General features: G+C 64.4%; 163 protein-coding genes, 2 tRNA genes, 2 rRNA genes and 2 pseudogenes. 65 read left to right on the top strand and 104 right to left on the bottom strand.

The features are described from left to right. The 6 genes from H597_RS0114150 to H597_RS0114125 all read right to left on the bottom strand — a co-directional run. A partial coding sequence (locus H597_RS0114150) for a helix-turn-helix domain-containing protein (RefSeq protein ID WP_028102729.1) occupies positions 1-264 on the bottom strand: 264 nt, incomplete at its 3' end. 33 nt (positions 265-297) lie between these two features. Continuing rightward, entirely contained in the window at positions 298-1,608 is a 1,311-nt protein-coding gene (locus tag H597_RS0114145) for a type II toxin-antitoxin system HipA family toxin (RefSeq protein ID WP_028102728.1), read from the bottom strand. Beyond that, positions 1,605-1,949, bottom strand: a complete 345-nt coding sequence (locus H597_RS30885) for a helix-turn-helix domain-containing protein (protein WP_051293783.1) — start codon at positions 1,947-1,949, stop codon at positions 1,605-1,607. Before H597_RS30885 ends, H597_RS0114145 begins: the two co-directional genes overlap by 4 nt. Positions 1,950-2,231: 282 nt before the next feature. Further along, positions 2,232-2,305: transfer RNA gene (locus tag H597_RS0114135), tRNA-Gly, on the bottom strand. A gap of 58 nt (positions 2,306-2,363) precedes the next feature. Beyond that, entirely contained in the window at positions 2,364-2,771 is a 408-nt protein-coding gene (locus tag H597_RS0114130) for a YidB family protein (RefSeq protein WP_028102727.1), read from the bottom strand. A gap of 62 nt (positions 2,772-2,833) precedes the next feature. Continuing rightward, positions 2,834-3,733, bottom strand: a complete 900-nt coding sequence (locus H597_RS0114125) for a LysR family transcriptional regulator (protein ID WP_028102726.1) — start codon at positions 3,731-3,733, stop codon at positions 2,834-2,836. A gap of 141 nt (positions 3,734-3,874) precedes the next feature. Between H597_RS0114125 and H597_RS0114120 the strand changes: the two genes are divergently transcribed. Both H597_RS0114120 and H597_RS0114115 read left to right on the top strand, forming a co-directional pair. Continuing rightward, entirely contained in the window at positions 3,875-4,270 is a 396-nt protein-coding gene (locus tag H597_RS0114120) for a carboxymuconolactone decarboxylase family protein (protein WP_051293787.1), read from the top strand. Between the two features lie 122 nt (positions 4,271-4,392). Next, positions 4,393-6,024 (top strand): methyl-accepting chemotaxis protein, encoded by a 1,632-nt coding sequence (locus H597_RS0114115; RefSeq protein ID WP_035374183.1) that lies wholly within the window; start codon positions 4,393-4,395, stop codon positions 6,022-6,024. On the opposite strand, the gene H597_RS0114110 is transcribed toward H597_RS0114115, so the two are convergent. From H597_RS0114110 to H597_RS0114090, 5 genes are all read right to left on the bottom strand, one after another. Then, the gene (locus tag H597_RS0114110; RefSeq protein ID WP_028102723.1) at positions 6,000-6,992 is read right to left on the bottom strand and encodes a TraB/GumN family protein; all 993 of its coding nucleotides are present in this window, start codon (positions 6,990-6,992) and stop codon (positions 6,000-6,002) included. The genes H597_RS0114115 and H597_RS0114110 overlap by 25 nt on opposite strands. 38 nt (positions 6,993-7,030) lie before the next feature. After that, positions 7,031-8,200 (bottom strand): purple acid phosphatase family protein, encoded by a 1,170-nt coding sequence (locus tag H597_RS0114105; protein WP_028102722.1) that lies wholly within the window; start codon positions 8,198-8,200, stop codon positions 7,031-7,033. A 6-nt stretch (positions 8,201-8,206) separates the two neighbouring features. Continuing rightward, positions 8,207-9,571, bottom strand: coding sequence for a Gfo/Idh/MocA family protein (locus tag H597_RS0114100; protein ID WP_028102721.1), 1,365 nt, complete (start codon positions 9,569-9,571; stop codon positions 8,207-8,209). Between the two features lie 31 nt (positions 9,572-9,602). After that, complete coding sequence (locus H597_RS0114095) at positions 9,603-12,551, bottom strand: TonB-dependent receptor plug domain-containing protein (protein WP_229632170.1); 2,949 nt, start codon at positions 12,549-12,551, stop codon at positions 9,603-9,605. 85 nt (positions 12,552-12,636) lie between these two features. After that, positions 12,637-15,861 carry a TIM-barrel domain-containing protein gene (locus H597_RS0114090; protein ID WP_028102719.1) on the bottom strand — a complete coding sequence of 1,075 codons (3,225 nt, stop codon included), beginning with the start codon at positions 15,859-15,861 and terminating at the stop codon, positions 12,637-12,639. A gap of 316 nt (positions 15,862-16,177) precedes the next feature. Here H597_RS0114090 and H597_RS0114085 point away from each other — a divergent pair, with 316 nt between their 5' ends. From H597_RS0114085 to H597_RS0114060, 6 genes and pseudogenes are all read left to right on the top strand, one after another. After that, positions 16,178-17,314, top strand: a complete 1,137-nt coding sequence (locus tag H597_RS0114085; protein ID WP_028102718.1) for an SIS domain-containing protein — start codon at positions 16,178-16,180, stop codon at positions 17,312-17,314. Continuing rightward, on the top strand, positions 17,301-18,251 hold the full coding sequence (locus H597_RS0114080) for an ROK family protein (RefSeq protein ID WP_028102717.1): 951 nt from the start codon (positions 17,301-17,303) through the stop codon (positions 18,249-18,251). The genes H597_RS0114085 and H597_RS0114080 overlap by 14 nt, the downstream gene beginning before the upstream one ends. Before the next feature lie 7 nt (positions 18,252-18,258). Next, positions 18,259-19,587, top strand: a complete 1,329-nt coding sequence (locus H597_RS0114075; protein ID WP_211232046.1) for a D-tagatose-bisphosphate aldolase, class II, non-catalytic subunit — start codon at positions 18,259-18,261, stop codon at positions 19,585-19,587. Positions 19,588-19,617: 30 nt separating this feature from the next. Continuing rightward, positions 19,618-20,388 (top strand): annotated as a pseudogene (locus tag H597_RS0114070) (DeoR family transcriptional regulator); the annotation flags it as partial. Between the two features lie 4 nt (positions 20,389-20,392). Beyond that, the gene (locus H597_RS0114065; RefSeq protein ID WP_028102714.1) at positions 20,393-21,478 is read left to right on the top strand and encodes an N-acetylglucosamine-6-phosphate deacetylase; all 1,086 of its coding nucleotides are present in this window, start codon (positions 20,393-20,395) and stop codon (positions 21,476-21,478) included. 17 nt (positions 21,479-21,495) lie between these two features. Further along, positions 21,496-23,319, top strand: coding sequence for an MFS transporter (locus H597_RS0114060; protein ID WP_028102713.1), 1,824 nt, complete (start codon positions 21,496-21,498; stop codon positions 23,317-23,319). On the opposite strand, the gene H597_RS0114055 is transcribed toward H597_RS0114060, so the two are convergent. Then, positions 23,316-24,074, bottom strand: a complete 759-nt coding sequence (locus H597_RS0114055) for a type 2 periplasmic-binding domain-containing protein (protein WP_028102712.1) — start codon at positions 24,072-24,074, stop codon at positions 23,316-23,318. The two genes, H597_RS0114060 and H597_RS0114055, sit on opposite strands and share 4 nt — an antisense overlap. 117 nt (positions 24,075-24,191) lie before the next feature. Between H597_RS0114055 and H597_RS0114050 the strand changes: the two genes are divergently transcribed. After that, a complete protein-coding gene (locus H597_RS0114050) occupies positions 24,192-25,988 on the top strand; it encodes an FAD-binding oxidoreductase (protein WP_028102711.1) in 1,797 nt (598 codons plus the stop codon). Between the two features lie 47 nt (positions 25,989-26,035). Further along, positions 26,036-26,989: a TolB family protein gene (locus H597_RS33320; RefSeq protein ID WP_154668104.1), complete on the top strand. Its 954-nt coding sequence runs from the start codon at positions 26,036-26,038 to the stop codon at positions 26,987-26,989. A gap of 18 nt (positions 26,990-27,007) precedes the next feature. On the opposite strand, the gene H597_RS0114040 is transcribed toward H597_RS33320, so the two are convergent. After that, the gene (locus tag H597_RS0114040) at positions 27,008-27,490 is read right to left on the bottom strand and encodes a nuclear transport factor 2 family protein (protein ID WP_028102710.1); all 483 of its coding nucleotides are present in this window, start codon (positions 27,488-27,490) and stop codon (positions 27,008-27,010) included. A gap of 315 nt (positions 27,491-27,805) precedes the next feature. On the opposite strand from H597_RS0114040, the gene infA reads away from it, so the two are divergent. Further along, the gene (gene infA / locus H597_RS0114035; RefSeq protein ID WP_028102709.1) at positions 27,806-28,066 is read left to right on the top strand and encodes a translation initiation factor IF-1; all 261 of its coding nucleotides are present in this window, start codon (positions 27,806-27,808) and stop codon (positions 28,064-28,066) included. A 24-nt stretch (positions 28,067-28,090) separates the two neighbouring features. Here the strand turns inward: infA and H597_RS30875 are convergent, their stop codons facing one another. From H597_RS30875 to leuS, 10 genes are all read right to left on the bottom strand, one after another. Further along, entirely contained in the window at positions 28,091-29,689 is a 1,599-nt protein-coding gene (locus H597_RS30875) for an SEL1-like repeat protein (RefSeq protein WP_035374180.1), read from the bottom strand. A gap of 6 nt (positions 29,690-29,695) precedes the next feature. Continuing rightward, a complete protein-coding gene (locus tag H597_RS30870) occupies positions 29,696-31,909 on the bottom strand; it encodes a putative bifunctional diguanylate cyclase/phosphodiesterase (protein WP_035374225.1) in 2,214 nt (737 codons plus the stop codon). A 7-nt stretch (positions 31,910-31,916) separates the two neighbouring features. After that, on the bottom strand, positions 31,917-34,064 hold the full coding sequence (locus H597_RS0114020; RefSeq protein ID WP_028102708.1) for an HDOD domain-containing protein: 2,148 nt from the start codon (positions 34,062-34,064) through the stop codon (positions 31,917-31,919). Between the two features lie 186 nt (positions 34,065-34,250). Continuing rightward, the gene (locus tag H597_RS0114015) at positions 34,251-35,474 is read right to left on the bottom strand and encodes a multidrug effflux MFS transporter (RefSeq protein WP_051293786.1); all 1,224 of its coding nucleotides are present in this window, start codon (positions 35,472-35,474) and stop codon (positions 34,251-34,253) included. A 179-nt stretch (positions 35,475-35,653) separates the two neighbouring features. After that, on the bottom strand, positions 35,654-36,844 hold the full coding sequence (locus H597_RS0114010; RefSeq protein WP_229632169.1) for a THUMP domain-containing class I SAM-dependent RNA methyltransferase: 1,191 nt from the start codon (positions 36,842-36,844) through the stop codon (positions 35,654-35,656). A gap of 132 nt (positions 36,845-36,976) precedes the next feature. Next, on the bottom strand, positions 36,977-37,393 hold the full coding sequence (locus H597_RS0114005) for a CopD family protein (protein WP_028102705.1): 417 nt from the start codon (positions 37,391-37,393) through the stop codon (positions 36,977-36,979). 3 nt (positions 37,394-37,396) lie between these two features. Next, positions 37,397-38,668 carry a glutamate-5-semialdehyde dehydrogenase gene (locus tag H597_RS0114000; protein ID WP_028102704.1) on the bottom strand — a complete coding sequence of 424 codons (1,272 nt, stop codon included), beginning with the start codon at positions 38,666-38,668 and terminating at the stop codon, positions 37,397-37,399. 4 nt (positions 38,669-38,672) lie between these two features. Then, positions 38,673-39,689: a DNA polymerase III subunit delta gene (gene holA / locus H597_RS0113995; RefSeq protein WP_028102703.1), complete on the bottom strand. Its 1,017-nt coding sequence runs from the start codon at positions 39,687-39,689 to the stop codon at positions 38,673-38,675. 7 nt (positions 39,690-39,696) lie between these two features. Further along, the gene (locus tag H597_RS0113990; RefSeq protein WP_028102702.1) at positions 39,697-40,308 is read right to left on the bottom strand and encodes an LPS-assembly lipoprotein LptE; all 612 of its coding nucleotides are present in this window, start codon (positions 40,306-40,308) and stop codon (positions 39,697-39,699) included. Positions 40,309-40,315: 7 nt separating this feature from the next. Beyond that, positions 40,316-42,937: a leucine--tRNA ligase gene (gene leuS, locus H597_RS0113985; RefSeq protein WP_028102701.1), complete on the bottom strand. Its 2,622-nt coding sequence runs from the start codon at positions 42,935-42,937 to the stop codon at positions 40,316-40,318. 69 nt (positions 42,938-43,006) lie between these two features. Here leuS and H597_RS0113980 point away from each other — a divergent pair, with 69 nt between their 5' ends. After that, positions 43,007-43,825, top strand: a complete 819-nt coding sequence (locus H597_RS0113980) for an AraC family transcriptional regulator (protein WP_028102700.1) — start codon at positions 43,007-43,009, stop codon at positions 43,823-43,825. Positions 43,826-44,031: 206 nt separating this feature from the next. Beyond that, on the top strand, positions 44,032-44,616 hold the full coding sequence (locus H597_RS0113975; RefSeq protein WP_028102699.1) for a hypothetical protein: 585 nt from the start codon (positions 44,032-44,034) through the stop codon (positions 44,614-44,616). On the opposite strand, the gene H597_RS0113970 is transcribed toward H597_RS0113975, so the two are convergent. Continuing rightward, positions 44,551-45,843 carry an MFS transporter gene (locus tag H597_RS0113970; RefSeq protein WP_028102698.1) on the bottom strand — a complete coding sequence of 431 codons (1,293 nt, stop codon included), beginning with the start codon at positions 45,841-45,843 and terminating at the stop codon, positions 44,551-44,553. The genes H597_RS0113975 and H597_RS0113970 overlap by 66 nt on opposite strands. Positions 45,844-45,945: 102 nt before the next feature. Here H597_RS0113970 and H597_RS0113965 point away from each other — a divergent pair, with 102 nt between their 5' ends. Genes H597_RS0113965 through map form a run of 3 tightly spaced genes read left to right on the top strand, consistent with a single transcriptional unit; the run spans position 45,946 to position 47,800 of the window. Then, the gene (locus H597_RS0113965; RefSeq protein ID WP_028102697.1) at positions 45,946-46,545 is read left to right on the top strand and encodes a TetR/AcrR family transcriptional regulator; all 600 of its coding nucleotides are present in this window, start codon (positions 45,946-45,948) and stop codon (positions 46,543-46,545) included. A gap of 46 nt (positions 46,546-46,591) precedes the next feature. Further along, positions 46,592-46,993, top strand: coding sequence for a VOC family protein (locus H597_RS0113960; RefSeq protein ID WP_229632168.1), 402 nt, complete (start codon positions 46,592-46,594; stop codon positions 46,991-46,993). A 15-nt stretch (positions 46,994-47,008) separates the two neighbouring features. Then, positions 47,009-47,800 (top strand): type I methionyl aminopeptidase, encoded by a 792-nt coding sequence (gene map, locus H597_RS0113955; RefSeq protein ID WP_028102695.1) that lies wholly within the window; start codon positions 47,009-47,011, stop codon positions 47,798-47,800. Between the two features lie 65 nt (positions 47,801-47,865). Here the strand turns inward: map and H597_RS0113950 are convergent, their stop codons facing one another. The 5 genes from H597_RS0113950 to H597_RS30865 are packed head-to-tail and all read right to left on the bottom strand — an operon-like array spanning position 47,866 to position 50,637. Beyond that, entirely contained in the window at positions 47,866-48,183 is a 318-nt protein-coding gene (locus H597_RS0113950) for a barstar family protein (RefSeq protein WP_028102694.1), read from the bottom strand. Next, positions 48,183-48,605: an ExbD/TolR family protein gene (locus H597_RS0113945; RefSeq protein WP_028102693.1), complete on the bottom strand. Its 423-nt coding sequence runs from the start codon at positions 48,603-48,605 to the stop codon at positions 48,183-48,185. Before H597_RS0113945 ends, H597_RS0113950 begins: the two co-directional genes overlap by 1 nt. 4 nt (positions 48,606-48,609) lie before the next feature. Continuing rightward, positions 48,610-49,266 carry a MotA/TolQ/ExbB proton channel family protein gene (locus H597_RS0113940; protein ID WP_035374177.1) on the bottom strand — a complete coding sequence of 219 codons (657 nt, stop codon included), beginning with the start codon at positions 49,264-49,266 and terminating at the stop codon, positions 48,610-48,612. Continuing rightward, the gene (gene dapB, locus H597_RS0113935) at positions 49,266-50,075 is read right to left on the bottom strand and encodes a 4-hydroxy-tetrahydrodipicolinate reductase (RefSeq protein ID WP_028102691.1); all 810 of its coding nucleotides are present in this window, start codon (positions 50,073-50,075) and stop codon (positions 49,266-49,268) included. The genes H597_RS0113940 and dapB overlap by 1 nt, the downstream gene beginning before the upstream one ends. A 10-nt stretch (positions 50,076-50,085) precedes the next feature. Beyond that, entirely contained in the window at positions 50,086-50,637 is a 552-nt protein-coding gene (locus H597_RS30865; protein ID WP_083941094.1) for an outer membrane protein assembly factor BamE, read from the bottom strand. Positions 50,638-50,718: 81 nt separating this feature from the next. On the opposite strand from H597_RS30865, the gene fur reads away from it, so the two are divergent. Beyond that, positions 50,719-51,147 (top strand): ferric iron uptake transcriptional regulator, encoded by a 429-nt coding sequence (fur, locus tag H597_RS0113925; RefSeq protein WP_028102690.1) that lies wholly within the window; start codon positions 50,719-50,721, stop codon positions 51,145-51,147. Between the two features lie 42 nt (positions 51,148-51,189). Here the strand turns inward: fur and hrcA are convergent, their stop codons facing one another. Both hrcA and H597_RS0113915 read right to left on the bottom strand, forming a co-directional pair. Then, positions 51,190-52,206 (bottom strand): heat-inducible transcriptional repressor HrcA, encoded by a 1,017-nt coding sequence (hrcA, locus tag H597_RS0113920; protein ID WP_028102689.1) that lies wholly within the window; start codon positions 52,204-52,206, stop codon positions 51,190-51,192. A 4-nt stretch (positions 52,207-52,210) separates the two neighbouring features. Beyond that, the gene (locus H597_RS0113915) at positions 52,211-52,906 is read right to left on the bottom strand and encodes an HAD family hydrolase (protein WP_028102688.1); all 696 of its coding nucleotides are present in this window, start codon (positions 52,904-52,906) and stop codon (positions 52,211-52,213) included. A gap of 135 nt (positions 52,907-53,041) precedes the next feature. On the opposite strand from H597_RS0113915, the gene H597_RS0113910 reads away from it, so the two are divergent. Next, on the top strand, positions 53,042-53,647 hold the full coding sequence (locus H597_RS0113910) for a hypothetical protein (RefSeq protein ID WP_028102687.1): 606 nt from the start codon (positions 53,042-53,044) through the stop codon (positions 53,645-53,647). A gap of 13 nt (positions 53,648-53,660) precedes the next feature. Further along, entirely contained in the window at positions 53,661-54,236 is a 576-nt protein-coding gene (locus H597_RS0113905) for a hypothetical protein (protein ID WP_028102686.1), read from the top strand. A 165-nt stretch (positions 54,237-54,401) separates the two neighbouring features. On the opposite strand, the gene rsmA is transcribed toward H597_RS0113905, so the two are convergent. The 4 genes from rsmA to H597_RS0113885 are packed head-to-tail and all read right to left on the bottom strand — an operon-like array spanning position 54,402 to position 59,928. Then, positions 54,402-55,172, bottom strand: a complete 771-nt coding sequence (rsmA, locus tag H597_RS0113900) for a 16S rRNA (adenine(1518)-N(6)/adenine(1519)-N(6))-dimethyltransferase RsmA (RefSeq protein ID WP_028102685.1) — start codon at positions 55,170-55,172, stop codon at positions 54,402-54,404. Positions 55,173-55,184: 12 nt separating this feature from the next. Then, positions 55,185-56,255: a 4-hydroxythreonine-4-phosphate dehydrogenase PdxA gene (gene pdxA, locus H597_RS0113895; RefSeq protein ID WP_051293781.1), complete on the bottom strand. Its 1,071-nt coding sequence runs from the start codon at positions 56,253-56,255 to the stop codon at positions 55,185-55,187. Positions 56,256-56,270: 15 nt separating this feature from the next. After that, positions 56,271-57,665, bottom strand: a complete 1,395-nt coding sequence (locus H597_RS0113890) for a peptidylprolyl isomerase (RefSeq protein WP_083941093.1) — start codon at positions 57,663-57,665, stop codon at positions 56,271-56,273. A gap of 40 nt (positions 57,666-57,705) precedes the next feature. Beyond that, positions 57,706-59,928, bottom strand: coding sequence for an LPS-assembly protein LptD (locus H597_RS0113885; RefSeq protein WP_028102682.1), 2,223 nt, complete (start codon positions 59,926-59,928; stop codon positions 57,706-57,708). Positions 59,929-60,026: 98 nt separating this feature from the next. On the opposite strand from H597_RS0113885, the gene H597_RS0113880 reads away from it, so the two are divergent. The 5 genes from H597_RS0113880 to H597_RS0113860 are packed head-to-tail and all read left to right on the top strand — an operon-like array spanning position 60,027 to position 65,101. Then, positions 60,027-61,079, top strand: a complete 1,053-nt coding sequence (locus H597_RS0113880) for an aminoglycoside phosphotransferase family protein (protein WP_028102681.1) — start codon at positions 60,027-60,029, stop codon at positions 61,077-61,079. 10 nt (positions 61,080-61,089) lie between these two features. Next, complete coding sequence (murU, locus tag H597_RS0113875) at positions 61,090-61,785, top strand: N-acetylmuramate alpha-1-phosphate uridylyltransferase MurU (RefSeq protein ID WP_028102680.1); 696 nt, start codon at positions 61,090-61,092, stop codon at positions 61,783-61,785. Then, positions 61,782-63,098, top strand: a complete 1,317-nt coding sequence (locus H597_RS0113870; protein WP_028102679.1) for an aminopeptidase P N-terminal domain-containing protein — start codon at positions 61,782-61,784, stop codon at positions 63,096-63,098. Before murU ends, H597_RS0113870 begins: the two co-directional genes overlap by 4 nt. Continuing rightward, on the top strand, positions 63,095-64,231 hold the full coding sequence (locus H597_RS0113865; RefSeq protein WP_028102678.1) for a UbiH/UbiF/VisC/COQ6 family ubiquinone biosynthesis hydroxylase: 1,137 nt from the start codon (positions 63,095-63,097) through the stop codon (positions 64,229-64,231). Before H597_RS0113870 ends, H597_RS0113865 begins: the two co-directional genes overlap by 4 nt. 9 nt (positions 64,232-64,240) lie before the next feature. Then, positions 64,241-65,101: a TIGR02285 family protein gene (locus H597_RS0113860; RefSeq protein ID WP_028102677.1), complete on the top strand. Its 861-nt coding sequence runs from the start codon at positions 64,241-64,243 to the stop codon at positions 65,099-65,101. A 108-nt stretch (positions 65,102-65,209) separates the two neighbouring features. Here the strand turns inward: H597_RS0113860 and H597_RS0113855 are convergent, their stop codons facing one another. Genes H597_RS0113855 through H597_RS0113845 form a run of 3 tightly spaced genes read right to left on the bottom strand, consistent with a single transcriptional unit; the run spans position 65,210 to position 68,202 of the window. Then, on the bottom strand, positions 65,210-66,742 hold the full coding sequence (locus tag H597_RS0113855; protein ID WP_035374171.1) for an NAD(P)(+) transhydrogenase (Re/Si-specific) subunit beta: 1,533 nt from the start codon (positions 66,740-66,742) through the stop codon (positions 65,210-65,212). Beyond that, positions 66,739-67,080, bottom strand: a complete 342-nt coding sequence (locus H597_RS0113850; RefSeq protein WP_028102675.1) for a proton-translocating transhydrogenase family protein — start codon at positions 67,078-67,080, stop codon at positions 66,739-66,741. The genes H597_RS0113855 and H597_RS0113850 overlap by 4 nt, the downstream gene beginning before the upstream one ends. A gap of 9 nt (positions 67,081-67,089) precedes the next feature. Beyond that, the gene (locus tag H597_RS0113845) at positions 67,090-68,202 is read right to left on the bottom strand and encodes a Re/Si-specific NAD(P)(+) transhydrogenase subunit alpha (RefSeq protein ID WP_028102674.1); all 1,113 of its coding nucleotides are present in this window, start codon (positions 68,200-68,202) and stop codon (positions 67,090-67,092) included. Positions 68,203-68,367: 165 nt separating this feature from the next. Between H597_RS0113845 and H597_RS0113840 the strand changes: the two genes are divergently transcribed. Both H597_RS0113840 and mnmA read left to right on the top strand, forming a co-directional pair. After that, positions 68,368-68,850, top strand: a complete 483-nt coding sequence (locus H597_RS0113840) for an NUDIX hydrolase (protein WP_028102673.1) — start codon at positions 68,368-68,370, stop codon at positions 68,848-68,850. Between the two features lie 43 nt (positions 68,851-68,893). Beyond that, positions 68,894-70,003, top strand: coding sequence for a tRNA 2-thiouridine(34) synthase MnmA (mnmA, locus tag H597_RS0113835; protein WP_028102672.1), 1,110 nt, complete (start codon positions 68,894-68,896; stop codon positions 70,001-70,003). Here the strand turns inward: mnmA and H597_RS0113830 are convergent. From H597_RS0113830 to H597_RS0113815, 4 genes are read right to left on the bottom strand one after another with little or no spacing between them, the layout of a single operon-like run. Beyond that, on the bottom strand, positions 69,989-70,420 hold the full coding sequence (locus H597_RS0113830) for an ANTAR domain-containing protein (RefSeq protein ID WP_028102671.1): 432 nt from the start codon (positions 70,418-70,420) through the stop codon (positions 69,989-69,991). The two genes, mnmA and H597_RS0113830, sit on opposite strands and share 15 nt — an antisense overlap. Positions 70,421-70,429: 9 nt before the next feature. Then, the gene (locus H597_RS0113825; protein ID WP_028102670.1) at positions 70,430-71,209 is read right to left on the bottom strand and encodes a 5'-3' exonuclease; all 780 of its coding nucleotides are present in this window, start codon (positions 71,207-71,209) and stop codon (positions 70,430-70,432) included. A 9-nt stretch (positions 71,210-71,218) separates the two neighbouring features. After that, positions 71,219-71,725 (bottom strand): riboflavin biosynthesis intermediates N-glycosidase, encoded by a 507-nt coding sequence (gene ybiA, locus H597_RS0113820; protein ID WP_371850733.1) that lies wholly within the window; start codon positions 71,723-71,725, stop codon positions 71,219-71,221. 50 nt (positions 71,726-71,775) lie between these two features. After that, positions 71,776-71,958 (bottom strand): hypothetical protein, encoded by a 183-nt coding sequence (locus H597_RS0113815; protein ID WP_154668102.1) that lies wholly within the window; start codon positions 71,956-71,958, stop codon positions 71,776-71,778. A 206-nt stretch (positions 71,959-72,164) separates the two neighbouring features. On the opposite strand from H597_RS0113815, the gene H597_RS30860 reads away from it, so the two are divergent. Then, positions 72,165-72,914 carry an NUDIX hydrolase gene (locus tag H597_RS30860; protein ID WP_051293779.1) on the top strand — a complete coding sequence of 250 codons (750 nt, stop codon included), beginning with the start codon at positions 72,165-72,167 and terminating at the stop codon, positions 72,912-72,914. 28 nt (positions 72,915-72,942) lie between these two features. Here the strand turns inward: H597_RS30860 and H597_RS0113805 are convergent, their stop codons facing one another. Both H597_RS0113805 and H597_RS0113800 read right to left on the bottom strand, forming a co-directional pair. Beyond that, on the bottom strand, positions 72,943-73,614 hold the full coding sequence (locus H597_RS0113805; RefSeq protein WP_028102667.1) for a glutathione S-transferase family protein: 672 nt from the start codon (positions 73,612-73,614) through the stop codon (positions 72,943-72,945). A 90-nt stretch (positions 73,615-73,704) separates the two neighbouring features. Next, positions 73,705-75,993 (bottom strand): TonB-dependent receptor, encoded by a 2,289-nt coding sequence (locus H597_RS0113800; protein ID WP_028102666.1) that lies wholly within the window; start codon positions 75,991-75,993, stop codon positions 73,705-73,707. Between the two features lie 211 nt (positions 75,994-76,204). Between H597_RS0113800 and H597_RS0113795 the strand changes: the two genes are divergently transcribed. After that, positions 76,205-76,489 carry a hypothetical protein gene (locus H597_RS0113795; RefSeq protein WP_154668101.1) on the top strand — a complete coding sequence of 95 codons (285 nt, stop codon included), beginning with the start codon at positions 76,205-76,207 and terminating at the stop codon, positions 76,487-76,489. Here H597_RS0113795 and H597_RS0113790 read toward each other — a convergent pair. The 3 genes from H597_RS0113790 to H597_RS0113780 are packed head-to-tail and all read right to left on the bottom strand — an operon-like array spanning position 76,468 to position 78,920. Further along, positions 76,468-76,749: a DUF6587 family protein gene (locus H597_RS0113790; RefSeq protein ID WP_028102664.1), complete on the bottom strand. Its 282-nt coding sequence runs from the start codon at positions 76,747-76,749 to the stop codon at positions 76,468-76,470. The genes H597_RS0113795 and H597_RS0113790 overlap by 22 nt on opposite strands. A 3-nt stretch (positions 76,750-76,752) precedes the next feature. Further along, entirely contained in the window at positions 76,753-78,642 is a 1,890-nt protein-coding gene (gene feoB / locus H597_RS0113785) for a ferrous iron transporter B (protein WP_028102663.1), read from the bottom strand. Positions 78,643-78,647: 5 nt separating this feature from the next. Then, positions 78,648-78,920, bottom strand: a complete 273-nt coding sequence (locus H597_RS0113780; protein ID WP_028102662.1) for a FeoA family protein — start codon at positions 78,918-78,920, stop codon at positions 78,648-78,650. A 157-nt stretch (positions 78,921-79,077) separates the two neighbouring features. On the opposite strand from H597_RS0113780, the gene H597_RS0113775 reads away from it, so the two are divergent. After that, on the top strand, positions 79,078-79,287 hold the full coding sequence (locus tag H597_RS0113775) for a (2Fe-2S)-binding protein (RefSeq protein WP_028102661.1): 210 nt from the start codon (positions 79,078-79,080) through the stop codon (positions 79,285-79,287). Positions 79,288-79,294: 7 nt separating this feature from the next. Beyond that, complete coding sequence (locus H597_RS30855; protein ID WP_051293778.1) at positions 79,295-79,972, top strand: energy transducer TonB; 678 nt, start codon at positions 79,295-79,297, stop codon at positions 79,970-79,972. A 114-nt stretch (positions 79,973-80,086) separates the two neighbouring features. Here the strand turns inward: H597_RS30855 and H597_RS0113765 are convergent, their stop codons facing one another. Both H597_RS0113765 and H597_RS0113760 read right to left on the bottom strand, forming a co-directional pair. Next, entirely contained in the window at positions 80,087-80,767 is a 681-nt protein-coding gene (locus tag H597_RS0113765; protein WP_028102660.1) for a Fe2+-dependent dioxygenase, read from the bottom strand. Positions 80,768-80,769: 2 nt separating this feature from the next. Then, complete coding sequence (locus tag H597_RS0113760) at positions 80,770-83,061, bottom strand: TonB-dependent receptor (RefSeq protein ID WP_028102659.1); 2,292 nt, start codon at positions 83,059-83,061, stop codon at positions 80,770-80,772. A gap of 157 nt (positions 83,062-83,218) precedes the next feature. Here H597_RS0113760 and bfr point away from each other — a divergent pair, with 157 nt between their 5' ends. The 3 genes from bfr to H597_RS0113745 are packed head-to-tail and all read left to right on the top strand — an operon-like array spanning position 83,219 to position 84,602. After that, the gene (gene bfr, locus H597_RS0113755; protein WP_028102658.1) at positions 83,219-83,695 is read left to right on the top strand and encodes a bacterioferritin; all 477 of its coding nucleotides are present in this window, start codon (positions 83,219-83,221) and stop codon (positions 83,693-83,695) included. Continuing rightward, entirely contained in the window at positions 83,614-84,183 is a 570-nt protein-coding gene (locus H597_RS30850; protein ID WP_083941092.1) for a helix-turn-helix transcriptional regulator, read from the top strand. Before bfr ends, H597_RS30850 begins: the two co-directional genes overlap by 82 nt. After that, on the top strand, positions 84,180-84,602 hold the full coding sequence (locus tag H597_RS0113745) for a VOC family protein (RefSeq protein ID WP_028102657.1): 423 nt from the start codon (positions 84,180-84,182) through the stop codon (positions 84,600-84,602). The genes H597_RS30850 and H597_RS0113745 overlap by 4 nt, the downstream gene beginning before the upstream one ends. Here the strand turns inward: H597_RS0113745 and H597_RS0113740 are convergent. Both H597_RS0113740 and H597_RS0113735 read right to left on the bottom strand, forming a co-directional pair. Beyond that, on the bottom strand, positions 84,599-85,528 hold the full coding sequence (locus H597_RS0113740; RefSeq protein ID WP_028102656.1) for a PfkB family carbohydrate kinase: 930 nt from the start codon (positions 85,526-85,528) through the stop codon (positions 84,599-84,601). The genes H597_RS0113745 and H597_RS0113740 overlap by 4 nt on opposite strands. Positions 85,529-85,543: 15 nt before the next feature. Next, positions 85,544-86,155: a glutathione S-transferase family protein gene (locus tag H597_RS0113735; protein WP_028102655.1), complete on the bottom strand. Its 612-nt coding sequence runs from the start codon at positions 86,153-86,155 to the stop codon at positions 85,544-85,546. Between the two features lie 134 nt (positions 86,156-86,289). Between H597_RS0113735 and purB the strand changes: the two genes are divergently transcribed. The 4 genes from purB to H597_RS0113715 all read left to right on the top strand — a co-directional run bounded on the left by purB (position 86,290) and on the right by H597_RS0113715 (position 89,457). After that, positions 86,290-87,663, top strand: a complete 1,374-nt coding sequence (purB, locus tag H597_RS0113730; protein ID WP_028102654.1) for an adenylosuccinate lyase — start codon at positions 86,290-86,292, stop codon at positions 87,661-87,663. Positions 87,664-87,789: 126 nt separating this feature from the next. Further along, positions 87,790-88,314, top strand: a complete 525-nt coding sequence (locus H597_RS0113725) for a cytochrome b (protein ID WP_028102653.1) — start codon at positions 87,790-87,792, stop codon at positions 88,312-88,314. A gap of 15 nt (positions 88,315-88,329) precedes the next feature. After that, positions 88,330-88,875: a YceI family protein gene (locus tag H597_RS0113720; protein WP_028102652.1), complete on the top strand. Its 546-nt coding sequence runs from the start codon at positions 88,330-88,332 to the stop codon at positions 88,873-88,875. Between the two features lie 15 nt (positions 88,876-88,890). Then, positions 88,891-89,457 (top strand): YceI family protein, encoded by a 567-nt coding sequence (locus tag H597_RS0113715; RefSeq protein ID WP_028102651.1) that lies wholly within the window; start codon positions 88,891-88,893, stop codon positions 89,455-89,457. Between the two features lie 57 nt (positions 89,458-89,514). On the opposite strand, the gene H597_RS0113710 is transcribed toward H597_RS0113715, so the two are convergent. Continuing rightward, positions 89,515-90,612, bottom strand: coding sequence for a hypothetical protein (locus H597_RS0113710; protein ID WP_028102650.1), 1,098 nt, complete (start codon positions 90,610-90,612; stop codon positions 89,515-89,517). A 128-nt stretch (positions 90,613-90,740) separates the two neighbouring features. Here H597_RS0113710 and H597_RS0113705 point away from each other — a divergent pair, with 128 nt between their 5' ends. Both H597_RS0113705 and H597_RS0113700 read left to right on the top strand, forming a co-directional pair. After that, positions 90,741-91,010: a GlsB/YeaQ/YmgE family stress response membrane protein gene (locus tag H597_RS0113705; RefSeq protein ID WP_028102649.1), complete on the top strand. Its 270-nt coding sequence runs from the start codon at positions 90,741-90,743 to the stop codon at positions 91,008-91,010. 243 nt (positions 91,011-91,253) lie between these two features. Beyond that, entirely contained in the window at positions 91,254-93,416 is a 2,163-nt protein-coding gene (locus H597_RS0113700) for a S46 family peptidase (RefSeq protein ID WP_028102648.1), read from the top strand. Between the two features lie 118 nt (positions 93,417-93,534). Here the strand turns inward: H597_RS0113700 and H597_RS0113695 are convergent, their stop codons facing one another. Both H597_RS0113695 and H597_RS0113690 read right to left on the bottom strand, forming a co-directional pair. Next, positions 93,535-93,858: a DMT family transporter gene (locus tag H597_RS0113695; protein ID WP_028102647.1), complete on the bottom strand. Its 324-nt coding sequence runs from the start codon at positions 93,856-93,858 to the stop codon at positions 93,535-93,537. Next, the gene (locus H597_RS0113690; RefSeq protein WP_028102646.1) at positions 93,855-94,466 is read right to left on the bottom strand and encodes a glutathione S-transferase family protein; all 612 of its coding nucleotides are present in this window, start codon (positions 94,464-94,466) and stop codon (positions 93,855-93,857) included. The genes H597_RS0113695 and H597_RS0113690 overlap by 4 nt, the downstream gene beginning before the upstream one ends. A gap of 92 nt (positions 94,467-94,558) precedes the next feature. Here H597_RS0113690 and H597_RS0113685 point away from each other — a divergent pair, with 92 nt between their 5' ends. Genes H597_RS0113685 through H597_RS0113665 form a run of 5 tightly spaced genes read left to right on the top strand, consistent with a single transcriptional unit; the run spans position 94,559 to position 100,259 of the window. Beyond that, positions 94,559-95,458 carry a LysR family transcriptional regulator gene (locus tag H597_RS0113685; RefSeq protein WP_028102645.1) on the top strand — a complete coding sequence of 300 codons (900 nt, stop codon included), beginning with the start codon at positions 94,559-94,561 and terminating at the stop codon, positions 95,456-95,458. Positions 95,459-95,501: 43 nt separating this feature from the next. Beyond that, positions 95,502-96,065, top strand: coding sequence for an NADPH-dependent FMN reductase (locus H597_RS0113680; RefSeq protein WP_028102644.1), 564 nt, complete (start codon positions 95,502-95,504; stop codon positions 96,063-96,065). Between the two features lie 24 nt (positions 96,066-96,089). Beyond that, positions 96,090-97,799 (top strand): M14 family zinc carboxypeptidase, encoded by a 1,710-nt coding sequence (locus H597_RS0113675; protein WP_229632167.1) that lies wholly within the window; start codon positions 96,090-96,092, stop codon positions 97,797-97,799. A gap of 10 nt (positions 97,800-97,809) precedes the next feature. Beyond that, a complete protein-coding gene (locus H597_RS0113670; RefSeq protein WP_028102642.1) occupies positions 97,810-99,966 on the top strand; it encodes an FUSC family protein in 2,157 nt (718 codons plus the stop codon). 8 nt (positions 99,967-99,974) lie between these two features. Next, positions 99,975-100,259 (top strand): YkgJ family cysteine cluster protein, encoded by a 285-nt coding sequence (locus H597_RS0113665; RefSeq protein WP_028102641.1) that lies wholly within the window; start codon positions 99,975-99,977, stop codon positions 100,257-100,259. Positions 100,260-100,319: 60 nt separating this feature from the next. Here H597_RS0113665 and H597_RS30845 read toward each other — a convergent pair whose 3' ends face one another. From H597_RS30845 to H597_RS0113595, 13 genes are all read right to left on the bottom strand, one after another. Further along, positions 100,320-100,628, bottom strand: coding sequence for a hypothetical protein (locus H597_RS30845; RefSeq protein ID WP_154668100.1), 309 nt, complete (start codon positions 100,626-100,628; stop codon positions 100,320-100,322). A 96-nt stretch (positions 100,629-100,724) separates the two neighbouring features. Then, complete coding sequence (locus H597_RS0113655; protein WP_028102640.1) at positions 100,725-102,674, bottom strand: S9 family peptidase; 1,950 nt, start codon at positions 102,672-102,674, stop codon at positions 100,725-100,727. A gap of 4 nt (positions 102,675-102,678) precedes the next feature. Next, entirely contained in the window at positions 102,679-104,154 is a 1,476-nt protein-coding gene (locus tag H597_RS0113650) for an APC family permease (RefSeq protein ID WP_028102639.1), read from the bottom strand. A gap of 454 nt (positions 104,155-104,608) precedes the next feature. Next, positions 104,609-105,121, bottom strand: coding sequence for a DUF1993 domain-containing protein (locus H597_RS0113640; protein ID WP_028102638.1), 513 nt, complete (start codon positions 105,119-105,121; stop codon positions 104,609-104,611). Positions 105,122-105,167: 46 nt separating this feature from the next. Next, positions 105,168-106,157 carry a succinylglutamate desuccinylase gene (locus H597_RS0113635; RefSeq protein WP_028102637.1) on the bottom strand — a complete coding sequence of 330 codons (990 nt, stop codon included), beginning with the start codon at positions 106,155-106,157 and terminating at the stop codon, positions 105,168-105,170. A 128-nt stretch (positions 106,158-106,285) separates the two neighbouring features. Further along, positions 106,286-110,986: an NAD-glutamate dehydrogenase domain-containing protein gene (locus H597_RS0113630; protein ID WP_028102636.1), complete on the bottom strand. Its 4,701-nt coding sequence runs from the start codon at positions 110,984-110,986 to the stop codon at positions 106,286-106,288. Positions 110,987-111,134: 148 nt separating this feature from the next. Continuing rightward, a complete protein-coding gene (gene astB / locus H597_RS0113625) occupies positions 111,135-112,475 on the bottom strand; it encodes an N-succinylarginine dihydrolase (RefSeq protein WP_028102635.1) in 1,341 nt (446 codons plus the stop codon). A gap of 8 nt (positions 112,476-112,483) precedes the next feature. After that, positions 112,484-113,953, bottom strand: coding sequence for a succinylglutamate-semialdehyde dehydrogenase (gene astD, locus H597_RS0113620; RefSeq protein WP_028102634.1), 1,470 nt, complete (start codon positions 113,951-113,953; stop codon positions 112,484-112,486). Next, positions 113,946-114,998 carry an arginine N-succinyltransferase gene (astA, locus tag H597_RS0113615; protein WP_028102633.1) on the bottom strand — a complete coding sequence of 351 codons (1,053 nt, stop codon included), beginning with the start codon at positions 114,996-114,998 and terminating at the stop codon, positions 113,946-113,948. Before astA ends, astD begins: the two co-directional genes overlap by 8 nt. A gap of 14 nt (positions 114,999-115,012) precedes the next feature. Continuing rightward, positions 115,013-116,044, bottom strand: coding sequence for an arginine N-succinyltransferase (locus tag H597_RS0113610; RefSeq protein WP_028102632.1), 1,032 nt, complete (start codon positions 116,042-116,044; stop codon positions 115,013-115,015). 134 nt (positions 116,045-116,178) lie between these two features. Then, positions 116,179-117,423 (bottom strand): acetylornithine/succinyldiaminopimelate transaminase, encoded by a 1,245-nt coding sequence (locus tag H597_RS0113605; RefSeq protein ID WP_028102631.1) that lies wholly within the window; start codon positions 117,421-117,423, stop codon positions 116,179-116,181. A gap of 190 nt (positions 117,424-117,613) precedes the next feature. After that, complete coding sequence (locus H597_RS0113600; RefSeq protein ID WP_028102630.1) at positions 117,614-118,549, bottom strand: GlxA family transcriptional regulator; 936 nt, start codon at positions 118,547-118,549, stop codon at positions 117,614-117,616. Positions 118,550-118,552: 3 nt separating this feature from the next. Continuing rightward, complete coding sequence (locus tag H597_RS0113595) at positions 118,553-119,470, bottom strand: DMT family transporter (RefSeq protein ID WP_028102629.1); 918 nt, start codon at positions 119,468-119,470, stop codon at positions 118,553-118,555. Positions 119,471-119,550: 80 nt separating this feature from the next. On the opposite strand from H597_RS0113595, the gene H597_RS0113590 reads away from it, so the two are divergent. The 3 genes from H597_RS0113590 to H597_RS0113580 all read left to right on the top strand — a co-directional run bounded on the left by H597_RS0113590 (position 119,551) and on the right by H597_RS0113580 (position 121,234). Further along, positions 119,551-119,988, top strand: a complete 438-nt coding sequence (locus H597_RS0113590; protein WP_028102628.1) for a MarR family winged helix-turn-helix transcriptional regulator — start codon at positions 119,551-119,553, stop codon at positions 119,986-119,988. A gap of 12 nt (positions 119,989-120,000) precedes the next feature. After that, positions 120,001-120,285, top strand: a complete 285-nt coding sequence (locus H597_RS0113585) for a hypothetical protein (RefSeq protein WP_028102627.1) — start codon at positions 120,001-120,003, stop codon at positions 120,283-120,285. 109 nt (positions 120,286-120,394) lie between these two features. After that, positions 120,395-121,234 (top strand): HDOD domain-containing protein, encoded by an 840-nt coding sequence (locus H597_RS0113580; RefSeq protein ID WP_028102626.1) that lies wholly within the window; start codon positions 120,395-120,397, stop codon positions 121,232-121,234. 39 nt (positions 121,235-121,273) lie between these two features. Here the strand turns inward: H597_RS0113580 and H597_RS0113575 are convergent, their stop codons facing one another. Then, the gene (locus H597_RS0113575; protein WP_028102625.1) at positions 121,274-122,635 is read right to left on the bottom strand and encodes an FAD/NAD(P)-binding protein; all 1,362 of its coding nucleotides are present in this window, start codon (positions 122,633-122,635) and stop codon (positions 121,274-121,276) included. A 33-nt stretch (positions 122,636-122,668) separates the two neighbouring features. Here H597_RS0113575 and cysC point away from each other — a divergent pair. Then, positions 122,669-123,178, top strand: a pseudogene (gene cysC, locus H597_RS34110) (adenylyl-sulfate kinase); the annotation flags it as partial. On the opposite strand, the gene H597_RS36240 reads toward cysC, so the two are convergent. From H597_RS36240 to H597_RS0113550, 5 genes are all read right to left on the bottom strand, one after another. Next, positions 123,136-124,065, bottom strand: coding sequence for an arginase family protein (locus H597_RS36240; RefSeq protein WP_371850732.1), 930 nt, complete (start codon positions 124,063-124,065; stop codon positions 123,136-123,138). The pseudogene cysC and the gene H597_RS36240 overlap by 43 nt on opposite strands. Continuing rightward, a complete protein-coding gene (locus H597_RS0113565; RefSeq protein WP_028102624.1) occupies positions 124,062-125,306 on the bottom strand; it encodes a hypothetical protein in 1,245 nt (414 codons plus the stop codon). Before H597_RS0113565 ends, H597_RS36240 begins: the two co-directional genes overlap by 4 nt. After that, positions 125,290-125,994 carry a methyltransferase gene (locus tag H597_RS0113560; RefSeq protein ID WP_028102623.1) on the bottom strand — a complete coding sequence of 235 codons (705 nt, stop codon included), beginning with the start codon at positions 125,992-125,994 and terminating at the stop codon, positions 125,290-125,292. The genes H597_RS0113565 and H597_RS0113560 overlap by 17 nt, the downstream gene beginning before the upstream one ends. 362 nt (positions 125,995-126,356) lie before the next feature. Then, positions 126,357-126,980, bottom strand: coding sequence for a glutathione S-transferase family protein (locus H597_RS0113555; protein ID WP_028102622.1), 624 nt, complete (start codon positions 126,978-126,980; stop codon positions 126,357-126,359). A gap of 65 nt (positions 126,981-127,045) precedes the next feature. Next, on the bottom strand, positions 127,046-127,738 hold the full coding sequence (locus H597_RS0113550; protein WP_028102621.1) for a helix-turn-helix transcriptional regulator: 693 nt from the start codon (positions 127,736-127,738) through the stop codon (positions 127,046-127,048). A 52-nt stretch (positions 127,739-127,790) separates the two neighbouring features. Between H597_RS0113550 and gntR the strand changes: the two genes are divergently transcribed. Both gntR and H597_RS0113540 read left to right on the top strand, forming a co-directional pair. Further along, positions 127,791-128,834 (top strand): HTH-type transcriptional regulator GntR, encoded by a 1,044-nt coding sequence (gntR, locus tag H597_RS0113545; protein WP_371850731.1) that lies wholly within the window; start codon positions 127,791-127,793, stop codon positions 128,832-128,834. Then, entirely contained in the window at positions 128,831-129,331 is a 501-nt protein-coding gene (locus H597_RS0113540; RefSeq protein WP_035374162.1) for a gluconokinase, read from the top strand. Before gntR ends, H597_RS0113540 begins: the two co-directional genes overlap by 4 nt. Before the next feature lie 201 nt (positions 129,332-129,532). Here H597_RS0113540 and secF read toward each other — a convergent pair whose 3' ends face one another. The 6 genes from secF to H597_RS0113510 form a co-directional block, all read right to left on the bottom strand. Next, positions 129,533-130,552, bottom strand: a complete 1,020-nt coding sequence (secF, locus tag H597_RS0113535) for a protein translocase subunit SecF (RefSeq protein WP_028102618.1) — start codon at positions 130,550-130,552, stop codon at positions 129,533-129,535. 17 nt (positions 130,553-130,569) lie between these two features. Next, positions 130,570-132,429: a protein translocase subunit SecD gene (gene secD, locus H597_RS0113530; protein ID WP_028102617.1), complete on the bottom strand. Its 1,860-nt coding sequence runs from the start codon at positions 132,427-132,429 to the stop codon at positions 130,570-130,572. A 49-nt stretch (positions 132,430-132,478) separates the two neighbouring features. Next, positions 132,479-132,805 (bottom strand): preprotein translocase subunit YajC, encoded by a 327-nt coding sequence (gene yajC / locus H597_RS0113525; protein WP_028102616.1) that lies wholly within the window; start codon positions 132,803-132,805, stop codon positions 132,479-132,481. A gap of 103 nt (positions 132,806-132,908) precedes the next feature. Further along, the gene (gene tgt, locus H597_RS0113520) at positions 132,909-134,048 is read right to left on the bottom strand and encodes a tRNA guanosine(34) transglycosylase Tgt (RefSeq protein ID WP_028102615.1); all 1,140 of its coding nucleotides are present in this window, start codon (positions 134,046-134,048) and stop codon (positions 132,909-132,911) included. A gap of 8 nt (positions 134,049-134,056) precedes the next feature. Next, positions 134,057-135,082, bottom strand: coding sequence for a tRNA preQ1(34) S-adenosylmethionine ribosyltransferase-isomerase QueA (gene queA, locus H597_RS0113515; protein ID WP_028102614.1), 1,026 nt, complete (start codon positions 135,080-135,082; stop codon positions 134,057-134,059). A 74-nt stretch (positions 135,083-135,156) separates the two neighbouring features. Next, entirely contained in the window at positions 135,157-135,780 is a 624-nt protein-coding gene (locus tag H597_RS0113510; protein WP_028102613.1) for a hypothetical protein, read from the bottom strand. 46 nt (positions 135,781-135,826) lie between these two features. Between H597_RS0113510 and recG the strand changes: the two genes are divergently transcribed. Next, positions 135,827-137,905: an ATP-dependent DNA helicase RecG gene (gene recG, locus H597_RS0113505; protein WP_028102612.1), complete on the top strand. Its 2,079-nt coding sequence runs from the start codon at positions 135,827-135,829 to the stop codon at positions 137,903-137,905. Between the two features lies 1 nt (position 137,906). Here the strand turns inward: recG and H597_RS33315 are convergent, their stop codons facing one another. Then, positions 137,907-138,491: a glutaredoxin family protein gene (locus tag H597_RS33315; protein WP_083941090.1), complete on the bottom strand. Its 585-nt coding sequence runs from the start codon at positions 138,489-138,491 to the stop codon at positions 137,907-137,909. A 14-nt stretch (positions 138,492-138,505) separates the two neighbouring features. Then, a complete protein-coding gene (locus tag H597_RS0113495; RefSeq protein WP_028102611.1) occupies positions 138,506-138,991 on the bottom strand; it encodes a Cif family virulence factor in 486 nt (161 codons plus the stop codon). 97 nt (positions 138,992-139,088) lie between these two features. Between H597_RS0113495 and H597_RS0113490 the strand changes: the two genes are divergently transcribed. The 4 genes from H597_RS0113490 (at position 139,089) to H597_RS33310 (ending at position 143,895) form a co-directional block, all read left to right on the top strand. Then, the gene (locus tag H597_RS0113490; protein ID WP_028102610.1) at positions 139,089-139,463 is read left to right on the top strand and encodes a BlaI/MecI/CopY family transcriptional regulator; all 375 of its coding nucleotides are present in this window, start codon (positions 139,089-139,091) and stop codon (positions 139,461-139,463) included. Between the two features lie 4 nt (positions 139,464-139,467). Further along, positions 139,468-140,985 (top strand): M23/M56 family metallopeptidase, encoded by a 1,518-nt coding sequence (locus H597_RS0113485; protein ID WP_028102609.1) that lies wholly within the window; start codon positions 139,468-139,470, stop codon positions 140,983-140,985. A 70-nt stretch (positions 140,986-141,055) separates the two neighbouring features. After that, a complete protein-coding gene (locus H597_RS30830) occupies positions 141,056-143,119 on the top strand; it encodes a TonB-dependent receptor plug domain-containing protein (RefSeq protein WP_051293774.1) in 2,064 nt (687 codons plus the stop codon). 68 nt (positions 143,120-143,187) lie between these two features. Continuing rightward, on the top strand, positions 143,188-143,895 hold the full coding sequence (locus H597_RS33310) for a M23 family metallopeptidase (RefSeq protein ID WP_051293773.1): 708 nt from the start codon (positions 143,188-143,190) through the stop codon (positions 143,893-143,895). A 64-nt stretch (positions 143,896-143,959) separates the two neighbouring features. On the opposite strand, the gene H597_RS0113470 is transcribed toward H597_RS33310, so the two are convergent. The 7 genes from H597_RS0113470 to pyrC form a co-directional block, all read right to left on the bottom strand. Then, on the bottom strand, positions 143,960-144,592 hold the full coding sequence (locus H597_RS0113470) for a PEP-CTERM sorting domain-containing protein (RefSeq protein ID WP_211232043.1): 633 nt from the start codon (positions 144,590-144,592) through the stop codon (positions 143,960-143,962). Positions 144,593-145,053: 461 nt separating this feature from the next. Further along, positions 145,054-145,182: a hypothetical protein gene (locus tag H597_RS36110; RefSeq protein ID WP_267871887.1), complete on the bottom strand. Its 129-nt coding sequence runs from the start codon at positions 145,180-145,182 to the stop codon at positions 145,054-145,056. Position 145,183: 1 nt separating this feature from the next. Next, positions 145,184-146,410, bottom strand: a complete 1,227-nt coding sequence (locus H597_RS0113460; RefSeq protein ID WP_028102607.1) for an MFS transporter — start codon at positions 146,408-146,410, stop codon at positions 145,184-145,186. A 77-nt stretch (positions 146,411-146,487) separates the two neighbouring features. After that, on the bottom strand, positions 146,488-146,982 hold the full coding sequence (locus H597_RS30820; protein ID WP_051293772.1) for a hypothetical protein: 495 nt from the start codon (positions 146,980-146,982) through the stop codon (positions 146,488-146,490). 82 nt (positions 146,983-147,064) lie between these two features. Next, entirely contained in the window at positions 147,065-148,048 is a 984-nt protein-coding gene (locus H597_RS0113450; protein ID WP_028102606.1) for a Gfo/Idh/MocA family protein, read from the bottom strand. After that, entirely contained in the window at positions 148,049-148,855 is an 807-nt protein-coding gene (locus H597_RS0113445; protein WP_028102605.1) for a DUF3025 domain-containing protein, read from the bottom strand. Beyond that, entirely contained in the window at positions 148,856-149,905 is a 1,050-nt protein-coding gene (pyrC, locus tag H597_RS0113440; RefSeq protein WP_028102604.1) for a dihydroorotase, read from the bottom strand. A 130-nt stretch (positions 149,906-150,035) separates the two neighbouring features. On the opposite strand from pyrC, the gene H597_RS0113435 reads away from it, so the two are divergent. After that, positions 150,036-150,107: transfer RNA gene (locus H597_RS0113435), tRNA-Arg, on the top strand. A gap of 18 nt (positions 150,108-150,125) precedes the next feature. After that, positions 150,126-152,390: a hypothetical protein gene (locus H597_RS30815; RefSeq protein WP_051293771.1), complete on the top strand. Its 2,265-nt coding sequence runs from the start codon at positions 150,126-150,128 to the stop codon at positions 152,388-152,390. A gap of 14 nt (positions 152,391-152,404) precedes the next feature. Here H597_RS30815 and H597_RS0113425 read toward each other — a convergent pair whose 3' ends face one another. Beyond that, a complete protein-coding gene (locus H597_RS0113425; RefSeq protein ID WP_028102603.1) occupies positions 152,405-153,130 on the bottom strand; it encodes an amino acid ABC transporter ATP-binding protein in 726 nt (241 codons plus the stop codon). Between the two features lie 136 nt (positions 153,131-153,266). Between H597_RS0113425 and H597_RS0113420 the strand changes: the two genes are divergently transcribed. After that, entirely contained in the window at positions 153,267-154,538 is a 1,272-nt protein-coding gene (locus tag H597_RS0113420; RefSeq protein ID WP_028102602.1) for a dicarboxylate/amino acid:cation symporter, read from the top strand. A 128-nt stretch (positions 154,539-154,666) separates the two neighbouring features. Beyond that, positions 154,667-155,197 (top strand): hypothetical protein, encoded by a 531-nt coding sequence (locus H597_RS0113415; protein WP_154668099.1) that lies wholly within the window; start codon positions 154,667-154,669, stop codon positions 155,195-155,197. A 29-nt stretch (positions 155,198-155,226) separates the two neighbouring features. On the opposite strand, the gene H597_RS0113410 is transcribed toward H597_RS0113415, so the two are convergent. After that, on the bottom strand, positions 155,227-156,693 hold the full coding sequence (locus H597_RS0113410) for a M20 family peptidase (RefSeq protein ID WP_035374161.1): 1,467 nt from the start codon (positions 156,691-156,693) through the stop codon (positions 155,227-155,229). A 14-nt stretch (positions 156,694-156,707) separates the two neighbouring features. After that, positions 156,708-158,546, bottom strand: coding sequence for an ABCB family ABC transporter ATP-binding protein/permease (locus tag H597_RS0113405; protein ID WP_028102599.1), 1,839 nt, complete (start codon positions 158,544-158,546; stop codon positions 156,708-156,710). Between the two features lie 101 nt (positions 158,547-158,647). Here H597_RS0113405 and H597_RS0113400 point away from each other — a divergent pair, with 101 nt between their 5' ends. Together H597_RS0113400 and H597_RS0113395 are read left to right on the top strand one after the other, a co-directional pair. After that, the gene (locus H597_RS0113400) at positions 158,648-159,022 is read left to right on the top strand and encodes an acyl-CoA thioesterase (RefSeq protein WP_229632166.1); all 375 of its coding nucleotides are present in this window, start codon (positions 158,648-158,650) and stop codon (positions 159,020-159,022) included. A 4-nt stretch (positions 159,023-159,026) separates the two neighbouring features. Continuing rightward, positions 159,027-160,574 (top strand): alkaline phosphatase D family protein, encoded by a 1,548-nt coding sequence (locus H597_RS0113395; protein WP_028102597.1) that lies wholly within the window; start codon positions 159,027-159,029, stop codon positions 160,572-160,574. A 111-nt stretch (positions 160,575-160,685) separates the two neighbouring features. Here H597_RS0113395 and H597_RS33305 read toward each other — a convergent pair whose 3' ends face one another. The 5 genes from H597_RS33305 to H597_RS0113370 all read right to left on the bottom strand — a co-directional run bounded on the left by H597_RS33305 (position 160,686) and on the right by H597_RS0113370 (position 167,948). Continuing rightward, the gene (locus H597_RS33305; protein ID WP_051293770.1) at positions 160,686-161,099 is read right to left on the bottom strand and encodes a glycoside hydrolase family protein; all 414 of its coding nucleotides are present in this window, start codon (positions 161,097-161,099) and stop codon (positions 160,686-160,688) included. Between the two features lie 86 nt (positions 161,100-161,185). After that, positions 161,186-162,856 carry a long-chain-fatty-acid--CoA ligase gene (locus H597_RS0113385; RefSeq protein ID WP_028102596.1) on the bottom strand — a complete coding sequence of 557 codons (1,671 nt, stop codon included), beginning with the start codon at positions 162,854-162,856 and terminating at the stop codon, positions 161,186-161,188. Positions 162,857-162,884: 28 nt separating this feature from the next. Continuing rightward, a complete protein-coding gene (locus H597_RS0113380) occupies positions 162,885-164,579 on the bottom strand; it encodes a long-chain fatty acid--CoA ligase (protein ID WP_028102595.1) in 1,695 nt (564 codons plus the stop codon). 174 nt (positions 164,580-164,753) lie between these two features. Then, the gene (locus H597_RS0113375) at positions 164,754-165,884 is read right to left on the bottom strand and encodes an aminopeptidase (protein ID WP_028102594.1); all 1,131 of its coding nucleotides are present in this window, start codon (positions 165,882-165,884) and stop codon (positions 164,754-164,756) included. A gap of 9 nt (positions 165,885-165,893) precedes the next feature. Beyond that, positions 165,894-167,948 (bottom strand): molybdopterin-containing oxidoreductase family protein, encoded by a 2,055-nt coding sequence (locus H597_RS0113370; protein WP_028102593.1) that lies wholly within the window; start codon positions 167,946-167,948, stop codon positions 165,894-165,896. A 96-nt stretch (positions 167,949-168,044) separates the two neighbouring features. On the opposite strand from H597_RS0113370, the gene H597_RS0113365 reads away from it, so the two are divergent. Then, positions 168,045-169,241 carry a M20 aminoacylase family protein gene (locus H597_RS0113365; RefSeq protein ID WP_028102592.1) on the top strand — a complete coding sequence of 399 codons (1,197 nt, stop codon included), beginning with the start codon at positions 168,045-168,047 and terminating at the stop codon, positions 169,239-169,241. On the opposite strand, the gene H597_RS0113360 is transcribed toward H597_RS0113365, so the two are convergent. Further along, positions 169,238-170,122, bottom strand: a complete 885-nt coding sequence (locus tag H597_RS0113360; RefSeq protein WP_267871888.1) for an NAD(P)-dependent oxidoreductase — start codon at positions 170,120-170,122, stop codon at positions 169,238-169,240. The genes H597_RS0113365 and H597_RS0113360 overlap by 4 nt on opposite strands. Positions 170,123-170,278: 156 nt before the next feature. Between H597_RS0113360 and H597_RS0113355 the strand changes: the two genes are divergently transcribed. Then, entirely contained in the window at positions 170,279-170,824 is a 546-nt protein-coding gene (locus H597_RS0113355) for an acyloxyacyl hydrolase (protein WP_028102590.1), read from the top strand. Position 170,825: 1 nt separating this feature from the next. Here H597_RS0113355 and H597_RS0113350 read toward each other — a convergent pair whose 3' ends face one another. Further along, on the bottom strand, positions 170,826-171,560 hold the full coding sequence (locus H597_RS0113350) for an SDR family NAD(P)-dependent oxidoreductase (RefSeq protein ID WP_028102589.1): 735 nt from the start codon (positions 171,558-171,560) through the stop codon (positions 170,826-170,828). After that, on the bottom strand, positions 171,557-172,633 hold the full coding sequence (locus H597_RS0113345; RefSeq protein ID WP_028102588.1) for a patatin-like phospholipase family protein: 1,077 nt from the start codon (positions 172,631-172,633) through the stop codon (positions 171,557-171,559). The genes H597_RS0113350 and H597_RS0113345 overlap by 4 nt, the downstream gene beginning before the upstream one ends. 11 nt (positions 172,634-172,644) lie before the next feature. On the opposite strand from H597_RS0113345, the gene H597_RS0113340 reads away from it, so the two are divergent. Together H597_RS0113340 and H597_RS0113335 are read left to right on the top strand one after the other, a co-directional pair. Then, on the top strand, positions 172,645-173,814 hold the full coding sequence (locus H597_RS0113340) for a phosphatase PAP2 family protein (protein WP_083941087.1): 1,170 nt from the start codon (positions 172,645-172,647) through the stop codon (positions 173,812-173,814). Further along, positions 173,811-174,428, top strand: coding sequence for a CDP-alcohol phosphatidyltransferase family protein (locus H597_RS0113335; protein ID WP_028102586.1), 618 nt, complete (start codon positions 173,811-173,813; stop codon positions 174,426-174,428). Before H597_RS0113340 ends, H597_RS0113335 begins: the two co-directional genes overlap by 4 nt. Here H597_RS0113335 and H597_RS0113330 read toward each other — a convergent pair. The 5 genes from H597_RS0113330 to H597_RS0113310 form a co-directional block, all read right to left on the bottom strand. Next, complete coding sequence (locus H597_RS0113330; protein ID WP_035374158.1) at positions 174,379-176,169, bottom strand: bifunctional alpha/beta hydrolase/class I SAM-dependent methyltransferase; 1,791 nt, start codon at positions 176,167-176,169, stop codon at positions 174,379-174,381. The two genes, H597_RS0113335 and H597_RS0113330, sit on opposite strands and share 50 nt — an antisense overlap. A gap of 9 nt (positions 176,170-176,178) precedes the next feature. Next, complete coding sequence (locus H597_RS33300) at positions 176,179-177,069, bottom strand: phosphatidate cytidylyltransferase (protein WP_083941086.1); 891 nt, start codon at positions 177,067-177,069, stop codon at positions 176,179-176,181. A gap of 97 nt (positions 177,070-177,166) precedes the next feature. Continuing rightward, on the bottom strand, positions 177,167-178,894 hold the full coding sequence (locus tag H597_RS0113320) for a M4 family metallopeptidase (protein WP_028102584.1): 1,728 nt from the start codon (positions 178,892-178,894) through the stop codon (positions 177,167-177,169). A 172-nt stretch (positions 178,895-179,066) separates the two neighbouring features. Further along, positions 179,067-179,179: ribosomal RNA gene (rrf, locus tag H597_RS0113315) — 5S ribosomal RNA — on the bottom strand. An 86-nt stretch (positions 179,180-179,265) separates the two neighbouring features. Continuing rightward, positions 179,266-179,387 (bottom strand): 23S ribosomal RNA (locus H597_RS0113310); the annotation flags it as partial.

Below are 179,387 nucleotides of genomic sequence, written 5' to 3'. Positions count from 1 at the left end.
ACGTGCTTCAAGCCGGTCCGTTACTTTGAAGGCGGATCGTCCGGCGTGGCGCGAATACAAGCCAGCCAGGCGTTCGGCGGAGAAGCGCTTGTGCCAGAGCGCGATGAAGCCGTTGCTGCAATCGAGCTTGGCGCGGATTTCCTCCCACGTGTGCTTATCCGCCAACAGCAGAATCAGCCTCGCCCGTCGCACGACATCCGCACGCACATTGCGCGCATTGACCTGCTGCTGCAGTTCCGAACGTTCGCTATCTGTGAGTATCATGGACGCCTCCTTGCGTTCAATGATACTCCAGTTTTAACTGTTACAGTCCACTAGTGCAACCCCGCCGGCCAAGCGCTCGGCAATTGCACGCCGCATGCTTTCGGGTGCCCTCTCAAGTAGCGCAGGCCAGTCTGCCTTGGCCTTGGCAACCACGCCTTTTGCGACTTGAAGGATGCGCCCACGACGCATCACCTTCGCCTTTTCGAGCAAGGCATCGAGATCGTTCCACGTGAATGCCCGTACCGTCTTGTCGATAGCCCGATTGACGGCATAGTCATGTTCGGGAACACCCTCGAAGAAAGCTGTGATGCACACAGGGTCATAAAGCGGTGCTAGTTCAGAGTGGACTCCGTCCGGATAGCGAAGAGCCCAGTTCTTCAGATGTGTATCTGTGTTTCCCATCAGGACAAATACGACGAAGCGGTTTACGAATTCCTGGACGTCTTGCACGGGCCGCACTGAGAGCTGATCGATGATGCGCAACATGTCTGAATAATCTTTGTGGAGTCCCTTGCCGTACTTATGCTTAGGGTCGTATCGAAGCACCTGGGCAAATTCTTCCATGTGGATGCGCTGGCCGGCCGGACCGCGATCAAACCGCTTCACCGCCAGAATCTCCTCAAACGGAACAACTTCCGGCAGGTCTGCATCTACGCGAGAAATTACTGACGCTTTGGCGCAATCCAGGCCAACTGCATTGCATAGTTGAAAACCCATGAACTCGTTGGCGACCAAGTCAGGATGTCGCGTGCTTGGCAGCTTGAGGATGTACGATCCTGCTGCACCATGACGTTTTACGACATAGCGACGCCCTTCAAGCACCGCCGAAAACTTAGTGATGACGCCTGGCAGTGCCGAGGCATCTTCCACTGGAAATTCAACGAAGCCCGGTTCGAGTATGTCCAAACCTAAGGCTGTATGCCAGTGCCGTACCGCATCCGGAATTTCCATATCGGGTGGAACCGGTTCAACTTCAATTGCCCCCATCAAGTCATGGCCAGCCGCGGCCAATAGCTCGAATTCATCGTCCGCGCTGCACCCGCGCTGCGCCGCCAGTCGTTCCCGATTGTGGCCCTCGGGCAGCAAGTTCTGAAAATAAGCTGGCCATTTGCCGTCGCTCCTCGACAACCTGATATCTCGGGGGGCGGTGAGAATTTCCCTCGTGGCCCCTTCGCTTGTACCGAGGTAAGCTAATGACAATGTGGGACGGCCAGTATTGTTAACGTAGTCTTCGTTGAACGACACCCGCAGAATGTCTCCATACTGCGAGAGATAGCCAATGAGGTTTTTGGCACCCGCGGGCGAGTGCAGAAACATTCGCAGGTAGCGGATGGATGTAGTCATTGCTTCGGTTTGGGCGGAGTATGTTTCCTGGTCGGGACCGCATCCTGCAGTAGCTCATCGACCAAAGAAGGGGGGGCACCGACACCCGACGGCTGCCCTAGGAACCGGCCACCTGACTGGACAAAATCTTCCAGGTCTTGTCTCAGCGATTTTGGCACAAGCATCAAATCCATGCCGAGCGTACGCGCGAGCACTAGGAGTGTCGAAAGACGGGGGTCAATTTTTCCCGCCTCTGTGCGTTGGACCGTCATACGGCTTACACCGGCGCGTTCGGCCAGCATGTCATGGGTCAGTCCGGCAGATTTCCGAGCATTCCGGAGTTCAGGCAAAATATTGCTCATGATAGTACTCAATTCTGTTGGCTTGAGTAAAAAGAGTAGCTTTTCTGCTGAATGAGGTCAACGCAAAAAGAGTAGTATGCAGATCATTTAATGGAAAAAGAGTATTAGGCTACTCATTTCTTGACGGCCCATTGCCCACGTCTAACTGACAGGGGACCGACGTGGCAACGCAGCGCAGCTACTTGCGAAGAGGCAAGATCGTAGGCTCGACAGGGTGAGGTTTGGGGAGGAACTTCGTTTTTGGGGAGGAAGTCGCGGCGCTAAAACCGTCGATTTTCCCTATGGAGCGGGTGAAGGGAATCGAACCCTCGTATGAAGCTTGGGAAGCTGCCGTTCTACCATTGAACTACACCCGCACACGCCGCATTCTATTCGGCTTTTGGCATCGTTGGCAACTTTCCCAAGGTTCGTGCGCTAGGAGCGCCCGAACAAGCCACCCAAGGCAGCGCCCAGTCCACCGCCGCTATCGGGAATCGTGCCGCCTGGCGTGAGCTTGTCAACAATTTGCGGCAGCAACTGCGCCAGGTGGCCAGATACTTCCTGCGAATTGAGTCCAAGGCGACTGGCAATTGCCTGCACCTGCTCGCTGCCCAGCACCGACTGCAGTTGGTCCGCGCTGATGGGCTGGTTCTGGCCGGTGCCGATCCAGGATGCGATCACGCCGCCCATACCGCCTTGCTCGAAGGACGCCACGAGGCCTTGCAGGCCACCCGTGCGCGGATCATTCAGCATCGTGCTGACCGCTTCCAGCATCCCTTCCGGATGATTACCGCCCGAGAACTGGCTCATCACTTCACCGGCCAGCGAATCGAGAATACCCATGGCACACCTCCTCATATGAACGGACCAAATACCAACAGTAACACACCAAACTCTGGAATTACTCAGTGCCACAAGGGGTCCTTTGCCATCAGGGCCGTGACCCATTCCGTGAAGGCGCGCACGCGGGCCGATAGCCGGCGCGCGTAAGGGTAGACGAGGCTGATCGGCATGCTGCCCGGCTGCCATTCGGGCAGCACTTCCAGCAACGCTCCGCTGCGCAGGTGCTGCGCCGCTTCCGCCCGCGCGATGCAGACGATCCCCAGCCCCGCCACGCCGGCGGCAATGTAGGCGCCGGCGTTATTGAAACGCATGGCCGGCGGCTGCTCGATGGTAAAGCGCTGCTGGCCGCACATAAGCGTCGGCGTGTAAGCGCGCCCCGTAGCGGCGAAGAGGAAGCCGAGATAGCGATGCGCGGCCAGGTCAGCGGGCGACGCCAGCACAGGCGCTTTTGCGAGATAGGAGGGCGCGGCACACAGGCAAAAGCGCATAGCGCCGACCGGCCGCGCGACCAAGTCCTGGTCCGCCACCAGGCCACCGCGAAGAGCGCAGTCGATCCCTTCCTGCACCAGGTCCACCACCCGTTCACCACAACCGATATCGAGCTGCACGTCCGGGTAGCGCGCCACGAAATCCGGCAGCGCGGGAATGACCAGGAAGGTGCCGACCGGCGACGGCATTTCCACCTTCACGCGGCCGCGCGCGGCATGGCGCGACATTTCCAGTTCATCGAGATCGTCGAGCAGCGCGCGGGCGCCTTCGTAATAGGCCGCGCCATCGGTGGTGGGCGAGACGCGGCGCGTAGTCCTGTGCAGCAGCTTCATGCCGAGGTGCGCTTCCAGCCCCTGGATCTGGCCGGAGATGGTGGTCTTGGGCACGCCCAGCGCGTCGGCCGCACCGACGAAACTGCCCACTTCGACGATGCGGCAAAAGGCACGCATCGCTTCCAGGCGGTCAAAAGCCATAATTAGCCGACTTTCCGTACATTAAAAACGATGAGCGCCAGTTTATCCGCAATCTCGTTCAGACTAAAGTGGGTTCATCGCCAACAAACCGAGGAATTTACCGTGAAACGCATTGACTACTACCAAGCCGCCCCGAACGCCATGAAGGCCATGATGGGGCTTGAACGCGCCGCCGCCGAATCGCTGCTGCCGGCGGCCTTGCGCGAACTGGTGAAGATCCGCGCCTCGCACATCAATGGCTGCGCCTATTGCGTCGACATGCACAGCCAGGATGCGCTTAAGGGGGGCGAAGACGTACGCCGGCTGCTGGCACTGCCCGTCTGGCGCGAAACGCCTTTCTTCAGCGAGCGCGAACGGGCCGCGCTGCTGTGGACTGAAACCCTGACCGAGCTATCGAAGCACGGGGCGCCCGACGATGTTTACCGCGTCGTTGCCACCCATTTCAGCGAACAGGAAATGTCGGAACTGACGTTTGTCATTGGCGCCATCAATGCCTGGAACCGTTTTGGCGTTGGCTTTGCCATGCAACCACAGTAAATTAACTGCAGACCAACAGTTTTGGTGGAAATACCACGAAATGGCCACGCTTTCGGCGTGGCCATGCCGCGATCTGATAGGATGTTCAGCGACATTTCCCAACCGAAATAAAGTGGTCGATAATGCAAGAAACACTTCTTGAAGACGGCAAGCCCATCGTCATCACCACGGACCTGCAGGGCCGGCTGACGTACACCAATTCGACGTTCAACGCCGTCAGCGGCTACGCCGACGAGGATCTACTCGGCCGCCCGCAGAAGGCCTTCTACCATGCTGACATGCCGGCCGCGGTCGATGAAGACATGCTGCGCACGACGATGTCGGGCGAGCCATGGCGCGGCCTGGTCAAATTCCGTTGCGCCGGTGGCGGCTATTTCTGGTGCATTGCCAACGTCACCCCGGTGATCGAAAAGCATAAGACCACCGGCTTCATGTCGGTGTGCACCAAACCCAAGCACGAGCAGGTCAAGGAAGCCGAGCAGCTATACCGCACCGTCAAGGGCGCCAATCCGGACGGTGTGCGCATTGCGCGCGGATCGGCCGCGCCGCGCGCAATGCAGAAAGTTTCCAGAGCCTTGCGCGACATCTCGCTGGCGCAGCGCATGGCCTTATGCTTCGGCAGCATGATCGTGCTGGCGCTGTCGATGGCGATGCATGCCCTCCTGCCCTATTCCGAATTTGCGCTGCATTTGCAGGCCTTGCTGCTGGCGGCGCTGGCCCTGTACGGCTGGTACAACCTGCACCGCGCCATCGTTGCGCCGGTCCAGGCCTGCATCAACGCCACGCGCATTCTGGCCGGCGGCGACCTGACCACCCGCATGGCGGTTGATCGCCACGATGAACTGGGCCAGCTGCAAGCATTCGTGCGCCAGTTGAACTTGAACCTGGCATCCATCCTGGGCGATATCCGCGGCAATTTCGCGCTGACCCGCAGCACCACCACCCAGGTGCGCACGGCCAACGCCGACCTGGCGGCCCGCACCGAAGCGCAAGCGGCCAATCTGGAACAGACGTCGGCCCATATGGGACAGATCACCGGCACCGTGAGCCAGACCGCCGACAACGTCAACACGGCCAACAGCGTGGCAAACGAGGCGACCGCGCTGGCCGAACGCACCGGCGTGGCGGTGGCGCAGGTAGTGACGGCGATGGACGAGATCCGCGGTTCCTCACGCAAGATTGTCGACATCATTGGCCTGATCGACGGCATCGCTTTCCAGACCAATATCCTGGCCCTGAATGCGGCAGTGGAAGCGGCACGGGCAGGTGAAAGCGGCCGAGGCTTCGCGGTCGTCGCCAGCGAAGTGCGCAACCTGGCGCAGCGCAGTGCGGCCGCCGCCAAGGACATCAAACTGCTGATCGATGTTTCGGCAGACAAGATCGAAGGCGGCGCCAGCGTAGCTACCGCGGCCGGCGCCGACATGGATGCGGTGATTGGCGCCATCGGCCGCGTCGCTGCCATCATGGGCGACATCAGCGGCGCAACGCGCGAACAGAGCAACGGCGTCAACCAGGTCAAGGACGCCATCGCGGAGCTGGACGAAGTGACGCGTCAAAACAGCCAGATGGTGGAGGAAGCATCCACCGCCACCGGCGTGCTGGACGTGCAGGCACAGGCGGTTGCCAAGGCGCTGGAAGTGTTCAAGCTGCCGCCGCAGGCCAAGGCGGCAAACGGTGTCACGCAAGGCGTTTCAAGCCGGCGCCAGGTCAGCTTGCCGGCTGGCCGAACTTACTCGGGCGCTTCGACCTTATAACCTTTTGCCTGCAGGTCGGCCAGGTAGCCGGTCGATCCAAACAGATGGCGCAGCGACAGCACGGCGAAAGTCGTGTTGTTCGCCTCCAGCGCATGCTCCGCATTTTCCAGCCAGGCCTTGCGCATATTCTGCTCGGCCTGGCGCAGCTTTTCATTCGACTTGAAGGCGTCGTTCTCGAAGACGGCGTTCTTGCAGGCTTCGTCGCGGTCCGCAAAACTCAGTGTGGCAATCTTCGACATGTCGCCGACGGCCCAGGCATTGGCGCGCACGCGCATGGCGTCGATGTCGGTTTCCAGGCGTTCCACTGTCTTGGCGAAGCAAGCCGTATCGGAGCCGGGCGAATTGTTGAATGCCTTGATGGCCTGGCCGGGGTTTTCCAGCTCCACCTCGGCGCTGCTGGAGGTAATCTTGACCTTGTATTGCTTCACCAGCTTATCGAGCTTCGCGTAGACATCGGTGCGCAAGGTCAAGCCGTTCTTTTCCAAGCCTTGCGCATACAAGGTTTCAGCCACGAACATGGGCCGCTCGCGCTCGATGCCGCTGTCCTTCCCGATGTACTTTGCCTTCAGCACCTGCCAGCGGTCGTAGGTTTCGGCTGGCAGAACGTCGACCAGCTTGGCGCCATCCGGGTTGTTCTTGAATCCGACCGCGTAGGGCAGCATTTTCAGGCCGCCCCAAAGACCCACGCTGATACCAAAGGAAGGCTTCGGCAGGTATTCCTGGGATTTGGCGATGATGGATTCGACTTCCTGCGAGCGCCAATCCATTTTGATCGGCAGCGGTGCGTAGTCGCCGAAAATGTACATCACATGTTCGCCTTTGCTGACCTTCCACAGGCCGGGGCCGGGACGCTGACCGACGATGAGGACTTGTTCGGTGTCGGCCGCCGGTGCCGGAATCTCTTCCTGGGCCCACGCGGCGCCCGCCAGCAACATGAACGCCGCGGCGGCGATAATACGCTTAACCATGATTACCCTGTTTGCTAATTTCGCAACAGGGTAGCATGTTATCGGCGCACCGGGATGGTCAGCGTATGCACAGGCGCGCCTTTGTCCGTCGTTACCTTGACCGTCAGGGTGCGCTCCGTGGCGTCGACGCGGGCCAGCTGGTCCTGGCCCAGGATCAGCTGGTGGTAGGCGTGCACCTTGTCGGGAGCATGATAGGAAAACTCATGCTCATGGCCCGCGATCACGAGGTCGACGCCGGCCTGGTTGGCCAGCGCAGTCCATGCCGCGCCTTGATCGGCGAGCGATCCCCAGTCTGCCTGGTGCATCGCCACCACCCTGAACGGCGCCTTCGCCAGATGCCGGTTGCCGCTGACTTCCGCGCGCAGCCATGCCAGTTCGTCTTCGCGGTAGGGCTGGGTGCGATTCAACTGGGCGTAGACATTGGTGTCGTCCGGCTTGTCCTCGGCTGTATCGATGACCAGAAGGTGCACCGGCCCCATGGCGCGCGAGTAGTAATACCTGCCTTCCGGCGAGGGTATATAGCCCGCCAGCTCGCGCGCGAAGGCGCCGCGCAATTCGTGGTTGCCGCGTGCGAACAGCAGGGGTTTGCCCGGACCCAAGGCGGCAACGGTTGGACGCAGCCATTTGGCCCACAGCTGCTCTTCCGAATCGAGCCAATGGAAAGCGTCGCCCAGGTGAACCAATGCATCAGTGCCAGGCCAGTCGATCAACTTCATCAAGCGGCCGATGCGGGCGGTGTCTTCGTGGGTATCGGTGACGACGCTGAACGAGATCTTGCCCTGCTGCGGGTCGAACGTGGTGAATGCCGCCGCCGGGCTGCTTGTGCTGAATCCCTTATCCGGCCAGTACGGCTTCAGCTTGACTACCCGGGTGGCGACAGCTTCGTACGTGTAGCGCCTGCCCGGAGCGAGTCCCTTGATTGTCACGACATGACGCTGGCCGACCGGCACCAGGCCGTCGACCTGCGGCTCGATTTCCCGCACGCTGTCGCCGTCGTGCAGGCGAACCTTGGCGTGGCTCGGCGCATCGGTCATCCACACCACCGACACCGCAGTATCGGACAACGCGGACAGGTAAGGCCCGTCGGTAATGACCGGCCTGGTGTCGAAGACTTTGTATGGCTCCGACTGCGCGCTAGCCGCTCCCTGCACGGCCAGCGCTGCAATGCCAAGGCAGGTGGCGGCACATGCAATCCTTATGCTCTTCATCTGGGTTCAATAACGGTCATCGAAGGAAAAGATCGGCTTGCGCTTGCTCCACAGGCCGCGCGTGAAATCGGGGAATTCCAGCGTCTGGAAATTCTGCGCAATCGATTGCTCGGACAGCGGTGTGATGGCGCTCCACGTCACCGCATCGTAGATATCGATCGGCATCGGCGCGCGGGCCTTCAGCGCTTCCACGAAAGCATGAATCACGAAGTAGTCCATGCCGCCGTGGCCAGCACCGGCAGCTTCGCTAGCATATTTTCGCCACAGCGGGTGGTCGAACTTGTCCTGATATGCCTGGAAATCCTCCCACTGATGCGGCGTGCTCTTGCCTTCAATGTGGATGGAATGGTTCACGTCCATCCACAGGCCGTTGGTGCCCTGCACCCGGAAGCCGAGCGAATATGGGCGCGGCAGCGAGGTATCGTGCTGCAGGATGATGGTCTCGCCGTTCTCGCACGACAGCGTGGTGCTGACCACGTCGCCCAGGCTGAACTTCACCTTGCCGCTCGAATGCTCCGCGCCGCCCTGCTTGACGATGTAGTCGTGCAGGCCGCGCGCCTTGGTCGCGAAGGTGTTGATACGGGTGAAGCGATTGCCGCGGTTGATATTGGTGTACATCGCGCACGGGCCGATGCCGTGGCTCGGATACAGCTCGCCATTGCGCTGCACCGAATGCAGCGTGCGCCACTTCGCTTCCGACCAGCCCTTGTCACCGAACTCGATGCCACTGCCGTAGGGTTTGGCCGGATCGCCGTTGTTGAATTTGACGGCGCGCAGGTCGTGCTGGTAACCGCCCTGCAGGTGCACCAGCTCGCCGAACAGGCCGGAACGCACCATCTGCAGCACCGCCATCACGTCGCGGCGATAGCACACGTTCTCCAACAGCATGTATGGCGTACCGGTTTTCAGCTGGGTGTCCAGCACATCCCAATGGTCTTTCAGCGTCACGCCGGCCACCACCTCGCAGCCGACGGGAACCTTAGCCTGCATGGCGTCGATCGCCATTTGTGCATGCCACTCCCAAGGCGTGGCGATAATCACGCCATCCAATTCTTTCGCATCCAGCATCCGCTTGTAGGCATGCTTGTCGCCGTCTTCGCCAAAAGTACGCGGTTTTGCCTTGCCGGCCTTTTCGAACTGCGCCAGTGCCTTGCCAAGCATGAGCGGTTCGATATCGCACAAGGCGGTCACTTCCACGTCGTCGCGGCGTACCAGCTCGCGCAGGAGCACCTGACCGCGCATGCCGGTGCCGATCATACCGAGGCGGAGCTTTTCACGGCTGCCAGCCGCAAACGCCCGCGGCAGCAGAAGGCTGCCCGCCAGTGCAGCGCCGGCGGTGAGAAAGTGTCGTCGGTTGAATTGCTTGTCCATCTTTTCAAAACCTCATGAGTTGAATCGCAGGTTACCAGAACTTGTAGCTGGCAGAGAGCGCAAAAACGCGGCCAAACAGGTTTTGCTGGTGGTTGTAGCCTTCCCAGCCGTTCGGGTCGTAGTAAGGCATTTTGTTGGTCACGTTCCTGATGTTCAGGCCCAGCTCCAGGTTCTCGACCGCCTTCCAGTTGAACCCAAGGTTGACCGTGTAGTAGGACGGCTGGCCACCGCACAGGTTATCCGGCAGCGCCACGCCGCCGGAGGTGCAGTTCTCCGGCGCGTTGTCGGTGTCGTACGGACCCGCGGCCCATTTGGCCTTCCCGGTGTAGTTCACGAACAGGCTGGTGACGAAGTTCTGGTAGCTCCAGTCGGCGTTCAGCGTAGAGCGCAGGCGCGGCGAATCGTAGTAGCCGACGTAGTTGCCGGAGAAGCCGGTGCCGTCGTCGGAATTGTAGGTCTCGCGCTTGCGGATGGTGAATGCGGCGCCCATACCCAGCTTTCCGAATTCACCCAGCGAGAAACGGGCGCGCGCATCGATATCGAAGCCGTCCAGCAGGCTGCGGCCACGGTTGGAGTAAGAGTTGATCAAGCCACCCAGGTTACCCACCGAGTACTTCGGCAGCGCACCACTGCAGGCTGCCGCATTGGCCGGGTTGGCGCACATGGCTGCCACGGCCGCCATAATGGCGCGGTCGGCATCGCTCAAGTCGTTGCGGATCGCCTGCGTGGTGCCGGCCAAGGCCGAACCGTATTTGTCGACCAACTGGGTGAACAGCTCATTGAAATCCTGGCGCACGATCTCGTTGCGGCGGTACACGAACCAATAGTCCAGCGAGATGCTGACATCCTTGGCCGGCTGCAGCACCAGGCCCAGGGTGGAGATCTTGGCCTTCTCCGGCTGCAGGTTCGGGTTCGGCGGAGTCAGGCCGCCGACGGTGGTCGAACAATTGGAGTTCAACAGCGACTTGCCCAGGTCCTGCTCGGCGGCTGCCACGGATTTCATCAGCAGCTTGGCGATGGCATTGCTCTCGTCGCAACGCACGGTATCCCGGATGCCGCCGACCTGGGCGAACACTCCGCCGCTGCCCGATTCGGCCAGGTTGGGTGCACGGAAGCCTTCCGAGTAGGTACCCCGCAGCATGAGCTCCGGGCGGGCGCGCCATAGAACGCCGATCTTCGGCGCCAGGTTGGCGGAGAAATGCGGATACTTGTCCAGGCGAGCCGCCGCATTCACTTCCAGCGTCTCGGTAACAGGCACCACCACTTCGCCGAACAATGCGCCGACCGTGCGTTTTCCGTCGAACCAGGACCCGCCTTGCTGGGTGATCAGGCCATTGGCGGCATCGGCGTTGCCTGGCGTGTTGAAGGTTTCGCGCATCAAGTTGGTACCGACAGCGGCGCGCACTTCGCGCTCGCCCAATTTAAGCAGTGTGCCCTCCACCTTGGCGTCGAAGGTCATCAACTTGGTCCAGGATTGGATATCGAAGGTCGGATACGCCTCGCGCAGCAGGGCGGCATTGGCTTCGCTGATCTCGCCGAACCTGTAGGCGGGGTTGTCGGCGATGAAGGTGCGTCCGGTGACCGGATCCCTGGTCGTCGGGCCGAAGGCTTTTTCGAAGCCCTTGGTATTGACGTTGATGGTTTGATACAGCGTGGAATGGCTGCCGGCCACGCCCAGCGCGGTTTCAAAGTCCCAGCTGCCGGTCAAGTTTCCTTTCAGGCCCGCCAGCACGCGGTAATTGTCGTCCAGGTTTTTCTGCCCGAAGTGGCCGACCGCGTCCTGCAGGACGTAGTTCAATCCTGCGGCGCCGCCCATCCTGGCTGCCATGTCGGCATCAAGCTTACCCTTCAGGTAGACATTGTTCGGCCCCAGGTAGGGATATGCGAACGTATTCAGCCTGGTGCCGGTATTGCGGGAGAACCAGTTGCTGGTCGTTCCGCTGTTGAAAACGCGCGGTCCGTTCTCGCCTCGCAGCTTGATGTGGGTATAGGCGGCTTCGGCGAAAGCCTCCAGGTCGCCAAACTTCTTGCGCCCGGACAGGAATCCGGTCACGCGGTCGGAGGTCGGACCGGTATCCAGCGAATACGGCAGGTTGTTCCACACGCAGCGGCTGCCGGATGCTTCGGCGATTGCCGTGCTACAGCCAGGGACTGCGCGCTGGGTGCGGGCGTTGTTCTTCGCCGGGTCGAAGACGAAGAAAGTACCCGGATTGGGCTGCCCCGGCTCGCTGCCCGAACCGATGCGGAAATTCGGAATGAAGCTGGGGTTGTTGACGTAGAAGTAGTCCGGCCGCTTGTCGTAAGTATCGGCCAGCGCAATGCGGTCGCGCTGGTAGACATTCAGCGAAGCCATCACGTTGTAGCCGTCGTTGCCCATGTCGCCCTGGCCGTACACCAAGCTGGCCTGGTGCTCGCCGTAGGCCGACACTTTCTGCGAGCGGTCCGTGCTGACTTTCGCTTCCAGGCCCTGGTAATTCTTCTTGGTGATCACGTTGATTACACCAGCCACCGCGTCGGAGCCGTACACGGCGGAGGCTCCGTCGGTCAGGATCTCCATGCGTTCGATGGCCGCAGCGGGAATGGCGTCGATGTTGACGAACATGGTCTGGAAGCCGGCCGGCGCGCCGTAGAACGAGAGGCGGCGGCCATTCAGCAATACCAGCGTACCTTGTGCCCCAAGGCCGCGCAGGTTCGCTTGCGAGGCCCCGTCGGAACCGGTGAACATGGAACGGAAATCCTGCTGCGCCGGGCGCGCGGCGGGCAGGTTATCCAGCACCTGCATCAAGGTGCGGGCGCCCATGTTTTCAATCTGTTTCGCGTCGATCACCTGCACCGGTGATGCGGTTTCGGCGTTGATGCGCTTCAGGCTGGAGCCTGTCACTTCGACACGCTGCATCTTTTCGCCGTCACCGTCGCCGTCAGCCGCCAGTGCCCCGCCAGCCAACCCCGCTGCCGCAAAGGCAGCGATCAATTTCTTCATTTCCACTTGCATCTCCTTTTTTAGTTTGTAAAACGCCCTCCCCGGTCCGAAGAGGGGTTCGTTCTTAGCGACGAAAAATGTGTGGTTAGCGCGCTTTGACCGTGGCGCCCTCGGTACCTAAAAGTACGGCATTGGCCCAGTTGCCGCAGACTTGGGCAGCCTGGGCGCCGCGCGCACCCAGGGTCCGCAGGCTGATTTGCTTCAACCCGCGCACATCGATTTCCGGCTTGACGACAGCCGGTGCAAGAACCAGTCCGCTGTCGTACAACAGGCGCTCGCCGCTCCAGACCTGGAATTGCAGGCCGCCGGCGCTGCGGCAGCTATCGTCCACGCCGATGTCGGCGCGCAGCAGGTTCCAGTCGCCATCGAGCTGCAGGTCGATGCGGCTGGAGGGGCCGACGCCCAGGCCCTTGCGGAACCACAGGCCGTTCATGCGCATTTCCTTGCCCTTGCCGATGGGGCGGTCGAGCCCAACGCCCTTCGGCAGCGGCAGGTCCGACAGGAAGCTCTGCTGCTCCGGGCCTTCGTTTGCGCGTTGCTCCAGGATGCGAAAGGTGGACAGCGTGATCGGGCCGACTTCCGCGGGCTGCAAGGCGTTGACGGCCTTGGCTGGCGCCTGCGCCGCGGCGGTCACCATAGGATCGGTGGCGGCGGCGCCTTCGCCGTCGGGGTTCTGCGTGCTGAGGACGCGGAAGCGCAGCAGGCGGCCGGCCGTGGCCGGGAAGCGGATGGTCTGCATGTCCTTCTCCAACTTCAGGCGCCCGCCGAAGGTGGGCTTGCCCCACTCGCCATTGGTGTCGGCAATGTAGATTTCGTAGTCGCGCACCTGGCCATGCTGCCAATGCTCATCGTTGCGCGGAGCGATTTCGATGCCGTCGATCAGGCGGCGCTCGGTGAAGCCGATGCTCCATTCATGGGCGCCGGTCCGGACCGATTGGTTGCGCGTGGTGCGGAACCAGGTGCCGGCCTTGTCGTCGAAGGCGTTTTCCAGCGGGTGACCCGGCTCTTCCGCCGGACGATTCACCACCAGCAGCGCGTCTGGCGGCAGCGCGCGGCCAAGCTCCGGCGCGGCCGGGAAATCGCCATCCTGCGCCGCCAGGGCTTGCGCGCCTTGCACGACGATGCGCAGCGGCTGGCGGATATCCTGTTTGGCTGTCTTCACATACAGCGTGCCGGTGCGCTCGCCAGGGTCGAAGAACCAGCCCTCAGCGGCGGCTGCATAGGAGGCGCGGTCGGCATGGACCGGCAACGCGTGGCCTGCCTGCACCGCGTCCGGACGCTGGCGGGTCAATAGGCGCAGGGCGTAAGCACGGCCCGGTTCCTGGCCAGCGTAACTGCCTTCGACCGGGGCGATGTCGACGCTCACGTCGCCGCCAGCTTGGCGCATGCCCAGCACCTGCAGGCTGAACGCGCCCTTCTGGTACTGGCGCGTATTGCCGTCGTCTTCATACAAAGTGAAAGAGGATTCGCCGTGCGGATACAAGTCCAGCGTCAGCACGTCTTTCGGCTTCTCGCCGTCGTACAGGACTTCCGGGTACATCGGCAGGATCGCACCGGCGCGCACGAACACGGGCAGCTTGTCGAGCGACACCTGCAGGTCGATATCGCGGCCCGCCGCGCCGGCGCTGGCCTGGCGGCCGTCCCAGTATTCGAACCAGGTCCCCTGCGGCAGGTGGATCGATTTGCGCCAGCCTTGCGATACCGCCTGGCTGCGGTACACCGGCGCCACCAGCATGTCGCGTCCCAGCATGAACTGGTTTTTGTACGCTTCGCTGAAGGCGGCGGGATCGGAAGGGTAATCCCACATCAGGCCGCGCACCAGCGGTGCGCCGGTCTGCTCCGCCTCGCGCGCCAGCGTGTACATATACGGCGTCAGTTGCAGCTTGAGTTTCAGGTAGCGGCGGTTGATGCTGCGGTATGGCTCGTCGAACCACCACGGATGCTTGCGCTCATTGGCGGCCCAGCCGGACATTCCCATCAGCACCGGGGTAAACGCCTTCCATTGCAAATCGCGGGTATACGTTTCCGGGCTGCCGCCGAAGATGGCGTCGACGTCGCCGCTGGCGTAAGCCTGGCCGGACAGGCCGGAGCCGATCAGCGTCGGAATATGCCAGCGGATATAGTCCCAGCTCGCGCTCTGGTCGCCGGTCCAGGCCACGGCATAGCGCTGCGTTCCCGCCCAGCCCATCACGGTCCAGAGGAATGGGCGGCTGTCTGAATTCTCCAGAATGCCGTCGTGGGCCGACTTGTTGGCGTCCAGCGAGAACTGGTAGCCCTTGCCGGTCCAGGCCACGTCCAGCCTCTGCACGCGGGTGCCGGCAGTGCCGACTTCCCATTTGATCTTGTCGACGCCGTTCTCGGTCCACAACCCGGTGCGGAAGCCGTATTTCGCCAGCCCCTGGACGGTCTGCGGCAGATTTGTGTAGCCGCAGCCGTAGCCGTCGTTCGGCAGGATCCAGCCGCCCGGCATATCGTTTTCGCGATACTTGCGCGCCACGCTGTCGACAACATCCGGCGTCTTGCCGGACGGGCCGTCGCTCCAGCCTTTCGGCACGGTGCCCGGCTTCTTCACGTTGTCGCCATCGTTGTAGCAATCGGCGTCGCCGTATTCCAGCGCCCAGCGCGGCAGCATACGCGCGCGGCCGGTCCATTCGGTATAACGCGCCAGTACGTCGCGCACATCCTTGCCGACGAAATAATAGGCATCGAAACGCGGCTCGGCGTGCTGCAAACTCGCGATATCGGGCTGGCGCAAATCGTAGCTGCCGTCGGACCAGGTATTGCGCAGCATGCCCCAGCCGCGCGAACTCATAAGGAAGGGCGCGGGGCTGGGGCGGTCGCCCTCTTCCCAACCGCCGGAATACGACACGTCCAGTTGGCGGCCCTTGAATTCATAGCGCCCGTTCTGCTGGCCGCCACCGAAGAAGCGCTCCGCCTTGTCGCTGGACAGCGTCTGCACGCTGGTCTTCTCTCCCAGCTCCAGCGGCTGCACTTCGCACCATAGCGGCTGCGTCTCGCCCGCGCGGTACAGGGTGAATCGCAAGGGATTGCGGTCGATGCGCAAGCTCAGTTTGGACGTGCGCAGCAAGATGTGGTCGGGCTGTTCGCTGACGCTATGCTCGACCTGCGCAGCAGGCTTGCCGACCACGATGGCGCCCGAGTCACTTGCCAAGTCCCAGTAGTGGCCATCGACTGCGGAAGCCTGTGCGGCGCTCATGCTGCGCAGTTTCCCCAACGGAGCTGCCGGCGTGGCGCCGGTTGCCAGTCCCAGTACAGCAGCGGCGATTGCAGTGCGGGTGAGTCTCTTCATAAGCCTGCCTTACTTGCAAGGTTTCTTCGTTTTGGTGAACGTACTTTAGAAATAAAAGCAAAAAAGGTCAACAAAAAGAAAGGAAACGCCAAATTTCTGGCGTTTTTACGCAATTTCGTCTTTCACTTAGCCGATATTGCACTGCATTAGCTTTCGCTTAGTAGTGAAAGCACAACAAAAGCCGCCGAAACGACCGGTGAATGATGCCATTCTGGCCCGGGTTTCGGCCATAAGTAACTTTCGTTTATCTTTCGAATTTGACTTTTCGAAATATGTTATTTATGCTTCCCATCAACTTATAACTTTTCTTTTTTCGATGACTACCCTCCTTCAGCGTGACCTGCAAGCCTGGCGCGATATCCGTGGCCTCGACACCGCGGAAGAAATCGCGCAGCAGCCGGCCCTGTGGCGCGAGCTGGGCGCCAGCCTGCAAAGCCGCGCGGCCGACGTCGCCGCTTTCCTCGGCGGCTGCCTGCACAATCGGCAGCAGCGCGTCATCCTGACCGGCGCCGGCAGCTCCGCCTACGCCGGCGAAATCGTCGCCGATGAATTGAATGCCGCCTGGCCCGCGCAAGTGCGCGCGGTGGCAACCACCAGCCTGCTGACCCACCCCGAGCTTTACCTCGACGCCGAGGCCCCGACCCTGCTGGTCTCCTTCGCCCGCAGCGGCAGCAGCCCGGAAAGCCTGGCCGCCGTTGAACTGGTGCGTGACATCGTGGCGGATGCCCGTTTCCTGACTATCACCTGCAATGCGCAAGGCCAGCTGGCGCGCCAGGGCGATACCGATGCGCGCACCTTCAACCTGCTGATGCCTGCCGCCAGTTGCGACCGCGGTTTCGCCATGACCAGCAGCTTCAGTTGCATGCTGCTGGCGGCCCTGTGCATGCTGGGCAAGGGCGAATGGAACGATCGCATCGCGGCGCTGGCGCACGCCGGCGATGCCGCCTTGCGCGATTGGGCGGCGCCGGTGGCGGCATTGGCCGCACAACCGGTGCAGCGCGTGGTCTACCTGGGCAGCGGCCCGCTGGAAGCGCTGGCCAGGGAATCCGCGCTGAAAATCCTTGAACTGACCGGCGGCCGCGTACTCGCCATGTCGAATAGCCCGCTCGGTTTCCGCCACGGTCCGAAATCGGCGTTGAACCAGCAGTCGCTGGTGGTGCTGTTCCACAGCAGCAAAGCGCTGTCGCGCCGCTATGAGGAAGACCTGCTGCAGGAACTACGCCGCGACGGGATCGCGGGCCGGATCGTGACGGTCGGCGGCGACACCGATATTTCCGTCGCCGCGCCGTCCCTGAGCGATGCATGGCTGGCGCCTTTGTGGCTGCTGATGGCGCAGCAGTACGCCCTGCATCAGTCGGCCGCGCTGGGACTGACGCCCGACAATCCTTTCGCCGATGGCACCGTGAACCGGGTCGTGCAAGGCGTCACTATTTACCGCCATGACCAGTTCTGAACAACGCAGCTACCACGGCATCGATATCGGCGGCACCAAGATTGAACTGGTGTCCTGGCTTGATGCCGGCAGCGACCTGCGCGAAGTGTTCCGCGAACGGGTCGCCACGCCGGGCACGGATTTCGATGAATTCCTCGCCGCCATTGCCGGTCTGGTGGCGCGCGGCGATACCGCGCTCGGCCAGCAGGCAAAGCCCGCACCGGTCGGCGTCGGCCTGCCCGGCGTGATCGATAGCGCCACCGGCCGCCAGTTAAGTTCCAACATCCCCGCCCTGAACGGCCGCATCGTCGCTGCGGCGCTGCAAGGCGCGCTGGCGCGCACTGTCGTCATCGGCAACGACTGCCAATGCTTCGCCCTGTCGGAAGCGCAAGGCGGCGCAGCAGCCGGACTGCCATCCATGTTCGGCGCCATTATCGGCACCGGCGCGGGCGGCGGTTACTGCGTCGATGGGCGCCTGCAGCGCGGCTTCAACGCCATTGCCGGCGAATGGGGCCATTGGACGGTGCCCGCGCCCCTGCTGGCGCAATACGGGCTGCCGGTATTCGACTGCCCGTGCGGCAAGGCAGGCTGCCTGGAACGCTATGTCTCCGGACCCGGGTTGTCGAAGCTGCACGCCCATGCCGGCGGCGACGGCGCACAGCCGCTGACCATCGTGGCGCGCGCCAACAACGGCGACGCAGCGGCAGCGCAAGCGCTGGCCATCCATCTCGACCTGCTGGGCCACGCCATGGCGAGCCTGGTGCTGGCTTACGACCCGCACGCCATCGTCCTGGGCGGTGGACTGTCCAAGCTGGCCCATTTGTACCAGCAACTGCCGGCGGCCATGCGCCGCCACCTGTTCCGCGGCGTGCAAACCCCGCCAGTGCTGCCGCCACGCTTCGGCGATGCGGGCGGTGCGCGCGGCGCCGCCCTGCTGGCGCGCCAACAATCGGAGTAAGACCAGAATGAACCTGCCCGCCCAACTGTCCCCGGTCCTGCAAATCGTCAAGGCGCACCGGCGCGGCGAGCCCGTCGGCTTGTACAGCGTTTGCTGCAGCCACCCGACCGTGCTGCGCGCCGCCATGCAGGTGGCCACGCAATACGGCACGCCGCTGCTGGTGGAGGCCACCTCCAACCAGGTCGACCAGTTCGGCGGCTACACCGGCATGCAGCCGTCCCAGTTCCGCGACTATGTGCACCGCCTGGCGCAGGAGCAGGGCTTCCCGGCGGAACGCCTGGTACTGGGCGGCGACCATCTCGGTCCCAACGCCTGGCAGTCGCTCGACGCGGCCGCCGCGATGGCGCACGCCGACGTGCTGGTCGATGCCTACGCCGCGGCAGGCTTTCACAAGATCCACCTCGATTGCAGCATGCGCTGCGCGGACGATGCACCCGTGCTGGGCGACGAGATCGTGGCCGAGCGCGCGGTACGCCTGGCCGCGATTGCCGAACAGGCGGCGGCGCGCAACGGCTTGCCGCCGCCGGTGTATGTGATCGGCACCGAAGTCCCGGTGCCGGGCGGCGAAAGTTCGCTGGAGCAGGCGCTGTCCGTCACCGCGCCGCAAGCGGCCGCGCGCACGCTGGACGTGCATCGCCGCGCCTTTGCCGCCGCTGGCCTGCGCGATGCGTGGCAGCGCGTGGTCGCCATGGTGGTGCAACCCGGGGTCGACTTCGACCAGTCCGATGTGCAGCATTTCGATCCCGCAGCGGCGGCTGCCTTGTCGGACTTTGTGGCGGCCCAGCCGGGCCTGGTGTTCGAAGCCCATTCCACCGACTATCAGCGCGAATCGGCCCTGCATGAAATGGTGCGTGGCCACTACGCGATCCTGAAGGTCGGCCCCGCCGCCACGTTTGCCCTGCGCGAAGGCTTCCTGGCGCTGTGCCAGATCGAAGAGGCGCTGCTGGGCAAGGAACAGGCTTCGCGCCTGATGGAAGTGCTGGACCAGGCCATGCTGGCCAAGCCGAAGCACTGGCAAAAACATTATGTGGGCAGCGCCGATGAACAGCGCCTGATGCGCCGCTACGGCCTGTCCGACCGCTGCCGCTACTACTGGGGCGAGCCGGAGGTGGCGACTGCGGTGAGCCGCCTGTTCGCCAACCTGGCAGGCCGCAGCATCCCGCTGCCTTTGCTGAGCCAATACCTGCCGGAGCAATTCCTCGCCGTCCTGCAGGGCGAGCTGGCCGCCGAACCGCAGGCGCTGCTCGAACACAAGGTGGCGCGCGTGCTGGCGCAGTATGCGCGCGCCTGCAGCGCCAACGCCCCGGCCCCGCACCTGGCTGCCGCCTTCTGTTAAGCTCGACGTTTTTGAACATCAGCGACAGAAGACATGCGAAATACCAGCCAACGCCGCGAAACCATCCTGCAGGCGATCGTACAAAATGGTTCGGTCCAGGTGGCCGACCTGGTCGACAAGCTTGGCGTGTCCGCCGTCACCATCCGCAGCGACCTCAGTATGCTCGAATCGCAAGGCCTGGTGCAGCGCAGCCACGGCGGCGCCCTGCTGGCGCGCACACCACCGACCGAACACACCATCCGCCAGAAGGATTCCCTGAACCAGGCGCAGAAAGAACGAATCGGCCTGCTGGCCGCGCGCATGGTGCAGCCGGGCGACAACGTCATCATCGACTCCGGCACCACCACCATTTCGCTGGCGCGCCACCTGCGCGAAGCGAGCAATGTCACGGTCCTGACCAACGGCCTGAATATCGCATGGGAACTGGCCGATGCGCCGGGCGTGGACCTGATCCTGACCGGCGGCCGCCTGCGCAAGCAATCGCTGTCGCTGCAGGGCGCACAGGCCGAAGCCTGCCTATCGGCCTACAACTTCGACAAGCTGTTCCTGGGCGTCGACGGATTTGACCTGCAGTTTGGCATCACCACCCACCACGAGGCCGAAGCGAACCTGAACCACAAGATGGTGGAGCGCGCCAAGAAAGTCATCGTGCTGACCGACGCTTCCAAGTTCGGCCGCGTGTCGCTGCACCGCATCGTGCAGCTGGACCGCGTGCATGCCGTCATCACCGACGCCAGCATCTCCGCCGAGTACCGCGACGGGCTGGAAAAGCGCGGGATCGAATTGATCGTGGCGGAGTAAGGGCATGCTGCAAGGACGCATTCTCACACCCGGCGGCTGGATCAACGGCAGCATCGCCTTCGACCAGCGCATCACCGCTATCACGGAAGGCCCGGCCGGCGCAGGCCTGACCCTCATCCCTGGCTTCGTCGACCTGCATGTGCACGGCGCCTCCGGCGTCGACATCATGGAAGGCGGCGCGGCCGGCGCCGTGGTCGCCCGCAGCCATGCGCGCCATGGCACCACCGCGCTGCTCGGCACCACGCTGACGGCGAAGGAAGATTCCATCCGCCACGCCCTGCAAGGGCTGGCCGGCGTCATCGCGCAGCGCCCCCAGCACGGTGCGCGCATGCTGGGCGTGCACCTGGAAGGACCGTTCCTGAACCGCCGCCGCCTGGGCGCCCAGCCGCCCGACGTGGTGACGGGCAGCCGCGCGCTGGTGGAAAGCTACAACGCCATCGCCCCGATCCGCGTGCTGACGATGGCGCCTGAAGTGGCAGGCCACCTGGAACTGATCCCGCACCTGAAGGAGATGGGCATCCGCGTCCAGATCGGCCACAGCGCCGGCAGCTACGACGACGGCGTGGCCGCCATGCGCGCCGGCGCCGCCGGCTTCACCCACCTGTTCAACGGCATGAGCGGCATGAGCCACAAGGAGCCGGGCATGGTGGACGTGGCCATGGCGCACGCCGAATACGCCGAAATCATTCCCGACCTGCTGCACGTGCACCCTGGCGCCATGCGCGCCGCGCTGCGCGCCATTCCGCGCCTGTACGGCGTGACCGATGCCACCTCCGCCACCGGCATGCCGGACGGCGAATATGCGCTGGGCACCCAGCGCGTATTCAAGTGCATGGGCTGCGTGCGCCTGGCCACCGGTTCGCTGGCCGGCTCCGTGCTGACCATGGACCAGGCGCTGCGCAACTTCGTCGGCCTGGGCATGGATGTGGCGGAAGCATCGCAGCGCCTGTCGCTGTTCCCCGCCGACTACCTGGACGAGCCGCAGCGCGGCCGCCTGGCATTGGGGGCGTGGGCCGACATCGTCGTGCTGGACCAGTCTTTACACCCCGTGGCCGTCTTCGTCGAAGGCGAGGCCATACCCCTCTCATAAAAAATCAAGGAGATCCCATGCAGGCCTTATCCATGCGCTTTCTGTTATTTATCGCCGGGATGGGCGGCCTGCTTTACGGGATCGATGTCGGCATCATCGCCGGCGCCTTGCCTTACCTTGAATCCACCGCTTCCCTCGCCTGGAAGCTGAGCGCGCAGCAACTGAGCTTCATCGTCGCCGCCGTGCTGCTTGGATCCGTACTCTCCTCGCTGTTCGCCGGCGCCGTGGCCGACGCCATCGGCCGGCGCTGGGCGATGGTGCTGGCCGGCGCCCTGTTCACCATCAGCATTCCCCTGATCGCACTGTCGGACGGCTATGTGGCGCTGCTGCTGGGGCGCCTGCTGCAAGGCGTCAGCGGTGGCCTGATCGGCGTGGTGGTGCCGCTATACCTGGCCGAGTGCCTGCGCGCCGAGCAGCGCGGGCGCGGCGCGGCGCTGTTCCAGCTGCTGCTCACCATCGGCCTGGTCGCGGCAGCCCTGATCGGCTTGGTGCAGGCGCAGCACGTCGAAGGCGCCACGCTGGCGGCCCAGGCCTTGCCGGAAACCGCGCGCGCCGCGGCGGTATTTAACGCCAAGGACCACGCCTGGCGCAGCATCTTCTGGATGTGCCTGACCCCGGGTCTGGTATTCACGTTCGGCAGTCTGCTGCTGGCCGAATCGCCGCGCTGGCTGATGCGGCGCGGACGCGAGGAACTGGCCCGCGCCGCACTGCTGCGCACCCGCCCGGCCGGCGCGGCGGACGCCGAACTGCGCGACATGCAGGCCGCTGCCGGCGTCGCCGAAGGGGGCGACGCCCCGACCTCCGGCGCTATCGCGGCGGCGCGCGGCGTCGTGGCCGGGCGCGGGCCGGCGGACGAGCGCCTGCTTAGCCGGCGCTACGTGCTGCCCTTCCTGCTGGCCTGCCTGGTGCTGGCCTGCACCCAGGCCACCGGCATCAATTCCGTGCTGGCCTACGTGGTCAACATCCTGAACCAGGCCGGCCTGCCCGGCGCCACCGCGAATATGGCCGACGTCGGGCTCAAGCTGCTGAACGCCGTCATGACCGTGGTGGCGGTGCTGCTGGTCGACCGCAAAGGGCGCAAGTTCCTGCTGATGGTGGGGAGCGGCGGCATCGTGCTCGCCCTGCTGGCCGCTGGACTCCTGTTTCGCAGCGCCGAAAGCGGGCAGCGCGACGTGCGCGCCATCGTCGCCGCCCAGGTGCATGGCGACACCCTGTCGCTGCGGCTGGACGCGCATACGCTAAAAGCGCTGGGCGCGCCGGCCGGCGCCGGTGCGGCGCCGCAGCTGCTGACGGTCGCCTTTTCCTACGGCCCCTTCACCAATGTGCAGACGCGCCGCAGCGACGACCCGGCGCTGGCGCCGATGCTGCTGTCGCGCGAAGATGCCGTGCAAGCGGACAGCGTGATCGGCGCCTTCTTCCGCCGCCTGCACCTCAATCCTTTCGCCGATCCGGCCGAGGGCCGCGACGCCCCGCTGCGTATCGAGCAGGCGCAGGTCGGCGCGCTGCCTTCGGTGGCGCACGGCTGGCAGGTGACGCTGGCGATCTGCCTGTTCGTCGCCAGCTTCGCCGTCGGTCCCGGCGTATGCGTGTGGCTCGCCCTGTCCGAATTGATGCCGACGCGCATCCGCTCCAATGGCATGAGCATCGCGCTGCTGGTGAACCAGTTCGTCTCCACCACGATCGCAGCCGTGTTCCTGCCGACCGTCGGCCAGCACGGCTATGCCGCGATGTTCTTCTTCTGGGCCGGCTGCACAGTGGTGTACTTCCTCGCCGCCGCCTTCCTGCTGCCGGAAACCAAAGGCAGGACGCTGGAAGAGATCGAGGCGCACTTCGCGCGCTAATCGTCCTGCAGCTGGTAGCGCCGGCGCAGCGCATGCAAGGCGCCGCTCGCTTCGAGCTGGCGCAAGCCCGCCTCCAGCGCCGCCAGCGAGGCCGTGGCCTTCGGGTTGTCCGCCGCGAAGCCCACCGTCAGCGGCAGCCGCCGTTCCAGGCAACCGGCCCGGCGCAGCCGGCGCGACGCTTGCTCGCCTGCGGCCAGTTGCGCCATCACCGCTTCATGCTCCAGCACGACCGGCACGCGCCCGTGCAACAGCATGCGCAGATTGCTAAGGCCAGCCGTTTGGCCAAACGCCAGCTTCAGCTTCCCGGGCTCGCGCCGGTTGCGGCTGATATAGTCGTCCATCGGCCCGTCGTCGTAGCCGTAATCGTCGATGATGCCCACCTGCTGGCCGGCCAGCGAAGCCAGGCCGCTGTAGCGCCATGCAGAATCGTGCAGGGTAAAGAAGCAAGCGCGCGAATACGCCAGCGGTTGGCTCAGTTTCAAAGGCACGTCGATCGCCGGCGCATACACGCCTTCGATATGGCCACGCTCCGTCTCGCGCACCGCGCGGTTCAGCGGCATCAGGACCGCGATGGCTTGCCGGCCTTGCGCCGACAATGCCGCCGACGCGGCATCGACCAGGTAGCCCCCCGTCACACGTTCGCCGCTGGCGCAGACAAATGGACACCAGGCGTCGGAGGCCAGCCGCACCGGCTCGGCCGCCTGGGCCAGCGGCGCAGCCAATAACAGCGCGGCAAGTGCGGCGAGCTTGGACATGGTCGGCCCATCTTACCTGTTCGCCACATCGCGCGGCGCTTCGCCACATTTTTGTGGCAAGGACAACCATTGCCGATTAACATTGACTAATTATTAACGTCAATGAAAGACGCTGCAATGAAACGAAGGTTCCTGCTGAAAGCCGCCATGCTTCCCGCCATGCCGTTCGCACCTGTCTGGGCAGCGGCGCTGCCGGGCCGGGAAAAACTGCGCCCGCGCGTGCGCCCCGGCCATGCCGGCTGGCCTTCGGCAGCCAAATGGCAAGGCTTGCAGACAGCCGTGGGCGGCCGCCTGCTGCGGCTTGAACCTTTCTTCGCCGCCTGCGCCAGCCCCGCCGCTGCGGCCTGCCGCCAGGCGCTGGACGAGATCAAGAATCCCTTTGCGATCGGCGACCAGCCGGCCCTGACCCAGACCAGCGGCTGGCTCGATGCCTGGGACTCCAGGCCGTCGGCCTATGCCCTGGCCGCCGAAAGCAGCGCCGACATCGTCGCCGCCGTCAACTTCGCCCGCAACAACAACCTGCGCCTGGTCGTCAAAGGCGGCGGCCATAGCTACCAGGGTACTTCCGACGCGCCCGACTCCCTGCTGGTGTGGACGCGCAAGATGAACAGCGTCGCCATGCACGAAGCCTTCGTCGCGCAAGGCAGCGCCGACGCCCCGCAGCCCGCCGTCTCGCTCGGCGCGGGCGCCCTGTGGATCGACGCCTACGATGCGGTGACCACCAAGGGCGGCCGCTACGTGCAGGGCGGCGGCTGCGCCACGGTCGGCGTGGCCGGCCTGGTGCAAAGCGGCGGCTTTGGCAGCTTTTCGAAAAACTTCGGTACGGCGTCGGCCGGCCTGCTGGAAGCGGAGGTGGTGACGGCCGACGGCCAGGTGCGCATCGCCAACGCCAGCCAGAATGCGGACCTGTTCTGGGCGCTCAAGGGCGGTGGCGGCGGCAGCATCGGCATCGTCACCCGCCTCACGCTGCGCACGCGCGAACTGCCGGCAAGCTTCGGCGGCGTGATGGCCAAGGTCAAGGCGGCCTCGGACCAGGCCTACCGCGCGCTCATCGAACAGCTGCTGGCCTTTTATGCCGGCGCGCTGTTCAACCCGCAGTGGGGCGAGCAGATCGGCTTCGAGACGGACAACAGCGTCAAGATCTCGATGGTCTTCCAGGGCCTCAGCCAGGAACAGGCCGCCGCCGTATGGGAGCCGATGCTCGCGTGGCTGCGCGCCCGCCCGGAGTACAGCTTCGAAGATGAGTTCAAATGCATCGCGCTGCCGGCCCGCCATTTCTGGAATGCGGATTTTTTCCGCAAGCATGCGCCTGGGCTGATCGAGCCGGACAATCGTCCCGGCGCGCCGTCCCACCACATGGCCTGGAAGGGCGACGCCAAGGAAGCGGGCTGGTATATCCACGGCTACCAGTCCGCATGGCTGAACGCCGGCCTGCTGGCCCCCGCGCGCCAGGCCGCCCTGGCCGAGGCGGTATTCAATGCATCGCGCCATTGGCACGTCGGCTTCCACTTCAACAAGGGACTGGCCGGCGCTCCGGCGGCGGAAATTGAAGCGGCCCGCAACAGCGCGATGAACCCGGCCATGCTCGACGCCTTCGCGCTGGTGATCATCGCCGGCGGCGGCGCCCCGCAATATCCCGGCATGCCGGGGGCCTTGCAGGAGCGCGCCATCGCCCGGCAGCGCGCGCGCGACATCGGCAAGGCGATGGACCAGTTACTGGTGCTGGAACCGGCCGCGGGCTCGTATATGTCGGAGAGCGACTACTTCCTCGCCAACTGGCAGGCGGCGTTCTGGGGCGCCAATTATGCGCGGCTGGCCCAGGTCAAGCAGAAGTACGACCCGCTGGGCCTGTTCTTCATCCGCCACGGCGTGGGCAGCGAACGCTGGAGCGAGGACGGCTTCACGCCGCGCTAGGCGGCCGCCGTGGAAAAACGTTGCATGCCTGGGGCAATTGCATCACCATGGCGCTGCATGTTCAGCGCCGCGCGCAGCGCGCCGATGGCGGTGTTGATCCACGCGAATCGCTAGCGCTTGCGCCGCGCAATACTTACTATCCAGCGCAGACATTGATGAATATTTCCGCCTTACTTCTTGCCGCAGCGTTAAGCGCCTCGCCCAGCGATGGCTTGTTCGAAGCGGGCCTGGTGTCCGACAACGGCGTGTTCGGCTTCACCATCGCTCCCGATGGCCAGCATGCGCTGTGGGTGCAATCGGGCGGCGCGCGCACCAAACTCGTGATCGTGGAATCGCACAAGGTGGATGGCAAGTGGCAGGCGCCCAAGCCGGTGCCCTTCTCCGCCACCGACGGTTCGCGCGACATCGATCCGGCCTTCGCCCCGGACGGCAAGTCGGTCATCTTCCAGTCCAACCGCCCGGTGCCGGACAAGCCGCAGCGCAAGGGCTTCGACATCTACGCGGTGGCGCTGCAGGATGGCCGCTGGGGGCCGCCCGTGCACCTGGGCCACGACATCAACAGCGACGAATCCGAATCGTCCGGCTCCATCGCCGCCGACGGCACCATCTACTTCATGAAGAACGGCGCCGAGGGCAAGTCCGACCTGTGGCGCTCGCGCCGTGTCGACGGCAAGTACACGGCGCCTGAACGGCTCGGCGAACCGGTGAACAGCGCGCCGTGGCGCGAATCGAATCCCTTCGTCGCCCCCGACCAAAGCTATCTGCTGTACTTCTCCGACGCGCCGGGCGGCGCCGGCGACGTCGACCTGTACATCAGCTTCAGCGGCAAGGATGGCTGGAGCGCGCCGAAGAATCTTGGCGCGCCATTCAACACGGCACAGGCCGAGTTCACGCCGTTCGTGCACGGCGGCCGCCTGTACCTGGCGCGCCAGGCCAAGGACGGCGAGCGCTTCATCGAAAACATCTACGCCTATCCTTTCGATCCGCAGCGCTATCGCTAGGCCCGCGCGCGGCGCGCCTTATTGGCTGGCGCGGTGGCCGTAGCTGAGGACGCGGGTGATGAGCCAATTGCCCGTCTTATTGCTCCAGACAATGGCAAAGTCCGCGAGCCCTTCGCATTGGCCGCTGGCGAACTGGCAGAAGCGGTGCGAGCCCGTTTCAATGGCGCCGAAGTCCTTGACCGGAACAACCTTCAAGGTGCCGGGCACGATCTCGCGCCGGAAATTCCCGCACACATACTTGGCCGTGTTCGCCAGCATTTCCTGGCGCGACCAGGTGACCCCGCCGGTGTCGTGGTAAAACTCGACATCGGGCGCAAAGAAGCTGGCGTGCTTTTGCAGCTGCTCCGGCGCGCTGCAATGGTTGAAGGCATCGAATGCCGCCGCGTCCAGGGTCGAAATCGTGCTGAACAGCGGATCGGCCGATGGCGCGCCTTCGGCCGCGCCGGCATGGAGCGCGGTGACGGCCAGCAGGGCGCCGACCGGTGTGCCAAGTTTTTTCATAAGGTGTCCGCGAAAAGATGAGTTGTCAATGTAGTATGCCTGCGTCTACGCAGCGCCGTGAAAATAAGTTTGTGCGCCGCACAAAATGTGTGTTACACTGCGTTCTGTGGTGAAGTACTCGAGAACTTCCCCTTGTAGCACCAAACATTGGTCACAGGCCGGCACCTTGCAGATAGCATTGGCTGACCGCTTCGCACCGTGCAGATAGCACGGGCAGTAGCAGCGATTGAAATATTGGCATTACATTGAAACGAAGCCCGCACTTAGCGGGCTTTTTTTTCGCACCTCGCCCTCACGATCGCAAAGGAAAGCAGCATGGCAAAAGAAGAATTAATCGAAATGGGCGGCATGGTCACCGAGATCCTGCCCGACCAGCGCTTCCGCGTGGACCTGGACAATGGCCACAAACTGATCGCCTACACGGCCGGCCGCATGAAGAAGAACTTCATCCGCATCCTGGCCGGCGATAAGGTGACGCTGGAACTGTCGCCCTACGACCTGACCAAGGGTCGCATCGTGTTCCGCCATATCGAAAAACGCGGCACGCCCGCCCCGCACGCACCGCGCCGCCGCTGACCTGGCGGTCCGCCATCCTTCGGCCTAGGCCGGCAGCAAGCCGGGCATGGCGCTGAGCGCCGCCAGTTGCCGCGGCGCGAGGCGGGCCGCGGCGACGGCGAGATGGCGCGCGGCGCCGGCCTGGCCGCCTTGTTCGGCCAGCGACAACCAGCGCCACGCCTGTTCGGCATCGGCTGGCGTCCCCTGCCCGGCCAGGAACATCAAGCCGGCATTGAGCTGCGCGCGGGCATGGCCCTGGCGCGCGGCGGCCAGATACCAGGACAAGGCCTGGGCGAAGTCGCGCGCCATGCCCTGCCCGTTGTCGCAGCGCAGGCCGAGCGTGAAGCAGGCCTGCGGATGCCCTTGTTCGGCCGCCTTGCGGTACCACGCGTTCGCCTGTATCGGGTCGGGCGCCGGACCGTCGGCGCGGTCGTGGATCTGGCCCAGCATGAATTGCGCCGCCACGTATTCCTGGTCGGCGGCGCGGCGGAACCATGCCAGCGCCGTGCGCTCATCCCGCGGCACGCCCTGCCCCAGCTCATAGCGCAGGGCAAGGTCGAACTGGGCGCGCAAATGCCCCTGCTCGGCCGCCTTGCGGTACCAGACCAGGGCTTCCTGCTGGTCGCGCGGCAACCCCCTCCCTTGTTCGCACAGCAGCGCCAGATGGTATTGCGCCGCAGGGTGGCCGGCAGCGGCGGCCTGGCGGTACCAGTGCGCGGCCGCGCCATGATCCTGCACCACGCCCTGGCCGTGTTCGTAGCGCTGCCCCAGGTTGTTCTGCGCCCCGGCGTGCCCCAGTTCGGCGGCGCGGCGGTACCAGCGCAGCGCCTGCGCGTCATCGCGCGCCACGCCATTGCCGTTGTCGTAGGCCAGGCCGAGGTTGAACTGCGAACTGACATGGTCCTGCTGCGCCGCCAGCGTGTACCACTGGACGGCGCGCGCCGCATCGGGCGCCACATCCTGCCCCTTGTCGTAGCGCAGCGCCAGGTTGAACTGCGCGGGCGCATAGCCTTGCTCGGCGGCCTTGCGGAACCAGGCCAGGGCCTGCTGGCCGTCCCGCGCCACGCCTTGCCCGTTGTCGTAGCGCAGGGCGAGGTTGAACTGGGCGCGCGCATAGCCCTGCTCGGCGGCCTTGCGGTACCACATGATCGCCTGCGCGCAATCCTGCGGCACGCCCTTGCCGCTGTCGTACATCATGCCCAGGTTGTTCTGCGCACCGGCATCGCCCTGGCCGGCGGCCTTGGCGAACCAATGGCGCGCCTGTGCGCTGTCCTGCGCCACCCCTTGCCCTTTGGCGTAAAGCCAGCCCAGGTTGTACTGGGCGGCGGCATAGCCCTGCCCGGCCGCCAGCCGGTACCAGTTGGCGGCTTCGCCCATGTCGGCAGCGACGCCCAGGCCTTTCTGGAACATCACGCCCAGGTTGTACTGCGCCTGCGCCAGGCCCGCATGGGCGGCCTGGCGGTACCAGGCCACGGCCAGCGCGTAGCTTTGCGCCACGCCCTGGCCGTTGAAATACATGAAGCCCAGGCCATGCTGGGCCGTCGCCACGCCGCGCTCGGCCAGCTGGCGCAGGCGCAGGAATTCGGCGGCGTACCTGGCGGCGGCGTACCTGGCGTCGGCGTCGGTCGTGGCGCGGCGCTGCATGCGGGCTCAGGCCTGGATCGCCAGGCGCGGGCCGGCCGGGATGGCCGCGACGCCGGCCTGGTTCTGCGCCGCCAGCACGTCCATGAACGCGGCCAGCGCAATCGGGCGGTAGTACAGGTAGCCCTGCATGGTGGCGCAGCCGTTGGCGGCCAGGTAGCGCGCCTGCACGTCCGTCTCCACCCCTTCGGCCACCAGGTGCAGCCCCAGGCCGCGCGCGATCGAGATGATGGCCAGGATCACCGGATAGTGGCCATGCTCGTCGTGGATCTCCTTGACGAAGCTCTGGTCGATCTTGATGGTGTGGATCGGGAAGCGGTGCAGGTAGGACAGCGAGGAGTAGCCGGTGCCGAAATCGTCGATCGCCACCGACACGCCCAGCTGGCACAGCTTGTTCAGCTGCTCGATGGCGTAGTGCGGGTTGCGGATGCAGATGTTTTCAGTGATCTCGACTTCCACCTGCGACGGCGAGATCTGGTGGCGCGCCAGCGCATTGCGCATCTTCTCGAAGAAGTCGCCGCGCTCCAGGTATTGCGGCGACAGGTTCAGCGACAGGCGGATATTGTCGGCGCCGGCCGCGTTCCAGCGCAGCACGTCGCGGCACAGGGCGCCGATCATCCAGTCCGAGATCGGCAGCATCAGGCCGTTCTCCTCGGCGAACGGCAGGAATTCGCCGGCCGACAGCAGGCCGCGCACCGGATGGTTCCAGCGCATCAGGCCTTCGGCGCCGATGATGCGGCCGCTGGCCATGTCGACCTGCGGCTGGTAGTGCATTTCCAGCTCCTTGTTCTCCAGCGCCTTGCGCAGCGACTGCTCCAGCGCGATCTTCTGGTGCGACATGTCCTGCATCGAGGGATGGTAGAAGGCGTGGCCGTTCTTGCCCTGCGCCTTGACCTGGTACATGGCGATGTCGGCGTGGCGCAGCAGCTCCTCGATGGAGTCGCCATCGCTCGGGTAGACGGCGATGCCGATCGAGGCCGAGATATGCACCACATGCCCGTCCAGGTCGAAGGGCAGCTGCAGCACTTCCTGGAACGCGTCGGCGATCGCCTTGGCGTCGCCCCGGTCGCGCAGCTCGGGCAGCACGATGGTGAATTCATCGCCGCTGTGGCGCGCCAGCGTGTCGCCCTTGCGCAGGCACTCCTTCAGGCGCCGCGCCGCCTGCTGCAGCAGCTCGTCGCCTTTGACGTGGCCCAGCGTGTCGTTGACCAGCTTGAAGCGGTCCAGGTCGATGAACATCACGGCCAGCTCGGCCGCCTTGCGCTTGGCCTGGATCACGGCCAGGCCCAGGCGGTCCTTGAACAGGATGCGGTTCGGCAGGTCGGTCAGGATGTCGTGGTAGGCCTGGTAGGAAATCATCTCCTCGGCGCGCTTGCGGTCGGTGATGTCGCGCGCCACGCCGTAGGTGCCGAAAAATTCGTGCCGGGACATGGCCGCACCCGGCACATGCATGCCGATCGCGTTGAGCGAGATCGTCATCAGCGTGTTGCTGAAGCTGCGGTCGCCGGCGGCGCTGTTATTGCATTTGAGGCGCAGCTCCACATTGCGCGCGGCGCGCTCGTCGACGCGCCGTTCGTTGAAGACGTAGCGCGCCCGCTCCTGGTCTTCCTCGTGCACCAGCACCGAATAGTGGCGCCCGATCAGTTCCTCGCGCGCATAGCCCAATAACTGGTAGGCGCGGTCGTTGACGAAGGTGAAGCAGCCTTCGTGGTTCAGGGTGTAGATGATGTCGGGCGAGCTGTCCACCAGGTAGCGGTACATCTTTTCCGAGTTTTCCAGGCGCTGCGCGATGCGCGCATGGTCCACCGCCAGGCGGCGCTTTTGCAGCGCGTTCTCCACCGTCTTCACCAGCTCGGGCGGGTTGTAGGGCTTGCGCAGGTAGTCGTAGGCGCCGCGCTTCAAGGCGCCGATGGCGGCGTCGATGCCGGCCTCGCCGCTCAGCACGATGACGTCGCAGTCGATCTCGCGCGCATTGATGAAATCCATGATCGCGTGGCCGCTCATGTCGGGCAGGCGCAGGTCCAGCAGCAGCAGGTCGAAATGCTGGCGGCTCAGCGCGGCCAGCGCATCGGCGCCGCAGCTGGCCGTCACCAGCTGGTAATGCGCCTGCCCGCGCAGCAGCTCGTAGAGGGAGGACAAGAGGCGCGGTTCGTCGTCCACGAGCAGCAGGCGCGGCTGGAATTCCGCGGCCGGCATCGGGGGCGTGGGGAGGATCGGGTGCATGCTGGCCTTATCCGGCATCGCGCGCGCCGCACGACGGTAATGCGGCGGGCTGGCTGGCGCCGCCGCGCACCGGCAGCAGCAGTTCGAACGAGGTGCCGTGCGCGCTGCTGCGGCAGCTGATCATGCCGTCCAGCTTGCCGACCAGGCTGTGCACGATCGACAGTCCCAGGCCATGGTGCGGGCCCGGCTTGCTGCTCGGGACGGGGCCGAACAAGTTGGCCAGCACGTCCGGCGCCAGGCCGGGGCCGCTGTCGCTGACCGCCAGCTCCACGTAGCGCCCGCGGTCGCGGTTGACCAGGCCGCGGTTGGCGATCTCGATGCGGCCGCCGTCCGGCTGGGCTTCGATGGCGTTCTTCACCAGGTTGAGCAGGATCTGCTTGAGCGGGCCGGCCTCGCCCTCGATCTCCTGCGGCCCGTCCTGCATGCGCGTCACCAGCTGCACCGAGGCGGGCAGGAAGGCGCTGGCGCGCAGCAGGCGCAGTACCTCGTCCACCACGCGCGCCAGATTGACCGCGCCGCGGCAGTCCGGCGGCGGCGGCTCGGCCAGGGCGGCGACCAGCTGGCCGACCCGGTCGACTTCTTCGTTCAGGATCGACACTTCCGCGACCACGGCTTCGCGCCGCGCCAGCTTGGCGTCCAGCACCGACAGATAGTTCTTGATGATCGATAGCGGGTTGTTCACTTCGTGCACCACGCGCCGCGCGGCTGCACGGTAGTCCTCCGCCATTTGCGCCTGCTGGCGCCCGGTGTTGCCGCGCTCGGCCAGCGCGCTTTCCAGCGCCTTGGCGGCCTGGCTGCCGAACGCCTGCAGGAAGCGCTCTTTTTTCTGCAGCAGCGGCAGCTGCCAGGCCGGCAGCCCGCCGACGATCAGGCCCAGGCAGCGCTGGCCGGCCACCAGCGGCAGGCACACCAGGGCTTCGCTGCCGAGCATGCGCAACAGCTGTTCTTCGGCGATGCCGCCGGTGCGCACGGCGAAGGCCAGCCGGCGGCCGTTGGCGGCGTCGGCCAGCAGGCCCGGCTTGTCCAGGGGGACGCTGAATCCGGCCAGGCGCTGCTGCGCCGCGCCAGTGCCGGCGCCCTGCAGCGCGTGGCCGGCCGGGCTCTCCAGCAGGATCAGCGCGCCTTCCAGGTCGAACAGGATGCGCGCCGAACGCGTCATCGCCTCCAGCAGGCCGGCTTCGCCCTGCTGGCGCGCCAGGCTTTGGCCCATGTCCTGCACCAGCAGCATATTGCGCACCTCCTCGGACAGGCGCGCCTGCACCGGGTCGGGCGGGGGCGGGGCCGGGGCGGCGGCCGCCGGCGCCGGGCGGTCGTCGGCGCCGGCCAGGTCGATGCCCAGCGCCTGCGCCGCGCGCGCCACCTGGCGCGCGGCCGCTGTGAGCAGGGCGTCCAGCTGCGCTTCCGCGAGGCCGCACAGGGCCGCCGCTGCGGCCGCCCCGGCCGGCGCTTCGGCGTGGCAGCCCAGCTGGTGCGCCGCGCGCACGATGCGTATCAGCGGGTGCGCCGCTTCCAGGCGCGGCGCCGGCTCGTGGTGGTACAGCACCGCGTCGGCCAGGAAGGAGTCCAGCTGCCAGCGCTCGATCAGCCAGGCGCCCGCTTCGGCGTGGGTGATGTCCAGCGTGCGCTGCTCCACCGCGCACAGCGCCTCGTCGTCGCGCGCGCGGAAGTTGTAGGCGTATTCCTTGGGCGCCGTCGCCAGCAGCGCCAGCCGGCCGACATTGTGCAGCAGGCCGGCCAGGTAGGCTTCTTCCACGTGCGGGTAGTCGAGCGCGCGCGCGAGGTCGCGCGCGATCACGGCGGTGCTCAGCGACCCTTTCCAGAAGGCGCGCAGGTCGGTGCTGCCGCTGTGCGGGAAATTGCTGAAGGTCTGGAACACCGATTCAGCAATCACCAGCGTCTTGATGGTGTCGGTGCCAAGCGAGACCAGGGCCTGCTCCAGGCCCAGCGTGCGGCTGTGGCGCGGGTAGGCCGAGCTGTTGGCCAGCGCCAGGATCTTGCTGACCATCCCCGCATCCTTGGCGATCAGCGCCGCCAGCTCCGGCATGCCGGCGTCGTCGGCTTGCAGGAGCTCAATCAGCTTGATCAGGATCTGCGGCATGGCCGGCAGCCGCGCGATCAGCAGGCGATGGCGGATGTCTTGGTCGGGGTGTGGCATTCCACGTGGTCCAAATCCTCGAAACGGGGATGGCGATCGGCTTGCTTTCTGCCTGCAATCCACTGCGCAAAGTGGCATCAATATACAATAACTTAACGGCAATACAAATTTCTGCCGGCAAGATGTTGCATTTATGTAGAAAGCGCTGCACTAGTGCTAGTTAATTACATTTGATCAATTATATTTTCAAATCGGAATTATTTTGCGCCGCAGCTGGCGCGCCGTCAACCACAGCCCCAAGGCCGTTAGGGTCAGCGCCAGCTGGCCGCAGGCCAGCCACAGCAGCGAATGCGAGACCAGCGGCGCCAGCACGCCCGCCACGACCGCCCCCAGCAGCGTGGTGGCGAACGATTGCACCGATGCCGCCGTGCCGCGGATATGCGGGAACAGGTCGAGCGCCAGCAGCGTGGCCGCAGGCGCCGCCAGCGACATGCCGAAGGTGTAGAAGAACAGCGGCAGCACGCTCCACGGCAAGGCGGGCGCGGCCAGCGCATGCAGCAGCACATTGGCGCCGGCCGCCGTGACCAGGAAGCCGAAGCCAAAGCCGATCTGGCGCGCGAAGCTGGTCTTGCCGGCGATGCGGTTGGCGGCCAGGGCGCCCAGGAAGATGCCGGAAACGGCCGGCACGAACAGCCAGGCGAATTGATCGGGGCCCAGGTGCAGCTGGCTTGGCAGCGCCACCGGCGCGGCCGTGATGTACAGGAACAGGCCGGCGAAATTGAAGGCCACCACGCCCGTCTTCAGGTGGAACCGCGGCGCCGACAGGATCGCGCTGTAGTTGCGCCACAGGTAGCGCGGGTTGAAGGGCTGGCGCTTCTCACGTGGCAGGGTATCGGGCAGGCGCCGGTAGCAGACGATGAACAGGCCCACCGTGTAGCCGGCCAGCGCCAGGAAGATGCTGCGCCAGTCCGAATACTTGACAATGAAGCCGCCCAGCACCGGCGCCACCGCGGGTGCGATCGAGAAGATCATCGTCACCATCGACAGCAGGCGCGCGGCGGCGGCGTCCGCGTACAGGTCGCGGATGATGGCGCGCCCCACCACCACGCCGGCCCCCGCCGACACTCCTTGCAGCACGCGGAAGAACCACAGGTATTGCACCGAATGGGCGGCAGCGCAGCCCACCGTGCCAAGCAGGAAAGCCACCAGCGACACCAGGATCACATTGCGCCGGCCGAACGCGTCCGACAGCGCGCCGTGCCACAGCACCATGCCGGCGAACGCCAGCATATACGCGGTCAGGGTTTGCTGCACTTGCAGCGGCGTCGCATGCAGCGTCGCCTGGATATTCGGGAAGGCGGGCAGGTAGGCGTCGATGGAAAAAGGGCCCAGCATCGACAGGCTGGCCAGCACCGCCGCCAGGGCGCCCGGCCCCAGCGGCTTGCGCTGCGGCGCGTCCGGCGCGGGAATCGAAGAAGGGTCGTCGGCTGGCGGCGTGTGCACGGGGTCAGGTCTGTCAAATGGATGATTTGCGGCCCGGGCCGGGGCAAGGAGAGCCACAATGTATCCGCAAATTGTTCATGTGTCCGACCTGCCCCCGGCTTGCGCAGCCGAGCCCGTGTCCGATTGCCAGAACTGACCCCGGCTTTTTATTCGCTAGCCGGTTTGCGGTTGAAGCCGGCCACCATGTCGAAGCGGAACAGTCGGCATTCCAGGGCGCCGTTGAAGAATGGCGTCTTGCGCGATTCCTTCAGGCGCAGCAGCTTGGGCAGACCGAGGTCGGCCGTGAACAGGTAGGCGGTCCAGCCGCTGAATCGCTGCTTGAGCGTGCTCGAGAAGGCGCTGTAGAAACTCTTGGCCAGCTCGTCTTCTTCCAGGCTGGCGTCGCCGCGCACGCCGATCCGCTCGCCGTACGGCGGGTTGGTCAACAGGATGCCCGGCGTGGCCGTCGGCGCCTGCACCTGCTGCGCTTCGATCTGCTTGAGCGGCACCTCGAACAGGATGCCGGCGCTCTTCAGGTTGTGGCGCGCCATCGCCACCATGTCGCCGGAAATGTCGGAGCCGAAAATCGTCGGTTCGGTCGGCAGCGGGTGAGGCTTGAAGTCGCTCTTCATCTGCTGCCACGGCGCCGGGTCGAAGTCGTGGAATTGTTCGAAGGCGAAGCGGCGCCGCGCGCCGGGCGGGATGCCCTGCACCATCTGCGCCGCTTCGCACAGGATGGTGCCGGAGCCGCACATGGGGTCGAACAGCGGCATGCCCGGCTTCCAGCCCGCGACGCGCAGCAGGCCGGCGGCCAGGTTTTCACGCAGCGGGGCGTCGCCCGTTTCGCTGCGCCAGCCGCGCTTGAACAGCGCTTCGCCCGAGGTGTCGAGGTAGACCATGAACTGGCGCTGGTCGAGGAAGCCGAAGATGCGCATGTCCGGCTCGCGCGTATTGACCGAGGGCCGCTTGTTGTACATGTCGCGGAAGCGGTCGCACACCGCGTCCTTGATCTTCAGCGTGGTGAATTCCAGCGATTTGAGCGGCGATTTGATGGCCGTGACGTCGACCCGGATGGTGTGCTGCACGCCGAACCATTCTTCCCAGGGCTGGCCCAGCACCAGGTCGTAGATGTCGTTTTCGTTCTGGTAGTGGCACACGCCCATGCGCATCAGCACGCGCGAGGCGATGCGCGAGTGCAGGTTGATGCGGTAGGCGTCGTACAGGTCGCCCGAGGCGTGCACGCCGCCGGGGACTTGGTTGTGCACCTTGAGCGTGGGGCTCATGGCGGCGATTTCAGTGAGTTCTTCCGCCAGGGCGGCTTCCAGGCCGCGCGGGCATGGGCAGAAATAGGATGGCATGTGGGGGACCCTTTATCCGTTGTGAAGTTTAAAACCGGTAAGGCGGTGTCCGACCCATCGGGTCGGACACCGTTACGCGGCTGTCCCGGGCCAGGTGTCGGACCCTGCGGGTCTGACACCGGTTGTCCGGTTTTAGAATGGCTTGACGACGACCAGTACCACGATCGCCAGCAGCAGTAGCACCGGCACTTCATTGAACCACCGGTAGAACACATGTCCGCGGCGATTGGCGCCGCGTTCGAATTTTTTCAGCAGCGCGCCGCAGGCGTGGTGGTAGCCCAGTACCAGGAATACCCCCAGCAGCTTGGCGTGCAGCCAGCCCGGCATGTTCGCGCCGTATTGCAGCACCACCAGCCAGATGCCAAAGACCACCGCCGGCAGCGCCAGCACGGTGGTGAAGCGGTACAGCTTGCGCGCCATCGTCAACAGCCGCTCGCTGGTCGGGCCCGGCGTTTCCAGCGCCAGGTTGACAAAAATGCGCGGCAGGTAGAACAGCCCGGCCATCCAGGAGACGATGAAGACGATATGCAGCGCTTTGATCCAGAGCATCGTTTACTTTCGCGTTTCGCCGTGGCCGAACACCACGTATTTGAGGGAGGTCAGGCCTTCCAGGCCGACCGGGCCGCGCGCGTGCAGCTTGTCGTTGGAGATGCCGATCTCGGCGCCCAGCCCGTATTCGAAGCCGTCGGCGAAGCGCGTCGAGGCGTTCACCATCACCGAGGCGGAGTCGACTTCGCGCAGGAAGCGCATGGCGGCCGAGTAGTCTTCCGTGACGATGGCTTCGGTGTGCTGGGAGGACCAGGTGTTGCAGTGTTCGATGGCGGCGTCCAGGCCGTCCACCACCCGCACCGCCAGGATCGGCGCCAGGTATTCGGTGGCCCAGTCTTGCTCGCTGGCGTGCGCCAGGTGGGCGTAGCCGGCGCCGGCCAGGATGGCGTAGGCTTCGGGGTCGGCGCGCAGCTCCACTTTTTCGGTGGCGTAGCGCGCGGCCAGCGGCGGCAGCACCTCGGCGGCGACGGCGCGCGCCACCAGCAGCGTTTCCATGGTGTTGCAGGTGCCGTAGCGGTGGCATTTGGCGTTGAAGCCGATCTCCAGCGCCTTGCCGATGTCGGCACGGGCGTCGATGTAGACGTGGCAGATGCCGTCCAGGTGCTTGATCATCGGCACCGTGGCTTCCTCCATCAGGCGCGCGATCAGGCCCTTGCCGCCGCGCGGCACGATCACGTCGACGTACTGCGGCATGGTGATCAGGGCGCCCACGGCGGCGCGGTCGGTGGTGTCGACCACCTGCACGCCGTCGGCCGGCAGGCCGGCGCCCGCCAGGCCCTCAGCCACCAGCTTGGCCAGGGCGCGGTTGCAGTGGATCGCCTCCGAGCCGCCGCGCAGGATGGTGGCGTTGCCGCTCTTGATGCACAGGCCGGCCGCGTCGACGGTGACGTTGGGGCGCGCTTCGTAGATGATGGCGATCACGCCCAGCGGCACGCGCATCTGGCCGACCTGGATGCCGGAGGGGCGGATTTTCACGTTGCTGATCTCGCCCACCGGGTCCGGCAGCGCGATGATCTGGCGCAGGCCTTCGACCATGGTGGCGATAGCCTTGTCGGACAGCGTCAGGCGCTCCAGCATGGCCGGCGCCAGGCCGGCGGCGCGCGCGGCGGCCAGGTCCTGCTGGTTGGCCGCGCGCAGGACCGCGGCTTCGCGCTCGATGGCGGCGGCGATCAGCTCCAGCGCGCGGTTGCGCGTGGCGCTGTCGGCGCGCGCCATGGCGCGCGAGGCGGCGCGGGCGCGCCGGCCGATGTCCTGCATATACTGCTGAATATCCATGTCTTTAACCTTTTGCGACTTTCAATGCCAGCTGCAGCATGGCGTCCCACTGGTCGCCGGCGAAGGCCTTGGCGCGCAGGCCCTTGACCATGCGGTCGACCTGGGCGGCCTGCTGCATGGCCGCCTCCAGCGTGGCCAGGGAGATGCGCCGCAGCGCCGGCTCCATGAGACGCTCGCGCGGGCCCCAGATGCGGTATTCCTTCAGCAGCGCCGGCAGCGGGCGGCCCTGCGCCATGCCTGCCTTTAATTTTAGCAGCGTGCGGATTTCTTCGGAGACGGCCCACAGCACCAGCGGCAGCGCCTCGCCCTCGCCCTGCAGGCCCTCCAGCATGCGGATCAGGCGCGCGGTGTCGCCCGCCAGCATGGCTTCGGACAGCTTGAACACGTCGTAGCGTGCGACATTGAGCACGGCGTCCTGCACCTGCTCGTGGGCCAGCTTGCCCGGCGCGTGCAGCAGGCCCAGTTTCTGGATTTCCTGGTGCGCCGCCAGCAGATTGCCTTCGACGCGGTCGGCGATGAAGTCCAGGCTGGCGCGCTCGGCGCTCTGCCCTTGCGCGGCCAAGCGCTGGGCGATCCAGCCCGGCAGCGCGCTGCGCTCGATGGCGGGGATGTCGATGTAGACGGCGGCCTGCTGCAGGGCCGCCACCCAGGCCGCCTTCTGCGTCTGCCAGTCCAGCTTGGGCAGGGTGATCAAGGTCAGGTTGTCGGGCGACAGGTCCTTGGCGTAGGCCTGCAGGGCGGCGCCGCCCTCCTTGCCCGGCTTGCCGGACGGAATGCGCAGCTCGATCAGCTTCTTGTCGCCGAACAGGCTCATGGCCTGGTTCGCGGCCAGCAGCTCGCCCCATTTGAAATTGCGCTCGACCGACAGCACTTCGCGCTCGGAATAGCCCTGGGCGCGCGCCGCGCGGCGGATCTTGTCGGCCGCCTCCAGCGCCAGCAAGTGCTCGTCGCTGGTGATCACGTACAGCGGGGCCAGCGTCTTGGCGACGTGGCCGTCCAGGGCGTCGGCGCGCAGCTGCATGGCGGCCTTAGCGGGTGGTGTCGGGCGCCACCAGCACGCCCGGCAGCACGCCGGACGGCGCCGATTCCGTGGCCGGCGCGCCCGGCTTGATGGCGGCCATGCGGCGCATCATCTGCTGCACCAGGTCGGTCTGCATGTCCTTGTACAGCAAGGCTTCCTCCTGTTCCTTGGCCAGCAGCTGGCTTTCATCGAAGGCGAGCGGGCGGCCCAGCGTGATCTGGGTCGGCGCCAGCAGCTCCTTGCCGTCCTTGTCGGTGACGCGGAACAGGATGTTGTAGCTGAGCAGGTATTCGCGCACGCGGCCGTTGCTGTTGAGCGACAGGATCGACTTGGTGCGCGTCTTTTCCGGATTGGTCAGCACTTCGATCACGCCGTCGGCGTCGGCGGCGCGCGCCACCACGCTGGTGTGGCCGTTGACGCGGATATTGCGCTTCAAGTCGATCGCCAGCGGCGACGACTCCGGCAAGCCCACGTACATGGCGTTAAAGGGCAGCGTGTAGCTGCCGCCCGAACCGCGCAGATGGAAGCCGCAGCCGCTGGCCACGGCGGCCACGCCCAGCGCCGCCAGCGCCAGCCAGGTGCGGCGCACGGCGCCGCGGGAAGTGAGAGTCGTCGTCATGTTCCGATTACACCACAATGTTGACCAGCTTGCCCGGCACCACGATGACCTTTTTCGGCGCGCCTTCCAGGAATTTCTGCACGCTTTCCTCGGCCAGGGCGGCCGCTTCGATGGCGGCCTTGTCGGCGCTCTTCGGCACTTTCACCGCGCCGCGCAGCTTGCCGTTCACCTGGATCATCAGCTCGATCTCGGACTGCTCCAGCGCGGCCGGGTCGACCTGCGGCCAGGCCGCGTCCAGGATATCGCCCGGGTACCCCATTTCCTGCCACAGCACGTGGGTGATGTGCGGCGCCACGGGATTGAGCAGGCGCAGGAAGATGGCATAGCCCTCGGCCAGCACGGCCGGCTCCACGCCTTTGGCCGACTCCAGGGTATTCAGCATCTTCATGCAGGCCGAGACCACGGTGTTGTACTGGATGCGCTTGATGTCGTAGTCGGCCTGCTGCAGCACCTTGTGCAGCTCGCGGCGCAGGGTCTTGCCGTCGTCGGTGGCGGCGGCAACGGCCAGCGGCGCACCGGCGGCGCGGATCGCGTCGCGCTGGGCGTAGCCGAAGTTCCACACCCGCTTGAGGAAGCGGTTGGAGCCTTCCACGCCGGAGCCGGACCATTCCAGGGTCTGCTCGGGCGGCGAGGCGAACATGGTGAACAGGCGCGCGGTGTCGGCGCCGTACTGCTCGATCTGGGCTTGCGGGTCGATGCCGTTGTTCTTCGACTTGGACATCTTCTCGGTGCCGCCGATCTGCACCGGCGCCTGGTCGCCGCGCAGCAACGCCGACACCGGGCGGCCGCGCTCGTCGGTGGTCAGGTCCACATCGGCCGGATTGAACCAGGTCTTCTTGCCCGCCGCGTCTTCGCGGTAGTAGGTCTCGTTCAGCACCATGCCCTGGGTCAGCAGGTTGACAAACGGCTCGTCGAATTTCACCAGGCCGAAGTCGCGCATCACCTTGGTCCAGAAGCGCGCGTACAACAGGTGCAGCACGGCGTGCTCGATGCCGCCGATGTACTGGTCCATCGGCATCCAGTAATCGTTGCGGGCGTCGACCATGGCCTCGTTCGAGCCAGGCGAGGTATAGCGCATGTAATACCAGCACGAGTCGACGAAGGTATCCATGGTGTCGGTCTCGCGGCGCGCGGGCTTGCCGCATTGCGGGCAGTCGCACTGCAAGAACGCTGCGTGCTTGTTCAGCGGATTGCCGGTGCCGTCCGGCACGCAGTCTTCCGGCAACACCACCGGCAGGTCCTTCTCCGGCACCGGCACCGCGCCGCAGGCGGCGCAGTGGATCATCGGGATCGGGGTGCCCCAGTAGCGCTGGCGCGAGATGCCCCAGTCGCGCAGACGGAAGGTGGTCTTCTTCTCGCCCAGGCCCTTGGCGGCCAGGTCGGCGGCGATGGCTTCCAGCGCTTCGCTGTAGCGCAGGCCGTCGTACTTGCCGGAGTGGGTTACCACGGAAACGGCCTTGTCGCCGTACCATTCCTGCCAGGCGGCGTCGCTGAAGGTCTGGCCTTCGGCGGCGATCACCTGCTTGATCGGCAGCTGGTATTTCTTGGCGAAGGCGAAGTCGCGCTCGTCGTGCGCCGGCACGCCCATCACGGCGCCGTCGCCGTAAGTCATCAGGACGTAGTTGCCGATCCAGACTTCGACTGGCTCGCCGCTGATCGGGTGGCTCACGAACAGGCCGGTCGGCATGCCCTTCTTCTCCATGGTCGCCATGTCGGCTTCGATCACGGAGCCCATCTTGCATTCGGCGATGAAGGCTTGCAGTGCCGGCTTGCCCTGCGCGGCGTGGGCGGCCAGCGGGTGCTCGGCGGCCACGGCGCAGAAGGTCACGCCCATCACGGTGTCGGGACGGGTGGTGAACACATACAGCTTGCCGTCGTTGATCAACTGGCCGTCCGCGCCCTTGATCTGGTGCGGGAAGGCGAAGCGCACGCCGGTCGACTTGCCGATCCAGTTCGACTGCATGATGCGCACGCGCTCAGGCCAGCCCGGCAGCTTGTGGTCGACATACTCCAGCAGCTCGTCGGCGTAGTCGGTGATGCGGATGTAGTACATCGGGATTTCGCGCTTTTCGATCAGCGCGCCCGAGCGCCAGCCGCGCCCGTCGACCACCTGCTCGTTGGCCAGCACGGTCTGGTCGATCGGATCCCAGTTCACGGTGCCGGTCTTCTGGTAGATGATGCCTTTCTCCAGCATCTTCAGGAACATCCACTGGTTCCACTTATAGTATTCCGGCTTGCAGGCGGCCATCTCGCGCGACCAGTCGATCGCCAGGCCCATCGACTCCATCTGCTCCTTCATGTGGGCGATATTCGAATACGTCCACTGCGCCGGCGGCACGTTATTGGCCATCGCCGCGTTTTCCGCCGGCATGCCGAAAGCGTCCCAGCCCATCGGCATCAGCACGTTGTAGCCGTTCATCCGCAGATAGCGGTACATCACGTCATTGATCGTATAGTTGCGCACGTGGCCCATGTGCAGCTTGCCCGAAGGATAGGGCAGCATCGAGCAGGCGTAATACTTGCCTTTTGGGAAACGCGGGTCGTTTTCGACGGCTTTGTAGGCGTCGATCGCCTTCCAGTGCGATTGGGCGGCTTGTTCAACGTCTGCTGGACTATATTTTTCTTGCATGATGGAGCGCACTAAAATAGAGGGATATGAACCGGACATTATAACAATGCATTGGTGCGGCGCGTCAGAATGAAATATCAGGAATTTCCTCCGCCGCCGGGCCTGGCCGGCCTGGTCGACTGCCTGTGGCTGGCCGAGGCCCCGGCCGCCACCGCCCTGGCGCCCGTCACGCACCGGGTGCTGCCGGATAATTGCACCGATATCCTGTGGCAGGATAGCGGCGCCGCCTTCTTTGTCGGCATGATGAGCACCTGGTGCGATGTGCCGGCGGCGCGCCCGGTGCGCACGGTGGCGGTACGCTTCCGCCCGGGGGCGGCCAGCCTGTTCCTCGGGCCGCTGCCCCTGGCCGGCCTGGCCGACCAGCGCGCCGATCTGGACCAGCTGTGGGGCCGCGCGGCGGCCGCGCGCCTGGGCGATGCCCTGTGGTCGGTGGCCCGCAACGATGCCGAACGCCTGACGCTGCTGGCCGAGGCCCTGTATGCCCGGCTGGCCGTGGCCCCGCCCGGCGCCCGCGCCGCCAACGCCCTCGCTGCGCGCGCGGCCGCCGCCGCGCCGGCCGGCCAGGCCCTGGCCCTGCGCGCCGTCGCTGCACTCGAAGCCAGCGGCGGCGCCGTGCGCATCGACGCCCTGGCCGCTGCCCTGGGTGTCTCGCGCCAGTACCTCGCCGCCCAGTTCCGCGACCATGTCGGGCTCTCGCCCAAGCTGTTCGCCCGCATTTGCCGCTTCCGCGGCGCCCGCGCCGCCGCCCTGGCAGCCAGCCCCGGCCAGCAGGGCCGTGACTGGGCTGCCTTGGCCCTGGACAGCGGCTATTTCGACCAGTCCCACCTGATCCGCGACTTCCACGACTTCACCGGGGCGTCACCCGACGTCCATGTCGGTCAACGGTGAGCCTTCCCGGCCCCTCGCGAGAACTGTAGATTTTGTCCTGCCACCAGTAGGTGAAAACGTAGATTTAGGTAGATTTTCGGGGAACTTTTGCGATTTCGCTTGTCTAAAAGAATAAATCGCAAAAAAGCGCCGAAAAATCTACTGAAATCTATCTTTTCCTGGCCAATTGGGGCCAAAAATCTACAGTTCTCGCGAGGGAGAGAATCATGCCACCCAACCTTTGTATCGCCATCTCCGAGTCGACCTTGCGCGCCTTGCTCGCCTACCGGGAAGAGCAGGGCGGCCAACTCGACGCCGCCGGCATTGCCGATCTGGCCATCCGCGACTGGCTGCAACGCCAGGCGGACTTGGCCAAGCCGTCGGGCCAGCATGGCTATTTGTGGAAAAAAGTCTTCTTGCCCGACGGCACACGGCTGCGGATTTCCAGCCATAGCGCGACGCGCTACGCGGCAATCGTGGGGGACGACCTGGTCCACCATGGCATGCTGATGTCGCCCAACCAGTTCGCGCAAATGACGCTCGGGTCGACACGCAGCGCCTGGCAAGCGATTCAAATTCAAATGCCCGGCACGCGTGAATGGACGCCCGCCACCCGCCTGCGCCAGACGCAGGAAGCGCCAGCGCGTGGCGGCGACCACCATGCTGCCGCCCAGGCACAGACGCCAGCACCGGCGCCGCCGCCATGCGCCCGCGCCCTGCCGCCCGAAGACCATTTCGCGCCGCGCTTACGTCCTGACCGGCAAGAGCGGCGCATGGCCAGCCGCCGCGCCGAAGACCTGCTGCTCGACTGATTCGCGGCGCAGCCGGCGCGCCGCCAGCAGGAAGCAGGGAATGGCCAGCAGCCAGGGCGCCATGACAATGCAGGCCGCCCTGGTAATGGGCGCCGCCACGGCAGCCGCGCGGAACGCGTCGGCCAGCGCGCCGACGGCCAGGTTACCGGCCGAGGTGCCGAACAAGGTCATGCACAGGATCAGGAACGCCGTCATGGTCGACTTGACCTGTTCCGGCGCCAGGTCCTGCACGCAGGCGAAGATGGGACCATAGCCGACCGTGACCATCAGGCTGCCGATAAACATGCAGGGATAGAAGGCGGCGCTGGCGGGATCGGCGACGCGGTACATGAAGGCGGCCGGCACCCCCAGCAGGTAAATCGCAGCCAGGAACAGCAAGCGCCCGTCGGGGCGGCGCGCCTGCAGCCAATCGCCGCCCAGGCCGCCGAGGATAGCGCCGGCCACGCCGCCGGCCAGGAACATCAGTCCCGCCAGATTCTGCGCCTGCTGCTTGGCAAAGCCGCGCTCCTGCACCAGCCATAACTGGTCCAGCACCAGGGCACCCTGGGCGAAGATCACCAGCACGCCGCCCACGACGGCCAGGCGCAGCGCGCCGGAACGGGCCAGTGCCCCGCGCACCTCGGCCATGGCGTGCCGCAGCGGACGGCGCGTCGCGGCCGCCCCACCCATGTGGCCGCTGCGCGGCTCGCGCAGCAGCAGCATCCAGGGCACGCACAACACGCCCAGCGCCCCCAGCACGTAAAAGCACGGGCGCCAGCCGATGCGCGCCCCCAGGCTGCCCGCGACCATGAAGGCAGCGCCGATCCCGAGCGGGGCGCCCAGGTAATAGCAGCCGGCGGCAAACGCGCGGCGCCGGCGGCTGAAGGCCTCCCCCAGCAAGCCGAGCGCGGCGGGGGTCAGGCTTGCCTCGCCGACGCCGATGGCCATGCGGATCAGGCCCAGCTGCACGAAGCTGGCGGCCGCGCCGGTGGCCGCTGTCAGGGCACTCCATAACAGAATGCCGCCGGCCATCAGGCGCGGCCGGTGGACGCGATCGGCCAGGGCGCCCATCAGCAGGCCCACCAGGGTGTAGAAGGTGGTGAAGACAAAGCCGGTCAGCAAGGTGTACTCGACGTTGGTCAAGTGCAAGTCGGCGCTCATGTCCACCGCAAAGGCCTGGATCAGGAAGCGGTCCGCAAAGTTCAATACGTTCATCAGCGTCAAAAACGCCAACAGTCCCATTTTCATGCCTCACCCCTTAATTTGGTTATCCGACCAATATTCAAACGGTAGCGCAAGCGGCGGCCGGATTCAACTATAATTTGGTTACTCAACCAAAATTTATCGCCTATGTCGCGCCGCCCGAAGACCGCCCAACGCCGCAGTGAAATCGTGCAAGCCCTGCTGGCCACGATGGCCGAACACGGCTACGAGAAAGCCACCATCCAGCTGATCGCCCAGGCGGCGGGACTGGCGCCGGGCCTGATCCACTACCATTTCAAGACCAAGGGCGAGATCCTGCTGGAGCTGGTGAAGACGCTGGCCCAGCTGGCCCAGCAGCGCTACCTGGCCCTGGCGGCCGATGCCGCCACCCCGCAGGCGCGCCTGCAGGCCTATCTCGACGCGCGCCTGGGTCAGGGCGCGGGCGCCGACCCGCGCGCGGTGGCGGCCTGGGTCGTCATCGGCGCCGAAGCGCTGCGCCTGCCCGAGGTGCGCGCCGTGTACCAGGAAGCCATCGCGGCCGAACGGGCCCTGCTGGAAGACTTGCTGGGCGCCTGCCTGGCCGCCCGCGGCCAGGCCCTGCACGGCGTGTCCGCCCTGGCGGCAGCCTTGCTGGCCCTGATGCAAGGGGCCTTCCAGCTGGCCAGCGCGGCGCCCGGCAGCATGCCGGACGGCTATGCCGTGCCGATGGCGCGCCAGTTGGCCGAGCGCTGCCTGGCCGCGCCCTGAGGCGGCTTTCCATTTGTCCAATCGGCGCACCGCGCGGCGTGGCAAGATGCCGCCATCCACCACCCACCACGAGGAGAACAGCATGATCAAAGGCTTGCGCACCGCCATCTACCCGACCCCCGACCTGGCCGCCGGCAAGGCCTGGTACAGCAAGGTCTTCCAGACCAAGCCCTATTTCGACCAGCCTTTTTATGTCGGCTTTGAAATCGGCGGCTTCGAGCTGGGCCTAGTGCCCGACGGCGAACCCGTCAAGGCCGGCGTCCAAGCCTACTGGGGCGTGGACGACCTGGCCAAGGAAGTGAAGCGCATCGTCGCGCTCGGAGCGAGCATTCACTCCGATATCCAGGAAGTGGGCGAACGCATCCTCGTGGCCGAGCTGGCCGACCCGTTCGGCAACCTGCTCGGCCTGATTGAAAACCCGCATTTCGACAGGGAGAGGGTCGCGTGATACCATGCACCCCTTATGCGCAAACGCAATAACAAATCCATCCTGATCAAGACCCCCGAGCAGGTCGAGCTGGCCCGCGCCGCCGGCCAGCTCGCGGCCGAGGTGCTGACCTTCATCGCGCCGCACGTCAAGCCGGGCGTCACCACCGCCCAGCTCGACCAGCTGTGCAACGACTACATCGTCCACACCCAGCAGCTCATCCCGGCCAATGTCGGCTACGGCGGCTTCACCGGCACCGTCTGCACCTCGGTCAACGAGGTGGTCTGCCACGGCATCCCGAGCCCGAAAAAAGTGCTCAAGGACGGCGACATCATCAATATCGACGTGGCCGTCATCAAGGATGAATGGTTCGGCGACACCAGCCGCATGTATTACGTCGGCACGCCGTCCAAGGCGGCGCAGAAATTGTGCGAAGTGACCTACGACGCCATGTGGGCCGGCATCCGCGCCGTGCGTCCCGGCAATCGCCTGGGCGACGTCGGCCACGCCATCCAGCGGCTGGCCGAGGCGGCCGGCTACAGCGTGGTGCGCGACTATTGCGGCCACGGCATCGGCATGGTCTACCACGAAGACCCGCAGGTGCTGCACTACGGCCGCCCGGATACCGGCCTGCTGCTGCAGCCGGGCATGGTGTTTACCATCGAACCGATGATCAACGCCGGCAAGCACGCCACGCGCGCCCTGCCCGATGGCTGGACCGTGGTCACGGCCGACCGCTCGCTGTCGGCGCAGTGGGAACATATGGTCGCGGTGACCGAAACCGGCTTTGACGTCTTGACCCTGGCCCCGGGCGAACAAACCCGCTAATCCGGAGTCACGGCCGCAGCGCCGACGGTGTCAGACCCTGCGGGTCTGACACCGGTTTACCGGTGTTAGCGCAAGGTCAGCTTCAACGCCGGCCGCTCGCCGTAATCGTCGTAACGCTCGTTGATGCCGCCCACGCAGAAGCGAATCTCGTCCAGCAGCTCGGCCGGCATCTGCGCCGCATCGGTGATGACGATCTCCAGCATCTCGTTGGGCTTGAGCTTGAAGCGCGTCATATTGTCCTCGTCGCGCAGGTAGGACAGGCAATCGACCCAGGCATCGATGGTCGCGCTGTAGCCGGCCGGGAAGCCAAGCTCGGCCTGGCAGGCCGCGTGGAAGGCCGCTGCATCGCCGATCACGGCGCCGTTCAAAGTGGCAATCGCCATTATTTCTTTTCCTTCGGATCGGTGACAAACCCAATGCGGGTCAGGCCGTGCGACTGCGCCGCCGCCATCACCTGGGCCACCACTTCATAGCGGGTATCCTTGTCCGCCCGCAGCTGCAAATCGGGCTGCTGCGGCAAGCCCGCCGCCTCGGCCAGGCGCTGTTCCAGCGCGCCCGGCGGCAAGGCATCGTTATTCCAGTACACCGTGCCGGCGGCGTCGATCGCCAGCGTCACCGTGTCGGCCTCCTGCGGCAGCGCCCTGGCCTGCGCCTTCGGCAAGTCCAGCTGCACCGCGTTGGTAAACATCGGCGCGCTGATGATGAAGATCACCAGCAGCACCAGCATCACGTCCACCATCGGCGTGACGTTGATGTCGGCCATGGATTCCTTTTGCCGGTGGTGGTTGAAGGCGCCGAAGGCCATGGGCTCACTCCCTGGTCAGGTAAGCGTGCAAGTCGTGCGCGAACGCGTCCAGCTCGGACAGCGTGATACGGTTGATACGGTTAAAGCCGTTGTACGCCAGCAGCGCCGGAATCGCCACCGTCAGGCCGACCCCGGTCATGATCAGGGCTTCGCCCACCGGCCCTGCCACCTTGTCGATCTGCACCGTGCCGGCCGCCGACACCGCCGCCAGCGCATGGTAGATGCCCCACACGGTGCCCAGCAGGCCGACAAAAGGCGCGGTCGAGGCGATCGAGGCCAGCAGGGTCAGGCCCGACTCCAGCCGCGTGGTCGCGACGTGGATGGCGTCGCGCAGCACGCGCGTGGCCTGCTCGCCGCGCCCCATCTCGGCGGCGATGCTGCCGGCCCTGGCGTGCGCCAGCTGGCCCGCGCCGGCCTGGGCCACGGCGGCGAACACGCCCTCCTGGTCGCGCGCGGCCATCAGGGCCACGCCGTCGGCCACCGTGGGCGCGTCCCAGAACGCCTGCACCGCCGGCGCCGCGCGCCGGATGCGCCAGGCGGCCCAGCCCTTCCACAGGATGAAGAACCAGGACGCGAGCGACATCGCCAGCAGCAGATAGGCCACGGCGTGCGAGAGCGCATCGCCGCGCTGCCAATAGCTGGCGAAGGTGAAGTGCGCCATCAGCCGTTCAGGCCCAGCACGTCGTACATATCGTACAGGCCGCGCTGCTTGTCGGCCAGGAAGTGCGCCGCGCGCAGCGCGCCGTTGGCGTAGTGCTGGCGCGAGGACGATTTGTGGCTGATCTCGATGCGCTCGCCCTCGGTGGCGAACATCACCGTATGGTCGCCGATGATGTCGCCGCCGCGCACGGTGGCAAAGCCGATCGAGGACGGGTCGCGCGGGCCGGTCACGCCTTCGCGCGCGAACACGCCGCATGCCTTCAAGTCGCGCCCGAGCGCGTCGGCGATCACCTCGCCCATCTTCAGGGCGGTGCCGGACGGCGCGTCGACCTTGTGCCGGTGGTGCGCCTCGATGATTTCGATGTCGTAGCCGAGGTCGAACTGTTTGGCCGCAAATTCCAGCAGCTTGAGCGTGACGTTCACGCCCACGCTCATGTTGGGCGCGAACACGATGGCGGTCTTCTCGGCCGCGGCGGCGATGGCGGCCTTGCCGGCGGCATCGAAACCGGTGGTGCCGATCACCAGCTTGACGCCGTGCGCGGCGCAGTAGGCCAGGTGGGCCAGGGTGGCTTCCGGACGGGTGAAGTCGATCAGCACCTCGGCCCCGGCCAGGCCGGCCGCCAGGTCGTCCGTGATGGCCACGCCGGCGCGTGCGCCGGTGAAGGCGGCGGCGTCGCTGCCGATGGCCGGCGCGCCGGCGCGCTCCAGCGCGCCCGCCAGGCGCGCATCGGGCGCCTGCTGCAGCGCGGCGATCAGCATCTGGCCCATGCGGCCGCTGGCGCCGGCAATGGCGATATTCATTGGCTTCATCTGCTCTTCCTTATTGCTTGGTGCCCGATTCCTGGCCGCCCGGCAGCGGCGCCTTGCCCGGCGTCAGGTTGCCCTTGGCATCCTCGGTCTTTTTGAAGTCCTTGATCGGACCGGCGATGCGCGCGATGTATTCCTGTTCGGACGGCAGGTTGCCGCCTTCGAAACGCTCGACCTTGTCATCCTTGCCAAAGAACACTACCACCACGCTGGTGGTCAGCTCGCCGTTGCCCTTGTCCAGGCGGAACGGGTAGTCCCAGCGCTGGGCGTGGAAGGGGTCGGCCATCAGGGGCGTGCCCAGCAGGAACTTGACCTGGTCCTTGCTCATGCCCTGCTTCAGCTGCGCCAGCATTTCCTGCGAGACGAAATTGCCCTGCTGGATGTCGGGGCGGTACGGCGAGAAGAACCACAGGAACTTCTGCGCCTTCGTGATTTGCGTGGTCTGGGCGCCCTGCGAGGCTTCGACCGGGGCCACGGTGGCCGGCTGGCTGGCGCAGGCGGCCAGGAGGGCGGCCGCCAGCAGCGGCGCGCTACGTTGCAACAAAGACAGCGGGGTCAGACGCATGTTATGAAACCTCAATTCCGTGAGCAGAAGTGCCTAAAACGCTATATCATAAAGCACTTCCCGCAACTGACGTTAGCAAACATGAGTAACAGCCCCACCGACCTGAAGGCGTCCGGCCTCAAGGCGACCCTGCCGCGCCTGAAAATCCTCGATATTTTCCAGAGCAGCCCCGTGCGCCATTTGACGGCGGAGGATGTCTACAAGCTGCTGCTGGCCGAGAATATGGATGTCGGCCTGGCCACCGTCTACCGGGTGCTGACCCAGTTCGAGCAGGCCGGCCTGCTCAATCGCAACCATTTCGAAAGCGGCAAGGCGATTTTCGAACTCAACGAAGGTTCCCACCACGACCACCTGGTCTGCCTCGACTGCGGCCGCGTGGAAGAATTCGTCGATGAAGAAATTGAACAGCGCCAGCAAAGCATCGCCGCCGAGCGCGGCTTCAAGATCGCCGAGCACGCCCTGGCCATCTACGGCAGCTGCACCAAGCTGCAGTGCCCGCACAAGCACTAAGCAGAGCACTAAGCAGCGCGGCCCGGCCCCCATCGCGCCGCGCTAGTGGTTGCTCAGGGCATTCGACAGCAGGCGCGAGGTGATATCGACAATCGGGATCACCCGCTCGTAGGCCATGCGGGTCGGCCCGATCACCCCCAGCGTACCGACAATCTTGCCGTTCGCCTCATACGGCGCGGTGACCACGCTCATGGCATCCATCGGCACCAGCTGCGACTCGCCGCCGATGAAAATCTGCACGCCGGACGCCTTGGACGACACGTCCAGCAGCTGGATCAGGCCGGTCTTTTGCTCGAACAAGTCGAACATGGCGCGCAGTGAGCTCATGTTCGAGGACAGCTCGGCCACCGACAGCAGGTTGCGCTCGCCGGCAATCACCATTTCCTCGGCCGATTCGGCCATGGCGGCGCTGCCCGCCTCCACCGCCGCCTGCATCAGGCGCCCCATATCGTCGCGCAGCTGGCGCAGTTCGAGCTGCAGGCGCCCGCGCACCTCCTCGAAGGACAGGCCGGAATAGTGCTGGTTGATGAAGTTGGCCGACTGCTGCAGCTGGGCCGGCGTGTAGTCGACGTCGGTCAGCAGGATGCGGTTTTGCACATCGCCGCCGGGCGAGACGATCACCAGCAGCACCCGCTTGTCGCCCAGGCGCAGGAATTCGATCTGCTGGAACACCGACTCGTGGCGCGGCGCCAGCACCACGCCGGCGAACTGGGTCAGCGAGGACAGCATCTGGGCCGCGTTGGCGATCAGCTTGTGCGGCTGCGGCGAGGCCGACTGCAGGCCGGCCTGCACGGCGCGCTCGTCGATGTGCTGCACCGTCAGCAGGGTGTCGACAAAGATGCGGTAGCCGCGCGGGGTCGGCACCCGCCCGGCCGAGGTATGCGGGCTGGCCACATAGCCCTGCTCTTCCAGGTCGGCCATGATGTTGCGGATGGTGGCCGGCGACAACTCCAGCCCGGAAATCTTGGACAGGGCGCGCGAGCCCACCGGCTGGCCGTCGGCGATATAGCGCTCGACCAGGGCTTTGAGCAGGGTTTGGGCACGGAGATCGAGCTGCATGACGCTATTCTGCCAACTGTTGTTCCAGCCACGCAAGCAATTCATCAAAGTTGGCGCAGATGGCGTCGGGCGCCGGCGCGCCGGCCGGCAGCGCCGCGCCGCGCCGGTTCATCCACACCGCGCGCAGGCCGGCCGCCTGCGCCCCCGCCACATCGAGCGCCAGATCGTCGCCGACATACACGGCGTCGCGCGGCGCCACCCCCAGGGCCTCGCAGGCGGCGCGGAAAATGCCCGGAGCGGGCTTGGCCGCGCCGAAGCGGGCCGCCGCCAGCGAGACGCTGAAGTGCTGGGCCAGGCCGATCACGTCCAGGTCGGCGTTGCCATTGCTGATGGTGCCCAGCTGCACCTGCCGGCGCAGCTTGCGCAAGCCCGGCAGCACGTCGTCATACGGGGTCACCGCGTTGCGGGCGGCCACGAAGTGCGCCATGGCGCCCTCCACCCCGGCCGCATCGGCGCCGGCCGCCGCGAACACGGCCTGCAGGCTGGCGCGCCGCAAGGCGCCCAGGTCGATCAACAACTCGGGCTGCTGCGCGGCCAGCGCCGCGCGGTGCGCGCGCAAGGCGTCCACCGACCACTGCGCCGCCACGGCGGGCGCGTGCGCCGCCAGCCAGGCGTGCAGGGTCAGCTCGGCTTCGGCGATCACGGGCGCGATCGGCCACAGGGTATCGTCCAGGTCAAACAGGATGGCGTGGGGCTTCATGGACGCATTGTACCGCGCCCCGTTGCAAGCTGTTACAAGGGAAAAGATGGCCAAAACGGCTAAAGAAGTGGCAAATGCACTAAAATAGGCGCCGATTTGTCCGCGCATGGCGCGAAACCGACTGGAGAACGTGGAATGAAGAGTAAGTATCTGTCTGCCGCCGCGCTGCTGTGCGCCGCCGGCCTGAGCGCCTGCGGCGGCAAGGGCAATGGCAATTTTGCCCTGGTGGTCCAGAGCGCGGTCGATCGCGCCGGCCTCGTGCTGCAAAACAATGGCGGCGACGACCTGACCATCACCGGCAACGGCAGCTTTGCCTTCCCGACCCGGATGGCGACGGACGCGCCATTCAACATCACGATCAAGACCACCCCGGCCGACGTGACCTGCCAACTGAGCAACAATACCGGCAAGATCAACTACTACACCTACCAGCAGGCCAGCGTCGTCTGCACCCCCGTGCCCTACGTCCTGGGCGGCACGGTGAGCGGACTGGCCGCCGAGAATACCGGCCTGGTGCTGGCCAATGGCGCCCGCACCGTGGGCGTGGTGCCGGGCAGCAGCACCTGGCAATTTGCCGAGAAAGTGCCCAACAATTCCGTCTACGGCGTGACCGTGCTGGCCCAGCCAGCGGGCAAGACCTGCAGCGTGAGCGGCGGCGGCAACGGCAGCGGCGGCGGTACCATGCCTGCCCGCAACATCGACAGCAACGACGCCAGCAAGATCGTCGTCACCTGCCAATAATCAAGGAAACCAGATGAAAGCAACCCTCATTGGCGCGGCCCTGCTGGCCGCCGCCCTGGCAGCGTGCGGCGGCAAGGCCAGCTTCACCGTCGGCGGCACGATCAACGGCCTCAAGACCGACGGCATGGTCTTGCAGCTGAACGGCGGCGACACCTTGCCGGTCCCGGCCGGCGCCACCACCTTCAGCTTCCCGAACACCATCAGCTACGGCACCGAGTACACCGTCAAGGTATTGACGCAGCCAGCGCACATGCAATGCGACGCGCTCAATCCAACGTCCTCGGCCGGCCATACCACCAGCATCAATGTGGTCATCGAGTGCAAGCAAAAGACCTATGCTCTGAACGGCAGCGTGGTCAACTACCAGGGCGACGGCTTGCAGATCATCAACGGCGGCGGCTACGGCACCCTCACGGTGGCGAAAACCGGCACGACCTTCAAGTTCAGCGGGGTCCCGGTGGGCGAGGCCTACGGCCTGTCGGTGCTGACCCAGCCGACCAACCCGACCCAGGCGTGCACCTTCGATGCCGGCACGGCCAGCGGCGTGATGGGCGACGGCGACCGCGACGTCGTCCTGCGCTGCCAGTGATATAAGGAAATGGAATGACTGGAATTCCAAAAATAAATTGGAACAATATGCCGCGACGCAGCATAATCACTCCCGTCTCCTCCACTTCGTAACAGAAATGGATTCAGCCCGCTCCCACCGAGCGGGCTTTTTTTTTGCAAGCCGGGGTCGAGCCCTGGCTTTTATTCAGATAGGCAGGTTGGCCAGGGCGACGTAGGCCTCGACCGGCACCGCTTCCGGGCGGTCTTGCGGGTTGATGCCGGCGGCCACCAGCTGCGCTTCGGTGAACATGCCGGCCACGCAGTTGCGGATCACCTTGCGGCGCTGCGAGAAGGCTTTCTGCACCACCGCTTCCAGGCGCGCCGGGTCGCAGGCCAGCGGCTGTTCGATCGGGATCATGCGCACGATGGCCGACTCGACTTTCGGCGGCGGGTCGAAGGCGTCCGGCGGCACGATGAACAGCATGGCCATGCGGTAGCGCCACTGCAGCATCACCGACAGGCGGCTGTAAGCCTTGGTGCCCGGCACAGCCACCATGCGCTCCACCACTTCCTTTTGCAGCATGAAATGCTGGTCCTGGACCAGGGGCGCGAATTCGGCCAGGTGGAACAGCAGCGGCGAGGAGATGTTATAGGGCAGGTTGCCCACCACGCGCAGCTTTTTCCCCGGCGGCACCGGGATATAGCTAAAGTCGAACTTCAGGGCGTCGCCGGCGTGGATGGTGAGCTGTTCGCGCCGATAGCGCTGCTCCAGGCGCGCCACCAGGTCGCGGTCCAGTTCCACCACATGCATTTGCGGCAGGGATTTGAGCAGCAGGTCGGTCATGGCGGCCAGGCCGGGGCCGATCTCCACCATGGTGTCGCCGGCGGCCGGGGCGATGGCGTCGATGATGTCGCCGAGGACGCGGTCGTCCTGCAGGAAGTTCTGGCCGAAGCGTTTGCGGGCAATGTGTTTCATAGTCTGTCTGGGTTATTGGCTGGCTTGCGCCATCTGCAGCGCCGCTTCCAGGGCGGCCTGCATGCTGGCGCAGTCGGCGCGGCCCACGCCCTGGGCCGCCAGGTCGAGCGCGGTGCCGTGGTCGACCGATGTGCGGATCAGCGGCAGGCCGAGCGTGATGTTGACGCCGTGGCCGAAGGTGGCGTATTTGAGCACCGGCAGGCCCTGGTCGTGGTACATGGCCAGCACGCAGTCGGCGTCTTGCAGGTATTTGGGCTGGAACAGGGTGTCGGCCGGATACGGGCCGCGCGCGTCGATGCCGCGCGCGCGCGCCGCTTCCAGCGCCGGCACGATGGTGTCGATCTCCTCCCGCCCCAGATAGCCGTTTTCACCGGCGTGCGGATTGAGCCCCGCCACCAGGATGCGCGGGGCGGCGATGCCGAACTTGGCGCGCAAGTCGGCCTGGACGATGTCCAGGGTCTGCGCCAGGCTGGCGCGGGTCAGCGCGGCACTGACGTCCTTGAGCGGCAGATGGGTAGTGGCCAGCGCCACGCGCAGGGGCGGCGGCCGATCGGCGCCGGCCACGGCCTGCGGCTGCCCGGCCAGCAGCATCACCACGCGCGCGGTGCCGGTCTGCTCGGCGAAATATTCCGTATGGCCGGAGAACGGCACGCCGGCGTCGTTGATGGTGGATTTCTGCACCGGCGCGGTGGCGACGGCCTCGAACCAGCCGGCGCGGCAGCCTTCGATGGCGGCGTCCAGCGTGGCCAGCACGTAGCGGCCGTTTTCCTTATCCAGCACGCCCGGCTGCACATGGGCGCCGAGCGGGATGTCGAGCGCGCACAGGCGCTCGGCGCCGAAGTGCGGCAGGCCGGCGTTGCGCGCCGCCATGGTGGTGACGGCGCTGATGCGGATCTCCGGGTCGATGGCGGCCGCGGTCATGGCCAGGAAGGCGGCGTCGCCCACCAGCACGGCATTGACCCGGTGCCGCATGGCCCAGGCCGCGCGGATGGCGATTTCCGGGCCGATGCCGGCCGGCTCGCCGGTGGTGACGGCAACGGCGGGGCGCACACCCGGGCGCCGTGCTTGCAGGTTGGCGCTCATGGTGTGCCGGCCTGCTTACTTCAGCGATTCGTCGCGGAATTCGACGTAGGCGCGGTCGCGCACCTGGCGCTGCCAGTCCTCCACCGCTTCCACCAGCTTGCGCTCGCGCAGGGCGTTGCGGGCGGCGGCGCGCTGCTTCTCTTTGGAGACGTCGTCGGACTTGCGCTCGAGCACCTCGATCAGGTGGTAGCCGAAGGACGACTCCACCGGGTCGGACACCTGGCCCAGTTTCAAGCCGTTCATGGCCTGCTCGAATTCCGGCACGGTGTCGCCCGGGTACAGCCAGCCCAGGTCGCCGCCCTTGCTGGCGGTGCTATCGTTGGAGAACAGGCGCGCCAGCTCTTCGAACTTGGCGGCCTTGTTGTCCAGGCGCTCTTTCAGTTCCAGCAGCTTGCGCTTGGCGTCGGCCGCGCTCATGGTCGGCGTGACCTTGAGCAGGATGTGGCGGGCGTGGGTCTGCTGCACGGTTTCCTGGGCGGCCGCGTCGGCCATGCTGCGCTTGTCGACCAGCTTCAGGATGTGGAAGCCGGCCGCGCTCTTGATCAGCGCCGTGTTCTGGCCCGGCTTCAGCTTGGTCAGCGCGTCGGCGAACAGCGGCGGCAGCGCGCTGGCCGGGCGCCAGCCGACGGCGCCGCCCTGCAGCGCGTCGGAGGCGTCGGAATAGGTGGCGGCCATCTTGGCGAAGTCGGCGCCGGTGCGCAGCTGGCGCAGCACTTCCTCGGCGCGCTTCTGGCGCTGGGCAATCACGTCGGGCGCGGCGTTTTCCGGGATGCGCACCATGATCTGCGCAATATTGAGCTCGAACTGCTCGGAGGCCATGGCCTTCTCGGCCGCCACGAAGCTGTCCACTTCCGCTTCCGCGATATTGATCTTGTTGTCGACCTCATACTCGCGCAGGCGCTGCATGACGATCTCTTCCCGGATCTCTTCGCGGAAGGAGGCGAAGGTGGTGCCTTCCTTCTCCATCTGGTTGCGCAGCTGCTGCACCGTCATTTTCTGCTGCTCGGCGATGCGGGCGATGGCGCGGTCGAGCATATTGTCGTCCACCCGCACCCCCATTTCCTTGGCCAGCTGCAGCTGGGCGCGTTCCACGATCATGCGCTCGAGCACCTGCTTGCGCAGTTCGCCGGCGTCCGGCAGCGCCACCTTTTGCTGCTGCATGCGCGCCACGATGGTGGCCACGCGCTCTTTCAGCTCGCGCTGGGTGATCACTTCATCGTTGACGATGACGGCGATGGCGTCGATCGCGGTATTGGCCGACTGGCCCGGCGGCGTGAAGCCCTTCGATGGCGCGGCCGCGCCGAGCGTCTTGGCCGGCGCCGCCGGGATGGCCGGCTTGGCGTTTTGCGCCAGGGCCGGAACGGCGAGGGAGGCACACAGCAGGGCAGCAGCTAGTTTGATCGAATGCATATCTGAAACGCTCATGTATCGGTTGAGGAAAGTCGAAAGCTTAACGCACGCCTTCATTGACGCGGCGATAGCCGGGAATGCTGTTTTTCAGCACCTCCAGCGGGTTGCCGAGACCGAATTTGGACAGGCCGTTCAGCTCAAGCTGGAAGAAGAACTGGGTCGAGGTCTTCTTGGCGCTGGTGACAAAGCGCTGCGCGCCCATGCGGAATACCCAGCAATCGCAGTTGTATTCCAGCCCCACCACGCTCTCGAGCAGCTTGTGTTCGCGCAGCGAGTATGACACACGGCCCACGCCGAACCATTTGGAGGAGATCGGCCACTGGGTCGACAGGTCGGCATTCTTGAAGCTGTCGCGCACATAGCGGTAGCCGGCGTTGACCACCTTGTACGTGCCCGGGGTGTACTGCAGCGTCATGCTGGAGGTGGCGACCCGGCTGGTGCTCGGGTTGTACTGCACCTCGCTGTCCAGGCCCCAGGCATTGGAAATGCGGCCGGTGGCCTTCAGCAGCATGTCGGAACGGCTGCTGTTGACCGGCGTGGTGTTGTCGATCTGCACGCGCTGGTCGGCAAAATAGAAGCGCTGGCCGAAGGTCAGGCGCATGCGCTCGGCGCCGCTCGACTCCAGGAAGCGCGACACCACGGCTGCCGTCACCTGGTTGGCGTCACCGATGCGGTCAGAGCCGACGAAACGGTTCTCGCTGAAGATCTGCGTCAGGTTGAAGGTGGGCGGCGCCGTGTCGAAGTTGGGGAAGTCGTCCTGCTTACGGAACGGCGTGTACACATAGAACAGGCGCGGCTCCAGGGTCTGGGTCAGCTTGTGCCCGCCGAGCTTGGTATCGCGTTCGAACACCAGGCCCGAATCAAGCGAGAAGGTGGGCACCGCGCGGTCCAGCGAGCGCGCCGGATCCGCGCCGAAGGCGTCGAGCTGGTAGGCGCTGGCGTTGAGCATCAGCTTCGGCGTCACGAAGTAGGACGCGCCGATGATCGGGTAGCTCAGTTGCGGCACCGCCACCACGCGGTTGCCATTGATCTTGTCGGGATGCCAGAAGCGCGTCAATTCGGCGTCCAGCTGCAGGTCGAAGCCGCCGACGTCGTATTGCGCCGCGTGCAGGTTGATGGCCGGCAGGCGGTCGTAGGGACGCGACACGAACAGCCCTTCCGGATCCTGCAGCACATGGTATTTCTGGGCGCGCGCGGTCAGGCTCCAGTATTCGCCGTGGTAGTCGGTGCGCAGCTCCTTGAGCAGCTGGCGCTCGGCCGACGAGGACACGGTCTTGGAAAAATCGTTCGGATAGTTGTTGTCCGAGGCGGCGCGCAGGTTCCAGCCGTACGTCCAGTCCTTGGCCAGGGCCTGCGTGTGCACCGATTGCAGCTGCCAGCGGTCGCGTTTGGCTTCGCGGTCGTTCGGCAGGTATTCCAGGAAGGTCCTGCCCTCGTAGAAATTGCCGGCGTCGGTTTCGCCGATATAGCGGCCCACGGCGCCCAGCTGCAGGCCGCGCCGCGCGATATAGCGCGGGAACAGCGTCAGGTCGCGGTTCGGCGCGATGTTGAAGTAGTACGGCACCAGCAGTTCAGCGCCGCCGCGCGAGGAATACGAGGGCGTCGGCGGCAGCCAGCCGGAGCGGCGCGCGCCCGACAGCGAGAACGACAGCGCCGGCGTGCCCAGGATCGGCACGTCCTTGAAGTAGATCAGGGTGGCGCCGGCGGTGCCGACGTCGCGGCCCTGGTCCAGGTCGAGCGAACGCGCCTTCAGGTACCAGTCCGGGTTCGGGCCCTGGCAGGTGCTGTAGGTGCCGTCCACCACTTGCGCTTCGTCCTCGCTCAGGAAGTTGATGCGCTGCGCCTTGCCCTGGGCGTTGTTCGCTTCCAGCTGGTAGGTCGGGTTCAGCATGTAGCCGCGCCCCGTTTCCATGTTCAGCTTCACTTCATCGGCGGTGTAGTAGTCGCCGAAGCGCCAGATGCGCACGTTGCCCCTGGCCTCAAGCTCCTGCTCCACCTGCTGGAAGTTGGCGGCGTCGGAGGTGACGCGCGTCTTGTCGTGCACCACTTCGACGTCGCGCTGCAGCTGCACTTCGCGTTCCGGGCGGCCGGCGATATCTTCGGCGCGCACGGTGGTGACGGCATTCTTGTCTTCCACATGCGGCGGACGTTTGACGACGGCATGCGTCTGGGCATGGGCGGACACCGCGGCAGTGGCGGCGGCGATGGCGGTCAAGGCGAACGCCCAGCGCTTGGAGTTGGGAGGAGCCAGGAACCGGGTCATGGATGGTACGCGTGAGACACCATAAAGGCGATTTTTTAATGTGAATCCCTTATTATATGGGAATCTTTACCCATTACTGGAATACGCAGGCTGTTTCAATGTCTTTATTATCTAATTTACCATCTCCGGCCGCCGATGCGCGCCTTGCCGCCCTCACCGAATGGCTGCAGGGCAGCGGCCTGGTGGACGCCGCCTCGGCCCGTCCCGCCTCCGAGGACGCCAGCTTCCGCCGCTATTTCCGCGTCGACGTCCTGCCCGAACACCGCGCCGCCCACGGCGCCACCCTGGTCGCCATGGATGCCCCGCCCGAGCGCGAAAACGTGGCCGCCTTCGTGAAAGTCGATGGCCTGCTGGCCGCCGCCGGCGTCTCGGTTCCGGCTATCGTCGCCCAAAACGTGGAAAAAGGCTACCTGCTTTTGTCGGACCTGGGCCGCACCACCTACCTGCAGGCGCTGAACCACGATTCGGCCGCCACCCTGTACGCCGAAGCGCTGTCGGCGCTGGTGAAGATCCAGCAGGCCAGCGCGCCCGGCGTGCTGCCGGAGTTCGACCGCGCCTTCATGCTGCGCGAGCTGCATCTGTTCCCCGAGTGGTACATCGGCAAGCACCTGGGCGCCACCCTGGGCGACAAGCAGCAGCAGGAACTGGAGAAGGTGTTCGAGGCGATCGTCGCTAACTGCCTGGCCCAGCCCCAGGTCTTCATGCACCGCGACTACCATTCGCGCAACCTGATGTGGATGGACGAGGGCAATCCCGGCATCCTCGACTTCCAGGACGCCGTCTACGGTCCGATCACCTACGACTGCGCCTCGCTGCTGCGCGACGCCTATGTGGCGTGGGACGAGGAGCTGGTGCTGGACTGGCTGATCCGCTACTGGCAGCACGCGCGCAGCGCCGGCCTGCCGGTGACCAAGGACTTCGACGATTTCTACAAGGACTTCGAGTACATGGCGCTGCAGCGCCACCTGAAGATCCTCGGCATTTTCTGCCGCCTGAACTACCGCGACGGCAAGCCGACCTACCTGGGCGATCTGCCGACCGTGATGGAGTACGTGCGCAAGACCGCCAACCGCTACCGAGAGCTCAAGCCGCTGGTCAAGCTGCTCGACGCGCTCGAAGGCAGCGCGCCGCAAGTGGGCTACACCTTCTGAGGGGCGCCGCATGAAAGCTATGATCCTCGCCGCCGGCCGCGGCGAACGTATGCGCCCCCTGACCGACAGCTGCCCCAAGCCGCTCTTGACCGTGCGCGGCCGGCCGCTGATCGTCTGGCATATCCAGAACCTGGTGCGCGCCGGGATCACGGACATCGTGATCAACCACGCCCACCTGGGCCACATGATCGAGCAAGCGCTGGGCGATGGTGCGCAGTTCGGCGCGCAGATCCGCTATTCGCCGGAAGCCGAAGCGCTGGAAACGGCGGGCGGCATCGCCAACGCCCTGCACCTGCTGGGCGATGCGCCCTTCCTGGCGCTGTCGGGCGACATCTACTGTCCGCACTTCGACTTCGCCGAGGCGCGCGACGTGCTGAAGGACAAGGACCACCGCGGCGACCCGTATCCGGCCGAGGTGCGCGATCTCGCCTGGGTCTGGCTGACGCCGAACCCCTGGCACAACCCGCAAGGCGACTTCGCCCTGAACCTGTACACGATTTCCGGCCAGGGTGAGCCGAAGTGGAATTTCGCCAATATCGGCGTCTACCGTCCCGAAATGTTCGCCGGCATCGCGCCCGGGCAGAAGGTTGGCCTGGGCAAGCTGCTGTTCGAATTCGCCGACCAGGGCCGCATCGGCGGCGAGATCTACCAGGACGAATGGGTCAACGTCGGCACCGTGCAGCAACTGGAAGAACTGAACGCATGAAACCCTACTCCGACCGCCGCGCGCGCCTGCTGGCCATGCTGGAGCCGGGCAGCGTGGCGGTCATCGGCACCGCGCCCGAGGTGGCGCGCAACGCCGACACCGAATACCCCTACCGCCACGACAGCTCCTTCTACTACCTGACCGGCTTCGCCGAGCCGGAAGCGGTCTTGGTGCTGGCCGCCGCGCGCGGCGCCAGCCCCGCGCAGGCGATCCTGTTCTGCCGCGAAAAGCATCCGGAGTCGGAAATCTGGGACGGCTACCGCTACGGCCCGGACGCCGCGCGCGCCGCGTTCGGCTTCGATGCCGCCTACCCGGTGGGCGCCCTCGACGAGCATATGGTGCGCCAGCTGTCCAACGCCAGCGCCCTGTACGCCCCGCTGGCGCGCGGCGGCGAAGCGCAGCAGCGGCGCTGGTTCGACGGCGTGCGCAAGCTCGCGCGCGGCGGCACCAGCGCGCCGCCCGTGCTGCGCGACCTGCCGCCGCTGGTGGACGACATGCGCCTGTTCAAGGACGACCATGAAAGCGCCGTCATGCTGCGCGCCGGGGCGATTTCCTGCGGCGCCCACGCGCGCGCCATGCGCTTCGCCGGCCAGCACGGCGCCGGCATCCACGAATACGAGCTGGAAGCGGAACTGCTGCACGAGTTCCGCCGCCACGGCGCCCAGTACCCGGCCTACACGCCGATCGTGGCGTCCGGCCCGAATGCCTGCGTGCTGCACTACAACGCCAACAACCGCCGCATCCAGGACGGCGACCTGGTGCTGATCGACGCCGGCTGCGAACTCGATGGCTACGCCTCCGACATCACCCGCACCTTCCCGGTGAACGGCCGCTTCAGCGCGGCCCAGCGCGCGCTGTACGAGCTGGTGCTGGCGGCGCAGCAAGCCGCCTTCGACGCCATCCGTCCCGGCCGCAAATACCACGACGCCCACGACGCCGCGGTGCGCGTGCTGGCGCAAGGCATGCTGGACTTGGGCCTGCTGCAAGGCGCCCTGGAGGACGTGCTGGCCGAGAAACGCTACGCGCAGTTCTATATGCACGGCACCGGCCACTGGATCGGCATGGACGTGCACGACGTCGGCCTGTACCGCGACACGGCGCGCGAAGACAAGCCCTCGCGCCTGCTGCAGCCGGGCATGGCGATGACGGTGGAACCGGGCATCTATGTGCGCCCGGCCGGCGGCGTACCGGAAAAGTACTGGAACATCGGCATCCGCATCGAAGACGACGTGATCGTGCGCGAAGGCGGCTTCCAGCTGTTGACCGGCGGCGCGCCCAAGACGGTGGCCGAGATTGAAGCCTTGATGAAATGACTGACTACGATATCGCCATTTGCGGCGCCGGCCCGGCCGGCATGGCGCTGGCGGCGCTGCTGGTGCGGCGCGGCGCCGACCCGGCACGCCTGGCGCTGGTCGACGCCAAGCCGCTGGCGCAAGCCATGCAGGACCCGCGCACCCTGGCCCTGTCCTACGGCAGCCGCCAGATCCTGGAGCAGGTCGGCGCCTGGCCGATCCACGCCACCGCCATCCATGAAATCCACGTGTCGCGGCGCGGCCATTTCGGCCGCAGCATGATCACGCGCGACGAACATCAGCTGCCGGCGCTGGGCTATGTCACCCGCTACGGCGCCATCGCCGAAGCGCTGGGCAATGTCTGCGCCCGCCTCGGCGTCGCCGCGCTGCGCCCGGTGCGCGTGAGCGGCAGCGCGGAAGCGGCCGACGCCGTCACCTTGCACCTCGCATGCGAAGGCGAGGGCCCGCGTGCGCTGCGCGCCGCCGTGCTGGTGCAGGCCGAAGGGGGCCTGTTCGGCGAGCAGCAGGCGAAAGAAGAGCAGCGCGACTACCGCCAGAGCGCCATCATCGCGCAAGTGAACACCAGCGCCCCGGTGGCGCACCGCGCCTACGAGCGCTTCACCGGCGAAGGCCCGCTGGCCCTGCTGCCGCAGGACGATGGCTACGCGCTGGTCTGGTGCGTGCGCCCGGACTCGGCGCAGGCCCTGCTGGCACTGGACGAGGCCAGCTTCCTGGCCAGGCTGGGCGAAACCTTCGGCGATCGCCTCGGCACATTCACGCATGCGACGCGTCGCCTGGCCTTCCCGCTCGGACTCAATGCCGGCGCCACCGGCAGCGCGCGCAGCGTCGCCATCGGCAATGCCGCGCAAACCCTGCACCCGGTGGCCGGCCAGGGCCTGAACCTGGGCCTGCGCGACGCCGCCGAACTGGCGCGCTGCCTGGCGCGCGGCGCGACGCCGGCAGCGCTGGCGCAATACGCCGCCCTGCGCCGGCAGGACCGCAAGCTGGCGGTGCGCCTGACCGACACCATGGCGCGCATCTTCGCCAACGACTCCTCGCTGCAGCCCCTGCTGGGCCTAGGGCTGGCCGCGCTCGATGTCGCCGCCCCGGCCCGCGCCGTGCTGGCCGAACTGATGATGTACGGCCGGCGCTAAAGGAAGAATATGCGCCGCCCCGCCTTCGCCCTGCTCGCCATCGTGCTGGCGCCCGGGGCGCAGGCGCGGGACACCATGTCCTGGCTGATGCCCGACATTCCGCCCGCCTCGATGCCGGTGAACGGCAAGCCCAGCAACGGCTTCGCCGACCAGATCGTGCTGTACATCAGCGCCCGCTGGCCCGAGGTGGAGCACCGCTTCGTGTACGCCAATCCCAAGCGCTCCTGGCTGATGATCGAACGCGGCGAACGGGCCTGCGTGGTGGCGGCCCTGCGCAATGCCGCGCGCGAAAAACTGGCCTACTTCGTCGACACCAGCCTGGTGCCGCCGCCGCAGCTGGTGGTGCAGCCGGGCACGTTGTCGCGCCTGCCGCTCAACGCCCATGGCGAAGCCGATATGGAAAAGCTGATCGCCGATCCGGCCTTGCGCGGCATCGTCGTGGAACGGCGCAGCTACGGCGCGGCGGTCGACGAACTGATCGCCGGCCGTCCGGCCGGCTCGCGGCTGGAGACCACCTCGGTCGGCGATTACGGGCGCAACGTGCTAAAGCTGGTGGCGCACGGGCGCGCCGACTACACCCTGGACTACGACTATGCGCTGCAATACGCCAGCAGCCGCGATCCCAGCATCGGCACGCTGGCGACGGTGCCGATCGCCCAGAACAACAAGCCCCTGCTGGGCGGCATTGCCTGCCCGCGCAATGCCTGGGGGCAGGCGGCCGTGCGCCGCATCGACCGCATCGTCGGCACGCCGGAAGGCGCAGCCGCCATGCTCAAGGCACAGGACGACTGGCACACGCCGGCATCGCGGCGGCGCTACGCCAGCGAGCTCAGCGAGTTCCAGCGCCAGCGCTCGCATCCCGGCAAATAAGGGCAGCGTCACGGAAGAGCCCGTGGCAACCTTGGGGTCAGGCTCTTGGGTTGCCACGCGTGGCAACCCAAGAGCCTGACCCCAAGGTTGCCACGGACCCGGCCGTACTTACTCGACGGCTTTGACCATGTCTTCCAACACTTTCTTGGCATCGCCGAACACCATCATGGTCTTGTCCATGTAGAACAGCTCGTTGTCCAGGCCGGCATAGCCGGACGCCATCGAGCGCTTGTTGACGATGATGGTCTTGGCTTTGTAGGCCTCGAGAATCGGCATGCCGGCGATCGGCGATTTCGGGTCTTTCGCCGCCGGGTTCACCACGTCATTCGCGCCCAGCACCAGCACCACGTCGGCCTGCGCGAATTCGCTGTTGATGTCCTCCATCTCGAACACCTGGTCGTACGGCACTTCGGCTTCCGCCAGCAGCACGTTCATATGGCCGGGCATGCGGCCTGCCACCGGATGGATCGCGTACTTCACCGTGACGCCGTGGTGGCCCAGCTTTTCGACCAGTTCCTTCAGCGCGTGCTGGGCGCGCGCCACCGCCAGGCCGTAGCCGGGCACGATGATCACGGTCTCGGCGTTCTGCATCAGGAACACGGCGTCGTCCGAGGAGCCCGACTTCACATTGCGCTGCTGCTGCGCGCCGCCTGCCGCCGCGGCGGAGGTGTCGCCGCCGAAGCCGCCCAGGATCACGTTGAAGAAGGAGCGGTTCATGGCCTTGCACATGATGTAGGACAGGATGGCGCCCGAAGAGCCCACCAGCGAGCCGGCGATGATCAGCATCGAGTTGTTCAGCGAGAAGCCGATGCCGGCCGCCGCCCAGCCCGAGTAGGAGTTCAGCATCGACACCACCACCGGCATATCGGCGCCGCCGATCGGGATGATGATCAGCACGCCCAGCAAGAAGGCGATCGCCGTCATGAGCAGGAACGGCACCCAGGCCGGTTCGCTGCCGCCGCTGAACACGAACACCAGGCCCAGGCCGACCATGATCAGCGCCAGCACCAGGTTCAGCATGTGCTGGCCGCCGAACACCACCGGCGCGCCCTGGAACAGGCGGAACTTGTATTTGCCGGCCAGCTTGCCGAAGGCGATCACCGACCCGCTGAAGGTGATCGCGCCGACAAAGGTGCCGATGAACAGTTCGATGCGGTTGCCGATCGGCAGGGCATCGCCGCGCGCCGCGATGCCGAAGGCGTGCGGTTCGGCCACCGCCGCGACGGCGATGCAGACCGCCGCCAGACCGATCAGCGAGTGCATGGCCGCCACCAGTTCCGGCATCTTGGTCATCTCGACGCGCTTGGCGAGGAAGGCGCCGATGCCGCCGCCGACCGCCACGCCCAGCAGCACCAGGCCCAGGCCCAGGCTGCCCGAGCCGGAACGCGCCGGCACGTCCATGCCGACGGAACGCGCGGCCGCCGCCAGCGCTTCCGCGCTTTCGGCAGCTGCCGCCGCATCGGCCTTCAGGCGCAGGATCAGCGCCACGGTGGTGGCGGCGGCAATGGCCATGCCGGCCATGCCGAAGGCGTTGCCCTTCCGGGCCGAGGCCGGCGACGACAAGCCTTTCAGCGCCTGGATGAAGCAGACCGACGCGATCAGGTACATCATCGTGACCAGGTTCATGGTGATGAAGCTCATGCGTTGGCCTCCTTCTCGGACGATGCGGCGGCGGCGGGCGCCGCCTTGGGCTTCTCCTTCTTCTTGAACATCTCCAGCATGCGCTGGGTGACCAGGAATCCGCCGAACACATTGACCGCGGCCAGGGCCACGGCGAGCGTGCCCATGATTTGCCCGACCAGGCCCTCGGTCAGCGCCGCCGCCAGCATGGCGCCCACGATGATGATGGCCGATACCGCATTGGTGACCGCCATCAGCGGCGTATGCAGCGCCGGCGTGACGTTCCAGACCACGTGGTAGCCCACATACACGGCCAGCACGAAGATGATCAGGTTGATGATGGTGTGACTGACTTCCATGCGTATCTCCTAATTCCGCAGCGTCTCGCCGCCGTGGCAGACGAGCGTCGCTTTGATGATTTCATCCTCGCGGTCGATCACCAGCTGGTCTTCCTTGTCGAATACCAGCTTGAGGAAATCGAGCACATTGCGCGAGTACAGGGCGGAGGCGTCGGCCGCCACGTGGCAGGCCAGGTTCGGCTCGCCCACGATATGCACGCCGTGCCTGATGACCGTCTTGCCCAGCTCGGACAACGGGCAATTGCCGCCCTGCTCCACCGCCAGGTCGACGATGACGGAGCCGGGCTTCATGGCCTTGACGGTGTCTTCGGAAATCAGCACCGGCGCCGGGCGGCCCGGGATCAATGCCGTGGTGATCACGATGTCGGCCTGTTTGGCGCGTTCGTGCACCAGCTCTGCCTGGCGCTTCATCCAGGCGGCCGGCATCGGGCGCGCATAGCCGCCCGCGCCTTGCGCGATCTCGCGCTCTTCATCGGTCAGGTAAGGCACGTCGATGAATTTCGCGCCGAGCGACTCCACCTGCTCCTTCACCGGCGGACGCACGTCGGACGCTTCGATCACCGCGCCCAGGCGCTTGGCCGTAGCAATGGCCTGCAGGCCGGCCACGCCGACGCCCATGATCAGCACACGGGCCGCTTTCACGGTGCCCGCCGCCGTCATCAGCATGGGCATGAAACGCTGGTAGGTATTCGAGCCAACCATCACGGCCTTGTAGCCCGCGATATTGGCCTGGGAGGACAGCACGTCCATCGACTGGGCGCGCGTGATACGCGGCACAGCTTCCAATGCAAACGCGGACAGGCCGGAAGCCGCCATGGCCGCAATGTTTTCCCCATCAAAGGGATTCAGCATGCCGACCAGCACCGAGCCCGATTTCATCTGGCCGCGCTCCTCGGCGTTCGGGGCGCGTACCTTCAGTACCATTTGCGCGCCCAGTGCCTCTGCCGCGGTGCCAATGGTGGCGCCGGCAGCGGCATATGCTTCGTCCGTCACCGAGGCGGAAATGCCGGCTCCCGCCTGCACGATCACCTGGTGTTTGACTGCGAGTTTCTTGACCGTTTCGGGCGTCGCTGCCACCCTGGTCTCCCCCGGCCTAGACTCGGCCGGTACGCCAATCTTCATAATGCCTCCAAATAGTGGGAAAAACTGACTAAAATCTAACATGAAATGTTCTGTCGCCAACATTACGCGAAAAGAAATGTTGCGCCGCACAAGGATTTCACACTGTGGTAACAACGGAAGGTCAAGATCAGGCTACAATGTCGGGTCTTCTAAGGATGGACTAACATGCCGCGCACCTGGAAACCGAATGTCACAGTCGCCGCCGTCATCGAGCGCGATGGAAAGTTTCTTCTGATTGAAGAAGAAACCAGTGACGGCATTCGGTTGAACCAGCCCGCCGGCCACCTCGATCCGCTGGAGTCGCTGGAACAGGCCGTGGTGCGCGAAACGCTGGAAGAAACAGCCTACGATTTCACCCCGACCGCGCTGGTGGGCATGTATATGTCGCGCTACCGTTCGGCGCGCACCGGCCAGCTGGTGACCTTCCTGCGCTTTGCCTTCTGCGGCGAGGTGGGCAGACTGCATGAAGACCGCCCGCTCGATGAAGGCATCCTGGGCACCTACTGGATGACGCGCGATGAAATCGCCGCCTGCCGCGAACGCCACCGCAGCCCATTGCTGCTGACTTGCGTGGACGAATACCTGGCGGGCAAGCGCGCGCCGCTGGAAATCCTGCACACCCATGTGTCGGTATTTGAAGAAGTCTGACGATTTCTTCTATTTTGGAAAATTTGCAACACCCCTCCGTATTATGACCAAGAAAAAAGTAGTCATCGGCATGTCCGGTGGCGTCGACTCCTCCGTTTCCGCATGGCTGCTGAAAGAGCAAGGCTATGAAGTGATCGGCCTGTTCATGAAGAACTGGGAAGACGACGACGATTCCGAATACTGCTCCACGCGCCAGGACTGGATCGACGCGGCCAGCGTGGCCGACGTGGTGGGCGTGGACATCGAAGCGGTCAACTTCGCCGCCGAATACAAGGACCGCGTGTTCGCGGAATTCCTGCGCGAGTACCAGGCCGGCCGCACCCCGAATCCGGACGTGCTGTGCAATGCGGAGATCAAGTTCAAGGCCTTCCTCGACCACGCCATGCACCTGGGCGCGGACCTGATCGCCACCGGCCACTATGCGCGCGTGCGCCACAACACCGTGAGCGGCCGCCACGAGCTGCTGAAGGCGGTCGACCACACCAAGGACCAGAGCTACTTCCTGCACCGCCTGAACCAGGCGCAGTTGTCCAAGACCCTGTTCCCGCTGGGCGAAATCCCGAAAACCGAAGTGCGCAAGATCGCGGAAAAACTGCAGCTGCCGAATGCGGCCAAGAAGGATTCCACCGGCATCTGCTTCATCGGCGAGCGCCCGTTCCGTGAATTTTTGAACCGCTACCTGTCCTACAAGTCGGGCCCGATCAAGACCCCGGACGGCAAGGTGGTGGGCGAGCACGTGGGCCTGTCCTTCTACACCCTGGGCCAGCGCAAGGGCATCGGCATCGGCGGCGTGAAGACCTACCAGAACGCCGACGGCTCGTCCGACGCCTGGTATGTGGCGCGCAAGGACGTGGAGAACAATACGCTGTGGGTGGTGCAGGGCCATGACCACCCCTGGCTGCTGTCGGACGCGCTGCAAGCGGGCCAGGCCAGCTGGGTCGCCGACGTGGCGCCGGAGGCCGGCCGCATCAGCGCCAAGACCCGCTACCGCCAGGCCGACGTGCCGTGCGACGTCGCCGCCAGGGGCGACAGCGAGTTCGCGCTGAAATTCATGGATGCCCAGTGGGCGGTGACGCCCGGCCAGTCGGCCGTGCTGTACGACGGCGATGTCTGCCTCGGCGGCGGCATCATCGACGACTCAAACTTCGTCTGACCCTTCGGCCGGGCCGTCGCCTTGCGTGCCGGCCTGCGCTTTCTGCTGCCGCTTCACCGCCGCGATGACGGTGTTGCGGATCGTCTTCAGTACCGTCCCCGCATTGAACGGCTTCACGATATAGCCATTGAAGCCCATCGCGTGGCCTTTCTGGATCGTAGCCTGGTCGAATTCCGACGACACCATGAACAGCATGGCTTTCGGCCAGTCCTTGCGCATGGCGTGCACGGACGCCTCGTCGGCCTCGATGCAGTCGCGCGAAATGCAGATGATCTGGGGGTGGTGCTTGATCAGCAGTACATTGCCCGCCAGGCAGGTGTGCGCCTGGCCGACCACGTCATAGCCGCCGTCGATCAGCACCGTATTGAGCAGGCCGCGGGCGACGGCGCTGCTGTCGATAAGGACTGCTTTTAACATCGGAAGGTCTTAGCGGTGGTCCCAGGCCAGCATGTTCCAGCTCACGCCGATCCGGACATCCGTCTTTAGTTGTACCAGTTGACGAGAAAGATACAACATATCTCGCTCTTTTCGTAGGCTTTCGCCGACTTTGTCCTTCAAGATGCCCGCGCCGGCCATGATTGCGTCCAGAGTGCCGTAAGTTCGCAACAGTTTGGCCGCCGTCTTCACGCCCACATTCGAGACGCCGGGGATGGAATCGGTCTCGTCGCCCATCAGCGCCAGCAGGTCCGGCAGCATGCCAGGTGTGACGCCCCATTTCTTTTCGACCCAGGCGCGGTCATGCCATTCCGACTTGAAATGGTCCCAGACACGGGCCCCTTCGGCGATCAGGCAGTGCAAGTCCTTGTCGGTGCTGGCCACCACGGCTTCGCCGCGGTTCTCGGCCAGCCAGCGCGTAACCACGGTGCCGATCACATCGTCGGCTTCCACGTCGGGGATGGAGATCGGGCACATGCCGATATTGGTGAGCTGCATATAGAACTGCGGCAGCGCTTCGCGCAGCACGTCCGGCATCGGCTGGCGGCCCTCGCGGTAACCTTTATACAAGGTATGGCGCCAGGTGCTGCCGCCGTAATCGAAGGCAGGCAGGATATGGGTCGGTTCGTGGCCGTTCACCAGGCGCTGGAAAGCGCTGAACGCATGGCGCATCGCTATCTCGGCTTTGAGGTCGGAGTCCGGTTCCGGACTTGCCTCATACACACGCCGCACAATATTCAAACCATCAATGGCCAGCAATCTTCCTGTCATCCCGCCATTTTACCGCACGCCGCCGCGCTCCCTGATCCGTGAACGCGCTTCCATCAGGGCAAAACCAAGCAGGTTCAGCCCGGTCCATCTGGCGGGATTCCCGGCATGCGGCGAGTCGGCGGCCACGCCCGTGCCCCAGATGCGGTCGACCGGACTGGCTTCCACCAGCACCTGGTCGCCGGTGGCGAGCAGGAAGTCGCGCAAGGGCGGGTTCTGCGAAAACTTGGCGACGTTGGCTGCGACCACGATTTCCCAGCGGTGCGCCTCCCAGGTCGGCTCGTCGAAGCCCTGCACCTTGCGGCCGGCGGCTTTTGCCGCGCCCGGATTCCGCGCTTGCATGATGCGGGCCAGCGCCTTTTCATCGCCGAACAGGCGGGCCTTCCCGGCCATCATGAAGTGCTCAGCCGTCGGGTAGCGGATGCCATCGACTTCAAATTCCGCCTCGAACCATTGGCTGAAGCAGGTCTTTTTGATGGCGCCGTCCTGCGACGGCTGGTGTCCCCAGAACAGGACCATTTCGGCTTGTCCGGTGGTGCGAATGTGCTCGCACAATTGGGCTACATTTCTCATTTCAATTCTTTTCCATTAAACGCCGCTTCAAAGGCGGCAAAGGCGGCGCCCTTGCGATCGAGCACGGCAAAGCACACATGCTCGAATGCGCCGCGATATTTGGGGTTGCGCAGCAGGTGTTCAGCGAACCAACGCGCCAGCGCGCCGCGATTGGCCGCCGAAATCGACTTGCTTGCCAAGCGCATTCACCTAAGCGCCGGCATCGTGGATTGCCAGCGTTTGCTGGGCGATGCGCGAACGGACCCGGTTGATCATTGCGATACTCCTTTCTTGTTATTGTTTTCGATCAAGCGAAGGCATCACAACCAACTTAGTTTGCATTTGCAACTAAGTTATGTTCTTTTCAGCACTAAGCGATTACAATGCGCTTTTCGCCAGGAAGACAATGACTAACGACAATCGCACCGAACAGGAATTCCTCAGCAGCTATAACGTGCACGACTATGATGTGCCGCTGACGAGCGTCGATCTGGTCATCTTTACGCTGCGCGAACAGGCGCTGCAGGTTTTACTGGTTCGCCGCAGCGATCACCCATGCAAGGGCAAATGGTCGCTGCCGGGCGGCTTTATCGACGTCCACCGCGACAAGACTCTCGACGATGCCGCATTGCGCAAGCTGCGCGAGAAAACCGGCGTGCAAACGCCTTACCTGGAACAGTTGCAAGGCTTTGGCAGCGCCAGCCGCGACCCGCGCGGCTGGTCGGCAACGTTTGCCTACTTCGCCTTGATTTCATCGGATGATATCCAGCTGCAGCATGGCGGTACGGCCGATGCCGCGCAATGGTTCACCGTGGCCGAGAACCTGTGCAGCGCCGACCTGGCTTTCGACCATGGTGAAATCCTCGCGGCCGCCATTACGCGGCTGCGCGACAGGACCGAAAATTCCTCCATGCCAGTTCACCTGCTGCCGGCGGAATTCACGCTGACGGATTTGCAGCGCGTGTATGAACTTGTCTTGGGACGCCCAGTCGATAAAAGCGCGTTCCGAAAGCGCATCAAGGAAGGGGATTTCCTTGAAGAGATCCCCGGCAAGATGCGTCATGCTAGCAACCGGCCCGCGCAGCTATACCGCCTCCGCGCCGGCCACCCTGCCCTTACACTCATGCGCCGCATTGGTGGCGATGCAAAGGCCTGATTAAGTTGCTCGCCCACTTAGTTTTGCGTTAGCGCAGCAGTTCGTAGGGGCCGCCGCGTTCCAGGGCGCGCTGGTAGGCAGGACGGGCATGGATACGCTGCAGGAAGGCTTGCAGGCGCGGATGGCTGGCGCCAAGGCCGCCGCGCGCGGCAGCCGCTTCGAGCGGGAAACTCATCTGGATGTCGGCCGCGCTGAATTCGCTGCCGGCAAACCACTCGCGCGCTGCCAGTTCGGACTCCAGATAAGCCAGGTGGCGATCGATATTCGGCTGCACGAAACTCGACATCACCTTCTGCGCAATGGCACGCTTGATCGGCTTGACGAAGAACGGGGCCGGCGAGGATTCCACCTTGTCGAACACAAGTTTCATCAGCAGCGGCGGCATCAGCGAGCCTTCGGCGTAATGCATGAAGTAGCGCCAGCGCAGCTTGTCCGGCGTGCCGGCCGGCGGCACCAGGCGGTCATTGCCGTGCTTTTCCACCAGGTACTCGATGATGGCGCCCGATTCGGCCACGGTATTGCCTTCGTGTTCGATGACGGGCGATTTACCCAGCGGATGCACCTTGCTCAGCTCCGGCGGCGCCAGCATGGTTTTCGGGTCGCGCTGGTAGTGCCTGATCTCGTATGCCAGCCCAAATTCTTCCAGCAACCATAGCACGCGTTGCGAACGGGAGTTGTTGAGGTGGTGGACAATGATCATGGGTGCGCTCCGGAAGGATAAATGGTGGCATGACTTTACCACTGACCCGCGAATCCATCACGACACCCCTCCGCGATTTTTGCGAGGGCACTACCAATCCAGTTTGAGCTCCGCGGAGTAGGAGCGTTGTGGGTACGGGTGGTAGTTCCAGTACTTGTCGTTGTTGGCATTGTCGATGCCGAAGGCCGCACTCCAGTGCTGGTCGATGCGGTAGCGCACGCGCGCGTCGACAGTGAAGTACTTGCTGGCCGCCGTGTAGGCGAAGCCGTTGATATCGCTGTTGTCCAACGTGGAGTATTGCTTGCCGCTGTAGCGCGCCCCCAGCGTGGCCGAGAGCTTGTCGTTCACGCGGTAAGTCGCCACCGCGCTGGCGCGCCATTCGGGAATACGCGGCTGCCACTTGCCTACGCTGACAGGAAATTTCTCATTGCGCTTGATCTTCGAATCGGTCCAGGTCAGGCTGGCTTGCATGTCCAGGCCAGGTACCAGCACGTTCTCGTTGGACCAGGCGGTCTCCAGCCCCTGAGTGCGGATCAGGTCCACGTTCTGCACATTGCTCACATTGGGCGTTACCAGTACATTGGTTTGCGCATACAGGGCGTCGCTATTGCGCTCGAAGAATGCGGTGAGGCGCAAGGCGGCATTGCCAACCAGGCGCTCCGCGCTCAACTCGGTGGTCCAGGAGCGCTCCGGCTGCAGGTTCGGATCGTTGTTGATCAGGATGCCGGTGTTGTTGATGCCGCCCTGGTACAGCTCGGACACGGTCGGCATGCGCACTGCGCGGCCGATGGAAGCCTTCAGCGTCCATTCCTCGCTGGCTTGGAAGGCCAATGCGGCCTTGGGCGAGACAAAGTTGTCGCTGCGACGCGGGTGATGCACGACCGTGGTGGCATTGGCGGTCGCGCCGTCGCGGCCCTCCCAGTGCTCGAAACGGGCGCCCAGCACGGTCTTCCAATCCTGCGCCAGCTTCCAGGTATCCTGCAGGTACAGGCTGTCGATGCTGGTGCGGCCGGAGAAAGCCTGGTTGCGCGCCCCGGGTTCGCCCGTGATCCAATCGGTGGCGGCGCGTTCGATGGTGGAGAGCTTGTACGCCGCGCGCTGGTAGCCGAAGTCGAAAATATGCCTGCCGCGCATGCCATCTGGACGGTACACGGCTTTCAGCGACAGCGTATTCCAGCCGGTGCCGTTCTGGTCGACGATGCGGCCTGCCCCGCCTCTTGCCGCGGCAGGCTGCGCGGTGGTCGGCGCACGCAGGATGTCGCGGCTGTAGTCGTACACGCTGGCCGCCACCTCCCAATCGAACACGCCCTTGGTATTGCTCTTCACGGTCAGGCCGTGCATCAGGTGGCGTAGCGCCTCTTGCGAAGCGTTGAAATCGGCGGGGGCCAATGTAAAGCTGCGGCCGTCGATCGACACAGGGCCGCTGAACACAGGCTTGCCCGCCGCATCGCGCAGGTAAGTATTGGGCGATCCACTCGAATCGTTCTTCCACCAGCCGAGCGAATAGCTGGCGCGGACGGTCGGCGAGAAGTCGTAAGCCAGCTTGATCTTGGCGTGATCCTGCACCGTGCTGTATTGGGTGGCGGTGCCGAGGATGTATTGCTCGCGGTTGCTGCGGTCCTTGTCGATCACGGCGCCGGTCACCGGCCCCCCCATACTGCCCACCGTACCGGCGGAAACGGCGCGCGTCGTATAGGTCTGCGGCTGGCCGTCGCTATCGGTACGGTTCACACTGAGGAACCACGACCAGGCGCCGTGACGGTTACCGAGCGACATGCTCGATTGCCGCGCAGTGGAGGTCATATTCGTGTTGTACAGCTCAAATGGCTGGCGCACATAGGCCATGCGGGCATGGGCTTCAAACTGCTTCGGCATGCGCGTCACATAGTCGACCACCGCGCCCACCGAATTGCCGCCATAGGCGGCGGAGAATGGCCCGTACAGCACATCCACCCGTTCGATCTCCTCCGGCGCGACCATGCCCCAGCGCGGCGCGAATGTGGCGCCATTCCCCAGATAGTTCGACAGCAGCACGCCGTCCGCAAATACCGCCGAGCGTGCGCTGTTGCCGGTACCGGAGGCGCGGGTCGACAGCACGGCGTGGTTGTAATCGCCGATATAGCGCTTGCGGACCAGAAGGCTGGGCAGGTACTTCAGCGCGTCTTCCGCGTCACTGGCGTTGACCTGTTCTTCAATCTGAGCGCGGGTAATGCCTTCGATGGTGGTCGGGATCTGGGTCGGCAGCGACGTCGGATGGTTGCCGGCGATGACGACGGTGCCAACCAGCTTGAGCGGCGATTCCCCTTCGTGGTCGGCAAAGGCCGGGGCCGGGACGATTGCCAGCAGCACTGCTGCCAGGGGAATGAGGCGGGTGTTCATGAGGCGTCCTTTCTGGTTCCCGGCAGCGGTGCCGGTGTCTGCAATGCGGGACTGCCTCCTGCTCCAGCCCACGATGGCTCCCCCAATGCGATCTCAATAAGTCGCATTGTAAGTACACCTTTTTACTGACGACATGCCCCAGATCAAGTTTTCACTTGCGGGACAAACGCCCCAACTGATATTGTAAATATTTCAGTTATGGCATCGTGCGATGGGTCATTTGCTTGCTATTGAGTTGGGAGGGCTGCTTTTGCTGCTGGCGTGCCTGCCCTGCTGGCTGGCCGGTAAGTGGTATGCCGCGCACGGTGCGCCGCCGGCACTGGGGCGCTCGTTCGCCATCAACCTGGTGCTGCTGCTGGTCGGCACCGGATTGACCGTCGCCGCCATCGCCTTGGAGATGCGCGAATTCAAGCCCATGCTCACCTGGGCATTCGGCCTGCTGGGGATTCTTGGATTGCTGGTATCAGCCGCGCTTCACGCGTTCGACGAGCTGTAAATCTTGATGACGCGGCGCGCAGGGCCGCCGTCCGAAGGCGGGGCCAGCGCAGCGGAAGAATCGCCGCAACCGCCGCAGGAGCCGCAGCCGCTGCCGCAGCTCGATTCCGTATTGAAGAAGCGCGCCAGCTTGTCCTGCGGCAGGCCGCGGCGCGACAAGGCAAAGACGATCTGCTGGCGCCACGCGGCAGGCAGATACTTCCGCGCCGCATGCAGCGCGGCTGCCGCCACCACGATACCGACAATGATTTCCTGCCACATGGTTCAGCCTCCCAGCGCCAGCGCGACGCGGTAAGTGATGAAGGTGGCGGTGTACGCCAGCACGAACATATAGCCTGCCATCATCAGCGGATACTTCAAGGAGTTGGTTTCGCGGCGCACCACGGTCAGCGTGGACAGGCACTGCGGCGCGAACACATACCAGGCCAGCAGCGCCAGCGCGGTCGCCATGCTCCAGCTGGAAGCGATCACCGGCTGCAGGGAATTGGCCAGTTCGTCGCCGGTCTGCGACAGCGCATACACGGTGCCCAGGGCGCCCACGGCCACTTCACGCGCCGCCATGCCCGGTACCAGCGCGATACAGATCTGCCAGTTGAAGCCGATCGGCGCGAAGATGAACTCCAGCGCGCGGCCCAGCATGCCGGCCACACTGTAATAGATCGGGGGATGGGTGGCGCCTTCCGGCGCGCCCGGGAAGCTGGATAGGGCCCACAGCAGCACCATCAGCGTCAGGATGGTGGTACCGACGCGCATCAGGAAAATCTTGGCGCGTTCGTACAGGCCGATGGCCAGGTTGCGCATATGCGGCCAGTGGTAGGCCGGCAGCTCCAGCATCAGCGGCTGGTTGCGCTTGGCGCGCATGGAGCGCTTCATGACCCAGGCCACGGCCATGGCCGAAATGATGCCGGCGAAATACAGGCAGAACAGCACCAGGCCTTGCAGGTTGAAGGCGCCCCACACTTCCCGGTTCGGAATGAAGGCGGCGATCACCAGCGCGTAGACCGGCAGGCGCGCCGAGCATGTCATCAGCGGCGCGATCATGATGGTGACGATGCGGTCGCGCGGATTCTGGATGGTGCGCGCCGCCATGATGCCGGGAATGGCGCAGGCGAACGACGACAGCAGGGGGATGAAGGCGCGGCCCGACAGGCCGACGCCGCCCATCAGGCGGTCCAGCAGGAAGGCGGCGCGCGGCAGATAGCCGCAATCTTCCAGCACCAGGATGAAGAAGAACAGAATCAGGATCTGCGGCAGGAACACCAGCACGGCGCCCACCCCGCTGAACACGCCGTCCACCAGCAGCGAACGCAGGACGCCTTCCGGCATATGGCTGCTGACCAGCACGCCCAGGTCGGCGACGCCGCCGCTGATCATTTCCATCGGCGCCTTGGCCCAGCTGAACACGGCCTGGAACACGCAGAACATCAGCACGGCCAGGATAACCGGGCCCATCACCGGATGCAGCACGAAGTGGTCGATCTTTTCGGTGCGGTTGCCGCGGTCCTCGACGTCTTTCACCGCGATAGCGAGGATGCGGCGTACTTCGCGCTGGGTGTCTTCAACCGACACGGCGTCGATGGCCGACAGCGGATTGGCCACGCTATGGTGGATCGGCCACAAGGCGTCCAGCGCATCGACCAGGGTCTTCTCGCCGCCACTCTTGACCGCCACGGTTTCCACCACCGGCATGCCCAGTTCCTGCGACAGCTTCAATGTGTCGACCACGATGCCGCGCTTCTTGGCCACGTCGACCATGTTCAGGCACAGGAGCATCGGCAGGCCGAGGCGTTTGATCTCAAGGACCAGGCGCAGGTTCAGGCGCAGATTGGTGGCGTCGACCACGCACACGACGACGTCGGGTGAGCGCTCGCCTTCGCGCAGGCCGGCCACCACGTCGCGCGTGATCATTTCATCGGGAGTATGGGCCGACAGGCTGTAGGCGCCCGGCAGGTCGAGCAGGCGGAAGCCGTTGCCGGCGCCGGAGGTGAACTGGCCTTCCTTGCGTTCGATGGTCACGCCGGCATAGTTGGCGACCTTCTGGCGCGCGCCGGTCAGGCGGTTGAACAACGCGGTCTTGCCGCAATTCGGATTGCCCAGCAGGGCAACCATCGGCTGCTGCGCAACGGCTTGCGCGGCCTTTTCTACTGCACCCATTGCATTTATTCCGGTTGGATCGAGATCAGCGCGGCTTCGAAGCGGCGCAAGGCAAACGTGGCATTGCCTACTTTAATGGCGAGCGGTTCGCCGCCTGGCAGGCCACGCTTGAGCATGCGGATGCGCTCGCCGGGCACGAAGCCCAGCTCCATCAGGCGGCGCGCCAGGTCGGCGCCGTCCTCGGTATCGTCAGGATTGCCCGGGGCAATGTGGATCACCGTTCCGCTCTGCCCCACCGGCAGGGAATCAAGCTTGATGAGGGTAGGCGCAAGGGTCATGGCGAACGTTCCTGGGAGAAATACAACCTCATCATTATAAATGAGAATTGTTCTTAGATACGCTTGCATTGTAGCCCGGTTCGGGTAGAATGGAAACCGTAATGATAATGATTCTCATTATGAGAATCGCAATCTTAGCCAGAAGGTACTCATCAAAATGATCGTTTGTGTCTGCAACAACATCTCTGATCGAGAAATCCGTCAAGCCATAGATATGGGGATCAGCTCCATCGACGAGTTGCGCGAAGCGCTCGGCGTGGCCACCTGCTGCGGCAACTGCCTCAGCTATGCGGTGGAAGTGCTGGATGAACATCTGGGCAGCGGAATTCAGGAAACTGTACTGAAGCGCCCGACACTGGCCGTGTGAGGACGCTATGCAGACGATGACTTTTCCCGCCGGGGGCTTTGGCACCGGCGCCGGCAGCGGCAAGCTGACCAAGATCGCCGTCGTCGTCGCCCTGCATGCGGCCCTGGGTTATGCCTTTATCAACGGCACGATGCACCGCCTTGTCGAGCGCATCCCGGACGTGGTCAATGTCACGTTTGTTGCGCCGCCGCCACCTCCGCCGCCTGTCTCGCAGCCGAAAACCGTAGAAATCGCGCAGAAAGCGCCGACCATCGCGCCACCGCCGCTGCCGATGCTGCCGGTGGTGATTGAAAACACCATTACGCCGCCACCGGCGCAAGCGCGCACTGCGGAGCCGGCGCCCATGACGCCGGTGGCGGCGGCGCCCGTTGCCGCAGTCCCGGCGGCGCCAGCCGCACCGGCCGGCCCGCGCGTGATCTCCGCGGTCGAATATCTCCGTGCGCCGCAGCCCGTGTACCCGTCGGTGTCGCGCCGTATGGGCGAACAGGGCGTGGTAACCTTGCGCGTGCTGGTCAATGAGAAGGGTTATGCCGAGCAGGCGTCGATCCAGAAGTCTTCCGGCTTCAACAACCTCGATGAAGCGGGACGCGCTGCCGTGATGCGCGCGCTGTTCAAGCCCTATATTGAGGATGGCAAGGCGCAGCCGGTGTATGTGGTGGTGCCGATCAATTTCCAGATGTCTTAAACCGCGACCCGCAGGGTCAGACACTGATGTGCAAACGCCGCGGACTTCAATCGAAGTTCGCGGCGTTTGCATTGTGGTGTCTGACCCTGCGGGTCGGACACCGGTTTACCGGTTTTAAAGATCAGCCCACATGCGCAGCAGATTGTGATAATGCCCCGCCAGTCCGACCGTGGCCTCATCATCGCCATGCGCCGCGCGCAGTTTCTGGATATTCTGGTCCAGCTCAAACAGCATGGTGCGCTGCCCGTCGTCGCGCACCATCGACTGCGTCCAGAGGAATGAGGCCACGCGCTCGCCCGCGGTCACCGGGTTCACGCGGTGCACGCTGCTGGCCGGGTAGACGATCGCATCGCCCGCCGGCAGCTTGACTTCATGCGCGCCGTAGCTGTCCATCACGGTCAGCTCGCCGCCCTCATACTCTTCCGGATCGGACAGGAACACGGTGGTGGAAATATCCGCGCGCATCACGTCCGACGAACCCGCCATGTGGCGGATCGCACCGTCGATATGCAGGCCGTAGGTCTCGCCGCCGGCATAGCTGTTGAAATACGGCGGCAGGATCTTCAGCGGCAGCGCCGCCGAGTAGAACAGCGGGTTCTTCGCCAGCGCCTTGATGATGATATCCCCGAGCTCCAGCGCCAGCGGCGTCCCTTCCGCGATCTGCCGGTTGCGCTTGACTTGCGCGCCCTGGCTGCCCACGCTGGCGCGGCCGTCGATCCAGTCGGCGGCCGCCAGGCGCTGGCGGAAGTAGGTGACTTGCTCCGGCGTCAGCACGCCGGGGATATGCAGCATCATGATCAGTAGTGGAAGTTCGCCGTCAGGATGGCGGTACGGCCGGCGGCGATCTGGGCGTAATGGTTCGAGACCGATTTATCGAAGTAGAACTTGTCGGTCAGATTCTGCACGTTCAGCTGCAGGCTGATGTTCTTGTTCACTTCGTAGCTCGCCATTGCGTCAAAGCGGGTAAAGCCTGGCACGTACTTGGTGTTGTTGATATTAGCCCAGATCTTGGCCGAATAGTTCACGCCGCCGCCGATGGTCAGGCCCGGCAGCACGGTGTAGGAAGTCCACAGCGAAGCGCTGGTCTTCGGTACGCCCGGGAAGACGTTGCCGTCGTAGGGCGATTTTGCCCACACCGGCTGCGCCGTGGTGCCGACATTGGTGTAGCCATTGTCGCCCACTTCCGCGTCCAGCCAGGTGGCGCCGCCGAAGACTTGCCAGTTGCTGGTCAGGGCGCCGCTGATGCCGAATTCCGCACCGCGCACCGTTTTCTTGCCGGCGTTGAAGGAGGTGCCGTTAGGGCCGCTGACGCGGGCGTTGTTCATCTTGCTTTCGAAGATGGCGCCGCTCAGGGACAGGCGGCGTGCCAGCACTTCCCACTTGGTGCCCAGCTCGAAGTTCTTGCTGTCCTGCGGTTTCAGGTCTTTCACCGCCACGCTCAGGCCGTCATTACCTTCGCCGCCGTCATTGCCGGGCGGGGTGGACGAGGTGCCGTAGGAGATGTAGATGCTGCTGTTGGCGGCCGGCTTGTACACCAGGCCCGCCTGGTAGTTGGTGAAGTTGGACTTCACTTCCGCATTCACGGCGGCGGTAGCCGGCGTAGCGGCCGGATTGGCAGCGGTCGACAGCGCGGAGCGGAAGCCATCCCAGCGCAGGCCCACGTTCAGCAGCCATTGCGGGGTGAATTCGATGGTGTCGAAACCATATACCGAACGGCTGTTGGTGTGCACATTGGTGGCGGCAGGCGACACGCTGCGCGCCTGGGTCGCACTCCACGGATCGTTCGGGTTCGGGTTGAACAGGGTGGTGCAGTTGTACAGGGTGGCCGCGCCGGCAGTCTTGCAGTCGGTGCCCTTGGTCAGCGGGTTGTTGGTGCCCGGCGTGAACAGGTAGGTGCTGCGGTCGGTGATCTCGCGGCTGATTTCCACACCGGTGGTGAAGCTGTGCTTGATGCCGGCGGTGGTGAATTCGCCGGTCAGGCTGGAGGCGTTGGCCAGCGCGTCGGTCTCGGCCACGCGGGTATTGGCGCGGCGCCACAGGGTGCCGTACAGCAGCACATTGCCCTTGGAATCGTCCGGCTGGGTGTAGACGTAATCGTTCTCGGTCTTGCCGTAGCGGGTCACGTTGCGGAACGCGAGGCCGTTGCGGAAGTCGTGCTTGACGTCGATGGTGCCGATATCGGACTTGGTGTCGCGGAAATCGCGGTCGACCAGGCCGTAGTAGGTGTTGCGCGGCACGGACATCGGGGTGCCGTTGCCGTTCCTGGCCACGTTGGCGCCGGTCGTGAAGGGATTATTGAACGGCACGCCGCTGTCCGGCAGTTCGCTCGACTGCATATGGTAGTAGGACAGGTTGACCTTGGTCGGACCGGTCAGGCCGAAGGCCACGGTCGGCGCGATGCCCCAGCGGTCGCCATGGATCTGATCGCGGCCGGCGACATGGTTTTCATGGCCCATCACGTTCAGGCGCACGGCGGCGTCATCGCCGATCATGCGGTTGACGTCGACGGTGGCGCGGCGGTATTTGGCGTTGCCGATACCGACCGAAGCGTTGCTGAAGTTCTCAGCCTTGGCAGTCTTGGAAACCAGGTTCACGCCGCCGCCGGCGGAAGAACGGCCGCCGTAGGCCGAATTCGGGCCCTTCACCACTTCGATCTGCTCCAGGTCGAAGATTTCGCGGCTCTGGGAGCCGGTGTCGCGGATGCCGTCGATATAGGTGTCGCTCTGCGCGTTATAGCCGCGGATCAGCAGGTTGTCGCCCACCGGTTGGCCGCCTTCAGCGGCGCCGACGGTGATGCCCGGCACGGTGCGCAGGGCATCGGTCAGCGAGGTGGCGCCAGTCTGGGCAATCACCTCGGTCGGGATCACGGTCACGGCTTTCGGGGTATCGAGCAGCGGGGCGGTGAATTTGTCCGAGGCCGATTTCTTGACCTGGAAGTCGCTGCCGGTCTGGCCGGTGACGACGACTTCGTGCATTTTCTGCTCGGGTGCGGCGGTGTTGCTGTCGGCGTGGGCTACAGGCAGCGCCAGCGAAGCGGCGATGGCTGCGAGCGTAGCTGGCGAGTGCTTGCGGCTCTTGATATAAGACATGGGACGACTCTAAATGGTAGGCGTAAAACGCAAATGATAATTGTTTTCATTTGCATTAGCAATGTCGTTAGCAATCTTAAGTTGCCCTGGAGACTAGGTTGCGGCCCTGCTTCGTGGCAAAATGCCATTATTCCCAACCCGATAAGAAGGAAACCCCATGAAGGGCGACAAAGATGTCATCCGCCTGCTCAATGCTCAGCTCACCAATGAACTGACGGCGATCAACCAGTATTTCCTGCATGCGCGCATGTACCGCCACTGGGGCTTCGACAAGCTGGGCAAGAAGGAATATGAAGAGTCGATCGGCGAAATGAAGCACGCCGACCGCCTGATCGACCGCATCCTGATGCTGGACGGCCTGCCGAACCTGCAAGCCCTGCACAAGCTGCTGATCGGCGAAAACACGGAAGAAATGCTGGCCGCCGACCTGAAGCTGGAAAAAGGCGCCCATGTGACCGTCAAGGAAGGCATTGCCCATTCCGAGAAAGTCGGCGATTACGTATCGCGCGACCTGCTGCTGGATATCCTGAAGGATACCGAGGAGCATATCGAATGGCTGGAAACCCAGATCGACCTGATCGGCAAGATCGGTATCCAGAACTATCTGCAGTCGCAGATGTCGGAAGAAGAATAATCGACAGCCCCAGCCAAAGTCCGGAACTCCTGCGGCGCCTGCTGCGCGCCAAGGACCGGATGGACGCCGCCTCGCACGAGGAATGGCCGGTCAGCCGCCTGGCCGAAGTGAGCTGCGTCTCTGCAACTCACTTCGCCCGCTCCTTCAAGGAAGCCTTCGGCCTTCCGCCCCACCGCTACCTGCTCACGCGCCGCATTGAAAAAGCGGTGACGCTGCTGCGCGAAACCGAGCTGCCCATCACCGACATCGCCTACAGCACCGGCTGGCGCAGCCTGGGCACGTTTGGCCGCACGTTCCGCGACATCACCGGCAAGAACCCGGGCGAAGTGCGCCAGCAGGCGCGCAGCGACACCGGCCAGCCGGGACAGGTGCCGGCCTGCGTGCTGAGCGCCGCCCACCGCCCCCACCTCACAATGGCAGTTTCGGAGAAGCGGCGCCTGGAAGACCTCCCTACAATGGAGTCTCACGTAAAGGAGACCCACCCATGAAACAAGGTATTCAAACCGTAGGCCTGTATGTCCGCGACCAGGATGAAGCGCTGGCTTTCTATGTCGACAAGCTGGGCTTCCGCGTGCACACCGACGTACGCAATGGCGACTACCGCTGGCTGACCGTGCAGCATCCGGACCAGCCGGACTTCCAGCTCGGCCTGTACGTGCCGGGTCCTCCGGTGCACGATGCGGCGACCGCGCAGGCGCTGCATGCGCTGGTGGCCAAAGGCGCCATGCCGCCCATGGTGCTGGAAGTGGAAGACTGCTTCGCCACCTTCGATAAGCTGCAGCAGCGCGGCGTGGAATTCAACCAGGAACCGGTGGAACGCTACGGCACGGTCGATGCGGGCTTCCGCGACCCGTCCGGCAACGGCTGGAAAATGATCCAGACCCGCCGCAAAGTGGCCGCCGCTTAATCCAAGCCCCAGGCCTGGCGCCAGGGCGCGTAAAAGGCCGGATCCTCCGGCGCCGCGCCCGCGATGCCGCACACGGCGCCGGCAAAGGCATTGGCGCGCGCCAGGAGCTGCGGCATTTCCCAGCCGCGTGCGCGGCCCGCCAGGAATACCGCGGCAAAAGCATCGCCCGCCCCCACGGTATCGGCAAAATGCGCCGGCGTATTGGCCTGGTGGTCGGCCACGCGCGCGCCGTCGGCGCCGAAGTAGACGGCGCCGCGCACCCCCAGCGTCACCAGCAAGCCCTGGATGGAAAAATTGTGCATCATGGCGCGCGCTTCCGCCTCGACGGCCGCGCAGTCCATGTCCACGGTGTCGGGGCAGGTGTGGCAGTACCAGGAAAACAGCGCCTGCAGCTCATCCTCATTCACCTTCAGGATATCGGCCTGCTGCAGCGAAGCGAAGACCACCGCCTCATCCGCTCCCTCGCGCAGGTTCAGGTCGAGGAAGCGGAGCGCATCGGGCGCCGCCTCCAGCAGCGCGGCCAGCGCGGCGCGCGAACCGTGGCTGCGCTGCGCCAGCGTGCCGAAATACACCGTATCGGGAGAAAAAGCCCGCATCACATCGACCGCTGCCGCGGCCTCGATATGGTCATAGGCCTGCTCGGCCAGGATATGAAAGCGGTGCCCGCCCTGGCCATCGCGTTCGACCAGCACGCGGCCGGTCGGCTGCGCGCCATGCTGCAAGCCTTCGGTGCTCATGCCGTAGCGCGCGAACTCGCCGCGCAGTTGCTCGCCGTCGGCGTCGTTGCCGACGCGCGTCACCATCAAGGCCGGCAGTCCCAGGCCGGCCAGGTGGCGCGCCACATTGAAGGGGGCGCCGCCGGCTACCTGCTGGTCGCCAAAATCATCGAGAAGGGCTTCGCCAAACACGAGGATTCTGTCTGCCACAGCGGCCTCCGGGGATCAGGCTTGGGGAACGGTGTCTTTGAAGGATGGGCGCTCGGACAGCTTGTCGTACAAGCGGGCCAGGTTCGGATGCGCCCCGCGCCAGTCGATTTCCGGGAAGCGGAAGCTCAGCCAGCCGACGCAGCAGCCCACGGCCACATCGGCCAGCGAATAATGGTTGCCGGCGCACCAGGCGTCGTCGCCCAGGCGTTCGGCCATGGACGCCAGTCCCAGCGCCACTTTTCGCATCTGGCGCGCGACCCACTCCTCGCTCTGCTGCGCCTTGGGGCGCTGGTTGCGCTCCAGGCGCATCAGCACACCGGCGTCCAGCACGCCGTCGGCCAGCGCTTCCCAGCACTTGATGTCGGCGCGTTCACGGCCGTTCGGCGGCAGCAGCTTGCACACCGGCGACACGGCGTCCAGGTACTCGACGATCACGCGCGAGTCGTACATCACATAACCGTCTTCCATGATCAGGCAAGGCACCTTGCCGAGTGGGTTCAGGTTTTGAATGGTGGTATCCGGCGCCCAGACATTTTCCAGTTCCAGTTGATAGTCGAGCTTTTTTTCCGCAAGGACGACGCGGACCTTGCGGACATAGGGGCTGGCGAGTGAACCGATTAGTTTCATAGATGCTGAAAGTGGAGAATTAGACAACAGTATAACATCGCGCCCCAAAGCCAGGCGCCGCGCTGGCGGCGGGAGTTGGCGCCGCCGGCCAATGGTAGAATCCTGTTTTTCCCGCCTCTCCTTCCAGCACGAACATGACAACTCCTTACTCCACCCTGTCGGCCCTGTCCCCGCTGGACGGCCGCTACGCGTCGAAAACCGACAAGCTGCGCCCGATCCTGTCCGAATCCGGCTTCATGCACCACCGCGTGAAGGTCGAAATCGCCTGGCTGCAAGCGCTGTCCCTGGCCGGCTTCGCCGAAATCAAGCCGTTTTCCGCGGCCGGCACCGCCCTGCTGGACAAGCTGGCTGCCGAGTTCACCGAAGCCGACGCCGCCCGCATCAAGGAAATCGAAGCCGTCACCAACCATGACGTGAAGGCGGTGGAGTACTGGCTGAAGGAACAAGTGAAGGACGTGCCTGAGCTGGTGGCGGCCTCCGAGTTCATCCATTTCGCCTGCACCTCGGAAGACATCAACAATACCTCGCACGGCATGATGCTGAAGGCCGCGCGCGACGGCGTGATGCTGCCGGCCCTGAACGGCCTGGTCGCCCGCTTGCGCGAAATCGCCCACGCCAACGCCGCATTGCCAATGCTGAGCCGCACGCACGGCCAGACCGCCAGCCCGACCACCCTGGGCAAGGAATTCGCCAACGTGATCGCCCGCCTGCAGCGCGCCATCGAGCGCATCGCCAAGGTGGAAATCCTGGGCAAGATGAACGGCGCCGTCGGCAACTACAACGCCCACCTGTCGGCCTACCCATCGTTCGACTGGCCAGCCTTCTCCAAGAACGTGATCGAGCAGCGCCTGGGCCTGGTGTTCAACCCGTACACCATCCAGATCGAACCGCACGATTACATGGCGGAGCTGTTCGACGCTTTCGCGCGCGCCAACACCATCTTGCTGGACCTGAACCGCGATATCTGGACCTATGTCTCGCTGGGCTATTTCAAGCAAAAGCTGAAGGCCGGCGAAATCGGTTCCTCAACCATGCCACACAAGGTCAACCCGATCGATTTCGAGAACTCGGAAGGCAACCTGGGCCTGGCCAATGCCGTGCTCAAGCACCTGTCGGAAAAGCTGCCTGTGTCGCGCATGCAACGCGACCTGACCGATTCGACCGTGCTGCGCAATATCGGCGTGGGCCTGGGCTATACACTGCTGGCTTACGATTCCTGCCTGCGCGGCCTGAACAAGCTGGAAGTGAACCCGGCCCGCCTGGAAGCGGACCTGGACGCTTCGTGGGAAGTGCTGGCGGAGCCGGTGCAGACCGTGATGCGCCGTTATGGCATTGAAAATCCGTACGAGCAGCTGAAGGAGCTGACGCGCGGCAAGGGTATTACCAAAGAGGCGCTGCGTGAGTTCATTGGCGGCCTGGCAATTCCGCAGGATGCCAAGGATCACCTGCTGGCCATGACGCCGGGCAATTACACCGGCATCGCGGCGGCGCTGGCCAAGGCGATTTAACACCGCCACACCGGTGTCTGGCCCAGCTGGTCAGACACCGGATTGCCGGTTTTAAGTAAGCCGTAAGCAAGTTCCCTTACTCTTTGGTATATTAGTCCTAACACGTACTATTTACCGAAGCTCGCCATGGAACGCTATTCCAAGACCGCCATCGCCCTGCACTGGCTGATCGCCCTGCTGATCGTCGCCGCCTTCATTCTCGGCCTGGTGATGACCGACATCCCCGGCCTGACGCCGACCAAGCTCAAATACTATTCCTGGCATAAATGGCTGGGCATCACCGTGCTGGCCCTGGCCGCCGGCCGCCTGCTGTGGCGCCTGAAGCAGCGGCCGCCCGCGTTTCCCGTCTCCATGAGCCAGGGCCAGATCAAGGCCGCCGAAGCCGGCCACTGGTTCCTGTATTTCCTGATGTTCGCCGTGCCGCTTTCCGGCTACCTGTATACCACCGCCGCCGGCGTGCCGGTCGTGTATCTCGGCCTGTTCAAGATCCCGGCCCTGTTCGACGCCAGCCCGGCCCTCAAGGAAGGGCTGAAACCGGTACATTACTGGCTCAATATGCTGCTCGCCGCCGTTGTCCTCGGCCACGTGCTGGCGGCCCTGAAACACCAATTCATCGACAAGGACGGCCTGCTGAAGCGCATGCTGCCATAACCTGGAGCCACTCCCATGAAGAAAAGCGTATTACTGGCCGCCATGCTGGCCGTGGCGGCGGCCGCCAGCGCCGCCGTGCTGAAAACCGATCCGGCCAAAAGCAGCGTATCGGCCGAGTTCAAGCAGATGAACGTGCCGCTCGAATCGAAGTTCAAGAAGCACAGCATCGTCATCGACTACAACGCCGCCGCGCCCGACAGCTCCAAGGCCACGGTGGAAATCGAGACCGCCAGCCTGGACCTGGGCGACGCCGACATGAACAAGGAAGTGGCCAAGAAAGAGTGGTTCAACTCGGCCCAATATCCGAAGGCCACCTTCGTCTCCAGCGCGATCAAGAGCGCCGGCGCCGGCAAGCTGAATGTCAGCGGCAAGCTGACCATCAAGGGCAAGGCCGCCGACGTGACGTTCCCCGTCACCGTCAAGACCGACGGCGGCAAGCAGGTATTCGACGGCGCGCTGCCGATCAAGCGCCTGGCCTTCAATATCGGTGAAGGCGAATGGAAAGACACCGGCATGGTCGCTGATGAAGTGACCATCAAGTTCCACGTAGTAGCTCAATAAAACCCTGGAGACCCAATGAAACTGAAGTTCCTCACCGCCGCCCTGCTGGCCGTATCCGCAATCGCCGCCAACGCCGCCACATACAATATCGACCCGACCCACACCTACCCAAGCTTTGAAGCCGACCACATGGGCATGTCGGTATGGCGCGGCAAGTTCGACAAGACCTCCGGCGTGATCCAGATGGACCGCGCGGCCAAGACCGGCAGCATGGACATCACCATCGACGCCGCCTCGATCGATTTCGGCATGGACAAGATGAACAGCCACGCCAAGTCGGAAGACATGTTCAACGTCGCGAAATTCCCGACCGTGACCTACAAAGGCAAGAGCTTCAAGTTCGAAGGCGAGCAGCTGGTGGCGGTGGAAGGCGAGCTGACCATGCTGGGCGTGACCAAGCCGGTCACCCTGAAGGTCAACAAGTTCAAGTGCATGATGCACCCGCGCCTGAAACGCGAAGTGTGCGGCGCCGACGCCTCGGCTGAATTCAAGCGCACCGACTTCGGCCTGAACTACGCCACCCCCGCCTTCGCTCCGGAAGTGAAGCTGGCGATCCAGGTGGAAGCCATCAAAGCGGAATAACAGCACAGCCCGTGGCAACCTTGGGGTCAGGCCCGCAGGTTGCCACAAGCGCGAGTGCTATAGCGCTTCCCGTTCGTAAGCTGCCCGCACCGCGTCACGCGCGTGCTCCCACGCCATGCGCGATTTCCCCTTCACCGTTTCCCAATCCCGCTCCAGTTGGTCTTTCAATTCATCCCATGTGCCGCGGTAGCGCTGGCGTGCGGTGAACCCGAGCATATAGGCCGGCTCGTAGTCGTCATAGTCGTAATTCGGATTGAAATAGGCTTCATTGCGGTAATGGTCCTGCCAGTAGACGCGCTCCTCGCTCGGGTTGAGCAGGGTGCCGATGCCCTGGCCCGCCAGGCCGCCCGCCAGCGCACCGATCGCACCGCCCGCCGCCATGCCCAGCGGGCCGCCCAGCGTGCCGGCCGCGATGCCGGCTGCCGCGCCGCCGCCCGCGCCTACGCCGGTGGCAAGGTTGTGGTCATCGTCATCGTCCTCCAGCTTCGGGTTGACGATCTCGGCCGTCCCCTTGCCGACCAGTCCGCCCGCCACGCCGCCGATCACGGCGCCGGCCACCATGCCCGGGATCCCGCCCGGCGAACCGGCTGCGGCACCGGCCAGGGCACCGCCCGTCGTGCCGACGCCGACACCGACCACGTGCTCGCCTTCGCTGTCCCGCCAGGCGCGCTCGAGGTCGGCGGCATCGGCGGCGTCGCGCGCCTGCACGCCCATCAGAATGCCGCCGCCGCGGATGCCTTCCTCATAGTGCTTGAGACGCTCTTCCGGAATGCCGGCGCCGATCAGGGCACCGACCAGTCCGCCCGCCACACCGCCGGCGCCGGCGCCGGCCAGCGCTGCCGCCAGCGGCCCCGCCACCACGATGCCCAGGCCCGGCAACACCAGGGTGGTGCCCATGGCCGCCACGGCCGCCAAGGCAGCGCCAAGTGCGCCGCCGACACTGGCGCCAATGCCGGCCCCCTCCCCGGCTTTCGATGCCAGTTCGGTCTCCGCCGCGCCGTTGAAATGGCGCTGGCGGGTATCGTCGCTCATGACGACGTTGATATCGTCCCGGCTATAGCCACGCGAGCTTGCGTGTTGCCAGGCGCGCTCGGCGCTGCCGCGGTTGCGGAACAGGCCGGTCACGATATGGGATTGCTTATCTGCAGTGTTCATGGAAGTCCCCTTTTCTTGCATGAGTCCCGCACACGATAGGCCGCAGCGCGCTGCATCTCTGTACGTTGGCGCACCGAATATCGGCGTGCGCATGTCCTACACTGGAATCATCACAAAGGGGGGCGGATATGAACTTTATCATCTGGATTATTATCGGCGGCATCCTGGGCTGGCTGGCCAGCCTGGTTATGAAAACTGACGCACAGCAAGGCATGTTTCTGAACGTGGTGGTGGGCATTGTCGGTTCGCTGCTGGGCGGCTGGCTACTGTCGCCGCTGTTCGGTACCGGCACCATCAATACCGACGACTTCAGCGTACTGTCGCTGGTGGTGTCATTCCTCGGGGCTGTGATCCTGCTGGCGATCGTGAACCTGGTATTCCGCGGCCGCATCCGCTAGACGATAGACCGCCGGCAAAGCTTCCTCACAGGCCAGCGCTGCGGCGCTGGCTTTTTTTCGCTGTCCTTTTCGCTCAACCCAGCGGGTGCTGCATTGCAGCAAGCGCGGCCGCAGGCCTGCAAGCGAATTTTCTTCAGTTTCAAGCTACATTTTTGGTGTTGACGCCAGCCGCCGCCGTGCCGATACTCTAGGTCGCCTGCCGGCCCAGTCCGGCGGGCCACCACTTCAACTATTACAACGCACATGAAAAAATCTCTCCTCGCGCTCGCCGTCCTGAGCACCACCTCTGCCGCCTTCGCAGACGAAGGCATGTGGATGCCGCAGCAGCTGCCACAAGTGGCCAAGCAACTGAAGGCCGCCGGCCTGAAGCTGGATCCGGCATCGCTGACCAAGCTGACCGAGTTCCCGATGAATGCCATCGTGAGCCTGGGCGGCTGCTCCGCGTCCTTCGTGTCGCCGCAAGGTCTGGTCGTGACCAACCACCACTGCGTGTACAACAGCGTGGCGGTCAACTCCACCAAGGAGCGCGACCTGCTGGCCAACGGCTTCGTGGCCCATAACTTCGGCGAAGAACTGCCGGCCTCCCCTGGCAGCCGCATCTTCGTCACCAAGGAAGTGTTGAACGTCACCGACAAGATCATCACGCCGGAAGTGGCCAAACTGCAGGGCAAGGCGCGCGTGGACGCGATCGAGAAGAACCAGAAAGCCCTGACCGCCGAATGCGAAAAAGATGAAGGCCACCGCTGCACCGTGTCCTCCTTCTACGGCGGCCTGGAGTACTACCAGATCAAGCAGCTGGAAATCCGCGACGTGCGCCTGGTGCACGCGCCGGCCGCCGGCGTCGGCAAATTCGGCGGCGACACCGACAACTGGATGTGGCCACGCCACACCGGCGACTACGGCTTCTACCGCGCCTATGTCAGCAAGGACGGCAAGGCCGCCGACTTCTCCAAGGACAACGTGCCTTACGAGCCCAAGTCCTACCTGAAGCTGGCCAAGGAAGGCGTGAAGGAAGGCGACTTCGTGATGGTGCTGGGCTACCCGGGCCGCACCAACCGCCACCGCCTGCCATCGGAAGTGGCCTCCACCTTCGGCTGGGAATACCCTGCCTTCATCCAGAACTCCAACGAGACCCTGGCCATCATCGACCGCGAGACCAAGGGCGACCGCGATGCGGCCCTGAAGGTCGCCGGCCAGGTGGCAAGCATCAACAACTACTACAAGAACCGCAAGGGCATGCTGAACAGCTACGAGGGCAGCGATATCCTCGAGCGCAAGAGCAAAGAGCATGACGCCCTGAAGGCATGGGTGAACGCCGACGCCAAGCGCAAGGCCGCCTTCGGCGCCGACCTGGAAAACGTGGAAAAGCTGATGGCCCAGCGCACCGAGGAAGCCAAGCGCGACTACTTCCTGGACCGCTCCTCGCCGGCGCTGCTGAACGCGGCGCGCATCATGTACCGCCTGGCCAACGAAAACACCAAGCCGAACGCCGACCGCAAAGCCGGCTTCCAGGAACGCGACGCCAAGCGCATCAAGGCCTCCATCGAAGGCGTGAACAAGACCTATGTCGCCAAGGTGAACAAGGCCATCGTGCTGAATAATATGAAGCACTACGCCGCGCAGCCGGCGTCCGAACACAATGCCGTCTTCGACGCGGCGATGGGCATCACGGCCGGCATGGGCGAAGCCGAACTGTCCGCAGCGCTGGACAAGCTGTACGCCGGCTCGAAATTGGAAGACGCCGCGTTCCGCACCGAGTGGCTGGGCAAATCGGTGGCCGACTTCAAGGCCAGCGACGACGCCTTCATCAAGGCCGCCGTTGCCCTGTACGACGACGCCATGAAGCGTGAAGCGGAAGAGGAAGAACTGGGCGGCAAGATCCAGCAAGCCTACGGCAACTACATGAAGGCCAAGATCGCCTACATGAACTCCAAAGGCCAGGCTGTGTACCCGGACGCGAACAGCACCCTGCGCGTCACCTTCGGCAAGATCGCCGGCCGCGACACCGGCGCCGACGGCACCACCGGCTGGAGCGCCTTCACCACCGTGGCGGGCGTGAAAGCCAAGGCCACCGGCGAAGGCGAATTCAATGCACCGCAAGCGCAGCTGGACGCGATCAACCAGAAGCAGTTCGGCAAATACGCCGATGCCAAGCTGAAGACGGTGCCGGTCAACTTCCTGGCCACGCTGGACATCACCGGCGGCAACTCCGGTTCCGCCGCGCTGAACGCGAAAGCCGAGCTGGTAGGCCTGGCCTTCGACGGCACACTGGACTCCATCATCTCGGACTGGGACTTCAACAAGGCCAAGACCCGCGACATCCAGGTCGACCTGCGCTACATGCTGTGGAACATGAAGTTCATCGACAAGGCCGACAACCTGCTGAAAGAGATGAAGGCAGAGTAAGCCCTACGGCAGAGCCCGTGGCAACCTTGGGGTCAACCCCTTAGCTTGCCACGGACGCGAGCATTTCGCGGCTGAGCCCGTGGCAAGCTGGGAGCCTGACCCCAAGGTTGCTACGGGCTCAGCCGTTTGTGAGCTTCAGGCCGGCGATGCTGGCGATGATGGCCGCGATTAGCAGCAGGCGCAGCGGCGTGGCGCTTTCGCCGTAGACGACCATTCCCACCAGCGCCGCACCCGCCGCACCAATTCCCGTAAAGACCGCAAACGCTGTGCCCACCGGCAGCTGGCGCAAGGCCAGCGCCAGCAGCACGATCGCGCCGTTGGCAAACGCCAGGCCGGCAAGGCTGGGCCCGAGCCGTGTCCAGCCGTCCGCTTGCTTAAGCGCCACCGCCATGGCGATGTCCACCAGGGCGGCCGCCAGCAACAGGCCCCAGGCGGCGATCATGGCTTGGCCGAGGCAAGGCCGCGCTGCACGGCCGCACGCGCCTCGATGCGCGCCACCCAGTCCGCCAGCGCCGGGTAGTCGGCCAGCGTGACGCCCAGCTCGTGGTAGGAGCGTATCCACGGGAAGCTGGCGATATCGGCAATCGTGTATGCGTCGCCGGCCAGGTAGGCCGTGTCGCGCAGGCGCGCTTCGAATACGCCCAGCAGGCGCATGGTCTCGCGGCCGTAGCGTTCGAGCGCCTGTTCGTTCGGCTGGCCCTGGCCGGCGCCGTGGCGGAAGAACCAGAGCTGCCCCAGCATCGGGCCGATGCTGCCCACTTGCAGGAACAGCCATTGCAGGACCGTGCTGCGCGCCGCGCCGCTGGCCGGCAGCAGCCGGCCCGCCTTGTCGGCCAGGTGGATCAGGATGGCGCCCGATTCGAAGATCGGCATGCCGTCATCCACCAGCAGCGGGATCTTGTGGTTCGGGCTCATGTCGCTGAACGGCGGCTGGTGCTGCTCGTCGGCCGACAGGTTCAGGTGCTGCACCTGGTGCGGCAGGCCCAGTTCTGCCAGGGCGATGGTGATTTTTTGTCCGTTGGGGGTGTCGGCGGTGTACAGGGTCAACATGGTCGGCTCTTTGGCTTGGTTTGATGGCAGCCAGTGTATGCCACGCAAAAACGCATTAGAATCCCCAAAAACAGCCGAACGGTTACGCAAATATGCAGAAGCTCGATTGGGAAGACTTGCGCTACTTCGCTGCCGTTGCGCGCGGCGGCTCCATTTCCGCCGCGGCGCGCGAGCTGGGGGTCAACCATTCCACCGTGCTGCGCCGGCTGGACAGCCTGGAGCAGTCGCTCGGCGTGCGCCTGTTCGAGCGCCTGCAGTCGGGCTATGTGATGACGGGCGCCGGCGACATCCTGCACGGCCGGCTCGGCCCCATCGAGGAGCAGATCGGCAGCACCCAGCGCGAACTGGGCGGGCTGGATGAGGAGCTGCGCGGCACCATCCGCCTGACCACCACCGACACGCTGGCGCACGGCCTGCTGATGCCCTATCTGCAGCGTTTCCAGGAGGCGCATCCCGCCGTGCAGCTGCAGCTGGTGGTCAATAACAGCTTCCTCAATCTCACCCAGCGCGAGGCGGATATGGCGCTGCGCCCTTCGAATACGCCGCCCGCCAACCTGGTCGGGCGCAAGGTGGGCGCCGTGACGACCGCGCTGTATGCCTCGCACGCCTACCTGCGGCGCGCCGAGCGCGCTGGCGTGGCGCGCGAGGACTGGGCGGCGCACCGCTGGGTGGCGCCGGACGACAGCCTGTCGCACCTGGCCGCCGCGCAGTGGCTGGCCGCGCACGTGCCGCCGGCGCAGGTGGCGCTGCGCGCCGACAGCCTGCTGGCCATGGTCGATGCGGCGCGCAACGGCATGGGCGTGGCGCCCCTGCTTTGCCTGCTGGCCGAGCGCGAGCGGACGCTGGAACAGCTGGCGCCGCCCGATCCGCGCTTGCATACCCAGCTCTGGGTGCTGAGCCACCGCGACTTGCGCAATGTGGCGCGCATCAAGGCCCTGGGCCAGTTCCTGTACGACGCCTTGCGCCAGGACGCGCATGTTTTCCCCGCATGATGTACATTGTCATTCCGATATCCCCCAACCCATGGAGCATTGCATGACCAAGAAAATCGCCCTCATCGTCGGCAGCCTGCGCAAGGACTCGCTGAACCGCAAGTTCGCCAACGCGCTGGTGGAAGTGGCGCCGGCCGAGCTGCAATTCGAATTCGTCGACATCGGCGACCTGCCGCTGTACAACCAGGACCTGGACGACGCGCATACGCCGCCGGCCGCCTGGACCGCCTTCCGCGACAAGCTGCGCGCGGTGGACGGCATCGTGATCGCCACGCCGGAATACAACCGCTCCATGCCGGGCGCCCTGAAGAACGCCATCGACGTCGGCTCGCGTCCGTGGGGCCACAGCATCTGGAACGCCAAGCCGGTCGGCGTGATTTCCGCCTCGGTGGGCGCGGTGGGCGGCTTTGCCGGCAACCATAATGTGCGCCAGACCATGGTGACGCTGAACGCGCCCGTCATGCCCGGCCCTGAGGTCTACATCGGCAACGGCGCTGCCCTGATCGGCGAAGACGGCAAGGTCAATAACGAGAAGACCAAGGAAGTGCTGGCCGGCTGGGCCGCCGCTTTCGTCAAATGGGTGGAGGCCAATGGCCGTAAGGGCTAAGTGGTAAAATCGCTGATCCCCCACATGCAGAAACCTGAGATCCAGACCATGCAAGAAATGCTCACGCCTTACGAAAAAGGCAATAAAAACCAGACTACCCTCTGGACCGAGTGCATCGCCTTCTACGAAGAACTGGCACGCCGCTTCCCGAACATCCTGAAATTCGAACAGGCAGCCGTATCGGACGGTGGCATCCCCCTGCATGTGGGCGTGGTCAGCGCCGACGGCGTTTTCGACCGCGAACAGATCAAGCGCGAAGGCCGCACGGTCTTCTTCAACAACAACGGCATCCATCCGGGCGAACCGGAAGGCATCGACGCCTGCATGGCGATGGTGCGCGACTTCTGCTTCAAACCGGAGCTGCTGGCAACCCTGGGCAAGACCGTGCTGCTGTTCGTCCCCGTCTACAATGTGGACGGCTGCCTGAACCGCAGCAACACCTCGCGCGCCAACCAGGACGGCCCGGAGCTGTTCGGCTTCCGCGGCAACAGCCGCCACCTGGACCTGAACCGCGATTTCGTCAAGTGCGACACGCTGAACGCGAAGTTCTTCAACCAGCTGGTCACCGCCTGGGACCCGGACGTGATGGTCGACACCCACACCTCCAACGGCGCCGATTACAGCTACACCATGACCCTGATCCACACCCAGTGCGACAAGCTGGGCGGCGAACTGGGCGCATTCCTGCGCGACACCATGCTGCCGCATATTTACACCGACATGGAGGCCGCCGGCTGGCCGACCTGCCCTTACGTCAATCCCGTGGTGGAAACCCCGGACGACGGCATCGCCGACTTCCTGGAAACCGCGCGCTTCTCGACCGGCTTCACCGCGCTGCATAACATCATCGGCTTCATGCCGGAGACGCATATGCTGAAGCCGTACGCCGACCGCTACGAATCCATGCGCGCCCTGGTCGACACCGTGCGCAATTTCACCGTCAAGCACGGCGAACGGATCAAGGCCATGCGCGCCGCCACCAAGGCCGCGCAGCGCAAGCAGAAGGAGTGGGCCATCACCTGGCGCATGGACGAAGAGCATCCTGGCGCCTTCCATTTCAAGGGCTACGAGGCGCAGCGCAGCCCGTCCAAGCTGGGCGACTACATGCGCCTGTCCTACGACCGCAGCAAGCCATGGGCGCGCGACATCAAGTGGTTCAACCGCTTCCCGGCCGACACCGTCATCCAGGCGCCGAAAGCGTATGTGATTCCGCAGGCATGGCGCGAAGTCGTCGAGCGCCTGCAATGGAACGGCGTGAAGATGACCCGCATCGAAGCGCCATCCACCGTCAAGGCGCAGTACTACCATATCGCCGCGACCGTCTCGCGCCCGCACGCCTATGAAGGCCACATGTTCCACGACGAAGTGGAAGTCGAAAAGCGCGAGGACAGCTTTGAGCTGAGCGCCGGCGACTGGTACGTGTCGCTGGACCAGGACAACGCGCGCTACGCCGTCGAGACCCTGGAGCCGCAGGCCCACGATTCCTTCTTCCGCTGGGGCTTCTTCAACTCCGTGCTGGAACGCAAGGAGAACATCTCCGATTACGTCTTCGAAGACCTGGCCGCCGACATTCTGGCGACCGAGCCTGACACCAAGGCCAAATTCGAAAACTGGAAAGCCGCGAACCCGGCGCTGGTGAAGGACAAGGACGCAGTGCTGCACTTCATCTTCCACAACTGCCAGCGACAGCGCGAGCCTGAATGGCGCCGCTATCCAGTCCTGTCGATTGTGTAAGACGGGGACCATGCACTACGCACTAGACCCCCGCACCTTCTTCTACAGCCATTACTTCCACCTGGGCCTGCGCTTCGGCGCCGGCCTGGTGGGCGTTATCGCGCTGGCCATGAGCCTGACCGACACGCATACCGCGATGTCGATCGGCATCGGTGCACTCTGCACGGCGTTGATGGACATGCCAAGTCCGCTGCGCCATAAATTCAACGAGATGATGGCGTCGGTGCTGCTGTGCACCGCCGTCACGCTGCTTATCAGCCTGTGCGGCCCTTACCACTGGCTGCTGACGCCGATGCTGGTGGCGGTAAGCTTCTTCGCCAGCATGATGGTCGTGTACGGCAAGAAGTCGATGCCGCTGCAACTGGCGACGCTGTTCATCATGACCATGTCGACCGAGCATGTGCTGACGCCGGCGCAGTCGTTCACGCATGCGAGCCTGTTCATGCTGGGCGCGCTGGGCTACCTGGCGTACGCCATGGGCGTGTCCTACCTGCTGCGCCATCGCATCAAGCAGCAGGTGCTGGCCGAGGCCCTGTTCGAACTGGCGGCCTATATCGATATCAAGGCCGACTTCTACGACACGCGCTACAACCTCACCGAGCAGTTCAACAAGCTGGTGCGCCACCAGGCCTTGCTGGCCGACCGCCAGCAGGCTTCGCGCGACCTGATCCTGCGCGCCCACAACAACCGCAAGGACGCGGTGGTGGTGCAGATCCACGTCTGCATGCTGGACCTGTACGAGCAGATCCTGGCCACGCATACCGATTACGCCGCGCTACGCACTCACCTGCTCGATTCGCCAGCCCTGCGCACGCTGCACGACCTGGCGTACAAGGCGGCGCGCGATATCGAATCGGTGGCCTACGCGGTGACGCGCAAGCGCGCCTCCTATCCGGAGGTCGACTACACGCCGGAGCTGATGGCGCTGGAGCAGCAGATCGCCGGCCTGCAGGACGACCTCGACGCCGGCAAGCCGCGCCGCGAAGCCGTGACCGTGCTGCGCGCCCAGCGCAACAAGGTCACCGCCATCATCCGCATGATCGGCGAGCTGCATGTGTCGAGCCAGAAGGTGTACGAGGACACGCCGTTCTGGCGCGATATGGACATGCAGCCCTTCCTGTCGCAGCAGAAGTACGAGCTGCAGCTGATGCTGTCGCACTTCCGCATGGACTCGCCGGTGTTCCGCTTCGCCCTGCGCGTGTCGATGGCCATTGCCGCCGGCCTGGCGATCGGCGCCGTGCTGCCGTACAAGGCGCACAGCTACTGGATCGTGCTGACGATCGTGATCATCCTCAAGCCCAGCTTCAGCATGACCAAGCAGCGCCGTTCGGACCGCATTATCGGCACCGTCATCGGCTGCATCCTGACGGCGCTGGTGCTGAAGTTCATGAATCACCCGGCCGCGATCGTGGCGGTGCTGGTGCTGGCCTGCATTGCGACGCCGACCTTCATCTACCTGCGCTACCGCTACGCGGCGATCGCCGTCTCGCTGATGATTCTGCTGTGGATGTACCTGGTCGCCCCAAGCAGCAACCTGATCTCGGAACGGCTGGTCGACACCTTCGTCGGCGCCGCCATTGCCACCGCCTTCAGTTTCGTGCTGGCGAACTGGGAATACCAGTCGCTGCCGAATCTGATCAAGCAGGTGCTGTCGGTGAACCTGAGCTATATGGAGGCCAGCTTCGACCTCCTGCAGGGCAAGTACCGCAACGACTTCATCTACCGCATCCAGCGCAAGCGGCTGATGGATTCGCTGGCTGCGCTCAGCACGGCGCTGGTGCGGATGCTGGATGAGCCGGAGAGCAAGCAGCGCGCCGTCGAGGATATCAACCTGTTCATCGTGCAGAACTATCTGCTGGTGGCGCACGTCGCCGCGCTGCGCGCGATCCTGCGCCGCCACGCGCGCGATATCCCGAGCCAGGCCGTGAATGCGATGCTGGACACCAGCCACGCCTCCGTGTGCCGCACGCTGTCGGTCGCCCTGTCGCGCCACACGGGCGCCACGCCGCCGGCCGCCCCGCTGCGCCGCGACCCGGTTGCAGAACCGGAGGTCAGCTGGTCGGGCTGGCCGCTGGTGCAGCGGCGCATTCGCCTGCTGCAGGCCGATGCGGATAAAATCATCGTCCACAGCGAAGCGATCGTGCGCAACGTTGCAAGAGGTGATTAAGGAGAAAGATGTCCCACTGCCAGAGCTGCGGCGCGTGCTGCGCCAGTTTCCGCGTCTCGTTCTACTGGGGCGAAGACGTGCCCGCGCACCTGACAGTTCCCGTCACGCCCCACCGTGCCGCCATGCGCGGCACGGATGCCAGGCCGGTGCGCTGCGTGGCGCTGTCCGGGGAAGTCGGCAAGCAAGTCGGCTGCACCATCTACGAACAGCGCTCCTCCACCTGCCGCGAATTCACCGAATACACCCCCGAATGCAATAAAGCCCGCGCCATGCACGGGCTTCCGCCAATCTGAGAAATGGGGCTCCAGGGCGAGCAGCTCACTGTCGGCCTGCGCCGGCAGGCATTGGCGCGCCTATTTTTTCGTCCATTGCTTGCGCGGTTTGCCGCCGACATACAGCGAACGGCCATTGCCGGCAACGACATACCTGATCTCGGCATACTTGGCGACGGCGCCATACGATTGACCGTCGACGTACACGATGCCGTTGCGCAGCGCCACCACTTCGCCGTTGATGTTCGAGGTTCCGCCCACTCCGCGGATCAGCACTTCGCCCACGCCATCGTGCCAGTGAATGGATGATGTGCTGCGGCGGTCTTCGGCAGAAAGGGCTGCCGTGGAAAAGAGCGCGATGAGAAGTGCCGCGGGAAGAAGGATTTTCATGCAAGGCCTGCCAGTGCGAAAAGGAACAAGGATAGCACCGGCATCGGCGGGGGAAATCCGTCAATTGGCACATTCAAGCGATGCCGGCAGTGCCTCCTACTGGCCCAGGTAGCGCCCAAACCATTCGATGGTGCGCTTGCGCAGGTCCTGCAGGTGCTCCGGCTTGCGGATGCTGTGGCCTTCGCCGTCGTAGATCACGAGCGATGCCGGCACGCCCACCGCCTTCAGGCCGTGCCAGAACTCCATCGACTGGGCCGGCGGGCATTCGACGTCGCGCTCGCCGACATACACCAGGGTCGGTGTGCGCGCCGCCTTGATCGATTCGATCGGCGACAGCTGGCGGTAGACCGCCGGGTCGTCATACGCGGAAGCGCCGAAGTAAGGAATCATCCACTGGTCGATGCCGTTCTGGCCGTAGTAGGAAATCCAGTTCGCAATGCCGGCGCCGGCAACAGCGGCTTTGAAGCGCTGCGAATGCGTGACGCCCCACATGGTCATGAAGCCGCCATACGAGTGGCCGATAAGGCCCATGCGACTGGTATCGACCGGCGCCGCTGCCGCCGCCGCGTCGATGCCGGCCAGGATGTCGCGCAGGTCCCCGCCGCCGAAATCGCGGCGGTTGGCGCGGGCGAAAGCCTGGCCTTGGCCGAAGCTGCCGCGCGGATTGGGCTGGAAGACGAAGTAGCCTTTTTCAACCAGTTCGCGCACCAGCGGGTTGCCCTGCTCGCCCGGCGAAATATAGCGTGGCCCGGCGGCGGCGGCCGGGCCACCGTGCACCTGCACGATCAATGGATACTTGCGGCCCGGCTCCGTCTGGCGCGGGCCGATCAGCCAGCCCTGGACGGAGAAGCCTTCGTTCTGCCAGCTGATGTTTTGCACAGCGACCTGCGGCTGCAAGTGGGCGTTATCATCGGTGACGGCGCGCATGGCGCCCACCGGGCCGGCCAAGATGGCCGGGGCGTGTTCGAAGTCTTCCTGCGCCGCTGCGGCCTTGCTGCCGTCGGCGCTGAAGGAGATGCGGCCGTCGGCCGCGCTGGTGGTGGCGGCGGCGGCGCGCAGCACGGTGCTGCGGCCCTGCAGGTCCAGCGACAGCACGCTCGACTTGTCGCCCATCAGCGCATTGCCCAGCAAGCCCTTGCCGCGCCATGCCAGCGTGTTGAAGGTGCCCTTGAAGCCCGGCGTCAGGTTGACCGGCTCGCCACCGGCCAGCGGCACCGTGTAGATGTCGCCGCCGACCGAGCCGAAATCGCTCATCAGGCCGCCGATGAAAGCCACCGTGCGGCCGTCGGGCGAGACGCGCGGGAGGTTCGCCTGCGTCGCCGGACTTGCCACGATGCGCAGCGCGCCGCTGGCGGCGTCGATATGGGACAGCTTGGCCACCCACCAGTTGTTGTCGCCGTTGCCCTTGGCGCTGGTGGCGATGAAGCCCTTGCCATCGGGCGTCCAGTCGTATTCGTAGACAAAGGTATCTTCGGGCGAAACCAGCTTGAGCGTACCGCCGTCGGCCGCAATGGTGGCGATGCGCTGCGCGTCTTCCTCGGCGCCGATTTCGCCGATCTGGCGCGCGCCGGCCGCCGTGGCGCCGGTTTCCTTCTTCGCCCCGGGAGTGGCCAGCAGCGCCAGCGTGCGGCCGTCGGGCGACCAGCGCGCGCTGCTGGCCACGCCCTGCACGGTCGCCACGGAACGGGTCTTGCCGGCGGCGGCGACGTACAGCGATGCGGTGCCGGCGTGGCTGTCGCTGGCGACGAAGGCGAGCGCCTTGCCGTCAGGCGACCAGGCCGGCTTGTCATAACTGCATGTGGAACAGGGATCGAATTCCGCGGCGATTGCGCCGCTCGACGCATCACGTACCACGACGGTGGGATGCGGACGCTTGCCGTTGCCGGTATCGATGGATTCCAGCGACACGACGCGGTCGCCGGCTGGGGAAATCGCCACGCCGCGGTAGTCGCGGATGGCACTGCCGGGAGAGCCGGCCTGGGCAACCGCCCCAGCGATGATGGCCGTGGCCAGGAATACTGTGTGGGCGATTGCTTTAACCTGCATGTGTTTATGCCTTGTTCAACCTGGAGTTGCGGATGCCGTAGATGAAATAGGTTAGCACCGCTACGGCCATCCAGATAGTGAAAATCATCTTGGTCGCATGCGACAGGTTGATCATCAGGTAGCCGCAGGCCAGGATGCTCAGGCCCGGTACGAAGTAGGCGCCGAACGGCACGCGGAAGCCGCCCTTGGTGTAAGTACCCGCTGCGCGTTCCTGCGAGCGCAGGACTGGCACGGCGATCGACACCACGATGAAGGCGGTCAGGGTGCCCATTGACACCATGTCCCACAGGAAGGTGGAGTCCACCAGGCCTGCCACAATGCCCACCACCACGCTGACGATCACGGTGTTGGTGACCGGCGAGTGGGTCTTCGGATTGACTTTCTGGAACGCCTTCGGCACCAAGCCGTCCTTGGAGATGGCGTACAGGATGCGGGTCTGGCCGTAGATGGTGACCAGGGTTACGGAGAACACGGAGATCACGGCGCCAGCGGACAGGATCAGCGCCGGCCAGGCCTTGCCGGTCACGTTCTGCAGGATCACGGACAGTCCGGCGGCCTGGCCTTCGAACAGGTGCGCCGGCTGGGCGCCCATGGCTGCCATGGCGACCAGCATGTAGAACACGGTGACCAGCACCAGCGCCGCGATAATCCCGATCGGGACGTTGCGCTTGGGATTGCGCACTTCCTCGCCGGCGGTGGCGATGGTGTCAAGGCCGATAAAGGAGAAGAACACGGTGCCCGCGGCGGCTGCAATGCCGCTTGCACCCGGCAGGAATTCGCCCGGCGTCGTTTTCAGGAAGGGCGTGAAGTTCGCGGTGTTAAAGCCGGTGAAGGCGACGGCACAGAAGAAAATCAGGATCGCCAGCTTGATCATCACCATGATGGCGTTGGCGGTGGCCGACTCCTTGGCGCCGCGAATCAGCAGGAAGCAGCACAGGGCCACCAGGATCACCGGCGGCAGGTTGAAGTGGCTGGTATTCCACACAGTGCCTTCCGGCGTCGACACGATCATCGGCGAGCGCAGGCTCTCCGGAATCTGCCAGTGGAAGGCGTTGACCAGGAAGTTGTTCAAGTAGTCAGACCAGCCGATCGCCGTCGCGCTGGCCGCCAGGCCGTATTCAAGCAGCAGGCAGAAGGCGACGATGAAGGCCATGAACTCGCCCAGGGTGCGGTAGGCGAAGGAGTAAGCGGAACCGGCGGCCGGCACGCGGAAAGACAGCTCGGCGTAGCACAGGGCGGTGAGGCCGGCGGTCAGCGCCGCCAGCAGGAAGGACAGCACCACGGAGGGGCCGGCTTTCGGCACCGCTTCGACCATGGTGAAGAAAATACCGGTGCCGATCGTGGCGCCAACGCCGATCATCGTCAGCGAAAACAGGCCGATGGAGCGGCTCAGGCCCTCCCCGTGCAGGCTTGCTCCGGCATCCGTTTCCACCGGGGTCGGCTTGATACGGGTCAGCTTCTGGACCAGCGATTGATTCACAGGCATATCCTTCAGGACAAAAAAACCCCACGATTATAAGACCTCGCAGATTCAGTACCTAAAGGATTTTGATGCCGGAAAGGCAACCGTGGCGGGCGCCCCACGCTGCCGCAACTTTCAGCGCTGGCCGCGGCGCATTTCGCCAAACTTTTTTTCATTTCGCGCGGCTGCGGGCGCCAGTACTGCGGCGGTGCGGCCAGCCGCAGCTGGCCCGGTGCGAACCAGGAGTATCAATGGCTCGTGTTACATGTGCTTACTATTGATACAGGCTTGCGCCTAGCTTGGCACGGTCCGCCTTGATAACCTGCGAATCATGCACTACCGCCATTGAGAAGGAGCCAGCCATGTACCGAAAGATCCCGACCGTTTCCTCCCGCTTCAACCCCATGAAGGCAGCTTCAGTGAGCGTGCTCCTGCTGGCAATGGCGGCGACTTACGCCCTGCGCGTCAGCTTTTAACCTTCGTACGGCCCCAGGTAGTCGATCTTGCCGATCTTGACTCCCTGGTTGCGCAGGATGCCGTGCAGCGTCACGACATGGAAATAGAAGTTCGGCAGCGCAAAGGCCAGCAGATAGCTCTCGCCGGTGAAAGTCGGCTTGAAGCTGCCGAAACTCAGTGCCACCTCCCGCGTTTCGCTGCCCGCGAAATGCTCCTCCCCCACACTCTCGATATAAGCGATCGTGTTCGCGATACGCTCCTGCAGCTGCGCGAAACTGGCTTCGTTGTCGGGGAATTTCGGCGCGGCGATGCCGCTCAGGCGTTCGATGGAGAGTTTGCTGGTATCGCTGGCGCGCTGCACCTGGGCGGTCAGCGGCAGCATATCGTCGGCCAGGCGGGCCGCCAGCAAGGTTTCCGGCACTGTGCCGCTTTCCTCCGCATGGGCTTGCGCCTTGCGCAGCAGGCTCGCCATCACATTCAGGCCGCGCACGAAGACGGGCGCGGAAACTTTGTACATGGACAGGGACATGCGCTACTCCTTTCCGGTGGGTGTCCGGCCAGTGTAGCGCAAGTCCTTATTTCACGCGCGTGACCATCATGCCCGCCCGCAGGCCGATGCGCACGTCGGGGTTGGGGAAGACCACTAGCTCTTCATCATGCTGCACGGCGTAGACGGTGTCGCCGTCGCGGGCGATTTCGTCGCCTTTCTTCAGGGCGGTGAAATTCCGCGTCTCCTTGCCGAAGGCCATCTTGAAATCGTCGCTCAGTTTGATGATGTTCTGGGCCACCTTGAACACATGCGGTTCGTTGGCGGCTTGGGCCGGCGGATTCCCGCGCAGCAGCCGGTCCAGGGCAAGCTTGGCTTCTTCGAACTGCGACAGATCGTTCTGCCCCAAGGTGCCGATGCGGCCCAGTTCCACCGTGGTGCCGGCGGCGGCATGGTGCTCGGCGCTGTAATAGCTGTAGGTGCCGGCCGATGCCGGATTCATGATGATGGCGCCAATGGCGGCCTCGCCCAGCCAGCCGATCAGCTGCTGCTTCGCTGCCTCGCCGATCAGGTCGGGCACAATGGCGAAGGTCGGATAGACGCTCGGACGGATGGCCGTGTGCAGGTCGAGGTGCCAGCGTTCCGTTCCCGCCGGGGCGAAGAATGCGCTGGTTGCTGCGATCATGACGTCGGCGCGCGCGGCTTCGGCCGTGCCGGCCAGGGTGCCGCGTTCAGTGCGGAACATGCGGTTCAGGTCCGCGTCGATGAAGCGCTTGGCCTGGCGGATGGCGCCGATATTGCCGACGCAAAGCATCAGGTCGACGGCCAAGGCCTGCGGTTCCTGCGCCAGGGCGTCGAGCAGGTAAGCCACCAGCTCGATCGGGCCGGTTTCGTCGCCATGCACGCCCACCGAGACCAGGACGGCGGGACGGCCGGCTTGCTTGCTGCGGATCGTGAGGATGCCGTCCGCGGGTTGGGCGACCGCGTAGCCGGCTTGTTCGAAACTGCGCGCGACGGCGCTGAAATCGGCTTCAGCCAGGGCGCGCACTGCGGGAGGGAGGGTTGGGGTGTCTGACATTCTTTACGATTACTTTCTGCTCCGCCAACACCGGGAAACCGGTGTCAGACCCGCGGGGTCCGACACCGATACGCGACGGTAGCGGGCCAGGTGTCTGACCCTGCGGGTCGGACACCGGTTTACCGGTTTCAGGCGGCCAGGCCCACGGCATTGACCGCTTCCGACAAGGCCCACACATCCAGCATTGCCTGTTCCAGGTCCGCCGAGGCCGCGTAGCCCGACAGCCCCAAGGTGCAGGTCACGACTTCCACCGCCTCAACCGCGTCATGGCCGTTGGTGGCGCGCGCCAGCACTTGCGACAGCAATTTCTGCTGCGTACGGCGCAAGGCCTGCTGCGCGTAGCTGCGCAGGTGTTCCTGCGACTTCGACGCGGCAGGCAGCTTCAGGCCTCGCTCCAGCGTGTCGATGCCGGCCTGGGCGCGCAGCGCCATGCCGACCGCCAGGAAGCCCGGCAAGTCCATGCCGGCGGGACGCTTGACCGACAGCGCCGCGAATACGAAGGCGGCCACGCCTTCCAGCGCGTCGACGGCGTTCCATGCCTGCACGAATTCAGCGCGCAGGCCGCTGTGCGTTGCCGCTTCGGATTGCACGTCGGCCGCCATCTTGCGCACGGTGGCGGGATCGGCGAACAGCTTGCTCAGCTCCGCGATACCGGCGCCGCGCAGCTGGTCTTTCGGCACACCCAGCACGCCTTCCATCACGGCCTTCAGCATGGCGCGGGTGCGCGTATCGACGCGCATGGCGACATTGCGCGGCACGTTCAGCGCATCGGCGTCCAGGGTGTCGAAGGTCGGCGCCAGATCCAGCGCGGACCATGCCTGGCCCCACGCCAGGATCACATCCTGTTCGCTGCAGTTGTTGGCGGCAGCCAGGTCGCGGATCATCAGCGGGCCACAGCGGTTCACCACCTCATTCGCCAACACCGTCGCCAGGATGGCGTTGGACAGCGGGTGGTTCAGCGGCGGACGGGTAGCGACCAGCTGTTCCGGGAAGTAAGGGCGCAGGACTTTGTCCGCCCAGCTTTCATCGGTCAGCGGCATGGCCGACAGCAGGCGCTTGTAGCGGTTCTTCACGTTGGCGATCACCACCGCCAATTCCGGCGTGGTCAGGCCGCGGCCATCGGCCTTGCGGCGCGCCAGTTCCGCCACGCTTGGCAGATGCTCCAGTTCGCGCGACAGCGCGCCCTCTTCTTCCAGGTCGGCGATCAGGTCGGCGTAGCCGTCTTGCACATGCGCCTCGGACTGGGCCTGGAATTCGCGCACCAGCAAACGGGTTTGCTGGGTGTTGTCGCGCAGGACCAGGCGCTCCACTTCCATGGTCATTTCGTTCAGCAGCTGGTTGCGGTCCGCTTCCGAGGTCTGGCCGGCGTTCACTTCCACGTCCAGCCACATCTTGCAGTTCACTTCATGGTCGGAGCAATCCACGCCGGCCGAGTTGTCGATCGCATCGGTGAAGATACGGCCGCCGGCCAGGGCGAACTCGATGCGGCCAGCCTGGGTCGCGCCCAGGTTGCCGCCTTCCGCCACCATTTTGCAGCGCAGCTCATTGCCGCTGACGCGGATATTGTCATTGGCGCGGTCCTTGACCTGCGCATGGGTCTCGGTGGAGGACTTGATGTAGGTGCCGATGCCGCCGTTGTAGAACAGGTCCACCGGGGCCAGCAGGATGCGGTGCATCAGTTCTTCCGGCGCCAGCGAGGTTTCTTCGATGTCCAGCGCGGCGCGGATTTCAGGCGACAGCTCGATGCTGCGCGCGGTGCGCGGGAACACGCCGCCGCCTTTCGAGATCAGCTCCTTGTTGTAGTCATCCCACGAGGAGCGCGGCAGCGCGAACATGCGCTGGCGTTCGGCGAAGGATTTCGCGGTGTCCGGATTCGGGTCCAGGAAGATGTGGCGATGGTCGAAGGCCGCCAGCAGCTTGATCTGGTTCGACAGCAGCACGCCGTTGCCGAACACGTCGCCCGACATATCGCCCACGCCCACCACGGTGAACGGGGTGGTGTTCATGTCGTGGCCCATTTCGTAGAAGTGGCGCTTGACCGCTTCGAACGCGCCCTTGGCGGTGATGCCCATCTTCTTGTGGTCGTAGCCGTTGGAACCGCCCGACGCGAAGGCGTCGCCCAGCCAGAAGCCGCGCTTGACCGCGATGCTGTTGGCGATGTCGGAGAAGGTTGCGGTGCCCTTGTCGGCGGCCACCACCAGGTACGGGTCGTCGTTGTCGTAGCGGACCGTGTCTTCCGGCGGAACGATCTTGCCCAGCACGCGGTTGTCGGTCACTTCCAGCAGGCTGGCGATGAACAGGCGGTAGACTGCTTCGCCTTCCGCCGCCACCACGTCGCGCGGAGCGTCTTTCGGCATCTTCTTGCAGACGAAGCCGCCCTTGGCGCCAGCCGGCACGATCACGGCGTTCTTCACCATCTGCGCCTTCACCAGGCCCAGGACTTCGGTGCGGTAATCTTCCATACGGTCCGACCAGCGCAGGCCACCGCGCGCGACCGGGCCGCCGCGCAGGTGCACGCCTTCGAAGCGGCGCGAGAACACGTAGATTTCGCGGAATGGACGCGGTTCAGGCACCAGGTGCAGGCTGCTGGTGTCGAACTTGAAGATGATCTTGTCGCCCTGCCCGCCATTCTGGAAGTAGTTGGTGCGCAGGGTCGCCAGCATCAGGTCGATCATGGCCGCGAAGATCACTTCCGTGTCGGCATGGTTGATCGCGCTCAGGCGGCCTTTGATGGCCAGCAGCTTTTCCCTGGCGGCGTTGCGGGTCGCCTCGGGCAGCTGCGGGTCGAAGCGCTCTTTCCAGGCGTCGACCAGTTCCTTCACCAGCGCCGGATGGCGGCGCAGCGTCTCCGCCATGTAGCGCACGGTGAACTGGGTGCCGGCCTGGCGCCAGTAGCTCATGTAGGCGCGCACCAGCTGCACTTCGCGCAGGCGCAGACCGCCTTCAACCACCAGGCCGTTCAGGCGGCCGTCTTCCGCTTCATTGTTGAACAGGGCGTTGAACAGGTCTTCCGCCACCTGCACCACGCCGGGGCGCGACAGCTCGGTGGCGCTTTGCTCGTCGACGGCCAGGCTGGTCACATAGTGCTTCTTGCCGTCCGCAGTGCGGATGGAGTGGGCCGATTCGCGCTCGATGGCGACGCCCGCATTATGCAGGGCCGGCAGAATGGAGGACAGCGCAGGCACGCGGTCCACCGAATACAGACGAATGGTGGTGGAGGCATTGCCTTCGGAAGGCAGCTCGACGCGCACAGCAACGCGTTCGCCTTCGCCATTGCGCAGGATCTTGTCCAGGTCGTGGAAGGCCACCGCCGGCGGCGTCGCCACCACGTAATCGACCGGCAGCGTGGAGCACAGCTTGCGCAGGCTGTTGCGCAGCGGCTCTTCGCCCACCTTGTCGGCCAGTTCGGAGAAGCGGTCATGCCAGCCGTCCAGCACCGTCAACAGCGGGCGCTGGATATCGCTCTCCAGGTCCAGCGGATAGCGCGCGGCGTGCGCGATCAGGTAGAGGCGGGCCAGCGGGCCATCCGACACTAGGGTCTGCGAGCTGACGTGGGTGGCGCCGGAGCTGTCCTGCAGGGCGCGCGCCAGCGCGTGCGCCACGGATGCGGAGTAACGCTCGCGCGGCAGGTAGACCAGCACGTTCAGGTGGCGGGCGTAGACGTCGCGGCGGGCGAACACCTTGGCGCGCGGCTGCTTGTACAGCGACACCACGGCGCCGCACACTTCGGCCAGCCATTCAGGTTCGGCTTCCAGCGCTTCGGTGCGCGGCAGCGATTCCAGGATCTCGATGAATTTCTCGGCGCGGAAGCCGGTTTCGCGCACGCCGGCGATCTTCAGCACTTGCGCGATGCGGCCGCGCGCGAACGGCAGGCGGGCCAGCGGGGTTAGGTTGGCGGCGCGGGTGAACAGGCCGACGAAGCAGTGCTCGCCCAGGATGGCGCCCTTGCCGTCGGTGTGGCGCACGCCAATGAAGTCCAGCGACTGGTCGCGGTGCAAGGTGCCGCCCACGTCGGCCTTGACGATCGACAGGGTGTGGGCGCGCTTGGACAGGGTGTCGAAGTCGCCCGGGATATTGGCCAGGCAGGTACCGTAGATCGGGTGCGAAGTGTCCTGCAGCACGCCGATGCGGCTAGGGATGTCGCGTTCCAGCTCGCGCGCGCCCGGCTTCACCTGGTAGTAGGCGTAGCCGTGCACTTCGAAGCCCTCGTCGCGCGCCCACTGGAGGAAGGCGGCCACTTCCTGGCCTTCTTCGCCGTGGGTAGAGGATTCGGTGGCGACGGCGGTGAAGCGCTCTTTCATCGCGGCCTGGTCGCGCTTCACGACGGCGGCGTCGCGCGCCATCATTTCGATGCGGTCGGTCAGCTCCTTGAGCGCGCCGTCTTCCAGTTTTTCGGACAGCAGGCACAGGACCATGGACTCGAGCTTGTCGCCCTTCTGGCCGACCGCCTCGACGCTGCCGTCGGCGGCGCGGCGCACCGGCAGCACGGCGTTCAGCACGCCGTTCGAGCCGAGGCGCAGCTTGCGCATGGCGATCACGATCGAGTCGACCAGGTATGGCATGTCGTCGTTGACGACCAGCAGCGCGGTGGCGTGGCCGCCGCGCGCTTCTTCGTATTGGAGCTTGGCGATCTGGCAGCCGGAAGCGGTGCGCTTGGCCAGCTGGGTGAAACCTTCCACAAGGACCGGGGCCAGGCTGCCGGGCGACAGGTCGGCCAGGTCTTCATCGTCCAGGGAGCCGAGCCAGGCTTCGATCAGTTGGGCGATCGGGCCGCTGGCCTTGACCAGTTCGAGCGTTTGCTTGCGCAACTCTTGTGGCATTTGTTTCATCTGCTTCTCCAAATACGTTGTAGGTATCTTCTTGTTCGAACCGGTAAACCGGTGTCCGACCCGCAGGGTCAGACACCCACTGTTCGACTGCCAACGATGCAGTTCGGGGTCTGCCCCCGCGGGCCAGCCCCCGGTTTACCGGTTTTTATTACAGATCGTACAGGCCGGGTAAGCCCAAAATCTGTTCCAGCTCTTTGAGTGCGGTATGCACTTCGACAGCCAATTGCGGATCTGCTAAATCTTTCGGTTCCAGATGGTCGCGGTAGTGCTTCTCGACCCACGCGACCAGGGTATGGTACAGCGTTTCGGTCATGACCACACCCTGGTGCATGGCGGCCGCTTCCGCCTCGGTCAGCGCCACGCGCAAGCGCAGGCAGGCCGGGCCGCCGCCGTTGCGCATGGACTGGCGCAGGTCGAAGTGGATCAGCTCATCGACCGGGCCGCCGGATGCCAGCAGCTTTTCCAGGAAGGCGGCAACCGGCGGAATCTCCTGGCACTCATGCGGTGTCACCAGGGCCATCTTGCCGTCCGGCTTGGACAGCAATTGGGTATTGAACAAGTAGGACGCCACCGCATCGGCCACCGACACTTCGGCGGTCGGCACGCGGATCGCCACCAGCTCCGCGCCCACGCCGTGCATGGCGGCGCGGATCGAGGCCAGCGCCGCCTGCTCGTCGGCGAACGCCTGCTCGTGGTAGAACAGCACATTGCCATTGCCCACGGCGATCACGTCGTTGTGGAACACGCCCTGGTCGATCACGTCCGGATTCTGCTGCACGAACACGCAGCGCGCCGGGTCCAGGCCGTGCAGGCGGGCCACCGCCTGCGACGCCTCCAGCGTGTGGCGGGCCGGGAATTTCTTCGGCGCCGGTGCGCTGGAATCGAATTCCACGCGGCCGTACACGAACAGTTCCACCGCCGGCTTGCCGTGCTGGTCGCACAGGCGGGTATGGTTGGCGGCGCCCTCGTCGCCGAAGGCCGGGGTGCCGGGCAAGGCGTCGTGTACAGCGAAGTGGCGCTCATCCTTGAAGATGGCGCGCAGCGCGCGGGCCGACTGCACGTGCTCGAACGCACGGTGCAGCTTGTTGTTCAGGTTAGCCGCGGTGAAGTGCACGCGGCCATCCTTGGTGTCCGCCGACGGGCTGACGGTGGCGGCGTTGGCGGTCCACATCGGCGAGGCCGAGTAGGCGCACGCCAGCACCACCGGCGAATCGCTGTAGGCTTGGGCGATCACTTCGGCGTCGGTGCCGCTGTAGCCCAGGCTGCGCAGCAGGCGGAAGTTCGGACGGTCCTGCGGCGGCAGCAGCGCCTGCGCGAAGCCGCGCTTGGCCAGCTCGCGCATCTTCGCCAGGCCTTGCAGGGCGGCCTGCTTCGGGTTGGACGCGCTCTTGACGTTGTTGAAGGACGCTACGTTGCCGAACGACAGGCCGGCATAATTGTGCGACGGCCCGACCAGGCCGTCGAAGTTGTATTCGCGTGCAGTAGGCATGGCCATCCTCAGAAGTTCATGCCAGGCGACAGCTTGGCAGGCATTTCAAGGGCGCTGTTCTCGATCGACGCGACCGGGTAGGCGCAGTAGTCCGCCGCATAGTATGCGCTAGGACGATGGTTGCCGGACTTGCCGACGCCGCCGAACGGCGCCGAGCTGGCCGCGCCGGTGGTCGGGCGGTTCCAGTTCACGATGCCGGCGCGGGCGCGCAGCTGGAATTTCTGCCACAGCGACTCGTCGGTCGAGATCAGGGCCGCAGCCAGGCCGTAGCCGGTGTTGTTGGCGGCGCGGATGGCGGCGTCGAAGTCGTCGACGCGGATGATCTGCGCCAATGGGCCGAACCACTCTTCGTCAGGAATGCCTTTGGCATCGGTGGTGTCCACGATGCCGGCGGAAACGAAGCCGGTGCCCGGCTCCAGCTGGCGCATTTCCAGCAGCAGCTGGCCGCCCTTGGCGACCATATCGGCCTGCGCCTGCACCAGCTTTTCAGCCACGGCTGCGGAAACCACGGGACCCATGAACGGCGCGGGCTCCGCGGCCGGCGCGCCGACGCCCAGCTTGGACGCCACTTCCACGAAGCGCTTGACGAAGGCGTCGCCCTGCTCGCCCTTCTGCACGATCACGCGGCGCGCGCAGGTGCAGCGCTGGCCGGCGGAAATGAAGGAGGAGGACACGGCCATGAACACGGCGGCGTCGATATCGGTCGGATTCCACACGATCAGCGGATTGTTGCCGCCCATTTCCAGCGCCAGCAGCTTGCCCGGCTGGCCGCCGAACTGCTTGTGCAGGGCCGCGCCGGTCTGGCTCGAACCGGTGAACAGCACGCCGTCGATGTCCTCATTGCGGCCCAGCGCGATGCCGGTCTCGCGGCCGCCATTGACCAGATTGATGACGCCGGCCGGCACGCCGGCTTTTTCCCACAGCGCCACGGTCTTGATGGCGGTGCGCGGCGCGTACTCGCTCGGTTTGAACACCACGGTGTTACCGGCGATCATGGCCGGCACGATATGGCCGTTCGGCAGGTGGCCGGGAAAGTTGTAAGGGCCGAACACGCCGAACACGCCGTGCGGACGGTGGCGCAGCACGGCTTCGCCATCGGCCACCTTGGTCTTGGTCTCGCCCGTGCGGCTGCCGTGCGACGTGATCGAGATGTCCACCTTGTTGGCCATGGTGGTCACCTCGGTGCGCGCTTCCCACAGCGGCTTGCCGACTTCTTCGGAGATGGTCTGCGCCAGGTCTTCCGCGTTTTCCTTCAGCAGGTCGCGGAACTTGGTGACGATGGCGATGCGCTCTTCCAGCGGGCGGTAGGCCCAGGCTTCAAAGGCGGCGCGCGCGGCCTGGGCCGCTTCCGCCACATCGGCCGCGGTGGACTCCTGCGAAGCGTAAGTCTGCTTGCCGGTGGCCGGATTGGTGGTCACGATGGTCTCGCCGTGGCCAGCTTTCCATTGGCCGTTGATGAAATTGCTCAGTTCAGACATTCTGGTTCTTCCTCACGTTGAGAGACAGGGTGCGCACGGTGTCGCCGGAATGGCAATGCAGCAGTGCTTGTTCTTCGGACGACAGGTCGATGCCGCCGTCGGATGGATTGGCGTCGGTCAGGATCATGCGGAAATCCTGCATGACCGTGTTCGATACCAGGTAAGGTTCGGACGTGTGCAGCGCGCAGGCATGGGCCGTATCGGTATCGCGCGACACGCTCGCCAGGTCGCTGTCGCGCATCGCGCGCAGTTCCGAAACGCGGGCCTGCAGCACCGGGCCGGCGTCGAAGATGTCGACATAGCCCTCGTAGTGCATGCCCTCCTGCTCCAGCAGGCGGCGCGCCGGCACCGTGGCCTGGTGCACCTTGCCGATCGCCTCGCGCGCATCCTGCGGCAGGTAGTCTACGTACAGCGGCTGGCGCGGCATCAGCTCGGCGATGAAGGACTTCTTGCCCAGCGCGGTCAGGTCGTCCACATGGTGGAAGTCCATCTTGAAGAAGTAGCGGCCCAGGCCTTCGTAGAACGGCGAGGTGCCATCCTCGGCCTGGTAGCCGCGCATCTCGGCGATGATCTTCTGCTCGAACAGGTGCGGGAACTGGGCGATGAACAGGAAACGGCTCTTCGACAGCAGCTTGCCGTTATTGCCCTGGCGGTAGTCCGGGTGCAGGAACAGGGAGCACAGCTCGGAGCAGCCGGTCAGGTCGTTCGACAGGTACAGCGTGTCCATGCGGGTGAACACGTTCAGCTCGCGGCTGGAGTGCACCAGGGTGCCGATGCGGTAGTTGTAGAAAGGTTCGGTCAGGCCGACCGCGCCCTTGATGGCGCACACGCCGGCCAGGCGGCCCGTGGCGGTGTCCTCCATCACGAACATATAGTCGCGTTCTTCCGGCGGGATGGTTTCGGCGAAGGAGGCCACCGCCACGGCGAGGCGGTCGCCCATCATCTTCATATCCGGCTTCAGCGTGGTCATGCCGGTGCCCACCTGGCTGGCCAGGTTGAACAAACCGTCCAGGTCATTCGCTTTAATGGCGCGTACAACTAGCATAGGTATTCTCGTTCTTAAATGCGGACGCAGGTCACGGTGTCGCCTTCTTCCACGCGCAGGATTTCCTGGGCTTCCCGGGTCAGGCAGACGGTGTCGGTATTTTCCAGCGGTGCGCAATGGATGGTCAGCGCACGGAAGCGCTGCTCGGGGCCGGTGGAGACGGCGTAGGTCGCGATTGCATCGCTGGCCTGGATGCCGTTGGCGCTGGCCACGCGGCGCGGCAGCGACGAGCTGAAGGTGCGCAGCGAGTGCTTGTGCGCCTGCAGGATCGGGCCGCCGTCGAAGATGTCGATATATTCGTCGGCTTCGAAGCCTTCGGAGGTCAGCAGGTTGAAGGCCAGCTCGCCGCTCGGGTGGATCTGCCCCATCACGGCCTGCGCATCGCCCGGCAGCAGCGGCACGTACACCGGATAGTGCGGCATCAGCTCCACGATCAGGGTGCGGTTGCGGGCGCCGCCGATCACGCGCTCGGCGTCCAGGAAGTCCATCTTGAAGAACTTGCGGCCCAGCGCATCCCAGAACGGCGAGCCGCCGTTTTCATCGGTCAGGCCGGCCAGCGGCACGAAGAAGCGGTCGCCGAAACGGTGCGGCGCCTGCACGGCGTACATCAGGCGCGAGCGCGACAGCAAGGCCGCTTCCGGGCGGCGCGCCACGGCGGCGTCGACGTAGTAGCCGGACAGCTGCGAATAGGCGGTCAGCTCGGAGCACAGCGTCAGCGCGTGCACGCTATGGCTGATATTCAAGTCGCGCGAGACCTGCTGGATCACATCGTTGCGGAAGGAAAAATAGGTGCCGTTCGAGCCCGCGGAGGCGTGGATGGCCGCGGTGCCGGCGATCGTCTTGTCGGCCAGCGACTCCATCACGAACATATAGGATTCTTCGCTGGGGATGTCGACGTGGGCGGAGAAGGAAGCGATGGAACGTTCGACTGCCTGCTCGATCTTTTCGCGCGTCTTCGGCAGGGTATGGACACCCGGCATGCTGACCGCGGCCAGTGATTCGAGGGCGGCGATGTCGGCGGTTTCCACCGGACGGACTACGTACATGGGGTGCTCCTCTTTTATTCTTCTCTGAAACAAAAAAACCGGTAAACCAGGGTCAGACTCACAGGGTCCGACACTGTCCCGCGGCAGCCGCGGACCGGTGCCAGGCACTTGTGCCTGGCACCGCCTTACCGGTTTCAGGCCGCCTTGGTCAGCTCAGCCACGGCCAGGCGGATAATGCGATCCGCCTCGTCGATCTGCGCATCGGACACGATCAGCGCAGGCGCCAGGCGCACCACATCCATGCCGGCGATCAGGATCATCAGGCCCTGCGCTTCGGCAGCGCGCTGGATGTCCTTGGAACGGCCTTTGAACGGCTCGGCGACAAGCAGGCCCAGCAGCAAACCGGCGCCGCGCACGGCGGAGAACACCTGCGGGAAATCGCGCACCAGGCCTTCCAGCTTGCCGATCAGCTTCTCGGAAGCCTCTTTCACGCGCGCCAGGAAGGCCGGCTGGTTGATGGTTTCCAGCACGGTCAGCGCCACGGTCGCGGCCAGCGGGTTGCCGCCGTAGGTGGTGCCGTGGGTGCCCACGGCCAGGTGCTTGGCCAGCTCTTCGGTGGTCAGCATGGCGCCGATCGGGTAGCCATTGCCCAGGGCCTTGGCCGAGGTCAGGATGTCCGGGGTCACGCCGTAGCCCTGGTAGGCGAACAGGGAACCGGTACGGCCCATGCCGCACTGTACTTCGTCGAAGATCAGCACGGCGCCGACTTTGTCGCACAGCGCGCGCAGGGTCTTCAGGTAGTCAGGATTGCCCGGCATCACGCCGCCTTCGCCCTGCACCGGCTCAACGATCACGGCGCAGACATCGTCGCCGATGGCGGCCTTGGCCGCTTCGATATCGTTGTAAGGGATGTGGTCGATCGATGGCGGCAGCGGCTCGAAGCCTTCGGTGTACTTGGCCTGGCCGCCGACGGAGACGGTGAACAGGGTACGGCCGTGGAAGGAGTTCAGGCAGGACACGATGCGTGGCTTCTTGTCGCCGAATTTGGCGTGGGCGACCTTACGCGCCAGCTTCAGGGCCGCTTCGTTGGCTTCGGCGCCGGAGTTGCAGAAGAAGGCGCGGTCGGCGAAGGTGGCTTCGGTCAGGGCCAGGGCCAGGCGCAGTACCGGCTCGTTGGTGTAGCCATTGCCCAGGTGCCACAGGGTGTTTGCTTGCTTGGTCAGCGCTTCCACCAGCACCGGGTTGCAATGGCCCAGGGATGCCACGGCGATGCCGGAGGTGAAGTCCAGGTAATGCTTGCCGTTCTGGTCCCACAGGTCCAGGCCCGCGGCTCGCACTGGCACCATCTGGGCAGGTGCGTAAGTCGGGACGATCACCTCGTCGAAGGTGGCGCGGGTTACAGGGCGGGTGGTAACAGTCGAGTCAAGCTTGGCGTTCATAGCAAATCCCCATCAATGGTAAGGTGTACTGCATTGTAAAAGCGGGGATGCTAAAACTCTTTTGAATCTGCGACAAGGATTTTCAAAATTGTCCAAAACCGGTAAACCGGTGCCTGACCCACGGGATCGGGCACCTTCGGCATGCGATAGCCGCGTGCCCGGTGTCGGACCCGATGGGTCTGACACCGGTTTACCGGTTTAATCGGCGCTGCCGCTCTTCACGGGGCGTATTCCCGAACAGGGTGCCGAAGGCGGTGGAAAAGTGCGAGCCGGAGGAGAAACCGCACATCAGCCCTACCTGCACGATGGAATGATTGGTTTCCAACAGCAATTGCCGGGCGCGCTGCAGGCGCAGCTCCAGGTAATAGCGCGACGGCAGGGAGCCGAGGTATTGCTTGAACAGGCGCTCCAGCTGGCGCCGCGACAGCCCGACCAGGCCGGCGATATCGTCGGTCGACAGCGGCTCCTCGATGTTCGACTCCATCAGGGTCACCGCTTCCGACAGCTTGGGCTGCAGGGCCCCGAACCGCGCCTGCAAGGCCACCCGCTGCCGCTCGTCCTGCGAACGCACGCGGTCGATGCACAGGGCTTCCTTGATCTCGGCCTGCACGCTGGCGCCGAACAGCGCCTCCACCAGGGTGAGCGCGAAGTCGAGCGACGCGGCCCCGCCGCAGCAGGAGATCAGCCGCTCGTCGATCTCGAACAGGTGCGGGGTCAGGATGGCGCGCTCGGTGATATCTTCCGTTTCCGCATACAGGGCCCATGGCAGCGCAATGCGGGCGCCGCCCGCCGCCCCCGACTGGGCCAGCCACAGCACCGCGGCGCCCACGGCGCCCCAATAATCGGCCGCGCGGCAACGCTCGATCACGGCGCGCAGCTCGGCATCGGGCGGGCGCAGCGTGCCCTCGTCGGCCACCAGCAGCGCCAGCCGCCAGTCGCCGGCCACGGCGGCCGCCTGGCGCGGGGTCAGGACGTCGAGCTGGAAGGCGCCCTGCAGGAGGCGCTGGGCCTGCCGCAGGGGCTGCACCAGTCCGGCCCAGGCCAGGCTGTCCGCGTCGCCCGCGTTCACCAGCAGCATGCGCAGCGGCCGCTCCTGGGCCAGGCGACTAAGTTGAGCAAAAGACATCGTCTATTCAGGGACGAGCGCCGCGGCGGGCCGCTCCGGGGTATTCCATTGGCTGACAATCATACCGGAGATCAACATCGCCGCGCCCAGCAGCTGCATCGGGCCCATGGTCTCGCCCAGCCAGAAGTAGCCGAAGATGGCCGCGCTGGCAGGTTCGAAGGCATAGATCACCGCCGCCTCGTTGGCGCTGGCATGGCTCTGGCCCCAGGTCTGCAGGGAAATGATGGCGGCCGTGGCGACCACGCCCAGGTAGGCCAGATTCCATTTATAGGCCAGCAGGCCCTGCCAGATATAGCTGTAGTAGTCGGCGGCATCGTGCTGCACGTCGATGGCGCCGCGCGGCATTTCGCGCAGCAATATCCACAGGGCGGCGAACACGGCAACCGTCCAGATCTGGGCCACGGTCAGGGTCATCAGGCGCTCGACCTTGCGCGAGAACTGTTCCATCACCTTGATGTAGAGGCCGAACAGGAAGGCCGCCGCCAGCGCCAGCCAGTCGCCGCGGCTCCAGCTGAAGCTGCCGTCCCAGCACAGGGCGAACAAGCCGCCGAGCGCCAGCAGCAGCGCCAGCACGATGCGCTTGTCCGGCCATTTCCCCATGGCAATACCCAGCAGCGGCACCACCAGCACGTTCAGGCCACAGATGAAGGCGTTGCGGTTGGAGGAGGTCAGGCTCAGGCCTTCGACCTGGGTCAGGTAGCAGAAGAACAGCAGCACACCGGCCAGGAAACCGTAGTGCAGGTCGCGCCATGTGGCGCGCAGCAGGAAGGGCGACAGCAGCAAGCCGGCGATCGCAAAGCGCGACGCCACGATCCAGTTGGCCGACAGGCTGTCGGTCATGTCCTTCATGGCGGGGAAGGTGGTGCCCCAGACGATGGTCACCACCAGCAGGGCCAGGATACCGCGTGCGTGCAGAGGCATGGCGAAAACCGCATCTTGTTATAAGTTTGCATATAGTAACCGATGCCGCCTAGTGCTGGCGGGCGCTATAATCCCGTGTCATGGGCGAACGATATTTGAAGAGCATCCGGCTGCTGGCCGAATGCATGCAGGGGTTTGAGAGATGGTCCGGCGGGCATGTGCGCCAGCTTGGCCTCACCCACGCACAATTCGATATCATTGCCACATTGGGCAACACTCCCGGCATGAGCTACAAGGAACTGGGCGAACGCACCCTGATCACCAAGGGCACCCTGACCGGCGTCATCGAACGCCTGGAACAGAAGGGCCTGGTGGAACGGGAACGCAATGCGGACGACAAGCGCTCCTTTTTCGTGCGCCTGACGCCGTCGGGCGAGCAGCTGTTTGCCAGGGTGTTCCCGGTAATTGTCGCGAAAGGCGTCCAGTTGTTCGCCGACTATAGCGACGCCGATTATGAAGCACTGGAACGCACCCTGACCGGCCTGAGGGCCACCATCAGTGCCGGTTCACCACTTTAAAGAACGCAAAGAATGTTAAAGACTACCCTGCTGGACGGCATCAGGCCAGCCGAATTCGACAAGCAAATCACCGGCAACCTGCTGCTGGAAACCACGACCGCCGACGCGGTCCGTAAGGAAAAACTGCTGATTGGCATCCGCAATGAAGACGGTGAAATCTACCGCCTGATCGGCGCCACCAAGCACAACAGCTTTACCAATGCAGTGGAAGAACTCGAAGACCTGGAACTGGTCGACGAACTGGGCGACGTCGAAGGCACCGTGGAAGGGTGCGACGCCATCTTCGGCGAAGGCTGAAACGGGGCATAGCCTGTGTCAATGGGGCGCGGCCGGGCCTGCGGAAAAATTCATCAAAATTGTCGCCCTGACCTAGTTCCTTAGGGCAAATTCTACTTATACTTTTCGCATGGACAGACTCGAAGCCTTCAAAGCCATCGCAGCCCAAGCCGGCCGTGGTGAGCTTTCATTCCCCACCAATATCGACGCCTCGGTCAAGCTGCAGCGCGCGCTGAACGATGAGAATTGCCATATCGACCTGGCGGCCAAGCTGGTGCAGGCCGATCCGCTGCTGGCGGCGCGCACGGTGGCGATCGCCAACTCGGTGGCCTATAACCGTACCGGCATGGAGATCTCCAGCGTGAAAACGGCGGTGCAGCGCCTCGGCGTGCGCACCCTGCAGTCGCTGGTGACCTCGGTGATCGTGCGCCAGCTGAGCATCAAGATCCGCAATCCCCTGCTGAAGGCCAAGGCCAATCAGCTGTGGGAGCACACGGCCCACGTGGCGGCCTTGGCGCAGGTGATTGCCCGGCGCGTGTCCCATGTCGATCCGGACACCGCCATGTTCGCTGGCATCGTGCATGAAGTCGGCGGCTTTTACATGCTGTCGCAGGCCGAAGCGTATCCCGAGGTCATGGAAGGCGATCCGGAAGACTGGACCGCCTTCGGCGAGGTGCAGATCGGCCGCGGCGTACTGCAAAAGCTGATGATTCCCGATAATGTGTTCAAGGCCGTGGAAGCCATGTGGGAAGGCCTGCGCGCCCTGCCGCCCGAGAACCTGGGCGATACGCTGCTGCTGGCCAACGACTTGTCCCCGGTCGCCTCGCCGCTGCACGCCCGCCCGGGCGCCACGTCGGTCGCGGCGGCCAGCACCATCGACTTCACCGTCGGCGACGGCACCCTGGCCAACGTCATGGAGGAATCGGCGGAAGAAGTGAAATCGCTTACCGCCGCCCTGCTCCACAACTAGCACTGGCCGAGAGTAAGTCCCTCCCGTTGCGGCGGAATTCTATAGGCAGGCGCGGGCGATGACGGCCGCGAACTGGCGCAGTTCAGGCACGGCGCTGGCCTCCCAGTATCCGGCCTTGAGCCAAGGGCCGATATAGTACAGCCCCGGCGTCGGCGCGCCGTCGGCGCCCAGCACGGCGCAGTCCGCGCCGACCTTCAAACCCATCCCGAGGGCATCGGCCTGCACCAGGCCGTCCGCCAGCAGCTGGCGCACCAGCGGCACTTGCGCGCGGCGCGGGCTGGCGCAGCTTCCGGTGCAGTTGATGATGCGGGCGGCGCGCAGCTCGATCTGCGTGTCCTCGCCGCGCGGCTGCACCGACAGCACCGACAGCTCCGCTTCGTCGCGCACGGAGATCGCCCGGCCGGCCGTCACGCGCAATGCGCCGCGTTCCATGGCCAGCGTCAGCTCCTGCTGCACGGTGGGCGGCAGCTGGTGCCGGTGCACTTCCCAATAGGGCCGCAGGTGGCGCAGGAAGCGGCGCCGTTCCGCGGGCGGCCAGCCTTGCCAGATATGGGCCGCCTGGTGGCGCAGTGCGGCCATGGCGTCGTGCCAGTCCAGGCCTGCCGCTTCCAGGCATTCGACTTGCTGGAGGAAGGCACGCAAGGCGCCGCGCGCGGTCGGCACGCCATCGCGCAACAGCGTGCTGCCGGCCAGTTGGCCGGTTGGCGGCAGATAGGGTTGCGGCAGCAGGCCATGGCGCGACAGCGCATGCACGCGCTGCGCCGGATTACGGCGCAGCAGCTGCAGGGCGATATCCACCGCCGTCAAGCCGGTCCCCAACAGCAGCACCGGCTCGTGCACGCCGATGGTGGACAACAGGCCGGCCTGCCAGGGGTCGGCGGCATAACGCACGCTATCGACCAGGGAACCGTGCAACAGCGCCGGCGGCGGCGCGGCGAAATGCCCGAAGGCCAGCACCACCCGGTCCGCTTCGATACGGCGCCCGTCTTCCAGCGTGGCGGCAAGCCTGCCGTCGTCGATGGCCTGCAGCCTGCTTACGCTGCCGCTCACGCAATCCAATGCCACGTGGCGCGCCGCCTGCGACTGCGCCTGCCGCAGCGACCATTCCAGGTAATCGCCGTACACGCTGCGCGCGACAAAGGAGGCGCCCGTCACCCGGCTATCACGCATGCTGGCGTAATGCAGGAAGTGCTCGGGATCGTCCGGCAGTACGCTCATGTTGGCCGCCACCACATTGAGCAGGTGCTGCGGGCTTTGCGTGCCATAGGCCATGCCGCGCGCCATGCGCCCGCTGCGGTTCAACAGCAGCACGCGCAGCGGCTGCTCGCCAGCCCCGCGCAGCAGCTGTATCGCGCACGCCACACCTGAAAACCCGGCTCCCACGATCAGTATTGTGCGCATGCCACGCCCCCGTATCGCGTATATAGTCGCATCATGAACTCCTTCAACGTATCGCGCCGTCAGCGCGAAGAGATGCATGGCCATCGCGGCGCGGTGGTCTGGTTCACCGGCCTGTCCGGAGCCGGCAAAACCACGCTGGCGCGCGCGATCGAACAGCGCCTGTTCCTCGACGGCTGCCAGGCCGTGCTGCTGGACGGCGACATCCTGCGCCAGGGCCTGTGCTCCGACCTGGGCTTTTCCCCGGCTGAGCGCAGCGAAAACATCCGGCGCGCCGGCGAAACCGCCCGCCTGCTGGCCGATACCGGCGCCATCGTGCTGGCCGCCTTCATTTCCCCCCTGCGCGCCGACCGCGACCGCGTGCGCGCCATGCAGGCCGAGGGCGATTTCATCGAAGCCTGGTGCCGCTGCCCGCTGGACGTGTGCGAACAGCGCGACGTCAAAGGCTTATACCGCCGTGCCCGCGCCGGTGAAGTGACACAGTTCACCGGCGTCTCGGCGCCCTACGAAGTGCCGCTCGCGCCCGAGCTCTCGCTCGACACCGCCGACGGCAGCCTGGCCGACTGCATCGAACTGGTGCTGGCCGAATTGCGCGCGCGCGGCGTGCTGCCGGCATCGGGCAACAGCTCGCCGAGCAGCGCAAGGCAGATGCGGGCCGCCTGGTCGCCCGCATCGAGCTCCGCGTGCCACGCCGATACCGATACCGCCAGCAGGGGATAGTCGCGCAAGCGGCGGAACAGCGCCGCCATTTCCTCCAGCCGCGGACCGGCCGGCACGTGGTACTTCAGCGCCGGCATGCGCTGCGCCTCGTCCAGCACATCGGTGTCGAAGTGCAGGTACAGCGTCTCGCGCGGCGACAGGTGCTGCAGCACCTGGTCCAGCGTGCAGCGCACGATGGCCGACCTGGCCAACTCCTCGTCCTCGCCCGGATCCAGATCGCGCGCGTCCGACAGCAGCACCCGCGCTTCCGGATAAGGGCTTGCCCCCAGCGCCTGGCGCAAGGCGGAGATGGAATCGCGCTGGCGTTGGCGCCGGTCCGGCTTCCCGACCAGCATGGCCAGCGGCATACCGCCCAAATACTGGGTCTGGGTCGTGGCCCAGGTATGGAAATCGCCATGCGCGTCCAGCCACAGCATGCGCTGCGGTTCGCGCCCGGCACGCTGCAGGCCGGCCATCACGCCCATGGTGGACACGCAATCGCCCGATATGCTGAACGGCAGGTCGCCCGCCCGCACCGCGTCCTCCACATGCCGCGCCAGTTCGGCGTAGACGCGGCCCATGCTGCGCATCTGCTCGTCGCGGTCCGCCAATTCGGTGGCGGTCGACTGCGGCGAGCGCACCACGGTCCAAGGATGCGGATCGAAGTGCTGCAGGCGCTGCAAGCCGAAGCGCCATTTTCCCATCAGATAGGGCACCAGCAGGCGGCGGATCATTGCCACCGCTCCGGCGCCATGCCATAGCCCAGCGCATGCATCATGTCCGCCACCTCGGCGCGCTGCGCCAGCGGCAGCAGCTCGGCGCTGCGTTTGCGCCAGCGGCCCGGCGCGGGCGCCTCGGTCGCCATGGTGATCGGCAGCTGCGGCGCCTGCGGCAAGGGCGGCAGGTCAAGCCATTCGCAGGCGCGCTCGAGCACCGCGGCCGGATCGGCCAGGAAGGACTCGAAACGCACCGGCAGCGCCGCCACGCCGCTGTCGAAGATATGGCGATGGCAGGACAGCCACTGGTTCAGGCACACCTCTTCCAGCGGGGCGTTGATGAAGCTGCGCCAGTTCGGCGGCAGGTCGAATTTCCACCAGCGCCGGCCGCCCGCGCATTGATCCGAATAGCCGCCGATGCCAAGCTCCACGCCCTGGCGCTGCATATCGTGGGCATGGAAACCGGTGGGCGACAGCCAGCCATCCATCATGCCGTTGACACAGGCCGCGAAGCTGCGCGCCAGGTGCAGGTAGCGCACCTGCGCCTGCGGGAACAGCTGCTCGTACAGGCCGAAGCGATAGGCATCGGACGGCGTCTTGAACAGCAGAACCTTGCTGGCCGCATCGTCTTGCGCGAAGTGGCTGGCCAGCATGGAGGGCGAGACAAACGGCGGCTCTTCAATCTTGGCGTCCTCGCCGAAAGGGCGGCGCTCGCCGGGACCCGGGCTGGCGTCGTAATAATCCAGGCGCCAGGGCTCGCGCCAGTACACCGCGCCCAGCACCGCATCCTGTAACTCCTGCTCGCCCGGCACTGCGGGCCACTGGCTGGGCAGCAGCGCCTCGTCCAGCGCGCGCTCGAGCTGCGCATAGCGGGCGGGCAGCGCGAACAGCGCGGGGAACTGCAGCAGCAGGCGCTTGCGCCAGCGCGCCTTCATTTCGGCCAGCGGCGCCGGCGTGGAAGCGGGAACGGTCAGTCCGTCGAAGATCTCGTCGGCCAGCGCATCGGCATTGCGCAGGCGCGCAATGGCATCGCTGCTGCAGGCGGGGTCGCAGCCGAAACCGTTGCCGCTCAATGCCAGGAAAGGCTCCGCCTCGCCATCCAGGCTGGCAATGCCGGGATGGCGCGCCAAGGCCGCCTTGAACAGCGTGGAACCGGAACGCGAACTGGTCAGGATAACGGCCACGCGCCTGACCTGCATACGCCACGGTGCATGCGGCACCGCCCGCAGCTGGCGGATGGTATCAAGCAGCCCGTCCATGATCAGCCGCAGGCTTGATCAGGAAGGCAAAGAACTGGCGCTCCTGATCGCGTTCGGCCACACTGCGGGCCATCATCCGGATACTGAAACCGGCCTCTTTGGCTAGGCGCCGCACCTCCTTCACCGCGCCGAAGTTCGAATGCGCGAAGTAGATACGTCCACCCGGCTTCAGGTGGCGTCCGACCTGCTCGAAGAACAGCGTGTTGGTGCGGAAGTCGGTATCCCACTGCGAGCGCGCCACCACATCCGGCGCGGGCTTGTCGCGGAACGGCAGGTTGGCGGTGATCACATCGAAACGCTCATCGCCGACGTTTTCGAACAGGTCGGAGCGGCGCACTTCCATCACGTCCTCAAAACCGTGTTCCTGCGCGTTGCGGCGCGCGCTGCGGATGGCGGCGGGATTCACATCCAGCGCCAGCACGCGCGAGGCCCGCTGGTAGCAGGCGAAAATGGCGATCACGCCGGAGCCGGTCCCCACATCGAGCACGCTCTGGCCGGCCTTGATGCGGAAATTGCGCACCAGCGGCTGGCTATCGAGAAAGGGCCAGAACGTATTCGGGTAGACGTGGAATTTCTTGCCAAGGTAGGTGATGGTGCGCCCGCCTTCAGGTACTGCCTTGAAAGCCTTTTGGCGCATGGCTTGCCAGCGATCGACTTGCTCTGGCGTGGGAAGCGCGGATGATGGCATATCGGACCTCCTCTTTGATAATGCCATGCTATCCAGTCCGCCAAGCGAGGGCAAGTACACTGTTGGATGCCTGCATTGCTTCCAATTTGAGAGTCGAGCTCTGGCTTCTCGAGGAGCTTTTCGCTGCGCGACGCACAGCGTTTTGTCCGATTGCCAGAGCTGACCCTGACTTTTACCATGGAAGCCAGAGAGCGATGGCGTGCAATTTTCTCGGCAAGACGCCTCTCCCAGAAAAAATCTCCCAGAAAAAAAACGCCCACTCCGGAGAGTGGGCCAAGTCCAAAACTAGGGATGTCCTGAAAGAGACGATTCCATCTTATGTTTCGGACCGGCCGCACTCTGTGCGTCACTTCACACAATGCTTAAAAAGGCCAAGGCGTCTCGGTCTGCTGCCATGCCGGCAGCTGCTGGACGCGCTCAGCCCACGCCAGCAGGTGCGGATATTGTTCGACAGGAACTTTGGCGCGGCTGACATACATCATCGGCGCCGCCACGGCGAAGTCGGCCAGCGTCAGCTTGTCGCCGCTCAGCCACTGGCGCGTGGCCAGGTGCTTGTCGAGCACGGCCGCGTGTTCGTGCACATAGGTTTCGCCTTTGGCGATCTCGACCGGATCAGGGCCCTGGCCGGTCACGAGATTCTTCCACAGGTATTCCCAGGTCAGGATGCCGATGGCCGGCGCGAAGTGCTGGGCGCTGAAGAACATCCAGCGGTTGACGTCGGCGCGCTCTTTCAGGCCGGTCGGGTACAGCTCGGTGGCGCCGGCCTTGTCGGCCAGGTATTGCATGATGGCGCAGGATTCCCACAGTTGCAGGCCGTCGTCCTCCAGCACCGGCACCTTGCCGCAAATGTTCACTTCTTCGAGGCGCTTGCGGTCGGCTTCGCTGGCGAAGTCGATCAGGATTTCATCGAGCTGGATGCCGAGATGGCTTGCCACCAGCAATACACGGCGGGCATTGGAAGACAGTGGGTTGTGATACAGGCGCATCGTTAAACTCCTTGGTGGGTTGATCGAATGCGGCCATGGTAACCAAGGTCTCCTGACAGTTTCTGTCAGGAGTCTTCGTTGATCGCGTTTTCTTCGCGCCAGGTTTTCAGCAGTTCATGGCGCGGCTTTGGATAGCGTTCCGCAAGCGCCTCCGCCTGCGCAATGCGGTCGATGCGGAAATGGCGGTTCGCCTTGCGCACCTCGCACCACGCCGCGAGCAGGCGGCCGCCATCGAAGAACGCCAGTGCGAACGGCCACACCGTGCGCTCGGACGAGCGCCCGCCCTCATCGCGGTAGCGGATGCGCATCTTTTGCTGGCGCCGGATCGCCTCGCGTGCCGGCCGCACGAATTCATCGTGCTCCGGCGTATCGCGCACCAGCGGCACCCACAGGCTGGTGTCGGCCATATCGTCGCGCAAATCCTTGGGCGTGGCGGTGGCGATCTTGGCCAGCGCATTGGCGGCGGCGCTCGCCAGCGCCGAATCGCCCTGGCGCCGCACCCAGCGCGCCCCCAGCACCAGCGCCTCCAGCTCATCGACATCGAACATCAGCGGCGGCAGGAAGAAACCGCTGCGCAGCAGATAACCGAGGCCGGCCGAGCCCTCCACTGGCGCGCCGAGTTCGGCCAGGGTCTGCATGTCGCGGTAAATCGTACGTTCGGAAACCCCCAACTGCGCCGCCAGAGCGGCCGCCGTGACGGGACGGCGGCTGCCGCGCATGGCATCCATCAGCTGGAACAGACGGCCGGTACGGCTCATTAAATCTCCCTTTTTATAAGGACGTGCAGCTTAACATAGTTATAATTTACACATGACCACGAATCGAATTGGCAAGACCTCATCAAGCAAGAGCCGCGCCCTCGGCAAAGTCACCCTGTCCGATGTCGCAGCACGCGCCTGCGTCGCGCCGATGACGGCCTCGCGCGCCATCAACCAGCCCGAGCTCGTCTCGGCCGTCCTGCGCGCGCGCGTGGACAAGGCCGTGCAGGACCTGGGCTACGTCCCCAACCGCGCGGCGCGCGCCCTGGCGTCGGCGCAATCGAAGGTGATCGTGGTGCTGGTGCCCTCGCTGGCCAATGCCGTCTTCACGGCGGTGCTGGCCGGCATCCAGGACGCGCTTGACCCCTGCAACTACCAGATCCTGATCGGCAATACGCGCTACTCCGATGCCGAGGAAGAGAAGCTGCTATCGACCTATATGCAATCGAACCCGGATGGTATCCTGCTCTCCGGATTGACGCACAGCCCACGCGTGCGGCAGATGCTGGCCACCTCGCGCGTGCCGGTGGTATCGATGATGGACCTGTCGCCCGAGCCGGACGTGATGTCGGTCGGCTTCTCGCAAGAGGAAGCCGGCTACGCCATCACGCGCTACCTGGTCGAGAAAGGCCGCAAGCGCATCGGCTACATGGCCGCCCAGCTGGACGAACGCACGCTGCGGCGCGCCGATGGCTACCGCAAGGCGATGCAGGAAGCCGGCCTGGCCGACCCTGCGCTGGAAATGATGTGTCCGCAGCCATCGAATATCGCGCTGGGCGCCGAACTGCTGAACCGCATGCTGGACAGCGTCCCGGGCCTCGACGCCATCTTCTGCTGCAACGACGACCTGGCGCACGGCGCCATCTTCCAATGCCAGCGGCGCGGCATCGACGTCCCCGAGCAACTGGCCATCTGCGGCTTCAACGACTTGCCGGCATCGGCCTGGATCACCCCATCGGTCACCACGGTCGGCACACCGCTGTACCAGACCGGCTTTGACGCCGCCAGCCTGCTGCTGGCCAGCATCCGCGGCAACGAAGTGCCGGCGCAGCGCATCGACCTGGGCTTCACCCTGGTGGAACGCGAAAGCGCATGAGCGCCCCACGCGCCGAGCGCTGGGTCGTCATGGGCGTGAGCGGCAGCGGCAAGAGCACGCTCGGCATCGCCCTGGCCAAGGCCCTGGACGTGCGCTTCGAAGAAGGCGACGACTACCATCCCGCAGCCAACATCGCGAAGATGCGCGCGGGCCAGCCGCTGACCGACGCCGACCGCGCAGGATGGCTGGCGCGCCTGGCCGAGCTGATCCGGCAAGCCGCAGCGGCGGAAGCAGGCATGGTGCTGTCATGCTCGGCGCTAAAGCGGCGCTACCGCGACCAACTGCGGGCCGCCGACCCGGCCTTGCGTTTCATCCACCTGGACGGCGAACGCGCACTGCTCGCGCAGCGCATGCAAGAGCGCGCCGGACACTACATGCCGCTGGCGTTACTCGACAGCCAGCTTGAAACCCTGCAAGCGCTGCAGGCCGACGAAGCGGGCATGCGGCTGGACATCCGCCAACAAACCACCCAACTGCTAGCCCAAATCCTCGAATAAATTCGGGGTCAGGTCTGTCATTTGGACAGGTAGCGCTATCCTTTGAGTTTTCTCAAGACGCAAAATCGGCAGATTTTCTGCATTGAGAAAAATCAAAGGATAGACGCGGATGTCCAAATGACAGACCTGACCCCGAATTGCATACGAATTGCATAAAAAAAGCAGCCACGCGGGCTGCTTTTCTTGGGAGCGGAACAGCGCTTATACGACGGCGCCGTCGGTCTCGTCCTTTTCCTTGATCGGCTTGATCAGGTCTTCGCGCTTCACACCCAGCCACATGGCGACCGCGGCGGCAACGAAGACCGAGGAGTAGATGCCGAAGCAGATACCAATGGTCAGCGCGATCGCGAAGTAGTGCAGGGTCGGGCCGCCCAGGAACAGCATCGACAGCACCATCATCTGGGTACAGCCGTGGGTGATGATGGTACGCGAGATGGTGGAGGTGATCGCATTGTCGATCACTTCATGCACGCTCATTTTGCGCTGCTTGCGGAAGTTCTCGCGGATACGGTCGAAGATAACCACCGATTCGTTGACCGAGTAACCCAGCACCGCCAGTACCGCCGCCAGCACGGTCAGCGAGAATTCCCACTGGAAGAAGGCGAAGAAGCCCAGGATGATCACCACGTCGTGCAAGTTCGCAACGATCGCCGCCACGGCGAATTTCCATTCGAAGCGGATAGCCAGGTAGATCATCACGCCCAGCACCACCATGATCAGGGCATTGAGGCCATTCTGCGCCAGTTCTTCGCCGACCTGCGGACCGACGAATTCAACCTTCTGCAGCGATACGCCTTCGGAACCGTCGGCGTGGATACAGGCGCTCTTCATCTCGTGGGCGCCCTTGTCGGTCACCTTGTCGAGCGACTTGACGCTGCCTTGCTCGGCCTTGCACAGCTCCGCGAACACTTTGGCGGCGGTGTCGGCAGCGGTGCTGCCGGCCGCGTTAGGCAGGCGGATCAGGGCGTCGCGCGCGGTGTCGATGCTCGACACTTCAGGGTGGTAGCCCAGGCTGGTCAGGGTGTCGCGCACCTTTTCCAAGTTGGCGGCCTGCGCGTACTTCACTTCCATTACGGTGCCGCCGGTGAACTCCACCGAGAAATGCAGCTGCTTGGTCACCAGGAAGAATACTGCTGCCACGAAGGTCAGCGCCGAAATCACGTTGAAAACCAACGCGTGGCGCATGAACGGGATGTCTTTACGGATGCGGAAAAATTCCATCTCTATTCCTCAGTTCTTTAGTTCGCTGGTTTCCAGACGGTGCCGATCGACAGCGACTGCAGCTTCTTCTTACGGCCGTACCACAGGTTCACCACGCCGCGCGAAACGAAGACTGCGGAGAACATGGAGGTCAGGATACCCAGGCTGTGCACCACGGCGAAGCCGCGCACCGCGCCGGAACCGAACACCAGCAGCGCGATACCCACGATCAGGGTGGTCACGTTGGAGTCCAGGATGGTGTGCCAGGCGTGTTCGAAGCCGGCGGCAATCGCCGACTGCGGGTTGGCGCCGTTGCGCAGCTCTTCCCGGATACGTTCGTTAATCAGCACGTTGGCGTCGATCGCCATACCCAGCGCCAGCGCAATTGCCGCGATACCCGGCAGGGTCAGCGTGGCCTGCAGGCGCGACAGCACTGCGATCAGCAGCAGCAGGTTGACGGCCAGCGCCAGCACGCTGAAGGCGCCGAACATCATGTAGTAGACAATCATGAAGACAGCGATGGCGGCGAAGCCGTACATCGTGGAGTGGAAGCCCTTGGCGATGTTTTCCGCGCCCAGGGCAGGACCCACGGTGCGCTGCTCGATCACTTCCATCGGGGCGTACAGGGCGCCGGCGCGCAGCAGCAGCGCCAGTTCGGCGGAGTTCTCCGCATTGCCCATGCCGGTGATCTGGAAGCGGCTACCCAGTTCGCTCTGGATGGTCGCCACGGACAGCACTTCGGCCTTCTTTTTCTCGAACAGCACGATGGCCATCTTCTTGCCGACGCGGTCGCGGGTGGCCTGGCGCATCTTGTGGCCGCCGTCGCCGTTCAGGTCAATGCTCACGGCAGGCTGCTGGTTCTGGTCGAAGGTGGCGGTGGCGCTGGAAATGTAGTCGCCGGACAGCACCACATCCTTGGTCAGCACGACTGGCACGCCCTTGCCGGAGGTGAACAGTTCGGAGTTGTACGGGATGGCCGCGGTCAGCTCGGTGCCCGGGGTGACGCTTTCGTCGACCATGCGCACTTCCAGCGTGGCGGTGCGGCCGATGATGTCCTTGGCGTGGGCGGCATCCTGCACGCCTGGCAGCTGCACCACGATGCGGTCGGCTCCTTGCTGCTGGATCACAGGTTCGGACACACCCAGTTCGTTCACGCGCTTGCCCAGGGTGGCGATGTTCTGCTGCACGCCGTTGTCCATGGTGGCTTTCAGGGCCGCCGGTTTCAGGGTCGCGACCAGGCGCAATTCGTCGCCTTCGGTGACGTCAACCACGTTCAGGTCAGGTTGCTGGTCCTGGATGATGGCCTTGGCCTTTTGGCGCAGCGCGTCTTCGCGGAACTTGATGACGACGGAGTCGCCTACGCGATCAACGCCGGCATGGCGTACTTCTTTCTCGCGCAGCTGGGATTTGATGGCAGCCTGGATACCCTGGATACGCTTGCTCAGCGCGGCCTGGGTGTCGACCTGCATCAGGAAGTGCACGCCGCCGCGCAAGTCCAGGCCCAGGTACATCGGCAGTGCGCCGACCGCGCGCATCCAGTCCGGGGTATTCGACACCAGGTTGACGGTGACGACATAGGCGGGATCGCTCGGGTCCGGGTTCAGGCCTTTTTCAAGTGCCAGGCGGCCTTTGAACTGGGCGTCGGTATCGCTAAAGCGGGCGCGCACATACGTGTGCATGCCTTCGCCGTCCAGCGCGACGCCGTCGTTCTTGACGTTCGCTTGTTTCAGCAGCGTGTCCACCTGGGTCGCCAGCGCGCGCGTGACCTTCGTGGTCGTCTTGGCGCTGGTGATCTGCAGTGCGGGTGTCTGGCCGAAGTAGTTGGGCGCGGTGTACAGGGCGCCCAGCAGCACCACGACGGCGATGAGGATGTATTTCCAGATTGGATAACGGTTCATAGTCTTCAGCATTCAGGAGCGGGCGGCGCTTTGCCTCCCACTCCGGTTATCACAGGCTCTTCAGGGTGCCTTTCGGCAGCTGGGAGGAGATGGCGTGCTTTTGCACCCATACTTCGGTGCCCTGGGATACTTCGATGGCCACGTTCTGGTCGTTCACCTTGGTCACTTTGCCCATGATGCCGCCAATGGTCACCACTTCGTCGCCCTTGGCCAGGGCTTCCATCATGGTTTTCTGCTCTTTCGCGCGCTTTTGCTGCGGGCGAATCATCACGAAATACATGACGGCGAGCATACCGACCAGGATAACGATATTAGGCAGGCCGCCGAATGCGCCTGCGTCGGCTGCGGTCTGTGCGTATGCGTTGGAAATGAACACGGTGACTCCAGGGTTCTAGTTAAAAACGAGTTGAGTAAAAATCAAGCGGTGTATTCTAGCACCGCCGGTGCTGCCCACCTATATATAGGCGGACAGCCGGGATTTAAATACCACGGGCCCGGTCGGCATGGAATTGCTGTACCCAGTCAGGGAACCGGTCCGCATCCAGGGCATCGCGCATCTGTTGCATGATGTCGAGGTAGTAATGCAGGTTGTGGATGGTGTTCAGGCGCGCCCCCAGGATTTCCTGGGCACGGTGCAGATGGTGCAGGTAGGCGCGGCTGAAATTGCGGCAGGCGTAGCAGGAGCAGGTCGGGTCGAGCGGCTCCTTGTCATTCTTATAACGCGCATTCTTGATCTTGATGTCGCCGAAGCGGGTGAAGATCCAGCCGTTGCGGGCATTCCGGGTCGGCATCACGCAGTCGAACATGTCGACGCCGTTGGCCACGCCGTTCACCAGGTCCTCCGGCGTGCCGACGCCCATCAGGTAGTGCGGCTTGTTTTCCGGCAGGCGCGGGCCGACGTGCTGCAGGATGCGCATCATGTCTTCCTTCGGCTCGCCCACCGACAAGCCGCCGATCGCCAGGCCCGGGAAGTCGATCTTTTCGAGGCCTTCCAGCGATTCGTCGCGCAGGTTCTCGTACATGCCGCCCTGGACGATGCCGAACAGCGCGTTCGGGTTCTCGCCGGCCTTGAACTCGTTCATCGAGCGCTGCGCCCAGCGCAGCGACATGCGCATCGACTTGGCCGCTTCTTCCAGCGTGGCCGGACGGCCGTCGATTTCATACGGGGTGCATTCGTCGAACTGCATCACGATGTCGGAATTCAGCACGCGCTGGATCTGCATCGAGATTTCAGGGGACAGGAACAGCTTGTCGCCATTGATCGGCGAGTTGAAGGTCACGCCCTCCTCGGTGATCTTGCGCATTTCGCCCAGGGAGAACACCTGGAAGCCGCCGGAGTCGGTCAGGATAGGCTTGTCCCAGCCCATGAAGCCGTGCAGGCCGCCGAACTTGGACATCACGTCGTTACCTGGACGCAGCCACAAGTGGAAGGTGTTGCCGAGGATGATCTGGGCGCCGATTTCCTTCAGCTCCAGCGGCGACATGGCCTTGACCGAACCGTAGGTACCGACCGGCATGAAGATCGGCGTCTGCACCTCGCCGTGATTGAGCTTGACCGTGCCGCGGCGGGCGTGGGTCTTGCCGGTGGTGTCTTTTTTAATCAGTTTAAATTCCAGCATGGTGTTCCTTATGCTCGGTTGTCTGTCGTCAGCAGCATGGCGTCGCCATAGCTGAAGAAGCGGTATTCGTTGGCGATCGCGTGCTGGTAGGCGTGGCGGATCTCGGTAAAGCCCGCGAAAGCGCTCACCAGCATCAGCAGGGTCGATTTCGGCAGGTGGAAGTTGGTGACCAGGCGGGTCACCGTCTTGAATTTGTAGCCGGGGGTGATGAACAGGGCGGTGTCCGCGCTGCCGGCTTCCAGCTGACCGTTCTGCGAAGCCGATTCCAGCGCGCGCAGCGAAGTCGTGCCGACCGCCACCACGTCGCGGCCGGCGGCGCGCGTTGCGCGCACCGCGTCCACGGTTTCCTGCGGCATGGTGTACCACTCGGTGTGCATCTTGTGCTCGGTCAGGTTTTCGGTGCGCACCGGCTGGAAGGTGCCGGCGCCCACGTGCAAGGTCACATAGGCGAACTGGACGCCCTTGTCCTTGAGTTTTTGCAGCAGGGCTTCGTCGAAGTGCAGACCGGCGGTTGGCGCGGCGACGGCGCCCGGCACCTTGTTGAACACGGTCTGGTAGCGCGTCTCATCCACCTCGCCCGGCGCGTGCTCGATGTAGGGCGGCAGCGGCAGGCGGCCGTACTGTTCGATCAGGTCGAACACGTCGGCCTCGAAATGCAGGGTGTAGAACTCGCCGGCGCGCTCGCCAACGGTGACGTCGAAGGCATCGGCCAGGCGGATCTTCACGCCCGGGCCGGGCGACTTGGAGGCGCGCAGCTGGGCCAGCACGGTGCGGGTGTCCAGCACGCGCTCCACCAGGGCCTCGACCTTGCCGCCGCTGTCCTTGATGCCGAAGAATCGGGCTTTCAGCACGCGGGTGTTGTTCATCACCAGCAGGTCGCCGGCTTGCAGCTGGTCGACGATGTCGGTGAACTGGCGGTCGTGCAGGGTCTTGCCGTCCACGTGCAGGAGGCGCGACGCGCTGCGGTCCGGCAGCGGGAACTGCGCAATGCGCTCTGGCGGCAGGTGGAAATCGAAATCGGATAGCGAATACATGACAGGCTAGTAAAACTGTTGGGCAACCCTCTATTTTACGTCATTTGCCCAAAAATCACGCAAAACTTGCCCGATCAGTGCCCCATGACTTGCTCCGCCTGTTGCCGGGCCAGCCATTCATTGAACTGGGAGCCCGGGCATTGGGCGGCGACGCGCATCCATTTGAGCTCCTTGTCGTAGGCGCCGAGGGAGCCGAACACGCTGTACGAGGCCAGCCGCTGGGCCGCCCCACAGTCGCCCCGGCTGGCGCGCGCCTCTAGCGAGGGAATCTTCAGCGCTGGGATGCTGTAGACATGGTTTCCCTCGTCATTGGGCAGGTCTTCGCTGGCCCAATCGAGGACCTGCTTGCGCGCCGCGCGCGGTAGTTCACTGAACTCCGGCGTTTGCACCCGGCGCGCGAAAGTTTGCTGGACTGGCAGCTCATCGGCCGCGGCAACGTCCACCGGGCCGCCGTGCAGGATCATCATCTGGTAGTACGCCAACCGGTCGGCGGCGGGCAGTTGCTGTCCGCCGGCGTCCCGTTGCGGCAGCCCCCAGAACTGCGCGCGCAGCGCCGTGCGCGCCGCCTTGTTCGCCGCCAGCGACGGGCTGCCGGCGCCGCGCGTGATGTAGAGGTCCAGCGCGGCAAACGCGCAAAATGCCGCGCCGACCAGCACGATCGCGCCGTCCAGGGAGAGGGAACGCAGGTCAGGTCTCATCGTCTTTCAGTTAGAATCCAAGCCTGGTGTTTATACCATGCCCAACATGCCGGAAACGAAGCAAAAGAAACCTACCGCCGCCAAAAAGCCGGCCGCCACCGCCGAGAACAAGCTCGCCAAGCTTGGCCTGCGCACGGACATGGACCTGGTGCTGCACCTCCCCATGCGCTACGAGGATGAGACGGAAGTCCTGACCGTCCGCGAAGCCTGCATGCGCGGCGGCGAAGTGTCCCAGGTGGAAGGCGTGGTCACGTCCAACGAGATCGCCTACAAGCCGCGCCGCCAGCTGCTGGTGCATATCGCCGACGAGACGGGCGATATCCAGCTGCGCTTCATGAATTTCTACGGCAGCCAGGTCAAGCAGCTGGCCGAGGGCACCCGGGTGCGGGCGCGCGGCGAAATCCGGCATGGTTTCTTCGGCGCCGAGATCGTGCACCCGGCCTACAAGATCGTCAACGAAGGCGCCCCACTGCCGACGTCGCTCACCCCGGTCTACCCTTCCGGCGAAGGCTTGTCCCAGCTCGTGCTGCGGCGTGCGATCGCGGACGCGATGAAGCGCGTGGACTGGACCGACACCCTGCCGCCGGAACTGGTCAAGACGATGCGCCTGCATCCGCTGGAAACAGCGGTGCGCACCCTGCACTACCCGCCGGCGCAGGTCGACGAGAATGCGCTGATCGACCGCACGCACCCGGCCTGGACGCGCGTGAAGTTCGACGAACTGCTGGCGCAGCAGCTGTCGCTGAAACGGGCGCAGCGCGCCCGCCGCGCCAAGGGCGCCGCCGTGCTGGGCAAGGCGGGAACGCTATCGTCCGCCTTCGAAGCCTCGCTGCCGTTCAAGCTGACCAAGGCGCAGCAGCGCGTGCTGAAGGAGATCCGCGACGACCTGAAACAGCCCTACCCGATGCAACGCCTGCTGCAGGGCGATGTGGGCAGTGGCAAGACCATCGTGGCCGCGCTGGCGGCCGCGCAGGCGATCGACAGCGGCTACCAGGCCGCCCTGATGGCGCCAACCGAAATCCTGGCCGACCAGCATTTCCGCAAGATCGCCGCCTGGCTGGAACCGTTGGGCGTTAAAGTCGCCTGGCTGACCGGCAGCCTGAAAAAGAAAGCGAAGGAGGCCGCCTATGCCCTCGTCGAATCGGGCGAGGCACAGCTTGTGATCGGCACCCACGCCATCATCCAGGACACGGTGCAGTTCGCCAAACTGGGGCTGGTAATCGTCGATGAGCAACACCGCTTCGGTGTCGGCCAGCGCCTGACCTTGCGCAACAAGGGCAATGGCGACAATGTGCCGCACCAGCTGATGATGTCGGCCACCCCGATCCCGCGCACCTTGGCCATGACCTATTACGCCGACCTGGAAGTGTCGGTCATCGACGAGCTGCCGCCCGGCCGCACGCCCATCGTCACCGCCGTGGTGGACCAGAACCGGCGCGACGAGGTGATCGCCCGCGTGCATGCCGCTGCGCAGGAAGGCCGCCAGGCCTACTGGGTTTGTCCGCTGATCGAAGAGTCGGAAGCCTTGCAGCTGCAGACGGCCACCGAAACGTACGAAACGCTGGCCGCCGCCCTGCCCGACCTGCGGGTCGGCCTGGTGCACGGCCGCCTGAAGCCCGCCGAGAAGGCGGAGGTGATGGATGCCTTCATCTCCGGCGATATCCACGTCCTGGTGGCCACCACGGTGATCGAGGTCGGCGTCGACGTGCCCAATTCTTCGCTGATGGTGATCGAGCATGCCGAGCGTTTCGGCCTGTCGCAGCTGCACCAATTGCGCGGCCGCGTGGGCCGCGGCTCGGCGGCATCGGTCTGCCTGCTGCTCTACCAAAGCCCGCTCGGCCCGGTGGCCAAGCAGCGCCTGATGACCATGCGCGAAACCACGGACGGCTTTGAGATTGCGCGCCGCGACCTGGAAATCCGTGGCCCGGGCGAATTCCTCGGTTCGCGCCAGTCGGGCCAGGCCATGCTGCGCTTTGCCGACCTGGAAACGGACGGCTGGCTGGTCGACCAGGCGCGCGATGTCGCGCACGCCCTGCTGCATGAAGCAACGCCCGCCAACCAGGCCACGGTGGAAGGCCACCTGGAGCGCTGGCTGGGCGGGCGCGAGGAATTCCTGAAAGTCTGACTTAGTGCTTTTCGAGCGCGGCGATCAGCGCTTCATAGTCCAAGCCCTCCTGCAAGCGTTTGCCGCGCACCACGAACAAGGGATAGCCGCCGCCGTGCAGGTCGGCGTACTCGCGGGCACAGCGCATGTCTTTTTCCGCGTCGCAGTTGGTATAGGGGATGTTATTCTCGGCGAACATCGCCTTGGCCGCATTGCAGTATCCGCACCACTCGGCGGAATACAGGATCAGGTCACTGCGCCTGGCGCCGACTGCGGCCTGGCGCAAGCGGGCGTCGACCGGCCCTTCGCTTTGGGCCATCGCCTCGCCTTGCGTGAACTCGATCTTTATACCGCGCTTGCTTTGGTAGATTTGCGTTGCCGCCCATCCGAGCACAACGAACAGGATGATCTTAAACAGCGTGCCCAAGTCCCATCCCTGCTTCACCACCACTTCCTCATGGCGTACACGGGCCGGCGTCGGCGCGCCGGCGCTCGTATCGCCCGCCTTGGCATAGCAGACGCCACATGCGGGGCACTGCCATTCAGGATTGGTCGCATCCTTTGGACGCACATGGCTGCATTTGGGGCAGATGATCGTTCGATTCATTTTCTATCCAGATCTTAGTTCTTGCCGGTCGGCGTAGCGACCAGCGATTCCACTTCCGCTGTGAGCGATATGATACGCGGTACGCCGTTGACCAGCGCGATCTCAGCCTTCTGCTTGCTGCGTGACTCCATGCGTTCCCCGGGCAGCAGCACCATTTCCTTGGCGATGTCGCGCGCGGTGGCGCTGTGGCCATTGGCTGCTACCTGCACTTCGCGGTTGCTGACTTCATAAGTCGACTGCAGCTGGACTTTCCACAACGCTTCCAGCATGGCCTTGTATTCGGGCACGCTCATGCGCGACAGCCCGCCGCCGGTACCCGGCATCGATACCATGATCAAGGCATTGGGCGCGAAATTGGCCACCAAACCATCCGAATCATGGCGCTGGGCTGCGCTCTCGATATTGCCCATGAGTGCGGAAACGTCCGCTTCCGTAAGGCGCTTGCCGCTGCACCCAGCGACGGAAGCAACAAGTGTGATGATGATTGCAAGTTTATTCATAAATTCAATAATACCGCATGTGACAGGTGTCGCATAAAATCCTTGCATTCATGTGACAGCTGTCGCACAATGCCGTCATACGTCACAAGGAGCCCCTATGGCCATTCCATCGATTACCGAACTGACGCTGCTCAAGGCCCTGTGGAAGCAGCAACCGCTCAGCACCCGTGAAATCCACGAACGCGTGGAAGAGGAACTGGCCTGGACCTATTCATCGACGCGCAAGACCCTGGAACGCATGCTGGAAAAAGGCATGATCAGCCAGCATTCGGCCCACGGTATGAACGTATACGCGCCAGTACTCGAAAAGGTTGAAACGCTGGCCGCATTTGCCCACGATTTCAGCCATCGCGTGATGGAAATGAACGCGCCGCTGCCCGTGAATATGTTCACCGGCTCGAAGCTGGTGAACCAGCATGAGCTGAAAGAGCTGGAGCAGCTGCTCAGCGAGTGGCCGGAAGAAAAGGAGTAAGACGATGCTCGCATTGATGTTCCTGCAGGCCAGCATCGCCAGCCTGCTGGCCGGCGCCGGCGCCTGGCTCCTGCTGCACGCCGCCAGCCGGGTGTGGCCCGGCCTAGCGGCAAGGCGTACGCCCTGGTTGTTGGCGGTAGCCGCCGTTGCAGGCAGCCTGGCGCTCGGCGTATTGCCCTTGCCCTCGCGCCCAAGCATCGTGCCGGACATCGTACTGCCAGCAGTTCTGGAACCCATTCCGCATACGCAAGCGGCAAGTGCCGCCGGCCAGGACGCCGCGTTCGATGATCATGGCGCCATGTCCATCGCGCCCGCCCCGGTCCTGCGCTGGGTAAGCTATGCCTGGCTGGCCGCCTATCTCGCCGGGTTGCTCGCGGCTGCCGCACGCTGGATGCTTGCCAGGCGCCGGCTGAACGCCCTGCTCGCGGCCGCGCAACGCCTGAACCGCGCCGACCTGGCCGCCCACCCCGGCTTCGCCGGTCAGCAACACGGTCTACCGGAAGTACGTGAAATCGACGCCCCCATCGCCCCCATGCTGGTAGGCCTGGCGCACCCCGTCCTGCTGCTGCCGCGCCACTTGCGCGACTTCGACGCCGGGCAGCAGCGCCTGGTCGTGGAGCATGAATTGACGCACCTGGCGCGCCGCGATCCGCTGTGGATGCACCTTAGCTTCCTGCTGCAGACCATGCAGTGGTTCAATCCCATGGTGGCCAGCCTCGGACGGCAAATGGCATGGGCACAGGAACTGGGCTGCGACCGCACCGTCCTGCACGGCCGTCCAGCCGCCCAGCGCCGCGCTTATGCCGCCGCGCTGCTCGCGCAAATGCGCATGCAAGCCCTGCCAGGCCAAGGCGGCGCGCTTGCCTTCGGCGGCCGCGTGGTGAACGTTGTCGCCGCCCGCATCGGCATGATACGCGACGGGGTGCCCGCCATGCCGCGCGCTGTGACGGGCGCGTTGGGCTGGGCCGCGCTGCCTTGCATCCTGGTGGCGAGCCTGTTGCTGCAGCCTGCGCTGGCCTGGCAACTCGACATGCCTGGGGTCGTCCCTGAGACGCCGCCCGCGCCCGAAGCCTCCCCGTGGCAAGCCCCGCTGGAACAGATGCGCGTCAGCGCCTTCTTCGGCGTCAAGCATGCGCCGACCGGCCGCCTACACGGCGGCATGGACTTCGCGGTGCCAACCGGTACACCCATCACCGCCCCGGCCGACGGCATCGTTGTCGCATCCACCAATCGCTACTTGGGCGAAGACAAATGGGGCGAGGTAGTCGCCATCGAGCACCCCGGCGGCCTGCGCTCCGTGTACGCCCATATGGAAAGACGCCTGGTGAAGGAAGGCGAGCGGGTGGCTGCCGGCCAGCGCATCGGCACCAGCGGCGCCAGCGGCAAAGCCACCGGCCCGCACCTGCATCTGGAGGTCAGCCGCAACGGCGAGAATATCGACCCGCAAATCCTGCTTGGCAACTTGGAAGCCAACGCCACCAAAACAGCGCGGCAACGCCTGAAGGCCGCCCGCGCCAACTAAACCACAGCGCCGTCCCTGAAGCCCTGCCGGGCGCCGCCCGGCAGCGGCGGCGCTCACCCTGAGAAAACGCATGAAGAAGACCATTCTGATGCTGGCCGCCGCGCTGGCGGGCCAAGCCGCATCCGCGCAACCGGTTGTGGAGATCAAGACCGCCCGCATCGACCAGCGACAGGAAGCTACCGCCAGCACCCTGGTGCTAACGCGTGAAGACCTGGCCGCGAACGGCGACCGCAGCCTGGCCGACGCCTTGCGCCGCGTACCGGGGATCACGGTCAGCGATGGCGCCGGCATCCGCATGCGCGGCCTGGGCAACGGCTACACACAGCTGCTCTTGAATGGCCAGCCGGCGCCCAACGGCTTCTCCCTCGACAGCCTGCCGCCCGAGCTGATCGAACGCGTTGAGGTCCTGCGCAACGCCTCCGCCGTGCTGGGTACGCAAGGCATTGCCGGCACCGTCAACATCGTGCTGCGCAAGTCCGTCCGCCGCAGCAACCAGGAAGTGCAGTTGGGCATGGACAGGCGGCATGGCGAGTGGTCGCCCCGCTTCAGCGCGCAATCGACCGGCAAGGCGGAAGACTGGTCGCACAACGTCAGCCTTGTGCTGGCACGGCCCAATACACCCGCCAGCCGCACGATCACCGAGAGCGCACCCGGCATGCTGCGCACCACCAGCTCGCACGAAGACAATCGCGGCACATCGCTCAACCTGAGTCCCCGCTTGAACTGGACCAGCTCCGGCGGCGACAGCGTTGCCCTGCAAAGCCTGCTCACCCTGGGCCACCGCGATATCGGCTACCGCTCGCATGAGGATGTGCAGCTCGGCGAATCCGGCGATTTCGCCGATGTGGCCAGCCGCTTCCGCATGCGCAACGCCCTCTTGCGCAGCGAGCTGGAATGGCAGCGCACGCTGGCCGCCGACGCGCAGTGGGAACTCAAGCTTGGCGCCAGCACGGCCCCGCGCGCCACCGACTTCGACTTCAGCGGCATGCCGCTGGCCGGCACAGGCCCGACGCGGCGCCATGTCGACGGCGACATTCGCGAACATGGCTTCAACTACGCCGGCAAATATTCCCACCCCTTCGGCAACGGCCATGCCCTGGTGATGGGCTGGGACGGTTCCGCCATCCAGCGCATGCAGACCCGTGTCGAACATGAATACAACGACCAGGGCGCGCTCAACTTCCTGCGCGACGACCGCTACGACGGACGCATCGAACGCCTGGCAGCCTTTGCGCAGGATGAATGGAAACAGGGACGCGACTCCTGGTCCGCCGGCCTGCGCTGGGAAACCATGCGCACCGCAGCGCACGACCGCACCAGCCTGCCGGTGCACGTGAACAGCAAGGTCGCCAGCCCGGTACTCGGGTGGATGCGGCAATTGGACGGCCAAAGCCAGCTGCGGGTGGGCGCCAGCCGTACCTACAAGGCGCCGAATATGCTCGACCTGATTCCGCGCCGCTTCACCTCCGACAACAACAACAGCCCCACCAATCCAGACAACCAGGGCAATCCGGCGCTGCGCCCCGAACTGGCCTGGGGTCTGGACGCCGGCATCGACTACTACTTCGCCAAGGACAGCCTGCTCAGCGCCAGCATTTACGCGCGTGACATCGACAACGTCATCCTGTACCCGGTGTATCGCGACGGCGAGCGCTGGATTTCGATGCCGGCCAATGGCGGCGGCGCGCGCGTCTACGGCCTGGCGCTGGAAGCGCGCGTACCGCTCACGCCGACGCTCTCGCTGCGCGCGAACGCCAACTTCAACCGCTCGCGCCTGGACAGCGTCCCCGGCCCGGACAACCGGCTCGCCGAGCAAACGCCGCTGAGCGGCTCGGCGGTCCTGCGCTACAAGCAGGGCGCGCTGGCGTTCGAGGCCGAGTTTTCCTACGAGGCCGGCGGTCCGGCGAGCGAGTCGGCCACCATGATTTCGACAGCGCCTTACCAGCGCAAAGTCGACCTGCGCGCGGCCTGGAGAATCGCGCCGGGCCGGGAGGTGCGTCTCGCCTTATCCGATGTATTGCATCCGGCCCGCACGGCGGTCGAACGTTATGAGGACGCGAGCTGGCGCCAGACCGCCATCCGCACCCACGGCGGCGCAACGTTGCGCCTTAACTACACCTGCAACTTCAACTAAGGAAATAAATCTTGTCTGTTACCTACGAATTTGCCAGATCACACCCAGTGTGCGACACTCGCCCGCTTATGTCTAAGATCACCAACATCCTGCTACTGGCCGTGCTGGCCGCTGCCCATATCGTGCAACCTGCCGCCGCGATGCCGGAGCCATTGGATATCCCGCCGCCGCAGGAAGTGAAAGAACCGCTCGCGCTCGACGTGAAGGAGCCGGTCAAGGAAGCGCCGTCGGCGCAATGGCGCCTGCCGCTCGAAGGCGGCCGCGTCAGCAGCTTCTTCGGCGCTTCGCGCGGCCGCCGCGCGCATGGCGGCATCGACTTCTCCGTGCCGCGCAACACCCCGGTGATGGCGACCAACGACGGCACCGTCGTCGCTTCCGGCATGGGCTACCTGGGCGACCGCAAATATGGCAACGTGGTGGTGATCGAACATGAAGGCGGCCTGCGCTCGCTGTACGCCCACCTGAACAAGCGCAATGTGAATATCGGCGACACGGTTGCGGCCGGCGAGTTGATCGGCCTGTCCGGCGCCACCGGCCACGCCACCGGCCCGCACCTGCACCTGGAAGCCTACCAGGACGGCACCCGCATCGACCCGAACCGCTTCATGCTGGCCAACCTGGAAGACACCGCGCTGGCATCGGCCATGCACGCCAAGCGCACCGGCGTGGAAGAAGTCCCGCCGGCGCCGCACAGCAAGGACAAATCCGGCGGCAAATCGTCGAAAAAGAAGACGCAAGTCGCCCAGAAATCCAGCAAGTCGCACAAGCGGGCCTGAGCGAGCCGCCGGCAAGAAAAAACGGAGCACATATGCTCCGTTTTTTTTCGTGCCAACGCCTGGATCAGGACTGGCGCTTGCGGCGGGCGGCGGCGATGCCGGCCAGGCCGAGGCCCAGCAGGGCGAGCGATGCCGGCTCCGGAACATCGTTCGCCGGCGAAGCGCCGATCACGATCGAGATCGATTCATGGCTGACGCTGTCGGTGATCTTATAAGTGCCTTGCGTCAGGCCCAGGCTGGCGAAGGTGCCGGCCGTGATCCAGGAAATGTCAGGAGTCCAGCTTGCCCCCACCAAGTCGGCGGCACGGACGCCGATGCCAGGCAGGCGTGCGCCCGTATTGTCCGAATAGGTTGCGAACGAGGTGTTGCCGCTGCGGGTCCAGTTGAAGGCGCTGGAGGTGAACATATTGCCAAGCCAGGGATTGAGGTCCGTGCCTGCATGGAAGGTGAATCCGCGGTCGACGTTCCCCTTGATGGTATCGCCCATGATGTCGGACTCATCGCCGTCATGATGCTCGAAACCAACGCCACCCCAAACGCTCGAACCAACCGCGACCAAGTTGGCAGTATTCAGCACACCCGACGATTGCATGACGACATTGCCGCCTACCTGGGAAAACTGGAACACAACACCAGCCTGGGCTTGGCCCATGGCGGCAACAGCAAGTGCAACTGCAGCGATCAGCTTCATTTTCATGTTCAAGGCACCTTTTCGAAAGAAATTAAAAATTACAGGTGGCAATGCATAAAGCATCTTTCATGCCACTAATTTAAGTATCTGATTCTTATTGAAATACCAAAATTGCCGGTGCCTTAATGTAAAGAAAACCGACAGGTTGCAATGATGATGAAATCTGCACAGCAATTTTTCCGAAGGCCATGAAATATGTGCTGAAATTCCAAACCAGATAGCGGATTTCTGCATAATATTTCCCGCTTAAAAAAGGCGGGTACCCCTTTCTCGCACAGATTTTCGAGAAGTCTTACAGGCGACGCAACATGTGCACCGTTTGGACAGAAATTCGGGGTCAGGTCTGTCATTCGGACAGATAGCCCTATCATTTGATCAATATCAAAGCACGAAATCCGTCGATTTTGCGTCTTGAGAAATATCAAACAAGCGGTTTGCGTGTCCAAATGACAGACCTGACCCCGAATTTAGAAGCAGAGGTAAATGCGGGTGGCAAGGTCGAGCATGAAGGATGGCTGCAGATATGCCATGAACGCCAAGGCCAGCACAGCTGCGGCCAGGGCCCACAGGCCGATGCGGAGCAGCTGCTGCTTCATGTCATGCCGCCTTGAGCCGGGGCTCGCCGCGCACCAGCGGGCGCTCGTCGATCGGCAGGTTGGCCAGGCCTGCAAGCACGCCAAGGCCGAGCGTAATACCCCACACCACGTTATAACTCCCCAGCCTGTCGAACAGGTAGCCGCCCAGCCATACGCCAATGAAGCTGCCCACCTGATGCGAGAGGAATACCGCACCAGCCAACATCGACATATGCTTCAGGCCGAACACGCCGGCGATGATGCCGTTGGTGAGCGGCACCGTGGCCAGCCACAGGAAGCCGATCGCCGCCGCGAAGATGTAGACAGTCCACTGCGACAACGGCGCCAGCAAGAACAGGCCGATCACCACGGAGCGGGAGAAATAGATCGTGGACAGCAGGTAGCGCTTCGGCACTTTGCCGCCCAACTGCCCGGCGGTAAACGATCCGAAGATATTGAACAAGCCGATCAGCGCCAGCGCCATCACCGCCACGCCCGGCGTAACGATGCCCTTGTCTTTCAAGTAGGCAGGCAGGTGCGCTCCAATAAAGATCAACTGGAAGCCGCACACGAAGTAGCCGGCGACCAGTAGCAGAAACGAGCGGTTGCCCAGCGCCTCGCGCATGGCTTCGCCGACGCTTTGCTGCGGGCCGCTTGCCGCCGCCTCGTGCTTCGGCTCGCCCATGAAGGATGTCATGGGGATCATCAGCAGGAATACCAGGCCGGCCAGTACGTAAAAGGCATGCTGCCAGCCGATCGATGAAATCAGTTGCTGCTCGACCGGCATCATGAGGAACTGGCCGAAGGAACTGGCCGCGCCCGAAACGCCGAAGGCCCAGGAGCGTTTTTCCACCGGGGCTGCGCGCCCGATGATGCCGCTCACCGCGCCGAAGGCGGTGCAGGCCAGGCCAAGGCCGATGAATATGCCGGAACCGGCGATGAATAGCGCTGGCTGGGTCACCATGGCCATCCACAGCAGTCCCGCCATGTAGGCGAAGGCGCCGGCAATCACGACGCGCCGGGTCCCCCAGCGGTCCGCCACCATACCGGCCAGGGGACCAAATGCGCCCCACATCAGGTTTTGCAATGCCAGCGCGAGCGAATAGGTTTCGCGGCTCCAGCCGTTGGCTTGCGAAATGGGCTGCATCCAGAAGCCGAAGCCGTGCCGCACGCCCATCGACAGGGTCAGCACGACGCCCGTCGACAGCAAGATCGTCTTGAGGTTCAGTTGGCGGTCGTTGTCGTGCATGGCGTGCATCCTGGCTGGCTAAGAGAGCCAGTGTAAAGGATGCCGCCGTTTCCTGCTGACGGCCGCTCAGGATGGCCTCAGCGTGCCCAGTAGCTGATGCGGCCCTTCAGGGTGATGTTGCCGGCGCCGGTCACCATGTCTTCGCCGCCCAGCAGCTGGCCGCCGCCGCTTGCAAACATATAGCGCCCGGTGCCGCCCACGATCTGGAACGAGGCGCCGCTGAATGCGTAGTTGGTGCCCTGGCCGGTCGGCACGAACTGGCCGCTGTAGTCGGCGAATAGCTGGTCGCCGGACTGGGTCATGATGATGAAGCGGCCGCGGTCGAAGTTGAAGATCGGGCCATTCGGGGTAATGCAATCGCTCGCGACAAAGGCTACGCGTCCCAGCGGGCTGCTGTTGCCATGGCCGGTGATCGTGCCGCCGAATTTGCTCGCGCAGCGCGCCATCGGGCCGGGCATTTCCTGGATCACGCCGGCCACTTCAAGGTCGGTCGTGGTCCAGTGCGCAGAAGCGGCGCCGGATGCCAATGCCAGCGCCACGCCGCCCGCCAGCTTCAGGAATGCTTGATGCATATACCCTCCCAATCGAAGTTAAAATTCGATGATAGCTTTTTGCTAATTTTAGGGCTATGATTTTTTTGTACAGAGTTGTCGTTTAATCGACAACATAGCGGACGCCGATCTGCGCCCGCAATTCGTCCAGAATGCCCATCAGGGCGACGCTTTCATCGAGCGGCATTTCCGGACTTTCCAACAGGCCTTCGCGCAGGCAGCGCCCTACTTCCATCGCCTCGTGCGCATAGCCGTTGCCGATGCGGGGGTAGTGGAATTCGCGCTCGCCGCCGCGGTTCAGTCCAATGGTGAAGCGCTCAGTATGGTGGAAACGGCCGTGCAGGCGCAGGTAGCCTTTGTCGCCGCAGATGGTCAGGGTGGTCGGGGTCCAGGCGCTCAGGCTGCAGCTGCAGGCCGACAGTGCGCCGCCTTCGTGATGCAGGACGAAGCTGGCTTGCATGTCGACACCGGCCGGCGTCAGTTCGCCGTAGCCGCGCACGCCCTTGACGGGGCCGAGGAAGAAGGCCGCCATCGATAGCGGGTAGATGCCCAGGTCCAGCAGGGAACCGCCGCCCAGCGCGGGATTGAACAGGCGGTGCTCGGGGCCGGCATCGGCCGGAAAGCCGAAATCGGCCTGCAGGCTGCGCACATTGCCGATCTCCCCCATGTCGATCATGCGTTTGGCTTCCAGCATGGCGGGCTGGAAGCGCGTCCACATCGCTTCCATGACGAACAGCTTGCGTTCGCGCGCCAGGCTGGCGATTTCCTGCGCTTGACGGCGGTTCAGGGTGAAGGCCTTTTCGACCAGCAAAGCCTTGCCGCCCTGCAGGCACATGATGGCGTTTTCGTGGTGCATGGCGTGCGGCGTGGCGATGTAGACCGCGTCCACGCCGGCATCATCGGCCAGTGCCTGGTAATTGCCGTGGGCGCGCTTGACGCCGTACTGCGCGGCGAATTCGCTTGCGCTCTCGAGGCTGCGCGAGGCGACCGCCGCCAGTTCGACATCGGGGACTTCGCGCAGCGCCGTGGCAAAAGCCTTGGCGATCTTGCCGGTGCCGAGGATGCCCCAGCGAATGACCTTGTCCATTCAACCCTCCTTGTGCGCGGGCCTCCGCTTGGCGCGGAAGACCGTTTCGTCTTCGTAAAAGGCCTCGTCCTGCTGCGGCCACCAACCAGGGATGCCCAGTACCGGCAGCGGCGTGAAGCCGCCTTTGGCCAAGCCTTCTTCGGCCAGGCGCTGCGCTTCGGTGCGATCCAGCCAGGCACGGCGCGCGCTGTCGTCGAGCGACCAGTAGTCGCCGCCGGCCAGCACCACGCGCGTATGGGCCGTGATGGCCTTGTATGGCGCCACCAGCTTTTCCATCAGGGCATGGCCGAACAGCCAGAGCTGGGCCTGCGGCCCGAACTGCGCGGCGCGTTCGACGAAGGCTTCGCGCCAGCGGTGGTTGCGCAAGGCGTCCACCAGGGCGGCGCCGTCCGCATCGTCGCGTACCACCAGCAGCGCGGAATTTTCGTCATAGATGGTGGCCGCATCGCGCGCGGGGCCGCGCGACTTGCCGACGCCGTCCTGTGCGATCTGCGCAGCTTGCAAGGCATTGAGCTGGCGTTTGACGAGCGGGAAGGTCAGCCATACCAGGCCGTTGAAGAAGTCGTGCAGGTTGTCGCGGGTGGGCACCTGGCCGGTGGCGCCGATGAATTCTTCGTAGGCCGTGCCTTCAGGCAGGGCGGCTTGCGGCACGAAACGCAGCGGCTGTCCGCTGTGGTTGACCAGCGCCAGCGCCGCCGCCTGTTCGCAGAACGGGGCGACAACACTGGGCAGGGAGAGGTCGATGCGGGAGGCGGCGTCCCGCACCGAGGCGTACCAGGCGCGGGACCAGTCGATCTCCTGGAACACTTAAACCATTTTCCAGTTGATCGTTTCGCCGGCGTTGAGCGGGATCAGTTTCGAATCGCCGAACGGCAGGTCGGCCGGCAGGGTCCACTGCTCGCGCTTCAGGGTGATGGTGCCCTGGTTCGGCTCCAGGCCGTAGAAGGCCGGGCCGTTCAGGGAAGCGAAGGCTTCCAGCTTGTCCAGGGCTCCGGCGCGGGCGAAGGCTTCGGTGTACAACTCCATCGCGTGCAGCGCGGTGTAGCAGCCGGCGCAGCCGCAGGCCGCTTCCTTGGCGCCCTGCGCGTGCGGCGCGGAGTCGGTGCCGAGGAAGAAACGCTCGTCGCCGCTGGTCGCCGCGGTCACCAGCGCCAGGCGGTGCTCTTCGCGCTTCAGCACCGGCAGGCAGTAGTAATGCGGGCGGATGCCGCCCTTGAAGATTTCATTGCGGTTGTACAGAAGATGGTGGGCCGTGATGGTGGCCGCGATCGGGCCTTCCGCTTCCGCCACATATTGCGCGGCATCCTTGGTGGTGATGTGTTCGAACACGATGTTCAGGGCCGGCAGGTCCTTGCGCAGCGGGCGCATTACGCGTTCGATGAAGACGGCTTCGCGGTCGAACAGGTCGATGTCCTGGTCGGTGACTTCGCCGTGCACCAGGAAGGGCAAGCCGACTTCCTGCATGGTCTCCAGCACCTTGTAGCACTTGGACAGGTCGGTCACGCCGGCGTCGGAGTTGGTGGTGGCGCCGGCCGGGTACAGCTTGACCGCGTGCACAAAGCCGCTGTCGGCGGCGCGGATGATTTCATCCGGCGACGTGTTGTCGGTCAGGTAAAGCGTCATCAGCGGCTCGAAGTCCATGCCTTGCGGCAGGGCGGCCAGGATGCGGTCGCGGTAGGCGGCTGCCTGGGCCACGGTGGTGACCGGTGGTTTCAGATTCGGCATCACGATCGCGCGGCCGAACTGGCGCGCGGTGTCCGGCAGGACGCTGGCCATGGTGGCGCCGTCGCGCAGGTGCAGGTGCCAGTCGTCTGGGCGGGTGATGGTGATGCTGTGCGGGATCTCGAAGTCACTCATGGCGGCAGGCTTTCCTATAGAACGAATCCCGCCATTTTACCCTGTCAGCAACAGTATTCCGCCCCTGGCCGCAGATGTGAGTTGCCAAATTCGTTACATTCTGTCAACATACCGCCGCGCTATTTTCTAATTCGGGGTAGTTCAGTGGAAGAACACTCGGCTCCGGACCGAGTGGGCGCCGGTTCGATTCCGGCCCCCGAATCCTCATCCCAGGAATGCAATGCCCAATATAAATTCTGGCTACGCGACCGTCCAACTTGCAAAGGCCCTGGTGGCCGCAGAGCCAAATGAACAACGTATCGGCTCCTGGGTCGCCGTGTTGTCCAACATTCTTTCGCGATCGGCCGAGTACGGGTCGCGCACGCCGTTCAAAAACATCAAAGACATTATTCCCGCATGGGCCACGCTGGAGGTCGTGACTGGCGGTTTCGCGACGGGAAAGCTGCTGGCCGGCGGGCCTTTACTGCCGTTTGAACGCGAATACCTGAAAGCCATTCCCCCGGTAGCCGAGCACCATGAGCGGCAGGCCCTGAACACCTACTTCCTGTCCGACGCCGGCATGGCGCGGCTGCAGGACATGCTGGCCACCGGCTGCTACGAAATCAACGTGCCCGAAGAGGGCGCCCTGCTGGCCGTCGCCTGGCTGGCCGGCCAGGGCCATGCGGAGAAGGCGCGCGAGCTGGTCGAGCAGCTGGCGCCGTTCTTTTCGCGCCTGCGCTTCTATCCTGCCCCGGCCACCGAGCCGCGGCGCCAGGGGCCCGGCGTGTATGTCCAGAGCGCAGGCGCCGTCAAGGAAAGCCTGCAAGCGGTGCGCCCCAACCAGCAGATCCTGGCGCAAAAGGAAGCCGTCACCGTCTGGGCGCCGTTCAATGACCGGGTGGTCGGCCTGTTCGCCGAAACCTATGCCGATGGCTGGCCCTGCCGCACTTACCCCGCGGGCTGGCAGCAGCGGGCCCTCGACCTGCTCAAGGCCTATCCGATCCTGCGCGCAAGGCATCGCCTTTGCCGCAAGCAGGACAAGCCGAACCTGCACTACGCCAAACTGCGCGCGCTGCTGCAGCGCTGCGCCGCCGATCCCGCCTCGCTGACCAGCCGCGATGTCGGCATGGTTCGCGTGATCGTCAACCTGAACATCGAGAAGCATGGCCCGGTGGCAGACGCCAGGCGGGTCTCGCAGCGGAATGCCCAGGCGCGCGATGTCGCGGCGCCGATGCACGACAAGATCGCCGCCCTGGTCGCGGAGCGGATCGCCAAACACCCGCCCGGGGAAGGCATCGACGATGCGCGCCAGCTCAGGGCCGATGTCCTGGAGCAGGAGGCAAGCAGCGCGCTGCCGGCCGGCACCCGCATTCCGCCATCGATCGGCCGCAAGGCCATGCGCTGCCAGCGCGACTCCATCGATGGACTGGTGCGGGCGGGACTCATCACCTCGGGCGAGGTGCTGGCCAAGGTCTTACCTCAGCTAAGCTCAGGCCTGGCCGCCCTCAACATCGAGGAGCCAAGGCTGCGCAGCCTGTACGCCGCCGTCTACCGCGCTTTCCGCCGCCGCCGCTCCCTGCTGCTGCTGAACCTTGAAAAACAGGTCAGGCTGGAGGAGCTGCCATGGGTGTCGGCCGCGGATCAATTCCGCGGCAACGCGCTGTCGCATAAAGATGTGGCAAAGCAGGCGCTGGAGGAAACGGCAACCTTGGCGCTGGCGGCCTTCCCCCATACTCCGCTGCCCAACAAGCTGCTGCAGGAGCTTACCGCGCTCGCCCGCCACGCAGGCGTGGACCTGCCGCTGACAGAGGAATTGGCGACCGATATTTTCATGGGCCAGTTCTCCGGCAAATTCGAAGAGGCCCTTGGCATTGCGGCCGACCTGCTGGACGGAACGCTGTACGCGCGCTACTACGGCATCGACTACAGCATGTTCCGCTCGGCGAATGAAGGCAAAGGCAAGCAGCTCGCATGGTTCCGCCGTCCACGCAACACGCGCGGCCTGGACCTGGCGGGCATCTGCGCCGAGCGCGCCGGCGTGCCGGCCAATACCTGGCGCCCGGCCACCAACGGCATGATCATCGAGCAGCAGCAAGTCCTCACTTCGCAGAATCTCGCCGTCCTGTTCAGCAGGCTGCCGTTGGGCGCGGCGCTGCGCCCGGAACTGCCGCGCCTGAGCCGTCAATGCTTCAAGTGGATCTGCCAGCGCTTGCAGGTGAACGTGCGCGACTGGCACAGCGATGTGATATGCATCAAGAACGCGGCTTATGCATGGCGTCAGATGGTGTTCTTCCTGTCGCTGCAGCCGGAAGCCGAGGTCCAGGCCTTCGTCGACTGGGCCAAGACCTTCCTGGCCGAACAGCAGCCGCAATTCCAGAAGGCGTTCTCACCGGCCTGGCGCGGGCTGCTGGCGGCCATCAATGGCGTGCCGGTCGACCAGGCAATCGGCACCCGCCAATTCCTGGGCTGGTCGGACCGCGGGCACTGGCTGGCCGCCAGCCGCTAGGCCTGCGCTTAGTTTTAGTGGATGATCCGGGCCAGGAAGTCGCGGGCGCGCTCTGAGCGCGGCGCGCCGAAGAACTCGTCCTTGCCGCAGTCTTCGAGGATGCGGCCCTGGTCCATGAACAGCACGCGGTTGGCCACGCGGCGGGCGAAGCCCATTTCGTGGGTCACCACCATCATGGTCATGCCTTCCTGCGCCAGGCCGACCATCACATCCAGCACTTCGTTGACCATTTCCGGGTCGAGTGCGGACGTGGGTTCGTCGAACAGCATGGCCACCGGATCCATGGCCAGGGCGCGGGCGATGGCCACGCGCTGCTGCTGGCCGCCGGAAAGCTGGCTGGGAAACTTGTCCTGGTGCGCCAGCAGACCGACGCGGTCCAGGTATCGCAAGCCCTTCTCATTGGCCTCGTCCTGCGAGCGGCGCAGCACTTTCATCTGGGCCAGGGTCAGGTTTTCCCGCACCGTCAAATGGGGAAACAGCTCGAAGTTCTGGAACACCATGCCGATGTGCGAGCGCAGGGTGGAGAGGTCGGTGCCCTTGGCGCCGACCGAGATTCCGTTGACAATAATTTCACCCTTCTGGAAGGGTTCCAGCCCGTTAACGGTCTTGATCAGCGTCGATTTACCCGATCCCGAAGGGCCGCAGATCACCATGACATCGCCTTTGGCGACCTCGGTGCTGCATTCCGCGAGCACCTGAAAGTTGCCATACCACTTACTTAAGTCTTTAATTGCGATCATCTTTTTCGGGTTTCAGCGAGATTATTCTTGCTTGACAGTGGCCTAGAACCGCAAGGATACTTCGGGACTTGCTTAATAGCTCATCAAAAGCTCTTCATTCTAACGGCAATTCCGCCCCTCTTCAGGAATCTTGCTTATGGCAAACAAAAACCGCCTGACCACATATATCCTCGTCGGCCTGGCGTTGGGTGTCCTTACCGGCTACGCCATCAATGTTTCGCAGACGGCGCCACAAGCGACCAGTTTTGCGGACTATATGTCCCTCATCACCACCCTCTTCCTGCGCCTGATCAAGATGATTATCGCGCCGCTGGTGTTCTCGACCCTGATGGTCGGCATTGCGCGCATGGGCGACACACGGGAAGTCGGCCGCGTCGGCATCAAGACCCTGGGCTGGTTCTTCCTGGCGTCCGTGCTGTCGCTGACGCTGGGCCTGATCATGGTGAACCTGTTCCGTCCCGGCGATGCCCTGCTGGGCCACATTCCGACGGACGGCGCTGCCGCCGCTGCCACGCTGCAAACGTCCAGCCTGTCGCTCAAGGAATTCATCACCCACCTGGTGCCCTCCTCGATCATCGACGGCATGGCGAAGAATGAGATCCTGCAGATCGTCGTGTTCTCGCTGTTCTTCGGTACCGCTGCCGCCGCTGTCGGCGCGAAAGCGGAACCGCTGGTCGACGCCGTGGATGGCGTGGCGCACATCATGCTGAAGGTCACCGGCTACGTGATGCAGTTCGCACCGTTCGCCGTGTTCGCCGCCGTTTCCGGCACCATCGCCAAGAGCGGCGTCGGCGTGCTGCAAACCTACGGCGTGTTCATGGCGGAGTTCTACCTCTCGATCGGCATCCTGTGGGCGATCCTGATCTTCGCCGGCTTCTTGTTCCTGGGCAAGCGCGTCATGAAGCTGATGTCGGAAGTCAAGGAGCCAACCTTGCTGGCCTTCTCGACCGCCTCCTCCGAAGCCGCCTTCCCGAAAACCCTGGAAGGCCTGGAGCGCTTCGGCGTGCGTAACCGTATCGCCGCATTCGTACTGCCCATCGGCTACTCCTTCAACCTGGATGGCTCGATGATGTACTGTACCTTCGCCACGGTGTTCATCGCCCAGGCGTACGGCATCAATATGGACATGGGCACCCAGATCACGATGATGGCTGTGCTGATGCTGACCTCCAAAGGCATGGCCGGCGTGCCGCGCGCATCGCTGGTGGTGATTGCCGCCACGCTGTCGCAGTTCAAGATTCCGGAAGCGGGCCTGGTCCTGCTGCTGGGTATCGACCACTTCCTGGACATGGCCCGTTCCGCAACCAATGTGGTCGGCAACTCCATCGCCACCGCCGTGGTAGCGAAGTGGGAAGGTGAACTGACCAATACAGACGACAGCACCCTGGCCAATCGCCCGCTGCCATAAGCTGGCGTCAGGCCACCAGAAAAGCCGCCCGGTTGGGCGGCTTTTTTCAAGCATTCCCTGCCAGCCTTTCGCCGCGCATTAGCGCATTCGATGCCTGCTCCAGCCAACAATAACCGAAATCCACTGAAATGAAAAAACTACGCATCTTACTCATCGCGACCTTGGCCTCCGCCCTCCAGATCGCCCAGGCGGTGCCCGTCAACGAGACGAATCTCGATGACTTCCGTGCTTATGGAATGAGTTCTTGCAAGAAGAATTTCGTCCGTGCCCCCGGCGAGGAACTCGTCTGCTCCTGCACCGACGAGAAAGTTGTCGCAGCCTTCCGCGCGGCCGATTGGGAAACGGGAGCGATGACCAGCGCGAACGACAAAGCGCAATTCACGGCATTGCACAAGACAGCCATGACGCAGTGCCGCTACAAGTACGAAACGGCGTCTTATGCGAAAGAGCAGGCCGACCTGTGCAAAGCAAATATTGAGCGGCTCCCGCCCTTTGCCAAACTCGATGCGCCCGGACGCGCCAACGCCTGCGAATGCCTGGGACGCAAAATCAGCGAGCAGGCCTACGGCACCGACGATAAGAATTTTGCTTTCAATAAGAACCTGGACTACGCTGCGTTCATGCCTGCCGCCTTGGCAAGCTGCGCAGCAGGCAAGTAAAAGCATCCCCGCCGAGTGCGGGGATTTTTTCAAGCGCTGTTTTTCAACAGCTGGTGGTAGAAGCGGATCATGTCGGCGTAGCCTTTGACCGACATGCGTTCATTGGTGCCATGGAAGCGTGGCAGGTCTTCCGGCTTGGCCCGTACCGGGCCGAATTTCAGCACGCTGTCGCTCATGCCGCTGAAGTAACGCGAATCGGTGGCGCCGATCATCAGGCCCGGCGCCACGATCACGTCCGGGAATACCTGGCGGATGGTGCGGTTCACCATCGCATACGGTGCGCCATCCAGACGCGCCACACGCGACGCCTCGGTATTGAAGCTGCCTTCGGGCGTGATGCGGATTTTGTCGTTGCCGATCACCTGATGCATATGCTGCTCGACTCCAGCCAGCGTATCGCCCGGCAGCAGGCGGAAGTTGACGACAGCGCTCGCCGTACCGGGCAATACATTGTCCTTCACGCCCGCGTTGACGATGGTCAGCGCGGTGGTGGTGCGCACCAGGGCGTTCACGCTCGGCGTTTTGGTCAGCATGCGTTCCAGCATGGGCTTGAAGAGCCAGAAGTTCGATAGCGCCACGCGGTTCATGCCCGTCATCTCGGGCGCCATGGTTTCGAAGCTTTGCTGCGGCAGGCCTTCCATGCGCACCGGCATCGGGTGCGCTTCCAGCGCGCCCAGGGCCCGGCTCATCATGCCGATCGCGGTTTCCTGCGGTGGCATCGAGGAGTGGCCGGGGGCGGTATCGAGTTCCAGCTTGTAACTGGCGTAGCCCTTCTCCGCCATGCCGATCATCGCGGCGCCCGGTGCCAGCCCCGGCACCATGCCGTGCACGATCATCAAGCCTTCATCGAGCACGTAATCGAGTTTGACGCCGCGCGACTTGAGCAGCTCGGCGATGTGCGCGGCGCCACGCTTGCCGCCGACTTCCTCGTCGGCGCCATAGGCCAGGTAGATGGTGCGGCGCGGCTGGTAGCCGGAGGCCAGCAGCATTTCGATGGCCTCCATCTGTGCGTACAGGTTGCCCTTGTCGTCCCACGCGCCGCGGCCCCAGATGAAGCCATCGTGCACGATGCCGCCGAAAGGCTGCTGCTCCCAGCTCTTTTCGGTGCCGGGGGCGATCGGCACCACGTCCTGGTGCGCCATCCACATCACCGGCGCGGCCTTCGCGTCGCTGCCCTGCCAGGTATAGAGCAGCGCCTTGCCGTTGACGTTTTCGCGCTTCAGCGCAGCGTGTACGCGGGGGAAGCTGGCTTGCAGATGGGCGTGCAGTTTGTCGAATTCAGCGGCGTTGGCGCCCGCGTCCTTGTAATCGGAAATGGTCATGAAGCGCAGGGCTTCGCCCAGGCGCTGCGCCGCCGCGGTTTCGTCGACTGCCAGTGCCGGCAGCTTTTCCACCGCCAGCTGGCGGCTGCCGCTGCGCGCTGTATTGACGCCGACTGCGACCGCCACGAGGCCGATTGCCGCAAGGGCTACCGCCAGAACCTTTTTCACCGCCATCCCCGTCCTCCCTATCAATCGACAAGCTCGCCGCTCACCGGCGAGGACTGCTCCAGCTCTCCGCGCGCCTGTTGGCGCTCCCACATTTGGGCGTACAAACCTTCGCGCGCCAGCAGCGATGCATGCGTGCCGCGCTCCACAATCTTACCGTGATCCAGCACCAGGATCTGGTGCGCATCGGCGATGGTCGACAGGCGGTGGGCGATAACCATGGTGGTGCGGTTCTTCGCGATCTCTTTCAGTTGCGCCTGGATCGCCTGTTCGGCCTTGGAATCGAGCGCGGAGGTGGCTTCGTCGAAGATCAGGATGGCGGGGTTCTTCAACAGCGTGCGGGCGATCGCGACGCGCTGTTTTTCGCCGCCGGACAATTTGAGGCCGCGTTCCCCCACCATGGTTTCGTAGCCGTCCGGCAGGCCGGCAATGAAGTCGTGGATCGAGGCGGCGCGCGCCGCTGCAATGATCTCGTCCTTGTTGGCGCCGGGGCGGCCGTAGGCGATGTTGTATTCGATGGTGTCGTTGAACAGTACCGTATCCTGCGGCACGATGCCGATCGCATGGCGCAGCGAATTCTGCGTGACGTCGCGCAAATCCTGGCCATCGATGGTGATGCTGCCGCTGTTCACTTCGTAGAAGCGGTACAGCAGGCGCGAAAGCGTCGACTTGCCGGAGCCGCTGTGGCCCACCACCGCCGTCGTGGTGCCGGCCGGGATCGTGAAGTCCACATCGAACAGGATCTGGCGCTTGGGGTCGTAGCTGAAGTCGACATGGTTGAAGCACACTTCCGCGCCTTGCGGATGCAGCGGCTTCGCATGCCCGGCATCGTCCACTTCGCGGTTCTCGTTCAACAGCGAGAACAGGCGTTCCATGTCGGCCAGGCTTTGCTTGATTTCACGGTAGATCACGCCGAGGAAATTCAGCGGGATGTAGAGCTGGATCATGAAGGCGTTCACCAGCACCAGGTCGCCCAGCGACATCTTGCCGTCGATAACACCCTGCGTGGCGCGCCACAGGATCAGCGTCACCGCAATGGCAATGATGGCCGACTGTCCGGTGTTCAGCATGGACAGCGATGTCTGCGACTTGACCGCCGCCTTTTCAAAATGCTGCAGGCCTTCGTCGTAGCGATTGGCTTCGTAGTCTTCGTTGCCGAAGTATTTCACCGTCTCATAGTTCAGCAGCGAGTCGATGGCCTTGGTGCTGGCCTTCGAATCGAGATCGTTCATGGTGCGGCGGAAGTGCGTGCGCCAGTTCGTCACCAGGATGGTAAAGGTGATGTAGATGACCAGCGCCGCGAAGGTGATCACCGAGAACCAGATATCGTAGTGCGTGACCAGGTAGCCCAGCACCAGCGTGATCTCCACCAGTGTCGGCAGAATGTTGAACAGTGTGTAGGAAATCAGCGAACTGACGCCGCGCGTGCCGCGCTCGATATCGCGCGTCATGCCGCCAGTCTGCCGATTCAGGTGGAAGCGCAGCGACAGCGAATGCAGATGGCGGAACACTTTCAGTGCAATGGTGCGCACCGCGCGCTGGGTCACGCGCGCGAAGAGGAACTCGCGCAGCTCGGTGAACATGGTGGTCGACAGGCGCAGCAGGCCATACGCCACCAGGGTCGCCAGCGGCAGCACCAGCAGGGCGCGCGGATCGCCCGGCTTGACGGTCATATCGTCCACCAGCTGCTTCAGCACGACCGGCACCCCGACATTGGCGGCCTTGGCGCCGACCAGCGCCAGCAGCGCCGCCAGCACACGCCACTTGTACACCCACAGATAAGGCAGCAATGTTTTCAGAGTTGCAATGTCGCCGCGTTGCGGACCGGGCGGAGGTGGCGGAGTATTCGGATAGCGGCGCATACGTAAGCTGGCTGGTTTAAAATCCCACCAATTGTAGTCCTTCATGAGATTTTGCGATGAGCACCCAAGAACAAACTTCCCGCGGCCTCCCTCCTGGAAAAATGCCTGAACTGCGCGTGATGCCCGCGCCGTCCGACGCCAATGTCTACGGCGACGTGTTCGGCGGCTGGATCATGGCCCAGGTCGACATTGCGGGCTCCCTGCCCGCCACCCGCCGCGCCAATGGGCGCGTGGCCACCATCGCAGTGAACTCCTTCCTGTTCAAGAATCCGGTGTTCGTTGGCGACTTGCTAACCTTCTACGCCGACATCGTCAAAGTCGGCAATACCTCGATCACCGTCAATGTGGAAGTGTATGCGGAACGCAACCGCCTGCAGGCCAATATCGTCAAGGTCACCGAAGCCACGCTGACCTACGTCGCCACCGGCCCTGACCGCAAGCCGCGCCCAGTGCCGCCGCTCGAAACGCTGCTGTAAGCCCATGCGGGACGGGCGCCGCCTGCTGCTCCGCACCGCGGCCCGCGTGGCCGCCCTGGCGGCTGCGGCGCCTTATCTTCCCGCCCAGGCGCGCAGCGCCGTCAGCGACGCCTATCCTTTCACGCTGGGCGTTGCTTCCGGCGCGCCCCTGCCCGATGCCATTGTCCTCTGGACCAGGCTCCTGCCCGATCCGCTCAACGCGGCGTCCATCCCGCCTATCGCACAGCAGCTGCGCTGGGAAGTCGCGCACGACGAAGCCTTTACCCGCGTCGCCGCCAAAGGCACGGCGGTCGCGGCGCCGGCGCTGGCGCATAGCGTCAATGTCGATGTGCGGGGCCTCGCGCCTGGCCGCTGGTACTGGTACCGCTTCATGCTGGGCGACGCCGTCAGCCCAGTGGGCCGCACGCGCACCGCGCCGGCGCCCGGCAGCATGCCGGACATGCTGAAGCTGGCCGTCGCCTCCTGCCAGCACTGGGAATTCGGCCATTACGCTGCGCACCGCCATATCGCGCAGGCCGCGCCCGACCTGGTGGCCTTCCTCGGCGACTACATCTACGAATGGGGGCCATACAGCCTGCAACATCCCGCCGGAGCCCGGCGGGTGGACGAGAGCTTCACGCTGGCACAGTACCGTGCGCGCTACGCACAATACAAGAGCGATGCCAACCTGCAGGCGGCGCACCATGCGGCGCCATGGCTGGTCACCTGGGACGACCATGAGGTGGCCAACGATTACAGCCCGACACGGGATGAACTGCTGTCGCCGGACTTTGCGCAGCGGCGTGAAGCCGCCTACCAGGCCTACTTCGAACACCAGCCGCTGCGCACCCAGCGGCTCTACCAACGCTACGACTGGGGCCAGCTGGCCCGCTTCCATGTGCTCGATACGCGCCGCTACCGTTCCGTGCATGCCTGCCAGGCGGCGGGACGCGGCGGCTCCAGCTCGGTCCATCGCAGCGCCTGCGCCGCCCTGGCAGACCCGCGCCGCAGCATGCTGGGCGGCGAGCAGGAGGCGTGGCTGGCGCAAGGCCTGAAGGAATCGACGGCGCGCTGGAATATCATTGCCCAGCAAACGCTGATGGCGCAGATGTCGCAAGTGCCGCCGGCAAACGGCAAGGACGGCCGCTTCTGGACCGATGGCTGGGATGGATATCAAGCCGCCCGCGCGCGCCTGATGGATGCCATGCGCGGCGCACGCAATCCGCTGGTGCTGTCGGGCGATGTGCACACCTTCTTTGCCGCCGAACTGCGGCGCGATCCCGCGCGCGCGGACAGTGCCGGCAATCCCGTGATCGCTACGGAGTTCTGCGGCACCTCCATCACCTCCAGCTCGCGCCCGCAGGCGCGCACACAACAGTATGTCGACATGAACCCCGGCCTGCGTTTCGGCCGCAGCGACAGGCGCGGTTTCATGCTGCTCGAACTGCGGCCCGACCGCGCGGCAATGGCATTCCAGGCCCTGGACGAAGTACGCGATCCACGCAGCGGCCTGTCGACGCTTGCCAGCTTCACCGTGGCCGACGGCATCGCTGGACTGCGAATGACCAAGTGAGCATTTTGGCCGCCGAAACAAGCCTCTAGTGTTTCTTGCGCAATCTTGCGCCTGCCGGAGCAGGTGCCGCTTTCCATGAGCAACGCCCAGCTGCGCGATGGCGTGCGCTCGTCAGGCGCGGAAAGGCGCGCTTTCGTCCTTGCGCCGCGCGGCCAGTCCCGCGTGCGCTACCAGGCGGCCGTCCACTGGCGTGGCGATATTGCGCAGCATTGCATCGGACGCGCCTTCGAAGTCGCCAGCATCGATACGGCGCAGCACCAGCATGGCGCCGCCAGCCCCGAGACTGCAGGTGTAGCTGACCAGCGCATCGAACTGCGCCTGCGTGAGGGGATGATGGCTGACCTGGCGCTGCACGGCGCGCTCCGCGCAGCGCACGGACAGGTCGAATGCCGCCTCGACCTGGTCGGGCGTCATATCGGTTCGGGAGACTTCGTAGTAGCCGCGCAGGCCTTCGCGCTGTCGTAACGCGCGGCGGCCTTCGGTGCTGAGGGAGAGTGCGGTGTTGTGTGTCGTCGATCGGCCCATGATGGTTTCCGGAGGCTGCGCTGGTGGGACATTCCACTTTACAGCCGCTCCGGAACCATTATTTGCGCCAGATCAAGAATACCGGCTTATGCTGCCTTTTTTTCGTCGCGCAGCTGGCGGCGCAGGATCTTGCCGACATTGGTCTTCGGCAGTTCGTCGCGGAACTCGATGTACTTCGGCTTCTTGTAAGCGGTCAGTTCGTGCTTGCAGAACTCGAGCAGCGCTTCCGCCGTCAGGTTCGGATCCTTGCGGACCACAAACAGCTTGACCGCCTCGCCGGAGTTGGCATCCGGTACGCCGACGCAGGCCACTTCCAGCACGCCTGGATGGGCGGCGACCACGCCTTCCACTTCGTTCGGGTACACATTGAAGCCCGACACCAGGATCATGTCCTTCTTGCGGTCGACGATGCGCACGAAGCCCTTGTCGTCCATGATGCCGACGTCGCCGGTCTTGAAGAAGCCGTCCGGCGTGATCGACTTGGCCGTTTCGTCCGGGCGGTTCCAGTAGCCGGCCATCACCTGTGGGCCGCGGATCGCGATCTCGCCGGCGGAGCCCAGCGGCACTTCATTGCCGTCGTCGTCCAGGATCGCCACTTCAGTGGAAGGAATCGGTACGCCGATGGTGCCGGTGAATTCCTTGATGTCGACGCGGTTGGCGGTGGCCACCGGCGAGGTTTCGGACAAGCCATAGCCTTCGATGATCGGGGTGCCGGTCACCTTCAGCCAGCGGTCGGCCACCGACTGCTGCACAGCCATGCCGCCGCCGTTGCAGATCTTGTAGCTGGAGAAGTCCAGCTTGACGAAGTCCGGGTTGTTCAGCAGCGCGTTGTACAGTGTATTCACCGCCGGGAACACGGTCACCGGATACTTGGCCAGTTCTTTCACGAAGCCCGGAATGTCGCGCGGGTTCGGGACCAGGATATTCATGCCGCCCAGCTTCCAGCCCATGAAGCAGGAAATGGTCAGCGAGTAGATGTGGTACAGCGGCAGCGCGGCCACGAAGACCATCTGCTGGCTGCTCGGCGCCATCTGCAGCCAGGCTTCGTTCTGCAGCATGTTCGCCACCACGTTACGGTGCAGCAGCACCGCGCCTTTCGACACACCGGTGGTGCCGCCGGTGTACTGCAGGAAGGCGATATCTTCCGGCTTTTGATCGGCCGGTTTCAGCGTCAGGCGCGAGCCTTCCGACAGCACCTGCTTGAAGCTGACGTGGCCGGGGATATTCCAGGCCGGCACCATCTTCTTCACATGGCGCACCACGAAGTTGACGATGGCGCCTTTCAGGCCGCCCATCAGGTCGCCCATGGTCGCCACGATCACGTGCTTGACCGGGCTCGAGGCCAACACTTGCTGCACGGTGGTGGCGAAGTTTTCCAGCACGATCACGGCTTCCGCACCGGAGTCGTTCAGCTGGTGCTGCAGCTCGCGCGGGGTGTACAGCGGGTTGACGTTGACCACCACGTAGCCGGCGCGGATGATACCGGCCAGCGCCACGGGGTATTGCAGCACGTTAGGCAGCATGATGGCGACGCGCGCGCCCGGCTGGAGGCCCTTCGATTGCAGCCAGGCGCCGAATTGCTTCGACATCTGGTCCACCTCGGAGTAGGTCAGGAACTTGTCCATGCAGACGTACGCGTTGCGGCTTGCGTACTTCTGGAACGATTCCTCCATCAGGTGGGTCACGGAACGGTACTGGGACGTATCGATCTCCGCAGGAACGCCTTCAGGGTATGACTTCAGCCAGATTTTTTCCATCGTATTGCCTTTCGTGTGCCTTGCCGCTTTATGCAGCTTTCTTATCGTCGGCAGGCTTCTCGTCGCGCAGCATGCGGCGCAGGATCTTGCCAACGTTCGTCTTCGGGAGCTCCGTGCGGAACTCGATATATTTCGGCTTCTTGTAGCCGGTCAGATTTTGCTTGCAATGGTCCATCAGCGCTTCCACGGTCAGGTTCGGGTCTTTCTTCACCACGAACACTTTCACCGCTTCGCCCGAATGCTCGTCCGGCACGCCGATGCAGGCGCATTCCAGCACGCCCGGATGGGCCGCCACCACGTCCTCGATTTCGTTCGGGTAGACGTTGAAGCCGGAGACCAGGATCATGTCCTTCTTGCGGTCCACGATCTTGACGTAGCCGCGCTCATCCATCACGCCGACGTCGCCGGACTTGAAGTAGCCGTCGGCCGTCATGACCTTGGCCGTTTCGTCCGGACGGTTCCAGTAGCCGGCCATCACCTGCGGGCCGCGGATCGCGATTTCGCCGGCGACGCCAAGCGCCACTTCATTGCCGGCGTCGTCCAGGATCGCCACTTCGGTGGATGGAATCGGCAGGCCGATCATGCCGGAGAACTCCGTGCTGTCGAAGCGGTTGGCGGTGGCCACCGGCGCGGTCTCGGACAAGCCGTAGCCTTCGACGATGGTGACGCCGGTCGCGGCCAGCCACTTGTCGGCCACGGCCTTCTGCACCGCCATGCCGCCGCCGTTGGCGACTTTCAGGCCGGAGAAGTCCAGCTTGCTGAAATCGGGATGGTTCAGCAGCGCGTTGTACAGCGTATTCACGGCCGGCAGCATATTGAAGCGGTACTTGGCCAGTTCCTTGATAAAGCCGCCGATATCGCGCGGGTTCGGAATCAGCACGTTCAGGCCACCCTCGCGGATGCCCCACATGGCGCACACGGTGAGCGCGAAGATGTGGTACAGCGGCAGGGCGCAAATAATGGTGCGCTCTTCCGGCGGCAGGTCGGCCAGCTTGGGCGCCGACCAGGCCTGCATCTGCAGCAGGTTGGCGATGATATTGCGGTGGGTCAGGGTCGCGCCCTTCGACACTCCCGTGGTGCCGCCGGTGTACTGCAGGAAGGCCACGTCTTCATGGCGCAGTTCGACCGGGGTCAGCTTCATGCTGCGGGCATGGCCCAGCGCATCCTTGAAGCGCACCGCGTTCGGCAGGGAGAAGGCCGGCACCATCTTCTTCACGTTGCGCACGACGAAGTTGACGATCATGCCTTTCAGGCCGCCCAGCATCTCGCCCATATTGGCGACGACGATGTGCTTGACCTGGGTACGCGGCAGCACCTGTTCCAGGGTGGTCGCGAAATTTTCGAGGATGATGATGGCTTCGGCGCCGGAGTCGTTCAGCTGGTGTTCCAGCTCGCGCGGGGTGTACAGCGGGTTGACGTTGACCACCGTGTAGCCGGCGCGCAGGATGGCGGCGATGGCGACCGGGTATTGCAGCACGTTCGGCATCATGACGGCGACGCGTGCGCCCTTCTTCATGCCGCGGCTTTGCAGCCAGGCGCCGAGACGTTTCGAATGCTGGTCCAGGTCGGCGTAGGTGATGGCTTTGTCCATGCACACGAAGGCATGGCGCGTCGCGTACTTCTGGAACGATTCTTCAAGCAGGTGAACCAGGGAGCGGTATTGCGTAGCGTCGATTTCACTGGGGACGCCAGGGGGATACGACTTCAACCAGATTTTTTCCATCCTCTGCCTCTTTGTCTCAGTTTTATATGTGTTTTTATTCGCGAAAATAGAACGGCCGTGCTTTCCCGCACTCTAAATGCTATCCTGCGGGAAAGCACAGGGCAAGCACTTTTCCGGATTTGGAACGCGCACTCTATCGCAGGCCTTCATGCTGCAGAGCAGCATCGCTTTTCGTCAATTGACGACGCCCGCGTCCTTGGCAGCAGCGGCCGTCGTCGCCTCATCGGCTTGCGCCATAGCGCGCGCCAACTCGTGCAACCGTTCATGCCGCTCCACGGATGGCAGGTTGCTCATGTTCCGCACCGCAACATAGAACTGCGGGAAGGCTTTTTCCTTGGCCAGCAAGGCGCGGAAGCCAGGCAGCAGGTCATTATAGGTCGCAACCGATGCCAAATGGGCATTATTGAGGGGTTCCGCAAAGAAGCGGTCGTAGCCGTTATAGCCGCCCCAGTTCGCCTTGAGGACTTTGTATTCCTCCTGCAGGGCAGCAAAGATGCGCAGCTTTTCCTCGCGCTTCTTTTTCACGCTGGACTTGCTGGCGTAATTGTCTGCCAGCATCTGCCGATGCTTGACCAGCAGGCCCATGAAATCCTGGCGGCGCGCGTTATAGCGCACATAGGCTTCGCGCATGGCATCGTTGCCGTACAGCTCGAGCCAGCGGTTGACCCCGGCCTCCTCCACCGCCGAGGCGAAGGCTTCATTGAATTTGGAATCGCCCTGCACGTACACCACCTGGTGCGCCAGCTCGTGGAAGATCAGGCGCGCCAATTCCGCATCCGAGTGGTTGATGAAGGTGGACAGCAAGGGGTCGCTGAACCAGCCCAGGGTGGAATAGGCCGGCACGCCGCCGACCTGCACGTCGTTGCCCTCCTTGCGCAGCTCATCGGCATAGGCTTCGGCATCGGCCTTGTCGTAATAGCCGCGATAACTGACGCAGCCCGCGATGGGGAAGCACCACTGCACCGGGCGCAGCGACAACTCAGGCGTGGCAACCACGTTCCACAGCACGAACTGGCGCTTCAGCGGCACGAAGTTCTTGTAACTGGCGTTATCCGGCAAGCCCAGCTCCTGCACCGCGAAGCGGCGGATCAGCTTGGCCTTTTCCAGGCGGTCCTTGAGTTTGGGATCGGTGGCGGGATCGCCGATCCAGTCGTCGACCGGACGGGCATCAGACCAGAGCGCGTATTGGCCCTGGGCCGCCTGGAAGTAATACTTGAACTGCGCACAGCCGGCCAGGAGCGCCGCGCACACCGCCGCTGTCGCCAGGTAGCTGGCCCGCAGTTTCAGGGGGACGAACGTGCGCATAAATCATTCTCAGGCGGCTTTCTCGACTTGGACCAGTGTATCGTAAAACGTCGGTGCGCGCCCCATGTCGGTCAGCCGCTGGCTGGTGACCTCGTTGGCGTTCTTGCCGTCTCCGGCCAGCTTCTTCCACCAGATCGACAAGCCCACCACCAGGCCTGCGCGGGCTTTGGAGGTAACGCGCGCCTTGCACACAAAGGAACCCCGATCGTTGAAGATGCGCACCATATCGCCGTGGTTGATGGAGCGCGCGGCCGCGTCGGCGGGACTGATGTCGAGCTGGGGCTCGCCCTCCGTCGCGCGCAGGCTTTGCACATTCACAAAGGTCGAGTTCAAGAAGTTGCGGGCGGGCGGAGATATCATCGCCAGCGGGTATTTTGCCGCCAGATCGGGGGCAGATGCCGCCGATTCGTAGTTCGGAATATAGCTGGGGAGCGGATCCAGGCCATCGGCCTTCATGCTTTCTGAGTAGAACTCACATTTTCCTGAGGGTGTGGGGAAATTGCCGCACGCAAAAGGCGCATCCGGAACTTCCAGTTTCTGCCAACCCTTGCGCTTGAGTGACTCCCAGTCAAACTGCACAAAGGCCACCGAGGCCAGCGCGTCATCGCTGTCGCCGAAGCAGGGATCGTCGAGGCCCATGCGCGCCGCCAGCAGGCGGAAGATTTCCGTATTCGGCTTGGCTTCCCCCATCGGGGCGATGGCGGGATTATTCGCCATCATGTACAGGTGGCCATACGCGCCGTGCGCATCGGTATGCTCGAGCTGCGTGGTGGCCGGCAATACGATGTCCGCATAGTCGGCGGTATCGGTTTGGAAATGTTCCAGCACCACGGTGAACAGGTCTTCGCGCGCAAAGCCGGCCTGCACTTTGGAGGAGTCCGGCGCGACCGCCAGCGGGTTCGAGTTGTAGACGATGACGGCCTTGATTTGCGGGCCGAAGCCGGGCGAGGCTGGGCGCAGCAGATCGTCGCCGATGGTGCTCATATTGATGGTGCGCGGCTGCCGGGCCAGCAAGTCCGGACGCTGCAGCGCGGCCAGGTTTTTCTTGAAGGTGCCGGAGGCGGACAGTTGCACGCCGCCCGCCGCGTGGCGCCAGGCGCCGACCAGCGCCGGCAGGCAGGCGATATTGCGCACCGCCATGCCGCCGCCGTGCACGCGCTGCAGGCCGTAGTTCATGCGGATGGCAACCGGCTCGCCGCGCTTGGCGGTTTCGCCGTACTCGCGCGCCAGCCCCTCGACTTCGTCCACCGTGATGCCGCAGATTGCCGCCGCGCGTTCCGGGGTCCACTCGGCCACCCGTTCGCGCAACTGCTCGAAGCCCACCGTGTAGCCGGCAATATAGTCGTGATCCAGCAAGTCGTCGCGCACCAGGATGTGCATCAGGCCCAGCGCCAGCGCGGCATCGGTGCCGGGCAGCACGGCGATGTGCTGGTGGCATTTCTCGGCAGTCAGCGAGCGGTAGGGGTCGATGGCGATCAGCTTTGCGCCATGGCGCTTGGCTTCCTGCGCCCGGGTCCAGAAATGCAGGTTGGAGGCAATCGGGTTGCCGCCCCAAATGAGGATCAGCTTGGCATTCTGGAACTGTTCGACGTCGGTGCCGATGGAGGCGCCCACCGTGTACTTGTAGCCGGTGGCGCCGGCCGTCGCGCAGATGGTGCGGTCCAGCAGCGAGGCGCCGAGTTTGTGGAAGAAGCGCGCAGACATCGACTCGCCCTGCACCAGGCCCATGGTGCCGGCATAGCTGTACGGCAAGATCGCTTCCGGCTCCGTTTCGGCCAGCGGCTGCAGGCGGGCCGCGATCTCATCCAGCGCTTCGTCCCAGCTGATGCGCTCGAACTTGCCCTCGCCTTTCTTGCCGACGCGGCGCAGGGGGTGCAGCAGGCGGTCCGGCGCATAGGTGCGCTCGGTATAGCGGGCAACCTTGGTGCATAGCACCCCGGCCGTGGTGGGATGGTCGGGATCGCCCTTCACTTCGGTCGCGACGCCATCCGCAACGGTGACGAGCAGGGCGCAGGTATCGGGGCAATCATGCGGGCAGACGGCGCGGACTTGTGTTTGAGACATCTTGATGTGGATTATCGACGGCGGAAAACAGTATCGTAAACGATTCCAGAAAATCGCATCGGGAGGCTAGAATGGCAACACCGATGGAGAATAATAATGAAACTAATCGACCCGATTATCGCGTTTCAATCCGAGTTGCAGCAGATCCGGCGCGACCTGCATGCCCACCCGGAGCTCTGCTATGAAGAAGAACGCACGGCCGACGTGGTGTGCGCCAAGCTGACCGAATGGGGCATTCCCTTCGAGCGCGGCCTGGGCAAGACCGGCGTGGTCGGCATCATCAGGAACGGCACGTCCGGCCGCGCCATCGGCCTGCGCGCCGATATGGACGCCCTGCCTATGCAGGAAATCAATTCCTTCCCGCATGCCTCCAAACACCCGGGCAAGATGCACGCCTGCGGCCATGACGGCCATACCGCCATGCTGCTCGGCGCGGCCCACCACCTGGCCAGGCACCGCAATTTCGACGGCACCGTCTACCTGGTGTTCCAGCCGGCCGAGGAAGGCGGCGCCGGCGCGCGCCAGATGATCAAGGACGGCTTGTTCGAACGCTTCCCGATGGATGCCATCTACGGCATGCACAACTGGCCCGGCGCCGGCACCGGCACCCTGAGCGTGTGCGAAGGCCCGATGATGGCGTCCTCCAACGAATTCCATGTCACCGTGCGCGGCAAAGGCGCCCACGCGGCCCAGCCGCACAAGGGCATCGACCCGATCATGATCGCGGTGCAGATCGCGCAGGCCTGGCAGACCATCGTCACGCGCAACAAGAGCCCGCTGGATACGGCCGTGCTGTCCATCACCCAGATCCATGCCGGCAGCGCGACCAATGTCATTCCCGACGACGCCAAGCTGGTCGGCACCGTGCGCACCTTCACCACCGACGTGCTGGACATGGTGGAGAAACGCATGCGTGCGCTGGCGGAAGGCATTGCCGCCGCCTTCGACGCGGAGCTTGAATTCACCTTCCGCCGCAACTATCCGCCGCTGGTGAACCACGCCCGGGAAACCCGCTTCGCGCTGGACGTCATGAAGTTGGTGGTCGGCGAATCGATGGTGGACGGCAATGTCGAACCGACCATGGGGGCGGAGGACTTTGCCTTCTTCCTGCAGGAGAAACCGGGCTGCTACATCTTCATCGGCAATGGCGAAGGCGAACACCGCGACGGCGGCCATGGCCTCGGCCCCTGCGTGCTGCACAACGCCAGCTACGACTTCAACGACCGCCTGCTGCCGATCGGCGCCAGCTTCTGGGTGCACCTGGCCGAAGCCGCCCTGCCGCAGGCGCGTTAAGGCAGCTTGTCGGTCTGCGTGCCGACGCGCACGCCGCCATTCAGCCGCTCCAGCGCCAGCAGCGCGGCGGAATGGTCGGCACGCGGATACACATCCTTGATCGCTTCGTAGCGCTCCGTCACCAGGCGGGTGAGCGGCAGCGCCACACCCGCCGCTGCGGCGGCGGCCAGGATATTGTGCTGGTCCTTCAGCTGCGTCAGCACCTGCCCGCCCGGCAGGAAATTGCGCTCCAGCATGCGCTGGCCATGCACCTCCAGCACGCGGCTCTCCGCAAAGCCGCCACGAATCGCCTCGCGCACCGCCACCGGATCCGCACCTGCCGCCTGCGCCAGGAGCAAGGCTTCCGCCACGATGTTGATGGTAGCGCCGACGATCAGCTGGTTGCACAGTTTCGCCACTTGTCCGCTGCCTGCGGGGCCCACCAGTCTGGCCGTGCCCATCGCTTGCAGCACCGGCCGCGCCGCCTCGAAATCTTCCGCGCTGCCGCCGGCCATGATGGCCAGCGTGCCTGCCTGCGCGCCGCCGACGCCGCCCGACACGGGGGCGTCAATGAAGCGATGGCCACGCGCTGCGAGCAGTGCGTGGAAAGCCTGGGCCTCGTCCTGCCGCGTGGAACTCATATCGATCCACAGCGTATTCGGGCGCAGCGCGTCGATGGCCGCTTCGATCACGCCGCCGACCGCATCGCCGGCCGACAGCATCGACACCACGACCGCCGCATCGGCCACCGCATGCGGCAGCACATCGTCCGGGTCGGCACCGGCGGCGGCCAGCACACCGGCCTTGCCCGGAGTACGATTCCACGCAGTGACCTTGAACCCGCCGGCTAAAAGACGGAGTACCATAGGTTCACCCATCAAGCCTATGCCGAGAAATGCAATGCGCCGGGAGTGCGTCACGATAAACTCCAGATATGCCAGTATTACAGTGATTCTAACAATTCAGGGGGCGCCTGAAAGAATTTCAGAACGAAAGTAAAATTGCCAGCATTGCCGCAGCAATTGTGAAGACTGCGGCATGGACTAGAGAGAAAAATTATGAGGATCAAAAAAATATTCGCTTTGGCGGCCGCCACCCTGGTAACGCAATCTGCTTTCGCCTTCGACGTCAATTCTGCTTATGTGGAGTACGGCTCTGCATCGCGGGTGCGCATGGTGCGCCTGGGGGCAACCCAGAATTTCAAGCCTGAATGGACCTGGTTCAATGCCAATGGCAGGCACCTCACAGGATACTGGGACGCCAGCGTAGGCTATTGGGAAGAGCGCCAGTGGAACAATATCGTCGGCGACAAGAAGAGCCTCGCCGACATCGGCATCACGCCGGTATTCCGCTATGAACGGACCGATAAGAAGGGCTTGTATGTCGAAGGCGGCATCGGTGCGCACGTGCTGTCCAAGATCTACAACAACAACGACGACCACTTGTCGACCGCCTTCCAGTTCGGCGATCACATCGGCGTAGGCTATGTGTTCGACAACAATTGGGACGTCGCAATCAAAGCGCAGCATTTCTCCAACGGCGGCATCAAGAATCCTAACAGCGGCGTCAATTTCCTCGTCGTGAAAGCGGCCTACCGCTTCTGAATCATTTCTTGCGCATGCGCTGCAGCCCCTTTGGCAGCAGGTTGAACAAGCGCACCGTCGCGTGCAGCTGCCAGGGGAAAATACAATGCGCGACCTTGTCCTCGATCGCGCGGACGGTGCGGCGCACCGCCTCTTCCTCTGTTTGCAGGTAAGGCTTGTGCGCTGCACTTCCACCATTCAGCTCGCGCAGTTTCTGCGTATCGACATAACCAGGCACCACCGCCGTCACCGCCACGCCGTGCGGCGCCAGGGCCTTGCGGTAGGCGTCGGCGATGGCAATGGCGGCGCGCTTGCTGGCACTGTAAAGCGAGCCATCCGGATATTCGTGCAGCAGGCCGGCGATCGATGCCACCACCGCCATCTGGCCACGGCCTTGGCGAAGCATGGCATCCGCGCCCGCATCGAATGCATGGCACAGGCCCGACACATTGGTCCTTACCAGCGGAAGGCTGCGCATGCGGTCCCCGGCGATTGCCTCGGCGTCCGCATACTGGCCGGCGGTCACCACCAATAAATCCAGTCCCTCCCGGGCAAAGTCCCCAATGGCATCGAACACCGCCTGGCGGTCGCCGATGTCGAAACCATAGCGGCGCAGCCCCGCATGCGAGGCGATGGGATTGCCGTCGAGCCGCGACGGATCGCGGCCGCATAAGGCCAGTTCCGCCCCTTGCCGGACGTAATGCGCCGCCAGCGCCAAACCGATGCCGCTGGTACCGCCGATGATCATGACCCTCATTCACGTCCCCTGTTGAAGCGTGTCGCGCGGCGCAGGCGCAAACCTGGATTTGCGTATGCCTCCATGCCGCGCTGGTAGCCGTATTGCCACTGCGCCTCCACATCCATGGCATATTCGTCGAAGCTGCGCGGCATCTCCAGCCTGATGCGGTTGCCGCGCCAATCGATGCGTTTCCGCATGCCGCTGCCGCGCAGCGCACTCGAGATATCGCTGGTGTCGACCCAGGCGTGCGCATGCTGGGAATGCACATGGCGCAGCCTGGCGTTGCCGTCGATGCCCAGAACGGAACGCAGCGCCGGTATGGCCAGCGCCTGGTCGAACGGCGCCTTGGCTTCCATCGTTACGTGCTTCGCTAAACCATGTGCGATCTCGATCGGGAACAGGTCAATAACTCCGCCCATATAGTGATTGCCATTATGCGCATGGCAGGCGAAGTACAGCATATCGGTGATCGAGCTGCGCACCGCGTCGGCAACGGGCATGCGGCTGTCCAGCAGGAGCCCTGGCGCCACCGCCCCGCAGCTCCATGCGGGCCTGCTGGCGGGGGCCGTCCATCCCTCGAGCAGGCGGCAGGCGCGCTCCGGGCCCAGGACGACTTCCGCGAACAGTTCACGCCCTTCCCGCGCCTGCCCGATGTGCTGGCGGCCGAACAGCAGCTTGGCAGCGACGATCGCCAGCGCCATGCCCGGCTGCGAAGATACCGGCAAAGGCAGCAATTCCGGCAGCTCGAACATGTAATCGTCGAATACGTCCGGCACACGCGTTGCGCGGCCCGGCGAGAGTCCTCGCAGCAGGGCCGATCCCAACACCGGCAGCGGCCTCACATGCGGTGCGGTGCGCAGGCCGCACATGAACCGGTACATTTCCTGGGAGGCGAGCCACTGCTTGCGCCGCGCCGCATCGGGCAAGCCCTGGATGATTGCCGCGGCCAGCGAGCCGCCGCAGCTGGCGAGGAGGATGTCGGGCGCCATGCCGCTGTCCTCCGCTGCGGCGTGCATGCCAAGGTAGTAGCCGAAACGGAAGCCTCCGCCCGCCATCACCATACAGCGCTCATACTTTTGGTTCACGTTCATTGCGTGACATAATGCCACGAATGCAAGTCCTGCACCTGATCATCAATGCCCTCATCTTCGGGCTCTGCTACACGCTCGCCAACCATGCCGCCGAGATGGCGCAGGTCCAGCGCTCACTGGCGCTCCCGTTCGAGCAGGCCATTCCCTTCCTGCCATGGATGATCATCCCTTACGCCAGTTCCGGGCCTTTGCTGGCCTGGGCCTTCTTCAAGATTCGCGACAGGGAAGCCTTGCGTGTGTACAGCCGCCGCCTGATGCTCGCCACGGTCGCCGCCACTCTGGTCTTTGCCTGGTTCCCGGCGCGCTTCCCGGCCATCCGGCCCACTCCGGACAATGCCTTCCTCCAGCTGGCGTACGGCCTGCTCGATGCCTCGGACCGCCCTTACAACCAATTCCCTTCGCTGCATATAGCCTATTGCGCCCTGCTATGGCTCGCGCTACGGCCAGCAATCGGGCAGCGGGGCTGGCGTGCGGTCCTTGCCTGCTGGCTGCTGCTTCTGGCCGCCAGCACCTTGCTGACCTGGCAGCACAGCGTCGCCGATGTGGCCGGCGGACTTGTTCTTGCGGCACTCGCCAGCTATGCGGTGCGCCCTGGCGCCACCGCGCGCCAAACCATTTCGTTCTATTACGCGCTCATGTCGGGCATGGCGCTGGTGGCGGCGGCGCTATTTTCGCCGTCATGGCTATGGCTCTACCTTTCTGCCAGCCTGCTGCTGGTGGCATGCGCCTACATGCGCCGCAACGCAGCCTTCCTGCGCAAGGAACAGGGGCGGCACCCGGCCTGGATATGGCTGCTGTTCTGGCCCTACCTCGCCAGCTACGGCCTCACCTGGCAGCTGGTACGCTGGCGCCATCGCGGCAAGCCGCCTTTCGGGGAGGCCGCCGACGGCCTGCTGGTGGGCCGCCGATTGAGCGCGGGCGAAGCGCGCCTGCTGCCGCCCGATTGCTGCATCATCGACCTGAGCGCGGAACTCAGCGAAACTGTTGCCCTGCGCGGTATTCGCTACCGACATTTTCCCTTGCTGGACCTGCATGCCCCCGAGCGATCCCAGGTCCGCGCCATACTGACGGCCATCCATTCGGAGCGCACGCTTGGACGCACCGTCTACCTCCACTGTGCGATGGGGTATAGTCGCAGCCATTTCATCGCCAGGATTTACCTTCGTTCACATACGCCATGAGCATTTCGATCTATCAGCTAAAACCACGCTTCCAGCAGGTGCTGCGCCCTTTCCTCAACCTGCTCACGCGCCTCGGTATCACGCCGAACCAGGTCACGCTGGCCGCAATGCTGCTTTCGGTGGGTTACGGCGTTGCATTGGCATTGGCGCCGCAATGCCTCGGCCTGTGGCTTGGCTTGCCGTTCTTCCTGCTGCTGCGCATGGCGCTCAATGCCATCGACGGTATGCTGGCAAACGCCACCGGCAACAAAACGGCAATGGGGGCGCTCCTGAATGAGCTGTGCGACCAGGTGTCGGATGCGGCGCTGTACTTGCCTATAGCCCTGCTGGCGGGCATCTCGCCGCCGCTGCTGGTATTGGTGGTGGTATTTGCGCTGCTGGCGGAGTTTGCAGGCGTTCTGGCGAGCAGCATCGGTGTGGCGCGCCGTTTCGACGGCCCAATGGGGAAAAGCGACCGCGCATTCGCCTTCGGTCTGCTTGGCCTGCTGGTGTGGGCGGGCGTCGCGCCGGTCTGGCACAACGCCCTGCTTGCAGTGGTGCTGCTGTTATCGCTGGTGACGGTATTTAACCGCCTGCGCCAGGCGCTGCGGCTTTCTCCGCAAGCGAAACAGTAAAGATTCCTTCCAGGCCGATGCTGGTCCGAAGCTTACGGCAGCCGGCCAACGCCACCAGGCCGTCCATCTCGGCCTGCACGCGCGGACGCATACGCCAAGGTTCGCCGCGATGGTTGTTCAGCGTGTAGGCGATCATGTCCAGCTGCGGATGCCACGGCTGTCCGGTGTATAGCAAGCTGCCCCCGTCACGCAGGCTGGAGGCTACGCCGCGCAGCGATTGCAGCACCATCGCGTTGTCGCTGAACAGCTCATACAGTCCCGACACGACCGCTATGTCATAGCGTCCCTGCTGCTCTGTGTAGCTATCCGCACTGAATGCATCGCGGCGGCTGTACTCGATGCGGGCGGTAAGCTGCAGCTTCTCCGCCAGGATCTTCGCCTGGTCCAGGTTGTGCTGCCCGTAGTCGCACAGCGTGACTTCGATTTCCCGGTCCTGGAAGCGCTTGATGGTTTCTAGCACATAGCGCGCCGAACCTGCTGCAATGTCGAGGATGCGCACAGGGCCCGGTCCCTCGTGGGCCGCGATCCGCTCCGCCAGCATCTGCTGCAACTGCACCTTGCGCTGGCGAATGCCGCGCCAGCCCACCGCATCGAGATAGCCGCGGTCCATCATGGCGCCGAAGCCGAATTTGCCGCCGGCCTGGTTGCGGTACACGTAGTCCAGCGACTCGCCCGAATCGAAGCCGTGGCGCAGGCCGATCTTCATGCCGTCGCTGACAGGCCCCATAACCTTCAGCATATGCTTCTGCAAACCGAACCAGGCTCGCGTCACCGCGTTGCCGGTCTGGTTGTTCATCAGTGCTGCGTAATTCTGGGCGCCTGTTCCCTGCCGATCGGCGGAGGCGAAGCGCTCCATGGAAGACGGCGGGACTGCAAAGCACTGGTCGATAAACTCGCGGCTCGCCTGCATCGCAACCGAGGTATCCTGTTCATAGAAGATCGCGTGGCGGCAGCGCTGCAGTTTGACGTAGCGCTTCATCGGCGATGACAGGCGTTCGAAGAACAGCTTCTGCGGCGCTTCGTGCACGACGTAATCCTGGTCGGCCGCCAGCATCAGCACGGGCGTATCGATCGCGACCGCGTCATGCACGATGCGCTGCGCCGTATCGGCGAGCTCCAGCAGGATCTGCGCGGAAATGCTCTTCGCAATCAGAGGGTCTTCATCATAAGCGCGCGCCTGCTCCGCAGAATGCGTCAGCATGGTTGACCGAATATAGCTGGTCACGAACAGATCCGGCTTGAAGCGCCGTGCGAAACGCAGGCCCGGCTTGGCCAGCGGCACATACAGCTTGATTGCAAAGGCGGCAGCCGCCATGACCAGGCCGCGTACTCGCGGCGCATAGTCATGCAGCCAGGTTGCAGCCACGACGGCGCCAACGCTATTCGCGACCACCAGCACGTCTTCGGCGGCAAATCCATGCTTGCCGCAGATATGGCGCACAAAAGTATCCAGGTCGTCGACCATGGTGGCAAAGCTCGGCGCTGCACCGCGCGCCCCAGGCGAGTAGCCGTGGCCACGAGCGTCGTAGGCGAAGGCCCAGTCGCCATGGAAGCCGAATTGCTCAACCAGGATAGCTATGCGGCCGGAGTGCTCATGCCCCCGGTGCAGGAACACCAGCGCACGAGGTTTCCCACTGCGCGGCTCCAGCGGTTTCCAGCTGCGATAGAACAGACGCGTACCGTCCGCGGCCTCAAATCCGGCCTGGCGTTCGTTCCAGGCGAGGCCTCGATCAATCTTCATTTTTTTTCCTTATCGATAATTGAGTAATACGTACAGCAGCGGCGCTGTAATGACCAGGCTGTCGGCGCGATCCAGCATTCCACCGTGGCCCGGTATCAGGTTTGAAAAGTCCTTGATTCCAAGCTTGCGCTTTGCCGCTGAAAACATCACGTCGCCGGCAAAACCGCCGACCGACAGCAGCACGGCGATTATCGCCAGCCAGGCAGGCCGTCCGAGTCCCAGATAGGCGCCCAGACCAAGCGACAGGAGCACCGAAACCACGACGCCGCCCATCAGTCCTTGCCAGGTCTTTTGTGGGCTGATTTGGGGGACGATCTTCTGTTTACCGAACAATTTCCCGCTGGTGAATTGGGCGATATCGTTCAAGGCCGTCACGATAAACAGATAGAACAGCCAAGACAGGTTTTCTTTCGCGCCAAAAGGCAGATCGACGAAGGCCGGCACAAAGCTGATACCGAAACAGGTTTCGGCGAACAACAGCCAGGGCAGCGCAGCGGGTGCACCGGACAGCCGCCAATAGACGGCAGCCGCAATACTGGCCAGCCCGAAGGCTAAGTGAAGAAGCGGCCATGAGTATGAGCCAACGAGCGCCGCGAGGACGATGCTCGCAATCGCGGCACGGCGGAAGCGCGCGGCATTCGGCCCGCAATATGGTATGAGCTCGCGCGCGGCGAGAGCGCAAATAATGAGCGCCAACAGCGGAGCTCCCAGCGGATACAGGATCAAGCCACCGCTGACGATAGGGAAAATGAACCACCATGCGTTGACCTGGTCGCGTAATTGGCTGGTACGCGAACCAAGCGCCAGTCCCACCCCAGTTGAAACAACGCCCAGCAGCACGTACAGGGCGGCCATCGCATAACCCAGTTGCGCAGTAAAGATGCCATTCATGACTTGCATTTTGCCAACAACTCGTCGGCGCACGATCACACATTGTCACAAAACGAAAAAAAACCGCCAGGTCGCCCCGGCGGTTCTCATGCGATGCGACGCGCCGTTATTCGGCCACATCGGCTCCAACGTTAATGGCGGCATATGCGCGCTGGACCGCCTTCGCTTCGCGGCTACCCACGCCATACAACTCCTGCGCTGCGGCCAGCACTTTGGTCCGGGCATCCGCGTAATTGGTCGATGACGTGAATTTGGTGGTATTCGCGCGGAACCAGATACGGTATGCCTTGTCGATGCCGATGCCCGTCATCGCCTTCGGCTGCTGGGTCAAATATTGCGAGTAGGTGTCGCTGCCCGACGTGGCGCTGGAGCCCATGGCCAGGAAGTAGAACATACGGTTGTTCGGGCCGCTGCTGTAGTGAACGTCCAGGCGTTTGATGGTGGACTTCCAGGCGTCGGGCGACTTGCCGTCCTTGCTTGGCTTGTACATATAGCGCAGCGGGTTGCCGCTCTTCGAAATCTCCTTGCCCATTACCCAGTCGTTGCCGGATGGGACAGGCAGCGAAGTGCCAGACCCGCCAGCGCGGGCATAGGCTTCCACCGCTTCGCCCGAAATATCGGAGGACGACTCATTCAGGCCGCCCGATTCGCCGCGATAGGTCAGGTTCGAGGTGGCGGCGGTAATGCCGTGCCCCATCTCGTGGCCGATCACGTCGATCGAGCCCAGGTTCTTGAATGAGGTGCCGCCATCGCCGATGAACATGCATTTGCAGCTGTCGGTGTAATAGGCATTGTCGTAAGCGGTGTTGACGTGCACCGCGATATAGGTGGCGGTGTTGTTGCCATCCAGCGAAGACCAGCCCAGCACATTCTTGTGCATATCGTAGGTGTTCATCAGGCCCCACAGCGCATTGACCGCGGCAGTCTGGCCGTTGGCGTTTGTCGTGCTGCCGCCGGCGATGTAGTTCTGGCCGTCGCCCCAGACATTGGTCGTATTCGTGTACACCGCGCCGGCGGAGGTGCCGTGGTTCGCATTCGTGATGGCCATTGCGCCGAAGGTGCCGCCGGTACCCCGGCTACCGTCGATCATCTTGTACATGCCACCGGTCAGGGTGGTGTTGATCGGCACGTCGCCGTTGTACTGGCTATGGCCAGTCCCAACCACGCTCTGCACCATATTCCACTGCTCCAGGACGCGGCCATTGTTGGCGCTGACAATGGTATCGTAGAAGACCGGGTTGCCGCGGTCCATGGCGCGCGTTTTCACGTGATAGGCCAGCTCATAGCCACTGACCACGTCGCGTACATCCACGGCGTTCAGCTGGTCTTCGGCCTTGCCTTCGGCTCCGGCTACGCGCACGGTCTTCATGACCGGATAAATCACCAGTTCTGCCGATGATGGATTGGCGCCGGTCTTGGCCAGCGGGATATTCATGGTGCCCTTGGCAATCGCGTCCTGGTCGCCCAGTTTCGGCTTCACGCTGAAGCGTTTCCCGCTCAGGCCCTGGCGGCGGTCGCCGATCGATTCGCTGACGATATTGCCGCCCTCGTCGGTCACCACAACGGTTTCGGATTCGAAAATACGCACGCCCTTGTAGGTGTGGTTCAGGCGGCTGATGGCTTTGCCGTGCTCGCCGGGATGCTGGCTGGCAATGGCGTAACCATGGTCTGCGTCCAAGCCATGCTTGCCCAGTTCGCCGTTCAGGGTCGAGACCAAGCGCGTTTTTTCTTGTGCGGAGAAGGCAACCGGGCTGGCCATCATGCTTGGCGCAGCGCCGGCTTGAGCGGCAACCATGGCGATCGCAGCTGCGATCAGCGTCTTGCGAATTTCCATTTCGTCTCCTTGTACCGATGAGGTAGGGTGTTATAGGGAACCTAACACTATCGACGGGAAACGGCTGAGTCAAAAATTCTACAAACTGAGACATTTTCTGTTGCTTGTCTCATTTTCAACATTCAAATGCAAAAAGCCCGCTAACACACGTTAGCGGGCTTCTCTAATAAGAGCCTGACAATAACCTACTTTCACACTGGTTGCAGCACTATCATCGGCGCAAAGTCGTTTCACGGTCCTGTTCGGGATGGGAAGGGGTGGGACCGACTTGCTATGGTCATCAGGCATAACTTGTCAACAATCCGGGAAGAAGTAAAAGGTGGGGTAGTGTTCTCAAACACGGGTAAGTGCTACATAACCGTCAAGGTTATAGGGACAAGCCGTACGGGCAATTAGTATCAGTTAGCTTAATGCATTACTGCACTTCCACACCTGACCTATCAACGTCCTGGTCTCGAACGACCCTTCAAAGAGCTCAAGGCTCTGGGAAATC

The organism is Pseudoduganella violaceinigra DSM 15887, from assembly GCF_000425385.1.
In the GTDB taxonomy this organism is placed as follows: Bacteria; Pseudomonadota; Gammaproteobacteria; order Burkholderiales; family Burkholderiaceae_D; genus Rugamonas; species Rugamonas violaceinigra.
The sequence above is the reverse complement of the archived record's forward strand: the minus strand, read 5'-3'. Positions and strand labels throughout refer to the sequence as shown.

What these genes read in the sequence shown, in the direction of transcription:
- H597_RS0114080 (WP_028102717.1), top strand. Translation starts at nt 17,301, where the DNA reads ATGACCAGTTCTGAACAACGCAGCTACCACGGCATCGATATCGGCGGC.
- H597_RS0114065 (WP_028102714.1), top strand. Translation starts at nt 20,393, where the DNA reads ATGCTGCAAGGACGCATTCTCACACCCGGCGGCTGGATCAACGGCAGC.
- hrcA (WP_028102689.1), bottom strand. Translation starts at nt 52,206, where the DNA reads ATGCAGCTCGATCTCCGTGCCCAAACCCTGCTCAAAGCCCTGGTCGAG.
- H597_RS0113670 (WP_028102642.1), top strand. Translation starts at nt 97,810, where the DNA reads ATGCACTACGCACTAGACCCCCGCACCTTCTTCTACAGCCATTACTTC.
- H597_RS0113745 (WP_028102657.1), top strand. Translation starts at nt 84,180, where the DNA reads ATGAAACAAGGTATTCAAACCGTAGGCCTGTATGTCCGCGACCAGGAT.
- H597_RS0113510 (WP_028102613.1), bottom strand. Translation starts at nt 135,780, where the DNA reads ATGAGACCTGACCTGCGTTCCCTCTCCCTGGACGGCGCGATCGTGCTG.
- H597_RS0113760 (WP_028102659.1), bottom strand. Translation starts at nt 83,061, where the DNA reads ATGTCTTATATCAAGAGCCGCAAGCACTCGCCAGCTACGCTCGCAGCC.
- H597_RS0113800 (WP_028102666.1), bottom strand. Translation starts at nt 75,993, where the DNA reads ATGAACACCCGCCTCATTCCCCTGGCAGCAGTGCTGCTGGCAATCGTC.
- H597_RS30845 (WP_154668100.1), bottom strand. Translation starts at nt 100,628, where the DNA reads ATGAAAATCCTTCTTCCCGCGGCACTTCTCATCGCGCTCTTTTCCACG.
- H597_RS30820 (WP_051293772.1), bottom strand. Translation starts at nt 146,982, where the DNA reads ATGCATCAAGCATTCCTGAAGCTGGCGGGCGGCGTGGCGCTGGCATTG.
- H597_RS0113890 (WP_083941093.1), bottom strand. Translation starts at nt 57,665, where the DNA reads ATGCATTCGATCAAACTAGCTGCTGCCCTGCTGTGTGCCTCCCTCGCC.
- H597_RS36240 (WP_371850732.1), bottom strand. Translation starts at nt 124,065, where the DNA reads ATGATCCGCCGCCTGCTGGTGCCCTATCTGATGGGAAAATGGCGCTTC.
- astA (WP_028102633.1), bottom strand. Translation starts at nt 114,998, where the DNA reads ATGCTAGTTGTACGCGCCATTAAAGCGAATGACCTGGACGGTTTGTTC.
- H597_RS0113590 (WP_028102628.1), top strand. Translation starts at nt 119,551, where the DNA reads ATGGGCGAACGATATTTGAAGAGCATCCGGCTGCTGGCCGAATGCATG.
- pdxA (WP_051293781.1), bottom strand. Translation starts at nt 56,255, where the DNA reads ATGAGCGCCAACCTGCAAGCACGGCGCCCGGGTGTGCGCCCCGCCGTT.
- H597_RS0113415 (WP_154668099.1), top strand. Translation starts at nt 154,667, where the DNA reads ATGAAAAAACTACGCATCTTACTCATCGCGACCTTGGCCTCCGCCCTC.
- H597_RS0113550 (WP_028102621.1), bottom strand. Translation starts at nt 127,738, where the DNA reads ATGAGCCGTACCGGCCGTCTGTTCCAGCTGATGGATGCCATGCGCGGC.
- H597_RS0113735 (WP_028102655.1), bottom strand. Translation starts at nt 86,155, where the DNA reads ATGAAACTAATCGGTTCACTCGCCAGCCCCTATGTCCGCAAGGTCCGC.
- H597_RS0113775 (WP_028102661.1), top strand. Translation starts at nt 79,078, where the DNA reads ATGATCGTTTGTGTCTGCAACAACATCTCTGATCGAGAAATCCGTCAA.
- purB (WP_028102654.1), top strand. Translation starts at nt 86,290, where the DNA reads ATGACAACTCCTTACTCCACCCTGTCGGCCCTGTCCCCGCTGGACGGC.
- H597_RS0113870 (WP_028102679.1), top strand. Translation starts at nt 61,782, where the DNA reads ATGAAACCCTACTCCGACCGCCGCGCGCGCCTGCTGGCCATGCTGGAG.
- H597_RS0113805 (WP_028102667.1), bottom strand. Translation starts at nt 73,614, where the DNA reads ATGATCATTGTCCACCACCTCAACAACTCCCGTTCGCAACGCGTGCTA.
- H597_RS0113400 (WP_229632166.1), top strand. Translation starts at nt 158,648, where the DNA reads ATGCCTGAACTGCGCGTGATGCCCGCGCCGTCCGACGCCAATGTCTAC.
- astB (WP_028102635.1), bottom strand. Translation starts at nt 112,475, where the DNA reads ATGCCTACTGCACGCGAATACAACTTCGACGGCCTGGTCGGGCCGTCG.
- H597_RS0113695 (WP_028102647.1), bottom strand. Translation starts at nt 93,858, where the DNA reads ATGATCGCCGCCTGGGGCCTGTTGCTGGCGGCCGCCCTGGTGGACATC.
- H597_RS0113600 (WP_028102630.1), bottom strand. Translation starts at nt 118,549, where the DNA reads ATGTCTTTTGCTCAACTTAGTCGCCTGGCCCAGGAGCGGCCGCTGCGC.
- H597_RS0114000 (WP_028102704.1), bottom strand. Translation starts at nt 38,668, where the DNA reads ATGGATATTCAGCAGTATATGCAGGACATCGGCCGGCGCGCCCGCGCC.
- H597_RS0113830 (WP_028102671.1), bottom strand. Translation starts at nt 70,420, where the DNA reads ATGTTAAAAGCAGTCCTTATCGACAGCAGCGCCGTCGCCCGCGGCCTG.
- H597_RS0114095 (WP_229632170.1), bottom strand. Translation starts at nt 12,551, where the DNA reads ATGAAGAAATTGATCGCTGCCTTTGCGGCAGCGGGGTTGGCTGGCGGG.
- ybiA (WP_371850733.1), bottom strand. Translation starts at nt 71,725, where the DNA reads ATGGTCCTGTTCTGGGGACACCAGCCGTCGCAGGACGGCGCCATCAAA.
- H597_RS0113370 (WP_028102593.1), bottom strand. Translation starts at nt 167,948, where the DNA reads ATGTCTCAAACACAAGTCCGCGCCGTCTGCCCGCATGATTGCCCCGAT.
- H597_RS0114115 (WP_035374183.1), top strand. Translation starts at nt 4,393, where the DNA reads ATGCAAGAAACACTTCTTGAAGACGGCAAGCCCATCGTCATCACCACG.
- H597_RS0113385 (WP_028102596.1), bottom strand. Translation starts at nt 162,856, where the DNA reads ATGGAAAAAATCTGGCTGAAGTCATACCCTGAAGGCGTTCCTGCGGAG.
- infA (WP_028102709.1), top strand. Translation starts at nt 27,806, where the DNA reads ATGGCAAAAGAAGAATTAATCGAAATGGGCGGCATGGTCACCGAGATC.
- H597_RS30875 (WP_035374180.1), bottom strand. Translation starts at nt 29,689, where the DNA reads ATGCAGCGCCGCGCCACGACCGACGCCGACGCCAGGTACGCCGCCGCC.
- H597_RS0113780 (WP_028102662.1), bottom strand. Translation starts at nt 78,920, where the DNA reads ATGACCCTTGCGCCTACCCTCATCAAGCTTGATTCCCTGCCGGTGGGG.
- H597_RS0113380 (WP_028102595.1), bottom strand. Translation starts at nt 164,579, where the DNA reads ATGGAAAAAATCTGGTTGAAGTCGTATCCCCCTGGCGTCCCCAGTGAA.
- murU (WP_028102680.1), top strand. Translation starts at nt 61,090, where the DNA reads ATGAAAGCTATGATCCTCGCCGCCGGCCGCGGCGAACGTATGCGCCCC.
- H597_RS0113470 (WP_211232043.1), bottom strand. Translation starts at nt 144,592, where the DNA reads ATGAAAATGAAGCTGATCGCTGCAGTTGCACTTGCTGTTGCCGCCATG.
- H597_RS0113715 (WP_028102651.1), top strand. Translation starts at nt 88,891, where the DNA reads ATGAAACTGAAGTTCCTCACCGCCGCCCTGCTGGCCGTATCCGCAATC.
- H597_RS0113565 (WP_028102624.1), bottom strand. Translation starts at nt 125,306, where the DNA reads ATGGACGGGCTGCTTGATACCATCCGCCAGCTGCGGGCGGTGCCGCAT.
- H597_RS0114090 (WP_028102719.1), bottom strand. Translation starts at nt 15,861, where the DNA reads ATGAAGAGACTCACCCGCACTGCAATCGCCGCTGCTGTACTGGGACTG.
- H597_RS0114120 (WP_051293787.1), top strand. Translation starts at nt 3,875, where the DNA reads ATGAAGGCCATGATGGGGCTTGAACGCGCCGCCGCCGAATCGCTGCTG.
- H597_RS0114055 (WP_028102712.1), bottom strand. Translation starts at nt 24,074, where the DNA reads ATGTCCAAGCTCGCCGCACTTGCCGCGCTGTTATTGGCTGCGCCGCTG.
- H597_RS0114040 (WP_028102710.1), bottom strand. Translation starts at nt 27,490, where the DNA reads ATGAAAAAACTTGGCACACCGGTCGGCGCCCTGCTGGCCGTCACCGCG.
- H597_RS0114130 (WP_028102727.1), bottom strand. Translation starts at nt 2,771, where the DNA reads ATGGGTATTCTCGATTCGCTGGCCGGTGAAGTGATGAGCCAGTTCTCG.
- bfr (WP_028102658.1), top strand. Translation starts at nt 83,219, where the DNA reads ATGAAGGGCGACAAAGATGTCATCCGCCTGCTCAATGCTCAGCTCACC.
- H597_RS0113560 (WP_028102623.1), bottom strand. Translation starts at nt 125,994, where the DNA reads ATGCCATCATCCGCGCTTCCCACGCCAGAGCAAGTCGATCGCTGGCAA.
- H597_RS0113635 (WP_028102637.1), bottom strand. Translation starts at nt 106,157, where the DNA reads ATGTCAGACACCCCAACCCTCCCTCCCGCAGTGCGCGCCCTGGCTGAA.
- H597_RS0113580 (WP_028102626.1), top strand. Translation starts at nt 120,395, where the DNA reads ATGGACAGACTCGAAGCCTTCAAAGCCATCGCAGCCCAAGCCGGCCGT.
- H597_RS0113585 (WP_028102627.1), top strand. Translation starts at nt 120,001, where the DNA reads ATGTTAAAGACTACCCTGCTGGACGGCATCAGGCCAGCCGAATTCGAC.
- H597_RS30885 (WP_051293783.1), bottom strand. Translation starts at nt 1,949, where the DNA reads ATGAGCAATATTTTGCCTGAACTCCGGAATGCTCGGAAATCTGCCGGA.
- H597_RS0113490 (WP_028102610.1), top strand. Translation starts at nt 139,089, where the DNA reads ATGGCCATTCCATCGATTACCGAACTGACGCTGCTCAAGGCCCTGTGG.
- H597_RS0113700 (WP_028102648.1), top strand. Translation starts at nt 91,254, where the DNA reads ATGAAAAAATCTCTCCTCGCGCTCGCCGTCCTGAGCACCACCTCTGCC.
- H597_RS0113855 (WP_035374171.1), bottom strand. Translation starts at nt 66,742, where the DNA reads ATGAGCTTCATCACCATGAACCTGGTCACGATGATGTACCTGATCGCG.
- H597_RS0113450 (WP_028102606.1), bottom strand. Translation starts at nt 148,048, where the DNA reads ATGGACAAGGTCATTCGCTGGGGCATCCTCGGCACCGGCAAGATCGCC.
- H597_RS0113610 (WP_028102632.1), bottom strand. Translation starts at nt 116,044, where the DNA reads ATGTACGTAGTCCGTCCGGTGGAAACCGCCGACATCGCCGCCCTCGAA.
- H597_RS0114050 (WP_028102711.1), top strand. Translation starts at nt 24,192, where the DNA reads ATGAAACGAAGGTTCCTGCTGAAAGCCGCCATGCTTCCCGCCATGCCG.
- fur (WP_028102690.1), top strand. Translation starts at nt 50,719, where the DNA reads ATGAGTAACAGCCCCACCGACCTGAAGGCGTCCGGCCTCAAGGCGACC.
- H597_RS0113910 (WP_028102687.1), top strand. Translation starts at nt 53,042, where the DNA reads ATGAAGAGTAAGTATCTGTCTGCCGCCGCGCTGCTGTGCGCCGCCGGC.
- H597_RS0113965 (WP_028102697.1), top strand. Translation starts at nt 45,946, where the DNA reads ATGTCGCGCCGCCCGAAGACCGCCCAACGCCGCAGTGAAATCGTGCAA.
- feoB (WP_028102663.1), bottom strand. Translation starts at nt 78,642, where the DNA reads ATGGGTGCAGTAGAAAAGGCCGCGCAAGCCGTTGCGCAGCAGCCGATG.
- H597_RS0114005 (WP_028102705.1), bottom strand. Translation starts at nt 37,393, where the DNA reads ATGCTCTGGATCAAAGCGCTGCATATCGTCTTCATCGTCTCCTGGATG.
- pyrC (WP_028102604.1), bottom strand. Translation starts at nt 149,905, where the DNA reads ATGAGTGACTTCGAGATCCCGCACAGCATCACCATCACCCGCCCAGAC.
- H597_RS0113420 (WP_028102602.1), top strand. Translation starts at nt 153,267, where the DNA reads ATGGCAAACAAAAACCGCCTGACCACATATATCCTCGTCGGCCTGGCG.
- H597_RS0113410 (WP_035374161.1), bottom strand. Translation starts at nt 156,693, where the DNA reads ATGGCGGTGAAAAAGGTTCTGGCGGTAGCCCTTGCGGCAATCGGCCTC.
- secF (WP_028102618.1), bottom strand. Translation starts at nt 130,552, where the DNA reads ATGGAATTTTTCCGCATCCGTAAAGACATCCCGTTCATGCGCCACGCG.
- H597_RS0114060 (WP_028102713.1), top strand. Translation starts at nt 21,496, where the DNA reads ATGCAGGCCTTATCCATGCGCTTTCTGTTATTTATCGCCGGGATGGGC.
- H597_RS0113330 (WP_035374158.1), bottom strand. Translation starts at nt 176,169, where the DNA reads ATGAAGATTGATCGAGGCCTCGCCTGGAACGAACGCCAGGCCGGATTT.
- rsmA (WP_028102685.1), bottom strand. Translation starts at nt 55,172, where the DNA reads ATGAAACACATTGCCCGCAAACGCTTCGGCCAGAACTTCCTGCAGGAC.
- H597_RS0113320 (WP_028102584.1), bottom strand. Translation starts at nt 178,894, where the DNA reads ATGGAAATTCGCAAGACGCTGATCGCAGCTGCGATCGCCATGGTTGCC.
- H597_RS0113345 (WP_028102588.1), bottom strand. Translation starts at nt 172,633, where the DNA reads ATGAACGTGAACCAAAAGTATGAGCGCTGTATGGTGATGGCGGGCGGA.
- H597_RS0113905 (WP_028102686.1), top strand. Translation starts at nt 53,661, where the DNA reads ATGAAAGCAACCCTCATTGGCGCGGCCCTGCTGGCCGCCGCCCTGGCA.
- H597_RS33310 (WP_051293773.1), top strand. Translation starts at nt 143,188, where the DNA reads ATGTCTAAGATCACCAACATCCTGCTACTGGCCGTGCTGGCCGCTGCC.
- H597_RS0113725 (WP_028102653.1), top strand. Translation starts at nt 87,790, where the DNA reads ATGGAACGCTATTCCAAGACCGCCATCGCCCTGCACTGGCTGATCGCC.
- H597_RS0113675 (WP_229632167.1), top strand. Translation starts at nt 96,090, where the DNA reads ATGCAGAAACCTGAGATCCAGACCATGCAAGAAATGCTCACGCCTTAC.
- H597_RS0114110 (WP_028102723.1), bottom strand. Translation starts at nt 6,992, where the DNA reads ATGGTTAAGCGTATTATCGCCGCCGCGGCGTTCATGTTGCTGGCGGGC.
- H597_RS0113865 (WP_028102678.1), top strand. Translation starts at nt 63,095, where the DNA reads ATGACTGACTACGATATCGCCATTTGCGGCGCCGGCCCGGCCGGCATG.
- leuS (WP_028102701.1), bottom strand. Translation starts at nt 42,937, where the DNA reads ATGCAAGAAAAATATAGTCCAGCAGACGTTGAACAAGCCGCCCAATCG.
- H597_RS0113825 (WP_028102670.1), bottom strand. Translation starts at nt 71,209, where the DNA reads ATGACAGGAAGATTGCTGGCCATTGATGGTTTGAATATTGTGCGGCGT.
- H597_RS33320 (WP_154668104.1), top strand. Translation starts at nt 26,036, where the DNA reads ATGGCGCTGCATGTTCAGCGCCGCGCGCAGCGCGCCGATGGCGGTGTT.
- H597_RS0113375 (WP_028102594.1), bottom strand. Translation starts at nt 165,884, where the DNA reads ATGCGCACGTTCGTCCCCCTGAAACTGCGGGCCAGCTACCTGGCGACA.
- H597_RS0113960 (WP_229632168.1), top strand. Translation starts at nt 46,592, where the DNA reads ATGCCGCCATCCACCACCCACCACGAGGAGAACAGCATGATCAAAGGC.
- H597_RS0113765 (WP_028102660.1), bottom strand. Translation starts at nt 80,767, where the DNA reads ATGATGCTGCATATCCCCGGCGTGCTGACGCCGGAGCAAGTCACCTAC.
- H597_RS0113945 (WP_028102693.1), bottom strand. Translation starts at nt 48,605, where the DNA reads ATGGCCTTCGGCGCCTTCAACCACCACCGGCAAAAGGAATCCATGGCC.
- H597_RS0113605 (WP_028102631.1), bottom strand. Translation starts at nt 117,423, where the DNA reads ATGAACGCCAAGCTTGACTCGACTGTTACCACCCGCCCTGTAACCCGC.
- queA (WP_028102614.1), bottom strand. Translation starts at nt 135,082, where the DNA reads ATGTATTCGCTATCCGATTTCGATTTCCACCTGCCGCCAGAGCGCATT.
- H597_RS30860 (WP_051293779.1), top strand. Translation starts at nt 72,165, where the DNA reads ATGACTAACGACAATCGCACCGAACAGGAATTCCTCAGCAGCTATAAC.
- H597_RS36110 (WP_267871887.1), bottom strand. Translation starts at nt 145,182, where the DNA reads ATGAAGCAGCAGCTGCTCCGCATCGGCCTGTGGGCCCTGGCCGCAGCT.
- H597_RS0113860 (WP_028102677.1), top strand. Translation starts at nt 64,241, where the DNA reads ATGCGCCGCCCCGCCTTCGCCCTGCTCGCCATCGTGCTGGCGCCCGGG.
- H597_RS0113975 (WP_028102699.1), top strand. Translation starts at nt 44,032, where the DNA reads ATGCCACCCAACCTTTGTATCGCCATCTCCGAGTCGACCTTGCGCGCC.
- H597_RS0113880 (WP_028102681.1), top strand. Translation starts at nt 60,027, where the DNA reads ATGTCTTTATTATCTAATTTACCATCTCCGGCCGCCGATGCGCGCCTT.
- H597_RS0113705 (WP_028102649.1), top strand. Translation starts at nt 90,741, where the DNA reads ATGAACTTTATCATCTGGATTATTATCGGCGGCATCCTGGGCTGGCTG.
- H597_RS0113365 (WP_028102592.1), top strand. Translation starts at nt 168,045, where the DNA reads ATGAAACTAATCGACCCGATTATCGCGTTTCAATCCGAGTTGCAGCAG.
- H597_RS0113555 (WP_028102622.1), bottom strand. Translation starts at nt 126,980, where the DNA reads ATGCGCCTGTATCACAACCCACTGTCTTCCAATGCCCGCCGTGTATTG.
- H597_RS0113720 (WP_028102652.1), top strand. Translation starts at nt 88,330, where the DNA reads ATGAAGAAAAGCGTATTACTGGCCGCCATGCTGGCCGTGGCGGCGGCC.
- H597_RS0113845 (WP_028102674.1), bottom strand. Translation starts at nt 68,202, where the DNA reads ATGAAGATTGGCGTACCGGCCGAGTCTAGGCCGGGGGAGACCAGGGTG.
- H597_RS0113335 (WP_028102586.1), top strand. Translation starts at nt 173,811, where the DNA reads ATGAGCATTTCGATCTATCAGCTAAAACCACGCTTCCAGCAGGTGCTG.
- dapB (WP_028102691.1), bottom strand. Translation starts at nt 50,075, where the DNA reads ATGAAGCCAATGAATATCGCCATTGCCGGCGCCAGCGGCCGCATGGGC.
- H597_RS30815 (WP_051293771.1), top strand. Translation starts at nt 150,126, where the DNA reads ATGCCCAATATAAATTCTGGCTACGCGACCGTCCAACTTGCAAAGGCC.
- H597_RS0113915 (WP_028102688.1), bottom strand. Translation starts at nt 52,906, where the DNA reads ATGAAGCCCCACGCCATCCTGTTTGACCTGGACGATACCCTGTGGCCG.
- H597_RS30850 (WP_083941092.1), top strand. Translation starts at nt 83,614, where the DNA reads ATGGCTGGAAACCCAGATCGACCTGATCGGCAAGATCGGTATCCAGAA.
- gntR (WP_371850731.1), top strand. Translation starts at nt 127,791, where the DNA reads ATGACCACGAATCGAATTGGCAAGACCTCATCAAGCAAGAGCCGCGCC.
- H597_RS0113350 (WP_028102589.1), bottom strand. Translation starts at nt 171,560, where the DNA reads ATGAGGGTCATGATCATCGGCGGTACCAGCGGCATCGGTTTGGCGCTG.
- map (WP_028102695.1), top strand. Translation starts at nt 47,009, where the DNA reads ATGCGCAAACGCAATAACAAATCCATCCTGATCAAGACCCCCGAGCAG.
- H597_RS33305 (WP_051293770.1), bottom strand. Translation starts at nt 161,099, where the DNA reads ATGGGCCGATCGACGACACACAACACCGCACTCTCCCTCAGCACCGAA.
- astD (WP_028102634.1), bottom strand. Translation starts at nt 113,953, where the DNA reads ATGTCTGAACTGAGCAATTTCATCAACGGCCAATGGAAAGCTGGCCAC.
- H597_RS30865 (WP_083941094.1), bottom strand. Translation starts at nt 50,637, where the DNA reads ATGCGTCTGACCCCGCTGTCTTTGTTGCAACGTAGCGCGCCGCTGCTG.
- mnmA (WP_028102672.1), top strand. Translation starts at nt 68,894, where the DNA reads ATGACCAAGAAAAAAGTAGTCATCGGCATGTCCGGTGGCGTCGACTCC.
- H597_RS0113395 (WP_028102597.1), top strand. Translation starts at nt 159,027, where the DNA reads ATGCGGGACGGGCGCCGCCTGCTGCTCCGCACCGCGGCCCGCGTGGCC.
- H597_RS0114075 (WP_211232046.1), top strand. Translation starts at nt 18,259, where the DNA reads ATGAACCTGCCCGCCCAACTGTCCCCGGTCCTGCAAATCGTCAAGGCG.
- H597_RS0113970 (WP_028102698.1), bottom strand. Translation starts at nt 45,843, where the DNA reads ATGAAAATGGGACTGTTGGCGTTTTTGACGCTGATGAACGTATTGAAC.
- H597_RS0113630 (WP_028102636.1), bottom strand. Translation starts at nt 110,986, where the DNA reads ATGAAACAAATGCCACAAGAGTTGCGCAAGCAAACGCTCGAACTGGTC.
- H597_RS0113940 (WP_035374177.1), bottom strand. Translation starts at nt 49,266, where the DNA reads ATGGCGCACTTCACCTTCGCCAGCTATTGGCAGCGCGGCGATGCGCTC.
- H597_RS0113355 (WP_028102590.1), top strand. Translation starts at nt 170,279, where the DNA reads ATGAGGATCAAAAAAATATTCGCTTTGGCGGCCGCCACCCTGGTAACG.
- H597_RS0113885 (WP_028102682.1), bottom strand. Translation starts at nt 59,928, where the DNA reads ATGACCCGGTTCCTGGCTCCTCCCAACTCCAAGCGCTGGGCGTTCGCC.
- H597_RS0113990 (WP_028102702.1), bottom strand. Translation starts at nt 40,308, where the DNA reads ATGACGACGACTCTCACTTCCCGCGGCGCCGTGCGCCGCACCTGGCTG.
- H597_RS0113710 (WP_028102650.1), bottom strand. Translation starts at nt 90,612, where the DNA reads ATGAACACTGCAGATAAGCAATCCCATATCGTGACCGGCCTGTTCCGC.
- H597_RS0113485 (WP_028102609.1), top strand. Translation starts at nt 139,468, where the DNA reads ATGCTCGCATTGATGTTCCTGCAGGCCAGCATCGCCAGCCTGCTGGCC.
- H597_RS30830 (WP_051293774.1), top strand. Translation starts at nt 141,056, where the DNA reads ATGAAGAAGACCATTCTGATGCTGGCCGCCGCGCTGGCGGGCCAAGCC.
- H597_RS0114145 (WP_028102728.1), bottom strand. Translation starts at nt 1,608, where the DNA reads ATGACTACATCCATCCGCTACCTGCGAATGTTTCTGCACTCGCCCGCG.
- H597_RS0113595 (WP_028102629.1), bottom strand. Translation starts at nt 119,470, where the DNA reads ATGCCTCTGCACGCACGCGGTATCCTGGCCCTGCTGGTGGTGACCATC.
- H597_RS0113640 (WP_028102638.1), bottom strand. Translation starts at nt 105,121, where the DNA reads ATGTCCCTGTCCATGTACAAAGTTTCCGCGCCCGTCTTCGTGCGCGGC.
- H597_RS0113950 (WP_028102694.1), bottom strand. Translation starts at nt 48,183, where the DNA reads ATGGCGATTGCCACTTTGAACGGCGCCGTGATCGGCGATGCAGCGGCC.
- H597_RS0114085 (WP_028102718.1), top strand. Translation starts at nt 16,178, where the DNA reads ATGACTACCCTCCTTCAGCGTGACCTGCAAGCCTGGCGCGATATCCGT.
- H597_RS30855 (WP_051293778.1), top strand. Translation starts at nt 79,295, where the DNA reads ATGCAGACGATGACTTTTCCCGCCGGGGGCTTTGGCACCGGCGCCGGC.
- H597_RS0113655 (WP_028102640.1), bottom strand. Translation starts at nt 102,674, where the DNA reads ATGCAGGTTAAAGCAATCGCCCACACAGTATTCCTGGCCACGGCCATC.
- H597_RS0114010 (WP_229632169.1), bottom strand. Translation starts at nt 36,844, where the DNA reads ATGCCATCCTATTTCTGCCCATGCCCGCGCGGCCTGGAAGCCGCCCTG.
- H597_RS33300 (WP_083941086.1), bottom strand. Translation starts at nt 177,069, where the DNA reads ATGCAAGTCATGAATGGCATCTTTACTGCGCAACTGGGTTATGCGATG.
- H597_RS0113405 (WP_028102599.1), bottom strand. Translation starts at nt 158,546, where the DNA reads ATGCGCCGCTATCCGAATACTCCGCCACCTCCGCCCGGTCCGCAACGC.
- H597_RS0114125 (WP_028102726.1), bottom strand. Translation starts at nt 3,733, where the DNA reads ATGGCTTTTGACCGCCTGGAAGCGATGCGTGCCTTTTGCCGCATCGTC.
- H597_RS30870 (WP_035374225.1), bottom strand. Translation starts at nt 31,909, where the DNA reads ATGCACCCGATCCTCCCCACGCCCCCGATGCCGGCCGCGGAATTCCAG.
- H597_RS0113680 (WP_028102644.1), top strand. Translation starts at nt 95,502, where the DNA reads ATGACCAAGAAAATCGCCCTCATCGTCGGCAGCCTGCGCAAGGACTCG.
- H597_RS0113840 (WP_028102673.1), top strand. Translation starts at nt 68,368, where the DNA reads ATGCCGCGCACCTGGAAACCGAATGTCACAGTCGCCGCCGTCATCGAG.
- H597_RS0113980 (WP_028102700.1), top strand. Translation starts at nt 43,007, where the DNA reads ATGAAATATCAGGAATTTCCTCCGCCGCCGGGCCTGGCCGGCCTGGTC.
- H597_RS33315 (WP_083941090.1), bottom strand. Translation starts at nt 138,491, where the DNA reads ATGAATCGAACGATCATCTGCCCCAAATGCAGCCATGTGCGTCCAAAG.
- H597_RS0113575 (WP_028102625.1), bottom strand. Translation starts at nt 122,635, where the DNA reads ATGCGCACAATACTGATCGTGGGAGCCGGGTTTTCAGGTGTGGCGTGC.
- H597_RS0113795 (WP_154668101.1), top strand. Translation starts at nt 76,205, where the DNA reads ATGGGTCATTTGCTTGCTATTGAGTTGGGAGGGCTGCTTTTGCTGCTG.
- H597_RS0114020 (WP_028102708.1), bottom strand. Translation starts at nt 34,064, where the DNA reads ATGCCACACCCCGACCAAGACATCCGCCATCGCCTGCTGATCGCGCGG.
- H597_RS0113850 (WP_028102675.1), bottom strand. Translation starts at nt 67,080, where the DNA reads ATGGAAGTCAGTCACACCATCATCAACCTGATCATCTTCGTGCTGGCC.
- holA (WP_028102703.1), bottom strand. Translation starts at nt 39,689, where the DNA reads ATGCAGCTGCGCGCCGACGCCCTGGACGGCCACGTCGCCAAGACGCTG.
- H597_RS0113460 (WP_028102607.1), bottom strand. Translation starts at nt 146,410, where the DNA reads ATGCACGACAACGACCGCCAACTGAACCTCAAGACGATCTTGCTGTCG.
- H597_RS0113690 (WP_028102646.1), bottom strand. Translation starts at nt 94,466, where the DNA reads ATGTTGACCCTGTACACCGCCGACACCCCCAACGGACAAAAAATCACC.
- H597_RS0113340 (WP_083941087.1), top strand. Translation starts at nt 172,645, where the DNA reads ATGCCACGAATGCAAGTCCTGCACCTGATCATCAATGCCCTCATCTTC.
- secD (WP_028102617.1), bottom strand. Translation starts at nt 132,429, where the DNA reads ATGAACCGTTATCCAATCTGGAAATACATCCTCATCGCCGTCGTGGTG.
- H597_RS0114105 (WP_028102722.1), bottom strand. Translation starts at nt 8,200, where the DNA reads ATGAAGAGCATAAGGATTGCATGTGCCGCCACCTGCCTTGGCATTGCA.
- H597_RS0114100 (WP_028102721.1), bottom strand. Translation starts at nt 9,571, where the DNA reads ATGGACAAGCAATTCAACCGACGACACTTTCTCACCGCCGGCGCTGCA.
- H597_RS0113540 (WP_035374162.1), top strand. Translation starts at nt 128,831, where the DNA reads ATGAGCGCCCCACGCGCCGAGCGCTGGGTCGTCATGGGCGTGAGCGGC.
- tgt (WP_028102615.1), bottom strand. Translation starts at nt 134,048, where the DNA reads ATGCTGGAATTTAAACTGATTAAAAAAGACACCACCGGCAAGACCCAC.
- H597_RS0113685 (WP_028102645.1), top strand. Translation starts at nt 94,559, where the DNA reads ATGCAGAAGCTCGATTGGGAAGACTTGCGCTACTTCGCTGCCGTTGCG.
- H597_RS0113425 (WP_028102603.1), bottom strand. Translation starts at nt 153,130, where the DNA reads ATGATCGCAATTAAAGACTTAAGTAAGTGGTATGGCAACTTTCAGGTG.
- H597_RS0113665 (WP_028102641.1), top strand. Translation starts at nt 99,975, where the DNA reads ATGTCCCACTGCCAGAGCTGCGGCGCGTGCTGCGCCAGTTTCCGCGTC.
- H597_RS0113495 (WP_028102611.1), bottom strand. Translation starts at nt 138,991, where the DNA reads ATGAATAAACTTGCAATCATCATCACACTTGTTGCTTCCGTCGCTGGG.
- recG (WP_028102612.1), top strand. Translation starts at nt 135,827, where the DNA reads ATGCCGGAAACGAAGCAAAAGAAACCTACCGCCGCCAAAAAGCCGGCC.
- H597_RS0113790 (WP_028102664.1), bottom strand. Translation starts at nt 76,749, where the DNA reads ATGTGGCAGGAAATCATTGTCGGTATCGTGGTGGCGGCAGCCGCGCTG.